The organism is Bacillus sp. AC266 (assembly GCF_979253805.1).
The window spans coordinates 404999-635684 of record NZ_CEEDEC010000002.1; the positions used below are offsets into that span (position 1 = coordinate 404999).

Genomic DNA, 230686 nt, shown 5'->3' on the forward strand with positions numbered 1-230686 from the left:
CCAAATATGATGCCGATAATGGATAACAACCAAATGCCAAATATGATGCCGATAATGGATAACAACCAAATGCCAAACATGATGCCGATAATGGATAACAATCAAATGCCAAACATGATGCCATATCAACAGCCAATGATGCCGCCATATCCGCCGTATCAGCAACAAAATCCATACAATCAAATGCCGTATCAACAAATGGCGCCGCAATATACTTCTATGCCAAATCCAAATATGATGCCAATGGATAATAATATGCCGCCACTCGTGCAAGGTGAAGAAGATTGTGGATGCGGAGGAGAAAGTAGGTTATATAGTCCACAACCGGGTGGACCACAATATGCTAATCCTTTATATTATCAACCAACTCAGCCAGCATATGCACCACAGCCAGGAACGATGTATTATCAGCCGGACCCACCAAACGTATTTGGAGAACCAGTTTCAGAAGAAGAGGACGAAGAGGAAGTTTAAAAAAAGGTGGGGTTATTCCCACCTTTTTTGTATTCGTGATAGTCAGGAATATGGTGAATTTACATTAAGTGCTAGAAAATTCCTAGTGAAATATTAACAGTGTAAAAACCCTCTCTGTTACTCATCATAAGGGGGAGCTTTTCGAAAGAGAAGTTCATTCTAACAGAGGGGGTTTTTGTATTGAATACGAAAGTAAAAGTTATTGCTGCTTCTTTGTTAGTTACCAGTGCATTAGCTGCATGTGGTACACCAAAAGATAATAATGCGATGGATGGACGTAACTATAATTACGAGCGTACATCTTATAATGATACACACCGATATAATGATAATGTAACGCGTAACGATCGTTATACAGATTATGTAACATATAGAAACGGTCGTAATGACGCAGGATCCAACTATTATCGTGATGTAAATTACAATGGGCAAATTGCTAATCCACACCCAACTCGTAATATTACAATGAACAATTCATACATTAACAATGATGGTAAAACTGCGGAGAAAATTACGAATCGTGTGAAACGTATGAATAACGTAGATCGAGTTTCTACAGTTGTATATGGAAACGATGTAGCGATTGCGGTAAAACCACGTAATACAGCGACGAATGAAACAGCGATGGCGAACGAAATTCGTCAAGCTGTTGTGAATGAAGTTGGAAATAGAAACGTATATGTTTCTGTAAGAAATGACATGTTTACTCGTGTCGATGCAATGAGTACGCGTTTACGTAACGGCACAGCTACAAACGATTTTAATCGTGACATAACAAATATGTTCCGAGACATTCGTTACGGCCTGACTGGTACTATGCGATAACAAATCAAAGAGGAAGGGATAGCCCTTCCTCTTTATTCATCTTCGTCTTGTAAACGACGTTTTTTTACAAAATAACTAACGGAGTAAGACGCTAAAAAGCATATGAAGAGAATACCACCTGTTAAAATAGCTTCAAATAGAGGTCTTTCTGGACTGAAAATGATATAAATAATAGCCATGATAATTCCTACAATAAGAGAGCGTAAAATAATTTTGTAATAAGGAGTTAACTTTATTTCCTTTTCGCTTTCTTCTACATCGATAGAAACGCTTAATTGTAAATAACTAAGTACAATACTTGTAAGAATAAATAATAACCACAATGGAGATTTCGTAATTTGATCAATTCCTTCTGTGAATCCGATATAGCCTAAAATTCCGATTATACCAATTGATTGAAAAAGAAAGGCAATACGTATGTTTTTTAACGTTTGAAGTATGAGGCGTTCATCTTTAATTTTTTTCAAGGCATTCATCCCCTGTTTATATTTATAGCATTAATTGTAATATATATATTACATTAATAAATTTATAATTTACATAAATTTCAATTGGTTGAAAGAGGAAGAAAAATATATTTAGAAATATATTGCGCTTCTACCTTGTTAATGTTATATTAGCAAAGCGATGAGCTAATTTACGTAAGTCGAGAGATATGCTTAAGTGCTAAACACGCGAATGTGGTCGCCTGGTCTTTCGCCGTAAACGCATCAGACGCCTGCTTTGCAGGCGTCTTTCATTTTATATAAAAGTAAATGATACATGCAGATGAGGATTAACCCTTATCTGCATTTTTTGTCCCGCTATTTGTGGGCAGTAAGACTCCCACCTCAAAATTCGGCGAATGCGAGGGAGTTAGGTGGGAGATCAACTGCCCGTAAAAGCCCGATTGGTTCAACTAATAACCAGTGGGGGGATGAACAAAACCCCCCACTGATTAAAGTTTCACTTTATTTTCCTTAGAAATTTAATGCTATTGTTTATATGGATAAAACCCCCATTTCCGGAAAAGCTACAAATGAAAGTATGATTTTGCCTAGAAGAGGTGAACGGAAATGAAATGGATGCTAATTGCAGTGCAAGCTTTCGTTGTGATGTTTTGCTTAGCTTATGGATCCGATGTGAGGGCAGAAGTAGTAGAAAAAGAACCTCAAGTTACAATTTTATTAGAGCGCATGTATGTTGATGGAGAAGTAAGTGAGGAAATACTGACAGAAAAAGTAGCGGATTTAGAAAAGTTTTTGCAGCAATATAAAGAATGGCAACTTGTTGATCGTGATGATGTGCAAATCGTATTACAAAGGAAAGTTGATGATATTTCTCCTTTACTGAAAACGAGCGGTTATTTTGGTGTTTCAGAGGAAGGGATATTGCAAATTTTTAAAGGGGTACCGAAAAGTGATAACGCGATCCATTCCTTCTTTCAAATTGATATGAAAAAGCTTGAGAGTTATGAGCGAGCAAAACTAAAGCGTGGTATTCGTATTAAGTCAAAAGAAGGATTCGTGAAGACAATCGAAAAAATGAAGCAATACGCAGTGCAAAATAATAAAAAAAGCAGCTCAGGGTGAGCTGCTTTTTTTATTTATTCTTAGCTAAAATCTCTTTTGCGATTTCATCAATTAGCATATCTTTTCCGATTGGATTGAATGCTTTCGTATTGAAGACTTCATTCGATACTTCATATACGTGATTGTTTTTTACTGCTTTATTATCTTTCCAAACCGCACTGTTTTTATAGTCTTCGTACACTTTATCAGCTTCTCCGCCGAAGTTTACAATAAACATTTGATCAGGCTGGAATGCAACAAGACCTTCTAGTGATACTTGTGCCATCGTTTGTTTTAAATCTGTACCTTTTGTTGCTGGAAGCTTTAAGTCGTTAAAGATGATGTCACCGTATCCGAAGCTACCGTATACACGGAAGTTTTGTGGTGTTACTGCAACGAACATAAAGTTCTCATCTTTTGTTTTTTCTTTAATTTTTTTAGATAAAGAGTCTGCTTTTTTATCGTAATCTGCAATCCATTTGTCGGCTTTCTTTTCTTCGCCAAATAGTTTACCTACTTCTTTAAACTTACCGCGCCAGTCTTCTAGATTTGTTTCTAGAACAACTGTCGGTGCCACTTTTTCTAGTTGATCATAAATTTTCAATTGACGATTGTTTAAAATAATTAAGTCTGGTTTTAAAGCGGTAACAGCCTCTAAATCAACTTTAGGTGCCCAGTACCAGCCGACTGCCTTTACCCCGTCTAGCTTGTCCGTTAAGTGATTTTGGATTTTATCTTTATATGTGTTTGCTGTGCCAACAGGTTTATGTCCAAGGATTAATAATTCCTCTGTTGATCCAGATAAATCAACAATTCTCTTTGGATTAGCTGGAATTGTTGCTTCTCCTTTAGCATGTTTTACAACTTTTGTTTTCGGTTGTTCTTTTGCTTTTGCTTCTTCTTTTTGAGAAGAACAGCCAACGATAGAAAGAACAACTAGCATAATAGTAAATAAAATAAATAGCTTTTGTTTCATCCTGATGTAACCCCTTTAATTAATATTGATAATCATTATCGACTTCTGTATATTAATGTTCTTTTTGTATTTATGTCAATAGAAAAAAACGGAAATTGTAAACGGGGAACATTTGTTGGGGCAGTCTCGCTTTTCTATTGTTAAATATGTTAAAATGGAATACATGATTTGAGAGGGAGAGATCGTATTTTGTTTGAATATGTTACAGGTTACGTGGAGTATGTAGGACCGGAATATGTCGTAATTGACCATAATGGAATTGGTTATCAAATTTTCACACCAAATCCGTATGTATTTCAAAGAAGTAAGCAAGAAATCCGTGTCTATACATATCATTATGTGAGAGAAGATATTATGGCACTTTACGGGTTTAAAACACGTGAAGAGCGTTTATTATTTACAAAATTGTTAGGTGTATCGGGGATTGGACCAAAAGGTGCTCTTGCAATTTTAGCTTCTGGTCAAACCGGACAGGTCGTTCAAGCGATTGAACATGAAGATGAGAAGTTCTTAGTGAAGTTCCCAGGCGTCGGAAAGAAAACAGCGCGCCAAATGATTTTAGATTTAAAAGGAAAACTAGCAGATGTTGTACCAGATGCGTTTGTTGATTTGTTCTCAGATACTGAAAGTTTTGATACGAAGAAAGGTTCATCAGTTGAACTTGATGAAGCACTGGAAGCACTGCGTGCACTTGGCTATGCAGAACGAGAAGTCTCTCGCGTTGTACCAGAGTTATTAAAAGAATCACTAACGACGGATCAATATATTAAAAAGGCACTTAGTCTTTTACTAAATGGTAAGAGGTGAGTATAATGGACGAACGTCTCCTTTCAGGGGAATCTGGATACGAAGATGCGGATTTAGAGTATTCATTACGGCCACAGACGCTCCGTCAGTATATTGGCCAAGATAAAGCGAAACATAATTTAGAAGTGTTTATTGAAGCGGCGAAAATGCGTGAAGAAACGTTAGATCACGTACTTTTATATGGCCCACCTGGACTTGGTAAAACGACGCTTGCGAATATTATTGCCAATGAAATGGGTGTTAACATTCGAACGACGTCAGGTCCCGCAATTGAAAGACCAGGAGATTTAGCAGCTGTATTAACAGCGCTTCAGCCAGGAGATGTATTATTTATTGATGAAATTCATCGTTTGCATAGATCTATTGAAGAAGTGTTATACCCAGCGATGGAAGACTTTTGCCTTGATATCGTTATTGGGAAAGGACCGTCAGCTCGCTCTGTACGTCTAGATTTACCTCCATTTACGCTAGTTGGGGCAACGACGCGTGCAGGTGCATTATCAGCACCACTTCGTGACCGTTTCGGTGTACTTTCACGATTAGAGTACTATACAGTAGATCAGCTTTCTGCGATTGTAGAACGTACAGCAGAAGTGTTTGAAGTTGAAATAGATTCGTTAGCTGCATTAGAAATTGCAAGACGTGCTCGTGGTACACCTCGTATTGCGAATCGTCTATTACGACGTGTACGTGACTTCGCACAAGTTCGCAGTGACGGAACGATTGCGATGGAAATTACACAAATGGCGTTAGAACTATTACAAGTAGATAAATTAGGACTTGATCATATCGACCATAAATTACTGCTTGGTATTATTGAAAAGTTCCGCGGTGGTCCAGTTGGATTAGAAACTGTTTCAGCAACGATTGGGGAAGAATCTCATACGATTGAAGATGTGTATGAGCCGTATTTATTACAAATTGGCTTTTTACAAAGAACGCCAAGAGGCCGGATCGTAACACCGCTCGCATATGAGCATTTCGGAATGGAGATGCCAAAAGTATGACGGAGATGCCAAAGCTGCTTATTACAGCTGGTATTTTGCTCATTGTTGTTGGATTAGCTTGGAAGTTCATAGGAAGGCTTCCAGGCGATATTTTTGTGAAAAAAGGTAACGTTACCTTTTATTTTCCTATCATTACATGTATTGTGTTAAGTATTGTATTATCTTTTATTATGTATATAATAAATCGATTTAAATAAGAAATAGGTGGATACAGTTATGGATATTAATCTGTTTGATTTTCATTTACCAGAAGAACTTATTGCACAAATCCCATTAGAAGATCGTGAAACATCAAGATTAATGGTGTTAGATCGTGAAACAGGCGATATTGAGCATAAACATTTTACAGACATTCTTTCTTACTTACATGAGGGGGATTGCTTAGTTTTAAATGAAACGAAAGTTATGCCTGCTCGTTTGCACGGTGTGAAAGAAGATACAGGCGCGCACATTGAAGTACTTCTTCTAAAACAAGAAGAAGGCGATAAGTGGGAAACGCTTATAAAGCCAGCGAAGCGTGTAAAAGAAGGAACTGTCATCTCTTTTGGTGAAGGAAAGTTAAAAGCAACTTGCATTGGAACAGCAGATCAAGGTGGGCGTCAACTTGAGTTTTCATATGACGGCATCTTTTATGAAATTTTAGACGAGCTTGGAGAAATGCCACTTCCTCCGTATATTAAAGAGACGCTAGAAGATCGCGATCGTTATCAAACGGTATATGCGAAGGAAATCGGTTCAGCAGCAGCACCGACGGCTGGCCTTCACTTTACAGAAGAGTTACTTGAGAAATTGAAGCAAAAAGGCGTCGGGTTAGCATTCATTACACTCCATGTAGGACTTGGAACTTTTAGACCAGTTTCTGCAGATACTATTGAAGAGCATCATATGCACGCAGAGTATTACCATATGTCTGAAGAGACTGCGGCGTTATTAAACCGCGTGAAAGAGAATGGCGGCCGTATTATTACTGTAGGTACGACATCAACTCGTACGTTAGAAACGATTGCGACAGATAATAGTGGTAAGCTTTGCGCAGCTTCTGGCTGGACAGATATTTTTATGTACCCAGGATATGAATTTAAAGCAATTGATGGTTTAATTACAAACTTCCATTTGCCGAAATCAACATTAATTATGCTTGTAAGTGCATTTTCAAATAGAGATAATGTACTTCATGCTTATAATGAAGCAGTAAAAGAAAAATATCGTTTCTTTAGTTTCGGTGATGCGATGTTCGTTGCATCTCACGCTAAAATGAGAAACAAATAAAAGGAGTAAATTATGACAGCAATTCGTTATGAATTTATTAAAACTTGTAAACAAACGGGTGCGCGTTTAGGTCGAGTGCACACGCCACACGGCTCATTTGATACACCGACATTTATGCCAGTTGGTACACTTGCAACAGTTAAAACAATGTCACCAGAAGAATTAAAAGCAATGGATTCTGGCATTATTTTAAGCAATACGTATCATTTATGGCTACGTCCAGGCCACGAAATTATTCGTGAAGCAGGTGGCTTGCATAAGTTTATGAACTGGGATCGTGCAATCTTAACGGATTCAGGTGGATTCCAAGTATTTAGCTTAAGTGATTTCCGACGTATTGAAGAGGAAGGCGTTCATTTCCGCAATCACTTAAATGGCGATAAATTATTCTTATCTCCAGAAAAAGCGATGGAAATCCAAAATGCATTAGGTTCAGATATCATGATGGCATTTGATGAGTGTCCACCGTTCCCAGCTACTTTTGAATACATGAAAAAGTCGGTAGAGCGTACAAGCCGCTGGGCAGAGCGTTGCCTAAAGGCGCATGAACGTCCACAAGATCAAGGTTTATTCGGTATTGTACAGGGCGGGGAGTTTGAAGAGCTTCGTCGTCAAAGTGCGAAAGATCTTGTTTCAATGGACTTCCCTGGCTATGCTATAGGCGGTCTATCTGTTGGTGAACCGAAGGATATTATGAATCGTGTTCTTGAGTTTACAACACCACTTCTTCCTGATGATAAACCACGTTACTTAATGGGTGTAGGTTCTCCTGACTCGTTAATTGATGGTGCGATTCGCGGTGTTGATATGTTTGACTGTGTACTTCCGACTCGTATCGCTCGAAATGGTACATGTATGACAAGTGAAGGCCGCTTAGTTGTGAAAAACGCGAAATTCGCTAGAGACTTCGGGCCGCTTGATCCGAACTGTGATTGCTACACATGTAAAAACTATTCTCGTGCGTACATTCGTCACTTAATGAAATGTGATGAAACGTTCGGAATTCGTTTAACGTCTTATCACAACCTTCATTTTCTGTTAAACTTAATGGAGCAGGTGAGACAAGCTATTCGTGAAGACCGTCTTGGCGATTTCCGCGAAGAGTTCTTTGAACAGTATGGCTTTAATAAACCGAATGCTAAAAACTTCTAATACATAATTTAAAAGGAGGAACACAAGATGAATGCAGGTATGATGAATATCGTTATGATTGTTGCGATGTTTGCGATTTTCTATTTCTTATTAATTCGCCCGCAACAAAAGCGTCAAAAAGCAGTTGCTCAAATGCAAAATGAAATCAAAAAAGGTGATGCTATCGTAACAATCGGTGGTTTACACGCTACAATCGAATCAGTGGATGAAACAAAAATTGTTGTTAAATCTGGTGGTTCACACTTAACTTTCGATCGCAATGCGATTCGTGAAGTTGTGAAAAACTAATGATGAAGGCCCTGCATGAAATGTGCAGGGCCTTTTTTAACTATTTTGTTTTGACATATTTACACCGAAAATACCTCCGAGTGTACTCGCACCCATTAATGCTAATTGGTAGAGTAACTGTGAGTTCGATAAAGTTTGAGAGAAGCCTAAATAGTTAACGAGAAAGACGAGAATAGCGAATGTAAGGCCTGTTGTGAAACCTACTAGCCATCCTTTTCCTTGTGCCTTTTTACCAGCAATAAATCCAGACATAAGCATAGATAGAAGGGCTATTATAAAAATAATAATTACTAATGTCCCTTCATTAATATTCGTAAATTTTAATAAAAGAGCCATGATCATACTTGTAATAGATGCGAGGATTAATAAGGTAATAATACCGAAGCCGATTGCGCTCGATAATTTTTTCGTTCCATCCATTATGCATTCCCCCTTTTTAATACAAGCATATTTTCATTTTGTTTAAGTTAGACTAGTTTCTTTTTTGTAGGGGAGCCTATAAGTAAAAAAAGGGGATGTAGAAATGGAATGGGTATCAATAATCGGACGAACAATGCTTTTGTATATAATCATTTTAATTATTTTTCGTCTTATGGGTAAACGTGAAATTGGAGAATTAAGTGTATTAGATTTAGTTGTATTCATTATGCTCGGTGAAATGGCTGTAGTGGCAATCGAAAATACAGATAAATCACTTTGGCATCAATTAGTTCCAATGACTTTTCTTATGTGTATACAAATCATTTTGTCGGTCATTTCTTTAAAGTTTCAGCGTTTTCGGCATTTAATAGAAGGGGAGCCTGCGATTCTTGTGAATGCAGGTAAAATTGATGAAAAAAAGATGCGGAAGCAGCGATATAACATAGATGATTTATTGATGCAGCTACGTGAGCAAGGAATCGGAGATGTGCGTGATGTAGAATACGCTATTTTAGAACCATCTGGAAAGTTATCTGTCTTTCAAAAACAAAAAAGTAAAAAGAGCAAAAATGATACACCAATTTTTACACTCCCACTAATTATTGATGGAGAAATTCAATACAATCATTTGCAAATGATCGAACATACAGATGGGTGGCTCGTTGAGAAACTGAATAACTTAGGTTATAAAGATGTGAAACGGATTTTATATTGTAGTTTTCAAAATGGACAGTTTTTCGTTGATTTGAAAGAAAATTAGAGGCTTACCATTTTGAATGGCAAGCCTGCTTACTTCAAAAATGAAAGTTTCCGAATGATAGGGAGACGACTTAATTCTTCTTTTCGAATGAGTTTGAAAACGAAGAGGAGAACGATATAAACGATTGTTGTTAAAGTGATTTCCCATAATGTTTGTATGCCAAGTGAATGAGAAAAAACGATATACTTATGAAGATAAAAACCGAAGGTACCAGCAATCCCGATAGCAATTCCGCCGAAAATATAGTCTTTTGCATAAATGGTAAATGCAATTTTCTTTAAAACAGTGGCGTAGTGAAGGAATGTTACGGTTACTATATTTGCTGCGATGGCGAGGGCAACCCCCATCATTTGGAACTCTGGGCGTGAAGCGAGTACAAAGATAACGATTAATTTTACGATAGCGCCAATGAATGTGTTCATCATAGCAGCGCGTGCTAAGTTTAAAGCTTGCAAGACAGACGTAAGGGGGCTTTGAAAATAATGAAATAAAAAGCAAGGTGCAAGAAGCTGGATGAATGCGGCCGCGTTGTCTGATCCGTACATGAGAGTTAAAACTGGAGAAGCAAATACATATAATATAACGACTGACCATCCGCCGGTTATTAAGGAAATTCGAAGTGCTTGTTGTAATCGGTGTTCCACTAATTTGTGTTGTCTCTTTGCCATTGCCTCGCTAATTGATGGGACGAGTGCTGTAGAAAGAGCGTATGTAATAAAGGCTGGCAGTGATAGAAGCGGGAACGCATATCCGTTTAATATACCGTATTGCTGAGTTGCGACAGAAGCAGCAACGCCGGCGATCGCTAAGCTTTGCATAACGACGATAGGTTCAAAGAAATAAGAAACGGAACCAATTAAACGGCTTCCTGTAGTTGGTAAAGCAATGTCCATAAGGGAATAAAACGTATTTTTGCTCTCCTTTACAGTAGTGAAAAATCCAGAGCGTATAGATAAATGTTTTTCGCGTTGGAATAAAGTAAGTAAAAATAATAAAGATGCAACTTCGCCAAGAACAGCTGATAGCATGGCACCGGCTGCAGCATATTCTACGCCGTAAGGTAAAAATAACCGAATGCATACAGCGATAATTGTAATGCGGACAACTTGTTCTATGACTTGAGCGTAAGCGCTCGGCTTCATGTTTTGTTTCCCTTGGAAATAACCACGTAAAACGGAAGAAACTGCAATAACGGGGACGACAGGTAAAATAGCCATTAATGGATAGTAAGTTCTTTCATCTGTTAATAATGTTTTTGCTAAAATAGGTGTGAGTAGCATAATCCCAATTGTTAAAATGATGCTAATAATGGATGTAACGGCTAGCGAGACAGTTAATATTTTTTTAACTCTTTGTTTATCGTTCACTGCTTCCGCTTCTGCTACAAATTTTGCGATTGCAACAGGAAGGCCAATTTGTGTTAGTGTAATTGCTAAAATGAAGGTGGGGACAGCCATCATATAAAGGCCAACGCCTTCTTCGCCTAAAATACGTGCCATTACAATGCGGTTAATAAATCCAAGGATTTTTGTAATAAAGCCAGCTATCATTAAAATAAATGCACCTTTTAAAAAGCTTTGTCTCGTCATACTCTTCTCCTACCTTCTCAAAATCAATGGAATGATTTACAATAATTTATATGCACGTATGAGACAAGAATGACAAGCATTTAAGAGAGTGAAGTATGAATGGTACTCTTGAAAGAAGTTATTACTGTCCATTAGAGCGGGATTAAAAGCGACTTTTTGTGCTGAAATAAGAAGGAGATGTTATATATGTTGGATAATGAGGCTTTGGTAGAATCATACCGCGGACAGTTACAAGTCGTTTTAGAAAGTAAAGTAGAAGAGTTTCACATGTTTGGCTATGACCGAGTGACAGATAATGATATTTGGAAGTTTCTCAAGGCGAAAAAGTGGAAAAAGATAGACAGTGATGTTAGGTTGTATGCATTAGTAAATGATGTATTAAGAGTAAGTACTAATGAATATATGAATTATTTAACTGTTGAAGCATATCAGGCGCCACTTTGGTCGTTTGATGAATATGAAAATAAATAACCGACTGTAATTGGTTTGTTCTTCCTTTTGCAGTATAATGATAGGTATTGATAAAGAGGAATTAATTATGTCTAAGATTATATATAAAGGAGGTAGTGAAGAGAAAAAATAAATAATGAAAGTGTAGGTATTGTGAAAAGCTTACCGACACAGCTAGTGATGAACTAGCGGAAATACATGTATTTTATAGAAAGTAAGTCTACTAACTAGGCGTATGCACACGTGCGAAAATGAATCGTAAGAGATTTATTGAAAGTGTTAGTAGCAGAAAGAGGGTACATATGGCAAAGCGTGGTACAAGAATTGCCGCCTTTTTCCTCATCGTTTTATTAATTGGTGGAGTAATTGGTGCGGCAGGAAAAGACATAGCAAAAGGAATTAGTCTAGGACTAGACCTTCGCGGTGGTTTTGAAATTCTGTATGAAGTAAAACCAGCCAAAAAAGGTGATAAAATCGATCGTGATGCACTTGTAAGTACAGTAGGTGCCCTTGAAAATCGTGTCAATGTTCTTGGTGTAAGTGAGCCGAACATTCAAATCGAAGGGGAAGATCGAATTCGTGTACAGCTTGCTGGTGTACAAGATCAGCAAAAAGCACGTGAAATGTTATCAACACAAGCGAAACTAACATTCCGTGATGTGGATGATAACCTGCTTATGGACGGAGCGGATTTAAAAGGCGGCGGAGCGAAGCAAACATTTGATGAGCAAGGCCGTGCGAGCGTAGGTCTTACACTAAAAAGCGCTGAAAAATTCCGTGAAGTAACTGAAAAGATTTCAAAAATGCCACCACCAACGAATTTAATGGTAATTTGGCTTGATTTTGAAGAAGGAAAAGATTCATATAAAGCAGAATCAGCAAAACCGAATCCGAAGTTTTTATCAGCAGCAACAGTAAGCCAAGTATTTAACCAAGCTGAAGTATCTATCGTAGGTGGAAACTTTACAGTTGAAAGTGCGAAAGAACTTTCATCTTTATTAAATGCAGGTGCACTTCCTGTTGATTTAAAAGAAATGTATTCAACATCTGTTGGAGCGAAATTTGGTCAACAAGCATTAGAGCAAACGATTTTCGCTAGTGCGATTGGTATTGCTATTATCTTCTTATTCATGCTTGTATTCTACCGTTTACCAGGACTTGTAGCGGTTATTATGTTAGGTTTATACATTTTCGTTACATTACTTGTCTTTAACTGGATGCATGCAGTTCTTACGTTACCGGGTATTGCGGCATTAGTGCTCGGGGTTGGTATCGCAGTTGATGCGAATATCATTACGTACGAGAGATTGAAGGAAGAGCTTAAAATTGGTAAGTCGATGATGTCAGCATTCCGTGCTGGTAACCATCGTTCATTATCGACAATTTTAGATGCGAACATTACAACAATTGCAGCAGCTGGTGTATTATTCGCTTACGGTAATAGCTCTGTAAAAGGATTCGCAACAAGTTTAATCGTAAGTATTTTAGTTGGTTTCATTACGAACGTATTCGGTACTCGTTTCTTACTAGGTTTACTTGTAAAGAGCCGTTACTTTGATAAGAAACTATCTTACTTTGGTGTTAAGGAAAAGGATATTATTCCATTAACAAAAGGTGCAGTACATCCACCGACGAGATTTGATCGTATTAATTTCGTAAATATCGGTCATAAATTTTTCTTATTCTCAATTGTAGTTGTAATTGCTGGGGCAATTATATTACCGATTTTCAAAATGAATCTTGGTATTGACTTTGCAAGTGGTACACGTATTGACTTGCAATCAAAACAAGCAACTACTGTTTCTAATATTCATAAAGATTTGAAAGAATTGAACATCGATGTGAAGGAAGAAGATATTGTACCGACCGGAGATGACAATAAAGGTTTCGCTGTTCGTACGTTAGGCGTTTTATCGAAAGATGAAATTGCGAAAACAAAAACATTCTTTAACGATAAATACGGTACAGAGCCAAACGTAAGTACAGTTTCGCCGACAATCGGTAAAGAGATTGCACGAAATGCATTCATCGCGGTTCTGATAGCTTCATTGGTTATCATCTTATACGTAAGTATTCGTTTCCGCTTCACATATGCATTATCTGCGGTAATCGCATTATTACATGATGCATTCGTTATGATTGTTATGTTTAGTCTTTTCCAGATAGAGGTAGACTTAACGTTTATCGCTGCGATATTAACGATTATTGGTTACTCTATCAATGACTCAATCGTTACGTTTGATAGAAACCGTGAGTTATACAAACAGAAAAAACGAGTTCGCGACATAAAAGACCTAGAAGAAATCGTAAACTCAAGTATTCGTCAAACAATTGGTCGTTCAATTAATACAGTGTTAACAGTGTTATTCCCAGTAATCACACTACTTATTTTCGGTAGTGAATCACTGCGTAACTTCTCACTTGCATTATTAATTGGATTAGTTGTAGGTACGTACTCTTCTATTTTCGTTGCTTCTCAAATTTGGTTAATGCTTGAAAACCGTCGTTTGAAAAAGGGAAAAAACAAGAAAAAGGTTGAGAAAGAAGAACCTGAACCGCAAGTATAAAAAAGATGATGTCTCATTATGAGGCATCTCTTTTTTCGTTTGTGGATACAATAAGATAGCAACTTTTGAAAGAATGAAATGGAATAAAGTGGTGATGTTATCGCTGATTTTGTTAAAATAAAGTGAAACTTTAATAAGTGGGGGTTTTGTTCATCCCCGCTTATTATTAGCCCTCACCAATCGGGCTTTTACGGGCAGTTGATCTCCCACCTAACTTCCTTGTATTTGCCGGATTTTGAGGTGGGGGGCTTACTGCCCGCAAATAGCGGGATAAAAAGATAGGTTAAGAAAAGAAGGGATTTCAATTATGGAAAAAGATGAACGTTTTAAACAGGCCGAGTTTGGTGCTATTGTCGGAATCGTTGGTAATATTATATTAGCGATTGTAAAAGCGGTAATTGGTTATATTGGAAACAGTAAGGCGCTTTTAGCGGATGCAGTGCATTCTGGATCAGATGTAATTGGCTCGTTAGCTGTACTTTTTGGATTACGAGCGGCAAAGCAACCGCCTGATGAAGATCATCCGTATGGTCATGGTAAAGCGGAATCGATTTCAGCGATTATTGTTGCGGTATTATTATTTATTGTTGGAATAGAGATAGCGATTTCGTCTATAAAAGCTTTTTCACAAGATTTAGAACCACCAAAAGGAATTACGATTTTTGCAGTTATTCTTTCGATTGTAGTGAAAGAAGGGATGTTTCAGTATAAATATCGATTAGGGAAGAGAATAAATAGTGCTGCAATTATTGCAAATGCATATGAGCACCGTTCGGATGTGTTTTCTTCAATTGCAGCTTTAATCGGCATTTGTGCAGCTATTATCGGTGGTAAGTTAGGTATAGATTGGCTTGTATATGCCGATCCAATTGCAGGATTATTTGTCTCAATTCTCGTTGCTAAGATGGCGTGGAGTATTGGAGCAGAAGCTATTCATGCAACGCTCGATCATGTTCTGCATGAAGAAGATGTTGTTCCACTTAGGGAGGCAGTTTTTCAAGTGGAAGGTGTGAAAAAAATAGGCTCTTTATATGCAAGAGAACATGGCCACTATGTTATTGTCGATATTAAAGTATCTGTAGATCCATATATCACTGTAGAAGAAGGTCACCGCATCGGAAAACATGTAAAAGAAAAACTTATGAAACAAGATAACGTACAAAACGTTTTTGTACATATTAATCCGTATTCTCCAAATTAAACATAACAGATATTTAATTATATAGATATCGAATCGTAGTTTGCATTATATTGTCACCCCTTAATCTGTCTTGTATAATGGATAGGTTAAGGGGTGATTTCGTGTTACAACCGAAGACGCGTTGGAAAGAAAAAGAATATAATGAGGAACTAGTGAGTGAATTAGCAAATAAATTGCAACTATCACCTCTTGTGACTTCATTATTTCTTGGCAGAGGCTTAAATACAGAAGATAAGATTGTAGACTTTTTAAATACAGCAGATCAAGAATTTCATGATCCATTTTTACTTGAAGGAATGGATCGGACTGTAGAACGTGTGAAAAAAGCTATTGAAAATGGAGAACAAATATTAATATTTGGCGATTACGATGCGGACGGAGTAAGTAGTACGACTGTGTTATATCTTGCTCTCAAAGAATTAGGTGCAGAAGTAGAATTTTATATTCCAAATCGTTTTACTGAAGGCTATGGGCCAAATGAAGAAGCGTTTCGTTGGGCGCACAGTGCAGGGTTCTCACTAATTATTACTGTCGATACTGGTATCGCAGCGGTACATGAAGCGAAGGTAGCGAAGGAACTTGGAATAGATCTTATTATTACAGATCATCATGAGCCACCACCAGAATTACCAGAGGCACTTGCGATTATTCACCCGAAATTAGAAGGCGGTGTTTATCCGTTTCATTATTTAGCGGGTGTTGGTGTTGCATTTAAAGTTGCACATGCACTTTTGGGTCGTGTGCCAGAGCATTTGTTGGAAATTGCAGTAATCGGTACGGTAGCCGATTTAGTATCGCTTCACGGTGAAAATAGATTATTAGTACAGCGTGGACTGAAGCATATGCGAATGACTCGAAATATCGGTTTAAAGGCGTTATTTAAAGTCGCTAACGTTTCGCAAAGCGAAATTACAGAAGAAAGCATCGGGTTCGCACTCGCACCTCGTATTAATGCAGTTGGTCGTTTGGAAGATGCAACACCTGCTGTACATCTTTTATTATCAGAAGATCCAGAGGAAGCGAAAGAGCTAGCTGAAGAAATTGATGAGCTGAACAAACTTCGAAAAGATATTGTAAAGCAAATTACTGAAGAAGCTATCGCTGAAGTCGAAAATAATTTCCCGCCAGAAGAAAATAAAGTGTTAGTCCTTGCAAAAGAAGGTTGGAATCCAGGGGTAATTGGAATTGTCGCTTCTAAGTTAGTTGAACGTTTTTATCGTCCGACGATTGTATTAAGCATTGATCCTCATAAAGAAACAGCAAAGGGGTCGGCTCGTAGTATTGCAGGATTTGATTTGTTTGCAAACCTTTCAGATTGCCGTGAATTGTTACCGCATTTCGGAGGTCATCCGATGGCAGCGGGAATGACGCTTAATATGAATGATGTGGATGAATTAAGACGCAGGTTAAATGAGCAAGCTGATGTGATTTTAACAGCAGAAGATTTTATTCCGATTACAGCAGTGGATGCATTTTGTAAAGTAGAGGATGTAACGCTTGCCGCGATTGAGGATATGCAAAAGTTAGCGCCATTTGGCGTAGGAAATCCGAAACCGCGTATTGCGGTGAAAGATGCCGACTTAGAAAGTATCCGTGCAATTGGATCTGATGGTTCGCATTTAAAAATGGCTCTTCGTGATGGACAAGCAACACTGGACACGATTGGATTTGGATTTGGTACTTATGCGAAAGAAATCTCTCCAGTTGCGAAGGTTTCTGTAGTAGGAGAAGTGTCCATTAATGAATGGAATAACTTTAAAAAGCCGCAATTAATGGTGCAAGATATTGCTGTAGAGGCATGGCAATTATTTGACTGGCGTAGTATGCGTAATGTAGAAGCAAATTTAGCAGAACTTCCGAAAGAAAAAATAACAATGGTGTATTTTTCTGAAGAGGTATTGAATAAATTTTCTTTAGAAGGCTATAAAGAGCATATCGTGCATGCATCAGAGGTAGCTCATTTTGATGATCAATACATTGTGCTACTTGATTTGCCGAAAGGAGCAGATGAATTAGGTGATGTATTTAAGGCTGGATTCCCAGCTCGAATTTACACGCTATTTTATCAAGAGAATAATCATTTATTTAGTACGGTCCCAACGAGGGAGCATTTTAAATGGTACTATTCTTTCTTAAGCCAAAAAACACCATTTTCTTTAAGGCAATATGGGGAACAACTGTGTCGTCATAAAGGTTGGTCAAAAGATACAGTAAATTTCATGACACAGGTGTTTTTTGAGTTAGAATTTGTTACAATAAAAGACGGTGTCATTTTTATGGCAGATAAAAAACAAAAGCGTGATTTAATTGAATCGAACACATATCGTGAGAAAATGAACCACTTACAATTAGAGAAAGAATTGGTTTATAGCACATATCAGCAACTATATACATGGTTTGAAACGATTCGTGATCATAAATAAGTAGAACAGTTAGGGTAAAGGATTTGTATTTACAAACCTTTTATATCTGAGGAGGATTCAGAAATATGGATTTCAAGCAACATATCGCAATTGTACCAGATTATCCGAAAGAAGGTATTGTGTTTAAAGACATTACACCTTTAATGAACGACGGAAAAGCATATAAAGCAGCAACAGATGCAATCGTTGAGTATGCAAATAAAAGAGACATTGATGTTGTAGTAGGACCAGAAGCGCGTGGTTTTATTATTGGTTGCCCAGTTTCTTATGCATTAGAAGTAGGTTTCGCACCAGTTCGTAAATTAGGAAAATTACCACGTGAAGTAATTACAGTTGACTACGGTAAAGAATATGGAACGGATGTTTTAACAATCCATAAAGATGCAATTAAGCCCGGCCAACGTGTATTAATTACAGATGACTTATTAGCTACAGGTGGAACAATTGAAGCGACAATTAAACTAGTTGAAGAACTTGGTGGAGTTGTAGCAGGAATTGCATTTTTAGTAGAGCTTACTTACTTAGATGGTCGTAAAATGTTAGATGGTTACGATGTATTAGTATTAGAAAAATACTAATCATTATATAGGTGAAACTACGGTGATAAAAAAGTACCCGTGAATCTCTTGGAGAGGAGCGGGTACTTTTGTATAATTGCACAAAAAAACATGGTGAAATGTCAGTAAAATCTTTTCCTTTTCACAATTCACAATCATTGGGTTATAATGATAGAATATAATTTATTCTATTCAATAAAGATAAAGTCAATTTTCAATAAAAGGTGATTCGATGGCAAATGAGCAAGTACTAACAGCTGAACAGGTACTCGAGAAAGCAAGTCAATATTTAGCGGATGGAGATATTGAGCTAGTGGCACGTGCCTATGAATATGCGCGTGATGCACATAGCGAACAATATAGAAAATCGGGTGAACCATATATTATTCACCCAATTCAAGTTGCAGGTATTTTAGTTGATTTACACATGGATCCGGCTACAGTATCGGCAGGTTTCTTACATGATGTAGTGGAAGATACAGAAATTACATTAGAAGACATTGAACGGGAATTTAATAAAGAAATCGCTATGCTTGTCGATGGTGTTACAAAGCTTGGAAAGATTAAATACAAATCCCATGAGCAGCAACAAGCAGAAAACCATCGCAAAATGTTTATTGCAATGGCTCAAGATATTCGAGTTATTTTAATTAAACTAGCTGATCGTCTTCATAACATGCGTACATTGAAACATTTGCCTCAAGAGAAGCAGCGTCGCATTGCAAATGAAACGTTAGAAATCTTTGCACCTTTAGCACATAGACTCGGAATTAGTACTATTAAATGGGAGTTAGAGGATACGTCACTTCGCTATTTAAACCCGCAGCAATATTATCGTATTGTGAATTTAATGAAGCGTAAACGTGCAGAGCGTGAAGAATATTTAGATGAAGTAATGACTGGCATTCGCGAGAAGTTAAAAGAGGTTTCAATTCAACCTGAGATTTCTGGAAGACCAAAACATATTTACAGTATTTATCGTAAAATGGCATTGCAAAATAAACAATTCAATGAAATTTACGATTTACTAGCTGTACGTGTCGTTGTGAATAGTATTAAAGATTGCTATGCGGTGCTTGGAATTATTCATACGTGCTGGAAACCAATGCCAGGTCGTTTTAAAGATTATATTGCAATGCCGAAAGCAAATTTATATCAATCTCTTCATACGACTGTAATTGGACCAAAAGGTGATCCGCTAGAAGTGCAAATTCGTACGAAAGAAATGCATGAGATTGCAGAATTCGGAATCGCGGCACATTGGGCGTATAAAGAAGGTAAAGCAGCAGAAACAACGGGTACATTAGAGAAGAAACTAACTTGGTTCCGTCAAATATTAGAATGGCAAAATGAAGCTTCTAATGCAGAAGAATTTATGGAGTCATTAAAAATTGATTTATTCTCTGACATGGTATTCGTCTTTACACCAAAAGGCGATGTAATGGAATTACCACTTGGCTCTGTTCCAATTGATTTTTCGTATCGTGTCCATTCGGAAATTGGAAACAAGACAATTGGTGCAAAAGTAAATGGGAAAATGGTGACGCTTGATTATAAGTTGAAAACTGGTGACATCATTGAAATTTTAACATCGAAACATTCGTATGGTCCAAGTCAAGATTGGGTAAAGCTTGCTCAAACATCTCATGCGAAAAATAAAATACGTCAATTCTTTAAGAAACAACGTAGAGATGAAAATATTGAAAAAGGCCGTGAACTTGTTGAAAAAGAAGTGCGTGGCTTAGAGTATGAGATGAAAGAAGTATTAGCGCTTGATAATTTAAAACGTGTCGCTGAGAAGTTTAACTTTGCAAATGAAGAAGATATGTTTGCAGCAGTTGGATATAACGGAATTACAGCAGCGCAAATTGTTACGCGACTAACGGACAAGTTCCGTAAACAACGTGAAGAAGAAGACATCGTTGAAGTTAAAGAAGTTCGTAAACCGATGAAAATTCGAAAATGGGATTCTGGTGTAAAGGTAAGTGGTGCAGATAATTTGTTAATTCGTTTATCAAAATGCTGTAACCCAGTTCCAGGCGATGATATCGTTGGGTATATTACGAAAGGTCGAGGCGTATCAATTCACCGTTGCGATTGCGTCAATGTGCATACAGAAGAAGCGGTGGAGCGTTTACTAGAAGTAGATTGGGAAGGTAGTCCTGAAAAAGAAATTGAGTACAATGTTGATATTGAAATTTCAGGCTATGATCGTCGTGGTCTATTGAATGAAGTATTACAAGCTGTTACAGAAACGAAGACGTATATCTCAGCTGTTTCTGGTAGAAGTGATCGTAATAAGATGGCAACGATTAACATGTCGATTTCAATTCGAAACTTACAACACTTGAAAAAAGTAGTAGAGCGCATTAAACGTGTTCCAGAAATTTATGCCGTACGACGCATGATGCATTAATAGGGAGTGTAGAAAAGATGAGAGTTGTTTTACAACGATCAAAGGAAGCGTCTGTCACAGTAGATGGCGAGATTGTAGGACAAATTCCATTCGGTTTAACATTACTAGTTGGCATTACGCATGAAGATACAGAAAAAGATGCAACTTATATCGCTGAAAAAATTGCAAACCTACGTATTTTTGAAGATGAGAGCGGAAAGATGAACCACTCTGTACTTGATATGAAGGGACAAGTTCTATCTATTTCGCAATTTACATTATATGGAGATTGCCGTAAAGGAAGACGTCCAAACTTTATGGATGCTGCGAAACCTGATTATGCAGAACATTTATATGATTTCTTTAATGAAGAAGTTCGTAAACAAGGACTGCATGTGGAGACAGGACAGTTCGGAGCAATGATGGACGTTTCTTTAATCAATGATGGTCCGGTGACCTTAATTGTAGAAAGTAAATAGTGTTGCCCAAGAAGAGAGGATTATAGGTCCTCTCTTTTTTCATACATTGTGGTATGTTTTGTTTAGTTACAATAGGATTTAATTTGAAGAGGAATAAAAGGAAAAGAAGGTGTAGCATGCTTCAAGAATTCAATATAGCTTTACGTTTTATGCTGGAGTTATGCATTCTTGGGATTGTTGGATACTGGGGGTTCCGAATAGGAGAAATACCTGTTGTAAAAATTACACTGGCTATTAGTCTTCCGATTGTTGTTGCTGTCATATGGGGGTTATTTGGAGCTCCATACGCAGAGTGGGAAGTGCGTGGTATATTGCATGTATTGTTAGAAATTATCGTGTTTGGAGTAGGTGTTGCAGCGTTGTATCATTTGAAGCACCCTTTACTTGCGAGTGGATTGGCTACCGTTATTATTGTTAATCGCATTCTTATGTTTATTTGGAATCAATAACTGTTTCGGCTATGTATAACTATCTCATCAATATGGAACAATAAAAAGTAAAACAACCATATTGAATGTGAGGGATATACGTATGCGTATGAATGAAAAAGGGCATTCTGTTACAAATGGTGCAAATCAACTGTTTAACGTAAATTTACATGATTTTATTTCAAAAGAACAAAACAATACTTCAATGGAGCTTGCTTCTGAGTTTGGAATTTCACTACAAGATGTAAAGCGCCTAAAGAAGCAAATTGAGCGCTCTTAGAGCACTTGACAATCCTACTCAACAAACGTATAGTAATTTTATATTTACATATGAATATAGCCGTTGATAGAGGAGAGTAAATGAGATACACATGGAAAGAGAAGAAATGTCCTAGGCTGAAAACATTTCTACATGATGACTGATTGAATGACACTCTGTAGGTTTCAACTTGAAAGGCTTATACGCTTAGTAGAGATGAACGCAAATTTAAGCGTTATTAAAAAAGTGGAAGCATACGTGCTTCAATTAGGGTGGCACCACGGGTATAATACTCTCGTCCCTACTGTTCAAACAGTAGAGGCGGGAGTTTTTTTATTTTTATTAAGATTAAAACAATTTGAGGAGGAACTGAATATGTCTATTCAAATCCCACGCGGAACGCAAGATATTCTTCCAGGTAGTGTTGAGTTATGGCAGTATATCGAAGGGCAAGCGCGCGACATTTGCCGTCGTTACAATTATAAAGAAATTCGTACACCAATTTTTGAGCACACAGAGCTATTTTTACGTGGTGTTGGTGATACGACAGATATCGTACAAAAAGAAATGTATTCATTCCAAGACCGTGGAGAGCGTAGTTTAACATTACGTCCAGAAGGTACTGCACCTGTTGTACGTTCTTACGTTGAAAACAAAATGTTCGGTGATGCAACACAACCAACAAAATTATACTATATCGGCCAAATGTTCCGTTATGAAAGACCACAAGCAGGTCGCTATCGTCAATTCGTACAATTCGGTATTGAAGCAATTGGTAGTAACGATCCAGCAATTGATGCAGAAGTAATTGCACTTGCTGTAGAGTTTTACCGCGGTATGGGCTTGAAAAATATTAAAGTTGTATTAAATAGCTTAGGTGATGCAGCGAGTCGTCAAGCACACCGTGATGCGTTAATTGCTCACTTTGAGCCGCGCATCGGAGAATTCTGTTCTGATTGCCAATCTCGCTTAGAAAAAAACCCTCTTCGTATTTTAGACTGTAAGAAGGACCGTAATCATGAATTAATGAGCACGGCACCATCTATTACAGAATACTTAAACGAAGATTCAGCAGTATACTACGACAAAGTACAAGAACTACTAACGATGATGGATGTTCCATTTGAGAAAGATCCGAATTTAGTACGTGGTTTAGACTACTACCAACACACTGTTTTTGAAATTATGAGTGAGGCAGAAGGTTTCGGTGCTATCACAACATTAAGTGGCGGTGGCCGTTATAACGGACTTGTACAAGAAATCGGTGGACCGGAAATGCCAGGTATCGGTTTTGCGATGAGTATTGAGCGTTTAATTATGGCGCTGAAGGCTGAAAATATTGAGTTACCAATTGAACATAGTATTGATTGTTACGTTGTAGCACTTGGTGAAAAAGCGAAAGACCGTGCTGCAAAAGTTGCGTTCGATCTTCGTAAAGCTGGATTATCAGTTGAAAAAGATTATTTAGATCGCAAAATGAAAGCACAATTTAAATCTGCAGATCGTTTAAATGCGAAATACGTAGCTGTATTAGGGGAAGATGAGCTAGATAAAGGCATCATTAACTTAAAAGATATGGCAACAGGCGGACAAGAAGAAGTAGCGTTAGATGTATTTGCTTCATATGTAGCAGAGAAATTAATATAGGGGGAACTTAAAGTGGCTGAAAGAACACATGCATGCGGGAAAGTAACAGTAGAAGCGGTTGGACAAACAGTTCAATTAAAAGGTTGGGTACAAAAACGCCGTGATTTAGGTGGATTAATCTTTATCGACTTACGTGACCGTACAGGTATCGTACAAGTTGTATTTAATCCAGAAACATCAAAAGAAGCGTTAGAAGTAGCAGAAACGATTCGTAGCGAATACGTATTGCACGTAGAAGGTACAGTTGTTGAACGTGGTGAAGGCGCAATTAATGATAATATGGCAACTGGTCGTATTGAAGTACAAGCATCGAAAGTAAATGTATTAAACGCAGCGAAAACAACGCCAATCATTATTGCTGATGATACAGATGCATCAGAAGATGTGCGTTTAAAATATCGTTACTTAGACTTACGTCGTCCTGCAATGTTCAACACATTCAAAATGCGTCATGACGTAACGAAAACAATTCGTAACTTCTTAGATACAGAAGAGTTCTTAGAAGTTGAAACACCAATTTTAACGAAGAGCACGCCAGAAGGAGCTCGCGACTATTTAGTACCAAGCCGTGTGCATGATGGTGAATTTTATGCATTACCTCAATCTCCGCAGCTATTTAAACAGCTTCTTATGGTCGGTGGATTTGAGCGTTACTATCAAGTAGCACGTTGTTTCCGTGACGAAGATTTACGTGCGGATCGTCAACCGGAATTCACGCAAATTGATATCGAGGCATCATTCTTAACACAAGATGAAATTTTAGAAATGATGGAGCGTATGATGACGAAAGTCATGAAGGATGCAAAAGGTGTAGAAGTTAGTGCACCATTCCCTCGTATGAAATATGCTGATGCAATGGCTCGCTTTGGTTCTGATAAGCCGGATACACGCTTTGAAATGGAACTAAAAGACCTATCTGAATTTGCAGTAGGTTGTGGATTTAAAGTATTTACAAGTGCTGTAGAAAACGGCGGACAAGTAAAAGCGATTAACGCAAAAGGTGCAGCGAGCAAATACTCTCGTAAAGACATCGATGCATTAACTGAATTCGCCAAAGTATACGGTGCAAAAGGTCTAGCTTGGCTTAAAGTTGAAGAAGACGGCTTAAAAGGACCGATTGCGAAATTCTTCGGTGAAGAAGAGGCAAACGTGTTAATGAGTACATTAGAAGCGGATGCTGGTGACTTATTACTATTCGTAGCAGATAAGAAAAGTGTTGTTGCAGATAGCTTAGGTGCACTTCGTTTACGTCTAGGTAAAGAACTTGAGTTAATTGACGAAAGTAAATTTAACTTCCTATGGGTAACTGATTGGCCACTTCTTGAGTACGATGAAGATGCAGATCGTTACTTCGCAGCTCACCACCCATTCACAATGCCATTCCGTGAAGACGTTGAGTTATTAGAAACAGCACCAGAAAAAGCACGTGCACAAGCATATGACCTTGTATTAAACGGTTATGAGCTTGGTGGTGGATCACTTCGTATCTACGAGCGTGACGTACAAGAAAAAATGTTCAAAGCACTTGGATTCTCACAAGAAGAAGCACAAGAACAATTCGGATTCTTATTAGAAGCATTCGAATACGGTACACCACCACACGGCGGAATCGCATTAGGTTTAGACCGTCTTGTTATGTTACTTGCAGGTCGTACGAACCTTCGTGATACAATTGCATTCCCGAAAACAGCAAGCGCAAGCTGCTTATTAACAGAAGCGCCAAGCCCAGTTGCAGAAGCTCAGCTTGAAGAGCTAAGCTTAAAATTGAGCTTGAAAGAAGAGAAGTAAGAATAGAGTCTAGATGGTTATACTATAGCCGTCTAGGCTTTTTTTGAGGGGAAGTTTAAAAAGTCCGGTTCAGATAACTGTCGCATCTCATCGTTACGTATGCTAGTCCGGTGCTCGAGTAGTACTCCTACACCGCGCTCCTCCTAGCATACGTGCCTCAATCTGCTAGGTTCTCTAAATCCTCCTTTTTAAACGTATACGTAAGAAAAAGTTCGGGTTTTACATTATGTTTTCCTTGTTTGAAATACGTATTTTTAGGAATTATATAACTTTTTCTATACAAATAGTCGGAAAAACGCTAGAATACATGGTAGACCATTTTTGTAATAGGAGTGTAGAGCTGAATGTTACATCAATTTTCACGTAATGAATTAGCCTTTGGAAAAGAAGGCCTTGAAATATTAAAAAATAGTACAGTCGGTATTTTAGGTATTGGTGGCGTAGGATCATTTTCGGCAGAAGCGTTAGCACGTTCTGGCGTAGGACGTCTCGTATTAGTTGACAAAGATGTTGTAGATATTACAAACGTAAACCGTCAAATTCACGCGTTAGTATCTACTGTAGGACGTTCAAAAGTAGAATTAATGAAAGAGCGTATTGCAGATATTAATCCAGAGTGTGAAGTAATTGGACTAGAGATGTTTTATACAGATGAAACATATGAAGAGTTCTTTAAACACGGTTTAGATTTCGTAGTAGATGCATCTGATACGATTACGTTCAAAATTCATTTAATTAAACAATGTTTACGTCGTAAAATCAAAATTATCTCATGTATGGGTGCGGCAAATAAAATGGACCCAACTCGTTTCCGTATTGCGGACATTTCTAAAACACATACAGATCCAATTGCGAAAGTAATTCGTACGAAGCTTCGTAAAGATGGTATTAAAAAAGGTGTAAAAGTTGTCTTCTCTGACGAAAACCCAATCGTAATTCGTGAAGAAGTACGTAAAGAAATCGTGCCAGACGAAAATGCAAAAATTCGTAAAGCGAAATTACCACCTTCTTCAAATGCGTTCGTACCATCTGTGGCTGGTTTAATTATGGCAAGTCACGTTGTACGTGAGCGTATTAAAAACGTAGAAGTCAAGCGTGTAGGGCAAGAATAAAAAGGAAGCATATATCGTTTAGGATATATGCTTTTTGTATGTTTTAAAGAAATATCGATGTCGAATCGTTAATATAATTACATTTACTGTGGTGCTTTTTCACTAAGGGAAAATAAACAGGGATGTCACTTAGTTGAAAAAGTGGCATCCCTGTTTTTAGTTTTCTGCAGAATATATAATATCTAAATTTCCATTTTGATCGGTTTTGAAAATCGGAGCAATTTGCTCTTCTTGTTCTTCGACCGAAACAAGTTTTCGAGCACGATCCATAATTCTAACAAGCATTGCATAATCTTCTTCGATTGCTTGTTGTTTTTTTGTGAGAACAGCTAATTTTGCTTCAAGTTCATTATTCATTTTTTGCAGGGAAGTGAGCTGATCTTGTAATACGTCATTTTCAGTTTGTAACTTTGCGAGTGAAGGGTTATTGTGCTCCAAGTTTTGCAAAAATGAGATGACATTTTGCATTGTAAGATCTTGTTTATTTGGGACAATATCTTCTGAAAACTCGGCATCGATTACGAGCTGCCGAGTTTGTGTGAACTGCTCTTTTTCTATTTTAGCTTCCGAACGCTTTAATTCTTTACGTTGTTTTTTTGCGATTTGCACCGCATCTTCATAATATGGTCTTACTTCAGCATTCCATCTAAAGCCACAAGCTGCTGAAGTTCGGTTTAATGTATCACCAACTTCATCGAATGCTTTTATTTGTGTACTTCCGCTGCGAATATGTCGTAAAACAGTTTCTGCTAAAAGGAGATCGTCTTCTTTTGTCCATGCATCTTGACGTGTTTTCATAAGCGAACCCTCCGTAATGGTGACGTTTTCGCTTATATTACCCTTTATTCTTCGTTTTATGCGAACTTTGTAATCTTTCATAAACAGTAGAAAGTGCTTGTTCAAATTTTCCTGTCGTTTTCGGTTTATAATATTGCTTGTTTTTAATTTTATCAGGTAAGTATTGTTGTTGTACCCAGCCATTTGGGTGATCGTGTGGATATAAGTATCCGATGCCTCTTCCTAACGATTCGGCTCCTTTATAATGACTATCTTTTAAATGACTTGGAATATCGCCTGTTTGGCCATTACGTAAATCGTGTAGTGCGGCATCGAGTGCTTTATAGGCCGAGTTTGATTTCGGTGATAGACAAAGTTCAATAACAGCATTTGCAAGTGGTATGCGTGCCTCTGGGAAGCCGACCCGTTCAGCTGATTCAATCGCTGCAAGTGTACGTTGTCCAGCTTGTGGGCTAGCAAGTCCGATATCTTCATATGCCATAATAAGCAGACGTCTACCGATGCTTTGTAAGTCACCAGCTTCAATAAGACGTGCTAAATAATGAAGTGCGGCGTTCACATCACTTCCGCGTACTGATTTTTGAAAAGCAGATAAAACGTCATAGTGAGCATCGCCACCTTTGTCGTGAACGAAACTCTTTTTCTGTAAGCATTCTTCTGCGATTTCAAGTGTAATTTCCGCGGCTTTGTCGTCAGTTGTAAAGCTAGATAAAACAGCTAGTTCAAGTGCATTATAAGCTGAGCGCATATCTCCGCCTGATGCATTTGCAAAGTGATGTAATGCTTCATCCGTAACAGTTACATCATATTCCCCAAGCCCTTTTTCTTTATCTTCAAGCGCTCGTTTTAAGCCAATTAAAATATCATCTTCTGTTAATGCGTGTAATTCGAAGATTTGACAACGACTTCGAATAGCAGAATTAATAGCATGGAACGGATTGCTTGTCGTTGCACCAATTAAAGTAAGAAGTCCGCTTTCTAAATGGGGTAATAGAAAGTCTTGCTTCGCTTTATCTAGCCTATGAACTTCATCCAAAATTAAAACGAGGTGCCGATGCATCTTCGCTTCTTGTACGACAACTTCCATATCTTTTTTATTATGAGTAACAGCGTTTAAGAGGCGAAACAGGGTTCCAGTACTTCCTGCAATTGCGCTGGCGATTGATGTTTTTCCTGTGCCTGGAGGACCGTATAAAATCATTGATTGAAAATGATTTGCTTGGACCATTCGCCATAAAATCTTGCCTTCACCAACTAAATGCTGTTGTCCGATAATTTCTTGAATATTTGTAGGGCGCATTCGATGTGCGAGTGGTTGTTTCATTTGACCCTCTCCCTTAATGTATAATCTCATTCTATCGTATCATTTTTTTTGATGAAATTTGAAATAGGATGCTGTTTTATGGGAAAAACGAAGGATAATATTTTCATTTTTCTTTCAATTGTAATAATTTCCGAGTTTTTCAATGTGATTTTATGTTATCATTTTGATACACAAGTTGAAATTTCTTATAATACTATATTATGCTATAATTTCATAGGATTTTAAATTGTGTTCTTTTATAAATAAGATATAACCAATAGAAGTGAAAATTTGAAATGAGGTGCAAATAGATGAAGATTTCAACGAAAGGCCGCTACGGCTTAACAATTATGATCGACCTTGCAAAAAAGTTTGGTGAAGGCCCAATTTCATTAAAATCAATTGCGCAGGCGCATGACCTATCTGAGCATTACTTAGAGCAATTAATTTCACCACTTCGTAACGCTCGTCTTGTAAAGAGTACGCGTGGTGCATATGGTGGATATGTATTATCTGATCAGCCAGTCAACATTACAGCTGGAGATGTAATCCGTGTACTAGAGGGTCCAATTAGTGTTGTAGAAATGATAGAAGAAGAAGAACCAGCACAACGTCAATTATGGATGCGTGTTCGTGATGCGGTGCAAGAAGTATTAGATAGTACAACTTTAGAAGATTTAGTACGTTATGAGGAAGAAAATCACGGGGGCTATATGTTTTACATTTAATTCCTTGTGAAACGATTTGGAAAGAAGGAGATTTAATGGAACGCATTTACTTAGATCATGCTGCGACATCTCCGACTCACCCAGAAGTGGTCGAAAAGATGATTCCATATATGACAGAAACATTTGGAAACCCGTCTAGTATTCACTTTTATGGGCGTCAAACGCGCCATGCGGTAGATGAGGCGAGACGTGTGTGTGCACGTAGCATTCACGCGAGTCCAAATGAAATTATATTCACGAGCGGTGGTACAGAAGCTGATAATTTAGCACTTATAGGTGTAGCGCGCGCGAATCGTCATAAAGGTAACCATATTATTACAACGCAAATTGAACATCATGCGATTTTGCATACGTGTGAATTGTTAGAGCGTGAAGGATTTGAAGTGACGTATTTACCTGTTGATGAAACAGGGCGTGTTCAAGTTTCTGACATACAAAAGGCACTAACGGAAGAGACGATTCTTGTATCTATTATGTTCGGGAATAATGAAGTAGGGACAATACAACCAATTGTGGAAATAGGTAAGTTGTTAAAAGAGCATCAAGCTTATTTCCACACAGATGCTGTACAAGCTTACGGTTTAATAGAAATAGATGTGAAAGAGTTTGGTATTGATTTATTATCGATTTCCGCTCACAAAATTAACGGCCCAAAAGGTGTAGGGTTCCTATATGCTGGTGCAAATGTGAAATTTGAACCGTTATTAATAGGCGGAGAGCAAGAAAGAAAACGTCGTGCTGGTACTGAAAATATACCTAGTATTGTTGGACTTCAACATGCAGTTTCGCTAGCTGAAAAAACTCGTGAGCAAAAAAATGCCCAATATGAAGAGTTTAAAGATATAATGGTATCTGTCTTCAAAAATGAGGACATTCATTTCGAGGTAAACGGAGACTTGGAATATCGCTTACCACATGTGTTTAATATAAGTTTTACAGGAATGAATATTGAACCGTTTCTTGTAAACCTAGACTTAGCTGGTATTGCAGTATCAAGTGGTTCTGCTTGTACAGCTGGTTCGATTGATCCATCACATGTATTAGTGGCGATGTTCGGAAAAGACTCCGATCAAATACGTTCATCCGTACGCTTTAGTTTCGGACTTGGAAATACGAAAGAGCAAATTGAAAAAGCGGCGTACGAAACAGTGAAAATCGTGAAGCGATTAACACAAAATTAGCATGGGAGGTGACATGATGAACAAACTACCTCAAGAAACACGCGTTGTCATCGGGATGTCCGGTGGCGTCGATTCATCTGTAGCAGCTCTTTTATTAAAAGAGCAGGGTTATGATGTAATCGGAATTTTTATGAAAAACTGGGATGATACAGATGCAAATGGTGTCTGCACAGCAACAGAAGATTACAATGATGTAATTGAAGTGTGTAACCAAATCGGCATTCCGTATTATGCAGTAAACTTTGAAAAACAATACTGGGATAAAGTATTTACGTACTTTTTAGATGAGTACCGAGCTGGTCGTACACCAAACCCAGATGTAATGTGTAACAAAGAAATTAAATTTAAAGCATTTTTAGAGCATGCAATTGCACTTGGTGCTGATTATGTAGCAACAGGTCATTATGCACGCGTTGCTTATATGGACGGCGAATATAAAATGCTTCGCGGCGTTGATGACAATAAAGATCAAACATATTTCTTAAATCAATTAAGCCAAGAGCAACTATCAAAAACAATGTTCCCATTAGGTGAATTAAAGAAACCACAAATTCGCGAAATGGCGACAGAAGCTGGTTTAGCGACAGCGGCGAAGAAAGATAGTACTGGTATTTGCTTCATCGGTGAGCGTAACTTTAAAGATTTCTTAAGTAACTATTTACCGGCGCAACCAGGTGTGATGCAAACATTATCTGGTGAAGTGAAAGGGAAACATGATGGTTTAATGTATTATACAATTGGACAACGTCATGGCCTTGGTATTGGTGGTAATGGTGATCCGTGGTTTGCTGTTGGAAAAAACTTGAAAGAAAACATTTTATATGTTGATCAAGGATTCCATAACGAACTTCTATATGGTGATGAAGTTATTGCTACGAATGTAGGCTGGGTAAGTAATAAAGCGAAGGAAAAAGAATTTACGTGTACAGCGAAATTCCGTTATCGTCAAGCAGACAATAAAGTAACGGTTCAAATCGTTGATGAAAATACAGTTCGTATTCTTTGTGATGAGCCAATTCGTGCGATTACGCCAGGCCAAGCAGTTGTTTTCTATGATGGAGATGAGTGCTTAGGCGGCGCTACAATTGATGAAGTATATCATAGTGGTAAGAAATTAGATTATTTAGGATAACACGAGAAGCCTCTGCCGATTAGCGGTTAGAGGTTTCTTTTACATAAAGCGAATTTTCGTTCGCTTGGAAAATACATTCTTTGTTATAATTTGTTGTAGAGGTGAAGGATATGTCAAACAAACTTGAAACAGGTATTAAATATATGCAAGAAGGAAACTGGGAAGAAGCAGCTAAAAATTTCACAGAAGCAATCGAAGAAAATCCGAAAGATGCGCTTGGATACATTAACTTTGCGAATTTATTAGATGTATTAGGTGATAGTGAGCGAGCAATTGTATTTTATAAACGTGCATTAGAATTAGATGGTAAATCTGCTGCTGCTTATTATGGCTTAGGAAATGTATATTACGGTCAAGAGCAATTTGCAGAGGCGAAGGCTGTATTTGAACAAGCGATGCAAGTGGGATTACAATCAGCTGACGTAACATTTATGTTAGGTATCACACATGTGCAACTTGGAAATGATCGTCTTGCACTTCCATTTTTACAAAGAGCGACGGAATTAGATGAAGGCGATGTAGAAGCTGTTTTCCAATGCGGACTTTGCTTTGCACGACTAGAACATATTCAAGAGGCAAAACCTTATTTTGAAAAGGTGTTAGAAATGGATGAAGAGCATGCAGATGCGTATTATAATTTAGGTGTTGCGTACGTATTCGAGGAGAATAACGAGAAAGCTCTTACTTTATTTAAGAAAGCGACTGAAATTCAAGCAGACCACTTTTTAGCTGGTAATGGTATTCGTTTATTAGAGCAAGAAGCTGAATAAAGTGAAATTATAGTTTAATGCGCAGTTACCCCTCATCTAAAGATTGTGAAAGAGGTGGGGGATGTACTGCTCATTAAAGTGAAAAGAACTCGGAAAGGAGAGGAAATATGGGAAATCAACATGCAATGGATTTGTTTGAGGAAGAAAAAAAATTTATAAAAGCGCAAGTTCTTCATACCATTTTCCACAACGAAGAAAACCTCTATTCCGTTGTCAGTATGAAAGTCATTGAAACGAATGAAACATACGACGAAAAAAAAGTAATGATAAACGGTCATTTTCCCCGTATGCATGAAGATGAAGTGTTTACATTAACAGGTCATTTTAAAGACCACCCAAAGTATGGAAAACAATATTTAGTTGAAACGTTTAAAAAAGAACTGCCACAAACAAAAGCAGGTATGGTGCAATATTTAGCGAGCGATTTATTTAAAGGGATTGGAAAGCGTACAGCCGAAAAAATCGTGGACCATCTTGGTGAGCATGCGATTTCTAAAATTATGGATGATCCGGATGCGTTAAGTGGTGTTGTAAACAAGCAAAAAGCGCAGGAAATATATGAGACGATTATTGAGCATCAAGGGCTCGAGAAAGTGATGAGTTTTTTAAATGGTTACGGTTTTGGAACAAAACTTTCTATTAAAATTTATCAGCAATATAAAGAGATGACATTAGAAGTGATTCGTAATAATCCGTATAAACTTATTGAAGAAGTGGACGGAATTGGATTTGGAAGAGCAGATGATATAGGGCGTGCAATCGGAATAACGGGCAATCACGACGACCGTGTACGTGCAGGGTGTTTTTATACGTTAGAGAATATTTCATTACAACTCGGTCACGTGTATATGGAAAAAGGTCAGCTTGTAAGAGAAACGATGTCACTTTTAAATAATCAAGAAGGTAGAGTGACTGAGGAAGATATTGTAGGCTGCGTTGAAATGATGCAAAGCGAAGGGAAAGTCATTATAGAAGAAGAGCGAGTGTATTTAGCTTCTTTATTCTATTCTGAGAAAGGCGTTGTAAAGTCAATTCGTCGTCTTATGAATCAAGAAGAAACCCCTGCATTCCCTGAAGCAGAAGTGTTAAAAACGTTAGGAGAAATTGAAGAACAGCTAAAGGTACAGTATGCGCCGCTTCAGCAAGAAGCAGTTCAAACTGCACTTCATAAGCCGATGATGTTATTAACAGGTGGACCAGGGACGGGGAAAACAACAGTTATTAAAGGAATTGTTGAAATGTATGCGTCACTTCACGGAGTATCATTAAATCCGAATGAATATAGTGATGATAATCCATTTCCAATATTATTAACGGCCCCAACTGGAAGAGCGGCGAAGCGCATGAGTGAATCGACAGGACTTCCAGCTTGCACAATTCATCGTCTGCTTGGATGGACGCCAGAAGGATCTTTTCAGCGCAATGAAACAGACCCTGTACAAGGGAAGCTCCTTATTATTGATGAGTTTTCGATGGTAGATATTTGGCTTGCAAATCAGCTATTCAAGTCACTTCCGACAAATATTCAAGTTATCGTTGTAGGTGATGAAGATCAGTTGCCATCTGTAGGACCTGGACAAGTGTTAAAAGATTTATTGAATGCAGGTGCGGTTCCAACGGTCAAGCTTACAGAAATTTATCGTCAAGCGGAAGGGTCATCTGTTATTCAACTTGCCCATGCGATAAAGGACGGAACACTTCCACCAGATTTAGCGCAAAATAAAAAAGATCGTTCATTTATCAGCTGTGCAGGTACTCAAATTGTTGAAGTTGTAAAAAAAGTATGTGAAAACGCGAAGACGAAAGGGTTTAGCGCAAGAGATGTACAAGTGTTGGCACCTATGTACCGCGGACCGGCAGGTATTAATGTGTTAAATGAAGCTCTTCAAGAAGTGTTCAATCCGAAAAAAGAAAAAAGTAAAGAAATTGCCTACGGTGACGTTGTATACCGCAGAGGTGATAAAGTACTTCAATTAGTCAATCAGCCGGAAAGCCAAGTATTTAATGGTGATATCGGAGAAATCGTTTCGGTGTTTTATGCGAAAGAAAACGTTGAGCAACAAGATATGATTATCGTTTCATTTGATGGGATTGAAGTAACGTATACAAAGCCAGATTTAAATCAAATTACACATGCATATTGCTGCTCGATTCATAAATCACAAGGTAGTGAATTTCCGATTGTTATTATGCCGATTGTAAAAAGCTATAACCGTATGTTACGTCGTAATTTAATTTACACGGGTATTACAAGGAGTAAGAAATTCCTTATTATTTGCGGGGAGGAAGCAGCGTTTCAATCCGGTGTAAATCGCCTTGATGATGCAATGCGTCAAACGACTTTAGCTGGCCGATTGCAAGAATCACAAGGAGAAGTGCAGATGGTGACGGTTAATGGTGAAGAAATGGACGTGGAAAACATTTCACCGTATGATTTCATGTAACAAGGTGAAATTATATAGTGAACCTTTCAAACGTATAACGTTGAAAGGTTCTAGCAATGTATAAATGAATGCAGTTTGGACATAATGGCGAATAGAATCTGGGAGACTGTAAGGAGATGAAAGCCATATGTTCAGTTGTCCAAATTGCAAAGGGAAAGACATCGGAAAAATAGGTGTCAACCAATTTTATTGCTGGAATTGTTATATCGAATTATCGGTTTCAAAGGGGAAAATCCATACACATCAAGTAGAGGAAGATGGTTCATTAAGCTCTCTTGATGATTTATTTGATGATAATGAAAGAACGATCGGATAACGAAAAGGGGGATTTACTTTGAATCTACGCAATTCATTAATCGCATTAGGTGTTGGAGCTGCAGCGTATCAATATGCTCGCAAACAAGATGTATTCTCAAAACGCAATGTGAAAAAAGCACGTAAGATGATTAAGTCTTATTTATAAGGCGTAAAAAACTCCCTTTATGATAAGGGAGTTTTTTTATGCGCTTGTATGCAAATATAAAAGTCCGATTTCAGAGAAGAGATAAGATAAACCGTAGCATCCAACGCCAAGCATTCCATAATGCCATAAGTGCTTAGCTCTTTCCTTTCGTGAGGAACGAATAAAGAAGCCTTTCCAAATACCAAACCCGATACAAATCCATTCAAGAAGCATAAAAAGTGCGGATAATGCAAGCATAAATAAGATCATTATGAGCCCTCCTGATTATATTTTGACATTCTGTATTTTCAGGGGTGGTTGTCCTTATTATGTTAAATATATGTACGTCTTTAAAAAACAGTATGGTCTGTATAAAAAGATTTTAAAACTTTTGCACATAACCTAACCTATTTATTTTCAAAATAAAGATGGAGGAGGTTTTTCGTGTGAAGAATCTTAAAATCATTTGGATATATCGTTTAGGATTATTGTTACTCGTTTTTCTTTGTTTGCTCGTCTTTTTAAAAATCAAGCCACTATGGGCACCGATTATTTTTGTATTTAAAGTGGCGATCACACCGTTCTTTATTGCTTGTTTTATTGCTTATTTATTACACCCTTTAATTGAAAAAATCCATAAGGAAGGAATGCCACGCACACTTGCTATTTTGCTCATTTATATTCTTTTCTTTGGCGGAATTGGCTATGGAATTTATAAAGGAACGCCAGTTGTTATTAAACAGTTACAAGAAATTAATGAACAATTTCCGCAGTTTACAAAAATGTACGATTCTTGGATGGATGGAGTTACAGAACAAACAGCGAATTTCCCATCATTTATTCATGAAAAGGTGAAACAAATTTTTGGTGGTGTAGAAACGAAGATTCAAGCGCTTTTAAATAAAGTCATGAGCACAGCTCGTGGTGTACTGGATTCGTTACTCATTATTTTCTTAATTCCGTTCATTGTATTTTACATATTAAAAGATTACGGTGAGTTTTATCATATATTTTGGAAATTAGTCCCGAGTAAGTGGCGTAGTACGGGGCAAATGCTTGCGAAAGAAATTGATAAATCACTCGGAAGTTATATTCGAGGGCAGTTATTTGTTTGCTTAGTATTAGGGGGAGTATCTGTTCTTTCTTTTTGGTTTATCGGTATGAAATATCCATTGCTGCTCGGCATTATTATTGGGGTAACGGATATAATCCCGTACTTTGGTCCTATTTTAGGGGCGATTCCCACGTTGATGATTGCGGCAACGGTATCAACAAGTTTACTCATTAAGGCGGGGATTACAATTGCTATTTTGCAATTTTTGGAAAGTAACATTTTATCGCCTTACATCGTTGGTAAGTCGCTTCGTATGCATCCTGTGATCATTATGTTTGCATTACTAGTAGGGGGAGAAGTTGCGGGGATTGTAGGATTACTAATATCGGTTCCTATTTTAGCGGTCATTCGGACAGTGGTCGTTCATGTGAGACCTCTTTGGAAAAAAGAAGATGTGTAATATGATAGCCCTCTACTTATAAAAGTAGAGGGCTATCATTATTTAGAGAGTTGCTCGTGTATTGGTTGAACGAGAGAGCTTACATCATTTGTTTGAATATGTTTTATTTTTTTCCATTCATTATCGTACATAAATATAATTTGATTGCTGAAAAGACGCTTTTGCTCTTGTAGATTAGAAATGTTTGCAAAAGAGTACTCTTCAAATATTGGGTTCTTACTTACATCTGGTCCATAAAAGAAGAGCCGTTTGTTCGTTAAAATTAACAGTCCTGGTCTTGCGACGGAACGATATATAAATATATTTAATGAGCATGCTGCATAAAAAAGGATTTTTTCATCAGTTGTTAACATTTCTTTAGCTTGATTCAATAAGGTTGTCATTGTAATCGCTCCTTTATTGTTAATAATTTAATTATAACAAATAATGTAATATTTAGAAATTTGCATAAAGTATTTTTTGAGAGAAGATTCCTATTTAGTAATAAATGCATAATATATTTAAAGGCTGTTAAGAATGAATAGTAGAATAACTATGATTAATAAGCAATTGATACAATATAAATGATTATCTACATTGACAAACTTAAGAGAATTCTATTATATTTAGTCATATAATACATTAAATCAATGACGGAACAAGTACGTTACAGTCCATTTGTAGAGAGAAGCTTCCACTGGCTGAAAGGAGCTTTAAATGAAGGGTAACAGAAAGCTAATCCTGAGAGCAGCTAATCACTGCCGTCTTGCCACGTTACGGCACCATGAGGTGATGAATTGATTGTTATAATAATCAATTCATAATTAGGGTGGTATCGCGAGTTAACTCTCGTCCCTTTTATTAGGGGCGGGAGTTTTTTATATTTAAGGAGGAAAATACAATGAAACAACTAACAGGCGCACAAATTCGTCAAATGTTTTTAGACTTTTTCCAAGAAAAAGGACATGCAGTAGAACCAAGTGCATCACTAGTTCCTCATGAAGATCCATCTCTGTTATGGATTAATAGTGGTGTAGCGACATTAAAGAAATATTTTGATGGTCGTGTAATCCCACAAAATCCACGTATTACAAATGCACAAAAATCAATTCGTACAAACGATATTGAAAACGTGGGGAAAACGGCTCGTCACCACACATTCTTTGAAATGTTAGGGAACTTCTCAATCGGTGATTACTTCAAAGAAGAAGCAATTACTTGGGCTTGGGAATTTCTAACGAGCGACAAATGGATCGGATTCGATAAAGAATTACTATCTGTTACAATTCATCCGGAAGATGAAGAAGCATTCACAATTTGGAATGAGAAAATGGGTGTTCCAAAAGAACGCATCATCCGTTTAGAAGAAAACTTCTGGGATATCGGTGAAGGGCCAAGTGGACCGAATACAGAAATTTTCTATGACCGCGGTGAATCTTACGGTAATGACTTTAGTGACCCAGAATTATATCCGGGCGGAGAAAACGAGCGTTACTTAGAAGTATGGAACCTTGTATTCTCTCAATTTAACCATAATCCAGACGGTTCATATACGCCACTTCCTAAGAAAAACATCGATACAGGAATGGGTCTAGAGCGTATGACATCTATCGTTCAAGATGTACCTACGAACTTTGATACAGACCTATTCATGCCGATGATTGGTGCAACAGAATCAATTTCTGGTGAGAAATATCGTAATGGCGATTTAGAAAAAGATATGGCGTTTAAAGTAATTGCTGACCATATCCGTACAGTAACATTCGCTGTTGGTGACGGTGCTCTTCCATCTAACGAAGGCCGTGGTTATGTATTACGTCGTTTATTACGCCGTGCTGTTCGTTATTCTAAGAAATTAAACATCAACCGTCCGTTCATGTTTGAATTAGTACCGGTTGTTGGAGAAGTAATGAAAGACTTCTATCCAGAAGTACTTGAAAAGAAAGATTTCATCGCAAAAGTTGTGAAGAATGAAGAAGAGCGTTTCCATGAAACACTTCATGATGGTGAATCAATTTTAGCTGAAGTAATTGCAAAAGCGAAAGAAGAAAAAACAACTGTTATTTCTGGCGTAGATGCGTTCCGCCTATACGACACGTACGGTTTCCCAATTGAATTAACAGAAGAATATGCAGAAGAAGCTGGTATGACAGTTGATCAAGCGGGCTTTGAAAATGAAATGGAGAAACAACGTGAGCGTGCACGTGCTGCTCGTCAAGACGTTGATTCTATGCAAGTTCAAGGCGGTGTACTTGGTGAAGTTAAAGTAGCGAGCGAATTCGTTGGCTACGGTACAGTTGCAACAGAAAGTAACGTTGTTGCACTTGTGAAAAATGGTGAGTATACAGATAGCTTACAAGCAGGTGAAGAAGGACAATTAATGCTTGATGTAACGCCATTCTACGCTGAGAGCGGTGGGCAAATTGCAGACCGTGGTTACCTTCTTGCTGACGGCGTGAAAGTTGTTGTAAAAGACGTACAAAAAGCACCAAATGGTCAAAACTTACACAAAGTAGTTGTGGAAGAAGGTACATTAACGAAAGATGCGGCTGTAAAAGCTGTTATTGATACAAAGAACCGTAGTAGCGTTGTGAAAAACCATACAGCAACTCACTTACTACACCAAGCATTAAAAGATATACTTGGAACGCATGTTAACCAAGCTGGTTCTCTTGTAACATCTGAACGTTTACGTTTTGACTTCTCTCACTTCGGTCAAGTACAAGCTGATGAATTAGAAAAAATTGAGCGTATCGTAAACGAAAAAATTTGGGAAAGTATTGATGTTGCGATTTCTCAAAAAGCAATCGAAGAAGCGAAAGAAATGGGCGCAATGGCATTATTCGGTGAAAAATACGGCGATGTTGTACGCGTTGTGCAAGTAGGCGATTACAGCTTAGAGCTTTGCGGTGGTTGTCACGTTGATAACACAGCTTCTATTGGTATTTTCAAAATTGTTGCTGAGTCTGGTATCGGTGCAGGAACTCGTCGTATTGAGGCGGTAACTGGTAAGTCTGCATACGAATTAATGAACGATCAAGTAGGTTTATTAAAAGAAGCAGCAGGAAAAATGAAAACAAATCCAAAAGATATTTTAACAAGAGTTGATGGTTTATTTACTGAAGTAAAACAACTTCAAAAAGAAAACGAATCTCTTGCTGCGAAATTAAGCAATATCGAAGCTGGAAACTTAACTGATTCAGTAATGACAGTTGATGGCGTGAACGTATTAGCGGCGAAAGTAAATGTTGCAGATATGAACAACTTACGTACAATGATGGATGACCTTAAAAATAAATTAGAGTCTGCAGTTGTTGTATTAGCGTCTGTAAATGACGATAAGGTAAACATTTTAGCTGGCGTAACGAAAGATTTAATTAGTCAAGGTTACCATGCGGGTAAACTTGTGAAAGAAGTAGCTTCTCGTTGTGGAGGCGGCGGTGGTGGCCGTCCTGATATGGCACAAGCAGGCGGTAAAAACCCAGCGCAAGTAGAGGAAGCTTTAGCGTTTGTACAAGAGTACGTTAAATCTGTTTCAAAATAAAGAGATAGTAGTGTACAATGGTAGGGAGAGGAGAAGTTCTTCTCCCTATACTTACTACTTACAAGTGAGGTGCTTGAAATGGACGGTTTTGATAAGACAATGAAGTTTAGCATTCAAGATGAAAAACAGAGTGTCCATGTAAATGATGTACTTTTAACTGTGTATGATGCACTTCAAGAAAAAGGTTATAATCCGATTAACCAAATCGTCGGTTATTTATTAAGTGGAGATCCAGCATACATACCTCGCCATAAAGATGCACGAAGCATCGTTCGCAAGCTTGAACGTGATGAGATAATTGAAGAGCTTGTGAAGTCTTACTTGAAACATCATCGTGAGGAGTAGTTTATGCGGATATTAGGTTTAGATGTTGGTACTAAAACAGTCGGTGTTGCAATGAGCGATGAAATGGGCTGGACAGCACAAGGGCTGGAAACAATCAGGATTAACGAAGAACGAGGCCACTTTGGTTTTGACCGTATTTCTGAGTTGGTAAAACAGTACAATGTGGACAAAATAGTAGTAGGTTTACCTAAAAATATGAATGGTACAATCGGCCCTCGTGGTGAAGCGTGCCAGCAATTTGCAGAAAACCTGCGAAATCTGTTACAATTAGAAGTTGTAATGTGGGACGAGCGTTTGTCGACGATGGCAGCGGAACGTCTGCTCATTTCAGCTGATGTGAGCCGTAAGAAGCGAAAACAGGTAATCGATAAGATGGCTGCAGTCGTGATCTTACAAGGATTTTTAGATAGTAAATAAGAGGTGACCAAAATGGAAGAAAATCAAATTACAATTGTAGACGAAAAAGGAAACGAACATTTATGTGAAATTATTTTCACTTTTGATGCTGAAAAATTCGGCAAAAAATCTTACGTAGTCTTCTCTCCAATCGGTGAAGTAGACGAAGATGGAGACCAAATCTTCGATGCAATGGCATATGAGCAAAGTGAAGAAGAGGGTGGAACATTACTTTCAATTGAATCTGAAGAAGAGTGGGAAATGGTACAAGAAATGTTTAACACTCTTGCTGATGAGCAAGAAGAAGAATAGTAATGGATAAAAAGGCGAACTGTGTACACAGTTCGCCTTTTTTGTATTCATATGCAACATGACAGATTTTTTGTCGAAACTACGTAATTGTTTATAGTATAATAAGACGGGTTGTATGAAAAAAGGCTTTAAATAAGTAGCTGTCACCGATTATTTAGAAATGATTGGTTTTGCTTTATGTTTGTAGGGCATTGTATAGAGGAAGTGTATACGGTCTACAATTGAATAAGGAGGAAGAATTTTGGTAGAGAATCAAGTGAAGAAGAAGCGTAGACGTATTTTTTTAATTTCGATTATCGCACTGCTTTTAGTTTGTGGATCAGTCTATGCGTATATTTCATCTGCATTAGGACCAGTTGATAGTGGAAATAAAAAAGAGATTGAGGTAGAGATTCCAAAGGGGTCATCTACAAGTAAAATCGGTGAGATTTTAGAAGAAAAAGGTGCTGTGAAAAGCAGTACAGTTTTTAGTTTTTATACGAAATTTAAGTCGAAAAGCTTACAAGCAGGTACATATTTATTAAATCCTTCGATGAGTGCTAACGATGTCATTGAACAAATGTCATCTGGCAACGTACATCGTCCGGCTCTTTATAAAGTGACGATTAAAGAAGGGGCGCAAGTAACTGAAATTGCTGAAGTGATTGCGGCAGAATTAAAGTGGAATAAAGATGATGTTGTGCGTCAATTAAACGATAAAGCATTTATTCAAAAAATGCAGCAAAAGTATCCGAAGCTATTAACAGATAAAATTTTTGATAGCAACATTAAATATCCACTAGAAGGATACTTATATCCAGCAACGTATTCTTTCTATAAAAAGGATACGAAATTAGAAGAAATTGTAATCCCGATGCTTGAGAAAACAAATGCAATTATTGTTCAAAATGAGGCGAAAATGAAAGCGAAGAACTGGGATGTTCATCAACTTCTCACGTTGTCTTCACTTATTGAAGAAGAGGCTACTGGCTTTACTGATCGCCAAAAAATCTCTAGTGTTTTCTATAATCGTCTAGCGAAAGGCATGCCGCTTCAAACGGATCCGACGGTATTATACGCGCTTGGAAAGCATAAACAACGTGTATTATACGAAGACTTGAAAGTAAACTCACCGTACAATACGTATGTTGTGAAAGGGTTGCCGGTTGGACCGATTGCAAACTCTGGTAAACATTCAGTGGAAGCAGCGTTAGATCCTGCGCAAACAGATTATTATTATTTCTTAGCTGCACCAAGTGGTGAAGTGTATTATGCGAAAACATTAGAAGAACATAATGCATTAAAGCAAAAATACATTACGAAAAAACAGTGAAATGGGGAGGGATAGCGAAAAGGGTCGCATATCCCTCTTTTTTGTGGTAAAATATATCGGGTTAAAAACTGGCAGAAGAATCGTTTTTAATATCAAAACGGGACGTACAAGCTAAGGGTGAAACTGGCTTGTATTTTTATTGCATTCTATGTGTGAAAAGACAAAGGTTGACGCGTCATAGAGGCACTTCTCCATGTAAATAAGGAGGACCAATTATGGAGGATGCAGTTAACGAGTACCTATTATCATTTATTGATCCAAAAGATAAATTAATTCTTGAAATGGAAGAGTATGCAACTGAAAACCATGTGCCGATTATGGATCGACTTGGAATGGAATTTATGCTGCAATTTTTACGTTTAATTGGACCGGAAAGTATTTTAGAACTTGGAACAGCAATCGGTTATTCTAGTATTCGTATGATGCAAGCTATTCCGAACTCTCGCATTGTGACAGTAGAGCGCAATCGTGAACGATATGAAAAGGCACTTGAATATATAGAATGTTCCTCGGTAACAGACCGTATTTCTGTTATTTACGGTGATGCTTTAGAAACGGGCGAACAAGTGAAAGAACATGGAACATTTGATGTTATTTTTATTGATGCAGCGAAAGGGCAGTATCGTCGCTTTTTTGACTTATACGAACCGTTATTAAATCCTGGTGGCGTTATTATTTCAGATAACGTTATGTACCATGGTCTTGTGACGACAAAAGAGAAAATTGAAAATAGACGTACCCGTGGTTTGATTCGTCGTATTAAGACGTACAATGAATGGCTTATGAATCATGAAGGATATGATACAACGATTTTCCCGATTGGCGATGGAGTGGCTGTAAGTAAAAAGAGAGGGTGACAAAAGTATGAAGAAACCTGAATTGTTAGTAACGCCTAGAGCGGTGGCGGATATTGAACCTCTTGCGAAAGCAGGGGCAGATGCAGTAATGGTTGGTGAACAAAAGTTTGGTTTACGTTTGGCAGGAGAGTTTTCACGTGAAGATGTGAAACAAGCTGTAAACATTGCGCATGAAAATGGTGTGAAAGTATACGTTGCAATGAATGCAATGTTCCACAATGATAAAGTAGAAGAATTAACGGACTATGTTGCCTTTTTAAATGAGGTAAATGTAGATGCGATTGTTTTCGGAGATCCAGCGGTATTAATGGCTGTTCGTGAAGTTGCACCAAATATGCAACTTCACTGGAATACAGAAACGACAGCAACAAACTGGTTTACTTGTAACTATTGGGGGCAAAGAGGAGCGAAACGCGCTGTATTAGCTCGTGAGCTTAGCTTAGATGAAATTGCTGAATTAAAAGAAAATGCTGAAGTGGAACTTGAGGTACAAATTCACGGTATGACTTGCATGTTCCAATCGAAGCGTTCACTAGTAGGAAACTACTTTGAGTATCAAGGGCGTAATCTCGACATCGAAAAGAAAAAGTATGAAGAGAATATGTTCTTATACGACCCGGAACGTAATAACAAATATCCAATTTATGAAGATGAAAATGGTACTCACATTATGAGTCCGAATGATATTTGTTTCATCGATGAGTTAGAGGAACTAATCGATGCTGAAGTCGATAGCTTAAAAATTGATGGTGTCCTAAAAAGTTCTGAGTACATTATTGAGGTAACGAAGAAATATCGTAAGGCGATTGATTTATGTGTAGAAGATCGTGATGCGTATTATGACGTGAAAGATGATTTATTTAAAGAGATAGAAGAAATACAACCGGTAAATCGTCCATTAGATACAGGATTCTTCTTTAAAGAAACGGTTTACTAAACGAGGAGGGTGTAGGAAATGGCTGTACAAGAAATTTCACGAGTGATCGATGGCAAACGCGTTATTGTGAAAAAACCTGAACTGTTAATCCCTGCGGGTAACTTAGAAAAATTAAAAGTAGCTATCCATTATGGGGCAGATGCTGTATATTTAGGTGGACAAGAATTTGGTCTTCGTTCTAATGCAGGTAACTTTACGCTGGAAGACATGGCAGAAGGCGTTGAATTTGCAAAGAAATATGGAGCAAAAATATACGTAACAACAAATATTTTTGCACATAATGAAAATATGGATGGGCTAGAGGAATATTTAAAAGGGATTGAAAAAGCTGGCGTAACGGGAATTATCGTTGCCGATCCGCTTATTATTGAGACATGTAAACGTGTGGCGCCTTCTGTTGAGGTGCATTTAAGTACACAACAATCACTATCCAACTGGAAAGCAGCACAGTATTGGAAAGAAGAAGGTTTACATCGTCTTGTATTAGCTCGTGAAGCAAGCTATGAAGAAATGAAAGAAATTAAAGAAAAAGTTGATGTTGAAATTGAAGCATTCGTCCATGGTGCAATGTGTATCGCGTATTCAGGGAGATGTACATTAAGTAACCATATGACAGCGCGTGACTCTAACCGTGGTGGTTGTTGTCAATCTTGCCGCTGGGATTATGATTTAGTTCAAACGGTATCACAACATAAAGATGCAAAAGAGCTTCCTCTATTCCAAGAAGAAGATGCTCACTTTGCGATGAGCCCAAAAGATTTAAATTTAATCTTATCAATTCCGAAAATGATTGAAATTGGAATTGATAGCTTAAAAGTTGAAGGACGTATGAAATCTATCCATTACGTAGCGACTGTAGCAACTGTATATCGTAAAGTAATTGATGCGTATTGTGCGGATCCGGATAACTTTGAGTTTAAACAAGAATGGTTAGATGAACTTGATAAATGTGCAAATCGTGATACAGCTCCTGCATTCTTTGAAGGGGTTCCAGGACATCAAGAGCAAATGTTTGGAAATCATAGTAAGAAAACAACGTATGATTTTGCTGGTTTAGTGTTAGATTATAATGAAGAAACGGGCATCGTAACGCTTGAGCAACGTAATCACTTCAAACCAGGACATGAAGTGGAGTTCTTTGGGCCAGAAATAGAAAACTTTACGCAGACGGTGGAGAAAATTTGGGATGAGGATGGAAACGAATTAGATGCAGCGAGACATCCGTTGCAAATCGTGAAATTCAAAGTGGATCAACCAGTGTATGTGAATAATATGATGCGCAAAAACATACTTCAATAAGAAAGAGTGGTAGTCGAATGGGGACGAATAAGCCTGTTGTAATTGGAATCGCTGGTGGTTCAGGATCAGGAAAAACAAGTGTAACGAAAGCGATTTTTGACCATTTTAAAGGTCATTCCATTTTAATCTTGGAGCAAGATTATTATTACAAAGATCAAAGCCATTTACCAATGGAAGAACGTTTAAAAACAAATTACGATCATCCGTTAGCGTTTGATAATGATTTGTTAATTGACCATTTGCAGCAGTTGCTTGCATATGAGCAAGTGGAAAAGCCTATATATGACTATACATTGCATACGCGTTCAGAAAAAATTATTCCAGTTGAGCCGAAAGATGTAATCATTTTAGAAGGAATTCTTATTTTAGAAGACCCACGTCTTTGTGAGTTAATGGATATTAAGGTGTTCGTTGATACAGATGCAGACCTTCGTATTTTACGCCGCATGCAGCGCGATATTGAAGAGCGCGGTCGTACAATGGATTCAGTTATCGACCAATACGTAAACGTTGTACGTCCAATGCATAATCAATTTATTGAGCCTTCTAAGAAATTCGCGGATATTATTATCCCTGAAGGTGGACAAAACCATGTTGCAATTGATATTATGGTTACAAAAATTGCAACAATTCTTGAACAAAAAGTAAATTTGTAATAGCATAGTAAAAGATATACGATAGGAAGGGATTTTTTCCCTTCTTATCGAATACAATGAAACATGAAACCTCACCTACCAATAGGTGAGGGCATATTTATATCAACTTTCCATACATACCTTCTTTATATAAGGAAGAATTGGAGAATAAGGGGTTGTATGTGACAACTCCACTAGTGCTACGTGTGCTAGAAACCTCCGCTATATAAGCGGAGGAGTTTTCATATGGAACTCCTCTTTTTTTCGGGGGATTGGTATATAAAAGGAGTGGAAAACATGGCAACAGAAAAAACATACCCTATGACGCAAGAGGGTAAGCAAAAACTAGAGAACGAAGTTGAACAATTAAAAACAGTAAGACGTAAAGAAGTTGTAGAGCGTATTAAGATCGCACGTAGCTTCGGAGATCTTTCAGAGAACTCTGAGTATGATGCAGCGAAAGATGAGCAAGCATTCGTAGAAGGACGTATTACACAACTTGAAAACATGATTCGTAATGCGGTTATCATTGAAGACAATGGTGAAGAGTCTACAGTTGTAACATTAGGTAAAACAGTAACATTTAAAGAGTTACCAGGTGGAGACGAAGAAGCATACATAATCGTAGGTAGCGCAGAAGCCGATCCATTTGAAGGAAGAATTTCTAACGATTCTCCAATCGCAAAAAGCTTATTAGGTAAGCAAATTGGTGAGAAGGTAGCAATCCAAACACCAGGTGGAGAAATGCAAGTAGAGATTATCTCTGTAAAATAACGTAAAAAATCACTCGTGTAAAAACGAGTGATTTTTTATTTGTATAAAAGGTGAAACACCTCGTCTAAACTACAATAGACGAGGTGTTTTTTATGAAAATGAAACGGAGAATTATAATTGTTTTAATTTGTTTTATGGGTGTGATTTTTTTATTACTTTGTCGTTTAATCCAAATACAGATTATAGATACGGAATCATTTACTGACCGAAATATCAATCTGATTGAAAAAAGTGTTACGCAACGAACACAATCACTTACAGTAGATAATGGAAGAGGGCATTTTACAGATCGAAATGGTAAGGAAATTGGTGAAGAGAAATATCCAGTCTTAATTGTTTTTCCATTTTTACAAATAAAAAATGACATGTTAGAGAAAATTGCGCATATCATTGGTGTGTCGAGACAAGAGATAAGACTGCAAATGAAAAATAAGAATCAAGCATTTATATTACGAAGGGAGAATACCCCATTTCAATTAACGCTCGAGCAGATGAAGAAGGTAAATCAATTAGATATTTTAGGTATTGTAGCAGCAGAAGTTCGACTGAAGCAAATGGGAGAGGCAGATCATTTAATTGGTGATGTGGGAGAGAATGAACAGGAATTTCAAAAGCGTTATGGAGAAATGAAAAAAACTTCGAAACAAACGCCAATTGGTATTTCTGGATTGCAACAATCATTTGATGAATTTTTACTGACTGATGGAGAAGCGAAAGTACTATATCAAGTGGATCGACAAGGAGAACCGATTTTTGGGAAGCAGGCGAAATACACTTCGCCAGGAAATCCATTTTATCCAGTTACTATTCAAACAACAATACATAAAACGTTGCAACGACGAGCAGAGAAGATTATAGATGAAAACGGAATAAAAAAAGGTGGGTTAGTATTACTAGACATAAAGAATAGTGAAGTTGTAGCAATGGTAAGTAGGCCTTCTTTACAGATGAATGATAGGAGGATATATAAAGCTACACTTGAAAATCAAATGTTAACTCCTCATTTTCCGGGGTCTGTTTTTAAAACAGTAGTTGCAGCAGCAGGAATTGATGAGAATTTGGTGCGGTTTAATCGTACATTTAACTGTAATACGGATTTATACGGTGAAAATCTTCCACAAGTTATGATGGGGTCATTAAACTTTAAGGAAAGCTTTGCTAGAAGCTGTAATCGAACGTTTGCCGTATTAGGTGGTGAACTAATACAAAAGGATAGGGAAGTATTAGAAACGTATTTAGAGGCCTTAGGAGCACGTGAGAAGGTAGGTTGGAAAGGTTCGGTATTTCATACACCAGAATTTGAGCAATTGCCAGAAGAAAAGAGTGCTATTATTTGGGAAAGCGAAGAAAATAAAGATAGTAGAAAAGCGGTTGCTCAAACGATGGTCGGACAAAAAGATGTACGTGTGTCACCTCTAGCTATAGCGAATATGATGGCGACAATTGCTAGAGGTGGAGAGAAGATGGAAGTGAAAGTCGTTAAAAAAATAGTGTATAAAAATGGAACCGCCTTTTTTACATTTGAAAATCATAAATTAAATGGGAAACAGCTTTCTTATGAAACGATGAAAAAATTACAACAGTTGTTAAGAGGCGTTGTAACGATGGAGAAAGGAACGGGAACCGCATTCCGTTCGTTGCCACTAACTGTCGCTGGAAAATCTGGGACGGCACAAACAGGAAAAGGAGAGAGGGTGAATCGCTGGTTTGCAGGTTATTTTCCATATGAAAATCCAAGATATGCTTTAGTTGTAGTTGATATAGAAACAGATAGTAATGAAAATGTAGTCACACCAGTTTTTGCAGAAATGGTAGAGGAAATTCATCAATTAGAAATTGAAAAGTAATCTTGCAATTATTTATGAAATGTTTTCATTTCGTGAAAATATTATTGTAAATGTTCAACCTTTCTAGATTTAATGTTACAATAGCAAGTATGAAAAACTGCATGGAGGTTTGAAGAATGGCAGGAGGATCTAGATTCCAACAGAAACAACAAAAACGTCGTCAAAACGGTGTTTTAAATATTGCAATCGCTATTGTATTAGTAGCAGTAGCTATTGTAGCATATCAATTGTTTGTTCCTGACACAAAAGAGCAAGCGTCTTCTAATGATAAAAAGGTAGCTCAGCAAACAACAAAAGAAAATAAAGCTGAGAAAGCAAAAGGTAAAGAAGAGACGAAGAAGAACGAGCAAGATAAGACAGAGGCTAAGAAGAAGGAAGAAGAAGAGAAGCAAAAGGCTGAGGAAGAAAAGAAAAAAGCTGAAGAAGAAGCGAAAGCTAACGAGAAAGCACCAGCTGAAAAAACACAGTCACAGGCAACAGATGCTTATACGAAATCTTCTTGGAAGCCAGTAGGTACAGAGCAAGGTGCAACACCTGCGATGACGTTTAAAAAAGGTACAGCAGATTGGAATGAGATGAATCAAGCGATTTCAGCTGCAATTGACGTTCCAGTAAATCAATTAGTTATCCATAGAATTGGAAATAACGGTAAGAATAAAGCTTACGGTAACGTACAAGATAAACAATCAGGTAAAAAATATTATGTAAATATTGATTGGGTAGACAATGAGGGCTGGAAACCAGTACTCGTTCAAACTCTAAACTAAAAAAAGAGAGGCTCTTAAGAGCCTCTCTTTTTTTAGTTAGCGTAATTTCTTTAATTTAAAATGAACAACCGCACTATAATAAGGTCTTTTGCTTTCAGGATCCATAATCATTTGGTGAGAAATATGATGAACTTCGAGCATAAGTGCTTTATTATTATCGATTTGTTCGTTAATTTTTTTTTCTAGAGAAACTAAGTTTGCAGCCTCGAAAAATTCTACTTTATCTTCTAACATTTCAAAGGTAAATGACACGAAGATGCCCCCTCTCCTATGATAATCACCTATAGTGTAACAAAGAAAAGAAGGAAATACTACGTACATTTCAATTGACATTTTTAGAAAGAGAGAATATCATACTGATAAAACCGATAAGAAAAAGGGGAATTTTTATGGGAACAGAATTTAATGGTTTATTTGATGAATGGGCTCATACGTACGACTCATTTGTACAAGGCGAAGATATACAATATAAAGAAGTTTTCGCCCATTATGAGGACATTTTAGAGGATGTAGTTAACAAGTCATTTGGCAACGTATTAGAATTCGGTGTTGGTACTGGCAATTTAACAAATAAATTATTACTTGCTGGTCGCACAGTTTACGGTATAGAACCGTCACGCGAAATGCGTACTATTGCAAAAGAGAAATTACCAAAAGAGTTTTCAATTACAGAGGGTGATTTTCTTTCATTTGAAGTCCCAAATTCAATCGATACTATTGTGAGCACTTACGCATTTCATCATTTAATAGATGAAGAAAAAGACGTAGCAATTGCGAAGTATAGTCAATTGCTAAACAAAGGTGGTAAAATAGTGTTTGCTGATACGATATTTGCAGATCAAGATGCATATGATAAAACTGTCGAAGTAGCAAAACAAAGAGGTTTTCATCAGTTAGCAAATGATTTGCAAACAGAATACTATACACGTATTCCGATCATGCAATCTATTTTTGAAAACAATGGCTTCCACGTAACGTTTACGAGATTAAATCATTTCGTTTGGGTAATGGAGGCAACTAAGCAATAGAAAGAGGGATTAGATTGAGAATTGCTGTAATTGGAGCAATGGAAGAAGAAGTACGTATTTTACGTGACAAACTAGAACAAGCAGAAACAGAAACTGTTGCAGGTTGTGAATTTACGAAAGGGCTATTGGCAGGACATGAAGTAATCTTGCTAAAGTCTGGTATTGGTAAAGTAAATGCAGCGATGTCAACGACAATTTTATTAGAAAAATATAAGCCTGAAAAAGTAATTAATACTGGTTCAGCTGGTGGATTCCATCACTCTCTAAATGTTGGTGATGTAGTTATTTCAACAGAAGTTCGTCACCATGACGTAGATGTAACAGCATTTAACTACGAATATGGTCAAGTGCCAGGAATGCCACCTGGATTTAAAGCTGATGAGGCATTAGTTGCATTAGCTGAGAAATGTATGCAGGCAGAAGAAAATATTCAAGTTGTAAAAGGTATGATTGCAACAGGTGATTCATTTATGAGTGATCCGAACCGCGTTGCAGCAATTCGTGATAAATTTGAAGATCTTTATGCAGTAGAAATGGAAGCAGCAGCTGTTGCGCAAGTATGCCACCAATATGAAGTTCCGTTTGTTATTATTCGTGCACTTTCTGATATTGCTGGTAAAGAATCAAATGTTTCATTTGATCAATTTTTAGATCAAGCAGCTCTTCATTCTACAAACTTTATCGTAAAAGTACTAGAAGAGTTAAAGTAATGTAACAAAAAGGCAACTGTCTCATATAAAGAAAATACATACAGTTGCCTTTTCTTTATTGGCAAATAAGGGGGAGAACACGATGAATGTATATCGTGGAGTTCATGAGTTGATTGGTCATACACCAATCGTGGAAATTACTCGTTTTTCACTTCCGAAAGGAGTCCGTTTATTTGCAAAGCTTGAATTTTACAACCCAGGCGGAAGCGTTAAGGATCGTTTAGGAAGAGAATTAATCGAAGATGCACTAGAAAAAGGGCTTGTTGCAGAGGGCGGAACAATTATTGAACCGACGGCTGGGAATACTGGCATTGGACTGGCACTTGCAGCGTTAGAACATGATTTACGCGTCATTGTTTGTGTACCAGAGAAATTTAGTATTGAAAAACAAGAATTAATGAAAGCGCTAGGTGCAACGGTCGTGCATACACCGACTGAGCAAGGAATGACCGGCGCAATTGCAAAGGCAAAAGAATTAGTAAAGGAAATACCAAATTCATACTCTCCAAGTCAGTTTGCTAATGAAGCAAACCCTCGTGCTTATTTCAAAACACTAGGTCCTGAACTTTGGGATGCGCTGAATGGAGAGATTAATATATTTGTTGCAGGGGCAGGAACTGGCGGTACGTTTATGGGAACTGCGTCTTATTTAAAAGAAAAAAATATTGATATTAAAACGGTTATTGTAGAACCAGAAGGATCTATTTTAAATGGCGGTAAAGCTGGTTCACATGAAACAGAAGGTATTGGTCTTGAATTCATTCCACCATTTTTAAAAACATCTTATTTTGATGAAATTCATACGATTTCTGATCGAAATGCATTTTTACGCGTAAAAGAATTGGCGCAAAAGGAAGGCCTTCTCGTTGGAAGCTCTTCAGGAGCGGCATTTCATGCAAGCTTACTTGAGGCAGAAAACGCAGCACCAGGTACAAATATTGTAACGATTTTTCCGGATAGCAGTGAGCGCTATTTAAGTAAAGACATATACAAAGGATGGGAATAAAAAATGAGAGCAAAGACAAAGTTAATTCATGGTATTCGCATAGGAGAACCTTCAACTGGATCTGTAAACGTGCCGATATATCAAACGAGTACGTACAAACAAGAAGCAGTTGGTAAGCATCAAGGATATGAATATTCACGAACAGGTAATCCAACTCGTTCAGCTTTAGAAGAAATGATTGCAGTGTTAGAAAATGGTCATGCTGGATTTGCATTTGGTTCAGGGATGGCAGCTATTACAGCAACTATTATGCTATTCTCAAAAGGAGATCACGTCATTTTAACAGATGATGTTTATGGCGGTACGTATCGCGTTATTACAAAAGTACTAAACCGTTTCGGCATTGAGCATACATTTGTAGATACAACAAACCTAGAGGAAGTTGTAGAAGCAATTCGCCCAAATACGAAAGCGATTTATGTGGAAACACCAACGAATCCATTACTGAAAATTACTGATATTAAGAAAATATCCGCTCTTGCTAAAGAGAACGATTTATTAACAATTATTGATAACACATTCATGACGCCATATTGGCAGTCGCCAATTTCTTTAGGAGCAGACATTGTACTTCATAGTGCAACGAAATATTTAGGTGGGCATAGTGATGTAGTTGCAGGCCTAGTAGCTGTAAATAGCCCGCAACTAGCAGAAGACCTTCATTTCGTACAAAACTCAACAGGAGGTATTCTTGGACCACAAGACAGCTTCTTACTACTTCGTGGTTTAAAAACATTAGGAATTCGTATGGAGGAGCATGAAATAAATTCACGCGCAATTGCTGAGTTTTTAAATAACCATCCGAAAGTAAATAAAGTATATTATCCAGGTCTTGAATCACATCAAAATCATGAATTAGCAAAAGAACAGGCGAACGGATTTGGTGCAATCATCTCATTCGATGTAGATAGTGAAGAAACATTAAATAGAGTACTTGAGAAGTTACAGTACTTTACACTTGCTGAAAGCTTAGGAGCAGTAGAAAGTTTAATTTCCATTCCATCACAAATGACACATGCATCAATCCCAGCAGATCGCCGTAAAGAATTAGGAATTACAGATACATTAATTCGAATCTCTGTTGGTATTGAAGATGGAGAAGATTTAATTGAAGATTTGGCACAAGCACTAGCATAGTAAAAATGCACTGCTAATATAGAGCAGTGCATTTTTATTATATTAATTTGTGAAATGTTTCACAAATTAGACATACACAAATGAAATGATTTCATGTATATTAAATTCATGAAATATTATTCACGAACAAACTTGTGAAATGTTTCACAAACAATGAGATTCATGTAGGAAGGTAACTCTATTTTTTTACGCTAATCGGGACTTTTTATGACCTATAGGGACTTATGAAGTCCAAGATAGCAGAATAGGAGGAAATTTACATGGTAGTCAAAGAGAAAGTTGTAAATGAAATGCAAGAGGTAAAAGAGATGATTGATACGTTAGTAGATAACGGTCAAAAAGCTTTACAAGCATTAGAAAGTTTTACACAAGAGCAAATTGACAACATTGTTCATGAAATGGCGCTTGCGGGTGTCGATCAACATATGCCGCTTGCGAAGTTGGCTGTTGAAGAAACGGGCCGTGGCGTATATGAAGATAAATGCATTAAAAATATTTTTGCCACTGAATATATTTGGCATAGTATAAAGAAAGATAAAACGGTAGGAATTATTCATGAAGATCCTCATGAAGAAATAATAGAAATCGCAGAACCTGTCGGTGTAGTAGCTGGGGTAACGCCAGTAACGAACCCAACATCGACAACAATGTTTAAAGCATTAATCGCGATAAAAACGAGAAATCCAATTATTTTCGCATTTCATCCTTCTGCACAAAACTGTTCCGTTGCAGCGGCAAAAACAGTATATGATGCAGCAGTGAAAGCTGGTGCACCAAAGCATTGTATTCAATGGATTGAAAGACCTTCTGTGGAAGCAACGAAACAATTAATGAACCATGATGGTGTCGCACTCGTTCTAGCAACTGGAGGGGCTGGTATGGTGAAATCGGCTTATTCTACTGGTAAACCCGCGCTAGGTGTAGGGCCAGGTAATGTACCATGTTATATAGAGAAATCGGCACATGTAAAACGTGCTGTTAATGATTTGATTTTATCGAAAACATTTGATAACGGTATGATTTGTGCGTCAGAACAAGCCATCATTGTAGATAAGGAAATCTATAATGATGTTAAAGCAGAAATGATTGCAAATAATTGTTATTTTGTAACAGAGGAAGAGAGAAAGAAATTAGAAAAGCTTGTTATTAATGAAAATACATGTGCAGTAAATAGTGATATTGTTGGGAAATCAGCACAGTATATTGCTGAATTAGTAGGAATTACTGTACCTGAACATACAAAAATGCTTGTAGCTGAAATTAAAGGCATCGGAGCAGCGTATCCACTATCTCGTGAGAAACTGAGCCCAGTGTTAGCTTGTGTAAAAGCAAATTCATTAGAAGAAGGATTTACATATTGCGAAGAAATGTTAGAGCTTGGTGGCCTAGGGCATTCAGCGGTTATCCATTCTACAAATAAAGAAGTACAAAAACAATTTGGGTTACGTATGAAAGCCTGCCGTCTCATTGTAAATGCACCTTCATCACAAGGTGGAATTGGTGATATATATAATGGATTTATTCCATCACTTACGCTTGGTTGTGGCTCCTACGGGAAAAACTCAGTTTCCCAAAACGTAACGGCGACTCATTTATTAAATATAAAAAGGTTGGCAAATAGAAAAAAGAATATGCAGTGGTTCAAATTACCACCCAAAATTTATTTTGAAAAACATGCGACAGCATATTTAGCAAACATGCCTAACATTTCCCGCGCATTTATTGTAACGGATCCAGGGATGGTTGAGCACGGTTATGTAGATACAGTTACGCACTATTTACGTAAGCATGCAAATGATGTGAAAGTTGAAGTTTTCTTTGAAGTTGAGCCAGATCCATCAGATGAAACTGTATTTAAAGGTGCGGACATGATGAAAAGCTTTAAACCAGATGTAATTATCGCGCTTGGTGGCGGTTCAGCTATGGATGCAGCAAAAGGGATGTGGTTATTCTATGAGCACCCAGAAACGACATTCTATGGAATAAAACAGAAGTTTTTGGATATAAGAAAACGTACATGTAAGTATCCGAACTTGGGAAATAAAGCACAATTTGTTGCCATTCCAACAACATCAGGGACGGGATCAGAAGTGACGCCATTTGCGGTTATTACAGATAAGAAAAATAATATTAAATACCCGCTTGCGGATTATGAATTAACACCAGATGTAGCGATTGTTGATCCGCAATTTGTAATGACAGTACCACCTCATGTGACGGCAGATACTGGTATGGACGTATTAACACATGCAATTGAAGCGTATGTGTCTGTTCTGGCAAATGACTATACTGATGGTTTAGCATTAAAAGCAATTGATCTCGTATTTAAATATTTACCGAGAGCATATAAAAATGGAAATGATGAAGAAGCACGAGAAAAAATGCATAATGCTTCCGCAATCGCAGGGATGGCATTTGCAAATGCTTTCCTAGGTATTAATCATAGTTTAGCGCATAAAATTGGACCGGAATTCCATATTCCGCATGGACGTGCGAATGCAATTCTTATGCCGCACGTAGTTCGCTACAATGCTATTAAGCCAAGAAAACACGCATTGTTCCCAAAATATGAGCACTTTGTGGCTGATGAACGCTATGCACATATTGCGAGAATGCTCGGGCTTCCAGCAAGCTCAACAGCGGAAGGTGTGGAATCACTCATCCAAGCAATTATTGAGCTTGGAAAAAGCTTAAATATAAATATGAGTATTGCAGGACAAGGAGTGGCCAAAGACCAATTTGAAGGGGTTGTTGGATTATTAGCAGAAAGAGCTTTTGAAGATCAATGTACAACAGCTAATCCAAAATTACCGCTCATTTCAGAGCTGAAAGAAATCTATATGGAAGCATATAAAGGCGTATAATAGATAAAAAAGAGCCGCGAGTAAGTGGCTCTTTTTTACTTTGGAAAACATCTCCCAGATTGGTTCTATTTACTTGTCTTTAAGCTTGATAGAATGTGATAAAGTGAGGATGGGAGTGATAAGCAGATGAAAGAATTACAAGAAAAAATAGCAGATTATACCCGGTTTGCACAAGTACTTTTAGCTATAAGTACATTTTTAATGATCGGTTTATTAATTCCAAGTGGAATAAAAAGTATGGTACAGTCTTTTGTTATGATGGGGAGTATTATTGTATTTTTAGTTCTTGCTTTTTTCTTCTTTAAGCGTGTTAGAACGATGCGTGATCAATTAGAGGAGAGCGAATATGAAGAAAATTGTTAAATAGGGCGCTACGAAAAGAAGAAATCTTTTTGTAGCGTTTTTTCATTTTTGTAGAAAATGTATGCGTTTTATATTGACAATGATAATCCTTATCAATTAAAGTGGAATAGTAGTTAATGATTATTATTATCAATTAGAGGTGAAAGAATGAACAAATCTATTACGCTGTTCACAGCGATCTTATCTATTTTTTTCTTATTAATAGGTTGCAGTGCAAAAGAAAACGAAAAAGCATCCGCAACAAAAACAGACAAAGGAACAGACAAAATCGAAATTACCGATCTCTCAGACAGAAAGATAACATTCAATAAAGTTCCTGAAAGTTTTGCTACGTTGAGTATGGGAGACATGGATATTATTCATGCTTTAGGTGGAAAAATAGTAGGTCGTCCTGATACAAAATTAACTCTCCCAGAGGAATTAAAGAAAGCACAAGTAATCGGGAATGCACATCAACCGAATTTTGAGCAAATTGCTAGTTTAAAACCGGATGTACTTGTTGCTAACAATGGATTCCAAAAGAACATTCCAACGGTCGAAGGACAAGGAACAAAAGTAATCATTTCTTCAGCCAACTCTGTAAAAGATATTCAAAAGGGTATTGAAATGTATGGAACAGTAATGAAGAAAGAAGATAAAGCAAAAGAGCTTAACCAAAAAATTAATGATCAAATGAAGAAATATGAGAAAAAGAGTGATGTTAAAGCGTTGCTAGTTTATGGAGCACCAGGCACTTATTTAGCAGCATTACCAACATCTCTATCAGGGGATATTTTAGAAAAAACAGGCGGGAAAAATATCGCAGCTAGTTTTCCAGAAATGAAAGAGTATCCGCAATATGCACAGCTAAGTGTAGAACGTATTATTGAAGCAAATCCAGATGTGATTTATTTAATTACACATGGAGATCCCAATAGTGTGAAAAAAGCATTTGAAGGCGAAATGATGAAAAATGAAGCATGGAAAAATTTAGATGCAGTAAAACAAAATCGTGTAGTTATTTTACCACCAGATTTATTTGGATCAAATCCTGGGACGAAAGTTACAGAAGCGATGGACTTTATGTATAAAAGTATACAAGATGTAAGGAAATGATAAGTATGGAGAGTAGTGAAATAGTAAGAGAAAAGGAACATCCTTTTGCGAGAAAAAGGTGGATAATAACAGTTACTTTAGTCGTATTAACTGTTCTAGGTCTTTTTTATGGCCTTTTTGCAGGGAGCTTATCTTTTTCTTTACGAGACATTATAGAAGGTATACAAGATGAAGGTTCGACAGTTCATCGAATTGTATGGGATCTTCGTATACCGAGAGTGCTCGTTGGTTTTATAGTAGGAACGTGTTTAGCTGCATCAGGAGCATTATTGCAAGGGGTTATGAGAAATCCTCTTGCAGATCCTGGAATTATCGGAGTTTCATCAGGAGCAGGTCTTGTAGCAATTATAATCATGATTTTATTTCCTCAACATATGGCATTCTTACCACTAGGAGCGTTTTTAGGAGCTTTTATTACAGCAATGGTCATTTACGCACTATCATGGCAAAAGGGGGCGCCACCTTCACGAATTGTATTAGTAGGTGTTTCAATAAACGCCTTAATTGGTGCAGCGACTTCAGCGCTAATGTTATTACATAGCGACAAAGTACAATCAGTTTTACCGTGGTTAGCTGGTGGTATTGGTGGTGTTAGTTGGGCACATTTAAATATGATTATTTACTATGCGATATTCGCTATTATATTAGCTTTCTTCGGTATTAAACATATTCGAGTATTAATGCTTGGGGATGAAATGGCAAAATTATTAGGATATAACGTGGAAAGAAGTCGGTTTTATTTAATAGTAGTAAGTACAATGTTAGCTGGAATAGCAGTTAGTGTTTCTGGTCTTATTGGATTTGTCGGTCTTGTTGTACCGCATATGTTACGTTTATTAGTTGGAAATGACTATAAATATTTACTGCCATTATCATGCCTTGGCGGTGGGATATTACTTGTTTTTGCGGATGCGATAGCTCGAAGTTGGTTCGATCCAATCGAATTGCCTGTTGGTATTTTATTGTCCTTCTTAGGTGGTCCGTTCTTCTTATATTTAATCCATAGAGGAGGAAAACAACGTGATTTCCGTTAACAAAGTGTTTTACGCACATTCTGAAAGATTTCAAATGCAAAATATGAATGTACATATTAAAGCTGGAGAAATCGTTAGTTTAATCGGTCCGAATGGATCGGGGAAATCTACTTTGCTTCGTTTAATAGCACGGCTACTTAAACAAAGCGAAGGAGACATCATTTTAGATGGGGAAAATATTTATACGATGAAGAGTGCAGATGTAGCGAAGCAATTAGCGATGTTACCACAAATGCACGATCATCAATTAGATTTAACAGTGAAAGAACTAATAGAGTTCGGAAGAGGTCCTCATAAATCATGGAGTAGTCGCTTAAATAAAGAAGATGAAGAAATTGTTGATTGGGCATTGTCTGTTACAAAGCTTGAAGGGTATGAATATCGTCTTTTACAATCCTTATCAGGAGGAGAAAGGCAACGTGCTTGGATTGCAATGACGCTTGCACAACGCACAAATGTCTTACTATTAGATGAACCAACAACCTTTTTAGATATCGTCCATCAGTTAGAAGTAATGGAACTTGTTAAACGATTAAACGAAGAGTTTGGTATGACGATTGTAATGGTTTTACATGATATTAATCAAGCGGCTCAATATAGCGATCGTTTACTCGTATTAAAACAAGGGAAGATTCAGTATGATGGCGTACCAGAAGAAGTACTATGTCATCAAATGTTTCAGCGTGTATTTGGAATTGAAGTTGATATATTCCAAGGGAGTGACAAGCCATTTTTTACACCGAAACGAATTTGTGAAAAGGGAGAAGAGAGATGCAAACAGACGAGCGTATTACCACTGAGTTAGTAAGGGAATTTGTTATGGCAGCTCACGGAGATCTAGAAAGAGTACAGGAGCTTTTGGCCGAATCACCGAGCTTACTTCATGCTTCTTATAATTGGGGTGGCTCAGATTGGGAAAGTGCCTTAGGAGCAGCGGCCCATGTAGGCCGTAAAGATATTGCTCTTTATTTACTGGAAAAGGGAGCTCGGATGGATATTTTTGCAGCAGCTATGCTGGGTGAACTTGAAGTCGTACAAGCCATTTTAGTAGCACAACCAGAAGCATTACGTGCATCTGGCCCACATGGCATCTCTCTTCTTCAACATGCACGAATGGGTGGAGAAAAAGCTCAGCGTGTATTTGAGTACTTAACAGTGCTTTCTTAATGACCGCAAAGTTCTTATGTGCGGTAAACTTTCCACTCAAAGGATTGGAAGGTTTACCGCCCGTTAGAACGGGATAAGTATCTAGTATATTTGAAAATCCTACACCCCCTCAATTGTAGTTTTCTTTATACTAGTTATGATATGGATGCAGTAGACACTCTTTTGTCTACTGCTTTTTTTTGATATAATACACTTTTATAAGATTGAATTTTCTTTCTTTTTGGTAACTTTCTTGATATGAATTATTCAACACTTACGTAGTTTGAAATATGTTGTTATGTAATGAGGTTCAAAATGATGGGAGTGAATAAAAGAGTGTTCCATACAGATCGCTTACAATTTCGCAAATATACAATGGATGATTTACCATTTTATGCTTCTTTATGGGGGGATGAGAAGGTAATGCGCTATATTGGAAATGGAACGTTAAAAACATTTATGCAATGTAAAAAAAGTTTGGAGGAGAGGGTACTTCCAAATTATAAAAATGGTCTCGGTTTATTTGTAATGATTGAAAAGGAAACAGGGATAAGAATTGGTCATGCAGGACTTGTCAAGCAGAAGGTAGATGGAAAAGAGGAAATTGAGATTGGCTATTGGCTACTTCCTAAGTATTGGGGGAAAGGGTATGCGAAAGAGGCTGCGGCGGCATTTCGAGACTATGGTTTTCAAGCATTACAAATGAATAAATTAATTTCACTTATTAATCCGAACCACCCAGCTTCAATATTTGTTGCTAGAAAAACAGGGCTTAGTTATGAGAAAACAATTTCATTTCATGAGATGGATGTTCTCGTTTATTCCATTAAGCGGGTTGGATGAAAAAAGGTGAATTGCATTTTTTGGAGAATGGTATATAAAAAATAAAGGGAGGGATTACATGTATATTTATCATAATGGACTAATTATTCGTGAAGGAACGAATGGAGTGCCAGCATATGCGATTAAGACATTATTTGAAGATGCTGGCTGGAGTAATGATAATATCCCTTCTTGGCAAATTGAAAAGTTTACGATTGCATTTGAAAATTCAACATGGGCTTTCACAATTTGGGATGAAGAAGAAATGGTCGCGATGGTTAGAGTTATTTCTGATCAAATCATGGTTGCTAACATAGTAAATTTAGTTGTGAAGTGTGAGTATAGGGGGAAAGGGTTAGGTAAGAAACTTGTAGCTCTTTGTTTACAAAAGCTTCCGCATGGCGATTGGTTTGCGCATACGTCCGCTAACAATTTTGATTTTTATAGAAGTTGTGATTTTGAAGTAAGAGAGTTATCAAGAAATGGAACATGTGCGTACTATGGGTATCAAGTGGCAAAAGAGGAAGGGCATCGATAACTTATAAGGTAATAAAGAAAAAGGATTGCTATTTTAATAATATAAACTGAACTGAGACTCATTTTGTGATAAAATAAAAGAAAATTCAGTTTATTAAACGGGGGATAAAAATGAATGTAAAAGTTGGGGATATATTTAAATACGAAAGAAGATTTACCGAGGAAGAAGTTTTTGAATTTGCAAATATTACAGGCGATAAAGGTAGACATCATATGGAATATGATGAGAATGGACGATTAATGGTCCATGGTTTATTGACTGCTAGCATTGGGACGAAAGTAGGCGAAGAGTTACATTACATAGCGAGGGAATTAGTAAGTGAGTTTATTAGACCAGTTTTTACAGGGGATACGGTTACTTGTGAATTAACTTTAACAAATATTGAGCAAATGGAAGGATATAAAAAAGTTTCAATTGAGTCAGTTTATCGCAATCAACATGAAAAGACCGTACTAGTTGGGACGAGTTATGGAATTATAAGGGAATAAAAAAGAAGCCTGTTACGAAACAGGCTTCTTTTTTATCGTTTAGTAAACACGTTTTCGATTTTCCGCATGACTAGAGATAAGTAATAATGCAGATTCTTCACCTATATTGCGAACAATATGAGGAACGCATGCATTCCAAGAGAAAGAATCACCTTCTTCTACAATCGCAATATCTTCTCCATGTTGAACTTCTAGTTTTCCGCGTAATACAAGATGACACTCTTCACCTTCATGAGCATTTGGTGAGTTTTCTTTCGGGAATCCGGCAGAAATTTCTACTAGAGATAGGCGGAGACCACCTTGCTCCGCAACATGCTCAATTCTTTGTTCATCTTTTCCATACACACTGTATTTACGCTCTTCTTTTTTTACAATTTTTAAACGATCTTTTTGTTCTAACAATAAATATGGAAGGGGAACATTTAAAAAATTAGCGATCATTTCTAAAGTTGAGATAGATGGTGATGTTTTATTGTTTTCAACCTGACTCATAAAGCCTTTAGAAAGACCTGTTCCTTCACAAATTTGGGCAATCGTAATTCCTCTACGTTGACGAATTTCACGAATCGCAGAACCGATATTCATAAAATCATGCTCCTTTTTGTAAACAACTATTTGTATCATAGCAAAAAAAAAATATTTTTTCTCATGAAAAATGAATTGACGAATAAAAATAATTAGTGTATGTTTTGTAATGTAAATAAAAGTTTTGTATAACAAAACTATAAAGGAGAGAAAGAAATGAATCAACATATTGGTAACTTAATTATTCGTATCGTGTTAGGGGTAACGTTCTTTATGCACGGTTTAACAAAATTCCAATCAGGAATTGACAATATTGCAGGGTGGTTTACAAGCATTGGTTTACCAGGAGGACTTGCATACGGTGTAGCAACAGTTGAATTAGTTGGAGGTCTATTGTTAATTCTAGGTTTAGGCGTAAGGTATATTGGCTTATTATTTGCACTTGTTATGGTTGGAGCGATTGTGAAAGTAAAATGGTCAGCTGGTTTGTTAGGAGACGGGAAGAATCCTGGATTTGAGTTAGAACTTGCATTATTAGCGATGGGTGCTTACTTATTTGTTGCGAAAGCTAATGGTTTTGTAGATAATTTCTTAAAAGAGAAAATGTTAAAGAAGAATTAATTAAAATGGGGGTATAACAAAATGGGCTTTCCACTTCATCCCGAAACAACACTTGGGGTTGTTCATTTATATGTATCAAATTTAAAGAAATCGCTAGAGTTTTATACAGAAGTATTGCGTATGAAGGTACTGGAAGAAAAAAGTACAATCGTTACGTTTGGTAATGAGGACAATGAGCCACTTCTCATAATAGAAGAAAAGGAAGACGCTCTTCCGAAGCAAAGAGGTCGAACTGGTTTATATCACTATGCAATTTTATTACCAAACAGACAAGACTTAGCAAATATTCTTCGTCATTTTGTTGAGAGAGTACACCCATTACATGGTGGGGCTGACCATTACTTTAGTGAAGCTCTTTATTTAGCTGATCCAGATGGAAACGGGATTGAAATTTATCATGATCGCCAAAAAGAAGTTTGGCATGATGAAAATGGAGAGCTACCATTTGTTAGTAACCCGTTAGACGGCGAAGGATTATTACAGCAAGGAAGTACATGGAATGGGTTCCCGGCTGGTACTGTGATGGGGCACATTCATTTACATGTAGCTGACTTAGAAGAAGCGAAACGTTTCTATGTTGATGGCCTTGGTTTTGATGTAACGATTCCAGCTCGTAATGGAGCGTTGTTCGTATCAGCAGGTGGTTATCATCACCATATCGGTTTAAATACATGGCAGGGTGAAGGTATACCACCACAAATGCCAAATTCCGTTGGTTTGAAATATTTCACAATTGTACTAGCAGATGAAAAACAAAAAGAGCAAGTGTGTGAAAGTTTAAAATATATTGGCGTAGTTGCTACGTATAAAGATGGAATATTACAGGCCAAGGATCCGTTTGGACATTGTATACATTTTAAAGTGAAAGGAGAAGCCTAAAAAGGCTTCTCTTTTTTCACTTTCTTATAATAGCTTTTTCATTTTGTAAAAATAGGTCATCAAATTGCTTTGCAAGGTCAAAATCTAGTTTCGTTAAACCTTTTGCATTCCATGATGACAAAGTAATAATGACTGCTTTATACTGGATAAGGATAAATGGGTGGTGATTATGTTCTTCTGATAGTTTGGCGGCTTCAGAGACAAATTCGACTCCTTTTAAGTAGTCGGAAAACATATATTTTCTTTCAATCCATTTTTCATCTTTCACTGTCCATTTATCCAGCTTTGTTAATTCCTCTTGTACTTCTTCATTAGTTAATCGTAGCATCATTTTTCACATCCTTTACCTGCAGTAACGCAAGACCATTGTTAATAAGACGTGTTACAGATTCTTCAGTTGTGAAAGTAGAAAGTTGTTGTAATAATGCTGCTGATGCTTCGTGACCTTTGTTATGTTCTAAAAGCAATTCTAAAATTTCAAGACGAAGCAACCATTCTTTCGGATAAAATTTATTTAATACTTCTTGAATAGCTATTAATTGATCAGTATGAGTATCGTGTAAAATACTATCGTTACGTATATCTCGAACTGTTTGATACATACGTTCAAGCTTATTCAGTACAAGTGGATCAGGCGTTTCTTGTACTTCTTCATTCATCGGGAAAAATGCAGCCGCATCTGCCGCTCCTGGGAATACAGAAGTGATTTGTGAGCCGACAGCCATATCAAATGCTCCCCATGAAGGATCAAATAATAAGCGATCTTTATGAGTAACTGCACAATTTATAAAGGAGATAAGAGCAATTTTTTTATCATTCTTTACAATGTCTGTTACTGTTCCTTTTACATGAATGCCACTTGCAAAAGTAAACTCTGCACTGCTTCCAATTGTAATGCCTAATGATTGTAATTGTTCTTCTGTACAATTTTCTAATGCAATATCTCCATCTAGTAATCCGATTGGTGTCCCGAATCCATCGCTGTGCACAGATGTAGAATGATTTGCTAGTTGTTTATTATGAATTGCTAATGCAGTTGGTGAGCTTGTTCGTGTGTAAATAACTTCACCAGTATCATTTTTAATTGTCTCTGTAAATGTACCCGTAATTTGTAATCCACTACTTAGCTCAGTTGTAGCATGATTTTCGGAGCGGATTGCTTTTTCTAATCCTTCTGTTCCACCTGTTTTAAATGCCATCGTTGTAGAGAACTGCTCAAGGGCCTCAGTCAATTCTTCAAATGATTCACAAACAAATAGCTGTGGTTGCATTTTTGTTACATCATAAGTTGTCCCGGTGCAAGCTTCAATTGAGAATGGGACTTTCTTTACAGCGTTTGTTAAGCACTGCTTACTTTCACCGACAGAGGAAAGGAGACCAGCACCGTAAATTTTCGGATCATTTATATTGCCGATTAAGCCGTATTCCACTGTCCACCAGAATAAACGTGAAATTTGTTCAGCTTCTGATAAACCAGAAACTAAGTTTTGTTTTTCGATTACAGCATTTTCAGCAACTGCAACTTCTTCAGGTGTAGAAGTAGGGCTTTCTTTTACGATCGTTAATGTACGAACGGCTTCAAAAGCATCATGTTCTTCTTTTGTGGAGAAAGCTTTCGCTCCAATTTGTCCAAAGCGTTTCACATATTTTGCATATGTAGAATCAAGCAAAATCGGTGCGTGGCCTGCAGCTTCATGAACGATATCAGGAGCGGGTGTATACTCGATATTTTCTACTTTACGAATATCTGTTGCGATTGGTAGTAATCCATGCCCCTGAAAATCGAAGAATGCGACGCCGGGAATAAGTCCGTCAATCGTTACGGCACCCCAGCCGCTTGGTGCTAAACAGTCATTCATTTCTTCTACTTTTGGAATTGCATCTATATTAATACCAGATGATTGTAGTCCGTTGACATAGGATGGATGAGCAACATCTTTTAAGAAGCTATGGTTTTGTCTCATAATGTAACGCCAAACAGCGTGATTCACCGGTGTGTATTGATCATAATGCTGTGTGGATACGAATGGTTTTAAATGTGATGGAATTTCTGTTTTCTTTGTCATTTAGACGTCCTCCTTTTTCTCTATAAAAATGAATACCAGTTTTGTATAGCTTGTACCACCTCCTTTCAGAATTGTAAGCGCTTATAAAATTTTATCATAACATTCGAAATTCTTTAACAACTGTTTGCGTGAGAAATAGAAAAATCCCCTATCGGAAAATCCGATAGGGGCGAAAAAATCGCGGTACCACCCTATTTGTAAGTGAAAATATACTTACATCTCAACTAATGATAACGGAAAAATTCCGTCTTTTCCTTCATGCATAAAAGCACTACGAAAAAGAAGCTCCAGAATTGTAATTCGTACTTATATATGTGCTAATTCCCACCGACCATTAGCTCTCTGAAACAGGGATACAAGATACTACTGCGATTCTTTCAACGCGTATATATGAAGTTATTTAAAAGGGAAGGACGCAAAAAAGCCCCTATCGGAAAATCCGATAGGGACGATAAAAATCGCGGTACCACCCTATTTGTAAACAATTAATTGTTTACCACTTACTTTAAGATAACGGAAAGATCCGTCTTTCTCTTCATGCATAAAAAGCATTACGGGAAAGAAGCTCCAGAATTGTAATTCACGCTTGTATATGTACTGATTCGCACCAACCATCAGTTCTCTGAGACAGGGATATAAGTCGCTACTAGTATTCCTTCAAAGCCGATATATAATTCGTTCAACTAAACTATGTTTTGTATTATAAAACTATATTTAAAAGCTTGTCAACAATAATTTTATTATTTCACTTCTAAATCGACGTTTAAATTAGATTTATTTCCAGCTGCATCGGTTGCTACAATATGAATTATATTTTTTCCTTGTTGTAATTGGTTACGATCGAAGTAAATGTCGTAACTTTTCTCCCAAGGGTTCAGGAACGCACTTTCCCACACGCCATTTCCGTTAATTTCATATTGTATTGTTACTGGATGTCCTGGAGCAACCCATCCAGATTCTGTCATCCAATCTAAAAGTATATCATCTACTTTCCCTCTAATTACGAGGTTTTCTTGATCTACTTCAGACGATAACTTCGGTGCAGTACGATCGACAAATACAGCTCCTGTTTGCTTTGTTTCTCCACCAGAGTTAGAAGCAACAGCTTCGATTTGGTATAAGCCATCAGGTAGAGGAGATCCGTCAGTTTTCGTACCATTCCATTTGAAAGATTTATAACCAGGTGTTTCATTTTTCCCTTGATGTATCATGCCTTGATATGCTACACGGTCTTTCGTAATTAAATTAGCGTGAAATGTTACATCCTCAACTGGTGTAACTAAATAGTAATTGATCAGGTTGTCATCTAGTATTTTGTCATTATTTGGACTGAAAGTAGAATTAACGATTTCAAGGCCATCAATACGCTTGTATTCTTTCGGATCGATGCTAAATGTAAATGGAATACGCATTTCTTCAGTCTTCCCTTGCTCTTTTACATATAGATTTCCTGTATATACACCTTGTGGTAAGGAGCTATCTACAGTAATAGTAAAAGGCTTTTCGATGTTACTATTAGGTTTCATACTAATAGAAGAAGAGAAAGAAGTCTGGACTTTTGTTTTTGTATCTAGTAATTCAATACGAGTTGAAAAGTTTTTCTTTTTGTTAGAAAGATTTTGTAACGTAACATTTTGTGTTAACTTCACTTTACCGCTATTAGGTTTAATAAGACCGAAACTTACATTGTTAGGTTTCACTAATGCATCTGTTTGAGCGGCTTTTGGAATGTTAATTAAACCAGAGCCTTGTGCCATAACAGGATATGTATTTTCATTGACATCCTTTAATGTTTTTGCAGTATTGGCAAGAGCTGCTTTCAATTGTTCTGTCGTCCAATCAGGGTGCATTTGACGGAGTAGGGCAACAGCTCCTGTTACTTGCGGCGCAGCCATACTTGTCCCGTTGTGAGATTCATAGCCACCTCCCGGCACTGTACTAGTAATTTTCACTCCAGGTGCAACAATATCAGGTTTTATAAGCCAACTACCTTGAGATGGTCCTCTTGAACTAAAGTTACCAATAAGTTCTGTTTGCTTTGGTTGTCCAATTTTTATATTTTTCTTTCGTTTTGTAATTAAAGTTTTTAACTCTTCGCCATTTGTATTTGATAGTTGCATAACTGGAAGAGCTACATCTTCACGTGCAAAATATTCGGGCATAAGATTAATTTCTTTTTCGTTAGAAATTAGTAGCACGCCGAGAGCGCCAGCTTGTTTCGCTTGTTCTGCTTTTACTAACGTGCTCGAAGTTCCTTGTAAAACAAGGGCGAACTTCCCTTTCACATCTTGTTTAGCGTAATCGCTTGGATTACCGTAGCCAACATATACAAGCTGAGCATCGTTCCCTACTTGGAAATCTGCTTTTGATAACGGTAATCCTTGGTAAGATTTATTGGAACCAGCTACTTGGAATGTTGGAAATGGAATAGAAACAGTAGATGCTCCAACAGAGATGACACTACTTGCGTTACCAGGAGCGTCAACAGACCAAGGTTTTGGTCCATCATTTCCATTTGAGACGACCGCAGTAACACCAAGTTTTGCTGCGCGTTCTAACGTCATTGTTACAGGTTGATCAGGTACATTCAAATCTTGACCAAGAGATAGATTTAAAACATCGGCACCATCTTGAATAGCGCGCTCAATACCTTGAATAATATCTTCGGTCGTACCAGTACCACCATCATTCATGACACGGTAAGCAAGTATAGAAGCATTCGGAGCAATCCCCTTTATTTTTCCGTTACCAGCAATAATTCCTGCAACATGGGTACCGTGAACGTTTCCATCCATCGGATCATTATCCTCATCGACTGTATCATAGCCACCGATATAATTTGCTTGTAAATCAGGATGGGTATAGTCGACACCTGAATCGATAATAGCGACTTTCATCCCTTTTCCATCAAGGGATTTGCCAGTCGGATCTTTTAAATTCCAAGCTTCAGGTGCACCAACTGTAGGGCCTCCAACGTTTGGTGTTTCTTGATCTGCTAGGCTTTTTGACGTTTCATGTAATTTATATGTTAAGTTCGGATAAATTGCTTTTACTTCAGGTGAAGAAGCTAGAGCGGCAATTTGATCCCCTGGGATAGAAATAGAAAATCCAGAAAATAACGTACTATACGTTTCTTTTATGGTTGCTTTCGGTGCTTTTTCTTTTATTTTCTTTGTTGTATCCTCTTGTGCTTTTTTTAGTTGTGCATGGTATGATTGCACATTGCTATTTTGTAGGTCCGGAGCATGTTGAATGTTACTTTGTGAAGCGAGTGGAGCATGTTGCAATTCTACAATAACTGAAATTTCTTTTGATGTTTTTGTTTCAACATTTTGCGCGATTTTGTTTTCTCCCCATTGTTCAATATTTGCTTTTAACTGTGGGCTAAATTGCTTCTCTTTTTGCAGTGATTCAGCATGGGCGCTTAATGCTCCAAAGCTCGAAAAGACGAGCGCCATACTTAATAGTGTTGATGTGGTTTTCTTCATTGAAACTCCCCCTAATAAAAAGTGCTAATTTTCCGAAAATAAATATTACATTTTTATCGTTAATTATAGGAACGGATGTTGGATAAACTATACATTCGACATAATTCATACCAAACCTCTTTGAATTGAAAATTTCTTGGGAAATTTTTTGGAATTATGTCGAATGGATAATATTTGCATATAGTAAGCGGAATATGAGGAATGCTAAAGGGGGAAATGGGGGTGCTATATGAAAAGGTTTATAGTAAGTGGAATCGTGATTTTGTTCCTTTTTTTCTGTTCAAGTTCTATTACTAGCGCAGAAAACAATGGAGTAAAAGTTGCCTTTATTCGTAATCATAATCTATGGATTAAAGTCGGTGAAAAAGAAAAACAAATTACAAAAGGAGAGTACATAACAGGGCCGAAATGGTCACACAATGGAGAATGGCTTGCATATGCAAAAGGAAAGAAGCGAAATCACTTTGAACTGTATCGGCTGAAAGATGGAAAGAAAGTTACACCATCTCAATCAGAAGCATCGAATTATCAATGGTCACCAACAGAGAATATAATTGCATTTGTATTTGCACGCACATTAAATACATTTGATGCTGAAAAAAAGAAAGCAGATTTTGAAAACGTAGCTAATGGTGTAGGTGACTATGCATGGTATCCTGATGGTAAGAAGTTTCTTGTATCATCAGAAGCGTACTTGCTTCCAACAGGATGGACAGGTGCTCAGTTATATGAAATACAAAAGGATGCAAATATGAATCCTCATAAGATGAAACATTTATATGCACTACCGAATGAGCATGATGATTTTTTAGCATTAGTTGGAAGTGGATTTAAGTGGTCGCCAGATCAAAAATGGATTTCGTTTTTGGCAGTACCAACAGCTTCTTTGTCAGCTGATAGTAATACCCTTTGCTTAATTCGATCAGACGGCAGTCGTTTTGAAACAGTAAATCAAATGTTATTAAACACACAATGGTTCAAATGGGCGCCATCAAAAAATATATTAGCCTATATTGAAGGAAGCGGGAGAGTTGCTTTAGAGAATAAGCATTTAAAAATAAAAGAATTGCCGGTTCTCCAGCAAAATACATTTACTCCAAAAGGCTATGTTGATTGGGACTTCACATGGAAGAACGAGAATGTAATTATCGTTTCAAGGGCAAAGGAAGCAGAGCTATCGGTCCCTCTAGAAAAAAGACCACTACCATCTTTATATGAAATAAATAGTACAACAGATGAACAACATCAAATTACAAAGCCATCCAATAGCAAAGGCGATTATAACCCTATTTTTAGTAAGAAAAGCAACCAATTAATGTGGCTCCGTTCAAATCGTAAGAAAGCTGATGTATGGCTTGCTCATAACGATGGAAAACATGAGAAGAAGTGGATTGAAAATATAGATGTACCAGAGTGGTATTATGAGAAATGGAATTGGGAAGATGTCGTTTCGGTTACAGACGAGTAAAAAAACCTGCCTGAAATATAATTTTCAGGCAGGTTTTTCAATGTTATTTATGTGTTTTATTTGGCTTTTTTTTTGCGGGGTTCCCGTTTCCTTGGCGCTTTCTATTTTGTTCATCTTTTGCTTGTTTTTCATGTAATGTATCTAAAAAATCATTTGAGTTACTCATTTTTATATCTCTCCTTTTTTCATTCTGTCCTAGTTACTATAACCATTTAGGAGGAAAATCATGAGATAAAAGTTAAGCGCTTAGTTTTCTTCGGTAGTATAAGTAAAATAGTCCGTACGTAATGAATAACATAAGTAAAACTTGTAACTCTACATTTTCTTTTAAAATAGTTGCGACAGAAGATGGTAAGTAAGGTGATGTATCGCTCGTTCCTAAACCTAACCATTTGTTTAAGAGGTTAATGATACAAAATATGAAAACACCAGACCAGCTTGCGATAATTGCTTTTTGTTTAATTTTTGTTTCACGCTCATCATCTGTAATCCAAGGATTAGCAGTTTTATCACTAGTAAAAAAGCCATTTATGTATCCCCATATGATCATTCCCATAAAGACGATAATCCATTTCATATTTGTAATCCTCCTCTTATTGTAAAAAGTATTTTACATATATAATTGTAATATTTTTCAAACATTGGTGTCAAACACTTTTTACATTCTGCTTTTTAAAATAGCAGGAGTAAAGAAAAAAATAGGGAAGAAATATGTGAGACTATTTCCTAGTGAGAGGAAGAGGAGAATGAAACTTATTTTTGTTCGGCATGGTGAAGGTGAACATACGAAAGATTTACCATTAAGTTTACAAGCAGTGAATCCGCCATTGACGGGCGTGGGAAAGAAGCAGGCTAAATTGCTTCAGTGCGATGTACCATTACAAGAAAAGGATATATTAATCGCTAGTCCTACACTTCGAACTTTACAAACTGCGACAATATGGAGTGCGGAAGTTGCTTGTCAAAAAATTGTTCACCCATATATATCCCCGCGTATTTTTCCTTATCGGGAATCCGCCAAAACATTACCGTGCGATCAATTGTTAGATCGAAAGATAATACAAAATTTATTTCCACATTTTTCATTAGAAGAAAGTAGAAATGAATTGTTATGGAATGAGGGAGTCAATATCATCTCGGAGATGGAATTTCAGCAAATAGTAGATGAATTTCTGCACTGGTGCTATCAGTTAAAAGCAGAAAAAATTTGTATCGTTGCACACGATGGAACAATTACAGCGTATAGGCAATATTTACATAAAGTCGCTTTAACTAGAGCTGATTTTTTGAAAGAAACGGGTATATATGAAATGGACTTATAGGAGAGGAAATTTGTAATAGAAGAGTTAGGAGAAGATGTGTACGACTTAAATGAGCCGAGAGTATACTTTAGCGTAGCGGAAATTAAGTAATATGCAAAATTGCATATTACACATATTGTAAATGGTTGGTATAAGTTTGGGGAGTTGAAACTAGTAGAATCCTTTTTACATAGTGGTGTAAAATCATATGTTGGATTGATAGATTATGTAGATGGAAATGTAGCACTTATGTTTACAATACGCCTATTTTACGGGTTTATTAACCATGACAAAACGTTAGAAGAAGTTGTTCGAGAAGCGAGATTAACCGATGAGGAGACATGTACATTTCGAGTATATAAACAATATGAAACGGATTTATTCTATATTCGAATGAATGCGTTTCACATTTAACTCACAGTTTTTTTACATTTTCTTCAATGAAAATGATTATCACCTGTGGTATGATATGTTCAAGTTTTTACAGGTAATAAAAGTTACTATATAAACGTTAGTATTTAATGTTTTTTATGTATGTCACAAATTATTCACGATTAATGTTTTAAAAGTAAGTAACTAATGTTATTATATTATCTGTAACTGACTTAATTACAACTTTAGGAGGAAGATATGATTATTCAATTTTTAAGAGAAAACAAAGCAGTCTCTTTTGTATTAGCGATAATTCGAGTGTATCTTGGTTACACATGGGTAATGGCTGGAATCGGTAAATTACAAGGGAAAGGCTTCGATGCAACTGGTTATTTACAAGGTGCAATTGAAAAATCTAAAGGAGCACAACCAGCTGTTCAATCTTGGTGGGCATCATTTTTACAAGATTTTGCAATTCCAAACGTTGATTTATTTAATACACTTGTGACGTGGGGAGAAATTTTAGTCGGAATTGGTTTAATTGTAGGCTGTTTAACAAAAACAGCGGTCTTTTTCGGTCTTGTAATGAACTTTTCCTATATGTTTAGTGGGTCAATTGGTGTAAACCCTGAAATGGTTATCTTATCCATGTTCGTTCTTGTTTCTGGTATAAATGCTGGAAAACTTGGAATTGATGGCTTAGTTATTCCAAAAGTACTAGGATCAAAAATTCAAAAACGCCAAAAGCAAGCTGCTTAATATATGAAACGGGTATCTCAAAATGAGATACCCGTTTATTTTTCAGCACTTATAGGATTTTTCTCGAAGAAATCTTTTACATACCCTACAAATTCTTGTGGCTCTTGACGAAATGGAGCATGATAACCTTTTTCAATAATATGGAAAGTGCTATTTTTTAAGAATTGATGATAAGTTTCTCCTTCTTTCCAAGAAACGCTACTATCATTTCTTCCCCATATAATTAAAGTTGGTTGCTTGATTTCAGTTGCATTGATTTGAAGACGCCTAGGCCATAATTTCATTTTATTATAATGCTCTTCATCATTACGCTTGAATTTAACTTTGCTCTCATCATAATCTGCAATAGAAGAAACGGCACTTAAATCAGTCGACAACTTTGGTTTTGGTGAACCTTGTTTATTAACGAACGTATGAGGGCCGCCTGTAGCATCAGTTAAAATAAGGTGGGTAACCGCTTCGGGGTATAAATATGTTAAATTAAGAGAAATTTCTCCGCCCATAGAATGTCCCAGTATTGCGAATGAGTCGTACCCTAATTTTTTCATTAACTTATAATACAAATTTGCATGAGTTGGGAAAGAATAATAAAAATCCATCGGTTTAGAGGAACGTCCGAATCCTAAAGCATCAACAGAAATAATCGTATGATCTTTTGCTAAATCTGAGTAAACCTTTTGAAAACCATCGGATGATCCTCCAAATCCATGGATCATAAGTAAAGGTGGTTTTTCATCACCAATCTTTTTAAAGTAAATCGTTTGACCATCTATCTCTACCATTTTTTCCTGGGTAGTTAGTTTCGCTGTAATTGTATTTTTAACTTGTTTTACTTGTTCTACTGGCTTTTCTGCTGCACTACATCCTACTAATAGTGTAAGAGTAAGACAACCTACCATAAAATAGCTAAATCGCTTCAATTAGGTGTCCCCTTTCTAACATAACGCTGCATCTATCATAGCAAATAGTATATTACGATTTCCAGGAAGTTGATTACCGTTCTTTATCATAAGAGGTGAAAGGAGCGTTTCCTGGAAATTTTCTGTTTGAAGAAATTGACGGAAAATGAATTGTGAGTGCGGAACATCAATGCGTATTGTCCCATTCCACGAGTTGCAAATTATTTCTAATAACTGAATAGCGTCTTTTTCTTTTTTTGAAATAAGCGGAGTGATACATAGTACATTTCCTTTTTGTATGCATAAAGCAAAAGCATCTATTTGATTATCCCGCTCTATTTTAAAGGAGTAAGTTGCTCTCGATAGTAGTGATAAATAAAGCTTAGAACGATCTGCACCAGTCGCAGTTTGATCAAGAAAAATGAGAGATTGAAGATCGGCTTGCTGAATTTGTTTTATGGGAAAAGAATTTGTACTTATATGAGCCGCTTGTTTTTCGAAACGATGAATTGTTGTTATTGATTGAAATCCATAAGATTCATATAAGGATTCACCAGCTTTTGTTGCAATGAGCGTAATAGGGAGCGATGGATAAGTTACTTTTAAGCTATTGTTTAACAAAATACGGCCAATTCCTTTTCTTTGAAAATCAGGATGCACGATTAACATACCGATAGAAGAAAATCCAGGGGCAAACGAAAAGACCCCGCCCGCTGCAATAAGTTTATTCTCATGTACATAGCCAAAAATTGTGCCAATGGAAAGGTACATATGGAATTGCTCTTTCATAAAACTCTCATGCTGTAACCACCCAACTGATTCGCAAAGAGAGAGTAAATCTGGAATGGAAGATGCGTCTAGTTTTACTGTTTTCATAAAGTTCACCATATTTCTATTTAAATTAGAAAAAATAAGAATAATATTAAGAAATGTAAAATAATAGGTTCGTATTAAAAGAAATCCAACATGTTTATATTTATCTTTGTAAAGGGGAGTATGCTTGATATGAAAAGACAAACTTATACAAATTATAACTTAAATTTACATAAGTTAACAAAAAATTTACATATAACTCATTTTCTCTTAACAGTCTTCTATTAAATTTGATAGTGGGAAATGAATAACCTAATTAGGGGGACAAGACAGTGAAAAAGTTTGTGAAAAAAGCATGGCCATTTGCAGTTGTGGCGTCGTTAGCAGTTACTTCGGTAGCAACATGGAATTTTACGCGTTCTAGTGAGGTTAATGCAGATGAGAACGGAAACAATGCAAAAATTAAAAATGTCATTGTATTAATTGGGGACGGTATGGGGCCTTCATATATGACAGCTCATCGTTATATGAAAGATAATCCAAAAACATTTGAGATGGAATCTACAGAATTTGATAAGCATCTTGTAGGAACACAAAAAACATATCCAGAAGATGAACATGAAAATATTACAGACTCTGCATCGGCAGCTACTGCGATGTCAGCAGGTATAAAAACATATAACGCAGCTATTGCAGTAGATAATGATAAAGCTGAAGTGAAAACAGTATTGGAGCAAGCGAAAGAAAAAGGGAAGTCAACGGGACTCGTTGCAACTTCTGAAATTACGCATGCAACACCAGCTGCATTCGGTGCACATGATATTAGTCGTAAAAATATGGACGCAATTGCAAATGATTACTTTGATGAGAAAATTAAAGGTAAGCATAAAATAGATGTTATGCTTGGCGGGGGCGTAAAGAACTTTGTTAGAAAAGACCGCAATCTTACAGAAGAATTTAAGAAGTCTGGTTATAGTTATGTAACAGATCGTAATCAATTATTAAATGATAAAAGCGATCAAGTTCTTGGCTTATTTGCACCAGGTGGTTTAGACAAAATGATTGACCGTACTGACAAAACACCTTCATTAGAAGAGATGACAAATGCAGCGATTGAGCGCTTGAACAAAAATAAAGACGGTTTCTTCTTAATGGTCGAAGGTAGTCAAATTGATTGGGCTGGACATGATAATGATATTGTCGGTGCAATGAGTGAAATGGAAGACTTCGAAAAAGCGTTTAAAGCAGCAATTGAGTTTGCGAAAAAAGATAAGAACACATTAGTTGTTGCAACTGCAGATCATTCTACTGGCGGATTATCTTTAGGTGCGAATGGTGAGTATAATTTTAAAGTAGATCCGATTAAAGCTGCGAAACGTACGCCAGACTTTATGGCAAGTGAGATTGTAAAAGGTGCAAATGTAGAAGAAACATTGAAAAAGTATATTGATCTACAATTAACACCAGAAGAAATTAAAGCTGTAAATGATATAGCTCCATCAAAAGATGTAACAAAGATTGATAATGCAATTGAAGATATCTTCAATAAGCGTTCGGTTACAGGTTGGACAACGGGTGGACATACAGGTGAAGATGTGAACGTATATGCATTCGGACCAGGTAAATACTTATTCTCTGGCGTTCAAGAGAATACAAATATAGCTAAACGTGTCTTTGACATCGTTGGCGGCGGCGATCCGAATAAAGGAAGACGCTAATTATAAATGAAAGTGAGGCGAAATGCCTCACTTTTCTTTTTAGGAGATGGAAAGATGAGCGTTTTTTTAGGGAAATTAAGATTCCTTGTAGTATTCGTATTATTGCTAGTTGGTTGTCAATCTCAAGAGAATAATATAGAACAAAAATCTGCTGGGAAAACTGAGGAAAAGGTACATATAACGAAAGAAGAAGAGAAATCCATTCAAGATGTTATTGAGGCATTTGTACGGACGACGAATGAAAAAAATCTTGCTGAGCATATGGAGTTATTTTCAAAGAAGATGCCTAGTGCTGAAGACTTAAAAACACAAAAGGAAGCGGCATTTCAAAAGGGAAATAAGAAAATAGAATTGGAACATATGAATATGAAAGCTCTTAAAGGTGGGCTTGTTATTGTTGAAACGGAGGAAAAAGAAGTAGATGGAGGGGTTACTCTCCAAAAGAAAATGCAGTATGCACTTGGAAAAGAAGACGAAGGGTGGAAGATTGAAGAGGTTCGTACGATAGAGAAGAAATAAAAAGGTTCTCATAGGAGAGAACCTTTTTATAGTGGTAATAAAATTTGATTTGAACATGCTTCAATGTCATCAATATCTTGACGGATTGTTGCCATCTTATTATCGAGGTCTTCAGCTTTCATAGCAGCGTCATGTAGTTCATCTTTCAAATAGTCAGGTATATTTCCTTCATATTTGTAGTAAAGTTTATGTTCTAAACTTGCCCAAAAGTCCATGGCAAGTGTACGTAATTGAATTTCTGCAAAGACATCTTTCGTACCAGAATTTAGTGACAATGGATATTTAATAATCATATGCAAACTTTTATAGCCATTTCCTTTTGGATTAGCAATATAATCTTTTACTTCTACAATTGCCATGTCTCCACGATTTTCAATAACTTCTTTTAAATGATAAATATCTTCTACAAAGCAACATGTAATACGGATGCCAATAATATCTTGTAATTGTGTTTGAGCATTTTCAACTGTTGGTGATAAGTTTTTACGCTCAAGCTTCCTAATGATACTTTCGGGTTGTTTAAGTCTTGTTTTTATATGTTCAAACGGGTTGTAGTCTTCTAAAAATTGAGCTTCCCGGTTCATAATTTCAAATTTAGTTTTTAACTCTTCTAAAGCGAATGTATAAGGTAATACAAAAGCTTTCCAGTAGTTAACTGTTGATTGGTTATATTCCATTTCTATACACACCTTTTCTTATTTACAAGTGAAGTTGTTATTATACTAAACACCAAATCATGTAGGCGCAAGCAGCAAATGATGAGATCATAAAGCGATATTTAGTTTTCATCTTTTCAACCCCTTTCAAATGAAATTATATATGAATAAACGTCATTGTTAGTAATTTCACTATGTACAATTCTTATAGTAATAGATTCATGTGAAATTCGTATGAACTAATTGTTTCAGTTTTTTGTCTTTTTGTTAATGACTTTTGGTTTTGTTTGTTATAATTACCTTAAATTGTAATAAAGGAGAGGGTATGATGAATCCAAAAGATAAAAAAAGAAAAGAGCAAGTGGCCCACATTATTGAAATTCCAGATGAATATAGGCTTGTTGTAGATGATCAAGAAGGAGTGGATGATCCGTATCATCTATTATGGTGGGGGCATAAAGAGGATGAGGAGAAAAAGATACAAATTACATTAAATAGGCATACTGGTAATTTATTCGAATTCAGGATAGATGATGAAAATTATTTTTCGAGTGATAAAGAAGTGATAGAGGAGAATAAGGCAAGAGAGATTGCAAATGTATTTATAAAAAAATATGTGGAAGAAGAATTAGAATTTTATACATATGTGTCAGTTAAGGATGACTGGCGTGGTTGGAAAGAAATAAATTATATGCAGGAAGTGAATGGATATCCATTGCCGAATACAAGATGTGTTGTGCGAATTCATCCTTCAGGTAATGTTGTGCATTTTCATTACAATGGACAAAAAGCTATAGGGAAAAAACCGTTATGGCCAATTGAAATTGTTGAGGAGAACGTCGTTTTAGAAACTTTGAGAGCTAGACAAGATATGAGACTTGTATTTGTGGATTTAACACATTCTTCATGTAAATATGAAAATGGTGAGGAAGTAAAAGGCTATCATCTTGTATATGAACCAGAACCTAGTCATGCGTTTATTGATGCAAGTACAGGTAAAGATTTATTTGACCCAGATCATTATAAATTGCCTCCAACTGTAGCTGTTGAAAAACCGAAAAAAGGTAGTCAACAAGATGATATATTCGATTTATTTGACTGGGATAAAGAAAGTTTTACAAAAGTGGCTGAGACAGAAAATGAAGATGGAATAAGGATGAAATTTGTTTCGAAAGAGGAATTACAAAAACAGAAAGAAGAAAAGAATCCATATTTAATGAATGAATTTTTAAAAAAGCATTTACCGATGTTAAAATATAATAATTTAGTTGGCATTACGATTGATAAATCAACCAAGGAATTAATTGGTTTTATAAAACTGGCAGACGATAAAGAAGTAAAACAAATACTGTCTAGAGAGGAATGTTTACAAAAAGCACTTCAATTTTTAGAACATGTTATTCCAGATGTTACACAATATCTTCGCCTTTGGGATGAACGTGACGAAGATGAAGGGATTGAAAGATTTGTCTTTTCAGTATATGTGAATGAAATTCCGGTAGAGTATAGGGAATTCATGGTCAACATTAATACAGAAAATGGTGCTGTGATGCATTACTCGGGAAAACCTAGCAATATAATAGAAGAGTTACTTGCACATGAAACAGCACCAAAAGTAACAAAAGAAAAAGCGTTAGAAATATATAAAGAGGTCATTCGAGTAAATTTAGAATGGTGTATAGATCATGATGCAGAGGAAATGAAATATAAACTGCTGTATAAACAAACGAGGAGTGAAAATCATAAAGAATCCGTCGATTGTAGTCGGAAAATTCGTTACATAGATGCGCATACTGGAGAGAAAATTTGGAGTGAATATTAGTAAAAGCCAATCGATACGTTTCGATTGGCTTTTACTATGTTTATAGAAAAATTTAATGATTAGCGTTGAGTGGTTTAAGAATGCCATTAAGTTAAGAGTTCCATATTTACATCGTACAGACACAAACAACCTCATGCCCACATACACATAGTAAAGACCACTATTTTGGCGGAGGTGAAAGGTTTGAGTCTATTCGCCGCAATTGGATATATGGTTCGAGAAGTGTTTGTATTTGTTTCTTATGTGAAGAACAATGCGTTCCCGCAGCCGTTATCATCAGATGATGAGAGAAAGTACTTAGAGTTAATGGAGCAAGGTGATGCTCAAGCGAGAAATCTTTTAATTGAACATAATTTACGGCTTGTAGCTCATATTGTTAAGAAATTCGAAAACACTGGTGAAGATGCAGAAGATTTAATTTCAATTGGTACCATTGGGCTTATTAAAGCGATTGAAAGCTATTCAGCAGGGAAAGGAACTAAGCTTGCAACATATGCAGCGCGCTGTATCGAAAATGAAATTTTGATGCATTTACGTGTGCTGAAGAAAACGAAAAAAGACGTTTCACTTCATGATCCGATTGGGCAAGATAAAGAGGGTAATGAAATATCGCTTATTGATATATTAAAATCAGAATCTGAAGATGTAATTGATATGATTCAGCTTAGTATGGAGTTAGAAAAAATTAAAGAGTATATCGATATTTTGGACGAACGAGAGAAAGAAGTAATTGTGAAGCGTTTTGGACTTGGGCTTGATAAAGAGAAAACACAGAGGGAGATTGCGAAGGCACTCGGTATTTCAAGAAGCTACGTATCGCGAATTGAAAAGCGTGCTTTAATGAAAATGTTCCATGAATTTGTGCGGGCTGAGAAAGAGAAAAAAGCAAAAGAATAATGTGTATTGTAAGCAGCTACACTTTAAAAGTGGCTGCTTTTCTTTCGGGAAAACGGAAAGAAAACGAGCTGTTCTAAGAAGAAATACATGTTCACTGTTGAAAATGGTGGGTTCTATCTGTAATATTAGAAGGTGCTAAACAATTTAAGAATAAAAATTATACTTAGTTTTTCTTCGTGTATAACGAGACGGCTCCATTCTATATGTGGGAATAAGAACCAATTTTACATATGATATAGAGAGAAAAGAAGGGGAAACTAAAGTTATAGGCTGATTAGGAGGTTTCGTAATTTGCGACGGACATTATATCGACTTATGATCGAACTTACAAATGGTCGTTTTACTTCTTATATATTACGTAAATTTGCACAATCTCGTTTGAGCTCTATCATTATTCCATCGTATGTGAAAGTTTTTCAAATTAATCAAGATGAGATGGAAAAGGGTTTGAAGGAATATGGAACATTGCATGATTTATTTACACGTAGGCTAAAAGAAGGAAAGCGTAGTATTGATACTGATGCGTCGAGTATCGTTAGTCCTGTTGATGGTGTTTTTGCTGATCAAGGTCCTATTGAGGATACAAAAACATTCGATATAAAAGGAAAGCGTTATTCAATTGTGGATATGCTAGGTAATGAAGAGCGTGCAAAGCGATATGCAGGCGGTACATATATGGTGATTTATTTGAGTCCAAGTCATTATCATCGTATTCATAGCCCGCTTTCTGGCTCTGTGACTGAAAGATTTGTACTTGGTAGAAAATCATATCCGGTAAATGCAGCGGGTATGGAGTATGGGAAAGAACCATTGTCAAAAAATTATCGCTCTGTTACAGAAGTAAATAGTGACGGCGAACATATGGCACTTGTAAAAGTAGGTGCTATGTTTGTTAATAGTATCGAGCTCCTTCATGAAAGAAGTACTGTTCAAAAAGGTGAAGAGATGGCATACTTTACATTTGGCTCAACAGTTGTTTTATTATTTGAAAAAGATATGATTAAAGCAGTGCAGGAATTGACAAGTGGGCAAGAGCTGCGTCTTGGTGAAAAAATTGCAACCCGAGTATCTCATAAGTAAAGAAAAGGTTTTATAATATACTTATGAAGCTCTAATTAAGAAATGTGGACAAAGATGATTAATGAAGAAATCCCCTAGATGGGAGTACTTGTTTATTCGAGAGCCATCGCAGGATGGCTCTTTTTACAGGTCAATCAGCAATCTATATGTACTCAAGAAGATTTGACGAGCTTGTCCTCTAACGAGCGTCTAATAATTTCTTGTTTTATAAGTAAAATGAAGTCGGGATTTAATTTTAGTTCTTTTGCTTTATAATAAGACTCAGTGAGTAAATCAGTAGATAACTGTTCCATGTGTTTTGTTTTCAAGGTGAGTCACCTCCTAATAATATAAGGATTGATTCGTTGTTGCATTTAATGTACCAAAAAAATATGACAGTCACAAACAAGAGGTTATCCACATAACTCAGTGGATAAAATGTGAATAGATTGTTAGTAAATTTCAAATTGACTGAAAAATTAACGTGGAAAGTGTGTACAAGTTTATCCACAGGTTATCTATCGAAAAATGTTGTCGAAAAATTTTATGGAAAATCCTCAAAGAGGTGAAAGAAATTGAAGTTATTTTTACCAAATGAATATGTGAAAAATATATATCACATTCAACCAGAAGATTTGAAAAAACGTGGAATTAAAGGAGTTATTACTGATTTAGATAACACTTTAATTGAATGGGATCGTCCAAACGCAACGCCACAGCTTGAAGAGTGGTTTTTGAAAATGAAAGAAAATGATATTCAAGTAACGGTCGTTTCAAATAACAACGAGCAACGCGTTAAAGACTTCGCTGACCCATTAGGTATTCCGTTTATTCATAGTGCGCGCAAACCGTTTGTTCGCGCATTTAAGCGTGCGATACATGAGATGCACCTGCAGCCAGATGAAGTTGTAGTAATTGGAGATCAGTTACTAACGGATGTGCTCGGCGGGAATCGTGTGGGACTTCATACAATTTTAGTTGTACCGGTAGCGCAAACGGACGGATTGGTGACACGATTTAATCGAAAAATTGAACGAAGAATTATGAGAAACATGAAGAAAAAAGGCTTAATTAACTGGGAGGAATAAAGTTTGACTGAAACAATTAAATGTATTGGTTGCGGTGTAGAAATTCAAACAGAAAATAAAAATGAAGTAGGATACGCTCCTGTATCATCTTTAGAAAAAGAACAAGTAATTTGCCAACGTTGTTTTCGTTTGAAACATTATAACGAAATTCAAGATGTATCTTTAACAGATGATGATTTCCTTCGTATTTTGAACGGAATTGGACAATCAGACGCACTAGTGGTTAAAATCGTAGATATTTTCGATTTCAATGGTAGCTGGTTACCGGGCTTACATCGTTTTGTAGGGAACAATAAAGTATTACTTGTAGGGAATAAGGCTGACTTAATTCCAAAGTCAGTTAAGCATGATAAAGTAAAACATTGGATGCGCTATAGTGCAAAGCAACTTGGTTTAAAACCAGAAGATGTCTTTTTAATTAGTGCAGCTAAAGGACAAGGAATCGCTGAACTTGCTGATGCAATTGAGCATTACCGCGAAGGTAAAGATGTTTATGTTGTTGGATGTACGAATGTTGGTAAATCAACATTTATTAATCGTATGATTAAAGAGTTTAGTGATGAGACTGAGAATGTAATTACAACATCACATTTCCCAGGAACAACGCTTGATTTAATTGATATCCCATTAGACGAAACGTCATCTTTATACGATACACCAGGTATTATTAATCATCATCAAATGGCGCATTATGTTGGGAAACAAAGCTTAAAGCTTATTACACCGACTACAGAAGTTAAGCCAATGGTATTCCAATTAAATGAAGAACAAACATTATTCTTTGGTGGATTAGCACGATTTGATTATGTAAGTGGGGGCCGTCGTGCATTCACTTGTCATTTCTCAAACCGTTTAACAATCCATCGTACAAAGCTTGAAAAGGCTGATGAATTGTACGAAAAACACGCTGGAGAATTATTGAATCCACCGACACCAGAAGAATTAGAAAATATGCCTAAGTTTGTGAAATATGAATTTAATATTCGTGAGCCGAAAACGGATGTTGTATTCTCTGGATTGGGCTGGGTTACTGTAAATGAATCAGGAGCGAAAATTGTTGCTCATGTACCAAAAGGAGTAAGTGTTTCATTACGTAAATCTTTAATTTAATATGGAGAGGGATTTATGAAACAATTATATGGTGTAATCGGAAATCCAATTGGACATTCATTATCACCCGTTATGCATAACGATGCATTTGAACACTTGAATATGGATGCCCATTATCATGCGTTTCTTGTAGAAGAAGAAGCGCTAGGGGAAGCAGTAAAAGGTTTGAAAGCATTAGGTATTTCAGGATTTAATGTAACGACTCCGCACAAAGTTGCAATTATGGAGTACTTGGATGAGATTGCCCCGTTAGCAAGGCAAATCGGTGCGGTAAATACAGTAGTTCATCGAGATGGAAAATTGATTGGGTATAATACAGATGGAATTGGTTTTGTTCGTGCCCTGCAGTCAATTAGTGAAGATCCACTTCAAGAGAAACGTATTTTATTAATCGGTGCAGGTGGTGCTAGCCGAGCTATTTACTTCTCGCTTGCCGATGTAGGTGTGAAAGAAATTGATATTGCTAATCGTACGAGAGATAAGGCGAAAAACCTTATCTCTGGGTGCATGGCAAATGTTAATTCGCATGCTCTATCGTTAGAATGTGCAGCAGAAAATCAAGGGGAATATGATATTATCATCCAAACAACAACGATAGGTATGCATCCACATGTTGAGTATACGCCGCTGGAAATTCGTTCATTGAAACAAGGAACGATTGTTTCTGATATTATTTATAATCCATTTGAGACGAAAATTTTAGGCGATGCGAAAGAACAAGGTGCAATAATTCAAAATGGAATCGATATGTTCGTTTATCAAGGTGCACTTGCGTTTGAAATGTGGACAGGGTGTGTGCCGAATATTGATAGAATGAAACAATTAGTAATGAGAGAGCTTGGAGGCTAATTATATGTTAACAGGAAAACAAAAAAGATTTTTACGTGCAAAGGCACATCATTTAACACCGATTTTTCAAGTTGGAAAAGGTGGCGTGAATGAAAATATGGTGAAACAAATTGGAGAAGCATTAGAAGTTCGTGAACTATTTAAAGTGAGCGTATTACAAAACTGTGAATTTGATCGTAGTGAAGTTGCAGAAGAGCTTGCACAAGGTGCACGAGCTGAAATCGTTCAAGTAATCGGAAGCACAATTGTTTTATACAAAGAATCAAGAGAAAATAAGCAGATTAAGCTTCCTCGATAAAAGATATACGTGAGTTATTTCGTAATGGACGCTTGATATGTAGAAAGCGAAACCAATTGAACTTTTATTAACAGTGGGCTCTCTTCGAATTTGTATGGGGAGAGTTGCTGTATGTAAAAGGAAGGAGCGTTTCTTTTGAGAAAAATTGGCATTATTGGTGGCACGTTTGATCCACCTCATAATGGGCATTTGTTAATTGCAAATGAAGTGTATCATGCTTTAGGGTTGGAAGAGGTATGGTTTTTGCCGAATCAAGTTCCACCGCACAAGCAAGGACGTAACATTACGAGTGTGAAAAGTCGATTAAACATGCTGCAAATAGCGATTGAGGAAGAAGCATACTTTTCAATTTGTTTAGAAGAGCTAGACAGAGAAGGCCCATCTTATACGTACGATACTATGGTACAATTAACGGAGAAGTATCCGGATGTGCAGTTTCACTTTATTATTGGCGGAGACATGGTTGAGTATTTGCCGAAGTGGTATAACATTGAAAAGTTACTTAAGCTTGTGACTTTCGTTGGAGTTGCAAGACCAGGTTATACATTACATACGCCTTATGATATCGTAAAAGTGGAAATTCCGGAGTTTGCAGTTTCTTCTTCTCTGTTACGTGAGAGATATATGACGAAGAAAACGTGCAAATATTTACTCCCCGAAAAAGTACAGGTATATATCGAGAGGAATGGGTTGTATGAATCGTGAGGAAGCACTTAGTATTGTCAAACAACAAATGCATGAAAAACGTTATATACACACGGTTGGTGTAATGGAAACAGCGATTGAACTTGCTAGGTTATATGGTGTAGATGAGAAAAAGGCAGAGACGGCTGCTATATTTCACGATTATGCAAAATGTAGAGCGATTCCAGAAATGGAAGAGATTATTAAGAGAGAAGCTTTGCCAAAGGATCTACTGCACTATAACAAAGAGTTATGGCATGCACCTGTTGGGGCATACTTAGTAGAAAAAGAAGTAGGCATTACTGATCCTGAAATTCTACAAGCTATTACATATCATACAAGTGGTCATGAAAAAATGACAATGTTAGATAAAGTTATTTATGTAGCAGATTACATTGAACCAGGACGTAAGTTTCCTGGTGTGGAAGAAGCGAGGAAACTCGCATATAAAGATATAAATCAAGCTTTACTGTTTGCTTTAAAGCGAACAATTCAATTTTTAATGGAAAAAGATCAAACGATTTATCCATTAACATTCCAAACATACAATGAAGTTATCAAGGAGGAAATTAATAAATGAAAGATAAAGAGTTATTAGTATTAGCGGCAAAAGCAGCTGATGATAAGAGAGCAGAAGATATGGTTGTACTAAATATGCAAGGTATTTCACCGATTGCAGACTATTTTATTATTTGTCACGGAAATTCAGACAAGCAAGTACAAGCAATTGCACGTGAAATTAAAGCGAAGGCACATGAGTTCGAAATTAACGTACAACGTATGGAAGGCTTTGATGAAGCACGTTGGGTTTTAGTAGACCTTGGTGATGTGGTTGCTCATGTATTCCATAAAGATGAGCGTAATCACTATAATTTAGAGCGTCTATGGGGCGATGTGCCGCGTGAAGATATTGCAGATGAGCTAGATCAATGAAATACGAACAATTTGCTTTGCTGTATGACGAACTGATGAATGATGTCCCTTATGATAAATGGGTGGAATTCACAGAGGAAAGTTTACAACAGGCATCTATGAAAGAGGCAAGAATCCTTGACGTAGCATGTGGAACTGGTAACGTAACACTTCCGCTTGTGCGAAAAGGTTATGACTTAATTGGTGTAGATCTTTCGGAAGAAATGTTAACTGTCGCGCAGCAAAAATTGGGGGGAGAAGGATATTTTATTCCTTTTTACCAACAAGACATGAGAGAGCTCGATGTTCCTGGTGAATTTGATTGTGTGACAATCTTTTGTGACTCATTAAATTACGTATTGCAAGAAGATGGAGTGCAAGAAACATTTAGAAGAGTTTTCCACCATTTACGTCAGGATGGCTTGTTTTTATTCGATGTACACTCTTTATATAAAATACATCACGTATTTCAAAATGAAACATATACAGTGAACGGCGAAGAAATATCACTTATTTGGAACTGCTTCCCTGGAGAAGAATCAGATAGTGTGGAACATGATTTGACATTCTTTGTACAAGATTCAGAAGAAGATGTGTATCATCGTTTTGACGAATGTCACGTGCAACGTGCGTATTCGGTTGAAGTGTTAACAAAATGGCTTGAAGAAGCTGGGTTTACAGTGCTTCGCGTCACAGGTGACTTTGAACGAATTGAAGTGACAGAACAAACAGAGCGCATCTTTTTTATGGCGAAGAAGAATGGATAAAAGAAAAGCAACCGATAAGGTTGCTTTTGTTTTATAGAAAAGATGTAGTTTTAGTTCTAGAAAAATAAAAAGATGATATGTGTAAAGTGTAAAAATGCTAGTTTTAGTGAAAATGTAGCATGAAAAAGATAAGTATTAATAAAAAGGGTTTGGGATTACGATGGCGTATTTATTATGTGTGTTTATTGAATTGCTGCTCAACGCATTTTAAATCTTCATCAAATTTCTCATGTGTCCGTTCGATTAATTTATGAAACATATCCCCAACGTGCTCTTCTAAAATACGAATACCTTCTCCTGTAACACCGCCTTTAACGCATACCTTTTCTTGTAAAGTAGGTAATGTGAAAATTTCTTTTTCGAGTAATTTCCCCATTCCAATGACCATTTCACTTACTAAAGTAGTGGCTTCTTCATGTGTAATATTTGTTTTATCTACAGCAGCGTTAATGAAACATTGTAATAAATAACTAAAAAAAGCAGGGCCGCAGCTTGCTATATCAGATGAAACGCGCGTTATATCTTCTTCTATAACAAGGGGAGTAGAAATGTTTTTGAATAGACGAAGTAGTTTTTGTTGCCATTCTAGAGAGCAGTTATTTCCAAATGTAAATAGTGATGCGCCGGATAAGGCGCGGTTTGTGATGCTTGGAATGATACGAGCGACGTGGCAAGGTATAAGTGTTTTTAATTGTGATGGAGATATGGGGCTTGTGATAGAAACTAAGCAATCTTCGTCTGAAAAATGGTCAGCGTATTTTTGTAGAATAGGGTATATGTCTATCGGTTTTACGCAAATGAAAATAAGCTGGGATTGTTCGATTACCTCTTGGATTGTTTTGGCTATATGAACAGAAGGGTATTTTTCTTTTATATGATATGCTTTGGCAGGCGTCCGATTAATAATAGTAAGGCACGAAGGTTTGACAGCACGGGTTTCTAAAAATGCATCGATTAGTATATTCCCCATGTTCCCTGTCCCTATAATTCCTATGTTCAATGTTTCATCCCTCCTTCGTAACAGCTTTCTCCTAAACAATATGAATGATGTTATAAATTTATGATTAGAGGTGTAAAATGATGTGGGATTTTCCGAAAAAATGGTTGGGATTAGTGGTTATTATTGGCACTTTGATTTTTCTTTTTTTCTGGAAAACGAATCAGCAAACAGAGCGATCGCTCATTACAACGGAAGTTCAAGTAAAAGATGTGGAGAAAAAAAGTAAACCGAAAGTATTGGATACAAAGGAGCAGAAAAAAATAATTATAATTGATGTGAAAGGGGCGGTTTTTAAAGAGGGTGTGTATGAAATGAAGGAAGGGGACCGGGTGAAGGAGGCGGTTGAAAAAGCTGGTGGTTTGTTGCCGGATGCAGATGTGAAGAAAGTGAATTTGGCGCAAATGGTCCAAGACCAAATGCTTCTGTATGTTCCTAACAAGAATGAGCCAGTGCAAGAAGGGACTACTTTTTCAAAAAGCGAGGGTAAAGTGCAAATAAATACAGCTTCTAAAGAGCAACTTGAAAAAATAACAGGCATTGGTTCTCGGAAAGCGGAAAGTATTTTGAAATACCGAGAAGAACATGGTCCGTTTCAGAAAATAGAAGATTTATTAGAAATTGATGGGATTGGTGCGAAGTCTTTAGAGAAAATAAAAGATCAAATTATTATTCCATAAAAGATTGACGAAGTTTTTCTTTTTTCGCTACACTACAAGTAGACAAAAAAGAAGGTGAAAAATATGGAACGAATTTCATGGGATCAATATTTTATGACACAAAGCCATCTACTATCTTTACGTAGTACATGTACAAGGCTTGCGGTAGGAGCGACAATCGTTCGTGATAAACGAATTATTGCTGGTGGATATAACGGTTCAATTAAAGGTGGTGTGCATTGTATAGACGATGGTTGCTATGTCATTGATAATCATTGCGTTCGTACAATTCATGCTGAAATGAATGCTTTATTGCAATGTGCGAAATTTGGTGCAAAAACAGAGGAAGCGGAAATTTATGTCACACATTTTCCTTGTTTGCAGTGCTGTAAGGCGATTATTCAAAGTGGTGTTACAGCGGTTTATTATGCACAGGACTATAAAAATCATCCGTATGCCGTAGAGTTATTTGAACAAGCGAGTGTAACAGTAAAGCACGTTCCGCTAGAATACGATATTACATCGCTAGAGGAACAAGAGCGTCATTTACAGCTAAAGGAATTATTCGCAGCTTTAGAAAAAGATAATTTATCAATGGAAGAATTACAGCGTGTATTCACTAAAGCGAAAATGATGCTATAAGGAGTGAGTATGAGTTGAATGGGCAATGGGGCTATGTTGCAATCTCGTTTATAATTGGGATTGCAATTACCTTTTCCGCATCGCATTTGTTGGCTGCTTGTTGTTTCGTTTGTTATGTTTTATTTTGTTTATATCGTACTTCGCGTAAAACCTTCATATTTTGTATAATAGCGTGTTTTAGTGGCGTTATGTACACCACGTATGTTCAGAGTCTAAATAAGCCGCTAGGGGAGTCCTATGAAGTTACACGAGGGGTCGTGCAAAATACACCTCTAATTAATGGGGATCGTCTCTCTTTTCAAATTGAAGATCAGAATAAAAACTTAGTGCAGTTAAATTATAAAATACAATCTGCTTCGGAAAAGAAGCAGTTGCAACAATTACATGCAGGTATATCGTGTACATTTAAAGGGGAGGTGAAAGAACCACAAACTTCCCGGAATTTTCATGTTTTTGATTATCGTAATTATTTATATCAGCAAAAAATACATTTTATATTTGATGTGACATACATTTCTGAATGTCAAAAAACATCGTTGTCACTCGTGCAATGGATTTTCCTTCTCAGGCAACAAACAATCTCGAAAGTTACAGAAATGTTCCCGGAACAATCAGGTGCATTTATGAACGCATTATTATTTGGAGATCGACAACAAATGACGTTTGAAGTAGAAGAGCAATATCAACAATTTGGTCTTATACATTTGTTAGCAATTTCAGGATCGCATATCGTATTATTAATGGTTATAATGTATTTTGTTTTTCTAAGAAGTGGTGTGACGAAAGAGATAGCAACAGTATGCCTTATAGTTTGCATTCCTCTGTATATGATCATAGCTGGGGCGTCGCCATCTGTTGTGAGGGCTTCTATAACAGGAGTTTTATTATTGGTAGCTTTCATATGCTCTGTTCGCTTATCTAGTCTAGACGCCTTAAGTATAACGGCTATATGTATGCTTATATACGATCCGTATCTTATTTTCAACATTGGATTTCAATTCTCATTTGTAGGTAGTTTTTCTTTACTACTATCTGCGCCGATATTATTAGGACGTAGTAATGGGATAGTTCGAAATTCTATTTACATTTCTATAATTTCACAGCTCGCTAGTACCCCCATCTTGTTATATCATTTTGGTTATTTTTCTCCTTATAGCATTTTCCTCAATCTTATATATGTTCCTTTTCTATCCATTATTGTATTGCCATGTAGCATCATTATTCTTATATGTATGCCGGTTATTCCATTTTTCGCAAAAGGAATTGCATATGTACTTTCACTATGTTTAACCATTTCTAATGATTTTCTAAGTTACTGTGAAAGTTTCCCTTTCATCCGACTTACTTTTGGTCAAACTCCTTTATTTCTTGTGGCTATATATTGTTTTAGTATCGTTAGTATATTTGTGATTTGGGAAAGGGTAATAACGAAAAAAATTTTGTGCATAGTTGTGGGTGTGTTTCTTTTTATTAGTACTTGTCATTATGTATATCCATATTTTCGCGAAAGTGGGAGTGTTACATTTCTTGATGTTGGACAGGGAGATGCGATATTAATTCGTCTTCCATACGATAAAGAGGTTTATCTTATTGATACAGGAGGAGCCCTTTCTGTCAAGAAGGAAGCGTGGCAACAGAAAAAGCATGAATTTTCTGTTGGGCATGATATTCTTGTTCCTTTTTTACAAAAAGAAGGTATAAAAACGATTGATAAATTAATTGTAACGCACGGAGATGCGGATCATATAGGTGCTGCGCTGGATTTGCTGTCATCTATTATTGTAAAAGAAGTTGTATTTGGGAGAAAGGAACAAGATGCTGTATTGGAAAAAGTGGTGAAGAAAAAGGCGTTAGAAAAGAGCGTGAAGATAAGTGTAGTAGGAGAAGGGGAAGGTTGGAGGGTAAATGAAGCGGAATTTTTCGTATTAGCTCCAAAGGGGAAAGAAAAGGGAGAAAATGACTCTTCGATTGTACTATGGGCCAGACTAGGGGGACTAACATGGCTATTTACGGGTGATCTAGAAGAAGAAGGAGAAAAGTTTATAGTATCAACATATCCTGATTTGCGGGCTAATATTTTAAAAGTTGCCCACCATGGGAGTAAAACATCGTCTACAGACCCATTTTTAAGCCTTGTACAGCCTGCTGTAGCGATTATTTCTGTGGGGGAGCGTAATAGGTATGGGCACCCGCATAAGGAAGTTATAGAGCGTTTTAAGAAGATGGGTATTGATATATGGCGTACGGATAAGCAAGGTGCTATTTCCTATGTTTTTAATGGAGAAAAAGGAACCTTTCAAAGTAAAATCACATATGATGAAACACATAGAAGATGAAAAAAAGAAGACTGCCGTTAAGCAGCAGCCTTTAAGAACCGATGAATTTAATAACAGTTGCAATAATGAAAAGTGTTGCGAAAAAACCAAATGAGACGATAAATCCTACCCCTGAATCAATAGCGTCATTGCGTTTACTTTGAACGTTTTGTTCAAAATCATTCATTTAGAATCCCTCCCCAACATTCCATTTTAGTATAAAATATTGTCAGAAAAAAATCTACAATTTCCATATGAAGTGAAATAGAGTATTTGTATACTTTTTCTAGTTAGTTAAGTAGCGTGAATTTTTCATTTCCAATCATGTTAACAGTTGGCACTTATACTAAGATTATTATTGTAAATAATAAAGGGAAGGTGATTACCGCACACCAATAAGAAATCCGGGGCTTATTGCGTGGCGTTTTATATAAATAAAGGGGCGGGTTATAAAGACCGTCCCTTTGTACTTGTAAAACAAAAGCTAGGGCATTAGTATAAATATATATTGCCAAGTTAGGGAGTAGGAAAAAATATGAGTGATATACATAAGAAGATTAAAAAGAAACAGTTCGCTCCGTTGTATGTACTGTATGGAACGGAAGCCTATTTTATAAATGAAACGATAAAGCTTATTACAACGTACGCGCTTGAAGAGGAAGATCGAGAGTTTAATGTTGTGACATACGATTTGGAAGAAGCGTATTTAGAAGATGTAGTTGAGGATGCGCATACGCTTCCTTTTTTTGGAGAGCGTAAAGTTATATTAATAAAATCACCACTATTTTTAACGGCACAAAAAGAAAAATTAGAACAAAATATAAAAATTTTAGAAGAATATATTGGGGAGCCCTCTCCTTTTTCTATTCTTGTTTTTGTTGCGCCTTATGAAAAATTAGACGAACGAAAAAAAATTACAAAACTATTAAAGAAAACAGCGGATGTAATAGAAGCAAATGCGATGCAAGTGCAGGATGTTCAGAAGTGGATTGTTTCTCGTGCGGATGAGGTGCATGTGCATATTGATAATGCAGCTGTTAGTTTATTGTTAGAGCTTGTGGGAAGTAATGTAACAATGTTGGCGAAGGAAATGGACAAGTTAACGTTATACGTCGGTATGGGCGGAGAAATTACGCCAAAACTTGTCACGGAACTTGTGCCGAAATCTGTTGAGCAAAACGTGTTTGCTTTAACAGAAAAAGTGGTGAAAAAAGATATCGCTGGTGCGATGCAAATTTTAGACGGATTATTTACACAGCAGGAAGAACCGATTAAACTGCTCGCTTTATTAGTAAGTCAGTTCCGCTTGCTACATCAAGTGAAAGAGTTGCAACAGCGTGGTTACGGACAAAATCAAATCGCGTCCCATATTGGTGTACATCCGTACCGGGTAAAGTTGGCGATGAATCAAACGAAGTTTTTCTCTTTTGAAGAATTAAAAAAAGTTATTATAGAATTGGCGGAAGCTGATTATAGTATGAAGACTGGAAAGATGGATAAGAAACTTGTGCTTGAGTTTTTCTTAATGCGGTTAAATCATATGTAGTGACACAAAAAAGTTCACGTACTTAGTACGTGAACTTTTTTGTGTATATAAAAAACGATCCGAATGGATCGTTTTTTAAACGCCTTACGCGTTTACTTGTTTCGCTAAGCGAGATTTTTGACGAGCTGCAGCGTTTTGGTGGATAAGACCTTTACGAGCTGCTTTGTCAAGTTTTTTAGAAGCAGTTTTGAAAGCTTCTTTAGCATTTTCAAGATCGTTATTAGTAACTAAAGTTTCTACAGTTTTAACAGCAGTACGCATGTCAGACTTGATAGAAGCGTTATGTGAACGACGCTCTTCGCTAAGTTTAGCGCGTTTGATAGCAGATTTGATGTTTGCCATACTTTTCACCTCCCTGGTGCAATCGAATGACTCGATTCTTACATAGAACAAGTGATATTTTATCAAACGGTGAAGAGAATTGCAATAGTATATCAATGAAATTTCACGTAAAGGAAAGAATGACCTAATATAACTTGGGGAAATCTAACGATATTTACTATGAATTACGGAGGAGATACGATGAAAGAACCATTAGATTTAAGTAAATATAGTGTTAGAACTGACCTTGCTGTAGAGGTGCACCAAATGCTACAAGAGCGCCAAGAAGAACAAAAAGGGATACAGGGAGTTATTGTAAAAGAGAGGGAAGAAGAGGGAGTTACAATTACAAAAGTAACTATTGATGAAATTGCATCTGAGTCGATGGGGAAAAAACCTGGAAGTTATTTAACTCTTGAGGTGCAAGGTATACGACAACAAGATACGGAACTTCAGCAAAAGGTAGAGCGTATTTTTGCAAAAGAATTTTCTTATTTCTTAGAAGAGGTTGGAGTTTCAAAAGAAGCGAGTTGTTTAATCGTAGGTCTTGGGAATTGGAATGTAACGCCGGATGCACTCGGACCGATAGTTGTAGAGAACGTATTGGTGACGAGACATTTGTTTAAATTGCAGCCTGAAAGTGTGGAAGAAGGGTTTAGACCTGTTAGTGCCATTCGTCCAGGGGTAATGGGAATTACAGGGATTGAAACGAGCGATGTCATTTACGGAATTATTGAGAAGACAAAACCAGACTTTGTCATCGCAATTGATGCATTAGCTGCGCGTTCTATTGAACGAGTAAATAGTACGATACAAATTTCTGATACAGGAATTCATCCAGGATCTGGTGTTGGGAATAAGCGTAAGGAACTAAGTAAAGAAACATTAGGTATTCCTGTTATCGCAATTGGTGTGCCAACTGTGGTAGATGCTGTTTCGATTACGAGTGATACAATTGATTTTATTTTGAAACATTTTGGCCGGGAACTGAAAGAAGGAAACAAACCGTCACGCTCTTTATTGCCAGCAGGTTTTACATTTGGAGAAAAGAAAAAATTAACAGAAGAAGATATGCCGGATGAAAAGAGTCGAAATATGTTTTTAGGAGCTATTGGTACGTTAGAAGAAGAAGAAAAGAGAAAGTTAATTTATGAAGTGTTATCTCCTCTTGGTCATAATTTAATGGTAACTCCAAAAGAAGTAGATGCGTTTATTGAGGATATGGCAAATGTAATAGCCAGCGGTTTAAATGCAGCGCTGCATCATCAGATTGATCAGGATAATACAGGGGCATATACACATTGATGGAAAGAGGCAGAAATAGCTTGAGTCAATTTACGCTGTTATGTATATGCGGTACAGTCTTATGTTTGCTTATGATGATAGCTGGAGTGGGACTCGCTAATCATGGTCTAAAAAGTATGAAGGGATATCGTCAGCTGTCATATGAACAAATTGCTCATATGACAGGAACAGAAGGCGCTGGGGCTGAATCGGAAATTTCGGGAGAGACGTTTTCGGCTATTGAAAAACAAAAACAGTTAGAAAGCTTAAGAAGTTTTAATGTTGTAGAAGGTATCGGTATGGCGATAGCAAGTGTTGCTCGTGATATGACAAAGTTTGGAACGGATATAGTTGTTGGGGCAATAAAAGGAATTTTTAGTTAAGGGTAGCGGGAAGGATGGTTGTCTTATGTTTGTAAGAGAGCTGTCTTTTAATTTGAAAAAGGTTTGTCTCTTATGGTTTGTTCGCATAAGATATAGATAGAGTGATTTGTATTGTAAGCAGCACGAGTTTTCATTGAATCTTTGCTGCTCTATTGATATAATCAGTGCTAGTGTATATTGGCGAGACTATTAGGAGTTGAGAACATAGATGAATAAAGAAGAAAGAGCAAAAAGACAGTCCAAAATTCGTAACTTCTCCATCATTGCTCACATTGACCACGGGAAATCAACGTTGGCAGACCGTATTTTGGAGAAAACAAACGCGTTGGCACAGCGCGAAATGAAGGCGCAATTGCTTGACTCTATGGAGTTGGAGCGTGAGCGTGGTATTACAATTAAATTAAATGCAGTACAACTAACGTATAAAGCGAAAGACGGTGAAGAGTATATTCTTCACTTAATCGATACTCCAGGACACGTCGATTTTACGTACGAAGTATCTCGTAGTTTAGCGGCTTGTGAAGGTGCAATTCTTGTAGTGGATGCAGCGCAAGGAATTGAGGCGCAAACATTAGCGAACGTATATTTAGCGCTTGATAATAATTTAGAAATCTTACCAGTTATTAATAAAATCGACTTACCAAGTGCAGACCCAGAACGCGTACGTCAAGAGGTAGAAGATGTAATTGGTTTAGATGCATCGGAAGCTGTACTTGCTTCAGCGAAAGCTGGCATTGGTATTGAAGATATTTTAGAACAAATCGTTGAAAAGGTACCAGCTCCAACAGGTGATTCAGAAGAGCCGTTACAATGTATGATTTTCGATTCTTTATATGATCCGTACCGTGGTGTAATTGCATATATCCGTGTTGTAAATGGAACGGTAAAAGTTGGCGATAAAGTACGTATGATGGCAACTGGAAAAGAATTTGAAGTAACAGAAGTAGGTGTGTTTACACCGAAAACGACGCAACGTGACGAGTTAACAGTAGGTGATGTAGGTTTCTTAGCGGCATCTATTAAAAACGTAGGTGATACACGCGTAGGTGATACGATCACACATGCGAAACGTCCGGCTGCAGAGCCGTTAAAAGGGTATCGAAAATTAAACCCAATGGTATTCTGTGGTTTATATCCAATCGATTCTGCACGTTATAACGACTTACGTGATGCGTTAGAAAAACTAGAATTGAATGATTCTGCTCTTGAATTTGAGCCTGAAACATCTCAAGCTTTAGGTTTTGGTTTCCGTTGTGGTTTCTTAGGGCTTCTTCACATGGAGATTATTCAAGAACGTATTGAACGTGAATTCAAGATTGACTTAATTACAACAGCGCCAAGTGTTATTTATAAAGTGTATTTAACAAACGGTGAAGATTTTATTGTTGATAATCCATCTAATATGCCAGATCCACAGACTATCGATCGTGTAGAAGAGCCGTTTGTGAAGGCTGCAATTATGGTTCCGAATGACTATGTTGGAGCTGTAATGGAAATTTGCCAAGGGAAACGTGGAACGTTTATTGATATGCAATATTTAGATGAAACACGTGTTACATTGACATATGAAATCCCGTTATCAGAAATCGTATATGATTTCTTCGATCAATTGAAATCAAATACGAAAGGATATGCATCATTTGACTACGAGTTAATTGGTTATAAACCATCTAAACTTGTGAAAATGGATATTCTTTTAAATAATGAACAAGTGGATGCTTTATCATTTATTGTACATCGTGATTCAGCGTATGACCGTGGTAAAGTAATTGTAGAGAAATTAAAGAAATTAATTCCAAGACAACAGTTTGAAGTGCCAATTCAGGCGACTATCGGAAATAAAGTTGTATCTCGTTCTACAATTAAGGCGATGCGTAAAAACGTACTTGCAAAATGTTACGGTGGTGACATTTCTCGTAAGCGTAAACTTCTTGATAAGCAAAAAGAAGGTAAAAAACGTATGAAGTCTGTTGGTTCTGTAGAAGTGCCGCAAGAAGCATTCATGGCTGTACTGAAAATGGATGATAACTAATGGAGTGAACTATAATTAGTGGAGATTTTTCTATTCTTCGCTAATTATTAGCCCGCACCAATCGTGATAAAAGTAGAAGCCGTTCGTTCGGCTTCTTTTTTATATGCTACTTTTTAGACATCTTATCATCTCTCATTTACAATAGTGAGAGAGCTTTTTAGTGATTGATATAGAGTTAGGAGACTATTAATGTCCGAAAATATTCGAAAAGATATTCGAGAGAAAATACAAAAAGGTAATTTTAATTGCGAAAAGGAACTGACGCTTTCTATAATTAGTGGGAAGTGGAAAGTTGTGATATTGTGGCACTTAGGTGTGGAAGGTCCGCATCGTTTTAGTGAATTGCAACGTCTGTTCCCGAGCATTTCTCATAAAGTTTTGTCAAATCAATTGAAAGAGTTAATGGAGGACGGGATTGTTGATCGAACGGTATACCCGGAAATTCCTCCGCGTGTTGAGTACTATATGACGGAATTAGGTATGTCGCTTTTACCGATCGTTGAAATGATGTATGATTGGGGAAAAATGCGAATGGAACAAATCCGTAATACAGTAGAGAAGTAAAGAATCCTCCGGAGTGCGGAGGTTTTCTTTTTAGAAAGGTAGGAGTTATATTTGGTACAAGCTGCATATATTCATATTCCATTTTGTCAGCATATTTGTCACTATTGTGATTTTAATAAAGTATTTATTGAACGCCAACCGGTTGATCAATACTTACAATATTTAGAGAAAGAAATAATAAATACGGTTCAAAAAGTACCGTTTGAAAGTATGAAAACGATTTTTGTTGGCGGAGGAACTCCGACAGCTTTAAATATGGAGCAAACAAAAAAACTACTCGACATCATTAACCGTCGTTTGCGTCCATTTGCGCCGAATTGTGAATTAACATTTGAAGCGAATCCAGGTGATTTACCGAAAGAGAAGTTGAACGTATTGCTAGAAGGTGGAGTAAACCGAATTAGTTTTGGTGTGCAAACGTTTCGTGATGAGCTACTTGAGAAGATTGGACGCAGACATACGAGAGAAGATGCATTCGTAGCGATTCGAGAAGCGCAGGAAGTCGGTTTTACAAATATTAATGTAGATTTAATTTATGCTCTGCCAGGACAGACGATAGAAGATGTAAAGGAAACATTAGACATTGCCTTTACGCTTGGTGTACAACATTTCTCGGCATATTCCTTAATTGTGGAACCGAAAACCGTGTTTTATAACTTAATGAATAAAGGGAAATTAAGACTTCCAGGTGAAGACCATGAAGCGAAAATGTACGAAATAGTAATGGATGAAATGGAGAAACATGGTTATAACCAGTATGAGATTAGTAACTTCTCAAAAGGTAATAATGAAAGTAGACATAATCTCACATACTGGAATAATGAAGAGTATTATGGATTTGGAGCTGGAGCGCATAGTTATGTGAACGGGGAACGAATTCAAAATGTAGGTCCGCTCAAGCAATATTTCACTAAAATTGATGAGACAGGATTTCCATATTTAGATGTTCACCCAGTGACAGAGAAAGAAAAAATGGAAGAAGAGTTGTTCTTAGGACTTCGAAAAACAAAAGGTGTTTCTAAGTTAGAATTCCAAAAGAAATTTAATGTGGAGATGGACCATGTTTTTGCAAAGCAGTTACAAAGTAATCAAGAGCAAGGATTACTTGAAAACAGAGATGGACATGTTTGTTTAACGAGGAAAGGGAAGCTATTAGGGAATGAAGTATTCCAGTCATTTTTGATTGATTAATTAAATGTGCCATAAGCGCGAAAATTTTTTGTTATTTCGTGACGTTTCCGTTGACAATTGAATGTCAATTTTGGTAAGTTATTAATAGATTTAGCACTCGAAGACAAAGAGTGCTAACAGAGGTGATGATGAGATGCTTACGGAACGTCAGCTCTTAATTTTACAAACAATTGTTGATGACTTTATTGGATCAGCGCAACCAGTTGGTTCGAGGACGTTGGCTAAGAAAGATGAAATTACGTTTAGTCCAGCTACTATTCGAAATGAAATGGCTGATTTAGAAGAATTAGGATTTATTGAAAAAACGCATAGTTCTTCTGGGCGTGTTCCTTCTGAAAAAGGATACCGATTTTATGTAGACCATCTTTTAGCGCCGCAAAACTTACCGACCGATGAAATTGTACAAATTAAAGATTTATTTGCTGAAAGAATTTTTGAAGCAGAAAAAATTGCACAACAATCAGCTCAAATTTTATCAGAGCTTACGAATTATACGGCCATTGTTCTTGGTCCCAAATTGAGCACAAATAAACTTAAAAATGTACAAATTGTACCGCTTGATCGTCAAACAGCAGTCGCTATTATTGTAACAGATACAGGGCATGTGCAAAGTAAAACGATTACCGTTCCGGAATCTGTTGATTTATCAGATTTAGAAAAAATGGTTAATATTTTAAATGAAAAGCTATCTGGTATACCTATGGCAGAACTTCATAATAAAATCTTTAAAGAGATTGTTACAGTCTTGCGTGGGTATGTTCATAATTACGATAGTGCAATAAAAATGTTAGATGGTACATTTCAAGTCCCTTTATCGGAAAAGATATACTTTGGAGGAAAAGCAAATATGCTTTCGCAACCAGAGTTCCATGACATTCACAAAGTAAGATCTTTGCTGACGATGATCGATAATGAGGCTGCGTTTTATGACATTTTGCGTCATAAACAAGTCGGAATTCAAGTGAAAATTGGTAGAGAAAATTCTTCTACGGCAATGGAGGATTGCAGTTTGATTTCTGCAACGTATTCGATTGGAGAAGAGCAACTTGGAACAATTGCAATTTTAGGTCCGACGAGAATGCAATACTCTCGTGTAATTAGTTTACTGCAGTTATTTACAAGACAATTTACAGACGGACTTAAAAAGTAAATGAAAGTAATACATTCGCTCAAGTGATGAAATTTTCATTGCTGTGTGTAATATATAATGCTTAGGTAATCATGCTAAGCATGATACCTAATACCTTTTAAGGAGGTGAAAATTGTGGAAGAGCGTAACGAACAAGTGGTAGAAGAAGAGAAAGAAGCGCAAGTTGAAGAAGCTGTCACGCCAGAAAACAGTGAAAAAACTGTAGAAGAAAAAAGTGAGGCTGCTCTTTTACAAGAAAAAGTAGATGAGTTACAAGCGAAACTAACGGAAACGGAAGGTCGCACATTACGTCTACAAGCTGATTTTGAAAATTATAAGCGCCGTGTCCAAATGGATAAACAGGCTGCTGATAAATATAGAGCACAAAGTCTAGTTTCAGATATTTTGCCAGCTCTTGATAATTTTGAAAGAGCGATGCAAGTGGAAGCGACTGACGAGCAAACGCAATCCTTGTTACAAGGTATGGAAATGGTGCATCGTCAATTGCTAGAAGCGTTGACTAAGGAAGGTGTTGAAGCGATTGAAGCTGTTGGTAAACAGTTTGATCCGAATGAACACCAAGCTATTATGCAAGTGGAAGATAGTGAATTTGAATCAAACGCGGTAGTTGAAGAATTCCAAAAAGGTTATAAACTAAAAGACCGTGTGATTCGCCCATCAATGGTAAAAGTAAATCAATAATTTACATAAAAGTAGGAGGATTCGCCATGAGTAAAATTATCGGTATTGACTTAGGTACAACAAACTCTTGTGTAGCTGTTATGGAAGGTGGAGAACCAAAGGTTATCCCAAATCCAGAAGGAAATCGTACAACACCTTCTGTTGTAGCTTTCAAAAATGAAGAGCGTCAAGTTGGGGAAGTTGCGAAGCGTCAAGCAATTACAAACCCAAATACAATTATGTCTGTTAAACGTCATATGGGTACAGACTACAAAGTAGAAGTTGAAGGTAAAGATTTTACACCTCAAGAAATTTCTGCAATCATTTTACAAAACTTAAAAGCTTCTGCTGAAGCATACTTAGGTGAAACAGTAACGAAAGCTGTTATTACAGTACCTGCATACTTCAACGATGCAGAGCGTCAAGCAACGAAAGATGCTGGTCGTATCGCTGGTTTAGAAGTTGAGCGTATCATTAACGAACCAACAGCCGCAGCACTTGCTTACGGTTTAGAAAAACAAGATGAAGAGCAAAAAATCTTAGTATATGACTTAGGTGGCGGTACATTTGATGTATCTATCCTTGAGTTAGCAGACGGCACATTCGAAGTTATTTCAACTGCTGGTGACAACCGTCTTGGTGGAGATGACTTTGACCAAGTTATCATCGATCATTTAGTAGCTGAATTCAAAAAAGAAAATAGCATTGATTTAAGCCAAGATAAAATGGCACTTCAACGTCTGAAAGATGCAGCTGAAAAAGCGAAGAAAGATCTTTCTGGTGTAACACAAACACAAATTTCATTACCATTCATTAGTGCTGGAGCTGCTGGCCCATTACACTTAGAATTAACGTTAACAAGAGCTAAATTCGAAGAAATTTCAGCTGGTCTTGTTGAAAGAACATTAGAGCCAACTCGTCGTGCATTAAAAGACGCTGGTTTTGCTCCAAGCGAATTAGATAAAGTTATCCTTGTTGGTGGATCTACTCGTATCCCAGCTGTACAAGAAGCAATTAAACGTGAAACTGGTAAAGAGCCATACAAAGGTGTAAACCCAGATGAAGTTGTAGCATTAGGTGCTGCAGTTCAAGGTGGCGTACTTACTGGTGATGTAGAGGGCGTTCTATTATTAGACGTAACTCCACTTTCTTTAGGTATCGAAACTATGGGCGGTGTGTTCACGAAACTAATCGAGCGTAACACTACAATTCCGACAAGTAAGTCACAAGTATTCTCAACAGCTGCTGATAACCAACCAGCGGTAGACATTCACGTACTACAAGGTGAGCGTCCAATGTCAGCTGACAACAAAACGTTAGGTCGTTTCCAATTAACAGACCTTCCGCCAGCACCACGTGGAATTCCACAAATCGAAGTAACATTCGATATTGATGCGAACGGTATCGTTAACGTACGTGCAAAAGACTTAGGTACAAGCAAAGAGCAAACTATTACAATCCAATCTTCTTCAGGTCTTTCTGATGAAGAAGTAGATCGTATGGTACAAGAAGCTGAATCAAATGCTGATGCTGACCAAAAACGTAAGGAAGAAGTTGAACTTCGTAACGAAGCTGACCAACTTGTATTCCAAACAGACAAAGTTGTAAAAGATTTAGAAGGTAAAGTAGATGCAGCTGAAGTAGCGAAAGCAACGGAAGCGAAAGAAGCATTACAAGCGGCAATCGAGAAAAACGAACTTGAAGAAATCCGTGTGAAAAAAGATGCTCTTCAAGAAATCGTACAACAATTAACTGTTAAATTATACGAGCAAGCTCAAGCGGCTGCAGGGCAAGCAGAAGGTGCACAAGGAGCACAAGACGCTGGCGCGAAAAAAGATAATGTAGTAGACGCTGAGTTTGAAGAAGTAAAAGAAGACAAGTAATACAGTGAAATAAAATAAGTAAGATGACAAAAAGTCAAAGTCAAGCGTGCCTTGGCTTTGGCTTTTTTCACGAATAAGAAGAAATGTGTGAGGATCTTAAGTTTTTTATTTTGCATACTGTAAGTGAGGAAACTTTGTTGCAAAGCACTTTCTTTCGGTGTTAAAATTACGTTTATGTGAAAGATTCGGGGGTTGTAAATTTATGAATAAACGAGACTATTATGAGGTCCTTGGACTTAGCCAGGGCGCTTCAAAAGATGAAATTAAAAAAGCGTATCGTCGTTTGGCTAAAAAGTACCATCCAGACGTAAGTAAAGAAGAAAATGCAATTGAAAAGTTTAAAGAAGTACAAGAAGCATACGAAGTATTAAGTGACGATCAAAAACGCGCGCAGTATGATCAATTTGGTCACGCGGGTCCGAATCAAGGTTTCGGTGGCGGAGGAGACTTCGGCGGTGGCTTCGGTTTCGAAGATATCTTTAGTTCATTCTTTGGCGGTGGCGGCGGAAGACGTCGTGATCCAAATGCTCCACGTCAAGGTGCTGATTTACAATATCAAGTTACTTTAGAGTTTGAAGAAGCTATTTTTGGTAAAGAATTAAACGTTGAGATTCCAGTAGAGGATCCATGTGATACTTGTAAGGGTAGTGGAGCAAAACCAGGGACTTCAAAAGAAACATGTAAACATTGTTCAGGATCAGGGCAAGTAAGTGTAGAACAAAATACACCATTTGGGCGTATTGTAAACCGTCAAGCTTGTGGACAATGTTCAGGAACAGGTCAAATGATTAAAGAGAAATGTACGACATGCCATGGTTCTGGTAAAGTTCGTAAACGTAAAAAAATCAATGTTAAAATTCCAGCGGGTATCGATAATGGTCAACAAATTCGTGTATCTGGAAAAGGTGAAGCAGGCGTAAATGGCGGACCGGCAGGTGACTTATATGTTGTTGTTCATGTGAGAAATCATGAATTCTTTGAACGCGAAGGGGATCACATTATTTGCGAAATGCCAATAACATTTGCGCAAATGGCACTTGGTGCGGAAGTAGAAGTTCCTACAGTTCATGGCAAAGTGAAGCTGAAAATTCCAGCAGGAACACAAACAGGAACAGAATTCCGCTTAAAAGGAAAAGGTGCTCCGAACGTACGTGGATATGGTCAAGGAGATCAATATGTAGTCGTTCGTGTTGTTGTGCCGACGAAATTAACTTCACATCAAAAAGATTTATTGCGTGAATTTGCAGGGCAAGAAGAGCAGGATGATAGCTTATTCAGAAAGCTTAAACGTGCTTTCAAAGGGGAATAATGGAAATAAAAAATGGAGTTGGTAAATTGTGAAATGGTCAGAAATTAGTATTCATACAACAGAAGAAGCAGTAGAAGCTGTCTCTCATATTTTGCATGAAGCAGGCGCTAGCGGGGTTGCGATTGAGGACCCAGCGGAGTTGACGAAAGAGCGCAAGCAACAATACGGTGAGATTTATGCACTTAACCCAGATGAATATCCAAGTGAGGGTGTTTTGGTAAAAGCATATTTCCCACAAACGGATTCTTTACACGAAACGGTTGCAGGTGTAAAATCATCTATTGATGCACTACCATCTTTCGACATCGAAATTGGTAAAGGAACTATTACAATTAATGAAGTCGATGAGGAAGATTGGGCTACTGCTTGGAAGAAGTATTATCATCCAGTTCAAATTTCTGATACATTCACAATTGTGCCGACGTGGGAAGAGTATACACCGTCTTCTCCAGATGAAAAAATTATTGAATTAGATCCAGGTATGGCGTTTGGTACAGGGACACATCCAACAACGACGATGTGTATTCGTGCGTTAGAAAAAACGGTTCAGCCAGGTGATACTGTGATTGATGTGGGGACAGGTTCGGGGGTACTTAGTATTGCTGCGGCAAAATTAGGTGCGGCTTCTGTTCAAGCGTATGATTTAGACCCAGTTGCAGTTGAAAGTGCAGAAATGAATGTGCGCTTAAATAAAACAGATGACATTGTCAATGTTGGACAGAATAGTCTATTAGAAGGTATTGAAGGTCCGGTTGATTTAATCGTAGCAAATTTACTAGCGGAAATTATTCTTCTATTCCCTGAAGATGCAGCGAGAGTTGTGAAGCCAGGTGGATTATTTATTACATCTGGTATTATTGGGGCGAAAGAAAAAGTAATTTCTGAAGCGTTAGAAACAGCTGGATTTTCAATTGAAGAAGTACTTCGAATGGAAGATTGGGTAGCAATTATTGCACGAAATGCGTAATATAGATTTTAGTCTATAAAGAACAGGGGAGTCTCTCACCGTATAAGGTGAGGGACTTGCCGTTTGTTATATGAAAATGATAACGTTTCGTTCTTTTCGTAAGTGTTGACTTACGAAAGGAACGAAACTCTACTAAGGTGATTATATGCAACGTTATTTTGTAGAAGAGAAATATGTAAATGAGACAAGTATTCGCATAATGGGTGATGATGTCCATCACATCGCAAGAGTGATGCGTATGTCAGCTGGTGACCACATTTATTGCTGTGTAAATGGTAAAACAGCAGAGTGTTCAATTGCTGAAATTACCAGTGAATTTGTGGATACCACTATTGTAGAATGGGTAGAGGCGTCAAGCGAACTTCCTGTGTTCGTGACGATTGCAAGTGGACTGCCGAAAGGAGACAAGCTAGAGTTAATTTTTCAAAAAGGAACTGAGCTTGGGGCAGCTGCATTTTTACCATTTCAAGCATCTCGATCTATTGTAAAGTGGGATGCGAAAAAAGCAGATAAAAAAGTTGAGCGTTTGAAAAAAATTGTAAAAGAAGCTGCGGAACAATCGCATAGAAGTGAAATTCCAGAAGTACACGTTCCCTCATCATTTAAACAACTGCTGTCGATGAGTAGCGAGTATGATGTTTGTCTTGTTGCGTATGAAGAAGAAGCGAAACAAGGTGAGAAATCTAATTTTGCGAAAGCTTTAGCGACGATTAAACCAGGCCAAAAGCTGCTGATTGTATTTGGACCAGAAGGCGGTTTAGCGGAGGAAGAGATAACCGCACTTCGTGAACATAAATTTGTACCATGTAGTTTAGGACCAAGAATTTTAAGAACAGAAACGGCTCCGCTTTATGCGTTAAGTGCCGCTTCTTATCATTTTGAATTGATGGGGTGATAATCAATGGCAACTGTTGCGTTCCACACGTTAGGTTGTAAAGTAAACCACTATGAAACAGAAGCGATTTGGCAATTGTTTAAACAAGGTGGTTATGAAAGAACTGAATATGAAAAAAAATCGGATGTATACGTTATTAACACATGTACAGTAACGAATACTGGAGATAAAAAAAGCCGTCAAGTAATTAGACGTGCTGTACGTCAAAATCCAGATGCGGTAATTTGTGTAACTGGATGTTATGCACAAACATCTCCAGCGGAAATTATGGCGATTCCAGGTGTAGATATTGTTGTTGGTACGCAAGATCGTGAGAAGATGTTAGGATACATCGAAGAATTCCGTAAAGAGCGTCAACCGATTAATGCTGTCCGCAATATTATGAAAACACGTGTATATGAAGAGCTCGATGTACCATATTTCACGGACCGTACACGTGCATCTTTAAAAATACAAGAAGGTTGTAATAACTTCTGTACATTTTGCATCATTCCTTGGGCGCGCGGTTTAATGCGTTCTCGTGATGGAAAAGAAGTTATTAAACAAGCGCAGCAATTAGTAGATGCGGGCTATAAAGAAATTGTATTAACAGGTATTCATACAGGTGGGTACGGTGAAGATATAAAAGAGTATAACTTAGCTGGATTACTGCGCGATATGGAAGCGGAAGTAGGCGGATTGAAACGCCTTCGTATTTCTTCTATTGAGGCGAGTCAAATTTCTGATGAAGTAATTGAAGTGTTAGATAAATCAGAAGTAGTTGTACGTCACTTGCATATTCCATTACAGTCAGGATCTAATACTGTATTGAAACGTATGCGCCGTAAGTATACGATGGAATTTTTCCAAGAGCGTTTAGATCGTTTGAAAGAAGCGTTACCAGGTCTTGCGATTACATCAGACGTAATTGTTGGATTCCCAGGCGAAACAGAAGAGGAATTCATGGAAACGTACAATTTCATTAAAGAGAATCGTTTCTCTGAATTACACGTTTTCCCTTATTCGAAACGTACAGGTACTCCAGCAGCACGTATGGAAGATCAAGTTCCTGAAGACGTGAAGAACGATCGTGTTCACCGTCTAATTGAGCTATCAAATCAATTAGCGAAAGAGTATGCTTCTAAATTTGAAGGTGAAGTACTTGAAATCATTCCGGAAGAGACATTTAAAGATGGTGACCGTGAAGGTTTATATGTAGGTTATACAGATAACTACTTAAAAATTGTGTTTGAAGGATCTGAAGAATTGATTGGTAAGCTAGTAAAAGTGAAAATTACAAAAGCTGGTTATCCATATAACGAAGCGCAGTTTGTTCGTGTTCTTGAAGATGATGTAAAAAAAGAATCAGCAAGCGCATAAAATGAAACTTTAATCAGTGGGGGGTGTTCATCCCCGCTGATTATCAGCCTGCCCCCCGCCTAAGTTCTTTGCTTTCGCTGAATTTTGAGGTGGGGGTCTTACTGTCCTGGCAAATAGCGGGATAAAAAAGCATGCAAACGGAAACGATTTGCATGCTTTCTTTTTTTTTTGTGGAGAAGTTAAGTACTAAAAAGGCAGGTACGTTGAATGAGTAGTTATTTAATGCTTTCTTGTATTAAAAAAGGTGTAATGATAAAAAATATAGTTGTCTTCAGGGGAAAAGGATAATAGCTATCTACATAGCTTTTGAACAGGTAAGGGCATCTATTCTTCTTTTATTCTGCCAAATAGTTGACCTGAAGTGATAAAATGTATTATAATCGTAAAAGACATGCTGAAGAAGGGTTTCTTTTTGCATGCTGAAATTAGTATGTAAGTGTGATGTTTCGGAGGGAGGGAAAGAGAATGTCAAAAACAGTCGTTCGTAAAAACGAGTCTTTGGAGGATGCACTTCGCCGTTTTAAAAGATCGGTTTCTAAAACTGGTACACTTGCTGAAGCAAGAAAGCGCGAGTTTTATGAAAAGCCAAGTGTAAAACGTAAGAAGAAATCTGAAGCGGCAAGAAAGCGTAAGTTCTAAGAGAGGGTGTAAGTTATGAGTCTTCTCGGTCGTTTAAACGATGATATGAAACAAGCGATGAAGAATAAACAAAAAGAAAAATTAACCGTTATTCGTATGGTTAAGGCTGCTTTACAAAATGAAGGTATTAAACTGCAACATACTCTTACTGAAGAAGAGGAATTAACAGTTTTAGCTCGTGAAGTAAAACAGTATAAGGACTCCCTCCTTGAATTTAAAAAAGCTGGTCGTGAAGACCTTGTTGATAAACTGCAAAGTGAAATTCAGATTTTAAGCGCATATTTGCCGGAGCAATTAACAGAAGAAGAACTAGCGGATATAATTAAGCAAGTTATTTCTGAAGTTGGTGCTACATCTAAAGCAGATATGGGTAAAGTGATGACTGCTGTTATGCCGAAAGTAAAAGGTAAAACAGACGGATCACTTGTGAATAAGCTGGTTATCCAGCTATTAGCATAAAAAAGCGTCTCATTTCGTATGAGACGTTTTTTTATGCTTTTTTCAGTTTGGACGTGATATTACAAGCTCTTTTTTCATACATATGGGATGAGAGGGGGTCTTTTGAGATGAAAAAAATAGAACAAATGAAGAATTGGTTAACGAAGCAAATAGACCTGCCAGTGGATGTGTTAATGGATCTACCTCGGATCACGCTTGTTGGGCAAGTACATATCTATATAGAAAATCATCGAGGATTATTAGTGTTTTCAGATAAAGAGGTAAGATTGCTATTGAAACATGGTCAATTATTAATTAAAGGTCAATCCTTTGTTATTAAAACAATCCTTCCAGAAGAACTGTTGCTTGAAGGGATTATTGAACAAGTGACGTTTTTAGAAAATGAAAAGAAAGAGGAGTGAGGAGAAACTTCCGTTTGTGAAGTTTTTCTTCGTTACCTTGTATTAACAGGCGGTAACGTTCTGGGCTCAATATTCGGTTCGTACAAAGAGGATAGGTGGGAATTGAGTTCCACGTAAAAAACTGGCTCGTGAAGGTTAATAATTAGTGAGGATCAAGGAATCTGCTAATTAAAATTTTAGTACGAGCTAGTTTGATAATCGAATTGAAAAGTAGTGTATCTACTTTTAGAAAGGTAGTGGAGATAGTCGATGAAAAATAAATGGTTCATAAAATGGCTTGGGTATGTAAAGGTGCGAATTGAAGGTAGAGGAGCGGAACGCTTTGTTAACGAGTGTGTGCGGAAGAAATTACTCGTTTGGGATGTAAAGAAGATAGCTGATGAAACGTTAGTTTTTTGTATGTTATTACGAGATGTGAAAAAGATAAAACCAATTTATAGAAAAAATGAATGTAAATTATATTTTATTGGACGTTACGGTTTTCCTTTTTGGAATAAGCGTGTAATTAAAAATAGTGGATTTTTAATTGGGTTTTTAATATTTTTTTTCGGAATGATCGCATTGTCAAATATGGTGTGGAAAATTGAAATTACAGGAGCAAAACCTGAAACAGAGTATATATTGATGAAAGAATTGGACAAAATGGGTATAAAAAAAGGTAAATTACAATTCCAAATGCCGAGTGTAGAAGATGTTCAACGTCATTTGACAGACAATATTAATGCGATTACTTGGGCGGGATTAGAAATAAGAGGGACAACATATCATTTTAAGATTGTTGAAAAAAATGAACCGAAAAAAGAAAGTGAACAACAGCCACAAAACTTAGTAGCCAAAAAAGAAGGGATTATTACAAAAACATTTGTGGAAGTTGGGAAGCCGGTTGTCATGAAAAATGACCATGTAGAAAAGGGGCAACTTCTCGTATCCGGGATGTATGGTAATGAGGAGAATCCGACAGTTGTTTCGGCTAAAGGGATTGTATATGGAGAAACGTGGTATAAATCTGAGGTGAATGTTCCGTTAAAGACACAATTTCAAGTGTATACTGGTAATTCATACAATGAATATTTCCTTAAATTTGGGAGTGCTAAAATAAAAATATGGGGATTTCTACAGGATAAGTATAAGCGCTCTCGTACTGAAAGTGTAAAACATGATGTGAAATTATTTGGATTTACATTACCAATTGCATACGAGAAAGATATTGTACGAGAAGAGGAAGAAGCGAACCGAGAATATACCGAAAAACAAGCAATGAAAGTAGCGAAAGAGATGGCAGAAAAAGAACTGAAGAAAAAATTGGATGAACATGCTATGATTGTAAGTGATAACATTTTGAGTAAAGAGGTTGAGGCGGATCACCTAAAGGTCACATTACATTATACAGTGATTGAAAATATTGCAGAGCCACAACCAATATCTGAATCCGATATTCAAGGAGACTGAGTAATGGCAGAACAATTAGTAGAAATGAACCAACAATTGGAAAATCCCAACGAAGCAATCGCTCTTTTTGGGGTAAATGATGCTCATTTAAAAGTAATTGAACGAGAACTTAGTGTATCGATTGTGACTAGAGGAGAATCTGTTCGTGTATCTGGGGCAGATGAAACTGTGATGCTCGTAGAAAAAATCTTACAACAGTTACTTGTTGTTATCCGTAAAGGTGTATCAATTTCGGAAAGAGATGTTGCGTATGCGATTCAGCTTGGGCAACAAGGGAAAATTGCTCAATTCGAAGAATTATATGAAGAGGAAATTTTTAAAACGGCAAAAGGTAAATCCATTCGTGTGAAAACGATGGGGCAAAGACGATATATTCATGCAATGAAAAAGAATGATATTGTATTTGGGATAGGACCTGCTGGGACAGGAAAAACATACTTAGCCGTAGTAATGGCTGTGAGAGCTTTAAAGCAAGGGTATGTAAAGAAAATTATTTTAACAAGACCTGCTGTAGAAGCTGGAGAGAGCTTAGGGTTTTTACCAGGTGATTTGAAAGAAAAAGTAGATCCGTATTTACGTCCACTATATGATGCGTTACATGATATTCTTGGACAAGAATATACACAACGTATGATGGAACGTGGTGTAATTGAAATTGCACCTCTTGCTTATATGAGAGGGCGTACTCTTGATGATTCATTTGTTATATTAGATGAGGCGCAAAATACAACTGGTGTTCAAATAAAAATGTTTTTAACACGATTAGGTTTTAGTTCTAAAATGGTTATTACGGGGGATCCTTCACAGGTAGACTTGCCGAAAGGGGTAAAGTCAGGTCTTTCTATTGCTGCTAATATTTTATCTGGTGTATCAGGTCTTTCGTTCATTACATTGGAACAAACGGACGTTGTGAGACACCCGTTAGTGCAACGTATTATTGAGGCATATGATAAAATGGAATGATCCTATTTGTCAGGATCATTTCTTTTTGTATGATAAGGTTGGCGAATGACATATTTTTTACTATCATTAAAGACGAGGGAAATAAACTATAGGTGATGGTTTATAAAAATATGGTCCTAAAAAGCATCGTTGGCTGGAAGAAATGAAAGCTATAAATAGTTTTACTTTATTTCTGGAGAGGAGAAGGTATTGAAATCATGTCAAGATCTCAAGAAATTTCTAAGTGGTTTCGTAATTTACAACATTCGAAAAAACTAAGTTGGATTTCTTACGTTTTATTAGGGGCAGTGCTGTTTTTTGCACTTATGAATAATGTAAAACCAGAGCAATTAGATGTTACAACATATTCTATTGCGAAAAAAACAATCCATTCTCCTATTAAAATTGAAGATAAAGTTACAACGGACAAAAAGAAAAAAGAAGCCGCTACAAAAGTTGAAGATCAATATACATATAAAAGTGAGTATAAACAAAATAAAGTGGATATTGTGAATGACGTCTTTGCTAAAGTAGATGAAGTGATACAAGAGATTAAAGCGGTTGGACCGGATGAGCAAAAAAAGATTACTGATGCTGAAAAAGTGGACAAGTTGAAAAAAAAATTGCCTACTGATTTAACGAAAGAATTATCTGATTCAAACTTACTAAACTTAATTAATGCAGATTCGAACCAATTAGTATTAGCGAAAGATGCAACAGTTACAGCTATTAATAGTATCATGACTGAGCATGTTAAAATGGATGAATTGAAGGATGCGAAGGAACGATATGTAAGTGAGATGAATAGTGTTAATGTTGATAATGGTTTAAAGGAATCTATTAAGGCGTTAGGGAAATATGCGATTTCTGCAAACTATTTTTATGATCCGACCTTAACAAAAGAGAAGAGAAAAGCGGAAGAAGATTTAGTTCCACCTGTTTATATTCTTCAAGGGCAAGTCCTTGTTAGAGAAGGTGAAACGATTTCAAGTGATATGTACAATCAGTTGAAATTAGTTGGCCTGTTAGAAAAAGGGAACAGTTTTCAACCCTATGTTGGGTTAGCGGTACTCATTGGTGTGCTATTGTACTTTATGCATAAGCAGTTTGAAGTGTTTTTACAGCGGAAAAGGGAAGATAGGCCGTATGTCCTAGCGTATATTACAATTTTGTCTATCACGATTGTTTTAATGAAAATCATTAGTTTGTTTCAAAAGCTTGAGTATGCAGGAATCGCGTATGTTGTTCCAGTTGCAATGGGAACAATACTTGTAAAATTAATGATTGGTGATCGATTTGTATTTTTAACGAGTATGATCTTTTCTGTATGCGGAAGTATTATGTTTAATGAAGGTGTAACGAGTACACTGAATTATAGTGTGGGGATTTATGTTTTATTAAGTTCATTATCAGTTAGTATTTTCTTGAGAGAAAAAAATCGTCGTACGATGATTTTACAAGCTGGTATACTCGTTTCTGTATTAAATGTAGTCGTATTAGCGGCTTTGCTATTATTACGTAACGGGAATTTTTCGCCTCTTGAAATTGGGGTGCAATTATTAATGGCTGCTGTTTCGGGTATTATCTCTTCTGTTCTAGCTATGGGGATTTTACCGTATTTAGAAAGTGGTCTTGGGATTGTATCGAGTATGAAATTGATGGAACTTTCAAGTCCGAATCACCCGCTTTTGCGTAAAATTTTATTAGAAGCACCAGGTACATATCACCATAGTGTAATGGTAGCTAATCTCTCAGAAGCTGCTTGTGAAGCAGTTGGAGCAAATGGAGTATTAGCGCGTGTAGGGGCGTATTATCATGATGTAGGGAAAACGGTACAACCACAGTTTTTTATTGAAAACCAAATGGGTATTGAAAACCCGCATGATAGATTAGACCCTGTAACGAGCAAAGATATTATAATTGCTCATGTAACCGATGGGGTGAGAATGTTAGAAGAACACCATATACCTCAAGAAATTATCGATATTGCTGGACAGCATCATGGTACAACGTTACTTAAATATTTTTATTATAATGCGATTAAAGAAGATAAAGAGAAATATACGGAGGAAATGTTCCGCTATCCAGGATCAAAAGCAACTTCTAAAGAGTCGGCGATCGTTGGTATTGCTGATAGTGTGGAAGCGGCGGTACGTTCGATGAACCATCCAACACCAGATCAGATTAATAATTTAGTGCAAAGTATTATTAAAGATCGCCTGCAAGATGGTCAATTTAGTGAATGTGATTTGACATTTAAGGAACTACAAATCGTTGGAAAAACGTTATGTGAAACGTTAAATGGTATTTTCCATTCCCGTATTACATATCCGGAACCGCCGGAAGAAAAGGAGAAAGAATGAGTTTATTAATTGATTTTATTGATGAAACAGAAGAAGTGAAAGACGAATATATAAGTTTGATTCGAGGTTTAGTAGAGAAAGCAGCCCAAATGGAGAACATAGAAGAAGGCGCAGAATTATCGGTTACATTTGTAGATAATGAACGTATTCGTGAAATAAACCGTGATTACCGAGATAAGGATCAGCCTACGGACGTTATTTCTTTTGCTATGGAAGAAATGGGAGAAGGCGAAATGGAAATTGTCGGTGCAGAGATGCCGCGTATGTTAGGAGATCTTATTATTTCTATTCCAAGAGCAAAAGAACAAGCTGAAGAATATGGACATTCTTTTGATCGAGAACTTGGGTTTTTAGCACTACATGGCTTTTTGCATTTGCTTGGTTATGATCATATGACAGAAGAAGATGAGAAAGAAATGTTTGGAAGACAAAAAGAAATTTTAGAGGCCTTTGGATTAGGACGATGAAAACAGGAAAACTTTTAGATAGTTTTGGATATGCTATAGCTGGTATATACTTTTGTCTTCGTCATGAACGAAATATGAAAATTCATTATTTAGCCGCAGTCATCGTTATATGCTGCGGCTTTTATTTCCATATTACAACAATGGAATGGATTGTCGTACTTATTGTGATAGGGATTGTAATGAGTTTAGAGATGGTGAATACGGCTATTGAAAAAACAGTAGACTTAGCAACCGTCGATATTCATCCGGTTGCAAAAATTGCAAAGGATGTTGCAGCAGGGGCAGTTTTATTATTTGCAATTATAGCTGCTGTAATTGGTGCTATTATCTTTTTACCGTATATGGTATAGTTGCATTCCGAAGCTTTTATTAAGCTTTGGGAGCGCCGTGAAGGCCTTTAATGAAAGAGTGTATCTATTCACATCTATGAACGGAAAGGATGCGGGAATATGAATAGCAAACAATTAATTCAAGAAGCAACCGAAGCGCGTAAACGAGCGTACGTACCATATTCTAAATTTCAAGTAGGTGCAGCTTTACTAACTCAGGATGGAAAAATATATCGTGGATGTAATGTTGAAAATGCATCATATGGTTTATGTAACTGTGCAGAACGAACAGCTTTATTTAAGGCAATTTCTGAAGGGGATAACGAGTTTGTAGCTATTGCAGTCGTAGCGGATACAAAGCGTCCAGTACCTCCTTGTGGAGCATGTCGACAAGTTATGATAGAATTATGTAAACAGGATACGAAAGTATACCTATCAAACTTACATGGTGATGTTCAAGAGACAACAGTCGGAGAATTGTTACCAGGAGCATTTTTAGCGGAGGATTTACATGAATAGAAAAGGTTATAAATCAGGTTTTGTCTCTATTATTGGCAGACCGAATGTTGGGAAATCTACATTTTTAAATCGTATTATTGGCCAAAAAATTGCCATTATGAGCGATAAGCCACAAACAACTCGTAATAAAATTCAAGGTGTATATACAGAAAATGATTCACAAGTAGTTTTCATTGATACACCAGGAATACATAAACCTAAACATAAACTAGGCGATTTCATGGTGAAGATGGCTCAAACGACATTAAAAGAAGTTGATATTGTTTTGTTTATGGTCAATGCAACTGAAGGATATGGTCGTGGTGAGGAATTTATTATTGAGAAATTACAAGAAACGAAACAACCGGTATTTTTGGTAATTAATAAAATTGACCAACTTCATCCAGAGCAATTGCTGGAGTTGATTGATCAATATCGTAAATTATATGAGTTCGCGGAGATTGTGCCAATTTCTGCATTGGACGGTAATAACGTTGAAGCGTTAATCGGAGCAATAAAAAAGTATTTACCAGAAGGACCGCAATATTACCCGGATAATCAAGTAACGGATCATCCAGAGCGATTTATTATTTCAGAGCTTATTCGTGAAAAAGTATTACATTTAACACGTGAAGAAGTACCGCATTCTGTAGCGGTTGTTATTGATGCAATTCAAAAGCGTGAGGGCGGAGCGGTTTATATAAACGCAACGATTGTTGTTGAACGTGCATCACAAAAAGGAATTATTATAGGTAAGCAAGGGAAGATGTTAAAAGAAGTCGGTAAGAGAGCTCGTTTTGACATTGAAGCACTTCTTGGTTCTAAAGTATTTTTAGAAGTATGGGTGAAAGTGCAAAAAGATTGGCGTAATAAGATGTCACAGCTTCGTGACCTTGGTTTCCGTGAAGACGAGTATTAATATGAAGTAAAGTTGTGATCAGTGGATGTTTTGTTCATCCGCTGATTATTGGTTTTTATGAACCTTGATAAATTAGGAAAAATTTTTCTCACATGAAAATGAACAAAATGGGTCAACTTAATAACAACAAAAGAAATTGGTTTATAGGCTACGCTTATTGAGAAAGGTGGATTCTTATGCTAGATTTTACCTGGAAGTTTTTCTCCAAAACAGGAAGCATTGAAACGTATTTGCTTTTGAAAGAAATGGAAAAAGACGTAAACGATGAGATGGATCAACATGAAGAGGAGTTAGCGCATCTAGACTCTCCAATTTCTTGACCCGTTTTGTTCAAACCTTGGATGGTGACGAACATGTTTCAAAAAGTTGAGGGCATTGTTATCCGTACGACAGATTACGGAGAAACAAATAAGATTGTTACAATATACTCACGGGAATTTGGTAAGGTAAGTGCAATGGCAAGAGGGGCGAAAAAGCCGAAGAGTCGGTTAGCAGCTATTTCGCAACTTATGACACATGGTCATTTTCTTATTCAAATGGGATCTGGACTTGGAACTTTGCAACAAGGCGAGATTATTTCATCTATGAAAGAAATTCGCGAGGATATATTTTTAACTGCTTATGCATCATTTATTATTGAATTAACCGATAAAGCAACAGAAGATAAGAAGCATAATCCGTATTTATTTGAAATGTTATATCAAACGTTGCATTATATGTGTGAGGGTGTTGATCCAGAAGTATTATCATTAATTTATCAAACGAAAATGCTTCCGGTATTAGGGATGCGCCCGTACTTTGATACATGTGCTATTTGTCATCAAGAAACAGATTTTGTCGCCTTCTCTGTCCGGGAAGGCGGTTTTCTGTGCTCGCGTCATGCGGAGCAAGATCCGTATCGTATTCCGGTGGGAGAGGCTGTTCATAAATTATTACGTCTCTTTTTTCACTTTGATTTACACCGGCTCGGTAATGTATCGGTGAAGGATAGTACAAAAAAACAAATGCGCACAGTATTGAATACATATTATGACGAATATTGTGGGATTTATTTGAAAACAAGGCGTTTCTTGGAACAACTTGATAAGTTTCAAATATAAAAAGGGCCGTATACGGTCCTTTTTACATACTTTCTTTTTCGAATAGCATATTTAGTATATAATATTTAAGAGATAGTATAACTTTTTTCGTTGTGCATTAAAGGTGGTGATTATCATAGAGCTGAATAAACGGCAAGAGCATATCATTCAGATTGTAAAAGATCACGGTCCTATTACAGGGGAGTCAATTGCTGGGCAATTGGGTTTAACACGTGCAACGCTAAGACCAGACTTAGCAATTTTAACGATGGCTGGTTATTTAGAAGCGCGTCCACGTGTAGGTTATTTTTATACGGGTAAAACCGGGGGACAGCTATTATCTGAAGCTGTTAAGAAAATTAAAGTGCAAGATTATCAATCTAGACCGGCTGTAATTGATAAAAATGTATCAGTATACGATGCAATCTGTACTATGTTTCTAGAGGACGTTGGTACATTATTTGTTGTAGATCAAGCTACTTTATTAGTTGGCGTTGTATCTCGTAAAGATTTATTACGAGCTAGCTTAGGAAAGCAGGATTTAACCTCTCTTCCGGTTAATATTATCATGACAAGGATGCCAAACATTGCGATGTGTCGCAGGGAGGATTCTTTATATGATATTGCGATGGAATTAATAGAAAGACAGATTGATGCGATGCCGGTTGTGAAGGATACGAAACAAGGTTTAGAAGTGATTGGACGAATTACAAAAACAAATATTACACGTGCGTTTGTAAATTTAGTAAATAACGAATAAGTGTAATTTGTTTAAAGTGAGGTAATGTAATGGATAATAAAATCGTATATGTCGTATCTGACTCTGTAGGAGAAACGGCTGATTTGGTTGTTAGAGCGGCAATGGGACAGTTCCCATTCGCTCCTGATATTAGGCGTGTACCGTATGTAGAAGATACAGGGACATTAAAAGAAGTAATCTCGATTGCCAAGAGCAATCAAGCGCTTATTTGTTTTACGTTAGTAAAGCCTGATATGCGTCAATATTTATTGACAGAAGCGGCAAAAGAAGGAGTAGAGGCATACGATATTATCGGACCTCTTATCGATCAAATTGAAGGAATTACAGGGCAAGTACCAAGGTATGAGCCAGGTGTCGTTCGAAGATTAGATGAAGAGTACTTTAAAAAAATAGAAGCGATTGAATTTGCAGTTAAGTATGATGATGGTAGAGATGCACGTGGTATTTTAAAAGCTGATATCGTGTTGATTGGAATTTCACGTACATCAAAAACACCACTTTCACAATATTTAGCGCATAACAAACGTTTGAAAGTTGCTAATGTACCACTTGTACCGGAAGTGGATCCGCCTGAGGAATTATATCAAGTGGCAAAAGAGAAATGTTTCGGTTTGAAAATTATACCAGATAAGTTAAATCATATTCGAAAAGAACGATTGAAATCACTTGGATTAAGTGATGGAGCAACATATGCAAATATTAATCGTATTCAAGAAGAAATTGATCATTTTGAGGAAGTAATTAGTAAAATAAATTGTCAAGTGATTGATGTATCAAATAAGGCAATTGAAGAAACAGCAAATATTATTGTGAATGCAGTGCAAAACCAAAAAATGTTTTAGCACATTTACCAAAGGTGAATGTGCTTTTTTCGCTCGTGAGAAGGCGTTAGAGGAAGATGCGAAGTAGAGCATGAACTTTCGGCTTAGTAATAGAATATAGCGGAATGGTTATACTTATATTCTTCTGTTTTTTTAATTATGCTAAAGGAACGATTTCGTTATCTTTAAGTGTAAGATGAAAATTAAAGGGATATGTAGCGTAGTTGAAGAAAATATATTATAATAAAAAATTGTGATAAAAACCTATATTTTACGTTTAGACTTTAATTTTTCAGAATAAACTAGGGATAGGATTTTCGAAAAAGACATGTATTTACGTTAAATCGACAAAATCTAGACAAGAAAACGCACATTATGGAAGGATTCACAGAAGGGATGTAGAATACAGAAATATGCAAAACATCAGATAAGATATTATTTGATGCAGATGCGTATCCCGTGAAGAATGCAATTGTGCAAGTTGGAACAAAATTTTATGTCGAAATTTTGTTTGTCGTACCCTATGCTCATCGTTCAAGAAAACAGCAAGGTAATTGGGTCTATGTAGATTCTGAGCAAGATGAAGTTGATTGTTATATTTATTAACATGCAAAAGCTACAGATCACATGATCATACAGGCTATAGTGCTTCTTGCTAGTCTTCTTGTGAAAAAGGAGTATATGTATTGTCTCCAGGAGATACATTTGTAACAGATGAGCAAATGTATACAATTTTATATAGTAGTATGTATCTGCGAATTTACGCAGACTGGGGACTTATACGAAAGGTCCAAAATCGTTTACACAATGTGATCGACAGTACTTTCTAACAAATTTAGAAAAATATTGTCGAATTATAAAGGAATCTTTTAATTTATATCGAATACAAAATACGACACGGAGATGGAGTTATGGGGAACAGAATTCCTGAAGAAGTTGTTGAACAGATTCGGACATCATCCGATATTGTAGAAGTGATTGGTGAGTATGTTCAACTTAGAAAGCAGGGGCGTAACTATTTCGGCCTTTGTCCATTTCATGGTGAGAATTCTCCTTCATTCTCTGTTTCATCTGATAAGCAAATTTTTCATTGTTTCGGATGTGGAGAAGGTGGAAATGTATTTTCTTTTCTTATGAAAATGGAAGGACTTGCTTTCACAGAGGCTGTTCAAAAGCTTGGCGAAAGAAATGGAATTGCAGTTGCAGAATATACATCAGGGCAAGGACAACAACAACAAGAAGACATATCTGATGACACTGTCATCATGCAACAGGCTCATGAACTTTTGAAAAAGTATTATCATCATTTATTAGTAAATACAGAAGAAGGAAATGAAGCACTTTCATATTTATTAAAACGTGGTATTACAAAAGAGATGATTGAGAAATTTGAAATTGGTTATGCATCACAAGCTTGGGATGCAGCAACGAAAATTTTACAAAAAAGAGGTTTGTCGCTATCTAGTATGGAACAGGCTGGCCTTCTTGTAAGAAGTGAGAAGGATGGCAGTCATTATGACCGCTTCCGCGGAAGAGTTATGTTTCCGATTTATACTTTACAAGGTAAGGTGATAGCGTTTAGTGGAAGGGCATTAGGAGATGACACTCCGAAATATTTGAATAGTCCTGAAACACCGATTTTTTACAAAAGTAAGCTGTTGTATAATTTCCACCAAGCAAGGCCGTTTATTAGAAAACGTGGGCAGGTTGTCCTTTTTGAAGGTTATGCCGATGTACTAGCCGCGGTGAAAAGTGGTGTGGAAGAAGCTGTTGCGACAATGGGAACAGCTTTAACTGAAGAACAAGCGAAACTTCTGCGACGTAACGTTGAAACTGTTGTTCTTTGCTATGATGGTGATAAAGCAGGGCGAGAAGCGACGATGAAAGCAGGGCAATTACTATTGCAAGTTGGTTGCCAAGTGAAAGTTACATCCTTGCCAGATAAGCTTGACCCTGATGAATATGTGCAACAATATGGGACAACCGCTTTTGAAAATCTTGTGAAATCAAGTATAAGTTTTGTTGGTTTCAAAATAAATTATTTGCGTTTAGGGAAAAATTTGCAAGATGAGTCTGGCAAAGAAGAATATGTAAAAAGTGTTTTAAAAGAGTTATCATTACTACAGGATGCGATGCAGGCGGAATCATATTTAAAATCATTATCGCAAGAATTTTCGTATTCAATGGAAACACTTTTGAATCAATTGCACCAATATCGCAAAGAACAAAAGGTACAGCAAAAACAAATAAAGCAGGTTTCTAAGCCATCTCAAATTGTTCAAACGAAACCGAAATTAACAGGTTTTGAAAGGGCAGAAAGAGAAATTATTTACCATATGTTGCAAAGTGCAGAAATGACAGTGCGTATGGAACCTCATATAGAAGATTTTTATACAGAAGAACATAAAGGGATTTTATATGAACTATACGCATATTATGAAAAGGGAAATGAACCTTCAGTCGGAACATTTTTAAGTTGGCTCTCTGATGAAAAGTTGAAAAATATTATTACTGATATTTCGACGGATGAATTTATTAATCCAGAGTACACAGAAGAAGCGTTACAAGGTCATTTGGAGGCGCTAAGACGCCATAAAGAAAAACTTGAAAAGATGGAAATTATCTTTAAAGTAAAACAAATGGAAAAAACAGATCCTGTAGAGGCTGCTAAATATTATGTGGCATATTTACAAAGTCAAAAAGCAAGAAAATAGCTTTTTCGATAAAGTTTTAGTATAATGAATGTTTGTATCTCGCGTAAGGAGGGGAACAGATGGCTGATAAACCAGCTCGTTCTAAACAAATTGAAACTGAAATGACCCTTGAGCAAGTGAAAGAACAACTCACTGAGCTCGGAAAAAAACGTGGCGTTCTTACATATGAAGAGATTGCAGAACGCATGAATGGATTTGAAATTGAATCCGATCAAATGGATGAATACTATGAATATTTAGGTGAACAAGGGATTGACTTAGTTGGTGACAATGACAACGACGAAGGTCCTAATAATCGTCAAATTACAAAAACGGAAGAAGAATTTGACCTTAATGATTTAAGTGTGCCGCCAGGTGTGAAAATCAATGACCCTGTTCGTATGTACTTAAAAGAAATTGGTCGTGTAGACTTACTATCTGCTGAAGAAGAAATTCGACTTGCGACACGTATTGAAGAAGGCGATGAAGAAGCAAAACGCCGTCTTGCAGAAGCAAACTTACGTCTTGTAGTAAGTATTGCAAAGCGCTACGTGGGCCGTGGTATGCTTTTCTTAGACTTAATCCAAGAAGGAAATATGGGTCTAATTAAGGCAGTTGAAAAGTTCGACTACCGTAAAGGTTTTAAATTTAGTACGTATGCAACTTGGTGGATTCGCCAAGCTATTACACGTGCGATTGCAGACCAAGCGCGAACAATTCGTATTCCAGTTCATATGGTTGAAACAATTAATAAGTTAATCCGTGTACAACGTCAATTATTACAAGATTTAGGACGCGAACCATCTCCTGAAGAGATTGGTGAAGAAATGGATCTTGCTCCAGAAAAAGTACGCGAAATCTTAAAGATTGCACAGGAGCCAGTTTCTCTTGAAACACCAATTGGTGAAGAAGACGACTCCCATTTAGGTGACTTTATCGAAGACCAAGAAGCAACATCGCCTGCGGACCATGCAGCGTATGAATTGCTAAAAGAACAATTAGAAGATGTGTTAGATACACTAACAGATCGTGAAGAAAATGTTCTGCGTCTTCGTTTTGGTTTAGATGATGGACGAACTCGTACGCTTGAAGAAGTTGGGAAAGTATTCGGCGTAACGAGAGAACGTATTCGTCAAATTGAAGCGAAAGCACTTCGCAAATTAAGACATCCAAGCCGTAGTAAGCGTCTTAAGGATTTCTTAGAATAGGCTACCTTTAAGTTTACTTCACTTTTGTGAAGTAAACTTTTTTGTTTTGTTAATTTTTGTTAAAATTTATCTATCGGCAACGATTACAATTTCTTGTAATTTATTTTACAGAATTGTCTTTTGATTTGCAAATGCTCATTTTTCGATTTTTCGATTTATTTTGTTTATTATATACAAAATAATATGTAGAAAAGTAAAAAATATGATGAGAAACGTTAGTAATTATCGAAATAATATGCGATATAATAGTGAAAATCAATAAAATGAATTTACGGAATATTTTTAACAAGTAGTAGTTTGCTCTTTTCTGATAGGGCGTTTTCAAGTACAATATAAATGACTGAATCATCTAACTATTTAGCGGTATAGAGGGGGGAGAAGAGATATGAAACGTAATCCGTTGATTCCGTTCGCTCTTATTGCAGCATTAGGTATTATCGTTATGTTTGTATTTTCATTTCAGGGGCTAAATAAATCTAAAGAGTTAGCTGATGCAAAAAATGGTGGGAAACCAGCACAAACAGCATCAAAGCCAGAGGATATTGTAAAGCAAAGCTGTACGAGCTGTCATGGTGATCAGTTACAAGGAGCGGTAGGCCCTAATCTACAAAAAATTGGTGGGAAACTTTCAAAAGATGAAATTAAAGAAGTTCTGTCAAAAGGAAAAGGAAATATGCCAGCTAATTTAATTCCAGCTGATCAAGCAACGAAAGTAGCTGATTGGTTATCGAAGAAAAAATAAAGTATAGAAAAACAAGCCTTTTGCTTTTTGCAAAAGGCTTGTTTTTCTATACTTTCTAAAATACGATTAGTAATAGAGAATTGAAGTATTGTTATGGACTTGCAACAACTACTATAAATTCATTATCATGGAGACAGACTGAGAAGAGAAGGAGTAATGGAAATACATGAATGAAGTAAAGCTTTCGAAACGATTAGAAGAAGTTGTGAGGGAGATTCCGGTAGGCTCTACAGTAGCTGATATTGGATCGGATCATGCGTATTTACCGTGTTATACAATTATAAATAATATTGCTACAAAAGCAGTTGCAGGAGAGGTTGTAGATGGACCGTTTCGCTCTGCACAAGCAACTGTAGCTGAAAGTGGCTTACAAGATAAAGTAGACGTTCGTAAAGGGAATGGATTAGCTGTTATAGTGCCAGGAGAAGTAGATGTTATTACGATTGCTGGTATGGGTGGAGCGTTAATTCGTGACATTTTAGAAAGTGGTAAAGAAAAATTAGAAGGTGTAACACGTTTAATCTTACAGCCGAATATTGCAGCACACCATATCCGTGAATGGTTTATTGAAAATGGATGGGAGCTTATCCGTGAGAAAATTGTAATAGAAGACGGAAAGATTTACGAGATTTTAGTCGGAGAGCGAGGAGATACAGCAGTACCTTACTCTGGAAATAAACAAGCTGAATTGTTTATGGGTCCATTTTTAATAAAAGAAAAAAGTGAAGCTTTTATTGAAAAGTGGGAAGGGGAATTGAAAAACTTCCAAAATATTTTAAAACAGTTAGAACGTGCAGCAGAGTCTGAAGAGACAAAAGCGAAGCGTGCAGAAGTAGAAGCGAAAATGAAAATGATAGGAGAGGTTTTATCATGAGTAAAATTCCGAATGGTCATGAAATTATTTCTTTGTTTGAAGGTATGTATCCGAAGCATTTAGCGATGGAAGGGGATAAGATTGGCTTACAGATTGGAGCGCTTAATAAACCTGTCCAGCACGTATTAATCGCGTTAGATGTAACTGAGGAAGTTGTGGACGAGGCGATCCAATTAGGAGCGAATATCATTATAGCGCACCATCCTTTAATCTTTAATCCATTAAAAGCGATTCATACAGATAAGGCGTACGGAAGAATTATTGAAACGTGTATTAAAAATGATATTGCAATTTATGCCGCACATACAAATGTAGATATTGCTAAGGGTGGGGTAAATGATTTACTTGCTGATGCGTTAGGGTTACAAAATACAGAAGTATTAGCTCCTACATATGCAGAAGAAATGAAAAAAATTGTTGTATTTGTTCCAGTAACCCATGCAGAAGAAGTGCGCAAAGCTCTTGGAGATGCGGATGCAGGTCATATCGGTAATTATAGCCACTGTACGTTCGGTAGCGAAGGGGTAGGTACGTTTATCCCTCAAGAAGGTACAAATCCTTATATCGGAGAAACTGGGCAGTTAGAACGTGTGGAAGAGATACGTGTCGAAACGATTGTTCCAGCTTCATTACAAAGAAAAGTTATTAAAGCGATGTTGGCAGCCCATCCATATGAAGAAGTGGCATATGATGTATATCCGCTTGATAATAAAGGTGAAACATTAGGTCTTGGTAAAATAGGGTATTTACAAGAAGAAATGACGCTTGAGCAGTTTGCTTTACATGTGAAACAATCATTACATGTAAAGGGTGCAAGAGTTGTTGGAAAGTTAGATGATAAGGTGCGTAAAGTAGCTGTACTTGGTGGTGACGGTAATAAATATATAAACCAAGCGAAATTTAAGGGAGCAGATGTATATGTAACAGGTGATATGTATTATCATGTTGCTCACGATGCGATGATGATTGGTTTAAATATAGTTGATCCAGGACATAACGTTGAAAAAGTAATGAAGCAAGGTGTACAAAAACAATTGCAAGAAAAAGTAGATGTGAAGAAATTCAATGTACACATTCACGCTTCGCAGTTACATACAGATCCATTCACATTTGTATAAGAAAAATAAAAACCGTTGCTCATGTAGGCAACGGTTTTTATTATTGTTCTTTTTTCACTTTTACACGAGGTAGTATCTTTTGAAGTGGTACTTTTCGAATTCTGTCCCATGTAGCTGGATTCATTGGGTCATATTGATCTAAGAAAGCAATAACTTCTTTTGTAATTGGCGTTGGAGTAGAAGCACCTGCTGTAACAGCTACGTTTTCTACACCTTGTAGCCATTCTAATTGGATTTCACTTACGTCTGCAACGCGGTATGCTGTCGTACCAGCTATTTCTTGTGATACTTGTGCTAAACGGTTTGAGTTGTTACTTTTCGGATCACCGACAACAATTGTTAAATCTGCAACATCAGCTTGTTTAGCGACAGCTTCTTGGCGAACTTGAGTTGCTAAACAAATTTCCTTGTGGAATTCTGCTGTTGGGAATTTTTTCTGAATGTCCTCCATTAAATGTTGAACATCCCATTGACTCATTGTTGTTTGATTCGTAACTAAAATTTTATCCGTTGGAATTTCTAGTGTTTTTAAATCATCAGCTTTTTCGATAAGATGAACGATATCAGGTGCGATACCAACTGCGCCTTCTGGTTCTGGATGATTTTTTTTGCCGATATAAATGACATGGTATCCTTCAGCTTTCTTTGCTTCGATAAGGTCATGTGTTTTTGTAACATCTGGACAAGTTGCATCAATTGTCGTTAAACCTTTTTCTTTTGCACGTTGTTTAACTTCTGGAGAAACACCGTGTGCAGTGAAAATAACAGTACCAGAATCGATTTTATCTAAAATTTCTAATCGACTTGGACCGTCTAATGTAATGATGCCATCCTCTTCGAAAGCATCTGTGACATGCTTATTGTGAACAATCATACCTAAAATATAAATGGGTCTCGGTAATGATTTATCTAATGCGGCGTTACGTGCAATAACCATTGCGTCAACAACACCGTAGCAATAACCACGAGGGGAAATTTTAACAATCTTCATGTGAGTAATCCTCTCCTTCTAAACAAGGGATACTTTTGTGCATAGTCCATTACATTATAAAGGAGGAGTGGATAGAAAACAAAGGATTGTTACACATATAGTTTTGGTTTTGTTGCTGATTGTTGAACGGGTTCTTTCGGAACCTCTTTTTCTATTACCGGTTCAAGCACTATTTTTTTTCGTTTCCTTTTTGGAGGTGGAGGAGGTGGAGTTGCTACCTCAACCTGTTCTGTTGCATCTTCAGTTTGATTTTCTTCCGTACTTTTTCCAGAGGTGAGGATTTTAACAATGCTTGGTAGACTACGCATAATGGGACCGTACTGTTCGACAACAGGACCGACAGATTGCACGACTTGAGATACTTTTTCGATATTATTTATCATATTAGTTGGGTTCGAAATTAAATTTGAAAAAAAACTACCGATGCCGCTGCTAGATGCCGCTGCAGTTGTAGCTGACGCAGCACCACGTGTATCATTTGATTCATACATTTGAGGTGGTATCATCTGCTCTGGATATTGCTGCATGTATGGCTGATATTGTTGTGTATATTGTTGTTGTTGATATTGGGGCGGCGGTTGTTGGTGCATCATCGGTGGCCCTTCCATTTGTCGATAAGGAGGGACCATTTGCATGAAAGGTTCGGTTGGATCGTGTTTTTTAAAGAGTTTAGCAAGGAAACCTTTCTTTTTTTGAGCCATCGGTGGTAGTTGTGGAATCGGATATGGTGTGTAAGATTGTTGTCCTCGATTCGGATACATTTGTCTTATAGGGGATTTCGGAAACATGTGGGAAATCCTCCTTTCTTCAGTTAGGTATATACACATACAATATGCAATGGAAGGAAAGAAGGTTAGTTTTTGAGATAAAAACCTAAACTAAAGATGGATTTTACTTGTAGATTTCGATATAATGTAGACTTGACTGATTTGTGCGCAGTAGAAATTTTAGAAAGAAGGTGTAACTTATGACACTACAAACTTTTACACAGTATGATTTTAAACCATTTTTAATAGATGCAGTTCGTGAACTACGCTTTACAGAGCCAACAGGAATTCAAAAGAAAATTTTCCCGGTCGTGAAAAAAGGTGTGAGTATAATTGGACAATCCCAAACTGGTTCTGGGAAAACACATGCATACTTACTTCCTACATTAAACAGAATTGATGCAAGTCGTGAAGAGGTACAACTTGTTATTACAGCGCCTACTCGTGAGTTAGCACAACAAATTTACGAAGAAATTGTGAAACTAACAAAGTTCTGTGCAGAAGATCAAATGATTACAGCACGCTGTTTAATTGGTGGAACTGATAAACAACGATCAATTGAAAAGTTGAGAAAACAACCTCATATTGTAGTTGGAACGCCAGGACGTATTAAAGATTTAGTAGAAGAAAAGGCGCTATTTGTTTATAAAGCGGATACTATTATTGTCGATGAAGCGGACTTAATGCTTGATATGGGATTCATTCAAGATGTAGATAAAATTGCGGCACGTATGCCTAAAAATCTGCAAATGTTAGTTTTCTCTGCAACAATTCCTCAAAAATTAAAACCATTTTTGAAGAAATATATGGAGAATCCAGAACATATTCATATTAATCCGAAGCAAGTTGCAGCAGGAAATATTGATCATTACCTTGTGCCTTCAAGACACCGTAATAAAACTGAATTAGTGAAAAATATGCTACTTCAATTTAAACCATATTTAGCAATTGTCTTTACAAACACAAAGAAGAAGGCTGACGAAGTAGCCGATGGATTAGCAGAACGTGGATTAAAAGTAGGGCGTATACACGGTGATTTATCACCACGTGATCGTAGAAAAATGATGAAACAAGTTCGTGATTTAGAGTTCCAATACATTGTCGCAACAGATTTGGCGGCACGCGGTATTGATATTGAAGGAATTAGCCATGTTATTAACTATGAACTTCCACCAGATTTAGATTTCTTCGTTCACCGTGTTGGAAGAACTGCACGTGCGGGTCATTCAGGTATTGCAGTGACGATTTATGATCCAGCAAATGAAGAAGCGTTAGATAGTTTGGAAAAACAACGTCATATCGAGTTTAAACATGTAGATTTACGCGGAGATGAATGGGCGGATTTAGGTGACCGTCGTCGTCGTAAGAGCCGTAAAAAACCAAGTGATGGACTAGATGTTATGGCAACAAAAGTTGTTAAAAAGCCGAAAAAAGTAAAACCAAACTATAAACGAAAACTTGCAACAGAACGTGACAAAGTGAAGAAAAAATATAGCAATAAAAAAAGATAAGGGATTTCCCTTATTTTTTTTTTTTTTTTTATCTCACTGCTTGAGAAAAAGTCGATTAATGTAGACTAATAATTAGTGCGGGGTAGAAAAAACGTTGACTAAAGTTTCGCTTTATTGGGTTAATTTAAGTATAGAGTTCAGATTGTTTGAATAGTCTGTTTTATTTATGTAGTGCCTTTTGTGTGAACAAACAATTCGCTACATATTTCTACAAATTATGCTATCATTATATCTATTGTATATTGAAGAGGTGATTGTATGTTAAAGATTGGATCTCATGTTTCTATGAGTGGTAAGAAAATGTTATTAGCAGCAAGTGAAGAGGCTGTTTCATACGGTGCAACGACGTTTATGATTTATACAGGTGCACCGCAAAATACACGAAGAAAACCAATTGAAGAATTGAACATAGAAGCAGGAAGAAAACATATGGAACTAAACGGTATTGAAGAAATTATCGTACATGCGCCATACATTATTAATCTTGGGAATACGACGAAGCCAGAAACATTCCAATTAGGTGTAGACTTCCTTCGCATGGAAATTGAAAGAACATCGGCATTAGGTGTAGCGAAACAAATCGTTCTTCACCCAGGTGCGCACGTTGGTGCAGGAGCGGATGCTGGTATTCAACAAATTATTAAAGGGCTTAATGAAGTATTAACGCCAGAGCAGACGGTTAACATTGCGTTAGAAACGATGGCAGGAAAGGGAACGGAATGCGGTCGTAGCTTTGAAGAAATTGCGAAAATTATTGATGGTGTGAAATATAATGAAAAACTATCTGTATGTTTTGATACGTGTCATACGCATGATGCAGGTTATGACCTTGTAAATGATTTTGACGGTGTGTTAAACGAATTTGATAAAATTGTTGGGATAAATCGTTTACAAGTACTTCATATTAACGATAGCAAAAATGTACGCGGAGCTGGAAAAGACCGTCATGAAAATATTGGTTTTGGTCATATTGGCTATAAGGCATTGCATCACATTGTGCATCACCCACAACTTACGCACGTACCAAAAATTCTTGAAACGCCGTATGTAGGTGAAGATAAAAAAGATAAGAAGCCACCATATAAATTAGAAATCGAAATGCTGAAAAATGGTACTTTTGATGAAGGGATTCTTGAAAAAATTAAAGCGCAATAAGGAGGGGATTTTCCCCTCCTTATTTTAATAGCTGCTGAAATAAAATATTTACTTGTTGGGCAGTGGCAGGAGTAGTTACTTTAGCGATTTGTTTTAACAAATCTAGTCGCTCGGTATTATCGTAAATGTTAATGTTTTTCCCTTTCATAAGTAAAACGATTTTATCAGCTTGTGCAGTTGTGATTGGAACTTCGTATTCTTTACTATATTTCAATAGTTCTTTTGTAGAAATATGATTTAATTTTTTGTTCACAATTTGTTTAATGAGGTTCATCGTGTTGTCCTCCTTCACACGTTCTTCTATCGAAATATATGTACGCATAGCTTGTACATATTCGTATCGAGGTGCATTTTTTCAATGGGGAAAAGAAGCTTATGTTATAATATAAGAACAAAACTATAGATAAAGAGTATAAGGAGGACTTATGGAAAAAAAGCAACATCGAAAAGAAAGTGTTATTCATCTTGTATATCGTTTAGTTATGATTGTCTTTGGGGCAGCGTGTGCGGCGGTAGCGATTGAACTGTTTTTAATGCCAAATAAAATTATTGATGGTGGAATTATTGGTATTTCTCTTATATTAGATTATCTTACTCCTAATATTTGGTGGTTAAGCTTTTCTACTTTAGTTGTTATCCTCAACATTCCTTTTATGTACTCCGGGTATAAGCAAATTGGAAAAACATTCATGTTATCTTCAGCATTTGGAATTGTAGCTTTAGCATTTATTGAATCAACGTTGCATGCTATTCCGCCATTTACAACAGAGCCGATTTTAGCAACAGTTTTCGGCGGTCTTATTTTAGGAATTGGTGTAGGACTTGTTATTCGTCATGGTGGATCGTTAGACGGGACCGAGATTATGGGGATTCTATTAACGAAGAAATTACCGTTTTCTGTTGGTGAATTCGTAATGTTTGTGAACTTATTCATTTTTGCATGGGCAGCATTTGTTTTTGGTGTTGAACAAGCGATGTATTCTGTTATGACGTACTATATCGCATTCAAAACAATTGATACGGTAATTCAAGGATTAGACGAAACGAAAGCAGTTTTAATAGTATCGGATCAATATGAGGAAGTATCAAATGCGATTTTACACCGCCTTGGTCGTGGAACAACAAAACTTGTTGCTAAAGGTGGCTATACAGATAAAGAAAAAGAAGTTATTTATGCAGTTGTAACACGTCTGGAAGTGACGAAGTTAAAATCAATTGTGCATGAAATTGATGAAAACGCATTTGTTACGATTATGAATACACAAGAGACAAATGGTGGTAAGTTTAAATCAGCAATTCACTAAAAAGTTAATTGTAATATCTTTTGAAAGCAGAGAATTCTTCTCTGCTTTTTGTTATAATAATAAGGTTTCTTGAAATAAAGAATATATTTTAGGCAGATTGGTTTACAACTATAATAAGCTGTACTATAATTCAAATAGAGATAAATCGGAATCATTCTGAATTAAAATAGGTGAGATGCTATGAATAATATATTGGAAATAGAAGGATTAACGTTTCGGTATGAAGATCGCAACGTGTTAGAAGATATTAATTTGCAAGTTCCGAAGGGAGCTTTTTTAGGTTTAGTTGGACCGAATGGTTCAGGGAAATCGACTTTACTTAAATGCTTATTGGGTGTTTTAAAACCAAAGCAAGGAAGTATTAGATTGTTTGGCATTGATAGTAAGAAATTTAAAGAGTGGAATAAAGTTGGTTATGTATCCCAAAAGGCAAGTAGCTTTAACTCAGGTTTCCCGGCAACTGTTTTCGAGGTTGTTTCAATGGGGCTCGTTTCGAAAAAAGGGCTTTTTCGCTTTTTTACGAAAGACGATAATGCGAAAGTAGAAAAAGCGATTGCTGATGTAGGTATGAGCGAGTTTCGAGGTCGCAACATTGGAGAACTTTCTGGTGGACAACAACAGCGTGTATTTATTGCTCGTGCACTTGTAAGTGATCCGGAATTGCTTATTTTGGACGAGCCTACTGTTGGGATTGATGTGAAAAATGTGGCAAGTTTTTATGAGATACTAGAGGATTTAAACAAAAGATTGGGAATTACGTTAATTCTTGTTACGCACGATATGGGTGCTGTAACAGAGAAGGTGACGCATGTTGCATGTTTGAATCAGCATTTACATTTCCATGGGAATGTAGAGAAATTCCGAGAGTTAGAAGATGCAGAAATGTCGATTTTATATGGACATCATGTTCATCGCTTAGAACATGAACATGGGCATCACGGGAGGATATAATGATACAGGATTTTTTACAATATGATTTTTTACGTAATTCCTTATACGCTGGTATTTTAATAGGGCTTGTCGCACCACTTATCGGCGTGTTCGTTGTAATTCGCCGCATGTCGCTTATTGCGGATGCATTAAGTCATGTGACGTTATCAGGAATTGCAGCAAGTTTATTACTTGAAAAGACAATCTTTACCGGTGGGTTTTTAAACCCTTTATATATGGGGATGTTTTTTTCAATCGGTGGAGCATTGCTAATTGAAAAATTACGTACTGTATATAAACATTATCAAGAGTTAGCAATCCCGATTATACTTTCAGCAGGGATGGGGATTGGAGTTATCTTCATCTCACTTGCTAATGGATTCAATACGGATTTATTTAGTTATTTATTTGGTAGTGTAAGTGCTGTAACAAGTGCGGATTTAATTATTATTGGTATAGTAGCAATTGTTGTTATTGCGACGATTGTTTTATTATACAAAGAGTTGTTTTTACTATCATTTGATGAGGAATACGCTGTATCAACCGGTTTAAGTGCAAAGTGGATTCACTTTATCTTCATTATATTAGTTGCTCTTGTAATTGCGGTATCAATGCGTGTTGTAGGTGTTCTTCTCGTATCATCTTTAATGACGTTACCAGTTGCAGCAAGTATTCGTACTGCAAAAGGATTTAAACAAACAATTTTCTTTTCCATTTTATTTGGTGAAATTGCAGTAATTGGTGGAATGTTTGCTTCGTATCAACTTGATTTAGCTCCAGGTGGTACAATTGTTATGATAGCGGTTCTTATTTTAATTGGTGCAATTTTATGGAAAAAGAAAAAAACTGCATAAAGTAGGGATAGGTATGAATCTAACAGAAGCTTTACGCCTAATGAAGGAAAAGGGATACAAACATACAGGGAAAAGGGAAGAGATGCTGAGATTATTCGCAGCTCATAATCGTTATTTAACTGCGAAAGATGTTTTAGAGCATATGAAGGGTGATTATCCAGGACTTAGTTTTGATACGATTTATCGTAACTTAACGGTTTTTGCTGAAGTCGGTGTTTTAGAGCAAACGGAATTAAATGGTGAAAAGCATTTCCGTTTTACATGCTCCATTATGGAACATCATCATCATTTCATTTGTTTAGATTGTGGTGGTACGAAAGAGATTAATTCCTGCCCGATGGATTTTATGAATAAAGATTTTAAAGGTTATGAGGTAACGGGGCATAAGTTTGAAATATATGGTCGTTGCCCAAAATGTGCAAAATGAGAGGGCTCGTCAGTTATATAACTGACGAGTTTTTAATTTGAATGTAAAAAAAGGTTGCTCACAAAAATTGTGGCAACCTTCTTTTTATTGTTCTTGTTTTTCTTTTTCTTTTTCTCGTTCAGCAGCCATTTCAGCAGCGATTACATCAATTTCTTTTTTCAGTTCTTCTACCATTGTTTCTTCTGGTACTTTACGAACGACTTGCCCTTTACGGAATAATAAACCTTCTCCGCGTGCACCGGCAATACCGATGTCAGCTTCACGAGCTTCACCAGGACCGTTTACGGCACAGCCGAGTACTGCAACCTTAATTGGAACTTTAAGTGTGGAGATGTATTCTTCGACTTCATTAGCAATGCTAATTAGGTCGATTTCAATACGACCACAAGTTGGACAAGAAATAAGTGTTGCGGCATTAGATGCAAGACCGAATGATTTTAATAGTTCACGTGCAACTTTTACTTCTTCAACTGGATCAGCGCTTAAAGAGATACGAAGTGTATTTCCGATGCCTTTACTTAAAATTGCTCCAAGACCGGCGGCGCTTTTTACAGTCCCAGCAAACAATGTTCCTGATTCTGTAATACCTAAATGTAATGGATAATCAAAAGCGCGAGCAGCTTTTTCGTATGCTTCAATTGCTAAGTTAACATCAGAGGCTTTCATTGATACGATAATATCGTGGAAATCTAAGTCCTCTAAAATTTTAATATGGTGCAGTGCGCTCTCGACCATACCATCAGCAGTTGGATATCCATACTTTTCTAAAATATGACGTTCTAATGAGCCGGCATTTACACCGATACGGATTGGAATGCCACGCTCTTTCGCTGCATTTACAACAGCTTCTACTTTATGGCGACGTCCAATGTTACCTGGATTGATACGTACTTTATCAATGCCGCCTTCGATTGCTTTTAAAGCAAGGCGGTAATCAAAATGAATATCAGCAACAAGTGGAATGTTGATTTGTTTTTTAATATCAGCAATAGCATTTGCTGCGCGTTCGTCTGGAACAGCAACACGAACAACTTGACAGCCAGCTTCTTCTAAACGTTTAATTTCAGCAACTGTAGCCTCAACATCATGCGTTTTTGTTGTCGTCATACTTTGTATAATTAATTCATTGTTACCGCCAATTGTTAAATTACCGACTTTAACTGGACGTGTTTTTGTGCGTTGAGTCATTTCATTCACGAATTGATCGCTCTCCTTATAAAAGAAGTTTCTTATTTTAGTCCCTTACATCAATGATAGTATGTGTGAGAAAGGGCTATAGAAACCAAAGTACTCGGTTTCACTTTTACTATTGTATCAGCGCCTTTATGTAATTGACAAGGATTAAGTGATTGCTTATTGATATAAGGGGAATTTATAAGACTTTCCAACTTGGATTTTTGTAGCAGATGTATTTTTATTTAATTGCTTAAAATCATCAATTACTTTTTCAATAGAAGGAATTTTTTTCTTATTAATCGCTTCTGTAATAGAAAGAACGGTATCGCCAGTTTTTACTTCGATTGCTTTATAAGCTGTATCCGTTTCTTTTTCTTTTTCTGTTTCTTTCTCTTTATTTTGTTTTGTATCTGTATTTTCTTTTTTTATCGTTTGGGCAGCAGATGTTTTTTTGTATGAACTTAACATCGGTAAAGTACCGATTTTTATGTCGTAATAAAATATATAACCGAGGACAAGCACGAATAAGAGTACACCTAATCTCTTCATATCCTTCACTCCTTTGCTAGGAATATATGCTTGTCCAAAAAAAAAATGCCTATTTAGGCATTTTTTTATAGTTCTTGTTTTTCTTTCGGCTTTGGAACTTCTTTAATTGTTAAGTATAGAACGATTAAAACAACTGCAATGTAAATGAATGTTGCGCCAGGTACGTTTATTTTGAATAAATCCATAATCATAAAGAAGATTGTTGGAATTGTGTAGCTGTAAGCAGTTAATGTCCAAACTTGTTTATAAGATAATTTGCGTTGACCGCTCATCGCAGAACCGATGAAGGCAAGCAATGTAACTCCTACAAAGGTAATAAATAATTGGAACAAGTACAGTAAGAACCCAATAACGAATAATAAGATTGGATAAATACTGTCAAATAACGAAATGAAATCTTGTAAATCTTTTTTCTCAAGAGATGCGCCTAATAAGTCATTATAGGAGTATGTTTGTGTTTGACCATTCCCCATGGAGACTACTTTATCTTTTAAAACAAATAAACCTGTTTTATTTTGATATTTTTCTAAGTCTGTTGAATTTGGATCAAATACGAAAAGGGCATTTCCATCTTCTTTTTCGATAGGTTGATCAATATCAGCTGTTAGCTCGCCATTTTCAATTTTAAAATCAGGTAAATCTTTTTCGATTACTTTATTTACCATGTTAACACCATCTTGAATAACGCTACCGTACAAGAAAGTTCTTGGAATAGTAGTGATTAGGCAAAGAAGCATAATATACAAAATGGTTTTACCGATTTTTTGAAAACGGAAAAGCGCCATATCTTTAGGCGAATATACGCTTTTTGCTAGCTGTGTAAAAATGGACATAGATTCACTTCCTTTATGTATGTATAAAATCATTGTAACGTACGAATCTAGAGAAGCTCAAGATATATTATATTTACATATAGTAGAGAAGACTAAATTCCTTCTTATTAATTTACTTCTTTTAGTAGAGAAAAATACAATTGACACTTTTCTTTCGTATATGGTAAATTTATCTTACATTTTTCAAACGATATATCCGATTGGAATTTAGTTGTTTTTAATGGTACATACATAATCGTGGACCCTTAGCTCAGTTGGTTAGAGCAGACGGCTCATAACCGTCCGGTCGTAGGTTCGAGTCCTACAGGGTCCATATCCATTTCATATGTTTATTATGTCAGCAGGAAGCTTCCTTGTAGAAGGAAGCTTTTTTTCGGAATATATGAGCATTTTAATTGAAAAGAAGTGGGAATTTTGCTACTTTAATGATAGCAAGACAAAGCGATTTATTTGTTTGCACCCTATGGCAATTAGGGTAGAATGAAGTTGTAGGTCACATATGTAGTGACAATACATAAACCGGGAGGAATATAACAATGGCAAAACACGAATTACCAAATTTACCTTATGCGTATGATGCTTTAGAACCTCACTTTGATAAAGAAACAATGAATATCCATCATACAAAACATCACAACACGTATATTACAAACTTAAACGCTGCTTTAGAAGGTCATGCAGAATTAGCTGACAAAAGCGTTGAAGAATTAGTTGCAAACTTAAACGAAGTACCTGAAGCAATCCGTACAGCAGTACGTAACAATGGTGGCGGACATGCTAACCATACATTCTTCTGGACAATCCTATCTCCAAACGGCGGGGGACAACCAGTAGGCGAACTTGCAACTGCGATTGAAGCGAAATTCGGTAGCTTCGATGCATTCAAAGCAGAATTCGCAAAAGCTGGCGCAACTCGCTTCGGTTCTGGTTGGGCTTGGTTAGTAGTAAATAATGGTGAGTTAGAAGTAACAAGCACTCCAAACCAAGATTCTCCTCTAACTGAAGGTAAGACTCCAGTTATCGGTTTAGATGTTTGGGAACATGCTTACTACTTAAATTACCAAAACCGTCGTCCTGACTACATCGGTGCATTCTGGAACGTTGTAGATTGGAACGTTGCTGAAAAACTTTACCAAGAAGCAAAATAATTAAAGCTAATACAGCTAGAAAAAAGCTAGGGGGTTTTCTCCTAGCTTTTTTCTATGTTCTCCTTTTACATAATTGAGCTTGTCTTTGGAAGACTAGAACATGAAGTAAAGGAGAGTTGTGTATGAAGTGGAAACATGTAATCGGTGATGTTGAAGTGAATCGGGATTTAGTATTATTGCTCGTTATAGGAGGTTTATACACGCTCGCAATTTCTTTATCGAATACGTTTGTAAACATTTATTTATGGAAGCAAACACAAAATTATGTGAATCTGGGCTTGTATAATTTGGCCAGCGTTGTATTGCAGCCTCTAACATTTCTTGTGGGCGGGAAATTAGCGAAACGTATTGATCGCTCGATTTTATTGAGAATCGGTGTAGGCACGTTAGCTGTTTTTTTTATCGTCGTTTTAGTAGCGGGAAAAAGTGCATCTCACTATATTTTGTTAATGGGAGCCCTTTTAGGAGTTGGTTATGGTTTTTATTGGCTCGCTTTTAACTTGTTGACATTTGAGATTACAGAACCAGAAACAAGAGATTTTTTTAACGGTTTTCTAGGACTTCTTACATCGTTCTCTGGAATGATTGGACCGATAGCAGCAGGATATACAATTTCACGTATGGAAAAATGGAGTGGTTATACTGTCGTTTTCTTCCTCTCGTTAATGCTATTTGCGGTTGCAGTTGTTCTAAGCTTTTTTTTATCGAAGAGGGAATGTGAAGGAAGCTATGAAATTGTGCAAGTATTGAAAGAGCGGCAAGTTGATGAAAACTGGGGAAGAATTACGCGCGCTCATTTCTTCCAAGGTTTGAGAGAGGGAACGTTTATTTTCGTTATTTCGGTATATGTCTATTTAGCATCTGGTAGCGAGTTAGCACTAGGGAAATATAGTTTAGTGAATTCTGCAGTATCATTTGTATGCTATTATTTAGTTGCTCGTATGTTAAAGAAAGAATGGCGAAAAAAAGCAATTTTACTTGGTGGCATTATTTTATATGCGGTCGTATTTTTAGTTATTTTTAATGTTACATATACGAAATTACTTATTTATGCAGCATGTATTGCAGTTGCATATCCGATTTTACTCGTTCCGTACGGCTCAATGACATACGATGTAATTGGTAGAGCAAAACAGGCGAGAGAATGGCGTGTAGAATATATAGTGGTCAGGGAATTATGGTTAAATGCCGGAAGAATCTGTTCCATTTTAAGTTTTTTATGTGCTGTCATATTTTTTCCGCCTGAAAAAAGTTTACCTTTCTTACTATGTATTTTAGGAGCTGGACATTTCCTTATTTATTTTGCAGTTAAAAATGTCAAATATGATGAGGGGAATGTGAACAAAACCAGTGTTGTAGCGCAAGGAAGCACGCAGAATCAAACTGAACCAGAAGGTTAACTTATCGCGTGTTTTATGCTAGAATAGAAAAAGATGTAAGACAGCAGTGAGGGCACCTGTATGAAGGTGTCCCTTTCACATTACATAGCTGTTGGTAGAGGGGGTTTGTATGAGCAAGAAGCAGAAACAACAAAAGAAAAAGACCCACGTTCCTTTTCGGTTAAACGTGTTGTTTTTTTGCGTGTTTTTAATGTTCTCCGCGGTTATTGTAAGGCTTGGATACGTACAAATTGTTCGTGGTGAGGAATATAAAAATGAAGTTGAGAAAAAAGAAAACTCAACGATAAGTAATCCTGTACCACGCGGGAAAATATTTGATCGTAATGGAGAAGCGGTCGTAGATAATGAGCCTATTCGTACAATTACATTTACAAAAATGAAGGGATCAACTGCAGCAGACCGCTTAGAGACGGCGAAAAAGTTAGCAGATTTAATTGAAGTCCCAACAGATAAGTTAACAGATCGCGATAAGAAAGATTATTGGCTTGCTTTACATAAAGAAGAAGCAGAAGCAAAAATCACAAAAAAAGATCGTGAAGAGTTTAAAGCGAATAAAATTGACGATAAAGAACTAGATGAACGTCAACGAAATCGTGTAACAGAAGAAGAGATTAATCAACTGTCAGCAAAAGATTTAGAAATATTGGCGATCAAAAGTAAGATGGAAAGCGGATATGCAATGACGCCGCAAATCGTTAAAAAAAATGCAACACCGGAAGAATACGCGATTATTAGTGAAAATTTAGCGAAATTACCAGGTGTAGATACAAATGTTGACTGGGAGCGAAAATATAAGTATGACGATATGTTCCGAAGTGTACTTGGTGGTGTAACTTCTTCTGATGAAGGGTTACCGAGAGAAAGATTAGATCACTATCTTGTTCGTGATTATAATCGTAACGATCGCGTAGGAAAAAGTTACCTTGAGCAACAGTACGAAGATAGTTTACACGGCACAAAAGCTGAAGTTAGAAATGTTACAGATAAAGAGGGTAATATTTTAGAAACTATTAATGTGTCACAAGGACAACGAGGTAACGATCTAAATTTAACGATCGATATGAAATTACAAAAGCGCGTAGAAGAAATTCTTACAAAAAACTTAATGAGATTTAAAGGGAGCGAACCTCTTTTAGACCGTGCATTCGTTGTAATGATGAACCCGAAAAATGGTGAAGTTTTATCTATGGCGGGGAAACAATTAGTGAATAAAGACGGGGAAACGAAAGTAGATGATTTTGCATTAGGAACGATGACAAGTTCTTATCCGATGGGTTCAACTGTAAAAGGTGCGACAGTACTTACGGGATATCAAACTGGTGCGATTCAACCTGGAGCTGTACAGTATGATGAACCGATTAAATTAAAAGGGACACCTACGAAGTCATCTTGGAAAACGATGGGGTATATTAATGACCTGACAGCGTTAAAAATGTCTTCTAACGTTTATATGTTTAAAACAGCGATGAATATCGCTGGGGTTCCATATGTACGAGGCGGTACGTTAGATATTCCGAAAAGTGCGTTCGATACTATGCGTTACTATTTTGGTCAGTTTGGACTTGGTGTGAAAACAGGAATTGATTTGCCAAATGAAACTGCTGGTCAAATAGGTAAAGGAAATCAACCAGGTTTCTTATTAGATTTATCAATCGGGCAGTATGATACGTATACACCGCTTCAATTAGCGCAATATATTTCGACGATTGCAAATGGTGGATATCGTATGCAACCCCAAGTTGTAAAGGAAATTCGTCAGCCATCGGCGAAGCCAGAGGAAGTTGGAAAAGTTGTTCAATCCATGGAACCGAAAGTATTAAATCGTGTTGATATGCCTGAATCACAAATTAAACGTGTTCAAGAAGGATTTAGACAAGTGTTTAACGATACAGGTGGTACAGCTACAAAATACTTTGCAGGTGCACCGTATAAAGCCGCTGGGAAAACAGGTACAGCTCAAACTGTATATGGCGGAGATAAAGAGATTGGTAGAAATGCAAAAGGTGAGCGTGTTGAAACATATAACTTAACATTAGTAGGTTATGCCCCGCTTGAAGATCCAGAAGTAGCATTTTCTGTTGTTGTGCCATGGGTACACGATGATAAAACAGGGATTAATGGATATATCAGTCGTGAAATAATGGACGCTTACTTTGAGTTGAAAAAACAAGCATTAACTGGTGAAGCTCCGCAAGATGAAAAAGCGAAAAAAAATAAAAATCAAGATGATGAATAAAAAAGTTGTAAAAAAAGCACACTATCTGAAAAGATAGTGTGCTTTTTTTTATGCCTTACGCATATGGTTTAGTAAATGTGGACAAGCATAAAATATTGAAAAAACATGTAGTTTCAAAAACGATGAACACAACAAGATTAGTGCATACGCTCTAAGTTTGTTGTGTGTGATAGGCGATAGCAGTTTTATCCCGCGTTTGAGGGCGGTAAAATTCCCACCTCAAAATTCAGCTGGAGCAAAGAAGTTAGGTGGGAGCCCTGCTGCCCGTAAACGCCCGATTGGTGAGGGCTAATAATCAGTGGGGGAATGAACAAAACCCCCACTGATTAAAGTTTCGCTTTATGGATGATTAGAAAATTTCCTGCATCTAAAGTACAAAAGTGAAAATAAAGTTTGTGTATACAGTTGTTTTTGTGGGACTTTACAAAACTTTTACAAATAATTAAAACCGAATTAATAGTTTAGCAGTATTCTTATATCTGTAATCCTGTTATTTCCGGTTACTTCTAGGAGGAAGAACACGTGAAATGGATGAGCGCATCGATTAAAGTTTTGACATTATCGACATGTTTCCTTTGTTTTAATATGTCTACTGCATTCGCTACAAATGAAATGGGAGAAGTGAGAGTTGATGGATCCTCAACGGTTTTCCCTATTATAGAGGCAGTAGCAGAGGAATATACAAAGGCCCATCCAAACGTGAAAATTTCTATTAGTATTTCTGGGACAGGGGGAGGATTTAATCGTTTCAGTAAAGGAGAAGTAGATATAAACAATGCTTCGAGATTGATGAAACCGGTAGAAGAAAATGCAATGCAGAAAAAATCCATTCAATTTACACCATTTGAGGTTGCTTATGACGGTCTAACGATTGTTGTGAATCGTCAAAATACGTGGGTAAACAATATGACGATAGACGAGTTACGTCTATTATGGAGTGAAAATGGAAGATTGAAACGATGGTCACAAATTCATTCATCATGGCCTCGTGAACAAGTTAAATTTTATGCGCCAGGCGTAGACTCTGGTACTTATGATTATTTCCAAAATGTTGTCTTACAAAATAATCGCCTTGTAAAAACGGTTTCTTTGTCTGAAGACGATCAAGTTATTATGCAAGGGGTAATGAATGATAAAAATGCCATTGCTTTTGTAGGATATGCTTATTATATGGCCAATCGAGATAAGGTAAAAGCAATACAGGTGGATGGTGTATTTCCAACGAAAGAGACCATTCAGTCGGGTACGTATAAGCCATTATCTAGGCCGCTATTTACGTATGTGAATCATGCATCTATCAGAAATAAAATTAATGTAGCAAATTATGTTGAGTTTATGATTAAGCATGTTGGAAGCCTTGCTGAAGAGGTCGGATATGTAAAATTACCAAAAGAAAAATATAATGAACAGCTGCGAATGTTAACAGAAATAAAAAGGTAATGTCAGGGTGGAAAGGGGTTTTCATCTTTGGCTCATAATGACAAAAGTCAAATTACATTTTCTGTACAACATTTGATTGAGAGAAATACAAATAGAAGAAAAAAAACGCAGCGAATCAATCGAATTGTTCCGTTAATACTAAAAGCCATTGCTAGCGTGTCCATTGTAACGACACTTGGAATTATTATTACGTTGGCAAATGAAACAATCATGTTTTTTCAAAAGATATCATTGTATTCTTTTTTGACAGAGAAGGAATGGTTACCTTTTTTTGAAGATCCCAAATTCGGTATATTACCACTTATATGTGGAACAATCCTTGTAACAGCAATTGCCATGTTCGTAGCAATTCCTATTGGTTTAGGTTGTGCCGTGTTTTTAAGCGAATACGCTTCGAATGGCGCTCGGAAAATATTAAAACCGTTGTTAGAGCTACTAGCAGGCATCCCGACAATTGTATATGGTTTTTTCGCGTTAACAGTTGTCACACCACTTTTACAACGGGTTATACCAGATTTGCAGTTTTTTAATGCTATTAGTCCAGGTATTGTTATAGGGTTTATGATGATCCCGACGATTGCGTCTCTCTCTGAAGATGCGATGAGAGCTGTAGCGAAAGGAATTAAAGAAGCCTCATTAGCGCTAGGAGCAACTCGTTTTGAGATGGTAAAACAAGTGGTGTTTCCATCGGCTTTTACGGGCATAATGGCAGCGATTATATTAGCAGCTTCCAGGGCAATTGGTGAAACGATGATTGTTGTTATTGCAGCTGGATCAACACCTAATGTATCGATAGATCCGACTCATTCTATTCAAACATTAACAGCCTATATTGTACAAGTGAGTTTAGGTGATGCTCCGCACGGAACGATTACTTATTACAGCATGTATGCTGTAGGTGCAACGTTATTTATGTTTACTTTTATTATGAATATCATTTCGCAATATATTATGCGCCGTTTTAGGAGGTTGACATAATATGCGAATGTTAAACCATAAGAACATACAAGAAAATATGGCATCGCGTTTTTTAAAGGATCGGATTTACAAGTGTTTGTTTTATATAGCAATTTTGTTTTCAGTAGTAATACTTTTTATATTGCTTTTTCAAATTTTTGAAAAAGGTATAAGTTATCTTTCAATAGATTTCTTTACAAACTTCGCCTCACGTAATCCGAGAGAAGCTGGGATTGTCGCTGCTTTGTCAGGAACAATACTATTTATGAGCATTGTTATACCAGTCTCTTTTATATTCGGAGTCGGAACAGCTCTTTATTTAGAGCATTATGCGAAGGAGTCCGTTTTTAAAAAGTTAATTGAATTAAATAATCAAACATTAGCAGGGGTACCTTCCGTTGTGTTTGGTTTACTCGGGTTAACTATTTTCGTATACGCTCTCCATTTGGGAGAGAGCATAATGGCAGCGGCACTGACGATGAGTTTACTCGTCTTACCAACTGTTGTTGTAGCTAGTCAAGAAGCGATTAGAACTGTGCCGAGCTCATTACTAGAGGCTTCTTACGGATTAGGTGCTACGAAATGGCAAACGATGTATCAAATTGTATTGCCAGTCGCTTTGCCAGGGATTGTAACGGGATGTACGTTAGCGGTATCGAGAGCAATTGGTGAGGCAGCACCATTATTAGTTATTGGGGCCCTTGCCTTTGCAAATTATGTTCCGTTCAGTATGTTTGATAGATTTACGGTTTTACCAATTCAAATTTTTAATTGGATGAGTAGACCACAAGAAGAATTTCAGTATGTAGCAGCAGCTGGGATGATTGTTTTGCTAGGATTGTTGCTCTTTATAAATATATTTGTCTTATGGTTACGAAATCGAAAATAAGTTGGAAGTGGATGAAAGGGGAATTCAAATGGTAGCAACAGTAGTAAATGTACAGGTGAAAAATGAAAAAAAGATTGAGACAGCACCAAAAAAAATAGTATTTGATACGAAAAATTTAAATTTATGGTACGGAGAAGACCATGCTTTAAAAGATATCAACTTAAGTATTCATGAGAATGAAGTAACAGCGATTATCGGTCCAAGTGGTTGTGGGAAATCAACATACTTAAAAACGCTAAATCGTATGGTAGAGTTAGTGCCTATCGTTCGAACTACGGGCGTTATCGAATATAGAGAACGAAACATATTTGATAAATCATATCCAGTTGAAGAATTACGTACGCATGTGGGTATGGTGTTCCAAAAGCCAAATCCATTCCCAAAATCTATTTATGAAAATGTAGCATATGGTCCGAAAATCCATGGTGTTCGTGACAAAAAAACACTTGATGAAATTGTTGAAAATAGCTTGCGCGGCGCAGCTATTTGGGATGAGTTAAAAGATCGTTTGCATGATAATGCATACGGTTTATCTGGTGGTCAGCAACAACGTCTATGCATTGCACGCTGCTTAGCGATTGAGCCAGACGTAATTTTAATGGATGAGCCAACATCGGCGCTAGATCCAATTTCAACATCAAAAGTAGAAGAATTAATTCAGGAGTTAAAGAAAGATTTTAGTATTGTTATCGTAACGCACAACATGCAACAAGCAGCACGAATTTCAGATAAAACTGCTTTCTTCTTAAGTGGAGAAGTTGTGGAATATACAGATACGAACAAATTATTTACAACACCTGCAGATAAGCGTACAGAAGACTACATTACAGGACGATTTGGTTGATATCGCTAGCAAGGCTAAGAGTAAATGCCCTCTTAACAGAGGGCATTTCTCATTTTTACCTCATTTTAAATAGGGGAGTAATATTTCTCTTTTCTCAAGGCTTAATAAACATACAAGAGGCTGGGTAGGGGATTTATATAAAATGGCACATAATATTGAGGGGGAAGAAATGATGGTAAGAGAACAGTTTCAATGTGATTTAAAAACGTTACAGCAAAAGGTGATCGAGCTTGGTGAGTTAGCAAGTGGAGCTTTATTGATTGCTATGGAAGGTCTTCACAACAGGGATGTAGAGAAAGCGTTAGAAGTCATTGATGGGGATTATCGCATGGATAATTTAGAAGAGGAAATAAATGACCTTGCGCTTATGCTTATTACAAAGCAGCAGCCTGTAGCGAGTGATTTAAGAAGAATTTTCATTTCAATTAAAACAGCGACAGATTTAGAACGTATTGCAGACCATGCTGTTAATATTGCGAAATCAACAATTCGTCTTGGTGAAAAAGAAGTGGTTGTTAGTTTACATAATATTGAGGAAATGTTTGAGATTGCTCATAAGATGTTAAATTTAGCATTAGAAGCATATGAGCAAGAAAATTTAACTTTTGCTAAACAAATTGCTGAAATGGATGATTCAGTTGATGAAATTTATGGGAAGGCGATTCGTGAATTTATTTCATCTATCCCTGGACAACCAGAAGCGATTACACAAATTACACAACTATCCTTTGTTGCAAGATATATTGAGCGTGTAGCAGACCATGTTACAAATATTGCCGAGAATGTATTTTATGTAGTAAAAGGAAAGCATTATTTATTGAATGAGTAGGGGGAAAAGTAGGTGATGAGAAATCACCTGCTTTTTTTAGTCAAAACATGACAAAAAAAGCTCATTGTTTCCTTTAGTCTATGATGATAAGATGTATCATAATTAATGGAAAAATAAGTACATATATGTTAGTTACGTCTTATTAATTATTTTACCAAGTTAATGGTAAGCGCTTTCTTTTTTGGTGGGAGTTAAAAGGTACATTTATTTATAAAGTGAGGCTTTAATTAGTGGGGCTGTCTCTCGCTGATTGTTAGATCGTACCAAACCGGACTTTTACTGCAGTTAATGTGGGGTAAATGATATACGGAGTTCTTGAACATTATATAAGTGGAGGCTGAAGTATATGAAGGGGGTTATTTTAGCTGGAGGAAAAGGGAGACGCCTTAGACCATTAACATGTAATACTCCAAAACCGATGTTACCATTGTTAGAAAAACCAGTTCTTGAATATAATATTGAATTATTACGTCAGCATGGTATTCGTGAAATTGCAATTACAGTTCAATATATGAGTACCGCTATTAAGCAATACTTTGGTGATGGTAGTAAGTGGGGAGTTAACTTGTATTATTTTGAAGATTCTCCTCCGCTTGGAACAGCAGGGAGTATTAAGCAAGCCGAAAGTTTTTTAGATGAAACATTTGTTGTTATTAGTGGGGATGCACTAACTGACTTTCAATTATCAGAAGGAATTGCATTTCATGAACAGGAGAAGAGAATGGTAACGATGTTTGTGAAAGAAGTAGAAAACCCACTCTCATTTGGCTTAGTTGTAATGAATAAAGAACAAGAAATTATACGATATATAGAAAAGCCGAGCTGGAATGAGGTAGTTTCTAATATTGTGAATACAGGTATTTATATAATGGAGCCAGAAATCTTTTCTTACATACCATCCATGGAATTTTCGGATTTCAGTCATGATGTGTTTCCTTTATTGGCAAATAAAAATGCTTTATTTGCATATTTATCAGAAGACTATTGGCTAGATATTGGTACATTTGATCAATATCGGCAAGCTCAATTCGATTTGTTGACGAAAAAATTGAAGGTGCCTATTCCATATACAGAAGTATTACCGATGGTGTGGATGGGAGAAGGTGTAACGATAGGAAAAGGGACGAAAATTCATGGCCCTTCTTTTATTGGAGAAGGAGCAATGATTGGTGCAGGGGCTGTAATTGAACCATACTCTATTATCGGGAAAAATAGTATCGTTTCAAGTTATTCTCATCTTCAAAAAAGCATCATTTTTGCAAACTCTCATATAGGAAAAAATTGTGAGTTGTTAGAAACAACAATAGGAGATCATACAATGGTCGAAGATGATGTTACACTTTTTCAAAAAAGTATTGTAGCGGATCATTGTCATATAGGGAAAAGTACAGTAATTAAGCAAAAAGGAAAAATATGGCCATATAAGGAGATAGATAGTCATTCGATAGTAGGTTCTGCCGGTGTTAAAGAGAGTGAAAAGAGTGCAGGATGGTTACAAAAAAGCCGAATTGTAGGAAGGGGTAATGTTGAAATTACTCCTCAATTTATTGTGAAAGTTGCAATGGCTTATGGATCTCTTTTTGCCAAAGGGGAGAGTATATTGATTGGAAGTCAGGAAAATATAGAAACAACTTCCTTTAAAAATTTATTCCTCCATGCCATTCATGGCAGCGGGATTCATACGATGGAATGTAAAGAAATGAATGAGTCGCTTTTTCAGTATGCCATTCATAATTTGCAATGTGCAGGTGGAGTTTTCGTTCAAGTGGAAAGCGAAAGAGGGATTGTTATACAACTGTATGGCAAGGAGGGCTCGTTTTTAACGTATAAGCAGCAAAAAGAGATAGAACAAGTATATATGTCTGAGTCGTTTTATTACGCTTCTGAGAAAGAACTGGGGCGAAATAAGCTAGTTCACGTTTCTGCAAATAATTATGTAGAAGCTGTGTTAGAGCGTATTGATATTGAAACGATACAAAAACAGAAGTTTCATCTTCTTATTAATAAGAGAAATGATATGTTACAACATTTACTTATGATTTTTTTGCAAAGGCTCGGAAGCACAGTTACATGGATTTATGCGGGCGAACAAAAGCATCATGTGAAAGCCTTGATGAAATCAAGTAAAGCAAATATGGCACTTATGTTTTCAGAGCAAGGAAATTATTTCGAGTTATATGATAATTATAGTAATATTTACCAGGGAACAGATTTTGAAGAGGTAGATATTCCAGATTTATTACTTGAATCGGCAGGAAATATTTACCCGATGTCTTTGAAATTAGGAGAATGTTACCTTCTATTTTATACGCAGGATGAAAAAAAGTCGTTTCAAGCGAGATGGAAGCGAGATATTTTATATCGAATTGGAAAATTATTCGAGCTAATAGCATTGCAGGGAAAAACATTTCTCAGCATAGTAGAGCAATCACCTCCGCTCTATCTACTTTGTGATGAAGTTGTATGTTCATGGAATGAAAAAGGGAAAGTAATGAGGAAATTATTGGCTGATATGGAAAGAAAGGAAGAAGGTATATTTGAAGGAGTACAGTTCAAATATACCGAAAAAGAGTGGTCTTATATCGTTTCTGACACAAAACAACCGAAATTTTTAGTGTATTCGCATGCTAGAAACCCAGTAATAGCAAGGGAAAACATGAAAAATCTTATAGAAAAAATTAGACAATATCAAAAGGTGTAGAATTTTTATTTTAAAAGTGGTATTATAGTATAGTCTGATTTAAGTTATTAGTACTGGAGGGAAATAAGAATGCGTGTGAATATTACTCTAGCATGTACAGAATGCGGAGATCGTAACTATATCTCAAAGAAAAACAAACGTAACAACGCTGAGCGTATCGAGCTTAAAAAGTATTGCAAGCGTGACAAGAAGTCTACGTTACACCGTGAAACAAAGTAAGCAGTAGGAATATTTTCCTACTGTTTCTTTTTTTATTCGGTTCCTCTGTTAAAAGTGATACACTATCATCGTAGAGCAAAGTGTCACTGTGAGGGGGAAAATGTGTGAGAGAAGAGAAACTACGTTTACGTAAACAAATAATAGAACACATGAATTCTTTATCAGAAGAACGGTATACAACTTTATCAGAGCAAATTGCAGCTTCGTTGTATGCGCAAAAAGAGTGGGTTGAAGCTAAAACAGTTGGAATCACCCTCTCAATGGAAAATGAAGTGAATACATATCCTATTATCGAAAAAGCTTGGGAAGAAGGAAAGAAAGTTGTTGTTCCGAAGTGTAATAAAGGAACACGAACGATGTCTTTCCGGAAAATTAGTAATTTTGATCAATTAGAAACAGTGTATATGAATTTACGTGAACCAATTCCAGCGCTTACGGAAGAAGTGAATGCAGATGAAATTGATCTTCAAATCGTGCCAGGCGTAGCTTATACAGAGCGAGGAGAACGGATTGGATATGGCGGTGGCTATTATGATCGTTATCTCGTGCATTATAAAGGGAAAGCGCTATCATTAGCTTATAGTTTTCAAATGGTAGAACATATTCCAGTAGAGCCATTTGATAAAAATGTAGAAAAAATTATTACAGAAAAAGGAACAATGGTTAAAAATGGGCTTGTATAGACAAATAAAAATTGACGAGACTTTTTCTTCGTGATTATAATAAAATATGTGAACGTTTTCTTATTATAATTTTTTATAGTAAGTGAGCATAGAGGGTGATGAAATGGTATCTATTTATGATATTCAGCAATTGCTAAAGAAATTTGGTACGATTATTTATACGGGTGATCGAATTGCAGATTTACAATTAATGCAAGATGAATTGCGTGAATTAAATCAATCACAGCTAATCGACCCACAAGACTATCAAACAGCTTTATTTTTATTGAAGCAAGAAATTCAAAAAGAGCTAAATAAGAATTAGATAAAGGTAGGTAAGTAACATGGAAGAGAAATGGTTAGTTGGTGTTGACCTTGGTGGTACAACGATTAAATTAGCATTTATTAATGTGTACGGTGAAATTTTACATAAGTGGGAAATCCCTACGAATACAAATGAACAAGGAAAACATATTACACTTGATGTAGCGAAAGCTATTGATAAAAAGTTAGAAGAATTAGGTGAATTAAAAAGTAAGCTAATTGGTATTGGTATGGGAGCTCCTGGTCCTGTACATGTGGCATCTGGAATGATTTATGAAGCGGTTAATTTAGGATGGAAAAACTATCCGTTAAAAGATTTACTAGAAGTAGAAACGGGATTACCTGTTGTTATTGATAATGATGCAAACTTAGCGGCGCTTGGTGAAATGTGGAAAGGTGCTGGTGAAGGAGCAAAAGATTTAATTTGTATGACACTTGGCACTGGTGTTGGTGGTGGTGTTATCGCCAATGGTGAGATTGTACATGGTATAAGCGGTGCTGCTGGTGAGATTGGACATATTACAGTTGTTACAGAGAACGCTTTTCCATGTAATTGCGGGAAGTCGGGTTGTTTAGAAACGGTAGCCTCTGCAACAGGTATTGTACGTGTTGCTATGCAACAAATACAAGAGACAGATAAAGAAAGTATTTTACGTTCTATGTTAGCAGAAGAAGGGCTTATTACATCAAAAGATGTATTTGAAGCACTTGGACAAGGTGACGAACTAGCAGGTGAAGTAGTGGAAAAAGTAGCTTCTTATTTAGGATTAGCTGTAGCGAACCTTGCTAGTACGTTGAACCCAGAGAAAATCGTAATTGGTGGTGGCGTATCTAAAGCTGGAGACGCACTATTAGAGCCAATTCAACGTTATTTCGAGCAATATGCTTTCTCTCGTGCTGTAAAGAGCACAAAGTTAGCAATTGCAATACTTGGTAATGATGCAGGTGTAATTGGAGGAGCGTGGCTTGTAAAAAAGCACAAATACGAGGCGAAGATGATATAAGTTGTGAATAATGAAAAGAGGAAGGGGCCCCCTTCCTCTTTTTATGCAAGATCTTGTTGGAGAATAAAAATGTAAATGTATTAAGCTGGTGGGTACCCATTATATAGAACAGTCATGATTGTAAACCATCCGAAAACAAGTACGGTTGCAATAGCGAAGCCGCCCGCGAATAAGTTTTTTTCGCGAAGTGTTCTAAGCGTAGCAAATACAGCTAACAGAGTGACTAGCGTAAAAATAATAACAAGGCCCATACAATATCCTCCTCTGTCTACTCATTCCTTAGAATGAGTTTTTAGAATATTTACTCTTTTATATTGTACATGTTTTAAAAATGATTGTCGAGATAACACGCCTTCTTTTCCTAAGAGAAAGAAATGTTGTATCATTAAAAGTAAATTAAATAACTGGAGGAGATTTTCATATGAAATGGATACAAATGCCTTTAGGCCCATTACAAACAAATGCTTATATTTTAACGAATGATCAAAATGAGTGTATTATTTTTGATCCTGGTCATGAAGGAGAGAAACTTGTTACATATTTACAGGAAGCACAGTTAAAGCCACTTGCGGTTTTATTAACACATGCTCATTTCGATCATATTGGTGCTGTTGATGCCGTGAGAGACGCTTTTCATATTCCGGTATACGTACATAAAGAAGAAGCGAATTGGTTAGGCGATGCAACTGTGAATGGCTCGCAAATTTTTATGATGAACCGCAGTATTACAGCAAAACCAGCAGATCATATTATTGACGAAGAGGGTACATTAACAATCAGTTCTTTTAGTTTTGAAATTTTTGAGACACCAGGACATTCTCCAGGAAGTATCTCTTATTATAGTAAAGAAGCGAATGCTGTATTTTCTGGAGATGTATTGTTCCAAATGAGTATTGGAAGAACGGATTTACCTGGTGGAAGTTTTGCTGAATTAATTGGAAGTATTGAAGAGAAATTATTTGTATTACCAGATGAAACAGCAGTGCTATGTGGACACGGTCCAGAAACAAGTATTGGATTTGAAAAAGAAAATAATCCATTTTTACAATAAGGAGTCATTATGGGGATGGAGCTCAATTTAAGAGAATGGATGGGAAAAGAAAAGGATCATTCGATTTCATATAGTACGTATATGAACCTCGTATTATATGCAGAGGAACATGGGTATTATATGAGAGAACGTGAAAAAATTGGAAGACAGGGAGATTTTTTTACGAGTAGCAATGTATCTTCTGTATTTGCGAAGACTTTTGCTAAGTTTTTTATTCGGCTTGTTGAAAAGGGAGAAGTTTTTCCAAATATTTGTGAGATTGGTGGGGGAACAGGAAAGTTTGCCTATGATGTTTTACAAGAATGGAAACAATTATCTCCGGAAACCTTTATCAATTTAAACTATTCAATTATTGAAGTGAGCCCTTTTCATAGAAGGCTACAACAGGAGAGGCTTTGCTTATTTGATAATGTGTCGTATTATACATCTTATATTGAAATGGGAGAGTCTTTCGAAGGAATTATTTTTTCGAATGAATTATTTGATGCGTTTCCTGTTGAGATAGTTGAGAAAAGAAATGGAATTTTGTATGAAGTACGTATCACGTATACAGATGAGGGAAACCTTACAGAAGTATTTAGACCGATAGAGAAAAGAGTCGGTCGTTACTTATTGAAATATAACATTCATATTGCTGAGGGACAGCGCTTTGAAGTGCCTATTGCAATGGAAGAGTATATAGAAGAGATTGCGAAATGGTTTCAGAAAGGTATATGTATTACAGTTGATTATGGATATACAAAAGAAGAATGGATGCATCCTGCACATCGTGAAGGAAGTTTAAGAGGATATTATAAGCACAAGCTAATTCGTAATCCTCTTGCATATCCAGGAGAAATGGACCTTACTACACATGTTCATTGGGATGAGTTGAAGATGAATTTTGAGCTGCAAGGAATTAATACGATATGGCATAGGAAGCAATCAGAGTTTTTGTTAGCAGCAGGAATATTAGATCAGCTTGCTAGCCATCAAGATACCAACCCTTTTTCTGAAACTCAAAAACTAAATAGAGCTATTCGCTCTATGATTTTGAACGGAGGATTAGGTAATGCTTTCGATGTTGTTATACACACAAAAGATATGAAGAATTTACTTTTGAATCAATATTTAACGATATGAAAAAAACAAGACACAGTATTTTCTGTGTCTTGTTTTTTAATACGACTTTTAATTATGTAGCATTATATATTTTCTCTCATGATATATATTTATATTAAAGATATGAGATGAAAAATATAGAATACACTCTTTTTCTCTGTCTATAGGTCCCTAACCTAATAATACGCGAACGAGTTGAATAATTGTTTCGTTTTCTACTTTGTAGTAAATTTCCAATCCTTTTCTTTCACTAGAAACGATTTTAGCACTTTTTAACTTTGCTAAATGCTGTGAAATTGTAGATTGTGGCATGTTTAAGCCTGTGTACATTGTAGAAACGTTGCTTGGGCCACGTTCAATTAATCCCTTTACAATACATAAGCGAACAGGATGAGCAAGCACTTTCAATAATTCTGCATTGCTTTCATATAGTTCTATTTCTTTTTGAAAGGTTTCTAACATGTTCTTTTCCACCTCCGTGTGAGCTGTTATACCATACTATACATACCAAAAAATCAAAGAAAAGAAAACAGTTGTTGCAGAAAAAAAGTCCTAAAGTAAAGAAATTGTAAGAAAAGAGACCCTGATGTAAATAAAATAGATAAATTTGCACAGTTTTGTAAAATGACATTTTTGAGTGGAAATTTTGATGCGTTTCAAAAATTGAAAGATATAGATATATTCGTAACACAATTTTATCATGATTTTCTTATTCTTTCAAATGAATATACAAAATTTTTAAAATAATATGACAAAGGAATTATAATGTTATATATAGAATATATAACAGGTTAAAAGAAAAGAAGCTGATTATGATCAGCTTCATTATGATGATAATGAAATGTTTGGATGTAACTGATACATCTTAGAATAATCAAGTCATCAGTCATTTATTCTAGAGTTCATCTTTTTAAACAACTATTTTATTTCTTGAAGAGTTTTATTATTCGTACACAGCTTCGTTTCTTCCCTTTATGCATTTACAGGTTCTTCTACATAAGAAAGGGCATTTTCAAAATCGGATATTAAATCGTCAACATTTTCAAGGCCAACGGATAACCGAAGTAATGAATTAGAAATACCTCTTTCATCACGAGCTTCTTGCGACAATGCTGCATGTGACATTTTAGCTGGGTAGGAAAGAATCGATTCGACAGCACCTAAACTAACTGCGAAGACAGGTAATTTTACTTTTGATAAAAATTGGCGGAGTGCGTCTTCTGATTGTAAAGTGAAAGATAGGACAGCTCCGGCTGATGTAGCTTGAGATTGTTGAATGTCAAATCCAAGATGTGTTTGTAAGCCAGGATAATAGACATTTTGAACTTTAGTGTGCTCTTGTAAAAAATTTGCGATTTTGTTGGCACCTGCAGCTGAATGTTCGAGACGTACATGCAATGTTTTAATGCCGCGAAGCACGAGAGAACAATCTTGCGGTCCTAAAATAGCACCAAAAGCGTTTTGTAGAAAGCCGAGCTTTTGAGCGAGTTCTTCATCTTTTACGACAGCTAATCCGGCGGTGACATCGCTATGACCAGCAATAAACTTTGTAGCGCTATGAAGAACGACATCAGCGCCAAGATCAAGCGGTTTTTGAAATAGTGGTGTCAAAAATGTATTATCAACAAAAGTAAGAGCACCAATAGATTTTGCAAGATTAGAAACAGCACGAATATCTGTCACTTTTAAAAGTGGGTTAGAAGGTGTTTCTACATAAAAGAGCTTCGTATTTGGTTTAATGTTTTCTTTTACTTCTTCCACATTGGTCATATCAACAAATGTATGTGAAACACCATAACGGGAGAGAACTTCAGTAACAATTCGATAAGTACCTCCATATACATCTTCTGAAATAAGAACATGGTCACCTTGTGAAAGAAGGAGAAATGCAGTAGAAATGGCTGCAATGCCTGATGCAAAGGCAAATCCTTTTGTCCCGCCTTCTAATAAAGCAATGATATCTTCAAGAGCTTCACGTGTTGGATTTCCAGATCTACTATAGTCATACTTTCCGAAAGCATCTACATCAAACTGATGGAATGTTGATGTGTTATAGATGGGAACGTTAACAGCTCCTGTGTGTGAGTCATGCTTGTATTGATTATGCAGTAAAAGCGTATCTATGGAATAACTCATATTCTTACACCTTCTTTTACAAGTTTAATTGCTTGCTTTAAGTCTCGAATTAAGTCGTTGCTATTTTCGATGCCGACTGAAAAACGGAGAAGGCGATTACACACACCACGTGCTGTTCGAACATCTTCTGGAATATCGGCATGAGTTTGCGTTGCTGGATAAGTCATTAAACTTTCGACACCGCCAAGACTTTCAGCAAATGTAATTAAGGATAAAGATTGTAAGAAAGGATTAATCCAAGTTTCATCTTGAAGGCGAAATGAAATCATACCACCTCTTCCTGGATAAAATACATCTGTCACACCATCTTCATCATTTAAATAAGCAACAATTGCATGAGCGTTTTCTTCATGCTGTTTCATGCGAAGTGCTAAAGTCTTCATGCCTCGAATTAATAGCCATGAATCAAACGGGCTTAAGACAGCACCAGAGGCATTATGATAATGAGCAAGCTCCTCGCAAAGAGATTTCCCTTTCGCAACGACAAGTCCGCTTAGTACATCGTTATGACCGCCTAAATATTTAGTTGCGCTATGAAGGACGATGTTTGCACCTTCTGTTAATGGTTGCTGTATATAAGGCGTATAGAACGTGTTATCTACAATAAGAAGTAGTCCGTGCCTTTTCGCTACACTTGCTACACTTACGATATCAGTTACTTGCATTAATGGATTAGTCGGTGTTTCTATGAAAATAGCCTTCGTTTGAGATGTGATTGCTTGCTCAATTTGTTTAATAGATTGTGTATCTACGTATCTACATCGAATATTCCACTTGTCTTCATGTTCGGAAAATAGACGATATGTTCCCCCGTATAAGTCTTCAGATACGATAAGCTCATCTCCGGAACGGAATAGTGAAAGGACAAGGAGAACAGCCGCCATTCCTGAACTACAGGCATACCCTTGCTCACCGCTTTCTAAGTCTGCAATTGCCTGTTCTAAAAGGCCGCGAGTTGGATTTCCAGTTCTTGAATAGTCAAATCCAGTAGATTTACCAATTCCTTCGTGACGATAAGCAGTTGAGAAATAAACAGGTGGATTAACCGTTCCTGTTGTAGCTTCGCTACGGTTCCCGATTTGTGCTAGTTTTGTTTCGATTGTTGACATGTGAAAATTCCCCCTTTTTAAAGTGAACGACTAAGTGAAAATAAAAAAAGCCTTCTAAGAAGAAGGCTTTCGGATTGAATAGAGTCTTCTTCTCATCTGTCAAATCTTTCACAATTTGCTGGAATTAGCACCTTATTAACGAATGAATGTTAATGGTTGCTGAGGCGTCAAAGGGCCAGTCCCTCTACCTCTCTAGATAAGAATGTTCGTATGAAATTTTATTATGGTTTTAACTTTACAACAAAAGATAATTGAATTGCAACTTTATTTTAAATAATTTTTATTTTTCCGCAAGTGTCATTGACTTTTATTTTAGTGCGTGCTAAATTTATAAAAAATTAACAAACATTGTTAAAATGGGAACGTATTTCCTTTTAGCTACATAAATAAAATAATAAAGACAAACTCTTATTGAGAGCGGTGGAGGGAAAGGCCCTGTGAAACCCGGCAACCTTCAAACTAAATGTTTGAAACGGTGCTAAAACCTGCAAAACGTGTGTTTTGCATAATAAGAGGAGGAACAATTATGTCCCCCTCTTCAAAGTGAAGAGGGGGTTTTTATATTGATAGAAATGAGGGAGATTCGTGAAATTACTAGATTTATTATCAAAAGGAATTGTAATAGGTGATGGTGCGGTTGGAACGTTATTACATTCGCATGGTTTACAAAGTAGTTTTGAAGAATTGAATTTGTCTGACCCGGACTTAATTATATCGATCCATAAACAATATGTAGCTGCTGGAGCGGATGTTATTCAAACGAATACGTATGGTGCGAATGAAGCGAAACTCCGCATGTATGGTCTAGAAAATCAAGTTGTCCAAATTAATAAAGCGGCAGTGAATATTGCGAAAGCATCAGTAACAGATCGGAATGCAATTTTAGGGACAATTGGAGGTATGAAACATATTGGTGCTGTTACAACGACTGATATAGAGCGAGAATTTATGTTACTTGAGCAGGCAGGTGCTTTACTAGAAGAACAGGTTGATGGATTACTATTAGAAACTTTTTATGATGAATTTGAATTATTGCATGCGGTTAAAGTATTGCGTAAACAAACGAATATTCCGATTGTTGCTCAGTTAGCGTTACATGAGGCAGGTACGACTCAAAATGGGAATGATGTCAATGAAATATTAAAACAGCTTTTAGATTACGGTGCCAATGTTGTTGGATTGAACTGTCAACTAGGCCCGCTTCACATGACGGAAGCTTTCAAAATGATATCGATTCCTCAAAATGGCTATTTATCAGCATATCCGAATGCAGGTCTCCCGAATTATGTGGAAGGGCGTTACGTATATGAGGGAAGTCCAGCGTATTTTGAAGAAATGACACCGAAATTTATTGAACAAGGTATTCGTTTATTAGGTGGTTGTTGTGGTACTACCCCGGAACATATTGAAGGAATGAAACGTGCTATTGCAAATGTTGCACCTGTAATAGCAAAGGAGACGATTCAAAGGCCTAAAGTGGTCCATACACATGAGAAGCGTTCGAGAGCTCATGTTACTCTAGCAGAAAAGGCAAAGAAACAAACGACAGTTGTAGTGGAATTAGATCCACCGAAAACGTTAGACACGCAGCGTTTTTTTGAAGGGGCAAGAGCACTGAAAAGGGCTGGAGCGGATGCTATTACTCTAGCAGATAATTCATTAGCATCTCCTCGTGTTTCGAATATGGCTATGGGTGCATTATTAACGAAGCATGATATTCCAGTATTGACGCATTTAACGTGTAGAGACCATAACGTCATTGGACTACAGTCTCACTTACTTGGATTATCAGCATTAGGTATGGAGGAAGTGCTAGCTTTAACTGGTGATCCAGCGCGCGTTGGTGATTTCCCAGGTGCAACTTCTGTATATGATTTGTCATCGATAGAGCTCATTAAAATGATTAAAGAGATGAACGACGGACGCTCTATTTTAGGGAAATCAATTGGTCCGGCAACAAGATTTTCTGTTGGAGGTGCATTCAATCCTCATGTAAGGCATTTAAAAGCAGCGGTCAAGCGAATGGAACGAAAAATTGATGCTGGTGCTGAATATTTCTTAACGCAGCCGATATATGATGTTGCCTTAATAGAAGAAGTATATGAAGCGACAAAGCATTTGGAACAACCTATCTTTATTGGAATTATGCCGTTAGTAAGTAAGCGGAACGCAGATTTTCTTCATTTTGAAGTGCCGGGTATTACTCTCCCTGAAGAGATAAGACAAAGAATGGATGGACATGAAACGAAAGATGCAGCCATAGAGGAAGGGATTCGTATTTCACAAGAGTTGATCGATGCGGCGATGAAATACTTTAACGGTATTTATCTTATTACACCGTTTTTAAAATATGAAATTACAGAACATCTCGTGAAATATGTGAGAGAAAAGCAAGAAGTGAAAGAAGGTATTAATTGATGAAACGAATAGAAAAGAGATTACAACATGAAATTTTAATATTAGATGGTGCAATGGGAACGATGATCCAGCAAGAAGACTTAACAGCGGAAGATTTTGGAGGAGAAGAATACGAAGGTTGTAATGAATATTTAGTAAAAACAAGACCGGATGTTATTTTAAATATTCATAAAGTCTACATTGAAGCTGGAGCAGATATTATTGAAACGAATACGTTTGGTGCAACAAATATTGTATTAAGTGATTATGCATTGTCTCATTTAGATGAAGAGTTAAACGAAAGGGCAGCGCTTTTGGCGAAGCAAGCGGTTAAAGAAAGTGGGAAAGAAGTGTATGTTGCGGGAGCGATGGGACCAACGACGAAAGCGATTAGTGTTACAGGTGGTGTGACTTTTGAAGAGTTAATTGAAGCCTATACAAGGCAAGCGCGAGGACTATTAAGAGGAGAAGTTGATGTATTACTCGTTGAAACGAGTCAAGATATGCGTAATGTGAAAGCTGCGTACATTGGAATTCAATCGGCGTTTGAAGAACTAAACAAAATAGTACCTATTATGATTTCTGGAACAATTGAACCGATGGGAACGACTTTAGCGGGTCAAACGATCGAAGCCTTTTATTTATCGGTAGAGCATATGAAGCCATTATCGGTTGGATTAAACTGTGCTACTGGTCCAGAATTTATGAGGGAACATATACGTTCCCTATCTGATTTATCGGAGTGTTATATTTCGTGTTATCCAAACGCTGGTCTTCCTGATGAAGATGGGCATTATCACGAATCTCCAGCGTCACTTGCTGAAAAAGTAAAACGTTTTGCTGAAGAAGGATGGATTAATATTATTGGTGGTTGTTGTGGCACAACACCAGAACATATACGTGTAATGAAATCGGCGCTTGCCTCGATTAATCCTCGTGAGCATCATGAAAGGGTTGGACATGGAATTAGTGGACTAGAAGCGTTGCAATATGATGATTCTATGAGGCCTTTATTTGTTGGAGAAAGGACGAATGTAATTGGATCGCGTAAGTTTAAAAGATTAGTAGCAGAAGGGAAATTTGAAGAGGCTGCTGAAGTGGCAAGAGCGCAAGTGAAGAAAAATGCTCATATTATTGATATTTGTATGGCAGACCCTGATCGTGATGAAATAGAAGATATGGAAAGATTCTTGGCAGAAGTTACGAAAGTGTTAAAAGTACCGATTATGATTGATTCAACAGATGAAAATGTTATGGCGAAAGCTCTTACTTATATTCAAGGAAAAGGTGTTATCAATTCTATTAATTTAGAGGATGGAGAAGAACGTTTTGAAAAAGTGACACCCCTTCTTCGGAAATACGGTGCTGCGATAGTTGTAGGGACAATTGATGAAGATGGTATGGCAGTTAGTGCAGAAAGAAAGATAGAGATTGCTAAAAGAAGCTATGAATTACTAACGAAAAAGTATGGTATACGCCCATCTGATATTATTTTTGATGCGCTTGTGTTTCCTGTAGGAACAGGTGATGAAGAATATATAGGTTCAGCGGCAGCGACTATAGAAGGAATTCGTCTTATTAAAGAAGCGTTACCAGAATGTTTAACGATTCTAGGTGTGAGTAATATATCTTTTGGTTTACCACCAGCTGGACGTGAAGTATTAAACTCTGTCTTTCTATATCATGCAACGAAAGCAGGATTAGATTATGCGATTGTTAATACGGAAAAATTAGAACGCTATGCGTTAATTCCAGAGGAAGAAAAACGTCTTGCGGATGCATTATTATTTGAAACGACGAAAGAGACGTTAGAAAAATTTACAAACTTTTATCGTGTTGCCAAAAAGAAAGATGTCGTTATACAAGAAACGCTAACACTTGATGAACGACTGGCAAATTATATTGTAGAAGGTACGAAGCAAGGACTACAAGAAGATCTAAGTCTCGCGCTTACAGAAGGACGAAAACCTCTGGATATTATTAACGGGCCGCTTATGACAGGAATGGATGAGGTGGGGCGATTATTTAATGGTAATGAGCTTATCGTTGCTGAAGTATTGCAAAGTGCTGAAAGTATGAAAGCTGCCGTAAGTTACTTAGAGCCACATATGGAATCTAGTGAGAGTGCAAAAAAAGGGAAAGTATTATTAGCGACTGTTAAAGGAGACGTACATGATATTGGGAAAAACCTTGTTGAAATTATTTTATCAAATAACGGATATGAAATTATTAATTTAGGAATTAATGTTCGTTCGGATCGAATTGTTCAAGAAGTACAAGAAAAGAAACCTGATATTATTGGCCTTTCTGGTTTGTTAGTAAAATCAGCGCAACAAATGGTAACGACTGCTGAAGATTTAAAAGCAGCGAATATTGATATTCCAATTGTTGTAGGTGGTGCAGCACTAACGAGGAAATTTACAGATAATCGTATTTCTCCATCTTATAAAGGGCTCGTATGTTATGCAAGTGATGCAATGACAGGTCTTGATATTATTAACAAATTACAAAAAGAAGAAGAACGTGAAAAGATGAAGCGAGATAAAAAGGAACGCCATCTTCATATTGTGAAACAAGAGGAGAAAAAAATAGAAATTCCCGCAGTTATTGAGCCGTTGCCAAAAGCAACTGTTATAGTGCCAGATTCGACGAAACGAGTTGTATTACGGGATATTCCTGCCCTTCATCTTGCACCGTTTTTAAATAGACAAATGTTAATTGGACACCATCTTGGGTTAAAAGGAAACGTAAAAAAACTCTTGCAAGAAGGGGATAAAAGAGCACATGAGCTAAATGATTTAATTGATGAATTATTACAAGAAGGACAATCTTGGTTACGCCCAAAAGCGGTGTATCAATTTTTCCCGGCGCAAAGTGATGGACAAAATATAATTATATACGATCCGGAAGATCACACACGTATTATAGAGCGATTTGAATTTCCGAGACAAGGGAAAGCACCATACCGTACTTTAGGAGATTATATACGCCCGATTGGAGATGAGATGGATTATGTCGCTTTCTTATCTGTTACCGTTGGAGAAGGGGTTCGAGATATTGCAGAGGAGTGGAAGGCGAAGGGAGATTATTTACGCAGTCATGCGATTCAGTCGTTAGCACTTGAATTAGCAGAAGGACTTGCTGAAAAAACACATATGCTCATTCGTGATCGTTGGGGAATTCCAGATTCACCTGAACTGACGATGGAAGAGAGATTCCGTACAAAATATAGAGGAATACGCGTATCATTTGGTTATCCAGCATGCCCAGAACTTGCTGATCAAGAAAAATTATTTCGCTTAATTCATCCAGAAGAAATAGGTATTTCATTAACAGAAGGATTTATGATGGAGCCAGAAGCGTCTGTAACGGCTATGGTATTTTCTCACCCTGAGGCAAGGTATTTTAGTGTACTATAGTGTAGAAGGGGGAGACGTATGAAAAAAATAGTCTTTACAGGTGGCGGTTCGGCCGGGCATGTAACACCTAATTTAGCAATTATTCCACATTTACAAAAGCAGAACTGGGATATCTCTTATATTGGTTCTCATCAAGGGATTGAGAAAACGATTATAGAAAAAGAAGGAATCCCATACCATAGTATTGCAAGCGGGAAGCTACGTCGTTATTTTGATTTGAAAAATATAAAAGATCCTTTTCTCGTGATGAAGGGTGTTATGGATGCGTACGTAACAATTCGTAAACTAAAACCGGATGTTATTTTTTCAAAAGGTGGTTTCGTATCCGTACCAGTCGTAATAGGAGGGTGGCTAAATAGAGTGCCAGTTTTATTACATGAATCTGATATGACACCTGGACTAGCAAATAAAATTGCGCTCCGTTTTGCCTCGAAAATATTTGTTACATTTGAAGAAGCAGCGAAACATTTACCGAAAGAAAAAGTAATATATACAGGATCGCCTGTACGTGAAGACGTACTAAGAGGAAATCTTGAAAAAGGTTTAAAGTTTCTAGGGTTTTCCCGGAAGAAATCAGTTATTACTGTTATGGGAGGAAGTTTAGGCGCAAAGAAAATTAATGAAACGGTTCGATCGGCACTTCCAGATCTTCTGAAAAATTATCAAATTGTGCATCTTTGCGGAAAAGGAAATCTTGATGAATCCTTACAAAATAAAGAAGGATATAGACAATTTGAATATGTACATGAAGAGTTGCCGGATATATTAGCAGCAACAGATTTTGTTATTTCACGTGCGGGATCCAACGCGATTTTTGAATTTTTAACAATGCAAAAGCCGATGGTTTTAATTCCGTTATCGAAATTTGCAAGCCGTGGAGATCAAATTTTAAATGCTGAATCCTTTAAAAGACAAGGGTATGCATCGGTATTATATGAAGAGGATGTAACGGTGAACTCACTTATAAAGCATATAGAAGAGCTATCTCATAATAATGAGACGTATAAAACAGCATTAAAAAAATATAATGGAAAAGAAGCGATTAAAACTATCATTCAACATATTTCAGAGGCATGATTAAACAATCATGTCTTTTTTAGTAGGATGAAAGATTCCAAGAATTGATATTTTTATGTTACAATAAAGTGAAACTTTAATCAGTGGGGGGTTCATCCCCACTGATTATTAGTTGAACCAATCGGGCTTTTACGGGCAGTTAATCCCACACCTAACTTCTTTGTTTTCGCTGAATTTTGAGGTGGGGGTCTTACTGTCCGTTAATGCGGGGTAACAAATGGTTAATAGGGAAATTCCAATTGATTAAGCGTGAAAATACGAATGGATTAGGAGTGACTGTGTTGGAGCTAAGTCTCTATGAAAATACTGCACTTATTATATGCTTTGTGTTGTACGTTGGTAGTGTTATTGTTTATATTTCACGGAAATTTTCACAAGAACGAGAGCTTGAAAAATCAGAAATAACAGCTGAACTAGAAATGTTAGCTGATGAAAGTTATAAAAAACAAAAAATAAAAGAAGATCATGAGGCACCCCATCATTGAAACGCAAATAAGTTCTAAGGATGGGGATTTTTTTTGAAAAAATCCCATTAACGCTAAAAAAGGAGTTTCCCCATACATATTTAAGGAGTGAATATAAATGAAATTTTATATTGCTTCAGGATTTCAAAATAAACATCTTGTTCGTTTCGTATCAAGCCAGTTGAAAGAAGTGGGATGGCAGCATACATATGATTGGACGAAAAATGAAAGAGCAACCAATAGAGAACAATTGCAAAAGATTGGTGAAGAAGAACAAGAAGCGATACGAGAAGCTGATGTTTTCTTACTCATACTAGAGGGTGGGAATGGAAGTCATACAGAATTAGGGATGGCAATTGCTTTAGAAAAGAAAATTTATATATATCACAAGGGCAATGAGTTGCAAACGACATTCTACCATTTACGAGAAGTTGATATTTTCGAAGGAGAAATTGAGGGGCTTGTCTCATATATATTGAATAAAGTGGAATGTTAGACGTGGGAATGCAGCGAGAAATATTTCTTGCAAAAAAAGAGTGAAGGTTACCATTAGGCTATTTTGGGCACAGTTATTATAAGTAAAGCATATAAAGGAGTTATAAATATGAAATTAGAAAATGGATGGGAAACAAGTTTTTTAGAGGTTGTACAAAACAGTGAATTTAAGAAAGATGCAATTCTTAGTCAATTGCTTTTTGCGGATAGTGAAGAAGTAGAAGAGCTTGTTGATGATTACGGTTATGAAGAGATTATTGAACGCGAACATGATGATGAGTTAGCAGGAATTTTAGGAGAAGAACTTTTCAGTGAGCTGGAGCGAAACGTATTCTTATCTCCACAGCCAGAAGAAAAACTTATTTCATTCGTAAATGGATTAGGTTTTCATGTGTTAGATTGGATTGTGCTTCTTGAAACAGAATTTGGCATTGATAGCGCAAACTTCACATCGGATGCAGTGAAAATGTTAGAAAAGCGCTTTAGACAGTTTCCCTATATAGAAGAGAAGACAATTTTTGATATGACGTTTGAAGAAGCGATGGATGTATTAGAATCTGTTACAGGATTACAGCTGAAGGGGAAAATGAACGTATAATGAAAAAGAACGTGATAGCTTCACGTTCTTTTTTTTTACATAATAATAATTTTATCATCTAGCTTTGTTTGTCCAGTAAGAAGTGCATTTAAATACTCTACTTTTCGTATGCAAGCTTGTATATGTCTTTCAACCTCTTGTAACTCTGCTTGGTGATGCGTTTCAATTGGATGAATTTGTACGTTAAATTTTTCGAATTGACTACTATATGTTATTTCTGCATAGCCGCTCATAATATCGGTTTCGTTATGAAATAAAAATTGCTTCGTTTCTTCACAGAATGATACATCCTGAAAGCCATATACTTTTAATGCTTCAATTACTTTGTTAATCATGTTTATATTCATTTTTTAACCCTCTTTACGAAGTTCTACTTTTATATTATAACATAAAAAATTACGTAGAAAGCGCTTCCAAGTGTATTTTATTATAAACTTTACGTTTCAATCATAAAAATGAAACAAAGAAAAAATAATTGTAAAGAAGGAAGGACTCTTTTATTGTTTCGTCATATATATAGAGAAATAGTGCAATGAAAGGAAATTTTCCGAGGTGGAGATTGTATTTCCAATTTGAGCGCAGTAAAAGAGGTGAGAATCTTGAACTTTGATATTGTAGGACAAAAAGCATATATAAAAAATGGGCCGCATCGGAACCGAATTGGAACTGTAAAGAAAAATGAAAAACAATTAGAATCCCATTTTGCTATTGTAATTGGAGAACAAAGTATTGATGTAGAGCTAAAGGATATCGTGTTAGTTGGAGTAGATGTAGGACAATTTCATACATGGTGCGAGCAAAATGGTTATTTGTGAAAGGGACGGGCTGTGAGATAATGAAATATATTTGAGAAAAGAGAATATGTTATTGTATTCTCTTTTTCTATGTTTAAGGAGGCGGAAATGAAATATAAAGCACAGGAGCTTACATTGGAGTTGAAAGAGAAGATTCAATGTATGGAGAATGGAATAGAGCGAATATCACTTGGATTTTTTAAAGCGTATTCGCATTTATACATAGGGGAAAATATGAAATTAGATATGGGATTTGAATGAGAAAAAGAGAATCCCTTTGAAATAGGATATTATTCATCAGTTTCTATAGCGGTATTAGATGAAGAAGGAGAGATGATTGAATTTTACATTATTCCAATTTGGAGATGCGAAAATACTTTTTTAGGGATGCCAACTCAGTCGAGAGTTTGGGGGAGTAAGAAAGTAGGGGAACTTGTTGATGAATCTTGTTATGAGATTGAGGAAGAGTTAAAAGAGCAACTAGAAGAATACTTGGAGTGATAACTTTCAAGAGAAGATGTATAGAGATGGAACATAATAAAAAAGACGCTAACAGTATAAATTGTTAGCGTCCTTTTTTATTATGAAGCAATCTCACCAGTTTTTACATCATCTTGATTGTACGTATCCTGATCTAATTCACCAAGCCATTTACTAGAAATAAGACCAGCTGTCATAGAACCACTTACGTTAAGAGCTGTACGACCCATATCGATTAATGGTTCAACTGAGATAACAAGAGCGACAATGCCGATTGGTAAGTTCATTGTAGATAGTACGATTAACGCTGCGAATGTTGCACCGCCACCAACACCGGCAACACCGAATGAGCTAATAGCAACGACAGCGATTAAAGTTAAAATGAATTGTGGTTGTAATGGATCAATTCCTACAGTTGGAGCGACCATCATAGTAAGCATTGCTGGATAAATACCTGCGCAACCGTTTTGACCGATAGATACCCCAAAGGATGCAGCGAAGTTAGCGATTCCTTCAGAAATACCAAGCTTTTCTTTTTGAGCTTCAATATTTAATGGCATTGCACCAGCACTAGAGCGAGATGTGAATGCAAATGTTAATACAGGGAACACTTTTTTCAAATATTGAATTGGATTTAAACCAGATAATGCGATTAATAATAAGTGAATGATAAACATTACGATAAGAGCTACGTAAGATGCTAACACGAAGTTACCAAGTTTTAAAATAGCGTTAATATCGCTACCAGCAACTGTCTTTGCCATAAGAGCTAATACGCCGTATGGAGTAAGACGTAAAATTAATGTTACCATACGCATTACGATTGCATATACAGCATCAAGCATTTTCTTAAATAGCTCTGCTTGTTCTGGATATTTTCGTTTTACACCTATAAAGGCAATCCCGATAAAGGCTGCAAATATTACAACAGAAATTGTTGATGTTGGACGAGCACCTGTTAAATCAAGAAAAGGATTCGTAGGCAACAGTTCTAACAATTTGTCTGGAATTGTTGTCTTTTCAATAGAAGTAAATCTTTCTTCTACTAATTTCAGACGAGCAGATTCTGCATCACCTTGTTGTAAACCTGTTGCTGATACATCAAATCCTGCGCTTGCAGCTATACCGACAGCTGCGGCAATTCCTGTAGTAAGAATTAAAATTCCGATAATAAGACCACTGATTTTACCAAGGTTTTTCGTTAATTGTAATTTTGTAAATGCTGAAATAATAGATACTAAAATAAGTGGCATAACGATCATTTGAAGTAATTTCACATAACCGTTACCAATTAAACTAAACCAGGTATTTGATTCGATAATTACTTTAGAAGTAGGTTCATAAATAAATTGTAATATAAGACCAAAGATAATTCCGACTCCTAAAGCAGTAAATACACGTTTATTAAAAGATACATGCTTACGTTGCATATAATACAATACGCCAACTAAAATGAGCATGACTGTGATGTTAATCCCGACAAGCAGTGTATTCATGTTGATTCCCCCTAATTCCAATGTGTTATATAGAATATAAGGTAATAAAACCTATAAGTCAACTAGGGAATTGCGGAATTAAAAAAAAGATGGCAATTTGCCATCTCTTAATGCCCAGCTCCAGGGACAAGTAAAAATGTTGTGTACCATGTAAATCCGATGAAGAAAACGGTTAAATATGCCCCGAATACGTATATATACATACGCTCTGTTAATTTTAAATAACTTAAAAGTACGAAGAATCCTGTTTGTCCTAAAAATAGTAGTGCGGTCGAATGCATATCCCCTACGTAAAACATAACCGAGAAAATTCCAGTCCAAAAGCCGAGAACGCGAAACATGCGCTCCATGCCATCTCCCTCCTTTTCTAAAAAAAGTAAAACCTCTTTTCATTATAGTTTATTTTTCTAACTATTGTAAATATTCATTTATATAAAAAAGAAGCCAATTATAATATTGACTTCTTCTTAGTTGAAAAACTAAATTTGAACTTTATCCCGCTATTTGTGGGCAGTAAAACTCCCACCTCAAAATTCGGCTTGAGCAAAGAAGTTAGGTGGGAGATCAACTGCCCGTAAACCCCCACTGATTAAAGTTTCACTTTATAGTTACAAGATTTGCATCCATCTAGTAGACTATCGTTTCGTGTTAATTCCACGTTCGGGAATAGGATTTCAAAAATCCCCTTCATCATATCTCCGTGCATATTACAAATTTCAGTCGGATGATGCGCAGCAACTTCTTTAAATGGGCAATTGTGTACATCATAGAAAATTTTTGTGCCATCTGTACTTAATTCAAAAGCAGGGGATAAGCCAGCTGTTGAGAATGCTTCTTTTGCGATTAGCATTTTTTGTTCTATCGTCAATGCTTCTGCACTTACATTTAAGCGATGCATATGTTGTTGCATTAATTCTTTGCCGAATTGTTTTCCTGTTTCATATAGCGCTTTTTCACCGGCGCTACCTAAGCTTAGTAGTGAATTAAATGCTATCTGTGCTAATAATTGATAATCGCGAAATGGGAATTGTAACTGGATGACATCTTGAGACAAGACGTATAGTCTGCTTGGTCTGCCGCCTTTCCCAGTTTTTTTTGTTTCTGATTTGAGCATATTAACATCTTCTAATTTTGATAAATGTAAACGCGCCACGTTTGGATGAATGTTAAACTCATCTGCAATTTCTTGTACAGTTACGTAATTATGTTTTTGCGAAATATATTTATAAATGTAATAACGAGTAGGGTCAGATAACACACCTGTAATTTTTAAAGCTTGTTCCATGAGGATCTCCACCTTTATCACTTTATCCAAGATATTAACATTATAATACAGATAAACTTCTATATAGGTAATTTCAGACAATAGTTCAGAAATTGTTCATAATTTCACAAACATATTTTTCCTTTTTCTCTTAGTGAAAATACAAAATCTCTAATTTTTCTTGTGCATTTTTTTATGATATATACATAGTGAGGAGGGAAACTTGATGAATAGTGTCGAGCTTTTTGCAAATATGATTATGAAAGAAGCTTGTAGGGTGCAAGCATCGGACTTACATATTGTGCCCAGGCAGAAGGATGTGGCGATTCAATTACGTATTGGAAAAGATTTAATTACGAAACGGTGTATTGAGAAAGAATTTGGAGAAAAGCTTGTTTCACACTTTAAATTTTTAGCATCAATGGATATAGGAGAGAGGAGAAAACCTCAAAATGGTTCGTTGTACTTACAAATTGATGGACAAGAAGTGTATTTACGCCTTTCAACACTTCCAACAGTATATCAAGAAAGTCTCGTTATTCGCCTCCATTTACAAGCATCTGTACAGCCACTGTCTCATCTTTCGTTATTTCCAAGTTCAGCGGAAAAATTACTCTCTTTTTTAAAGCATTCTCATGGGTTACTCGTATTTACTGGGCCAACTGGTTCTGGAAAAACAACAACAATGTATGCGTTATTAGAAGTAGCTAGAAAATGGCAAACACGTCGCATCATTACACTGGAAGATCCAGTTGAGCAAAGAAAAGACGGTTTATTACAAATTCAAATAAATGAAAAAGCTGGTATCACATATAAAACGGGATTAAAGGCTATTTTGCGTCATGATCCAGATATTATTTTAGTTGGCGAAATTCGTGATGAAGAAACAGCAAAAGTAGCTGTAAGGGCCAGTTTGACGGGACATTTAGTAATGACAACCTTGCATACAAATGATGCGAAAGGAGCGATACTACGATTTATGGATTATGGTATTACAAGGCAAGAAATTGAACAATCATTATTAGCAGTAGCTGCTCAGCGGCTCGTCGAATTAAAATGTCCATTTTGCAGAGGGAAGTGTGCAACTTTATGTAAATCAATGAGGAAAGTGAGACAGGCAAGCATTTATGAACTGTTATATGGATATGAATTAAAACAAGCGATTAAAGAAGCAAGTGGAGAACATGTTACGTATCACTATAAAACGTTGGAATCGTCGGTTCGAAAAGGGTATGCTTTAGGCTTTTTAGAAGAAGATGTATATGTTTAAGAGAAAATGGAGTTTAAGTGATCAAGCATTATTATGTAAAAGATTAAGTGATTTATTAGAGAAAGGTTACTCACTTTTGCAGGCGTTAGAATTTTTGCAGTTGCAACTACCATTAGGAAAGAAATTACAGTTACAGCGTATGATCGAGGGATTGAAAAATGGACAAAGTTTGCACGCTTCTTTTCACCAATTAATGTTTCACTCTGAGATGTTAAGTTATTTGTTTTATGCAGAGCGACATGGTGACATTTCTTTTGCTTTGCAACAAGGAAGCGTACTTCTTTACAAGAAAGATAAATATAGGAAAGATATGATGAAAGTAATGCGATATCCTATGTTTTTATCATTTTTTTTAATGATTATGCTTTCTGTTTTTAACCTCATTTTATTGCCTCAGTTTGAAATGATGTATAGTTCTTTACGTTCTACAGCACCACCACTTACGGAGCAAATTTTAGTTGCAATTAAATTATTACCCTACTTCATTTATATGATTGTTCTTATCGTTATAAAGGGATTTAGTATATATATATTTTATTTCCGAAAACTTCCGCCTACTCAAAAGGTAAAGATTATGATCCGTATTCCCCTTATGAAAACATTTCTTATTTTAAATCATTCGCATTATTTTTCCACTCAATTAAGTGGTTTATTACACGGTGGATTGTCCGTACACGAAGCATTAACAATAATGATGAAGCAAAAGTATCATCCGTTCTTTCAGTATGAAGCAGACCGAATTGAGCGGCAATTAATTGCAGGAGAACCGTTACAATCTATTATTGATAAAAGCGGTTATTACGAGAAAGAACTTTCTTATATCATTACGCATGGACAAGCAAACGGTAATTTAGCAAATGAGCTTGGTGATTACAGTGAGCTCATTATTGAAAAGGTAGAACAAAAAATTAAACGTATGTTATTTGTGATTCAACCCATTTTATTTACATGTCTTGGGGTTATAGTCATTTTGATGTACTTAGCGATGATTATGCCGATGTTTCAAATGATGAATTCTATATAGGGGGCATTTACATGCAGAATGAGGAGGGTTTTACTCTTTTAGAAATGTTATTAGTTATGGTTGTCATAACTGTATTATTACTATTAATTATTCCAAATGTAGTTACACAGCGCTCATCCGTCCAAGGAAAAGGATGTGCAGCCTATGTGAAATCTATAGAAGCACAAATACAAGCATATCACTTGCAACATAATAAGATTCCATCAATAGAGGAACTTGAAACAGGAAAGTATATTACTTCAAAAACTTGCCCGAAAGGTGAACCAATCCATATTTCCGATGATGGTACGGTATCAGCTGGGAAATCGTGAAGCAAAAAGGTTTTACTCTTTTAGAAATGCTACTTGTCTTATTTGCTATTTCTGTACTGAGTGTTGTTACGCATTTTAACGTTACTTCATTACATGAAAAACAAAAAGTTGAGCAGTTTTTGAAACAGTTTTCAAATGATATTTTGTATATGCAGCAGTTAGCGATTAAGCGTCAAAAACATTATACGTTACGCTGGTTTAAAGAGAAACATATGTATTATATTTCGGAATCGGAGACAGACCTTTTAATTGTTAAGAGAGAATATGATAAAGATGTCCAAATGGATTTGCATACCTTTCCAAATCCAATGACATATAATCCGAGCGGGAATATTAATAGGGGTGGTACGATTTTACTTTCCTATCGAGGGTATAAATATGAGATTGTATTTCAGCTTGGAAGAGGGAGATTTACGTATCGTGAAGTGTCAAAAAGGGTCAGTAATGGTTGAAATGGTTGTAGCGTTAAGTTTAATAATGATGGCGGTATCGTTATTGCTCCCGCAAACATTATTAATTATGCAAGAAAGAAAAAATATAAAAATGAGCTATAAAGCATTAATATTATTAAAAAAAGAAGCGGCCTTATTTAAGTATGAGAATGAGGAAAAGCGAGTAAAAGAGCAAGTCATAAAAGGAATTGTATATTACACATATTGGAGAGGAGATGAAGTTTGTACGATGTGGAAAGATAGGAGAGGAAAAGCGATGGAGCAATGCCTTTATGCAAAGGAAAAATAAAAAAGAAGCGGGATTTACATTAATAGAAATGATTGCATGTTTGTTGCTTTTATCAATGTTCTTTTTACTTTTACCGCGTCTTCATATTATGGGGATAGAAAATACACATTCAAAAGGATTAAATGACTGGGAGTGGGATGTGTTTTTAGGACAAATGCAATTAGAGTTTCGTGAAGTATCAAGTGGGAGGAAGATAGAGCTAGAAAACGGTGGGAATATTTTACGCTTCCAACTTCGTAATGGTGATCAGGTGACGTATGAAAAGTTGAATAGTAATTTAATAAGAAAAGTAAATATGCGCGGAAGGGAATTTATATTACAAAGGATTGAAGCGATTTCGTATAAATTAACACCTCATTTGTTATATATATATGTGAAAGATATAAGTGGTGAAATATATGAAGGCGTGGCTGTGCGCTATAGTGAAATTGAGATAGAAACATGAGAAAACAAGATGGATTTGTAATGCCAGGAACAATTATTTTTCTTATTTTATTCATTTCATTTTTGATGTACGAAACGAATATGTTACTTTCGGATAAAAAATTTTATTCTGAAATAGAACAAAGTTTTTTCATGGAGGAACTTGTTGATCGAGCTATTTCAGATATAAAAAGAGGCTTACATCAAAAAGAAAAAGAGGATGTTTTTTTATTTCAGTATGAAAGAGGAGAAGTGAGTGGAAAGTACGTCTTTGAAAATGATGTTATTATCATTTCGTTGCAATGTGTTACAAAACAGAGAGTTTTCTATACAGTGAGCTTTCGGTATAGGGAAAAGGATAATAAAATATTTGATTGGGTAGAAGGATAATATGTAAAAGAACCATGAGTTTCTATTGTGGAGGGAGTCAATTTCTTTGAGGAAAGGGATAAGAATGATGGTCAAAAGTTTAAATTTTCTCAAAAAAGAGAAAGGTAGAAAGAATATGATATATTCATGCTATCCAATCATTTTTTTCTAGGGAGATAAGGAAATGACAAACAACAATCAAATAGGTGAAAATAAGGAACAAACTATTTTTGATCATAAAGGAAATACGATTATGACAGAGGATAGGGAAATACAAATTATTTCAAAATTCGAAGAACCTCTTATTGTCGTATTAGCAAATGTATTAAGTGATGAAGAGTGCGCTGAATTAATTGAATTGTCTAAAAGTAATATGAAACGTTCTAAAGTTGGTTCATCACGTGATGTAAATGATATTCGAACGAGTAGTGGTGCATTTTTGGAAGAGAATGAACTTACTTCGAAGATTGAAAAACGAATTTCATCTATCACGAATGTTCCTGTAGCGCATGGAGAAGGATTGCACATTTTAAATTATGAAGTGGATCAAGAATATAAAGCGCACCATGATTATTTTGCAGAACATAGCAGGTCAGCTGCTAATAATCGTATAAGTACTCTTGTGATGTACTTAAATGATGTAGAAGAAGGCGGGGAAACATTCTTTCCGAAATTAAATCTTTCTGTACACCCTAGAAAGGGAATGGCAGTATACTTTGAGTATTTTTATCAAGATCAATTACTAAATGAGCTTACGTTACATGGAGGAGCACCTGTAACGAAAGGTGAGAAATGGATTGCAACGCAGTGGGTGAGAAGAGGTACTTATAAGTAAAAGTGAGCCAGCTTGTTTGATTACGAGAAAATAGTGAGTATGTTACGTTTTGTTCTTCATAGCATAAGAAGAACAAAACGTTTTTTTATTAAATAAAGTAACATCTTTCGTTATAATAACAAATAATAACGGATGATTGAGAGGAACGAAAATGAAATCTATATACATAACTGGCTATATGGGAGCCGGGAAAACAACAATTGGAAAAGTGTTAAGTAAAGAACTTCATATGGATGTTGTAGATACAGACCAAAAAATTGAAGAGAAGCAAGAGAAGGCAATTCGTGATATTTTTGCCGAAGAAGGCGAAATGGCTTTTCGGGAATATGAAAGTGAAATGTTACGTTCACTACCGGTTCAGAATGTAATTATTACAACGGGTGGAGGGATTATTGAACGAGCGGAAAATCGAAAGTGGATGAAGGAAAATGGAACTGTTGTGTATTTATATTGCGATCCACATGTAATTGCAGAAAGGCTTCGTGAAGATACGACACGTCCACTATTTCAGAAGAAAGATATAGATGCATTTATAACGAAATTTGAATCGCGCCGAGCTTATTATGAAGAGGCTGATATTCATATCGATACGACAAATAAGTCGGTAAAGCAAATTATGAATGAATTAAAGCAAAAGATTAATGAATAAAAAAGTGGACATACTAATCAAGTAGAGGTGATGATAATATGTCTACTAATGATTATGTACGCTTTGTGACACAGCAATTTGTGTCATATATGGATGCTCCAAAAGAGGATCGAAAACAACAGAAACAACAACGTCGTGCGGAGAAAGAGCCATTCTTAAATAAATGGTTTGGTGTTATGCCACTGAGCGCTGCTTTGTTTTATCGAAATGTAAAAAATAAAAGAAAAAAATCAAGCTAACTTTTTCGTAATATGTCTGGCAAAATAAAGATCCCCTAGTGCAACAAGCTGCTAGGGGATCTTTATTTATTGTTGCACAGATTCTTTTTCTTCAGTAACCGCATGTATCTTATTATTTACCCATACAAATCCTATTCCGATGCAAATAGAAATACCCCAGCCAACAGCGGTCATAATAGCTCTCATTTCACCATATCCATCTACACCGAAAACAGAGATGAAATAGATTTTCAAGAAGCTTTTTAATATAAATTGAAGGCCGAAAAATAGTGTTAAATATTGCAGTGCTGGATATATACGACTATCACGATAAAGCTCACGACTTTTATCACGATCATGACCTTGCAGTGCTGAAATATCCGCTGCGAAATATAACATAAGTGGTTTTTTTATAAAGATTGTACATATAACGATGCAGCCAAGTACGATATGATAATATGCATCATTCCATAGCATTCGTTCCGCTGATCCAGATATTAAGTCTACCGTTGTATTAGAAATGAGTGTAATTAAAATAAAGAACCCTGTAACGTTAAACTGTTTTTCTTTTTTAAAGGTATACAGTGTATAAATAATCCCCGGAACAGAGGAAATTAACATTGCGTAATAAGGATCGATATAAGGTTTTGCAAATTTCCAAATGAGGAATGGGAATACGAGATAAAAGACAAGATCTAATATAGCTTTTTTATTTTGATTCATACAAATCCTCCTTAAGTCATACATATATTTTATAATATAATTTCTGAAAATTGTATAAGGTTTAATAAAAAAAAGAAAAGTAGATGATTAGTAGATTAAAAAAATTGTCCCTAGCGTAGTAAGTTTTTTTAGTATATAATAAAGGAAACGCTTTCATTTTTTGATTTGTTCACAAAATGGATGGAAAATCACATATTTACTATTGATATGTTACTTTATAATGAAACTAATTAAATATACATGCATACAATATTGTGAAATAAATAACATAAATAATCTATATAAATGTAAACGTTATCAAAAGAGAGGTGGAGACAATGAGTAAATTTTTCTTCAATCATAATCCAGCAACATTAGAGGATGGAAGACTGGTTAAGTATGCTGAAATTATTTATGGAGAAGGTGGCCGTTCTGTATTAGAAAATTTAATGGTGAAGGCATCTATCAGATTACGTGATCGTTATCCGAATAAATCTGACGAACAGATCTCGAACCTCGTAAATCAAGGCATCCATGATATGTTTCAAAAATACGTGAATGAGTAAGAGCAGCTACTGGCTGCTCTTATTTTTTTGTATAAGGATTGTGCCTCTAGCTGAAAATAAAGATGCATTTTGAAACATGCAAAAAGGAGGCGAAAAAGATGAGTAATGGAATTGGTCGTTCAAAAGAGAATCTTCCAACTGATGCAAACCATGTAAGTGCAAAAGATCGTGCATATCAGAAACGTATGACAGAGAAAAAACAGCAAGAGCGTAATGAAGATAGAGAATAGGCTGGGAACATATCTTAAAAGAAGCTCCTTCAATCTGAAGGAGCTTTCTTTAAGATAGAAAATGATTTGCGGTAACATAAAAGAGACCACCGTTTATAATTTGTATTGTAATGCGTGGTTCGTATTGTTCTTGTAATGCTTGCTTTTCAATTTCATAGCTTTCTGGAAGTTCATCGCTATCTTCGTAAAATCGATTTAAAAGGTCTAAATCGTGATTCCAACGCACTCTCGCTTCTTTTGCCCACGTATGGTCATCTTCTGCGATTATATTTTTTAAAGCATCCTCTATACGTTGTAAGCCACTTTGTGGCTTAATGATAGGTGAGAGGGTAAAACAAAAGTCAGGTATTTTCGGTGTGAGTTTGATCTCTGCTAAAGTGTCATGAAAGTTTGCAATCATTGTCCCGGAAATAAGATGAATACCGATGGAATGAAGTATGTCTTTTTTTCGGTCGCATTGATAAGATACTTTTATATTTACACCAAGCCAAGGATGAAGGGGGGTATGAGTTGCACCGCTATGTTTCACTTCCTCATATAAACGTATGTATGAACCTAGTTCTTTTGTTGTTTCAAATATTTGATGCAAACGGGGTGAACCGTAATGAATAAGTTCACCGTCGTTTTCTTCGTTTTCTGGATTTGTAATAAGAGTAAGGCGCATCGGGTTCGGAACGCCTCCTGTTTTTTCAAGATAGTGCCAATAGAAAGGGCGGTTCATTAATAATTTATCCATTTCAATTGTTAACTGCACGTCTAATAGGTGAGGGGAACGTTCTAAAATTTCGCAGTTATTCGCCTCAAAAAAATTATATAAGTAATTATGAATTTCATTTTGCTGCATAGTCCTGCACCTCTGCTTCATTGCGCTTCGCAAAATCGATAATAGATGTTAAATTTTCCATCTTGATTCGAATTTCACCTTCGCTTTTTGACTGCGCGAAAATTTCTTGAATATGCGCATCAATATTTTTCATGTTGATTCTCGTTAAAATTTCATCGAGTTCACCGATTACACGTTCAAATAAATTAATTTTTTCATATAGTAGTTTTAAAATGTGCTCTTCAACAGTGTGCTTTGTTGCTAAGTTATAAATGTGAACATCATTTTTTTGTCCAAGACGGTGAATACGTCCAATCCTTTGCTCGAGTCGCATTGGATTCCACGGTAAGTCGTAATTAATCATATGGCTACAAAATTGTAAGTTAATTCCTTCACCACCAGCTTCGGTCGCAATTAATACTTGGGCATGATTTTGGAAAAGCTCCTTCATCCAATCTTTCTTCCCGCGCTTAAATCCACCGCGAAATGGAACAGAGGAAATGCCATGTTGTTGTAAGAACCATTGTAAATACATTTGTGAAGCTCTATATTCAGTGAAGATAATGACTTTATCGTCAACTTCTTTTATAAGCTCTAGTGCTTTATTTGCTTTGGAGTTGAACGGAATATGATTAATTTTGTCCATCAGCACATCAATATGTGGGTCCTTTATGTAGTGCTCATTTTCTTTCTGTCTTTTTTCTACATGTTTTTTTAATGAATAGTAAACAGCTTCACGACTACTACATGCTTCCCGTTTTAAAGTTAAGGATGAGAAAGCAGATGTGACGGCATCTTGTCCACGCCAATTTTCAATTTCATTATACAAAGCTTGTTCTTCTTCATTGAATTCAACGAAGATTGTTCGTACATGCCTCTTCGGCCAATCAATGCCAGTGTTATTGCGTCTATTTCGAACCATTACTTTATTGATAAGAGCTTTTAAATCTTCATCGGATTCAGTGGAACGATTTTTGGAAGCGTAATATTCTTCAAAATTAGATTGATTGCCTAAATGACCTGGTTTTAATAAAGAAACGAGGTTGAAGATTTCATCGATTTTATTTTGAACAGGAGTTGCAGTTAGTAATAAACAAAACTTCTTTTTTAATCGCTGTGCAAATTCATAGTTTTTTGTTTTATTATTTTTTAGTTTATGTGCTTCATCGATAATAATAAGGTCATACTCTAGGTTTAAAACGATATCGCGATGCGGTGAACGTTTCGCAGTATCGATTGATGAAACGATGACATCAGCTTGTTCCCAAGAATAACTTTTCTTTTGAGCGACCGCAGGAATAAAAAATTTTGTGTTTAGTTCATACGCCCACTGAGATACGAGAGAAGCTGGAACGAGAATGAGTACCTTTTTTACAAGTCCTCGAACCATATATTCTTTTAAAATAAGTCCAGCTTCAATCGTTTTTCCAAGTCCGACTTCGTCTGCTAGAATCGCTTTACCATTCATTTTTTCAATGACATTTTGAGCGACCTCTAATTGATGTGGAAGCGGCGTGAAATGTGATAAATGTTTCGGTGCTTGCAATCCATCAAAAGTAGGGACGAGTAACGATTTCTCTGTTTTATAAGCTAAATGATATAAATCCCAATTTGTCCAAGGACCATCTTCATCAATTCTTTTTAAAAAATTGTTTTGCCACGTTCGATCTACGGAAATATCGACATTCATTAAGACTCTCCCACCTTTTATAAACTAAAGTGATTATTTAAAAAATCTTTATTATAAGCCTCGTAATAAGGCGCTATCACAATTACTAAAAGTTAAAGAATAGGCAATGATAAAGGGCTAAATTTCAAAATTTGTATTTAATAAGATTAAGAATGAAAAATTCTAAATTATTTTTTATGCTAGAATATTGATGAAATATAGCGAATAATGTTAGGATAATGGTGTGAAATGTGTGGAATCTTTCGTATTTTATCCAAGAAAGTAACTTTTTATTTACGCTTTCATAAAAAAATATACTGAGATTCCGTATAACCTTATCTTTTCAGAATGAAAATGTTTAGATATGGGAAGCAACTTTTATTGATTTGTCAGAGCATAAGGGGGAAAGAGCATGATTACATTACAACGTACACCGTTATTTGATGTATACGCGAAGTATGGTGGGAAAACAGTCGACTTCGGTGGTTGGGAATTACCAGTTCAATTTTCAAGCATTAAAGAGGAACATGAAGCTGTACGTACAGGAGCAGGTTTGTTCGATGTATCTCATATGGGAGAAGTAGAGGTAAAAGGTGTAGATAGTTTAGCATTTTTACAACGTGTTGTTACAAATGACGTATCTACCTTAAAGGTAGGGGGCGCACAATATACAGCTATGTGCTATGAAAATGGTGGCACAGTAGATGATTTATTAATCTACAAACGTGGTGAAGAAGACTATTTATTAGTAATCAATGCATCAAATATCGAGAAAGATTACGAATGGTTAGCTAGCCATGTAATTGGCGATGCGAAAGTAGTCAATGTTTCTAGTGAAGTTGCGCAGCTTGCAATTCAAGGACCAAAAGCAGAAGGCATTTTACAAAAAGTTGTGTCAGAAGATTTAAAAGAAATTAAGTTCTTTAAATTTAAAAATAATATTCTTGTAGATGGAATTCCTGCACTTGTATCTCGTACAGGTTACACAGGTGAAGATGGATTCGAAATTTACTGTAAGAGTGAAGATGCAGCAAAACTTTGGGAGAAACTTCTTGAAGTGGGAGCAGAAGAGGGCTTAAAACCATGTGGCTTAGGTGCTCGTGATACACTTCGCTTCGAAGCAACACTTCCGTTATACGGACAAGAGTTATCAAAAGATATTACACCGATTGAAGCGGGAATTGGCTTTGCGGTAAAACCAAATAAAGAAGCAGATTTCTTTGGAAAAGAAACGTTAAAAGAGCAAAAAGAAAACGGTGCATCTCGTAAATTAGTCGGCATCGAAGTAATCGAACGCGGTATTCCTCGTACGCATTACCCTGTATTTATAGGAGAAGAAAAAATCGGGGAAGTAACGAGTGGTACACAATCTCCAACGTTAAAGAAAAGCATTGGTTTAGCACTAATTGATGTAAAATACGCAGCAGTTGATACAGAAGTAGAAATTGAAATTCGTAATAAACGCGTCAAAGCAGTAGTTGTTCCAACACCATTTTATAAACGTTCAAAGTAACGGGGAGAGGGGTAGATTTCATGTTGCATCGTTATCTTCCAATGACAGAAGAAGACAAAAAAGAAATGTTACAAACAATCGGCGTTCAAACGATTGATGAGTTATTCTCTGATATTCCAGAGAGTGTTCGTTTTAAAGGGGATTTAAAAATTAAAGAAGCAAAATCAGAGCCAGAGCTTTTAAAAGAGCTATCTCAAATGGCTAGCAAAAATGCGAACTTAAAAGAATATGCTTCTTTCTTAGGAGCAGGTGTATACGATCATTACGCTCCAGTAATTGTTGATCATGTTATTTCTCGTTCAGAGTTTTATACAGCTTACACACCATACCAACCAGAAATTTCACAAGGGGAATTACAAGCAATTTTTGAATTCCAAACAATGATTTGTGAATTAACAGGAATGGATGTAGCAAACTCTTCTATGTATGACGGAGGTACAGCTTTAGCTGAAGCGGCAATGCTAGCAGCTGGTCATACTCGTAAAAAGAAAATTCTTGTATCTAAGGCAGTTCATCCAGAATCAAGAGCAGTACTTGAAACATATGCAAAAGGTCAAAATCTTGAAGTTGTTGAAATTGATCATAAAAACGGTGTAACAGATTTAGAAGTATTACAAAGTGAAGTAGATGATACAGTTGCTTGTGTAATCGTTCAATATCCAAACTTCTTCGGACAAGTGGAAAAGTTAGCTGATATCGAAAAAATCGTTCATCAACAAAAATCATTATTTATCGTTTCTTCAAATCCATTATCATTAGGCGCATTAACACCGCCAGGAAAATTCGGTGCTGATGTTGTAATCGGTGATGCACAACCATTCGGTATCCCAACGCAGTTTGGTGGACCGCACTGTGGTTACTTTGCAACAACGAAAGCATTTATGCGTAAAATTCCAGGACGTCTTGTCGGACAAACTGTAGATTCAGATGGTAAACGTGGATTTGTATTAACGTTACAAGCACGTGAACAGCATATTCGTCGTGATAAAGCGACGTCTAACATTTGTTCAAACCAAGCGTTAAATGCATTAGCAGCTTCTGTTGCAATGACGGCACTTGGCAAACAAGGTGTAAAAGAAATGGCACGTCAAAACATTTCTAAAGCACAATATGCGAAACGTCAATTTGAAGCGAAAGGTTTCACAGTAACGTTCGCTGGACCATTCTTTAATGAATTTGTTGTAGATTGTAAACGTCCAGTTAAAGAAATAAATGATGTATTAATACAAAAGAATATTATCGGTGGTTACGACCTAGGCCGTGATTATAAAGAGCATGAAGACCATATGCTTGTAGCGGTAACAGAGCTTCGTACAAAAGAGGAAATTGACACACTTGTAAACGAAATGGGGGCTATCCAATGAAGAACCAAGACCAAGCACTTATTTTTGAAGTGACTAAAGAAGGACGCGTAGGATATAGCTTACCCAAATTAGATGTAGAAGAAGTAAAATTAGAAGATGTGTTTGAGAGTGATTATATTCGAGTAGAAGATGCAGAGCTTCCAGAAGTATCTGAACTTGATATTATGCGCCATTACACAGCGCTTTCAAACCGTAACCACGGTGTGGATTCTGGATTCTATCCACTTGGGTCTTGTACGATGAAATATAATCCGAAAATTAATGAAAACGTAGCTCGTTTCGCAGGCTTTGCAAATATTCATCCACTTCAAGATGAAAAAACAGTGCAAGGTGCAATGGAATTAATGTATGACTTACAAGAACATTTAATTGAAATTACAGGTATGGATACTGTTACGTTACAACCAGCAGCTGGTGCACACGGAGAATGGACAGGATTAATGTTGATTCGTGCATATCATGAAGCGAACGGTGACTTTAACCGTACGAAAGTAATTGTTCCTGACTCTGCTCACGGAACAAACCCGGCGTCTGCAACAGTAGCTGGTTTTGAAACAATTACGGTGAAATCAAATGAACATGGTCTTGTTGACTTAGATGATTTAAAACGTGTTGTAAACGAAGAAACAGCAGCACTTATGTTAACAAATCCAAATACATTAGGCCTATTCGAAGAAAATATTTTAGAAATGGCAGAAATCGTCCATAACGCAGGCGGTAAATTATACTATGATGGTGCAAACTTAAATGCGGTATTAAGCCAAGCACGCCCAGGAGATATGGGATTTGACGTTGTGCATTTAAACCTTCATAAAACATTTACAGGTCCGCATGGCGGCGGTGGTCCAGGTTCTGGTCCAGTAGGTGTGAAAGCTGATTTAATTCCGTACTTACCAAAGCCGATTTTAGAGAAAACGGAAAATGGCTATCACTTTAACTATGATCGTCCAGAAGCAATTGGGCGTGTGAAACCATTCTATGGTAACTTCGGAATTAACGTTCGTGCATACACATATATTCGTTCTATGGGCCCAGATGGCTTGCGTGCAGTAACTGAGTATGCTGTATTAAATGCGAACTATATGATGAGAAGATTAGCACCATTCTATGATCTTCCGTTCGATAGACATTGCAAGCATGAATTCGTATTGTCAGGTCGTCGTCAAAAGAAACTTGGTGTACGTACATTAGATATTGCAAAACGTCTGCTTGATTTCGGTTACCATCCACCAACAATTTACTTCCCATTAAATGTGGAAGAATGTATTATGATTGAGCCAACAGAAACAGAATCAAAAGAAACATTAGATGGTTTCATTGATAAGATGATTCAAATTGCTAAAGAGGTAGAAGAAAATCCAGAAGTTGTACAAGAAGCACCACATACAACAGTAATAAAACGTTTAGATGAAACATTGGCTGCTCGTAAACCAGTTTTACGTTATGAAAAGCTAGCACCTGTACAAGTGTGATTGGAAAAAAAAGAACTCGCTACATGCGGGTTCTTTTTTTTGCAAAATTGGTGTGGCTAGAATGAAAAAAATGTTAAAAATTTATATTTTTTGTTTCATATTGCTGTAAAGATGCGGTTTTATAGGTGATTTTGTTGAAAAAGTCGGTTTGATAAAAGTATTTATTTTTGTTAGAATTTTATTGAAATTAAGAAGATGTGATGAGGTAGAAATTACTCATTTTTATGTATATGTGAAAAAACGAGCAAGACGGGGGTGGAAGCGTGGGATATCGATGTTATAGAATGGTATACCATTTAGAAAATGGAGAAACAATTAAAGATGTAAAAGAATTTTGTTACCGAGACCAAGGGAAAGTGTTAGAAAGAGTAGCGCACCGTGTAATGGATAATAGAGAAGTGACAGCGATTGATAAACAAGGAACAATCATTTCAATAGCGTGTGAGGACATTGTAAAGGTAGAACTTGATTACATAACAGAAAGTTAACCTTGAGTCATATCGAATTATTCGATACAATATACTGTTGAATGGTGAAGAGAGAAGAGAGGAGTTTATCATGGGTAATACACGACACTTTTATATGTTTATTTTAGCGTTTGTTCTTGTTGTGGCGTTAACGATTTATTTAATTGTTGATAGCAGCTGGTACAATACAGTTCATCCAGCATTCCTTCTTTTTATGTATGTAGGAATTGCGGTTGTTAGTTTCGGAATGAGAGACGAAATGTTAGATCGCTTTGAAAAGTGATACATATACGAAAGACCAACAGGAAAATGTTGGTCTTTTTTTCTTGCCAAAAATAGGATGTTGTGTATATACTGTGTATATAAGGTATATACAGTATATACACACTGGAGGAAAACATGAATATTATTATTTCGAATTCTTCCCAAGACCCTATTTATGTGCAAATAAGAAAACAATTAAGCCAGCTTATTTTAAATGGTGGTTTAAAGGGTGGAGACCAATTACCGTCTATTCGTAGCTTAGCGAAGGAATTACAAATTAGTGTAATTACAACGAAGCGTGCGTACGAGGAGCTTGAAAAAGAAGGATATATAGAAACTGTTGCTGGGAAAGGGACTTATGTTTCACGTAAAAATAATGAACTACTAAAAGAACAAAGGCTTCGTTTATTGGAAAGTAAAGTGGAAGAGGTTGTAAATGAAAGTAAAGCGTTGCAGCTTTCACTTGAAGATTTACAGCAGATGATTGCGTGTTTATATGAGGGGGAATAAGGGATGTTAGAGCTAAAAAACGTTTGTAAAAGTTATCAAGATTTCTCAGTGAAAAATGTAAGTTTTACATTACCACGAGGATATATTATGGGATTTGTTGGACCGAATGGAGCTGGGAAAAGTACGACGATCAAAATGATTATGAATTTAATTAGAAAAGATAGCGGCGATATAAAAGTTTTTGGCAAGGACAATAAGAAAGCCGAAAAGGAAATAAAACAAAATATCGGTTTTGTATATGATGAAAATCATTATTACGAAGATTTAACGTGTGAACAAATGAAGCGTATTATTGCACCATTATATAAAAAGTGGGACGAAGAGCAATACAAATCGTATATGCACAGATTACAAGTTCCGAAGTATAAAAAAATTAAAGAACTCTCAAAAGGGATGAAAATGAAATTTGCGATTGCCATTGCACTTTCACATCACGCGGAGTTTATCATTATGGATGAACCGACAGCAGGATTAGATCCAGTTGTTCGAAGTGAATTACTTGATATTTTGCAAGAAATTGTAATGGAAGATGAAGTATCCGTATTATTCTCAACGCACATTACAACAGACTTAGAGCGCATCGCAGATTATATTACGTTCATTAACGATGGAGAAATTATATTTACTGGTGAGAAAGATGAATTAATGGAGAATTACGTAATCGTAAAGGGGAGCAATGATTTATTGGATCGAGAAGGAAAAGAGTTATTCGTTGGCTTACGCAAAAATAAATTCGGATTTGAAGGACTCGCAAAGGAAAAACAAGCAATTATAGATTGGTTTGGAAATGAGGTTGTACTAGAAAAACCTACATTAGATGATATCATCGTTTACACTGCGAAAGGGAGAGGTGCCTATGCGTCAGCTCATATATAAAGATTTGTTCTTTTTTAGGGTAACGTGGTTAGTGAATCTAATTGTGCCTCTTGTATTATTTATGTTAGATCCAAGTGGTGAATTGTTATTTTCGATGAGTTGTCTATTTATAACTCTTTCTTCCGTTATGACGTTAACTTTTATGGATGAAAGGAATAACAGTGACATTATTATAAATAGTTTACCGGTAAGCCGAAAGGATATCATAATTGCTAGATATGTTTCCAGTGCAATATTTATTGTTGGTGGCATACTCTCTACGATGTTAGTTGTTTTTCTTGTAAGAGGCATTGTGGTCATTGGTGATATCGGTACCTATCATCCGAATCTATACATTGAAATTCCATGGTATGAAGTAATAAATGGAGCTGTTTACGCCGTATTTTTTGTTGTAACATTCTTTCCTAGTTATTATGTTACAAGGTCAAAGATAGCACGAAGTATAGTGTCAGGAGCATCAATGGTAGTTGGTGGAATTGCTTGGATATTCATAGGAGATGGATTGGATGAAACAACACCTTCATTCATTGAGTGGATTATGAATCCAGTGCATATTGGTGTATTTATAGTTGGAGGAATTATATTAGCTAGTGTCTATATCGCTTCTATGTTTCTTACAATTAAAATTTATGAAACGCGTGATTTATAGAGAGGGGAATTCATATGCAACAGTTGATTTTGAAGGAGTTTTTCTTACAGAAGAAGATGTTTCCTTTCTATTTTTTAATACCTATTTTATCTGTTTTTAGAAATTCCGTAGAACCGATGGGGATTGCAATAGGATTATTTATAACATGTAGTACGATTATATATATTTCTTTTTATTATGACGAGAAAAGTAAAATAGAAAAAGTATTAGTGAGTTTGCCGATAATGAGAAAAGAGATAGTTATAGCTAAATATATTTCAAGCACATTATTTATTATAGTCGGTTTGAGCATAACTTCTATAGTCGTAATATTAGGAAATATTTTGTTGAACAGAGATATAGTTATTCCTGGATATGCAATATTTTCAGCAATAGTAGCAACTTTGATTTATTGTGTAGTAACGATACCTACTAATTACATTGGAGGATATAAAGCTATTACTGTCTTGAATGTGATTATGATTTTTCCTTTAATGGGTATGATTGGCCTTATGTGCAATATTTTTGGTGATGAAATAATTATGTTAAAAGTACTCCACTCTCAAGAGGCTACACTAGCAATGAGTGTTCTTGGTATCGGAGTGTTAGTAAGTATAGTCATATCAATGTTTCTCTCAATGAAAATGTTTCAGGAGGCAGAGTTATAGAAGAGGCTCTTTTCATACTAGGAGGTGTAAAACATGATCAAGCAATTAATTTTAAAAGATTTCATCATTCAATGGAAATTTTTAATTTGGTACATATTGTATCCTGTTTTCTTTTATATGGCTTTAACAGATACGGAAAATCTGTTCATAATTATGTCAGTAATTATTACAATTGGGGCAACAGTAAAAACATTTGAAGCAGATAGTAAAAATGAGAGTGAAGTTATAGTGAGTAGTTTGCCAATATTCAGAAAACAAATTGTGTATGCGAAATATATAGTAGCAATTATTATTCTCTTTATAAGCGTAACGGTCGGTTGTTTCACGATGGGAATGAAGAATGGGGTTAACCTATTTGAATTTATTGAAACGACAATGGTTGCTAGTATTAGCTTTATTTTAGTGTATTTAAGCTTTGTTTTACCGATATCGTTTTGGCTAGGGTATAAAAAAACTATTTTTATTACGATAGTAATAGTCATGGCGCCGATTGTTATTTTAGAAACTTTGTTTCAAATCAACCTGGAACAAATTCAACTATACAACAGCGTGTTATTCGTTAGTTCAATTTGCATGTTCATAGTATCTATCTTCGTTTCAGTGAAATTGTATGAGAAGAGAGAATTTTAAAAGGTGCCTCGTAAAAGGCACCTTCTTCAATAACGGCAATACGAGAGCAAAAGTTTATAAACAGAAAGGCTATTAGGCACATCTTTCGGAGTATGTAATATAAAGCTGAAAACGATAACGAAAATGAGAAAGAGGAAAAATAAAAATAGGATCTGCTTATGTATAGAATTTTGCATATAACCCACTCCTTTTTTAGGTAGTATGTCCAAAAGAAAGAAGGATATGAAAAATTTTAGGAGGGAGAATGATGAACAAAAGAAAGTGGTTATATAGAATTGGGGTATTTTTATTTTCAATTGGTCTCATAATAGCAAATTTTTACTCGGATATACCACCGCCATTTCCTAATTTGCATAAAGGGATTGGTATAAGTATTGTCATAGCTGGTCTGCTTTGTCTGATCGCATCAAATTTCTATAGAAAATCAGAATGAATATAAAGTGAAACTTTAATCAGTGGGGGTCTTACTGCCCGTTAATGCGGGATAAAAAAGGACAGTTACTTCTTTTCAGAAGAACTGTCCTTTTTAAATAACTTGTTCCATAGCTTGGCGATACTCCATATAATCACGATTGTAATGGAGGCAATAATTGACCAAGCGATAGATGCAATTTCAAGTGCCATGTTAGGAAGGAATGTAAGAATGGATAATACTTTATGAAACAGCCATTCTATTATATGAAAACTTATTTGTAATAGAATGACGATCCCGAGTGTAATCCATGCTAACATTTGTTTTCCTTTTTCTTTCCACATGACATTCACCTCACGTTAGCCTAATAATTTTAAGCCAACAGCGCCGCACAGAATGCAGCTTAAGAAGGCAAGGCGACGCCAATCCGCTGACTCGCGGAAAATAAGAATACCGAGAAGTGCACTTCCGGCAGTTCCGATTCCAGTCCAAATTGCGTAAGCAGTTCCCATCGGTAATGTATTCATTGCAAGAGATAAGAAGAAGAAACTTACGCCAAAGTTAGCGATTAAAATAACTTTTGGTGCCCAGCCTTTCTTTTCAGTGGCTACTTTCATAAAGAGTACACCAACAATTTCACAAATACCAGCTAGAATTAAAAATACCCAAGCCATTTTATGCGGCCTCCTTCGCTTCTTTTTCTTCTGTTACTCGTTTTAAACCGATTACTCCGAAGAAGATTAAACCGATTAATAATACTTTTACGATAGAGAAAGGTTCTCCGAAGATGAAAATCTCTGTAAGAACGATTCCACCAGCTCCAATTCCTGTAAAGACTGCGTATACAGTGCCGACAGGTAAATCTTTATATGCTCTAAATAATAAGACGAAACTAATTGTAATTAATAGAGCAACACCAGCCCATTCAAGTGGTGCCTCCGCTTTTTTAAGTCCAATAACCCAAAAGATTTCAATAATACCAGCTATGATTACATAAATCCATGCCATATGTCATTTCTCCTTCCTACCAGTCGTTAGGTAAAGGGCTTAAAAACGACGCATTGCAAAGGAGCAATCCGTCAGTTTGAAAGTCCGCGCCAAAATACTTTCCAAGAAGCTTCTAAACGTGTCTCAAAACGATTTAAACCTGCGTATAGTAGTTCAACCATAAGGCCGTCAAGTAAGCATAAAAAAGCCTCCAAAGCATCTTTTACTTCAATGTTATGCAGTTCATCTTGTTCGCTTGCTCTTTTAAACACAGGGAATAAAAGTTTTCCGACATTTTCAATGTGTACATTCGCTTTATCAATAATTTGTTCGCGAAATGCATCCGGCGGAAAATAAGAAGTTCGTAACCAAAACATTGATTCTTCACTTTCACCAAATCGTTTTGCATAACCTTTTAACAGATTTACTAGCAATTCTTCAGTAGACGATTTTGAAAAATTTTCGATATCGTCAGTGAAGCTTTGTAAATCTTTTTGAAGAGCGGATTCTAAGCATGTAAAATATAGCTCTTCTTTTCCTTTAAAGTGTGCGTAAATCGATGGTTTTTTAATCCCAACTTCTTGAGCAATATTTGCTAATGAAGTTCCTTCGTAGCCGTAGCGCGCGAAATGAGAAAGTGCTACAGCTTTAATGCGGTTTGCTGTCATTTTCATCCCCTACCTACCGTTCGTTAGGTTCATTATATGAGATAAAAAATATAAAGTCAATAGGTGAAGAACTGAAAAAAGAGTGCTATGGTTGGCACTCTTTTCTAGACTGTTTTTCGCTCAATTAAATGGAATGAAAGTTCTTCTGAGTTTCCAATAATGTGTTCGTTTTGTATCTGTTTATGAAATAAAGAAAAAGCACGTGATCCCATTGTGAGCCCGGGATGCTCAATAGTTGTAATTTCTAATGCTTTTGAAATTTCATGGTTATCAAATCCCAGGATAGCGAGGTCTTCAGGTATGCGAATGCCATGTTTTTTTGCCTCTGTTAATAAACCAGCAGCTACTTGATCGTTCGCTGTGAAAATAGCGGTTGGACGATTTTTCATGTTTAAAATACGATGAAGTATTTTTGCCCCGTCCTGCATCGTATAACATTGATGGAAAATCCAATCAGGGTGTACTGTTTTTCCTTCGTGACGGAGAGTGTCGGCGAAAGCTTTTTCACGCTCGATTGAATTAACACTTGTTTTTCTTGCTAAACAAATGCCGATTTTTTCATGACCTTTACTGAGTAAATAGGAAGTACCAAGGCGGAATCCTTCGTAATGATCTACATAGACAGATGAAATGAGGGGATGGTTCATTTTTTCACATGAAATAATAGGGGCAAATTTTGCGAACGGTTCAATTTGTTCCCATGAACTCGTGCGAGAGCAAATAATCATCCCGTCAAATTGTTTCATTTTCATCATTTCAAGAACGCGAATTTCTTCAATACTATCGTAATTCGTTTGGCATAAATTAATATGATATCCAGCTGCTAACGCTTCGTTTCCGATTCCTTCAATGATCGTGCTAAAGTACGGAAGATTAATAAAAGGTAGCATAACGCCAATTGTATATGTTTTACCCTTTATTAAATGGATAGCATTTATATTTTTTGCATAGTTCAATTCTTCAACTGCATCTAAAACACGCTTACGTTTTTCCTCTTTTACGTAAGGATGATTATTAAGGACACGAGAAACAGTTGATATAGATACACCAGCAGTTTTTGCAATTTGTTTTATATTGGCCATATGTATCACCTCTTTCCTTAATTATAAGGGGAAAATAATAAGAATGAAAAAAATCTTGACCTGAAAAGCTTTTCACAATCTATGTTATAAGCATGACTTCTGTTGTTCGCGTAACCTTTTTATTTGGGCGTAAGAATAGTGGGGTCTTTTTTGTATGTCTGCAAATAATTTTTGTCAGAATGTGTGAGAATAACGTGGAAAGTTTTCGGAGGAGGCGTTTGATAACGAAGCGAATAGTAGAGAGTATAAACGCTTCACTCGTTAAGAGAGCGGTATGAAAGGGCGGAAACAAATTGAAAAAAGGAATCATTTGTTTCGTGTTTTCTAGTGTAATACTTAGCTCATGTTCATTTCAGCAAACGATGCAAGAAGAAAAAACATTTGTAGGAACAACAGGAGGGGCTAAGGACCGTGTTACTGATCCGATTCCGCTAAAGGAACTTCCAAAATATTTTCCGGCAAAGTTTAAAGTTCCAACGTTTTTACCTTATGACATTACGAGTGATGTGCAGGGAGAGGTAAGAACGATGGGAAAGAAGAATGCTGTCTTAACGATTAAATATAAGCAACAAGAGAAAGGAAGGCACGATTATATAGAATTAACAGTGGCCAACTTTTCTTACAGTTTTCCATACCTCGTAGAAGAGAATCGATTTCAAGAACAAATGAAATTGAATAATGGAGCACCTGCTTATTTTAAAAATAAGGATGATTACGAGCGAGGGGACGAATTTGCTACGCTTATATGGAAAGAGAAGGGGATTGAATATCAGCTATTATATCGTAATGTAGATGAGAAAGATGAAGATGTGATTAAACAAAATCTACTGTACATTGCGAACAATATGGAATAAAAAACTAGCTGTATCGTGCAGCTAGTTTTTGTATGTTATTTCTTTTTAATTTTGCCTGACCAAGATTTAAATCCACCTTTTAATTGGTAGAAATCTGTGTAGCCTTGTTTTTTTAAGTATTGAGCTGCACGACCTGTACGGAATCCGCTTTGGCAATATAAATAAACCGGTTGATCTTGGCGAAGTTCTTTGTGGCGAAGGCGAATTTGTGATAATGGAATGTTACGCGCACCTAAAATATGTCCCGCGTTAAATTCATCTGCTTCGCGAATATCGATAAGCTGTGCTTTACGGTAGCCAGCGCGAAATTCTTCTTCTGAAAGTGTTTTAATTAATTTTTTCTGATAGAAATACATCCATACAGTGTAGCCGATGAATGCTGCAATTGCGGCTAGTATAATAATCAAGTTTGTTGACACGATTCTATCGCTCCTTTTTTCTTATCCTACTTTCAATATTATAATGCCCGTATGTATTTATGCAACAGATTCATTTGTATATAAGAAGAAATTTCGTATTCTTTCACAAATTTTGTCGAATTTGGTAGACTAGAGAATGTGAAAAATAATTGGTTATATGAGGTGCAGGATGGGAAAAGAAAAATGGTGTTATATTAACTCTGGTCAATGTTCACCAGCATTTAATATGGCGTTAGATGAATGTTTATTAAATTGGCAAAGTGAAAAGAAAATGCCACCAACAATTCGTTTTTATGAATGGGAAGTACCAACATTAACAGTCGGGTATTTCCAGCGTGTTGAAAAAGATATAAATATGGATGTAGTTAACGAAAAAAAATATGGATTCGTTCGTCGTCAAACAGGCGGCAGGGGTGTACTACATGACAAAGAATTAACGTACAGTGTTATTGTGTCTGAAGATCATCCGAATATGCCAAAAACAGTTACAGAAGCATACCGAATTATTTCGCAAGGCTTATTGGACGGTTTTAAGGCATTAGGATTAGAAGCGTATTATGCAGTTCCGAAAACAGAAGCGGATCGTGAGAATTTAAAAAATCCGCGTTCAGGAGTATGTTTTGATGCGCCATCTTGGTATGAGATTGTAGTTGAAGGAAGAAAAATCGCGGGTAGTGCCCAAACACGTCAAAAAGGTGTTATCTTACAACACGGTTCTATTCCGTTAGAAATAGATTTAGATGAGTTATACGACCTATTTTTATTCCCAAATGAGCGAGTAAAAGAGCGTATGAAAAACATGTTTTCTTCTAAAGCGGTAGCGATTAATGAATTAACAGACCGCACATTTACGATTGAGCAGTTAATTAAAGCGTTTGAAACTGGATTTGAAAAAGGTTTAGATATAGAGCTTGTGCCGTATGAACTAACAGAAGAACAGCTTCATGAAGTTCAAACTTTAGCAAAAGAGAAGTATGAAAGTAATGAATGGAATTATAAAAAATAAGGAGATGGCGACCGCCATCTCCTTATTTTTATAGTAAATTAAGTACTTTTTCTACTTTGATTCCTTTATCTTGTAAAGAACGAAGGCGATTTACAACGTCCATAATTTCTTTGTCGAATGTAACGCTAATACCTTGGCTTTGTAGCTCTTTTTTTAATCCTTCAATAGAATCATCTATGTCGATGCCAAGCTCGTAATCTTGACAAACTTCAATTGTCTTTTTCACAAGTTTAACATAATTTTCTTGTAGTTTTGTATTTGTTTCAGTCAAAGCAGGTTGCTTCGGTTTTATAGGAGTAACCGGTGCTGTCTCTTGCTTTGTAACTGGAGTAGGTACTGCTTTTTTCACAGGTGCTGGAGTAGATAGTTCTATAGCTGCTTCAACACTTACTGACTTCGGTGTTGGTACCGGAGTAGGTTTAGATGCAGCAGGTGTTTCTACTCGCGTAATAGGCTTTGGAGCAGGTGTAACTGCTTTTGGAGCTTCTACAACTACTTCTTTTTTCGGAGTAGCTTCTACAACTGTTTCTTCTTGCTCAGCAGCTTCTTTATTTTCTTTGCTCCACATAACGCGTTCAACTTCTAGAGAAACATTATTTTTGTTCATCGCTGTTAATGTAACTTTACCAACCTCAGCGTTCCCAGTGAAATCAACAATTTTATAAATAACACTCTTGTTCCAATCCACGTTTCCGCTCAAAAATAATTCTTCGTTACATTTCGGCGTTAAGCCCTCGATTTTAATTTCTGCGTTTACACCGTTTTCACTATATACCATAATTAGCGAAGCATTTACATCTTCGTCTGCTAACATTAGTTCACGTACCATTTTGCCGGTGCGTACTTGCGTTTTCTTCTTAACTGACATCAAATTTCTCCTCTCAAAAATTCAGTAATAATAAAAAAATCGTATAACGAAAAATAATTGCTCACGAAGATTTATGATACCGATAATAAAAGCATCACGTCAACAATTAACTTTAATTATTTTGCATTTTTCTTATTTTCTTTATGAAATTTTTCAATTTGTAAAATTATACAGAAGAAAAACAGCCGTTTGAAGGGCTGTTAAAAATTTGATTTTTTGTATAGTAATTTATATAAAATATAAAATAGAATAGCGATTAAAGTGTTTTGCCAAAAGGTTAGATGATAAATGAGATAAGGTTGTTTTTTAAAATAGACATTTAAAAATACAGCTGAACAAAATGGAGTAGCAAATGCAAATCCAAATAGAATCCTTCTTTTCCAATTCATCTTTTGATCAAAGGAATAGCGCTTTAATAAATATAAAATGAAAAGTATGCCTAGTATAATAAGTGAAACGAACAAAGTGGTTCCAGGGATGCTAAAAGCTGGGCTTAATTGTTCGATATTCTTCCCGAAGATTAAAATGAAAGTCGAAACAAGTGCATCTATTCCAAACTGTATAGCAAGAAGTAAGCTAATAACAAAACCGATTAAAGAAGTTTGTTCTAGCTTTGTTTGAGTTGGTAAAGCTGATATAAGTTCATCGCAGTAAGATCGTAAATCATTTCCGAAAATATCATAAGCATTTTTATTTTCTGCTTGTGCTTCGATGAGATGATCTAATATTTCTAATAAAAGTTCTTCTAATTTTTGTTCGGGTACGTTAGATAATCGGAGATATACTAGCATATCACCGTAAGCAGCTTCGTTTTCAGGTGTTAGAAGTTCGCGTTTTTTATTGTTCAATTCAACCATGTCTTTCGCCTTCATCCCTATCACTCCCCTTGTAATAAGTTGTTTACCGTCGTTGAAACCATTCCCCAACTTTTTTTAAATTCTTCAAGTTGTTCTAATCCCTTATCAGTTACGTGATAATATTTTCGCTTCGGTCCCAGAGAGGAAGCCTTTAATGTACCTTCAATAAGTTTCTCTTTTTGCATGCGTAACAATAAAGGATAGATGCTTCCTTCACTTACGAATGTAAAGCCGTGTTTATTTAATTTTGTACTTAGTTCATATCCGTACACTTCTTCTTGTGAAATGATATATAGAATGCAACCTTCTAGTACACCTTTTAACATTTGGCTGTGCATGATTTCACCACCTTTTATCCAGGTAACTTGCCTTGCAAGGTAGCTGTTATCCAAATTATAACAGTCAGTAACTTGCAACGCAAGTTACTGAAGTGGAAAACTTTAATCTGTGTTAATTTTCATGTGCTTCCCATACTAATGAGAGGAGGGAAGTACATGAAACCATTTATGCCAAAACTCGTTTACTTTGAACCGAGGGCACTCGAATATCCGCTTGGAAAAGAGCTTTATGAGAAGTTTACGAAGATGGGATTAGAAATCCGTGAAACGACATCACACAATCAAATTAGAAATTTTCCAGGGGAAAATGAATTGCAAAAGTATCGTAATGCAAAAGCAACACTTGTCGTTGGGGTGAGGAAGACGTTAAAGTTCGATACATCAAAACCTTCAGCTGAATATGCAATTCCGCTTGCAACAGGGTGTATGGGACATTGTCATTATTGTTATTTGCAAACGACACTTGGGAGTAAACCTTACGTAAGGGTGTATGTGAATCTAGATGAAATCTTTGAGAAGGCAAAGCAATATATGGATGAAAGGGCCCCTGAAATAACAAGATTTGAAGCGGCGTGTACATCAGACATCGTTGGAATTGATCATTTGACACATGCATTAAAACGGGCGATAGAGTTTATCGGAGAAAGTGAACATGGACGTTTGCGTTTCGTTACGAAATATTCGCATGTTGATCATTTATTAGATGCAAAGCATAATGGGAAAACGCGTTTTCGATTTAGTATTAATTCACGTTATGTTATTAAAAATTTTGAACCAGGGACATCGCCATTTGAAGAGCGAATTGAGGCTGCTCGTAAAGTAGCGGGGGCTAATTATCCTCTTGGCTTTATTGTTGCGCCAATTTATATGCATGAAGGGTGGGAAGAAGGGTACCGTGAATTGTTTGAACGATTGTACAATGCGTTAAAAGACATGACGATACCAAATTTAACGTTCGAATTAATTCAACATCGTTTTACGAAACCAGCCAAAAAAGTCATTCAAGAACGTTATCCGAATACGAAACTTGAAATGGATGAAGAGAAGCGGAAATATAAATGGGGACGATACGGTATTGGGAAATATGTATATCAAAAGGATGATGTGGAAGTATTAGAAGAAACAATACGAGGTTATATATATGAGTATTTTCCCGATGCAGAAATTCAATATTTTACATAAGGGGAATCTGGATTCTTTTTTTGTTTTATATATTTAGGCTCGTTTCCACCTTGTCACGTTATTCTTTCTGGTGTATCATTTTATTGATTGCTTCGTACGGAATAAGCAAAATGAAATTGGATGGAGGAAACCGATGCCTACCCCTAGTATGGAAGATTATATTGAACAAATTTATTTGTTGATTGATGAAAAGGGTTATGCCCGTGTATCTGATATTGCTGAAGCGCTTAGTGTACATCCATCCTCTGTAACAAAAATGGTACAAAAATTAGACAAAGACGAATATCTAATTTATGAAAAATATAGAGGGCTTGTATTAACATCAAAAGGTAAAAAAATCGGAGAACGTCTCGTATATCGTCATGAATTGTTAGAACAGTTTATGCGCATTATCGGTGTGGATGAAAGCAAAATTTATAATGATGTAGAAGGAATTGAACATCATTTAAGTTGGGAATCAATTGACCGTATCGGTGATTTAGTACAATACTTTGAACAAGATGAAGTTCGAGTAAAAACACTTCGTGGTGTTCAAAAAGCAAATGAAGAGAAAAGTAATTAAGGGGAACGTGTGGCGTTTCCTTTTTTATTTCAATCGAAAAGGACGGGAGAATAATGAAAGCAATTATTTTTGATTTTGATGGATTAATTGTGGACACAGAAACAATATGGTTTCACTCTTTCAGAGATGCTGTTCGTGAATACGGCGGTGAGTTACCTTTAGAGGAATTTGCAAAATGTATTGGAACGACAGATGAAGTGCTTTATGCATATTTAAAAGAGCAATTAAAAGAAAAATTTAACGAGCATGCATTAAAGGGAAAAGTAACAACTTTACATAAAGAGAAAATGAAAATACCAAAAGCGCGTGACGGGGTAAAAGAATATTTAGAAGAAGCGAAAGAACTTGGATTGAAAATCGCATTAGCCTCTAGTTCATCTAGGGAGTGGGTCGTTCGTTTTTTAGAAGAGCTACAAATTAGAGATTATTTTGAAGTGATTAAAACCCGAGAAGATGTAGAGAAGGTAAAACCAGATCCAGCTCTTTATAAAGTTACGATAGAAGAATTAGAAATTGAACCATCAGAAGCTGTTGTATTTGAAGATTCATTGAATGGATTGAAAGCAGCGGTGGCAGCAGGATTAAAGTGTGTCGTCGTACCTAATGATGTGACAAGAAATTTGCAATTTGAAAACCATCACCTTCGTATCGAAAGTATGAAAGAGAAAAGTTTGAAAGAAGTGCTTCAACATATAAAGTGAAACTTTAATCAGTAGGGTTTTTCGCATCTTCCACTGATTATTAGCCCCGCACCAACCGGGATAAAAAAAGACCGTATTTCCTAAAAGGAAGCACGGTCTTTCTTTTTGTTTTTTTTACCTTCAATGACAGTTAAATGAGATTGTTTTCTTTTTCTTTTCAACGATGGAGAATTACCCTTTTTCCCCTTGTCATCAGAAGCATTTCGTTTCAAGAAAGAATTGCTTAGGGGTGCTACATTTTGTTTCCCGTGTTTGCGGTTCGATTGTTTCGCTGCACGCTTATATGAGCTTTGCGAATTTGCAGAACCACTAGAGTTTGTAAACATTTTGTAGAGTAAGTAAAAGATACCGACGACAGCTAACATGATACCAATGTTTTTCAATACTTCCATTGGATTTGTAATAACAGATGAAACAAGGCCGAATATTGCCAATCCGATAATAAGCACAAATATAGCGAATGTAAACGAACGACCGTTCATAAGGGACACCTCCTAAAAACATATATTAAAATTAGTATATTAACGATGAGGAAAGGAGTTGAACACCATTTTTAAATAATTATTGTTTGTTTTCTAAACGTAATAATTCTTCAAACGATGCGATTGCAACTTCCGCTTGATCATCTGTTGGTTCTTTCGTTGTTAATAGTTGCAGCCATAATCCTGGATATCCAAGTACTCGTAAAACAGGGACATCTCGTAATCGATTGGTAAATTGTAATACTTCAAAAGAAATACCGAGAACAACTGGAATTAATAAAATTCGGTTTACTACCCTTGCCCAAAGCGGATCTGTAGGGACGAGGAAATAGACAAACATTCCAATAATGACTGTAAATATAATAAAGCTACTCCCACAGCGATAATGGAGGCGAGTTTGCTTTTGAACATTTTCTACAGTCAGTGGAAGATTATTCTCATAAGCATTGATTACTTTATGTTCCGCACCGTGGTACTGAAATACCCGCTTAATAAGTGGGGTTAAAGAAATGAAGTATATATAGCTCAATAATAGCATGAGCTTAATGACACTTTCGACAATGATTTGCCCTGTATGAGATGGGAAAATCGGTCTCGTTAATTCAGCTAAAAGTGCAGGAACTGCTGTGAAAATTACTTTACCAAATATGAACGATAAAACGCCAACTGCTGCAACTCCTAATACCATCGTTAATTTTGATTGTTCTTCTTTTTTATTTGCAAGTTGTTCATCTTCTTCTGGGTGGACATCAAATCGTTCTGAAGCAAAGTTTAAATGTTTCGCTCCATTCGCACTTGCATCCACAATAGCGGCAATACCTCGTAAAAATGGAATTTTCTTTAGTAGAGATAATGCTTTATTACGAACGCGTGGTAAACGATAAAATTCAATCGATTTATCTTTACGACGAACCGCTGTAACAGTATATTCTCTACCGCCAAACATAACTCCTTCTATGACTGCCTGCCCGCCATATATTTGTTTTGACTCTTCTGCCATGTTAACACCAACCTGTATTTGTTTCTCTCTTATGTAGAAAAAGAGGCAATTGTCATACTTGGTTTTGTCATCTTGAAATAAGACAATCACCGAGTTTCCTTTATTTTATCGACAAATACAGGCAGATGACAAGGGAAAATGTTACGAGAGTCGGACATTTCTTATTCTTTTTATAGACAAATTTTGCAGGATTTAAACATGCCTCAAAATAGTTTCGGGCATACTAGTGAGCGGAGGTGTCAATGTGAATCAAGAACAATCAACAATAAGAAACTTTGTACAAATTGGTTTATTTGGTGGCTTATTTTGGGGAGGTATATGGTATTTCCTTCATATATTCTCATTTACAGAAGCTGGACCTAACTATTTACTTTTACCGTTTGCATTTGGAGATTGGAAAGAAGGGGTTTGGGGAAATGTACTAGGTATCGTTTGTATGGGACTTCTTTCAATTTTAGTGGCATTTCTCTATAAAGCCCTTTTTAAAAAGTTTGAAGGAGTATTCCCTGGCGTACTATACGGTTTGTTTTGGTGGGCATTATTATTTTTGGGGATGGGGCTAATGGCACCTGTTATTAAAAGTGCACTCCATTTACCGAAAGAAACAATTGTAACGACAATATGTATCTTTATATTATATGGTGTTTTTATTTCGTATTCTGTAGCATTCGAATCGAATAATACAAATAGAGGAGAAGGGGTCGAGAAGACAAACTATTCAAATAAGTGATTCCTATGTTAAAATGTCGTATAGACATTTTTTAATATTAAGGAGTTTTAAGAAAATGAAAAAGTTACTCCTCGTAAATGGTCCTAACCTAAATCGCCTTGGCGTTAGGGAAGTAAATGTATACGGAAAAGGAACGTTAGCGACGCTTGAAACAGATATGAAACACGAAGCAGAGAAAATGGGAGTGGAGTTAGAATGTTTCCAATCGAATCATGAAGGTGCTATTATCGATCGTCTTCATGAGGCTGAAGATATATATGAAGGGATCATTTTAAATCCTGGAGCATTTACGCATTATAGCTATGCGATTCGAGATGCAATTGCGAGCATTTCGATTCCTGTTATTGAAGTACATATTTCTAACATTCACCAGCGTGAATCGTTCCGTCACGAATCTGTGACGGCGGCTGTTTGTGCGGGACAAATTGTTGGATTTGGTTTTTATGGCTATAAGTTAGCGTTATTTGCATTAATGGAGAAATTGAGGGAGGCATAAAGTAATGGAAAAGATCGAGAGATTAAGAAGTGCGTTTGATGAGGCTGGTATTGACGGTATCGTATTAACGAATGAACATAGCCGTAGATATATGGCGAATTTCACAGGAACAGCTGGTGTTGTACTAATCTCAAAAGAGCGTGCTCTATTTATTACAGATTTCCGTTATGTAGAGCAAGCTAGTAAGCAAGCGGTTGGATACGAAATAGTGCAGCATCCAGGATTAATTCTTGATGAAGTTGCGAAACAAGTTAAAGAACTTGGAATTCAAAAGCTAGGATTTGAGCAAGATACTCTTACATATAGCTCTTACGTAACGCATAATGAAGCGATCGAAGCTGAATTCATCCCAACTTCTGGGCTTGTAGAAAAGTTACGCTTGATAAAGACTGATTCAGAGATTAAGATATTAAAGGAAGCTGCACAGATTGCAGATGCTGCCTTTGAGCATATTCTATCATTCATTCGCCCGGGAGTATCTGAAATTGAAGTGTCAAATGAACTTGAATTTTTCATGAGAAAACAAGGAGCAACATCTTCTTCGTTTGATATTATCGTTGCTTCAGGTCTTCGGTCGGCATTACCGCACGGCGTGGCATCTGAAAAAGTGATAGAAAAAGGAGATTTCGTTACATTAGACTTCGGCGCTTATTACAAAGGATATTGCTCTGATATTACTCGTACGATTGCAGTCGGTGAACCATCTGATAAATTAAAAGAAATTTATAATATCGTTTTAGAAGCACAACTACGTGGTGTGAACGGTATTAAAGCTGGTTTAACGGGTCGTGAGGCTGATGCATTAACGCGTGATTACATAACGGAAAAAGGATATGGTGAATACTTCGGACACTCTACTGGTCATGGAATCGGTCTTGAAATCCATGAAGCACCAGGTTTAGCGTTCCGTTCTGATACAGTACTTGAACCAGGTATGGCTGTAACAGTAGAACCAGGTATTTATATTCCAGGTGTTGGCGGGGTACGTATTGAAGATGATATCATTGTAACAAGTGAAGGCAATGAAGTAATAACGAAATCACCAAAAGAACTTATTATTTTGTAATACACAGGAGGATTTTTTTACATGATTTCAGTAAACGATTTTCGTACAGGTTTAACAATTTCAGTGGACAATGCCCTTTGGCAAGTAATGGATTTCCAACACGTAAAGCCAGGTAAAGGTGCTGCATTCGTTCGCTCTAAACTACGTAACCTTCGCACAGGATCTGTTCAAGAGAAAACATTCCGTGCAGGTGAAAAAGTAGAAAAAGCACACATCGAAAACCGTCGTATGCAATACTTATACGCGAGCGGTGAGTCTCACGTATTTATGGATAACGAAACTTATGAGCAAATCGAACTTGGCGAAAACCAAATCGAGCGCGAATTAAAATTCTTAAAAGAAAACATGGGAGTATCTATTATGACATACCAAGATGAAGTACTTGGTGTTGAGCTTCCGAACACAGTTGAATTAACAGTGTCAGAAACAGAACCTGGTATTAAAGGTGACACAGCTTCTAACGTAACAAAACCAGCTAAATTAGAAACTGGTCTTGTTGTACAAGTACCAATCTTCATTAACGAAGGCGAAATGCTTATCATCAACACTGGTGAAGGTAAATACGTTTCTCGTGCATAGTAGAAAAGCACTCGTGATTATCACGAGTGCTTTTTTTATAGGAAATAGGGCAGATAGTAAATTGCAGTTATAACAAAACTAACTGTGACGAGTGAAAGGGTACCCATAATATATGGAGTCAAAACAATTTGAAACGGGCGTATTTCACCAGTTTCAATACCGGTAAAAGTTTTATTCGTTACATGATCCATATTGTTATTTCTAAAGTTACTCATAATAATTAACCACGTAATTGCAAATATTGCTAGACTGCCAAGGAAAAAGCTCTCCAAAAATGACCAGCCGACCATTTTTGAAAAAAGATAAATAATAGCTAATTCTACTACAATTGTTAAACTAATTTTTAATGCTTTCATATTTTCCCCCCTCATTTTGTACGTCCAGCCAATTTGAAAAATTCTTGCGTGATACGACATGTAGTGAGCAAGGTGACTTTACTTCTTTCTCAAGTGCAGCATGTTCGCCTGGAAACTTGTTTTCCACATGCAATGAAATATAAGGTAGTTTCTCTTGCGCCTTTAAAGAGCGAATGTTAGTCGTTTTGGCACCAGCGAATACGTATGTGAGTTGTAAGTCTAAGAAAGCAACTTTAAAGATTTCTTTTTTAGCGGCCTCGTTATATCCTTTTCCCCAGTATGGATAGCCGATCCAACTGCCAATGTGAGATTGCTTTTTCTCATAATTAATATGTTTAAGTGTGGTGAGGCCAATTATTTCATTTTCTTCATTTACAATCACTCTTGATAAGGAGTGCTTTTTTCGTTCCTCTTCAATTGCAAAAAGAATGAATGTTTTTGTATCTTCCACTGATTCTACTTTTAGCCCTAATACATTTTTTACATGTGGATTGCTTGATAGCTCAAAAATCACATTTGCATATCGTAAATCGAGCGGTAATAAAGTAACTTGCTTCATCATCTATGCTCCTTTTCTATTAAATATACCATAAATTAATTAGAATATTCAGTTTTAGGTTAAGTCGATAGAGAAAAATTATGTTTTTACTTCTGAAATAGACAACCTCTGCATATGGTTGTACAAATATATTCTTTTTCAGAATAAGGAAGTAGTAACTGTTATGGGAGAAGGTGGGAGAATGAAACAGTGGCTAGCGGCAATGGAAACATCCGTGCTTGTTATGGGATTACTTCGGTTGTTTTCAGGAAGCGCGGAAATATTCGCCGCTCTGCTTATGCTTTACGTGAATGATGCGAAGAAAGCATTGTTTATAAATGGTATGTTGGCGTTTGTTGGACCGACCGTATTAATTTTAACAATGACAATTGGCATAGCGAGTGTAGCAAGTGAGATTTCTTTCTTGAAACTCTTTTTTCTAGCGCTTGGAATTGGCTGCATTTTTATCGCGTTGTTGAAATAGTAAGTCGAGTATAGTGGGGAGAAGCTTATGAAAGAAGTATTAGAAGTTTTACCGAAAGCGATGAGACAGTTAGTTGAAGGCTGTAAACAATACGATACTCTAGAGGAAATTCGCGTTCGAATTGGAAGGCCACTAGAGTGTATTGCACATGGAGAAGTGTTTTTCTATGACTATATCGCTACAGCGGAAGATGCAATCCATTTATTGAATAAATTAAGTCAATTCTCAATTTATACGATGGAAGAGGAATTGAAACGTGGATATGTGACACTACGAGGAGGACATAGAATTGGCCTAGCTGGAAAAGTCATTACAGAAAAAAGCGCAGTGAAAATGATTCGAGATGTCTCTTCTTTTAATATTCGTATTGCCCGTCAAAAAATAGGGATTGCTGAGCCGCTTCTGCCATATCTTTATGAATCGCGATGGTTAAACACGATGGTAATTGGCCCACCGCAAACGGGGAAAACAACACTTTTAAGAGATGTAGCACGCTGTATGAGTCAAGGTGTAAGTGCTTCGAAAATTCCTTCATGTAAAGTGGGGATTGTTGATGAACGATCAGAAATTGCGGGCTGTGTGAAAGGAATCCCGCAATATGACTTTGGCGTGCGAGTAGATGTATTAGACGCTTGTCCAAAAGCTGAAGGAATGATGATGATGATTCGTTCTATGAGCCCAGACATATTAATCGTAGATGAAATTGGACGTAAAGAAGATAGTGAAGCGATTATGGAGGCGGTACATGCAGGTGTTCAGCTTTTTATAAGTGCACATGGATTTTCTTATGATGATGTTGTGAAACGTCCATCGTTACAGGCGGTGCTGGAACTTGGTGTATTTGATAGGTTTGTGGAATTATCAAAAGCGAGAGGGCCAGGAACAGTTATGCAAGTGAAAGATAGAGATGGAAAACCAGTATTATCCCATAGAAAGGTTCAAGGCGTATGGTGAAAATATTTGGTGCGGTATTAATAGTTGCTGTTAGCACTTTTTTCGGATTTTCATACGCTAAAAGGTACAGTGAGAGACCGCGGCAACTTAGGTTATTGAAGGCAGCATTGCAATCATTAGAAGCTGAAATTATGTATGGACACACGCCTTTATCTGAGGCTGCAGAGCGTTTAGTCAAACAAATGCCGAAGCCGTTAAATTGGATATTTCAAAGCTTTTCGAAACGGCTAGAGGACGGGGAGCAAACAGTTAGAGAAGCTTGGATTGATAGTTTGAAGGAGAACTGGACGTTAACGGCGTTTAAACAAACCGAGTATGAAATCTTACAACAATTTGGTGAAACACTTGGACAACATGATCGTGAATCACAGCAAAAACATATTCGCTTATGTATTACACATTTGGAGAGAGAAGAAGGAGAAGCGAAAGCATTACAACTACAATATGAAAAAATGATAAAGAGTTTAGGGGTACTAGCAGGGCTACTTATCGTAATTTTACTGCTATAGGGGGGAGAAAGGCGATGTCCATTGATGTTGGATTAATATTTCAAATCGCCGGAATCGGCATTGTTTTAGCTTTCATTCATACTGTACTAAAAGAATTAAAGCGAGAGGATATTGCAAATTGGGTTATCCTTGTCGGTTTTGTCGTTATTTTGTTTCATGTTGCATTTTTAATTAATACTCTATTCGACAAGATTAAAAGTGTCTTTCTCTTCCAGTAAAGGAGGCGGTTCGAATCGAAATTATACAAATTGTCGGATTAGGCCTCGTTGCTACATTTTTAGCTGCTGTTTTAAATCAGCATAAGTCTAGTATTACATCGTTATTTATTGTGTTCATTGGTAGCATGATGTTTCTTCTCTTAATCGATCAAATTCATTCTATTTTACAAATGATTGAGAGAGTGGCGAGTGAAGCGAAGGTTAGCAACGTATATGTAGAAACGTTATTGAAAATTATAGGGATTGCTTATATCGCTGAGTTTGGTGCGCAAATTACAAAGGATGCTGGTCAAGGTGCAATCGCTTCGAAAATTGAATTAGCTGGGAAAATCTTAATTCTCGTCATGGCAATTCCTATTTTGACGGTTGTAATTGAAACAATTCTCGGTTTTTTACCTACGGGATAAGGGGGAGTGAATGTTGAGGAAGTTTGGAGCTAAGCTATTATTTGCTTGCTTCCTTTTCTTTTCTTTACCGATTGTTGTACAAGCTTCTCCTATAGAAACAAACGTCGTTGATCAACAATTGGATAAGCTCGGAATTGAAGATGTGAAGCAATTTTGGGACGGGCTTGTTACAAAGTATGGAGGCTATTTACCAGAGAGTCAAAAAGGAAGCTTTATGGAGTTTGTAAAGGGAGAAAAAGAGTTCTCCATAAAAGAGTGGATGATAGGTCTACTAAAATATTTATTTCATGAGCTTGTTGCAAATGGAAAGTTACTCGGAACGCTCATTATGCTCACGATTTTCAGTGCATTGTTGCAATCGTTGCAATCTGCTTTTTCAAAGAGTAGCGTGAGTAAAATCGCTGATGCAGTCGTATACATGGTACTTATTATTTTCGCTTTAAATAGTTTTTATGTCGTTATGACATATGCAAGAGAGACGATACAAACAATGGTAGATTTTATACTAGCGTTATTACCAATTTTACTTGCACTCGTAGCAACAGGCGGCGGTGTTGTTTCTGTATCATTTTTTCATCCAATCATCATTTTCTTAATGAATACGAGTGGGCTTCTTATGAACTATATCGTTCTACCACTTTTATTACTTGCAACTATATTAAGTATTGTAAGCACGATGAGTGATCAATATAAAGTTACGAAATTGTCCAAGCTTTTGCAAAACGTTAGTGTTGGGATTATTGGTATCTTTTTGACGGTTTTTTTAGGCGTATTATCTGTACAGGGAACAGCGTCAGCCGTTGCTGATGGTATAGCTGTGAAAACGGCTAAATTTGTAACAGGAAATTTCATTCCTGTAGTAGGAAGGATGTTTACTGAGGCGGCGGATACTGTTATTAGTGCATCTGGATTATTAAAAAACACAGTCGGAATTATCGGGCTCGTTATTTTATGCTTAATTGTCGCTTTCCCAGCGATTCAAATTTTTTGTATCGCGTTTATTTATAAATTCGCAGCAGCAGTATTGCAACCAGTAGGCGGAGGAGCAATTATTCAATGTTTAGATATCATTGGACGAAGTATCATTTACGTATTTGCTTGCTTAGCTATCGTATCATTTATGTTCTTTTTAAGTATCACAATTATTATTGCTGCCGGGAACATTACTCTCATGATGCGGTAGGAGGTGAAGAGTATGCAATTTGTTACAGAGTGGATTAGAAATATTATCGTTTTTTTACTCTTAGCGACAATGCTTCATCTTATTCTTCCAAATTCAAATTTGCAAAAGTACGTTAAATTCGTTGTAAGTCTATTGTTAGTCGTATTAATTTTAACGCCTCTATTTAAGTTGTTACAAACAGATGTAAATGAAGTTATCGCAAATTTCAATGAGGAAAAGTACGTAGCAGATGGATCTGTAAAAAATTCGATAGATTCGAAGAAAAAAGAAATACAAGCTCTAACACGTGCATATAGTTTAGAAGAGATGGCTACCAAAATGAAAAAAGACGTAGGAAAAGAGTTTGAGAAAAAGTATGGTATGACAGTCTCTGAAATACAAATAGTAGCAGTGGAACATGCAGAAGAAGTAAAGTCAGCGAAAGATATTCAATCTGTTGTTGTGACGTTGAAAGAAAAAGAACGTAGTAAAAATGATGCAATCGAAACAGTAAAGCCAATTGAAATTAATATGAAAGAACCTCCAAAAAAAATAGAAGAAACGAATGTAGAAATGAAAGATTTCTTTTCAAGCAGGTGGCAACTAGAGGATAAACAAATCCAAGTTCAGATGGAAGGGAGGACAGGTAGCGTAAATGGACAATAAAGATAAAAATTCGAGGTTCTCATTTTTTCGAAACCTATTAAATGGGGATGGAAAAGAAAGTAATGAGAAGGGGAAAAAGGTAACACCTAAGTTTTTGCTTGTCCTACTCATACTTGGGATTGCGCTTATGTTTTCTAGTAATTTCTTATCACCTAAAAAAGAAGAAGTGCCTGTGTTTAAAGAAAAGACAAGTCAAAGCCAAGATAAAGATGTACCAACTTTCGGTCAAAAAAACAATGATAATATGTCAAATGTAGAAAAATACGAAAAAGCGTATGAACAAGAATTGAAAGCTTCTTTAGAAGAGATAGCCGGAGTAAAAGATGTAACTATTAAAGTGAACTTAGATTCATCTGAAGAAAAAATACTCGAGAAAAATACAGTAAAACGTTCACAAACGACAGGTGAAACTGATAAAGCAGGCGGGAAAAGGGAAGTAGAAGACGAGTCTCTTGATGAAAAGACAGTCATTATACGTGAAGGTGATAAAGAAACTCCAATTGTTTTGCGAACAGAGAAACCGAAAGTACGAGGTGTTCTGGTCGTAGCAAAGGGAGTGGATAATATACAAATAAAAGCAATGGTAAAAGAAGCTGTGACGCGATTATTAGATGTACCAGCTCATCGCGTTTCAGTATCACCGAAAAATTGATAGGGAGGAAATAAAGTGTTAAAAAAACAAACGGTTTGGCTATTAACGATGTTAAGTTTAGTGGTTGTACTATCTGTTTATTACGTAACAACTCCTGATAAAATGAATACAGCAGCACCGGCAACGGGTGAAAAGATGGGACAAGAAAAGCAAGGTGTTGATAAAGCAGTTACAAAAGAAACAACGAAAGAAACTACAAATAAAGAGACAACAAAAGAAAATACAAGCAAGGAAACTACAAATAAAGAAACAGACAAGAAAGAGAATGACAAAAAAGAAACAAGTAAAAAAGAGGCTAGCGTAACAGTTCAATCAAGCGATGAGAATTTTACAGCGCTACGTATGCAAATGGAAGATCAGCGTAGTGTAGAGAAAGAAAAGTTACAAAATGTAATGAAGTCATCAAAATCTTCAGCAGAAGAAAAGAGTAAAGCGAAAGATAATCTTGATGCAATCACTACGATGGAAACGAAGCAACAATTACTTGAGACAGTGATTAAATCTCAAGGCGGATATAAGGATGCTCTTGTAAGAGCTGATGGAACAGACATTAAAGTAACAGTTAAATCGGCAAAGCATTCACAAAAAGAAGCGAATAAAATTATTCAGCTCGTAAGAAGTGAAGGTGGTTCAAAAGATGTAGGTGTGAAATTTGATCCATCAGTAAAATAAATTGAAATTATAATAGGTGTTGCTGCTTCAAATTAGATAAAAGAATAATAGAAAAAAGCTATCGTTTTCGATAGCTTTTTTCTATTTCATCTTTGCAGTTGTATTTAGTATTTTCAATTGGAAACGGGGAAATACGCTGTGAGTAAAAGATTAATGGTTCGTGATGATGGTGATTAGTTTTTCCAGATTTGACGTGAATGAAGAGGACCAATGTCCAAATCACTACGGCAGGCAAGAACAGGATGAGCCATATCATATGTCCGCACCTCACTACAATAAATTTGCTACACTTTGAACATACTATTCTTTTATGAAGGAAGAATGAACGGCGCGTAAACAAAAAAATAATATTTGGTAAAAATATGTTTTTTTACCGTGGATAAAATGAAGAATGCTGAGGGAATTACGTTTTTACACTTTGCAGTTTTGAAAAAGTAAAGAATGTTTTTTAGGAAGTGGTCTTGCCAATTTTGTGTGAAACTTGGTATTATTACTAGGTAATAATTTTTTGGTGGAATAATATTTTTACAGGAGTTTCGATTTATAATAAAGAAATATAAATTGGAATGTTTAAAAAATTTAGCGTAAGATGGGAATAGTAAATATTTCTATTAGTAAATGTCATAGGAATAAATTTTCTAATAGAATACATCGTATTTTTACAGTAAATCAGTTTGATGCCAATCTGTAAAAACGGGACAAACAAGAGTATGGGAGTGGATTTTACATGTTTAAAATTCAAGAAGTTCGTGAATTAATTAAATTAATTGATAGCTCTAATATTGATGAATTTGAATACAAAAAAGACGGTACAACAATCAAAATGAAAAAACGTGGTAATGAAGTAGTTACTGTGCAAGCACCGGTAACGAAACAGGTAGTACAGCCAGCAGCATCTGTCGAAGTAGAAACAGCAGTAGCGGCAGCGCAAGTAGAAGCGCCAAAACAAGAAGAGAAGAAAGTTGTTCAAGATGAAAACCTACATAAAATCACATCACCGATGGTAGGGACATTTTATTCCTCTTCTTCGCCTGATACACCTCAATATGTAAGTGTTGGGGACAGAGTATCGAAAGATTCTATCGTATGTATTGTTGAAGCTATGAAATTATTTAACGAAATTGACGCAGATGTAGAGGGCGAAATTGTTGAGATTCTTGTTAATAACGGACAGCTTGTTGAGTATGGACAACCGCTATTTCTTGTAAAAGCGTAATAAGGGAGTCTTTGTGATGATAAAAAAAGTATTAATAGCCAATCGTGGGGAAATTGCTGTACGAATTATTCGTGCTTGTAAAGAAATGGATATTGAAACAGTTGCAATTTATTCAGAAGCAGACAAAGAGTCACTTCATGTGCAAATTGCAGATGAAGCGTATTGTGTTGGACCAACGATTTCAAAAGAAAGCTATTTAAATTTGACGAACATTATTAGTGTTGCGAAATTAACAGGTTGTGATGCAATTCATCCGGGATATGGATTTTTAGCAGAGAATGCAGATTTTGCAGAATTATGCCGTGAGTGTAACTTGATTTTTATCGGTCCAAGCCCAGAAGCCATTTCAAAGATGGGCACAAAAGACGTTGCACGTGATACAATGAAAGAAGCAGGGGTTCCGATTGTACCAGGTTCACAAGGGATTATTAAAAATACCGAAGAAGCGATCGAGCTTGCTAATCAACTTGGATATCCAGTTATCATTAAAGCGACTGCAGGTGGCGGCGGAAAAGGTATTCGTGTTGCGCGCCATGAAGAAGAGCTTGTAAAAGGAATTCAAATTACACAGCAAGAAGCCAGTACCGCTTTTGGGAACCCTGGTGTATACTTGGAGAAGTACGTTGAAGATTTCCGCCATGTTGAGATTCAAATAATGGCAGATACACATGGAAATGCCATTCATTTAGGAGAGCGTGATTGTACAATTCAGCGCCGTCTGCAAAAATTATTAGAAGAAAGTCCATCACCTGCACTTGATGAGAATATTCGCAAGCAAATGGGTGAGGCAGCAGTTAAAGCGGCGGTAGCGGTTGATTATACAGGTGCTGGTACGGTTGAGTTTATTTATGAATATAAAACGAAAAGCTTTTATTTCATGGAGATGAATACGAGAATCCAAGTTGAACATCCAGTTACTGAAATGGTAACAGGGATGGATTTAATTAAAGAACAAATTCTTGTTGCTTCTGGAGAAAAGTTATCGTTACAGCAAGAAGAAGTACAATTTAATGGTTGGGCAATGGAATGTCGAATTAATGCGGAAAACCCTGCCAAAAAATTTATGCCATCTCCAGGTAAAGTAGAAATGTACTTACCACCAGGCGGATTTGGTATTCGCGTCGATTCAGCTGTATATCCGGGATATTCAATACCACCTTTCTATGATTCGATGGTTGCTAAATTAATTGTTCACGGAAAAACACGTGAAGAGGCAATTGCAAAAATGAAGCGAGCGCTCAGTGAGTTTGTCATTGAAGGCGTACATACAACAATCCCGTTCCATTTGCAATTGCTAGAGCATCCTGATTTTGTAAAAGGTGAGTTTAACACGAAATTTTTGGAAGAGCATGAACTTGTGACGCAGTGATACATTAAAGGAGGTTTTTTTCATGGCTGAACATATGTTAGATATGGGTCAAGATACAACTCTTGGAAAAGTAGAAATTGCACCAGAAGTAATCGAAGTAATTGCAGGTATTGCAGCTGCTGAAGTAGAAGGTGTAGCGGCAATGCGTGGTAATTTTGCTACAGATGTTGTTGAGAAGTTAGGTAAGAAAAATCATGGTAAAGGTGTAAAGGTTGAATTAGCAAACGAAGATATTATTGTTGACCTTTATGTTGTGATGTATTTTGGTGTAGCGATTCCGGTTGTTGCACAAAAAATTCAAGACAATATTCGCCAAGCACTCTTTACAATGACAGGACTTGAGCCAAAAGAAGTGAACGTTCACATCGTTGGCGTAACATTCGAAACACAAAAAACAGAAATCGAACCAGTGTAAGAGTGGAAAAAGGTGCCTAGTAAAATAGGCATCTTTTTTATCGTTTCATTTCTTCACAAATTAAAACCCTCTAATTATTATACTATTTCAAAAAAAAAGAAAAATAAAACGGTATGTTTCATTTTTCCAAAAAACGTACATTGTGATAAGATATGGAACTTGAAGTTAATCTTTTTATTATTTTTCAGCCTTGTACCCCGTGTGTGAAACGATAAATTGTGTTATTATCATTGTATTATAAGGTTGGAAAATCAATGAAAACTGCAAGAGTAAGTGAATTGACGGCTTATAAATTATAATAATATAACAAAACATAAGGAAAGACTTGAAGTATAAAGGAGAGTTACAATGAAACGTAGGACGGCTAGAGAAAGAGCAATGCAAGCATTATACCAAATGGATATTACAGGTGAATTAGAACCGAAAGTAGCGGTGGAAAATACGCTAGATGAAGGCGAAGAAACAAATGAGTTTCTAGAATCACTTGTTGTAGGATTTGTAGACAACAAAGAAGAGATTGACGCAGCAATTCGTCAAAATTTAAAAAAGTGGAAGCTTGAGCGTATTAGTATTGTTGATCGCAGTATTTTACGTGTAGCTGTGTGTGAGATGAAATACATGGAAGAAATTCCGCACAATGTAACAATTAACGAAGCAATTGAAATCGCAAAAACATTTGGGGATGAGGAATCTCGTCGTTTTATTAACGGCGTTTTATCTAATATAAAAGATACACTGTAATTTCTTTAAGGGGGAAACTTAAAATGGTAGCAGTAATCATCAAAGGAAATGAAGTTGCGGAGAAAAAACGAGCACAATTAAAAGAAAAAGTTGTGAAGTTAAAAGAGCAAGGGATTGTACCAGGATTAGCAGTTATTTTAGTTGGAGAAGATCCAGCATCTCGTTCTTATGTAAAAGGAAAAGAAAAAGGCTGTGAGCAAGTAGGAATCTATTCAGAGCTAATTGAACTTCCTGAAACGATTACTGAGGAGCGTTTGCTTGTTGAAATCGATCGCTTAAATGGAGACGACCGCATTAATGGCATATTGGTACAATTACCTTTACCAAAACATATTGAAGAAAAAGCTATCATTGAAAGAATTTCACCGGAAAAGGATGTAGATGGATTTCACCCAATCAGCGTAGGACGTATGATGACGGGACAAGACACATTCCTTCCATGTACACCGCATGGCATTTTAGAATTAGTAAAAGAAACGAATCTTGATATTTCTGGAAAGCATGTTGTTGTAATTGGAAGAAGTAATATTGTTGGTAAACCAGTGGGGCAACTGTTTTTAAATGAAAATGCAACTGTCACATATTGTCATTCTAAGACGCAAAATATAAAAGAATTATCGAAGTTAGCTGATATTTTAATCGTAGCCGTTGGACGACCGAAAATGGTAACAGCTGACTATATTAAAGAGGGTGCGGTTGTAATTGATGTTGGTGTTAACCGTTTAGAAACAGGCAAACTTTGTGGTGATGTTGATTTTGACAATGTATTAGACGTTGCAGGTTACATTACGCCTGTGCCAAAAGGAGTAGGCCCAATGACTATTACAATGCTTCTTCACAACACTGTGGAGTCTGCAAAGCGTGCAGGTGTTGTTTGTCAATAATTTGAATCGGCTATGAGGAGAGAGAAATGGAGAAACAATATTTAACCGTTACAGCATTAACACGCTATATTAAAACAAAAATAGAGTATGATCCGCATTTACAGTCTGTTTGGTTAAAAGGAGAAATTTCCAACTTTAAATATCATAGTCGTGGTCATATGTATTTTACATTGAAAGATGAAAATGCAAGAATTGCAGCGGTTATGTTTGCGGGTCATAATCGTAACATTAAATTCAGACCGGAAAATGGAATGAAAGTACTTGTAAAAGGAAAGATTTCTGTTTATGAGGCGAGTGGTTCTTATCAAATTTATATTCAAGACATGCAGCCTGACGGAATTGGAAACTTGCATTTAGCTTATGAGCAATTAAAAGTTCGTTTAGAGGAAGAGGGCTTGTTTTCTCAAGTTTATAAAAAAATAATTCCTCCGTATGCTAAAACAATAGGTGTAATCACGTCGCCAACAGGAGCAGCAATTCGCGATATTATAACAACAATTAAACGTCGTTATCCAATTGGAAATGTTATTGTGTTTCCTGTACTTGTACAAGGGGAGTCAGCAGCTCCCTCGATTGTACAAGCAATTCGTACAGCGAATGAAATGGGAGATATTGATGTTTTAATTGTTGGACGTGGTGGAGGCTCTATTGAAGAATTATGGGCCTTTAATGAGGAAGTAGTTGCAAGAGAAATTTTCACAAGTGAGATTCCGATTATTTCGGCTGTAGGCCATGAAACAGATTTTACAATCGCAGATTTTGTCGCGGATTTACGTGCACCAACACCGACTGCAGCAGCTGAGCTGGCGGTACCTAATACTATAGAGTTACAAGAAAAGGTATTACAAAGAACTCTGAGATTGCAAAGAGCAATGAGAGAGAGAGTACATAAAAAAGAAGAAAAACTGCAAGTGTTACAAAAATCTTATGCGTTCCGTTATCCAAGGCAAGTGTACGAGCAAAAAGAAGAGCAGTTAGACAGGGCTCTTGAACAACTTGTTTTAGCGAAAGAGCGTTATATAGATAAAAAAGTAAATCAATTAAAGCAACTTTCATTTTATTTAGAAAAGCACCACCCATCTCAAAAAATTATACAAACGAAAACGGCAATTGAAACGTTGCAAAAGCAGTTGCAACGTGAAATGCAAACATTACTTCAAACGAAGGAGTTCGTATTTGTGAGAGCGGCTCAAAAGCTTGAGGTATTAAGCCCGCTTAAAGTAATGATGAGAGGGTATGGGCTTGTATACGATGAAGAGAAACAAGTATTAAAAAGCGTGAAAGATGTTAGCCTTGGAGATGCTGTTTCGGTTCAATTACAAGATGGAATACTAGATTGTAGCGTATCAAGCATAGAGGAGCGTGAATTGAATAATGGAAAATAAGTTAAGCTTTGAAGAAGCAATTTCGCAGCTTGAGCATCTCGTTTCTAAGCTTGAACAAGGTGATGTACCTTTAGAGGAAGCAATTTCTTATTTTAAGGAAGGCATGGAATTATCTAAGCTTTGTGATGAGAAATTGAAAGATGTACAAGAACAAATGGCAGTTATCCTTGGGGAAGATGGAGAGCTTAAACCGTTTACTGCTTTAGGAGATGAAGCATAGTGACACATATAGCTTTTGATGCTTTTTTGAAAGAGAGTAAAACTTTCGTAGAAGAAAAGCTTGTAAGCTATGCAAATGAATTACAATGTCCAAATGTGCTTCGTGAAGCGATGGCATATTCTTTGGAAGCGGGTGGGAAACGTCTCCGCCCGTTACTTTTATTTGCAACGTTACAAGCGTTTGGGAAAGAAAGAAATCTTGGAGTGGGTGCAGCTTGTGCCCTTGAAATGATTCATACATATTCGTTAATTCATGATGATTTACCTTGTATGGATGATGATGATCTAAGACGAGGAAAGCCTACAAATCATAAAGTATTTGGTGAAGCAATGGCAGTTTTAGCGGGAGATGGTTTGTTGACATATGCTTTTCAAGTTATTATGGCATATGAGCAAAAAGAAATCTCTGCTGAAAAAAAAGTAAGACTTGTACTTGAGCTTGCGAAAGCAGCAGGACCTGAAGGAATGGTTGCTGGACAAGTGGCAGATATGGAAGCTGAAGGAAAACGACTTACAATTAATGAATTAGAGTACATTCATAATCATAAGACAGGTAAACTGCTTGAGTTTGCTGTACTTGCAGGCGCGATACTTTCTGATGCTACAGAAGAGCAAGAAGAGAAGTTACTTGCATTTGCGAAATATATCGGTCTAGCTTTCCAAATTAGAGATGATATTTTGGATGTAGAAGGAACAGAAGAAGAGATTGGAAAACCGATTGGTAGTGATGCTTCCAACGAGAAGAGCACATATACGACGTTATTTACTGTAGATAGAGCAAAATCTATTTTAGAGGAGAAAATTGCAAAAGCAAAAGATTCTATTAGCTCCTTACAATTACAAGATGAGTATTTACTATCTATTTGTGATTTAATCGCAAAACGTAATAACTAATATAACAGCGTTTCCATTTGTTGAGTCATTCATCATTTTATGATATAAATGTAGGAAAGGTTTTTCTTTTCTTGTTATTGGCAAAAATATATGTAGATTACATTGCCGTTATCACTTCGTGTTAGCGGCTATTTTTTTCATCACGTAAAGAAATATGATGTATAATATGATAAGTGAAAAAATGGAAGTGTTTTCTGAAAGCAGGACAAGATAAAAAGAATAGAAAAGATAATTTCTTGTGTTGTGTAAATGTTTCTTATAATATTTGACATGTTGACAGATTATGAAATGAAAGTGAGTGATCCATGTGGATCTAACGCAAATTCAAAACCCTAGTTTTTTGAAAGATATGTCTATCAGTGAACTAGAGGGGTTGAGTGAGGATATTCGTAAGTTTTTAATTGAAGAGCTCTCTCAAACAGGTGGACATATTGCACCTAATTTAGGTGTAGTAGAACTCACAATTGCTCTGCATAAATTATTTGATAGTCCGAAAGATAAGTTTTTATGGGACGTAGGACATCAATCCTATGTACATAAAATTTTAACAGGGCGTGCGAAAGAATTCGGCACATTAAGGCAATACCAAGGTCTATGTGGTTTTCCAAAACGCTGCGAGAGTGAGCATGATGTTTGGGAAACTGGTCATAGTTCGACATCGTTATCTGCTGCAATGGGAATGGCTCTAGCACGTGATTTAAAGAAAACGGAAGAATACGTTATACCAATCATTGGCGATGGTGCATTAACAGGCGGAATGGCTTTAGAGGCATTGAACCACATTGGGCATGAAAAAACGGACATGATTGTTATTTTGAATGACAATGAAATGTCAATTGCACCAAACGTCGGTGCACTTCATAATGTACTTGGTCGTTTACGTACCGCAGGGAAGTACCATTGGGTAAAAGATGAACTAGAGTATATATTGAAGAAAATCCCAGCAGTCGGCGGGAAAGTTGCTGCGACAGCAGAGAAAATAAAAGATAGTCTAAAATATTTACTAGTATCAGGCGTCTTTTTTGAAGAATTAGGCTTTACATATTTAGGTCCGGTCGATGGGCATGATTATGAAAAGTTATTCGAAACGTTGCAATATGCAAAGAAAACAAAAGGCCCAGTACTTGTTCATGTTATTACGAAAAAAGGAAAAGGTTATAAACCAGCTGAAAGTGACGTTATTGGAACTTGGCATGGAACAGGATCGTATAAAATTGAGTCAGGTGACTTCGTTAAACCGAAAGAAGTTGCACCAGCATGGAGTGCTGTTGTTAGTGAAACAGTGCTTAAGCTAGCGAGAACGGATGAACGTATCGTTGCAATTACGCCTGCAATGCCTGTTGGATCGAAACTTGAGAAATTCCAAAAAGAATTTCCGGATCGCATGATTGATGTAGGTATTGCAGAGCAGCATGCTACAACAATGGCAGCTGGTATGGCAACACAAGGGATGAAGCCGTTCTTAGCAATTTATTCAACATTTTTACAAAGAGCATACGACCAAGTTGTTCATGATATTTGTCGCCAAAATTTAAATGTTTTCATTGGAATAGATCGCTCTGGATTAGTAGGAGCAGACGGTGAAACGCATCAAGGTGTATTTGACATCGCGTTTTTACGTCACTTGCCGAATATGGTGCTTATGATGCCGAAAGATGAAAATGAAGGTCAACATTTAGTATATACAGCGATGCAATACGAAGATGGACCGATTGCTTTACGTTATGCACGCGGAAATGGACTTGGCGTTCAAATGGATGAAGAATTAAAGGCGATTCCAATCGGTACATGGGAAACGTTAAAAGAAGGCACACAAGCAGCAATTTTAACGTTTGGTACGACAATCCCGATGGCAATGGAAGCAGCTGAGCGTCTTGAACAAGCTGGAGTATCAGTGAAAGTAGTGAATGCTCGCTTTATTAAGCCGATGGACGAAGCATATTTACATGATCTTTTAGGGAAAAATATACCGATTTTAACGATTGAAGAGGCTTGTTTAATCGGTGGCTTTGGAACGGGAGTAGTTGAATTTGCTTCTGAGAACGGATACCATAGTGCTTTAATTGAACGAATGGGTATTCCTGATCGCTTCATAGAGCATGGTAGTGTAACAAAACTGTTAGAAGAAATTGGTTTAACAACAGATGCTGTTGTAGACCGTATTCATACAATGATTCCATCAAAACAAAAAAGGGCGTAACAAATGAGCGTAAAAAAAGAAAGAGTAGATGTACTATTAGTAGAGCGAGGACTTATAGAAACGCGTGAGAAGGCTAAACGTGCTGTTATGGCAGGTCTTGTATATGCGAATGAAATGAGACTCGATAAGCCAGGGGAGAAAATCTCACAAGATACGGAGATTACGGTGAAAGGGCAAGTCATGCCGTATGTAAGCCGTGGTGGTTATAAGCTTGAAAAGGCATTAGAAACATTTCAACTTGATTTACAAGATAAGGTTATGATAGATATTGGTTCATCAACTGGTGGTTTTACAGACTGTGCGCTTCAAAATGGGGCGAAGTTATCCTACGCATTAGATGTAGGATATAATCAACTTGCGTGGAAATTGCGTCAAGATGAGCGTGTTGTTGTGATGGAACGAACGAACTTCCGTTACGTGACACCGGCAGATTTAGAGCGTGGTTTACCGCAGTTTGCAAGTATTGATGTTTCATTTATATCATTAAGGCTTATATTGCCGGTTTTAAAAACAATGCTTATGCCAAATGGTGATGTAGCTGCATTGATTAAACCTCAGTTTGAAGCTGGACGAGAACAAGTCGGGAAAAAAGGCATTGTTCGTGATAGAAAAGTACATGAAGCTGTCGTGGAAATGATTGTCGATTTTGCTCTTAAGGAAGGCTATAATATCGAAGGTTTAACATTCTCACCAATTACAGGCGGGGATGGAAATATTGAATTTTTAATTCATCTAAAGTGGCACGGTGAGCGTGAGAATGGCGAAAATCATTCTCCGGTTTCTATTGAGCAAGTTGTTACAGAAGCACATGATGTTTTAAAACAAAAAGGGAAAGGGGAATAACATATGTTGTTCCTCTTTTTGTTGTAATCGTATAATGATTGTAAAAACAATTGTGTACAAGTAATGGATTATACGGTAACATAAATAAATGAAGTATACCAATGTTTAAACTATGGTAAGAGATAGTGTGAGGTGCAAATGTATGAATAAAGGTCAGCGCCATATTAAAATCAGGGAAATTATTGCTAACAAAGAAATTGAAACACAAGATGAACTAGTTGATATTTTACGTAATGTGGGGTTTAATGTAACGCAAGCAACAGTATCGCGCGATATTAAAGAACTGCACTTAGTGAAGGTGCCATTACATGATGGCCGCTATAAATATAGCTTGCCAGCAGATCAACGATTTAATCCGTTGCAAAAATTAAAACGAAATCTAGTGGATTCATTTGTAAAATTAGACACGGCAGGACATATGCTTGTGCTAAAAACATTGCCTGGTAACGCTCATTCACTTGGGGCACTCATTGATCATTTAGAGTGGGATGAGATCGTCGGAACCATTTGTGGTGATGATACTTGCTTAATTATTTGCCGTACACCTGAAGATACAGGTGTTGTCTCTGATCGTTTCTTAAATATGCTTTAACAGAAAAATCTTGTTTACTTTCCTCTGTAAAGTGGAAAGTAAACAAGATATTTTTATTGGCGAAAAATACGGATTTTCAAATACAATACATTATTTTTTTTGAATGAAGTTAGAAAATAGGTGGATTGACCCGTAAAACGAATGTTTGGTACAATGGAGCGGGTTAGAAGAGTAATTTATACATACAAACATATAGTATAACTATTTGAATGAAGAATACTGAGAAAAGCCCTTAATAGGGGATTAGTTTATAACGAGGTGAATGGGGCATTGTTATCGGAATTATCGATCAGAAACTTTGCTATTATTGAGGCATTAAATATTTCTTTTCAAAAAGGTTTAACCGTTTTAAGTGGTGAAACAGGAGCTGGAAAATCCATTATTATTGATGCAATTAGTTTGCTTGTTGGTGGCCGTGGTTCAGCAGAATTTGTTCGATATGGAACAGAAAAGGCTGAGATAGAAGGCTTATTCTATGTAGAAGATGACAAGCATCCATGTATCGCAAAGGCAGAAGAGTTAGATATAGAAATAGAAGATGGCATGATTATTTTGAAGCGTGACATCGCTGCGAACGGAAAAAGTGTCTGTCGTGTAAATGGGAAACTTGTTACACTCAGCATATTAAAAGAGATTGGAAAAACGCTAGTTGATATTCATGGACAGCATGAAACACAAGATTTAATGAATGAAGAGCGTCATATGTTTATGCTTGATCATTTTGATGGAAATCGCATTGTTAAACAATTGGGCATATATCAAAATGTATATACAGACTATGAGAAGTTAAAAAAACAGCTGAAATCTTTAAGTGAAAATGAACAACAAATGGCCCATCGTCTAGATTTAATTCAATTCCAACATGAAGAAATTCGTAAGGCGGATTTAAAAATGGATGAAGAATATGAATTGACTGAGGAACGATTAAAAATCTCCAATTTTGAAAAGATTTATAAAGCATTAGGAGATGCGTATCGTTCGTTAAGTGGAGACGGACAGGGATTGGATCACGTAAGAAATGCAATGGGACAAATGGAGAGTATTACGCACTTAGATGAAGCGTATCAAGAAAATCATGATTCTATTGCGAATAGTTATTACTTATTAGAAGAAGTTGCATACCAGCTTAGAGAAAAATTAGATATGATGGAATATGATCCGAAACGTCTAGATGAAATTGAAACACGTTTGAATGAAATCCGTATGTTAAAGAGAAAGTATGGAAATACTGTAGAAGAGATTTTAGCGTATGCTGATAAAATTGAACAAGAAATTTTTACGATTGAAAATAAAGACGTACATATTGAAACGACGAGAAAGCAGTTAACGAAATTAGAAGGTGTTATTGTAAAAGAAGCAACGTTGTTAAGTACTATGCGTCATGAGCTTGCAGATCATCTTACAAGCGCTATTCATCAAGAATTAAAAGAACTATATATGGAAAAAACGAAATTTGAAGTGAGAATTATGAAGAGGGTAGGAAATGTAGAAGAACCTCTCGTGGAAGGAACACCGGTAAAACTTACGGCGGATGGCTACGATCATGTGGAATTTTATATTTCAACGAATCCGGGTGAACCGTTAAAGCCACTTTCAAAGGTCGCTTCTGGCGGAGAGTTATCTCGTATTATTTTAGCTTTAAAAAGCATTTTTTCTAAGCATCAAGGTGTTGCATCTGTTATTTTTGATGAAGTGGATACGGGTGTGAGTGGTCGGGTTGCACAGGCTATTGCGGAAAAAATTTATCGTGTATCAGTAAACTCGCAAGTACTTTGTATTACGCACTTACCTCAAGTAGCTTCAATGGCGGACTCTCATTTATTTATTAGAAAACAAGTGGCGAATGATCGTACGATTACATCGGTTACTGTGTTAAGTACGGATGAAAAAGTAACAGAAATTGCTCGAATGATTTCTGGTGTTGAAATTACAGATTTAACGACAGAGCATGCGAAAGAGTTACTTACGCAAGCGCATCATTTCAAACAGACAGCAGAGGCTATCCAGTAATGGATAGCTTTTTTTTCTCAAATGACGATTTCTTAATTCTTCCGGTTATAAATAAAGCGCTGCAAGGAGAGATTAAAAAGTGAAGCCAAGAGGCTGAATGTGGGGTAGGAGCGAGGAGAGTGAACAAATTGAAATTAGAAAGATTTCGAAAAATAATAGGTCTTTGTCTCCTTGTTTCTCTAGTTTTTATTGGATGTTTTAAACCGCTTCGAACGTTTATTTCATCTCCGAAGCAACTTGTTGTTTTTGAAGGACAACAATCAGAAATAGCATCATTACCAGTTTTTAAGGCTGCATCTACAAATCGTAATGTGTTTACTGTAAGTTCAAATGAACAAGAACTTATGGTAAATTCTCACCAAAATGGTGAAGCTGATATGGTGTTTCAACTTGCTGGATTTCCAGTGAAAAAAGTAAATGTGAAAGTATTAAAAGATTTTAAAGTTATTCCAGGTGGACAATCGATTGGTGTAAAATTGAACACAAAAGGTGTACTTGTTGTAGGCCATCATTTAATTCAAACTGAAAAGGGTAAAGTATCTCCTGGTGAAACAGCTGGTGTACAGATTGGAGATATGATTACTGAAATCAATGGTAAAACAATTGAAAGAATGAGTGATGTAGCACCATTTATTCATAATAGTGGAGAAACAGGTGAACCGCTTAATCTTGTTTTATTAAGAGATGGAAAATATATTCGTGCTAAGCTAACACCACAAAAAGACAATGGTGAATCCTCTTACCGAATTGGACTGTATATTCGTGATTCAGCAGCTGGTATCGGAACGATGACATTTGTACATCCAGATTCTATGAAATATGGAGCGCTTGGTCATGTAATTTCCGATAATGATACAAAAAAGCCAATTCAAGTAGAAGATGGACAAATTATGCGTTCGACAGTAACGTCTATTGAAAGAGGAAGTCACGGGAACCCGGGAGAAAAATTAGCAAGATTTTCACCGGATCGTGAAGTGATTGGTAATATTACAATAAATAGCCCGTATGGTATTTTTGGGAAATTAAACACAGATATGACAAACGGCATAATGGATAAAGCAATGCCTATCGCATTATCCCATCAAGTAAAAGAAGGGCCAGCGAAAATATTAACAGTTATTGATCAAGATAAGGTGGAAGCGTTTGATATTGAAGTTGTTAGTACGGTACCACAAAAGTTCCCGGCTACAAAAGGTATGGTTATAAAAGTGACAGATAAACGTTTACTAGCAAAAACGGGTGGTATTGTACAAGGAATGAGTGGAAGTCCGATTGTACAAAATGGGAAAGTAATTGGTGCGGTTACACATGTATTTGTAAATGATCCAACGTCAGGATACGGTGTTCATATTGAATGGATGTTACATGAGGCTGGAATTAATATTTATGATCAAGAGAAAAAAGCGAGCTAATACATATTAGCTCGCTTTTCTTTTGAAAAATTCGTTGAAATTTTGTAAAAGCTCCGCAAGAGCTGTTTTTTGTTGTAAGATATAAGCAAAGGGTTGAACGTTTCGCTGTAATTCTATGATGGAATGTGTTGCGAAAGTAAAAAAATGAACGATAAACATATTTTTTTGTGATTTTATCGGAAAGTAAGAAACTTTAAAGGGAATTTTCACACAATTGTCGAACAATTCATGTAGCCTAGAAGCTTACACATGTCGGAAGAATCGATTCGGTAAGGGAGGAAAAACTGTGGAGAAAATTAAAGTATGTCTTGTGGATGATAATAAAGAATTGGTATCGATGCTAGAGAGTTATGTTGCTGCCCAAGATGATATGGAAGTTATCGGAATTGCTTACAATGGTCAAGAATGTTTAAACTTATTGAAAGAAAAGCAGCCTGATATACTCGTTTTAGACATTATTATGCCACATTTAGATGGTCTAGCTGTGCTAGAGAAAATGCGACATATTGAAAGGTTAAGACAACCTAGCGTTATTATGTTGACAGCATTCGGACAAGAAGATGTGACGAAAAAAGCGGTTGATTTAGGGGCATCATATTTCATATTAAAACCATTTGATATGGAGAATTTAACAAGTCATATTCGTCAAGTTAGTGGTAAGGAAAGTGCTACTATTAAACGTCCATTACCATCTTTCCGATCAGCAACAACGATAGATGGAAAACCGAAAAACTTAGATGCGAGTATTACAAGTATCATTCATGAAATTGGTGTACCCGCTCATATTAAAGGGTACATGTACTTACGAGAAGCAATCTCTATGGTGTACAATGATATCGAATTACTAGGATCTATTACGAAAGTATTATATCCAGATATTGCAAAGAAATATAATACAACAGCAAGCCGTGTCGAGCGCGCAATCCGTCACGCAATTGAAGTAGCTTGGAGCCGTGGGAATATTGATTCTATTTCGTCCTTATTTGGTTATACTGTATCCATGTCAAAAGCAAAACCTACGAATTCCGAGTTTATCGCAATGGTTGCGGATAAGCTAAGACTTGAACATAAGGCTAGCTGATTCAATAGCGACAAGGGTTTGAATGCTCATCTTGTAATTGGTAAAAGCCAATAAACATGATTTCAATCCAATAAATATTTTGATACATACCCAATGAATGATTTTTATTCATTGGGTATTTTTGTGTTTTTAAAAAGGAGTGATTTCATGAAACTATCGGAAATGGAATGGTATTTAAATGACTTTTTAATTTATTGCCAAAGCAAAAATTTATCACCGAAAACAATTTCATCTTACGAACAAACATTAAAACTGTTCCTATTATGGTTAAAAAATGAACAAGACCTTGAAGAAGTCAATCATGTAAAAGCGGGACATATACGACAATACATTGCTTATGTTCAAGAGCGTGGCAAATATACGGTGGTAAGTCGTGAAGATTCAATTTATAGCAATCACCCACAGAAAAGAATGGACTACAAAAAAAGCGTGAGTAACGTAACCATTAACAATTACATTCGAAATATTAAAGTGTTTTTCAATTGGTTACATGAAGAAGGTGAGATACGGAAAAATCCTGTAGATGGTATATCGACAATTAAAACAGAGCGCAAACAAAAAAGGGCGATAACAAAACAAGAGTTTCAAAAGCTATTAGATGTGTTTGACTATACTAAATTTCATGGCTATAGAAACAAAGTTATTGTTTTGCTATTACAAGACACAGGATGCCGAATAGGAGAAACTTTAGCAATTAAAGTCGACGACATAGATTTTAAACATCGAATGATTTTATTGAAACACACGAAAGCACGACAAGAGCGATATGTATATTTTTCACAGACGCTAGCACGTGAATTGAAACATTATTTGCAATTTAAAGATAGATACACAGAAACCGACTTATTGTTCCCCACAAAGAAAGGAACTGAATTGACAATACATTCATTTGAGAAGCAATTAAAACAAGCCAGCGACAAAGCTGAGGTGTCTGTACACGCACATCAATTAAGAAATAACTTCGCAAGGGAGTATTTGATGAATGGCGGTGACATTTACACGCTATCACGAATTTTAGGTCATTCATCCGTACAAGTTACGGAACAGGCATATATGGATTTAACAAGAGAAGAAATTGCGAAGAAATATCATGAACATTCGCCATTGGCGAAATGGAAAGTTAGATAACAAAATAAAAAACGAGTGGATTATAGGACGGCCATCCTACCACTCGTTCTCACATAACAAATCCCAAAGGACTCGTCATGTTTATTTTAGCATGATTGTTTCCTTGAATCAAAAGGAGAATGAACCATGTTATTAAATGGTAAGCCAGAAGAATTAACACGTTATTCGAAATTAAATTATGATGCAAAATTATTTATTCAGAAAGCGCATGAATTGTGGGAATACAGTGATTTACAGATTAGGTGTGTATATTTAATATCCGACTTAGCGAAAAAAGGACAAGGGGTATTCAGTGTAGCTTACAGCACATTTCAAAAGATGTTCGAACAGCGTTTTAAAATGAAAATATCTCTATCGACTGTTAGACGATTTTTCGCATTGATGGAGAAAGTCGGTTTGTTATCAATCAATGAAGCAAAACGTAAAAACGAACAGCAATCCGCTAACGTTTATATCGTCGAACAGCAATGTGATGAGCTAAATAATGAACAGGCACATGAACATCCTTGTGAACACCAAAATATTATTTCTTTGCAAGAAATAAAAAACGATGAACAAAAAACTTTAAATAATACAATTGTTAACAAAGAAAATATCATACATGAATTATATGTAAAATTTATGAAAAAAGGATTAAACAAGCGTATCATCATGAAAGTGATGAATGAAATCAAAAACAAAAGTGGCATTTCTGATTTGAAAGCTTATATTGATACCGCATTAAATAATGTATTACATCGTGTTCAATTGAAAAACGGTACAAAGGTATTTGCTAGTGAGCGTATGCAAATGTTTTATAATTTCATGGATGGCGACCTTCAAGAACCATGTTCAATACAGCAAAAAAGCGGTGGAACAGCTTTGTATGATTGGATTAATGATTAATAATTTCTCATAAAAAAGATGAAAAAATTATTAATTTGCTCCTTACTTTGTGCTTGGTAGCGTATATATACTTAGAAGATGTATTTCATTTAAAGTTGAATATATAAATAAGGAGATTTATAGAATGGTTATTAAAAAACAAGTCAAATCAATGTCTTTGTCGATAGATACTATAGCGAAATTGAACGAAGAAAAAAATGGTTCAGCTTTAATTCAAAATTTATTGGACAAGCATTTTGAAGAACAAAACAAATCGTATGAACAAAAAATGCTTGAATTACAAGTTATTGGATTGGATACAGCAATCAAAAGCATTTTCGAAAAGTATGTACATGCGTTAGATATTAACGAACACGGCGAATTTACGGAATCCGAACGTTCACTGTCATACATGGAGCGATTGAAACACATGAAATCCGTGTTTTTTATTGCATATGATGATTTAACGCTCAATTATTTACGTGATGAAGCATTAAAAAGCTTTATAGCGAATAACCGTATTGGATTTTCAGCAAGTGATTTTCCTTTTGAGCGTATTCATGGGGAACATCATGCAAACGATTGGGAAGTATTAAAATACATTCATTGTTTGCATAAATATTTTAGCAAAATGCGCTATTTTGTATGTTCTCAAGATGAGGAAGCTAAGCAATTTGTTATTATTTTTGCAAATGCCGACTTACATGTAAATATATTAGCAATTGAAAATGATAGCATTGACTATGTTCGAGCGTATAAACGATACTACGAATACGTTCATTTTTCGGAATAGTTAAAATATGACGCATGACACCTATTATATGGTGTCTTTTTTTATGGAGGAATCACAATGAAATTTACACCGACACCAGCGGATTTTAAAAAACGAAAGCAAATCGAAGAATGGTACGCATCACAGCCACTACCAAAAGGCGATTGGTATTACATTCATGATAATGATGAAGATGGAAAAATGTGTGCGTTCGTATTAGAAATTGCGGCTGCTTATTTAGGTCGTAAATGTATTCATGCTGGATATGTAAAAAGAAGTTCTAAATTCGGTGAAAAAGTAAACGTGCGTCCAGAGTACAAAGACAAGATTAACTTTGTACTTGATATACCAGCTGGAACAGGTTTTGAATTGGCGGATAATGCAATTGTATTTGACCAGCATTTCATTGCCGATAAATCATTGGCACACAAGAACAGGATTGATATAAACGCATTGGGTGATGTAACGGATATTATGAGCGATGATGTATGTAACATACCATGTGTAGCCATACTGATTAGTTATTTGAAGTATGAAGGTATTGACGTATTAGATTTAATTGTTAATGAAATGAAAGCTGACAAAGAACTGATACGTGCATTAGCCTGTGGTGATAGCATGAAGTATGTAGTATTAAACAAATGGCGTGATATTAGAGTACATTGGCAAATACTATTGGGCAATACATTATTGGTACAGGCCATGCGTGATATGTTCGCTGATGAATCATTGATACCGATTGATGATACATACGATAAAGTACAGTGGAACAAATATTATAAGCTGTACATTACCACGCCATATTATGACACGGTGTATCATACATCACGAATACAAAAGAGAGATACATTGAAACCAATATGTCATTTGCAAGTACATCCAAAAGACAGAAGGTATCCAAATACAGCTGAAATAAAGAACACATACAATTTATTACAATAATACAAGATGGAAAACGTAAAGTGCGGAAAATATATGTTTGATACAAGCCCCCCTATGAAAAAGAAAAAAGGTTTAGGGAACAAAAGGACAGAGGGCTGTCAAATTTCCACCGCACATCCGTTTATCCGTCTTTTTTATTTTGGAGGAATCACATATGCCAATCATGAAAACTTGCCCAAAATGTCGTAAGAAATACGAATATGGCAAGAGATGTCCATGTGTAAGCAAACACAAGAAAAAAGCTCTTGTCATCAAAGGAAAAGATGATGATTTTTATACTAAACCACGATGGAGAAAGCTACGAGACCAAATCATGGAACGTGACGGAAATCACTGTCAGCGATGTTTGCACAAGTACGGAATTATCAATAGCGAAAATCCTGAAGTCCATCATATCAAAGCACGTAGCCAATATCCTAAATTGCAATATGAACCAAGCAATCTTGTAACAGTATGTAAAACATGCAATTTGCAATTGGGGACAAACGGTGTCGATTGGGACCGTAGTAATGAAATTAAAATAGACATCGAACCATGTTTGTAAAAATAGGAGGAAACGAAATGGGTAGAAAAGCAAAACCTGCTAGTCAATTGACTGGCAATCATTTAAGTAAAACAGAAAAAAACCGTTTAGAAAAATTGGAAAGGCAATTTGCTGGTGATTCAGACCGATTAGCACAAGGGCTAAGAGGTTTGTATGAAATTGAATACAATCAATTGCGAGATGAAATTGCTAAAGAAAGCTATCATATTTTGGCGTTAGAAGCTCACAAATCTTCTGCTCTTGGCAATATTCACATTTCCACATTAATTGAACTGGCGAATGAAACTTCTTTGCTAAGAGGATATGAAAGTGCCATCAATGATGAATTTTTAATTTATGTGGGAGAAAAGCCTGTAGCAAACCCAATTATCAAAATGAGACAGGAATCTTTAAAAACTATAAATTTGATGAAATCACAATTGGGACTTGGAGCAATTGATATTGTTACATTGGCTCGTCAAAAAGCGGAAATGAATGAATCCGATAGCTTAACAAATTTATTTACCAATAAAACAAATAATCCTTGGGAGGAACAATAATATGAAATATAAAGTGAATGAAAAAACATTTGAAGGAATTACATTTCCTTCGGAAACTGAGCGAACAGCTTTTCAAACTAAATACAAGGAATTAACAAATGGAATCGGTCATGTAATGGATAAACACATGGCTGATTTTTTATTTACATCGTATGTTTATATGTTAAAGGCAATGAATAACGGTGATAATCGCATTGCTACACGTTCAGAATACGACCAAATCACACGTTTTTGTCGTGACTATACAGATAAATATAGCTTAAAGGATAACATGTTATACGACATGGCTTTCGGTTTAAATATGTATCATAAAGAACCATGGGATGGTTACGCTTCTTTTGGTCGTATGAAACATATTGTTAAAACTGAACGCACGTTAAAACCACGAGTAACGTCGAGCATTGATTACAATGATTTATTGAATAGCACGCCTGTTAAATTCGCATATGACATGGTAGCTGACAAGAGCCAATGTTATTGGATTAGACTACAGGCGAAACAATTTATTGAGGACTTCACGGTGAATCAATTTAAGGATGATTTTCCGTATTATTTCAATGCTGATGTATTACGTGTAATTGAAGTATTTTTACGACAAATCAATTTAGCGACAGCTAAAGATGTGAAATTGATTGGTGATTCAATTGCAAATCATGTAGCACCGTTTCAATATTTCATGTTAGCGAATGTATTTGCATGGCGTAAAAAAGAAGATTTCGCACAAAACCGCTTTGAAAAATTCGTCCTGTTTATTCCACGTAAAAATGCTAAATCATGGCTTGTAGCTGTCGTGAAAATGTTAGGACTTATCTTATTACCAAATAACAGTGAATTGTATTCAGCATCTAATACAAGGGAACAAGCGATGAATATTCGTAAGGAATTTGAAAACATCGTCAATGCTTCACCGACTATCAAACGCTATTTTAAAATCAATCGTGATTTAATTATGGGATTACATTCAAACAGTACGTTTAAAGTTCTTGCTGGTAAACCGAAAGATGGTTCTTTACCGTCGATAGCTGCTATTGATGAAAACGGTGATGCTGAACCAGATAACCAAATTGCAAGTTCTTTAGAAAAAGGTATGTCAGGTTCATTTCAGTTAACGTTCTATGTTTCTACTGCATATGCAAAATATCCAAGTGGTATGAGCATTGAAGTAGAAACGGCTAAAAGTTCACTTGACCCAAATAGCAAATACAATGACGAACGATTATTTGCAATGTTATATACTGCTCAAGAACCAAATATCCTGTGGACAAGCCACGAGGCATTAAAGGCGACGAATCCATTGATGTGGGAAATTAACCGTGAAACATTGGTCAGCGAGCAAAAAAAAGCTATGGAACGGGAAGAAAAACAAAATGAGTTTAAAACGAAACGTTTAAACATTTTCTTGGCGACCAATGCTGGAACATCAATCGCCCCAATCGAAAATTTAAACGCATGTTATGATTCCGAAAACGATTTAGATTGGACAGGTCGTGATTGCGTATTGTCATTTGACTTGTCGAAATCCGATGACAATACATGTGCCAGCTTAATTACAAATCACGAAGGCGATTATTATGTAAAACAGTGGGTATTCTTACCGAGCGGGCGCTTGAAGGAAAAAAGCGACAAGGAAAAAATTGATTACAAAATGTGGATGAATCGTGGACAAGCGATAGCTACGGAAGACCAAAATTTTAATAGCCAAATTATCAATTACAAAACGATTGAGAACTTCATTGTCAGCATTCCGAAGCATTTGGACGTAAACATCACACATGTGTCATACGACCCATACAATGCAAATAACTTAGTACAGAATCTGCAAGAATATGAAGAATTTTATACTGCTCAATTTGAACCAATCACACAATCACATACAGGTCGTCATACTGGTGTGAAATTATTGCGTGAAATCGTATTACAAAAGCGATTGAAATACAATAACACTATGATTCAATATGAGTGGGGAGCTGTACAAATGCGTGAAACGGATAATCTGTATATTGCTGAAAAAGTGAAAGGTGCCTTGCATAAAACAGATATGGTATTCTCATTGATTACGGGCTTAGTAACATGTAGCGAATTGTATGAAGTTAATAAACGTGGAACATTTCTGCCATTCTTTGTTATTGACAGCGATAATTAAATGGGTATATCTCTTGATTTTTAATAATGATGAGTGGGAAGTTCCAGAGATAGATGGAGATTACAAGGATTATATTTTGTAATATAACAAAGTAATCATATATGAAAAGTGAAATTGAATATTAATATTCAAAAATCTCTTATTCTATATTTTTTTCACTAGAAAATGTTTTTAATTCCCTTTATGTGGAAATGCTATATTTGAACCACATTTAGAAGGAGTGATTTTGATGGTGGATTTATTAAAAGAAGCAATAAGAATATTAGATGCTGATGAAAGGATTGAATTATACGGTTTCCTCCGAAAAAATTTGAAAGATGATGGAACTGTGCAGACATATAATATGATTGGGGAATTTGGCGAACGTGCGGTGCTCAACTTTTATAATAATTCCCCATCATTACCAAATTTACGAGCTGTAAAAATAGGAACGAGGATTATTGACGCTGTAAATGATGAAAATGGCGAACGTTACAGTATTAAAGCGACGACCAGTAGTAATAGTAATACAGGTGTATTCAATGGACTGAATGACATTGGTTCGGATTTACCAGAGGAGCAATTGTTCGAATACGCTGTCATTGTGATATTTGATGAAGACATGTCTCCCAAAACAATATATGAACTCGATTGGGATAATTTTTTATCGCTCAAGAAATGGAATAAGGATAAACGTACTTGGTATTTACCGATTACCAAAGAGCTCAGACGAAAAGCAAAAGTATATAAATAAAAAACAGCCACGAACCAAATTAATGATACGTGACTGTTTAAAGAATTTTCAATATCATAAAACAGGAATTTTACTGGAATGTTATTTTGCGAGTGCTAATATTGTCACTTTGTTTATTGAATGTTTTCGAAGAGTTATCTAC

At 36.4% G+C, this 230686-nt stretch carries 252 protein-coding genes, 1 tRNA gene, 4 pseudogenes, 2 riboswitches and 4 other annotated features; of the genes and pseudogenes, 203 read left to right on the forward strand and 54 right to left on the reverse strand.

The window, feature by feature from the left end; all coding sequences use genetic code 11:
* Positions 1-474, forward strand: a pseudogene (locus tag AC0IXC_RS09580) (spore coat protein); the annotation flags it as partial.
* Between the two features lie 180 nt (positions 475-654).
* The gene (locus AC0IXC_RS09585; RefSeq protein ID WP_016100589.1) at positions 655-1299 is read left to right on the forward strand and encodes a YhcN/YlaJ family sporulation lipoprotein; all 645 of its coding nucleotides are present in this window, start codon (positions 655-657) and stop codon (positions 1297-1299) included.
* A 32-nt stretch (positions 1300-1331) separates the two neighbouring features.
* Here the strand turns inward: AC0IXC_RS09585 and AC0IXC_RS09590 are convergent, their stop codons facing one another.
* Positions 1332-1766 (reverse strand): branched-chain amino acid ABC transporter substrate-binding protein, encoded by a 435-nt coding sequence (locus AC0IXC_RS09590; protein ID WP_215590211.1) that lies wholly within the window; start codon positions 1764-1766, stop codon positions 1332-1334.
* A 588-nt stretch (positions 1767-2354) separates the two neighbouring features.
* Between AC0IXC_RS09590 and AC0IXC_RS09595 the strand changes: the two genes are divergently transcribed.
* Positions 2355-2870: a BofC C-terminal domain-containing protein gene (locus tag AC0IXC_RS09595; protein WP_215590210.1), complete on the forward strand. Its 516-nt coding sequence runs from the start codon at positions 2355-2357 to the stop codon at positions 2868-2870.
* 10 nt (positions 2871-2880) lie between these two features.
* On the opposite strand, the gene AC0IXC_RS09600 is transcribed toward AC0IXC_RS09595, so the two are convergent.
* Positions 2881-3825 (reverse strand): iron-hydroxamate ABC transporter substrate-binding protein, encoded by a 945-nt coding sequence (locus AC0IXC_RS09600; RefSeq protein WP_002088787.1) that lies wholly within the window; start codon positions 3823-3825, stop codon positions 2881-2883.
* A 189-nt stretch (positions 3826-4014) separates the two neighbouring features.
* On the opposite strand from AC0IXC_RS09600, the gene ruvA reads away from it, so the two are divergent.
* From ruvA to yajC, 6 genes are read left to right on the forward strand one after another with little or no spacing between them, the layout of a single operon-like run.
* Entirely contained in the window at positions 4015-4632 is a 618-nt protein-coding gene (ruvA, locus tag AC0IXC_RS09605) for a Holliday junction DNA helicase RuvA (RefSeq protein ID WP_002088786.1), read from the forward strand.
* Between the two features lie 5 nt (positions 4633-4637).
* Positions 4638-5639, forward strand: a complete 1002-nt coding sequence (ruvB, locus tag AC0IXC_RS09610; protein WP_000344470.1) for a Holliday junction branch migration DNA helicase RuvB — start codon at positions 4638-4640, stop codon at positions 5637-5639.
* Complete coding sequence (locus tag AC0IXC_RS09615; RefSeq protein ID WP_000138162.1) at positions 5636-5836, forward strand: DUF2905 domain-containing protein; 201 nt, start codon at positions 5636-5638, stop codon at positions 5834-5836. The genes ruvB and AC0IXC_RS09615 overlap by 4 nt, the downstream gene beginning before the upstream one ends.
* Positions 5837-5855: 19 nt before the next feature.
* Positions 5856-6908, forward strand: a complete 1053-nt coding sequence (gene queA, locus AC0IXC_RS09620; RefSeq protein ID WP_002143232.1) for a tRNA preQ1(34) S-adenosylmethionine ribosyltransferase-isomerase QueA — start codon at positions 5856-5858, stop codon at positions 6906-6908.
* Between the two features lie 12 nt (positions 6909-6920).
* Positions 6921-8060, forward strand: coding sequence for a tRNA guanosine(34) transglycosylase Tgt (gene tgt, locus AC0IXC_RS09625; RefSeq protein ID WP_002015319.1), 1140 nt, complete (start codon positions 6921-6923; stop codon positions 8058-8060).
* Between the two features lie 27 nt (positions 8061-8087).
* On the forward strand, positions 8088-8348 hold the full coding sequence (gene yajC, locus AC0IXC_RS09630; RefSeq protein WP_002034132.1) for a preprotein translocase subunit YajC: 261 nt from the start codon (positions 8088-8090) through the stop codon (positions 8346-8348).
* A 36-nt stretch (positions 8349-8384) separates the two neighbouring features.
* Here yajC and AC0IXC_RS09635 read toward each other — a convergent pair whose 3' ends face one another.
* On the reverse strand, positions 8385-8768 hold the full coding sequence (locus tag AC0IXC_RS09635; RefSeq protein WP_002015315.1) for a TIGR04086 family membrane protein: 384 nt from the start codon (positions 8766-8768) through the stop codon (positions 8385-8387).
* A gap of 103 nt (positions 8769-8871) precedes the next feature.
* Here AC0IXC_RS09635 and AC0IXC_RS09640 point away from each other — a divergent pair, with 103 nt between their 5' ends.
* Entirely contained in the window at positions 8872-9528 is a 657-nt protein-coding gene (locus AC0IXC_RS09640) for a DUF421 domain-containing protein (RefSeq protein ID WP_002143230.1), read from the forward strand.
* 29 nt (positions 9529-9557) lie between these two features.
* Here AC0IXC_RS09640 and spoVB read toward each other — a convergent pair whose 3' ends face one another.
* Positions 9558-11117, reverse strand: coding sequence for a stage V sporulation protein B (gene spoVB, locus AC0IXC_RS09645; RefSeq protein WP_002015313.1), 1560 nt, complete (start codon positions 11115-11117; stop codon positions 9558-9560).
* A 186-nt stretch (positions 11118-11303) separates the two neighbouring features.
* Here spoVB and AC0IXC_RS09650 point away from each other — a divergent pair, with 186 nt between their 5' ends.
* The 12 genes from AC0IXC_RS09650 to AC0IXC_RS09705 all read left to right on the forward strand — a co-directional run bounded on the left by AC0IXC_RS09650 (position 11304) and on the right by AC0IXC_RS09705 (position 26423).
* Positions 11304-11588 carry a post-transcriptional regulator gene (locus tag AC0IXC_RS09650; protein WP_078175458.1) on the forward strand — a complete coding sequence of 95 codons (285 nt, stop codon included), beginning with the start codon at positions 11304-11306 and terminating at the stop codon, positions 11586-11588.
* Positions 11589-11869: 281 nt separating this feature from the next.
* On the forward strand, positions 11870-14134 hold the full coding sequence (gene secDF / locus AC0IXC_RS09655) for a protein translocase subunit SecDF (protein ID WP_137076172.1): 2265 nt from the start codon (positions 11870-11872) through the stop codon (positions 14132-14134).
* A gap of 307 nt (positions 14135-14441) precedes the next feature.
* Entirely contained in the window at positions 14442-15335 is an 894-nt protein-coding gene (locus AC0IXC_RS09660; RefSeq protein ID WP_002034095.1) for a cation diffusion facilitator family transporter, read from the forward strand.
* 101 nt (positions 15336-15436) lie between these two features.
* On the forward strand, positions 15437-17758 hold the full coding sequence (recJ, locus tag AC0IXC_RS09665; protein ID WP_002129228.1) for a single-stranded-DNA-specific exonuclease RecJ: 2322 nt from the start codon (positions 15437-15439) through the stop codon (positions 17756-17758).
* A 65-nt stretch (positions 17759-17823) separates the two neighbouring features.
* Positions 17824-18336 (forward strand): adenine phosphoribosyltransferase, encoded by a 513-nt coding sequence (locus AC0IXC_RS09670; protein ID WP_002015305.1) that lies wholly within the window; start codon positions 17824-17826, stop codon positions 18334-18336.
* Positions 18337-18547: 211 nt separating this feature from the next.
* Complete coding sequence (gene relA / locus AC0IXC_RS09675; protein WP_002015304.1) at positions 18548-20731, forward strand: GTP diphosphokinase; 2184 nt, start codon at positions 18548-18550, stop codon at positions 20729-20731.
* A gap of 17 nt (positions 20732-20748) precedes the next feature.
* Positions 20749-21189 carry a D-tyrosyl-tRNA(Tyr) deacylase gene (locus AC0IXC_RS09680; RefSeq protein ID WP_002015302.1) on the forward strand — a complete coding sequence of 147 codons (441 nt, stop codon included), beginning with the start codon at positions 20749-20751 and terminating at the stop codon, positions 21187-21189.
* A 116-nt stretch (positions 21190-21305) separates the two neighbouring features.
* The gene (locus AC0IXC_RS09685; protein WP_002015301.1) at positions 21306-21638 is read left to right on the forward strand and encodes a YrdB family protein; all 333 of its coding nucleotides are present in this window, start codon (positions 21306-21308) and stop codon (positions 21636-21638) included.
* An 82-nt stretch (positions 21639-21720) separates the two neighbouring features.
* Positions 21721-21897 carry a hypothetical protein gene (locus AC0IXC_RS09690; protein WP_002015300.1) on the forward strand — a complete coding sequence of 59 codons (177 nt, stop codon included), beginning with the start codon at positions 21721-21723 and terminating at the stop codon, positions 21895-21897.
* 54 nt (positions 21898-21951) lie between these two features.
* Positions 21952-22182: a binding site (T-box leader), on the forward strand.
* A 69-nt stretch (positions 22183-22251) separates the two neighbouring features.
* Positions 22252-23523, forward strand: coding sequence for a histidine--tRNA ligase (gene hisS / locus AC0IXC_RS09695; RefSeq protein ID WP_012261743.1), 1272 nt, complete (start codon positions 22252-22254; stop codon positions 23521-23523).
* Between the two features lie 12 nt (positions 23524-23535).
* Positions 23536-25311: an aspartate--tRNA ligase gene (gene aspS, locus AC0IXC_RS09700; RefSeq protein ID WP_002015297.1), complete on the forward strand. Its 1776-nt coding sequence runs from the start codon at positions 23536-23538 to the stop codon at positions 25309-25311.
* 344 nt (positions 25312-25655) lie between these two features.
* Positions 25656-26423: a tRNA threonylcarbamoyladenosine dehydratase gene (locus tag AC0IXC_RS09705; protein WP_000903181.1), complete on the forward strand. Its 768-nt coding sequence runs from the start codon at positions 25656-25658 to the stop codon at positions 26421-26423.
* A gap of 156 nt (positions 26424-26579) precedes the next feature.
* On the opposite strand, the gene AC0IXC_RS09710 is transcribed toward AC0IXC_RS09705, so the two are convergent.
* Positions 26580-27221 (reverse strand): RsfA family transcriptional regulator, encoded by a 642-nt coding sequence (locus AC0IXC_RS09710; protein ID WP_002034101.1) that lies wholly within the window; start codon positions 27219-27221, stop codon positions 26580-26582.
* 37 nt (positions 27222-27258) lie between these two features.
* Positions 27259-28545 carry a replication-associated recombination protein A gene (locus tag AC0IXC_RS09715; protein WP_002067244.1) on the reverse strand — a complete coding sequence of 429 codons (1287 nt, stop codon included), beginning with the start codon at positions 28543-28545 and terminating at the stop codon, positions 27259-27261.
* A gap of 290 nt (positions 28546-28835) precedes the next feature.
* Between AC0IXC_RS09715 and cymR the strand changes: the two genes are divergently transcribed.
* The 7 genes from cymR (at position 28836) to AC0IXC_RS09750 (ending at position 35242) form a co-directional block, all read left to right on the forward strand.
* Entirely contained in the window at positions 28836-29252 is a 417-nt protein-coding gene (gene cymR / locus AC0IXC_RS09720; RefSeq protein ID WP_000704117.1) for a cysteine metabolism transcriptional regulator CymR, read from the forward strand.
* Between the two features lie 35 nt (positions 29253-29287).
* Positions 29288-30433 (forward strand): cysteine desulfurase family protein, encoded by a 1146-nt coding sequence (locus AC0IXC_RS09725; RefSeq protein ID WP_002143221.1) that lies wholly within the window; start codon positions 29288-29290, stop codon positions 30431-30433.
* Positions 30434-30449: 16 nt separating this feature from the next.
* Complete coding sequence (mnmA, locus tag AC0IXC_RS09730) at positions 30450-31565, forward strand: tRNA 2-thiouridine(34) synthase MnmA (protein WP_002088752.1); 1116 nt, start codon at positions 30450-30452, stop codon at positions 31563-31565.
* Positions 31566-31675: 110 nt separating this feature from the next.
* Positions 31676-32335, forward strand: coding sequence for a tetratricopeptide repeat protein (locus AC0IXC_RS09735; RefSeq protein ID WP_002143220.1), 660 nt, complete (start codon positions 31676-31678; stop codon positions 32333-32335).
* Positions 32336-32442: 107 nt separating this feature from the next.
* Positions 32443-34779, forward strand: coding sequence for an SF1B family DNA helicase RecD2 (gene recD2, locus AC0IXC_RS09740; RefSeq protein WP_471652852.1), 2337 nt, complete (start codon positions 32443-32445; stop codon positions 34777-34779).
* Positions 34780-34906: 127 nt separating this feature from the next.
* Positions 34907-35095 (forward strand): hypothetical protein, encoded by a 189-nt coding sequence (locus AC0IXC_RS09745; protein ID WP_002015288.1) that lies wholly within the window; start codon positions 34907-34909, stop codon positions 35093-35095.
* Positions 35096-35113: 18 nt separating this feature from the next.
* Positions 35114-35242, forward strand: a complete 129-nt coding sequence (locus AC0IXC_RS09750; RefSeq protein WP_002015286.1) for a YrzQ family protein — start codon at positions 35114-35116, stop codon at positions 35240-35242.
* 36 nt (positions 35243-35278) lie between these two features.
* On the opposite strand, the gene AC0IXC_RS09755 is transcribed toward AC0IXC_RS09750, so the two are convergent.
* Positions 35279-35491, reverse strand: a complete 213-nt coding sequence (locus AC0IXC_RS09755) for a hypothetical protein (RefSeq protein WP_002015285.1) — start codon at positions 35489-35491, stop codon at positions 35279-35281.
* Between the two features lie 176 nt (positions 35492-35667).
* On the opposite strand from AC0IXC_RS09755, the gene AC0IXC_RS09760 reads away from it, so the two are divergent.
* Positions 35668-36735: an AI-2E family transporter gene (locus AC0IXC_RS09760; RefSeq protein ID WP_002129216.1), complete on the forward strand. Its 1068-nt coding sequence runs from the start codon at positions 35668-35670 to the stop codon at positions 36733-36735.
* A gap of 38 nt (positions 36736-36773) precedes the next feature.
* On the opposite strand, the gene AC0IXC_RS09765 is transcribed toward AC0IXC_RS09760, so the two are convergent.
* The gene (locus AC0IXC_RS09765) at positions 36774-37118 is read right to left on the reverse strand and encodes a PH domain-containing protein (RefSeq protein WP_471652853.1); all 345 of its coding nucleotides are present in this window, start codon (positions 37116-37118) and stop codon (positions 36774-36776) included.
* A 237-nt stretch (positions 37119-37355) separates the two neighbouring features.
* Positions 37356-37574, forward strand: a binding site (T-box leader).
* A 41-nt stretch (positions 37575-37615) separates the two neighbouring features.
* Here AC0IXC_RS09765 and alaS point away from each other — a divergent pair.
* The 12 genes from alaS to AC0IXC_RS09825 all read left to right on the forward strand — a co-directional run bounded on the left by alaS (position 37616) and on the right by AC0IXC_RS09825 (position 49739).
* Positions 37616-40258 carry an alanine--tRNA ligase gene (alaS, locus tag AC0IXC_RS09770; RefSeq protein WP_002034110.1) on the forward strand — a complete coding sequence of 881 codons (2643 nt, stop codon included), beginning with the start codon at positions 37616-37618 and terminating at the stop codon, positions 40256-40258.
* Positions 40259-40336: 78 nt separating this feature from the next.
* Positions 40337-40603, forward strand: coding sequence for an IreB family regulatory phosphoprotein (locus tag AC0IXC_RS09775; RefSeq protein WP_000348591.1), 267 nt, complete (start codon positions 40337-40339; stop codon positions 40601-40603).
* A gap of 3 nt (positions 40604-40606) precedes the next feature.
* Complete coding sequence (gene ruvX / locus AC0IXC_RS09780) at positions 40607-41020, forward strand: Holliday junction resolvase RuvX (protein ID WP_001221204.1); 414 nt, start codon at positions 40607-40609, stop codon at positions 41018-41020.
* Between the two features lie 12 nt (positions 41021-41032).
* Positions 41033-41311, forward strand: coding sequence for a DUF1292 domain-containing protein (locus AC0IXC_RS09785; protein WP_002034112.1), 279 nt, complete (start codon positions 41033-41035; stop codon positions 41309-41311).
* 241 nt (positions 41312-41552) lie between these two features.
* A complete protein-coding gene (gene mltG / locus AC0IXC_RS09790; RefSeq protein WP_002015278.1) occupies positions 41553-42623 on the forward strand; it encodes an endolytic transglycosylase MltG in 1071 nt (356 codons plus the stop codon).
* Positions 42624-42838: 215 nt separating this feature from the next.
* A complete protein-coding gene (locus AC0IXC_RS09795; RefSeq protein WP_002034114.1) occupies positions 42839-43480 on the forward strand; it encodes an O-methyltransferase in 642 nt (213 codons plus the stop codon).
* 7 nt (positions 43481-43487) lie between these two features.
* Positions 43488-44417, forward strand: coding sequence for a peptidase U32 family protein (locus tag AC0IXC_RS09800; RefSeq protein WP_002015276.1), 930 nt, complete (start codon positions 43488-43490; stop codon positions 44415-44417).
* Between the two features lie 18 nt (positions 44418-44435).
* On the forward strand, positions 44436-45716 hold the full coding sequence (locus tag AC0IXC_RS09805) for a peptidase U32 family protein (protein WP_002143215.1): 1281 nt from the start codon (positions 44436-44438) through the stop codon (positions 45714-45716).
* Between the two features lie 17 nt (positions 45717-45733).
* A complete protein-coding gene (gene udk, locus AC0IXC_RS09810; protein ID WP_002015274.1) occupies positions 45734-46372 on the forward strand; it encodes a uridine kinase in 639 nt (212 codons plus the stop codon).
* A gap of 276 nt (positions 46373-46648) precedes the next feature.
* The gene (gene greA, locus AC0IXC_RS09815; RefSeq protein WP_105584419.1) at positions 46649-47125 is read left to right on the forward strand and encodes a transcription elongation factor GreA; all 477 of its coding nucleotides are present in this window, start codon (positions 46649-46651) and stop codon (positions 47123-47125) included.
* A 92-nt stretch (positions 47126-47217) separates the two neighbouring features.
* A complete protein-coding gene (locus AC0IXC_RS09820) occupies positions 47218-48972 on the forward strand; it encodes a peptidoglycan D,D-transpeptidase FtsI family protein (RefSeq protein WP_215590203.1) in 1755 nt (584 codons plus the stop codon).
* A gap of 116 nt (positions 48973-49088) precedes the next feature.
* Complete coding sequence (locus AC0IXC_RS09825; RefSeq protein WP_002034119.1) at positions 49089-49739, forward strand: YrrS family protein; 651 nt, start codon at positions 49089-49091, stop codon at positions 49737-49739.
* Positions 49740-49775: 36 nt separating this feature from the next.
* Here the strand turns inward: AC0IXC_RS09825 and AC0IXC_RS09830 are convergent, their stop codons facing one another.
* Complete coding sequence (locus AC0IXC_RS09830) at positions 49776-49991, reverse strand: YrzA family protein (protein WP_002015268.1); 216 nt, start codon at positions 49989-49991, stop codon at positions 49776-49778.
* 137 nt (positions 49992-50128) lie between these two features.
* Between AC0IXC_RS09830 and AC0IXC_RS09835 the strand changes: the two genes are divergently transcribed.
* The 13 genes from AC0IXC_RS09835 (at position 50129) to AC0IXC_RS09895 (ending at position 61970) form a co-directional block, all read left to right on the forward strand.
* The gene (locus AC0IXC_RS09835) at positions 50129-50767 is read left to right on the forward strand and encodes a class I SAM-dependent DNA methyltransferase (protein WP_002015267.1); all 639 of its coding nucleotides are present in this window, start codon (positions 50129-50131) and stop codon (positions 50765-50767) included.
* Positions 50768-50781: 14 nt separating this feature from the next.
* Entirely contained in the window at positions 50782-51477 is a 696-nt protein-coding gene (mtnN, locus tag AC0IXC_RS09840; protein ID WP_002015266.1) for a 5'-methylthioadenosine/S-adenosylhomocysteine nucleosidase, read from the forward strand.
* 82 nt (positions 51478-51559) lie between these two features.
* Positions 51560-52483, forward strand: coding sequence for an O-acetylserine dependent cystathionine beta-synthase (locus AC0IXC_RS09845; RefSeq protein WP_002034120.1), 924 nt, complete (start codon positions 51560-51562; stop codon positions 52481-52483).
* A gap of 3 nt (positions 52484-52486) precedes the next feature.
* Positions 52487-53620: a bifunctional cystathionine gamma-lyase/homocysteine desulfhydrase gene (locus tag AC0IXC_RS09850; protein WP_002034121.1), complete on the forward strand. Its 1134-nt coding sequence runs from the start codon at positions 52487-52489 to the stop codon at positions 53618-53620.
* 260 nt (positions 53621-53880) lie between these two features.
* Positions 53881-56484, forward strand: coding sequence for a bifunctional acetaldehyde-CoA/alcohol dehydrogenase (gene adhE / locus AC0IXC_RS09855; protein ID WP_326996624.1), 2604 nt, complete (start codon positions 53881-53883; stop codon positions 56482-56484).
* Between the two features lie 126 nt (positions 56485-56610).
* Positions 56611-56847: a YrhC family protein gene (locus AC0IXC_RS09860; RefSeq protein ID WP_002034123.1), complete on the forward strand. Its 237-nt coding sequence runs from the start codon at positions 56611-56613 to the stop codon at positions 56845-56847.
* Between the two features lie 147 nt (positions 56848-56994).
* Positions 56995-57942: an ABC transporter substrate-binding protein gene (locus tag AC0IXC_RS09865; protein WP_002015260.1), complete on the forward strand. Its 948-nt coding sequence runs from the start codon at positions 56995-56997 to the stop codon at positions 57940-57942.
* A gap of 5 nt (positions 57943-57947) precedes the next feature.
* Positions 57948-58976 (forward strand): FecCD family ABC transporter permease, encoded by a 1029-nt coding sequence (locus AC0IXC_RS09870; protein WP_002015259.1) that lies wholly within the window; start codon positions 57948-57950, stop codon positions 58974-58976.
* Positions 58963-59781 carry an ABC transporter ATP-binding protein gene (locus AC0IXC_RS09875; RefSeq protein ID WP_002129193.1) on the forward strand — a complete coding sequence of 273 codons (819 nt, stop codon included), beginning with the start codon at positions 58963-58965 and terminating at the stop codon, positions 59779-59781. Before AC0IXC_RS09870 ends, AC0IXC_RS09875 begins: the two co-directional genes overlap by 14 nt.
* Entirely contained in the window at positions 59748-60143 is a 396-nt protein-coding gene (locus AC0IXC_RS09880; RefSeq protein ID WP_002129192.1) for an ankyrin repeat domain-containing protein, read from the forward strand. The genes AC0IXC_RS09875 and AC0IXC_RS09880 overlap by 34 nt, the downstream gene beginning before the upstream one ends.
* A gap of 294 nt (positions 60144-60437) precedes the next feature.
* Complete coding sequence (locus AC0IXC_RS09885) at positions 60438-60965, forward strand: GNAT family N-acetyltransferase (protein WP_002145659.1); 528 nt, start codon at positions 60438-60440, stop codon at positions 60963-60965.
* A 58-nt stretch (positions 60966-61023) separates the two neighbouring features.
* Entirely contained in the window at positions 61024-61482 is a 459-nt protein-coding gene (locus AC0IXC_RS09890) for a GNAT family N-acetyltransferase (RefSeq protein ID WP_002129190.1), read from the forward strand.
* Positions 61483-61592: 110 nt separating this feature from the next.
* Entirely contained in the window at positions 61593-61970 is a 378-nt protein-coding gene (locus AC0IXC_RS09895; protein ID WP_002015250.1) for a hotdog family protein, read from the forward strand.
* Positions 61971-62009: 39 nt separating this feature from the next.
* Here the strand turns inward: AC0IXC_RS09895 and AC0IXC_RS09900 are convergent, their stop codons facing one another.
* Positions 62010-62555 (reverse strand): helix-turn-helix domain-containing protein, encoded by a 546-nt coding sequence (locus AC0IXC_RS09900; protein WP_002015249.1) that lies wholly within the window; start codon positions 62553-62555, stop codon positions 62010-62012.
* A 156-nt stretch (positions 62556-62711) separates the two neighbouring features.
* On the opposite strand from AC0IXC_RS09900, the gene AC0IXC_RS09905 reads away from it, so the two are divergent.
* On the forward strand, positions 62712-63116 hold the full coding sequence (locus AC0IXC_RS09905) for a DoxX family protein (protein ID WP_002015248.1): 405 nt from the start codon (positions 62712-62714) through the stop codon (positions 63114-63116).
* 21 nt (positions 63117-63137) lie between these two features.
* On the forward strand, positions 63138-63995 hold the full coding sequence (locus tag AC0IXC_RS09910) for a VOC family protein (RefSeq protein ID WP_002015247.1): 858 nt from the start codon (positions 63138-63140) through the stop codon (positions 63993-63995).
* 16 nt (positions 63996-64011) lie between these two features.
* On the opposite strand, the gene AC0IXC_RS09915 is transcribed toward AC0IXC_RS09910, so the two are convergent.
* The 3 genes from AC0IXC_RS09915 to AC0IXC_RS09925 form a co-directional block, all read right to left on the reverse strand.
* On the reverse strand, positions 64012-64326 hold the full coding sequence (locus AC0IXC_RS09915; protein ID WP_002143198.1) for a 4a-hydroxytetrahydrobiopterin dehydratase: 315 nt from the start codon (positions 64324-64326) through the stop codon (positions 64012-64014).
* A complete protein-coding gene (locus AC0IXC_RS09920) occupies positions 64307-66061 on the reverse strand; it encodes an aromatic amino acid hydroxylase (protein ID WP_131246316.1) in 1755 nt (584 codons plus the stop codon). The genes AC0IXC_RS09915 and AC0IXC_RS09920 overlap by 20 nt, the downstream gene beginning before the upstream one ends.
* A gap of 162 nt (positions 66062-66223) precedes the next feature.
* Positions 66224-66451, reverse strand: a binding site (T-box leader).
* Positions 66452-66502: 51 nt separating this feature from the next.
* Positions 66503-66731 (reverse strand) — a binding site (T-box leader).
* Positions 66732-66801: 70 nt separating this feature from the next.
* Positions 66802-69549 carry a S8 family serine peptidase gene (locus AC0IXC_RS09925; protein WP_471652854.1) on the reverse strand — a complete coding sequence of 916 codons (2748 nt, stop codon included), beginning with the start codon at positions 69547-69549 and terminating at the stop codon, positions 66802-66804.
* 229 nt (positions 69550-69778) lie between these two features.
* Here AC0IXC_RS09925 and AC0IXC_RS09930 point away from each other — a divergent pair, with 229 nt between their 5' ends.
* Positions 69779-71017: a TolB family protein gene (locus tag AC0IXC_RS09930; RefSeq protein ID WP_215590197.1), complete on the forward strand. Its 1239-nt coding sequence runs from the start codon at positions 69779-69781 to the stop codon at positions 71015-71017.
* 43 nt (positions 71018-71060) lie between these two features.
* On the opposite strand, the gene AC0IXC_RS09935 is transcribed toward AC0IXC_RS09930, so the two are convergent.
* Together AC0IXC_RS09935 and AC0IXC_RS09940 are read right to left on the reverse strand one after the other, a co-directional pair.
* Positions 71061-71183, reverse strand: a complete 123-nt coding sequence (locus AC0IXC_RS09935; RefSeq protein WP_000071861.1) for a DUF4023 domain-containing protein — start codon at positions 71181-71183, stop codon at positions 71061-71063.
* A gap of 72 nt (positions 71184-71255) precedes the next feature.
* Positions 71256-71594, reverse strand: coding sequence for a hypothetical protein (locus AC0IXC_RS09940; RefSeq protein WP_002015241.1), 339 nt, complete (start codon positions 71592-71594; stop codon positions 71256-71258).
* A gap of 169 nt (positions 71595-71763) precedes the next feature.
* Here AC0IXC_RS09940 and AC0IXC_RS09945 point away from each other — a divergent pair, with 169 nt between their 5' ends.
* The 3 genes and pseudogenes from AC0IXC_RS09945 (at position 71764) to AC0IXC_RS09955 (ending at position 73449) form a co-directional block, all read left to right on the forward strand.
* Positions 71764-72339, forward strand: coding sequence for a histidine phosphatase family protein (locus tag AC0IXC_RS09945; protein ID WP_137076033.1), 576 nt, complete (start codon positions 71764-71766; stop codon positions 72337-72339).
* Positions 72340-72732: pseudogene (locus tag AC0IXC_RS09950) on the forward strand (hypothetical protein); the annotation flags it as partial.
* A 216-nt stretch (positions 72733-72948) separates the two neighbouring features.
* Complete coding sequence (locus AC0IXC_RS09955) at positions 72949-73449, forward strand: DoxX family protein (RefSeq protein ID WP_044442499.1); 501 nt, start codon at positions 72949-72951, stop codon at positions 73447-73449.
* 35 nt (positions 73450-73484) lie between these two features.
* On the opposite strand, the gene AC0IXC_RS09960 is transcribed toward AC0IXC_RS09955, so the two are convergent.
* Positions 73485-74369, reverse strand: a complete 885-nt coding sequence (locus AC0IXC_RS09960; RefSeq protein WP_471652855.1) for an alpha/beta fold hydrolase — start codon at positions 74367-74369, stop codon at positions 73485-73487.
* A 15-nt stretch (positions 74370-74384) separates the two neighbouring features.
* On the reverse strand, positions 74385-75224 hold the full coding sequence (locus AC0IXC_RS09965; RefSeq protein WP_471652856.1) for a GNAT family N-acetyltransferase: 840 nt from the start codon (positions 75222-75224) through the stop codon (positions 74385-74387).
* 269 nt (positions 75225-75493) lie between these two features.
* On the opposite strand from AC0IXC_RS09965, the gene AC0IXC_RS09970 reads away from it, so the two are divergent.
* Both AC0IXC_RS09970 and AC0IXC_RS09975 read left to right on the forward strand, forming a co-directional pair.
* Positions 75494-76879, forward strand: a complete 1386-nt coding sequence (locus tag AC0IXC_RS09970; RefSeq protein WP_002190719.1) for an alkaline phosphatase — start codon at positions 75494-75496, stop codon at positions 76877-76879.
* Positions 76880-76933: 54 nt separating this feature from the next.
* The gene (locus AC0IXC_RS09975) at positions 76934-77398 is read left to right on the forward strand and encodes a hypothetical protein (protein ID WP_471652857.1); all 465 of its coding nucleotides are present in this window, start codon (positions 76934-76936) and stop codon (positions 77396-77398) included.
* Positions 77399-77424: 26 nt separating this feature from the next.
* On the opposite strand, the gene AC0IXC_RS09980 is transcribed toward AC0IXC_RS09975, so the two are convergent.
* Complete coding sequence (locus tag AC0IXC_RS09980; RefSeq protein WP_471652858.1) at positions 77425-78075, reverse strand: GTP pyrophosphokinase; 651 nt, start codon at positions 78073-78075, stop codon at positions 77425-77427.
* A 304-nt stretch (positions 78076-78379) separates the two neighbouring features.
* Here AC0IXC_RS09980 and AC0IXC_RS09985 point away from each other — a divergent pair, with 304 nt between their 5' ends.
* The 3 genes from AC0IXC_RS09985 (at position 78380) to AC0IXC_RS09995 (ending at position 81853) form a co-directional block, all read left to right on the forward strand.
* Complete coding sequence (locus tag AC0IXC_RS09985; RefSeq protein WP_471652859.1) at positions 78380-79876, forward strand: YcdB/YcdC domain-containing protein; 1497 nt, start codon at positions 78380-78382, stop codon at positions 79874-79876.
* A 183-nt stretch (positions 79877-80059) separates the two neighbouring features.
* Positions 80060-80773 carry an RNA polymerase sporulation sigma factor SigK gene (sigK, locus tag AC0IXC_RS09990; RefSeq protein ID WP_000051382.1) on the forward strand — a complete coding sequence of 238 codons (714 nt, stop codon included), beginning with the start codon at positions 80060-80062 and terminating at the stop codon, positions 80771-80773.
* A 291-nt stretch (positions 80774-81064) separates the two neighbouring features.
* Complete coding sequence (locus tag AC0IXC_RS09995; RefSeq protein ID WP_002129166.1) at positions 81065-81853, forward strand: phosphatidylserine decarboxylase; 789 nt, start codon at positions 81065-81067, stop codon at positions 81851-81853.
* 152 nt (positions 81854-82005) lie between these two features.
* Here the strand turns inward: AC0IXC_RS09995 and sda are convergent, their stop codons facing one another.
* The gene (sda, locus tag AC0IXC_RS10000) at positions 82006-82161 is read right to left on the reverse strand and encodes a sporulation histidine kinase inhibitor Sda (RefSeq protein WP_002015226.1); all 156 of its coding nucleotides are present in this window, start codon (positions 82159-82161) and stop codon (positions 82006-82008) included.
* 246 nt (positions 82162-82407) lie between these two features.
* On the opposite strand from sda, the gene AC0IXC_RS10005 reads away from it, so the two are divergent.
* From AC0IXC_RS10005 to AC0IXC_RS10040, 8 genes are all read left to right on the forward strand, one after another.
* On the forward strand, positions 82408-82920 hold the full coding sequence (locus tag AC0IXC_RS10005; protein ID WP_002015225.1) for a YqeG family HAD IIIA-type phosphatase: 513 nt from the start codon (positions 82408-82410) through the stop codon (positions 82918-82920).
* A 3-nt stretch (positions 82921-82923) separates the two neighbouring features.
* Entirely contained in the window at positions 82924-84030 is a 1107-nt protein-coding gene (yqeH, locus tag AC0IXC_RS10010) for a ribosome biogenesis GTPase YqeH (protein WP_002015224.1), read from the forward strand.
* Between the two features lie 15 nt (positions 84031-84045).
* Positions 84046-84879 carry a shikimate dehydrogenase gene (aroE, locus tag AC0IXC_RS10015; protein ID WP_002015222.1) on the forward strand — a complete coding sequence of 278 codons (834 nt, stop codon included), beginning with the start codon at positions 84046-84048 and terminating at the stop codon, positions 84877-84879.
* Positions 84880-84883: 4 nt separating this feature from the next.
* Positions 84884-85177, forward strand: a complete 294-nt coding sequence (yhbY, locus tag AC0IXC_RS10020) for a ribosome assembly RNA-binding protein YhbY (RefSeq protein ID WP_002015220.1) — start codon at positions 84884-84886, stop codon at positions 85175-85177.
* A 135-nt stretch (positions 85178-85312) separates the two neighbouring features.
* Positions 85313-85882, forward strand: coding sequence for a nicotinate-nucleotide adenylyltransferase (locus AC0IXC_RS10025; protein WP_002015218.1), 570 nt, complete (start codon positions 85313-85315; stop codon positions 85880-85882).
* Positions 85872-86441 carry a bis(5'-nucleosyl)-tetraphosphatase (symmetrical) YqeK gene (yqeK, locus tag AC0IXC_RS10030; RefSeq protein ID WP_002143180.1) on the forward strand — a complete coding sequence of 190 codons (570 nt, stop codon included), beginning with the start codon at positions 85872-85874 and terminating at the stop codon, positions 86439-86441. Before AC0IXC_RS10025 ends, yqeK begins: the two co-directional genes overlap by 11 nt.
* The gene (gene rsfS / locus AC0IXC_RS10035) at positions 86438-86794 is read left to right on the forward strand and encodes a ribosome silencing factor (protein ID WP_000653209.1); all 357 of its coding nucleotides are present in this window, start codon (positions 86438-86440) and stop codon (positions 86792-86794) included. Before yqeK ends, rsfS begins: the two co-directional genes overlap by 4 nt.
* Positions 86791-87540, forward strand: a complete 750-nt coding sequence (locus tag AC0IXC_RS10040) for a class I SAM-dependent DNA methyltransferase (RefSeq protein WP_002088700.1) — start codon at positions 86791-86793, stop codon at positions 87538-87540. The genes rsfS and AC0IXC_RS10040 overlap by 4 nt, the downstream gene beginning before the upstream one ends.
* A 172-nt stretch (positions 87541-87712) precedes the next feature.
* Here the strand turns inward: AC0IXC_RS10040 and comER are convergent, their stop codons facing one another.
* Positions 87713-88540, reverse strand: a complete 828-nt coding sequence (gene comER, locus AC0IXC_RS10045) for a late competence protein ComER (protein WP_471652860.1) — start codon at positions 88538-88540, stop codon at positions 87713-87715.
* A 77-nt stretch (positions 88541-88617) separates the two neighbouring features.
* On the opposite strand from comER, the gene AC0IXC_RS10050 reads away from it, so the two are divergent.
* From AC0IXC_RS10050 to AC0IXC_RS10060, 3 genes are all read left to right on the forward strand, one after another.
* Positions 88618-89217 carry a helix-hairpin-helix domain-containing protein gene (locus tag AC0IXC_RS10050; RefSeq protein ID WP_063218883.1) on the forward strand — a complete coding sequence of 200 codons (600 nt, stop codon included), beginning with the start codon at positions 88618-88620 and terminating at the stop codon, positions 89215-89217.
* Between the two features lie 63 nt (positions 89218-89280).
* On the forward strand, positions 89281-89838 hold the full coding sequence (locus AC0IXC_RS10055) for a ComE operon protein 2 (RefSeq protein WP_002088698.1): 558 nt from the start codon (positions 89281-89283) through the stop codon (positions 89836-89838).
* A 14-nt stretch (positions 89839-89852) separates the two neighbouring features.
* Positions 89853-92174, forward strand: a complete 2322-nt coding sequence (locus tag AC0IXC_RS10060) for a DNA internalization-related competence protein ComEC/Rec2 (RefSeq protein WP_471652861.1) — start codon at positions 89853-89855, stop codon at positions 92172-92174.
* Positions 92175-92205: 31 nt separating this feature from the next.
* Here AC0IXC_RS10060 and AC0IXC_RS10065 read toward each other — a convergent pair whose 3' ends face one another.
* Positions 92206-92340, reverse strand: coding sequence for a YqzM family protein (locus tag AC0IXC_RS10065; protein WP_000997609.1), 135 nt, complete (start codon positions 92338-92340; stop codon positions 92206-92208).
* 348 nt (positions 92341-92688) lie between these two features.
* On the opposite strand from AC0IXC_RS10065, the gene holA reads away from it, so the two are divergent.
* Positions 92689-93699 (forward strand): DNA polymerase III subunit delta, encoded by a 1011-nt coding sequence (gene holA / locus AC0IXC_RS10070; RefSeq protein ID WP_002067332.1) that lies wholly within the window; start codon positions 92689-92691, stop codon positions 93697-93699.
* A gap of 84 nt (positions 93700-93783) precedes the next feature.
* Here holA and rpsT read toward each other — a convergent pair whose 3' ends face one another.
* Complete coding sequence (rpsT, locus tag AC0IXC_RS10075; RefSeq protein WP_002088694.1) at positions 93784-94041, reverse strand: 30S ribosomal protein S20; 258 nt, start codon at positions 94039-94041, stop codon at positions 93784-93786.
* Positions 94042-94221: 180 nt separating this feature from the next.
* On the opposite strand from rpsT, the gene gpr reads away from it, so the two are divergent.
* The 32 genes from gpr (at position 94222) to AC0IXC_RS10235 (ending at position 125458) form a co-directional block, all read left to right on the forward strand.
* A complete protein-coding gene (gene gpr / locus AC0IXC_RS10080) occupies positions 94222-95325 on the forward strand; it encodes a GPR endopeptidase (protein ID WP_471652862.1) in 1104 nt (367 codons plus the stop codon).
* A complete protein-coding gene (locus AC0IXC_RS10085; protein WP_063607626.1) occupies positions 95325-95687 on the forward strand; it encodes a DUF3679 domain-containing protein in 363 nt (120 codons plus the stop codon). Before gpr ends, AC0IXC_RS10085 begins: the two co-directional genes overlap by 1 nt.
* Positions 95688-95895: 208 nt before the next feature.
* Positions 95896-97719 carry an elongation factor 4 gene (gene lepA, locus AC0IXC_RS10090; RefSeq protein ID WP_002034072.1) on the forward strand — a complete coding sequence of 608 codons (1824 nt, stop codon included), beginning with the start codon at positions 95896-95898 and terminating at the stop codon, positions 97717-97719.
* A gap of 189 nt (positions 97720-97908) precedes the next feature.
* Positions 97909-98283, forward strand: a complete 375-nt coding sequence (locus AC0IXC_RS10095; protein WP_002015203.1) for a winged helix-turn-helix transcriptional regulator — start codon at positions 97909-97911, stop codon at positions 98281-98283.
* Positions 98284-98334: 51 nt separating this feature from the next.
* A complete protein-coding gene (gene hemW, locus AC0IXC_RS10100) occupies positions 98335-99474 on the forward strand; it encodes a radical SAM family heme chaperone HemW (RefSeq protein WP_137076040.1) in 1140 nt (379 codons plus the stop codon).
* Positions 99475-99607: 133 nt separating this feature from the next.
* Positions 99608-100624 (forward strand): heat-inducible transcriptional repressor HrcA, encoded by a 1017-nt coding sequence (gene hrcA, locus AC0IXC_RS10105; RefSeq protein ID WP_002034070.1) that lies wholly within the window; start codon positions 99608-99610, stop codon positions 100622-100624.
* Positions 100625-100738: 114 nt separating this feature from the next.
* Positions 100739-101305: a nucleotide exchange factor GrpE gene (grpE, locus tag AC0IXC_RS10110; RefSeq protein ID WP_471652863.1), complete on the forward strand. Its 567-nt coding sequence runs from the start codon at positions 100739-100741 to the stop codon at positions 101303-101305.
* A 26-nt stretch (positions 101306-101331) separates the two neighbouring features.
* On the forward strand, positions 101332-103167 hold the full coding sequence (gene dnaK, locus AC0IXC_RS10115) for a chaperone protein DnaK (protein ID WP_002015198.1): 1836 nt from the start codon (positions 101332-101334) through the stop codon (positions 103165-103167).
* A gap of 202 nt (positions 103168-103369) precedes the next feature.
* Positions 103370-104476 carry a chaperone protein DnaJ gene (gene dnaJ, locus AC0IXC_RS10120; protein WP_471652864.1) on the forward strand — a complete coding sequence of 369 codons (1107 nt, stop codon included), beginning with the start codon at positions 103370-103372 and terminating at the stop codon, positions 104474-104476.
* Between the two features lie 28 nt (positions 104477-104504).
* Positions 104505-105443 carry a 50S ribosomal protein L11 methyltransferase gene (prmA, locus tag AC0IXC_RS10125; RefSeq protein WP_002067162.1) on the forward strand — a complete coding sequence of 313 codons (939 nt, stop codon included), beginning with the start codon at positions 104505-104507 and terminating at the stop codon, positions 105441-105443.
* 145 nt (positions 105444-105588) lie between these two features.
* A complete protein-coding gene (locus AC0IXC_RS10130) occupies positions 105589-106338 on the forward strand; it encodes a 16S rRNA (uracil(1498)-N(3))-methyltransferase (RefSeq protein WP_002015195.1) in 750 nt (249 codons plus the stop codon).
* 6 nt (positions 106339-106344) lie between these two features.
* On the forward strand, positions 106345-107697 hold the full coding sequence (mtaB, locus tag AC0IXC_RS10135) for a tRNA (N(6)-L-threonylcarbamoyladenosine(37)-C(2))-methylthiotransferase MtaB (RefSeq protein ID WP_002067163.1): 1353 nt from the start codon (positions 106345-106347) through the stop codon (positions 107695-107697).
* A gap of 465 nt (positions 107698-108162) precedes the next feature.
* Entirely contained in the window at positions 108163-108336 is a 174-nt protein-coding gene (gene rpsU / locus AC0IXC_RS10140) for a 30S ribosomal protein S21 (RefSeq protein ID WP_000048061.1), read from the forward strand.
* A 15-nt stretch (positions 108337-108351) separates the two neighbouring features.
* Positions 108352-108795: a GatB/YqeY domain-containing protein gene (locus AC0IXC_RS10145; protein WP_000054578.1), complete on the forward strand. Its 444-nt coding sequence runs from the start codon at positions 108352-108354 to the stop codon at positions 108793-108795.
* Between the two features lie 107 nt (positions 108796-108902).
* Positions 108903-109196: a sporulation protein YqfC gene (gene yqfC / locus AC0IXC_RS10150; protein ID WP_002067170.1), complete on the forward strand. Its 294-nt coding sequence runs from the start codon at positions 108903-108905 to the stop codon at positions 109194-109196.
* A gap of 249 nt (positions 109197-109445) precedes the next feature.
* Positions 109446-110645 carry a sporulation protein YqfD gene (gene yqfD / locus AC0IXC_RS10155; RefSeq protein WP_215590189.1) on the forward strand — a complete coding sequence of 400 codons (1200 nt, stop codon included), beginning with the start codon at positions 109446-109448 and terminating at the stop codon, positions 110643-110645.
* Positions 110646-110648: 3 nt separating this feature from the next.
* The gene (locus AC0IXC_RS10160) at positions 110649-111608 is read left to right on the forward strand and encodes a PhoH family protein (protein WP_215590188.1); all 960 of its coding nucleotides are present in this window, start codon (positions 110649-110651) and stop codon (positions 111606-111608) included.
* A 197-nt stretch (positions 111609-111805) separates the two neighbouring features.
* Positions 111806-113950, forward strand: coding sequence for an HD family phosphohydrolase (locus AC0IXC_RS10165; RefSeq protein WP_002015188.1), 2145 nt, complete (start codon positions 111806-111808; stop codon positions 113948-113950).
* The gene (gene ybeY / locus AC0IXC_RS10170; protein WP_002088675.1) at positions 113947-114417 is read left to right on the forward strand and encodes an rRNA maturation RNase YbeY; all 471 of its coding nucleotides are present in this window, start codon (positions 113947-113949) and stop codon (positions 114415-114417) included. The genes AC0IXC_RS10165 and ybeY overlap by 4 nt, the downstream gene beginning before the upstream one ends.
* Positions 114414-114767 (forward strand): diacylglycerol kinase family protein, encoded by a 354-nt coding sequence (locus AC0IXC_RS10175; protein ID WP_002143170.1) that lies wholly within the window; start codon positions 114414-114416, stop codon positions 114765-114767. The genes ybeY and AC0IXC_RS10175 overlap by 4 nt, the downstream gene beginning before the upstream one ends.
* A gap of 99 nt (positions 114768-114866) precedes the next feature.
* On the forward strand, positions 114867-115265 hold the full coding sequence (locus tag AC0IXC_RS10180) for a cytidine deaminase (protein WP_002015184.1): 399 nt from the start codon (positions 114867-114869) through the stop codon (positions 115263-115265).
* Positions 115258-116163, forward strand: coding sequence for a GTPase Era (gene era / locus AC0IXC_RS10185; RefSeq protein ID WP_002088672.1), 906 nt, complete (start codon positions 115258-115260; stop codon positions 116161-116163). The genes AC0IXC_RS10180 and era overlap by 8 nt, the downstream gene beginning before the upstream one ends.
* A 176-nt stretch (positions 116164-116339) precedes the next feature.
* Positions 116340-116483, forward strand: coding sequence for a YqzL family protein (locus AC0IXC_RS10190; RefSeq protein ID WP_000883924.1), 144 nt, complete (start codon positions 116340-116342; stop codon positions 116481-116483).
* 33 nt (positions 116484-116516) lie between these two features.
* Positions 116517-117263: a DNA repair protein RecO gene (recO, locus tag AC0IXC_RS10195; RefSeq protein ID WP_002129136.1), complete on the forward strand. Its 747-nt coding sequence runs from the start codon at positions 116517-116519 to the stop codon at positions 117261-117263.
* 106 nt (positions 117264-117369) lie between these two features.
* Positions 117370-118002: a helix-turn-helix transcriptional regulator gene (locus AC0IXC_RS10200; protein WP_002015181.1), complete on the forward strand. Its 633-nt coding sequence runs from the start codon at positions 117370-117372 to the stop codon at positions 118000-118002.
* Positions 118003-118031: 29 nt separating this feature from the next.
* Positions 118032-118844, forward strand: a complete 813-nt coding sequence (locus AC0IXC_RS10205; RefSeq protein ID WP_070144890.1) for a pyruvate, water dikinase regulatory protein — start codon at positions 118032-118034, stop codon at positions 118842-118844.
* Positions 118845-119509: 665 nt separating this feature from the next.
* Positions 119510-119653, forward strand: coding sequence for a hypothetical protein (locus AC0IXC_RS10210; protein ID WP_162836445.1), 144 nt, complete (start codon positions 119510-119512; stop codon positions 119651-119653).
* A gap of 81 nt (positions 119654-119734) precedes the next feature.
* A complete protein-coding gene (dnaG, locus tag AC0IXC_RS10215; protein WP_471652865.1) occupies positions 119735-121537 on the forward strand; it encodes a DNA primase in 1803 nt (600 codons plus the stop codon).
* Between the two features lie 59 nt (positions 121538-121596).
* The gene (rpoD, locus tag AC0IXC_RS10220; RefSeq protein WP_000764062.1) at positions 121597-122724 is read left to right on the forward strand and encodes an RNA polymerase sigma factor RpoD; all 1128 of its coding nucleotides are present in this window, start codon (positions 121597-121599) and stop codon (positions 122722-122724) included.
* 385 nt (positions 122725-123109) lie between these two features.
* The gene (gene cccA, locus AC0IXC_RS10225; RefSeq protein ID WP_002015178.1) at positions 123110-123466 is read left to right on the forward strand and encodes a cytochrome c550; all 357 of its coding nucleotides are present in this window, start codon (positions 123110-123112) and stop codon (positions 123464-123466) included.
* Positions 123467-123632: 166 nt separating this feature from the next.
* A complete protein-coding gene (locus AC0IXC_RS10230) occupies positions 123633-124340 on the forward strand; it encodes a tRNA (adenine(22)-N(1))-methyltransferase (RefSeq protein WP_002034049.1) in 708 nt (235 codons plus the stop codon).
* Positions 124337-125458 carry a Nif3-like dinuclear metal center hexameric protein gene (locus AC0IXC_RS10235; protein ID WP_033709430.1) on the forward strand — a complete coding sequence of 374 codons (1122 nt, stop codon included), beginning with the start codon at positions 124337-124339 and terminating at the stop codon, positions 125456-125458. Before AC0IXC_RS10230 ends, AC0IXC_RS10235 begins: the two co-directional genes overlap by 4 nt.
* 40 nt (positions 125459-125498) lie before the next feature.
* Here AC0IXC_RS10235 and AC0IXC_RS10240 read toward each other — a convergent pair whose 3' ends face one another.
* Positions 125499-126449 (reverse strand): 4-hydroxy-3-methylbut-2-enyl diphosphate reductase, encoded by a 951-nt coding sequence (locus AC0IXC_RS10240; RefSeq protein WP_002015175.1) that lies wholly within the window; start codon positions 126447-126449, stop codon positions 125499-125501.
* 89 nt (positions 126450-126538) lie between these two features.
* Positions 126539-127237 (reverse strand): VrrA/YqfQ family protein, encoded by a 699-nt coding sequence (vrrA, locus tag AC0IXC_RS10245; RefSeq protein WP_471652866.1) that lies wholly within the window; start codon positions 127235-127237, stop codon positions 126539-126541.
* A 179-nt stretch (positions 127238-127416) separates the two neighbouring features.
* Between vrrA and AC0IXC_RS10250 the strand changes: the two genes are divergently transcribed.
* On the forward strand, positions 127417-128727 hold the full coding sequence (locus tag AC0IXC_RS10250) for a DEAD/DEAH box helicase (RefSeq protein ID WP_471652867.1): 1311 nt from the start codon (positions 127417-127419) through the stop codon (positions 128725-128727).
* 258 nt (positions 128728-128985) lie between these two features.
* Positions 128986-129882, forward strand: a complete 897-nt coding sequence (locus tag AC0IXC_RS10255) for a deoxyribonuclease IV (protein ID WP_002088660.1) — start codon at positions 128986-128988, stop codon at positions 129880-129882.
* Positions 129883-129901: 19 nt separating this feature from the next.
* Here the strand turns inward: AC0IXC_RS10255 and AC0IXC_RS10260 are convergent, their stop codons facing one another.
* Positions 129902-130156, reverse strand: a complete 255-nt coding sequence (locus AC0IXC_RS10260; RefSeq protein ID WP_002088657.1) for a DUF2624 domain-containing protein — start codon at positions 130154-130156, stop codon at positions 129902-129904.
* A 151-nt stretch (positions 130157-130307) separates the two neighbouring features.
* On the opposite strand from AC0IXC_RS10260, the gene AC0IXC_RS10265 reads away from it, so the two are divergent.
* The 4 genes from AC0IXC_RS10265 (at position 130308) to AC0IXC_RS10280 (ending at position 133397) form a co-directional block, all read left to right on the forward strand.
* Positions 130308-131186, forward strand: a complete 879-nt coding sequence (locus AC0IXC_RS10265; protein ID WP_002015168.1) for a YitT family protein — start codon at positions 130308-130310, stop codon at positions 131184-131186.
* 180 nt (positions 131187-131366) lie between these two features.
* Positions 131367-132137: a metal ABC transporter ATP-binding protein gene (locus AC0IXC_RS10270; RefSeq protein ID WP_002015167.1), complete on the forward strand. Its 771-nt coding sequence runs from the start codon at positions 131367-131369 to the stop codon at positions 132135-132137.
* Positions 132137-132970 carry a metal ABC transporter permease gene (locus AC0IXC_RS10275; RefSeq protein WP_471652868.1) on the forward strand — a complete coding sequence of 278 codons (834 nt, stop codon included), beginning with the start codon at positions 132137-132139 and terminating at the stop codon, positions 132968-132970. Before AC0IXC_RS10270 ends, AC0IXC_RS10275 begins: the two co-directional genes overlap by 1 nt.
* 13 nt (positions 132971-132983) lie before the next feature.
* Positions 132984-133397 (forward strand): Fur family transcriptional regulator, encoded by a 414-nt coding sequence (locus AC0IXC_RS10280; protein ID WP_002015164.1) that lies wholly within the window; start codon positions 132984-132986, stop codon positions 133395-133397.
* Between the two features lie 84 nt (positions 133398-133481).
* Here the strand turns inward: AC0IXC_RS10280 and ispG are convergent, their stop codons facing one another.
* The 3 genes from ispG to yqgB all read right to left on the reverse strand — a co-directional run bounded on the left by ispG (position 133482) and on the right by yqgB (position 135955).
* On the reverse strand, positions 133482-134585 hold the full coding sequence (gene ispG / locus AC0IXC_RS10285) for a flavodoxin-dependent (E)-4-hydroxy-3-methylbut-2-enyl-diphosphate synthase (RefSeq protein ID WP_161793976.1): 1104 nt from the start codon (positions 134583-134585) through the stop codon (positions 133482-133484).
* A 165-nt stretch (positions 134586-134750) separates the two neighbouring features.
* A complete protein-coding gene (locus AC0IXC_RS10290; RefSeq protein WP_002088653.1) occupies positions 134751-135122 on the reverse strand; it encodes a hypothetical protein in 372 nt (123 codons plus the stop codon).
* A 65-nt stretch (positions 135123-135187) separates the two neighbouring features.
* Positions 135188-135955 (reverse strand): protein YqgB, encoded by a 768-nt coding sequence (gene yqgB, locus AC0IXC_RS10295; RefSeq protein ID WP_002034056.1) that lies wholly within the window; start codon positions 135953-135955, stop codon positions 135188-135190.
* A gap of 239 nt (positions 135956-136194) precedes the next feature.
* On the opposite strand from yqgB, the gene AC0IXC_RS10300 reads away from it, so the two are divergent.
* From AC0IXC_RS10300 to glcK, 14 genes are all read left to right on the forward strand, one after another.
* Positions 136195-136268: transfer RNA gene (locus tag AC0IXC_RS10300), tRNA-Ile, on the forward strand.
* A 223-nt stretch (positions 136269-136491) separates the two neighbouring features.
* The gene (gene sodA / locus AC0IXC_RS10305) at positions 136492-137103 is read left to right on the forward strand and encodes a superoxide dismutase [Mn] (protein ID WP_001052029.1); all 612 of its coding nucleotides are present in this window, start codon (positions 136492-136494) and stop codon (positions 137101-137103) included.
* A gap of 122 nt (positions 137104-137225) precedes the next feature.
* The gene (locus tag AC0IXC_RS10310) at positions 137226-138503 is read left to right on the forward strand and encodes an MFS transporter (protein WP_215590187.1); all 1278 of its coding nucleotides are present in this window, start codon (positions 137226-137228) and stop codon (positions 138501-138503) included.
* Positions 138504-138612: 109 nt separating this feature from the next.
* Entirely contained in the window at positions 138613-140739 is a 2127-nt protein-coding gene (locus AC0IXC_RS10315) for a peptidoglycan D,D-transpeptidase FtsI family protein (RefSeq protein ID WP_215590186.1), read from the forward strand.
* 522 nt (positions 140740-141261) lie between these two features.
* Positions 141262-142179, forward strand: coding sequence for a PstS family phosphate ABC transporter substrate-binding protein (locus tag AC0IXC_RS10320; RefSeq protein ID WP_002138359.1), 918 nt, complete (start codon positions 141262-141264; stop codon positions 142177-142179).
* 27 nt (positions 142180-142206) lie between these two features.
* Positions 142207-143157, forward strand: coding sequence for a phosphate ABC transporter permease subunit PstC (pstC, locus tag AC0IXC_RS10325; RefSeq protein ID WP_002088646.1), 951 nt, complete (start codon positions 142207-142209; stop codon positions 143155-143157).
* Position 143158: 1 nt separating this feature from the next.
* Positions 143159-144025 (forward strand): phosphate ABC transporter permease PstA, encoded by an 867-nt coding sequence (gene pstA, locus AC0IXC_RS10330; RefSeq protein ID WP_002088645.1) that lies wholly within the window; start codon positions 143159-143161, stop codon positions 144023-144025.
* A gap of 28 nt (positions 144026-144053) precedes the next feature.
* Positions 144054-144869, forward strand: coding sequence for a phosphate ABC transporter ATP-binding protein (gene pstB, locus AC0IXC_RS10335; RefSeq protein WP_002088644.1), 816 nt, complete (start codon positions 144054-144056; stop codon positions 144867-144869).
* Positions 144870-145041: 172 nt separating this feature from the next.
* A complete protein-coding gene (gene phoU / locus AC0IXC_RS10340) occupies positions 145042-145698 on the forward strand; it encodes a phosphate signaling complex protein PhoU (RefSeq protein ID WP_033728155.1) in 657 nt (218 codons plus the stop codon).
* A 346-nt stretch (positions 145699-146044) separates the two neighbouring features.
* A complete protein-coding gene (locus tag AC0IXC_RS10345; protein ID WP_471652869.1) occupies positions 146045-148399 on the forward strand; it encodes a sugar phosphate nucleotidyltransferase in 2355 nt (784 codons plus the stop codon).
* Positions 148400-148468: 69 nt separating this feature from the next.
* On the forward strand, positions 148469-148618 hold the full coding sequence (gene rpmG, locus AC0IXC_RS10350) for a 50S ribosomal protein L33 (RefSeq protein WP_001265616.1): 150 nt from the start codon (positions 148469-148471) through the stop codon (positions 148616-148618).
* 104 nt (positions 148619-148722) lie between these two features.
* Positions 148723-149301, forward strand: a complete 579-nt coding sequence (locus tag AC0IXC_RS10355) for a 5-formyltetrahydrofolate cyclo-ligase (RefSeq protein WP_471652870.1) — start codon at positions 148723-148725, stop codon at positions 149299-149301.
* 103 nt (positions 149302-149404) lie between these two features.
* A complete protein-coding gene (locus tag AC0IXC_RS10360) occupies positions 149405-149605 on the forward strand; it encodes a YqgQ family protein (RefSeq protein WP_000253699.1) in 201 nt (66 codons plus the stop codon).
* A gap of 19 nt (positions 149606-149624) precedes the next feature.
* On the forward strand, positions 149625-150608 hold the full coding sequence (gene glcK / locus AC0IXC_RS10365) for a glucokinase (protein ID WP_471652871.1): 984 nt from the start codon (positions 149625-149627) through the stop codon (positions 150606-150608).
* A gap of 80 nt (positions 150609-150688) precedes the next feature.
* Here glcK and AC0IXC_RS10370 read toward each other — a convergent pair whose 3' ends face one another.
* On the reverse strand, positions 150689-150859 hold the full coding sequence (locus tag AC0IXC_RS10370) for a DUF2759 domain-containing protein (protein ID WP_002034036.1): 171 nt from the start codon (positions 150857-150859) through the stop codon (positions 150689-150691).
* A 170-nt stretch (positions 150860-151029) separates the two neighbouring features.
* Here AC0IXC_RS10370 and AC0IXC_RS10375 point away from each other — a divergent pair, with 170 nt between their 5' ends.
* Together AC0IXC_RS10375 and AC0IXC_RS10380 are read left to right on the forward strand one after the other, a co-directional pair.
* Positions 151030-151659, forward strand: a complete 630-nt coding sequence (locus tag AC0IXC_RS10375; RefSeq protein ID WP_002034035.1) for an MBL fold metallo-hydrolase — start codon at positions 151030-151032, stop codon at positions 151657-151659.
* A gap of 9 nt (positions 151660-151668) precedes the next feature.
* Entirely contained in the window at positions 151669-152781 is a 1113-nt protein-coding gene (locus tag AC0IXC_RS10380) for a class I SAM-dependent methyltransferase (RefSeq protein WP_012261713.1), read from the forward strand.
* 150 nt (positions 152782-152931) lie between these two features.
* On the opposite strand, the gene AC0IXC_RS10385 is transcribed toward AC0IXC_RS10380, so the two are convergent.
* The 3 genes from AC0IXC_RS10385 to AC0IXC_RS10395 form a co-directional block, all read right to left on the reverse strand.
* Positions 152932-153222: an ArsR/SmtB family transcription factor gene (locus AC0IXC_RS10385; protein ID WP_000894375.1), complete on the reverse strand. Its 291-nt coding sequence runs from the start codon at positions 153220-153222 to the stop codon at positions 152932-152934.
* A 510-nt stretch (positions 153223-153732) separates the two neighbouring features.
* Positions 153733-154896: a cystathionine beta-lyase gene (gene metC, locus AC0IXC_RS10390; RefSeq protein WP_016100610.1), complete on the reverse strand. Its 1164-nt coding sequence runs from the start codon at positions 154894-154896 to the stop codon at positions 153733-153735.
* Positions 154893-156005 (reverse strand): methionine biosynthesis PLP-dependent protein, encoded by a 1113-nt coding sequence (locus AC0IXC_RS10395; protein WP_002015129.1) that lies wholly within the window; start codon positions 156003-156005, stop codon positions 154893-154895. Before AC0IXC_RS10395 ends, metC begins: the two co-directional genes overlap by 4 nt.
* A gap of 89 nt (positions 156006-156094) precedes the next feature.
* Positions 156095-156208: riboswitch (SAM riboswitch) on the reverse strand.
* A 202-nt stretch (positions 156209-156410) separates the two neighbouring features.
* Positions 156411-156520: riboswitch (SAM riboswitch) on the forward strand.
* Between the two features lie 70 nt (positions 156521-156590).
* On the opposite strand from AC0IXC_RS10395, the gene AC0IXC_RS10400 reads away from it, so the two are divergent.
* From AC0IXC_RS10400 to AC0IXC_RS10425, 6 genes are all read left to right on the forward strand, one after another.
* Positions 156591-158423 (forward strand): bifunctional homocysteine S-methyltransferase/methylenetetrahydrofolate reductase, encoded by a 1833-nt coding sequence (locus AC0IXC_RS10400; protein WP_002034032.1) that lies wholly within the window; start codon positions 156591-156593, stop codon positions 158421-158423.
* Positions 158423-161821, forward strand: coding sequence for a methionine synthase (gene metH / locus AC0IXC_RS10405; protein WP_471652872.1), 3399 nt, complete (start codon positions 158423-158425; stop codon positions 161819-161821). Before AC0IXC_RS10400 ends, metH begins: the two co-directional genes overlap by 1 nt.
* An 18-nt stretch (positions 161822-161839) precedes the next feature.
* On the forward strand, positions 161840-162898 hold the full coding sequence (locus AC0IXC_RS10410) for an undecaprenyldiphospho-muramoylpentapeptide beta-N-acetylglucosaminyltransferase (RefSeq protein ID WP_002067149.1): 1059 nt from the start codon (positions 161840-161842) through the stop codon (positions 162896-162898).
* A 242-nt stretch (positions 162899-163140) separates the two neighbouring features.
* On the forward strand, positions 163141-163383 hold the full coding sequence (locus AC0IXC_RS10415; RefSeq protein WP_085960924.1) for a DUF3966 domain-containing protein: 243 nt from the start codon (positions 163141-163143) through the stop codon (positions 163381-163383).
* Between the two features lie 97 nt (positions 163384-163480).
* On the forward strand, positions 163481-163858 hold the full coding sequence (locus AC0IXC_RS10420) for a nucleoside 2-deoxyribosyltransferase (RefSeq protein WP_002034029.1): 378 nt from the start codon (positions 163481-163483) through the stop codon (positions 163856-163858).
* 108 nt (positions 163859-163966) lie between these two features.
* Positions 163967-164455, forward strand: coding sequence for a hypothetical protein (locus AC0IXC_RS10425; protein ID WP_002015119.1), 489 nt, complete (start codon positions 163967-163969; stop codon positions 164453-164455).
* A gap of 35 nt (positions 164456-164490) precedes the next feature.
* Here AC0IXC_RS10425 and AC0IXC_RS10430 read toward each other — a convergent pair whose 3' ends face one another.
* Positions 164491-164802 carry a hypothetical protein gene (locus tag AC0IXC_RS10430; RefSeq protein ID WP_002165070.1) on the reverse strand — a complete coding sequence of 104 codons (312 nt, stop codon included), beginning with the start codon at positions 164800-164802 and terminating at the stop codon, positions 164491-164493.
* Positions 164803-165054: 252 nt separating this feature from the next.
* Between AC0IXC_RS10430 and AC0IXC_RS10435 the strand changes: the two genes are divergently transcribed.
* Complete coding sequence (locus AC0IXC_RS10435; RefSeq protein WP_002034026.1) at positions 165055-165270, forward strand: DUF3912 family protein; 216 nt, start codon at positions 165055-165057, stop codon at positions 165268-165270.
* An 87-nt stretch (positions 165271-165357) separates the two neighbouring features.
* Positions 165358-165750, forward strand: a pseudogene (locus tag AC0IXC_RS10440) (hypothetical protein).
* Between the two features lie 80 nt (positions 165751-165830).
* Here AC0IXC_RS10440 and AC0IXC_RS10445 read toward each other — a convergent pair.
* The 3 genes from AC0IXC_RS10445 to AC0IXC_RS10455 all read right to left on the reverse strand — a co-directional run bounded on the left by AC0IXC_RS10445 (position 165831) and on the right by AC0IXC_RS10455 (position 168510).
* A complete protein-coding gene (locus AC0IXC_RS10445; protein WP_471652873.1) occupies positions 165831-167225 on the reverse strand; it encodes an L-cystine transporter in 1395 nt (464 codons plus the stop codon).
* 107 nt (positions 167226-167332) lie between these two features.
* A complete protein-coding gene (locus AC0IXC_RS10450) occupies positions 167333-167575 on the reverse strand; it encodes a DUF2626 domain-containing protein (protein WP_002015110.1) in 243 nt (80 codons plus the stop codon).
* 239 nt (positions 167576-167814) lie between these two features.
* Positions 167815-168510 carry a helix-turn-helix transcriptional regulator gene (locus AC0IXC_RS10455; protein ID WP_002014995.1) on the reverse strand — a complete coding sequence of 232 codons (696 nt, stop codon included), beginning with the start codon at positions 168508-168510 and terminating at the stop codon, positions 167815-167817.
* A 205-nt stretch (positions 168511-168715) separates the two neighbouring features.
* On the opposite strand from AC0IXC_RS10455, the gene comGA reads away from it, so the two are divergent.
* From comGA to AC0IXC_RS10505, 10 genes are all read left to right on the forward strand, one after another.
* Positions 168716-169759, forward strand: a complete 1044-nt coding sequence (gene comGA / locus AC0IXC_RS10460) for a competence type IV pilus ATPase ComGA (protein WP_002014996.1) — start codon at positions 168716-168718, stop codon at positions 169757-169759.
* Positions 169746-170783, forward strand: a complete 1038-nt coding sequence (gene comGB, locus AC0IXC_RS10465) for a competence type IV pilus assembly protein ComGB (RefSeq protein ID WP_275900885.1) — start codon at positions 169746-169748, stop codon at positions 170781-170783. Before comGA ends, comGB begins: the two co-directional genes overlap by 14 nt.
* A gap of 11 nt (positions 170784-170794) precedes the next feature.
* Positions 170795-171094, forward strand: coding sequence for a competence type IV pilus major pilin ComGC (gene comGC / locus AC0IXC_RS10470; RefSeq protein ID WP_002088623.1), 300 nt, complete (start codon positions 170795-170797; stop codon positions 171092-171094).
* On the forward strand, positions 171091-171546 hold the full coding sequence (gene comGD / locus AC0IXC_RS10475; protein ID WP_471652874.1) for a competence type IV pilus minor pilin ComGD: 456 nt from the start codon (positions 171091-171093) through the stop codon (positions 171544-171546). Before comGC ends, comGD begins: the two co-directional genes overlap by 4 nt.
* Positions 171539-171835: a hypothetical protein gene (locus tag AC0IXC_RS10480; protein WP_002190667.1), complete on the forward strand. Its 297-nt coding sequence runs from the start codon at positions 171539-171541 to the stop codon at positions 171833-171835. The genes comGD and AC0IXC_RS10480 overlap by 8 nt, the downstream gene beginning before the upstream one ends.
* A complete protein-coding gene (gene comGF / locus AC0IXC_RS10485) occupies positions 171819-172280 on the forward strand; it encodes a competence type IV pilus minor pilin ComGF (protein ID WP_002165076.1) in 462 nt (153 codons plus the stop codon). Before AC0IXC_RS10480 ends, comGF begins: the two co-directional genes overlap by 17 nt.
* Positions 172277-172648: a competence type IV pilus minor pilin ComGG gene (comGG, locus tag AC0IXC_RS10490; protein ID WP_471652875.1), complete on the forward strand. Its 372-nt coding sequence runs from the start codon at positions 172277-172279 to the stop codon at positions 172646-172648. The genes comGF and comGG overlap by 4 nt, the downstream gene beginning before the upstream one ends.
* A 163-nt stretch (positions 172649-172811) precedes the next feature.
* The gene (locus AC0IXC_RS10495) at positions 172812-173462 is read left to right on the forward strand and encodes a 2OG-Fe(II) oxygenase (RefSeq protein WP_471652876.1); all 651 of its coding nucleotides are present in this window, start codon (positions 172812-172814) and stop codon (positions 173460-173462) included.
* A 151-nt stretch (positions 173463-173613) separates the two neighbouring features.
* Positions 173614-174111 carry a shikimate kinase gene (locus AC0IXC_RS10500; protein ID WP_002129082.1) on the forward strand — a complete coding sequence of 166 codons (498 nt, stop codon included), beginning with the start codon at positions 173614-173616 and terminating at the stop codon, positions 174109-174111.
* Between the two features lie 38 nt (positions 174112-174149).
* Positions 174150-174350, forward strand: a complete 201-nt coding sequence (locus AC0IXC_RS10505; RefSeq protein WP_002015009.1) for a YqzE family protein — start codon at positions 174150-174152, stop codon at positions 174348-174350.
* Between the two features lie 66 nt (positions 174351-174416).
* Here AC0IXC_RS10505 and AC0IXC_RS10510 read toward each other — a convergent pair whose 3' ends face one another.
* Positions 174417-175052 (reverse strand): VC0807 family protein, encoded by a 636-nt coding sequence (locus tag AC0IXC_RS10510; RefSeq protein WP_002015010.1) that lies wholly within the window; start codon positions 175050-175052, stop codon positions 174417-174419.
* Positions 175053-175180: 128 nt separating this feature from the next.
* Positions 175181-175298 (reverse strand): annotated as a pseudogene (locus tag AC0IXC_RS10515) (GTP pyrophosphokinase).
* A gap of 71 nt (positions 175299-175369) precedes the next feature.
* On the opposite strand from AC0IXC_RS10515, the gene AC0IXC_RS10520 reads away from it, so the two are divergent.
* Positions 175370-175597, forward strand: a complete 228-nt coding sequence (locus tag AC0IXC_RS10520; RefSeq protein ID WP_000032698.1) for a hypothetical protein — start codon at positions 175370-175372, stop codon at positions 175595-175597.
* Positions 175598-175695: 98 nt separating this feature from the next.
* Complete coding sequence (locus tag AC0IXC_RS10525; RefSeq protein ID WP_002088613.1) at positions 175696-175827, forward strand: hypothetical protein; 132 nt, start codon at positions 175696-175698, stop codon at positions 175825-175827.
* Between the two features lie 49 nt (positions 175828-175876).
* On the opposite strand, the gene AC0IXC_RS10530 is transcribed toward AC0IXC_RS10525, so the two are convergent.
* Complete coding sequence (locus AC0IXC_RS10530) at positions 175877-176671, reverse strand: YqhG family protein (RefSeq protein WP_002138323.1); 795 nt, start codon at positions 176669-176671, stop codon at positions 175877-175879.
* On the reverse strand, positions 176658-178340 hold the full coding sequence (locus tag AC0IXC_RS10535; RefSeq protein ID WP_471652877.1) for a DEAD/DEAH box helicase: 1683 nt from the start codon (positions 178338-178340) through the stop codon (positions 176658-176660). The genes AC0IXC_RS10530 and AC0IXC_RS10535 overlap by 14 nt, the downstream gene beginning before the upstream one ends.
* A 391-nt stretch (positions 178341-178731) precedes the next feature.
* On the opposite strand from AC0IXC_RS10535, the gene gcvT reads away from it, so the two are divergent.
* From gcvT to AC0IXC_RS10590, 11 genes are all read left to right on the forward strand, one after another.
* Positions 178732-179832, forward strand: coding sequence for a glycine cleavage system aminomethyltransferase GcvT (gene gcvT / locus AC0IXC_RS10540; RefSeq protein WP_002034013.1), 1101 nt, complete (start codon positions 178732-178734; stop codon positions 179830-179832).
* A 20-nt stretch (positions 179833-179852) separates the two neighbouring features.
* On the forward strand, positions 179853-181196 hold the full coding sequence (gcvPA, locus tag AC0IXC_RS10545) for an aminomethyl-transferring glycine dehydrogenase subunit 1 (protein ID WP_002034012.1): 1344 nt from the start codon (positions 179853-179855) through the stop codon (positions 181194-181196).
* Entirely contained in the window at positions 181193-182668 is a 1476-nt protein-coding gene (gcvPB, locus tag AC0IXC_RS10550; RefSeq protein WP_002122485.1) for an aminomethyl-transferring glycine dehydrogenase subunit 2, read from the forward strand. The genes gcvPA and gcvPB overlap by 4 nt, the downstream gene beginning before the upstream one ends.
* 284 nt (positions 182669-182952) lie before the next feature.
* Positions 182953-183156 carry a DUF3929 family protein gene (locus AC0IXC_RS10555; RefSeq protein WP_000262495.1) on the forward strand — a complete coding sequence of 68 codons (204 nt, stop codon included), beginning with the start codon at positions 182953-182955 and terminating at the stop codon, positions 183154-183156.
* Between the two features lie 70 nt (positions 183157-183226).
* Positions 183227-183418: a hypothetical protein gene (locus tag AC0IXC_RS10560; protein ID WP_002088608.1), complete on the forward strand. Its 192-nt coding sequence runs from the start codon at positions 183227-183229 to the stop codon at positions 183416-183418.
* Positions 183419-183534: 116 nt separating this feature from the next.
* A complete protein-coding gene (locus tag AC0IXC_RS10565; RefSeq protein ID WP_002015024.1) occupies positions 183535-183909 on the forward strand; it encodes a GntR family transcriptional regulator in 375 nt (124 codons plus the stop codon).
* A gap of 3 nt (positions 183910-183912) precedes the next feature.
* A complete protein-coding gene (locus AC0IXC_RS10570; protein WP_215590178.1) occupies positions 183913-184785 on the forward strand; it encodes an ABC transporter ATP-binding protein in 873 nt (290 codons plus the stop codon).
* Entirely contained in the window at positions 184766-185434 is a 669-nt protein-coding gene (locus tag AC0IXC_RS10575; protein WP_002143120.1) for an ABC-2 transporter permease, read from the forward strand. The genes AC0IXC_RS10570 and AC0IXC_RS10575 overlap by 20 nt, the downstream gene beginning before the upstream one ends.
* Before the next feature lie 14 nt (positions 185435-185448).
* A complete protein-coding gene (locus tag AC0IXC_RS10580; protein WP_002034007.1) occupies positions 185449-186081 on the forward strand; it encodes an ABC-2 transporter permease in 633 nt (210 codons plus the stop codon).
* 33 nt (positions 186082-186114) lie between these two features.
* Positions 186115-186711, forward strand: a complete 597-nt coding sequence (locus AC0IXC_RS10585; RefSeq protein ID WP_002034005.1) for an ABC-2 transporter permease — start codon at positions 186115-186117, stop codon at positions 186709-186711.
* Between the two features lie 247 nt (positions 186712-186958).
* On the forward strand, positions 186959-187144 hold the full coding sequence (locus AC0IXC_RS10590) for a hypothetical protein (protein ID WP_033709420.1): 186 nt from the start codon (positions 186959-186961) through the stop codon (positions 187142-187144).
* Positions 187145-187209: 65 nt separating this feature from the next.
* Here the strand turns inward: AC0IXC_RS10590 and AC0IXC_RS10595 are convergent, their stop codons facing one another.
* The 5 genes from AC0IXC_RS10595 to AC0IXC_RS10615 all read right to left on the reverse strand — a co-directional run bounded on the left by AC0IXC_RS10595 (position 187210) and on the right by AC0IXC_RS10615 (position 189860).
* Positions 187210-187467 carry a DUF3975 family protein gene (locus AC0IXC_RS10595; RefSeq protein ID WP_002034004.1) on the reverse strand — a complete coding sequence of 86 codons (258 nt, stop codon included), beginning with the start codon at positions 187465-187467 and terminating at the stop codon, positions 187210-187212.
* 15 nt (positions 187468-187482) lie between these two features.
* On the reverse strand, positions 187483-187797 hold the full coding sequence (locus AC0IXC_RS10600; protein ID WP_002015033.1) for a DMT family transporter: 315 nt from the start codon (positions 187795-187797) through the stop codon (positions 187483-187485).
* A gap of 1 nt (position 187798) precedes the next feature.
* Positions 187799-188131 (reverse strand): DMT family transporter, encoded by a 333-nt coding sequence (locus AC0IXC_RS10605; RefSeq protein ID WP_000312339.1) that lies wholly within the window; start codon positions 188129-188131, stop codon positions 187799-187801.
* A 71-nt stretch (positions 188132-188202) separates the two neighbouring features.
* A complete protein-coding gene (locus AC0IXC_RS10610; protein WP_002034003.1) occupies positions 188203-188784 on the reverse strand; it encodes a TetR/AcrR family transcriptional regulator in 582 nt (193 codons plus the stop codon).
* 98 nt (positions 188785-188882) lie between these two features.
* The gene (locus AC0IXC_RS10615) at positions 188883-189860 is read right to left on the reverse strand and encodes a LacI family DNA-binding transcriptional regulator (protein WP_002034002.1); all 978 of its coding nucleotides are present in this window, start codon (positions 189858-189860) and stop codon (positions 188883-188885) included.
* 317 nt (positions 189861-190177) lie between these two features.
* Here AC0IXC_RS10615 and AC0IXC_RS10620 point away from each other — a divergent pair, with 317 nt between their 5' ends.
* Entirely contained in the window at positions 190178-190714 is a 537-nt protein-coding gene (locus AC0IXC_RS10620; RefSeq protein WP_016100627.1) for a hypothetical protein, read from the forward strand.
* 35 nt (positions 190715-190749) lie between these two features.
* On the opposite strand, the gene AC0IXC_RS10625 is transcribed toward AC0IXC_RS10620, so the two are convergent.
* The gene (locus AC0IXC_RS10625; protein ID WP_002034000.1) at positions 190750-191133 is read right to left on the reverse strand and encodes a rhodanese-like domain-containing protein; all 384 of its coding nucleotides are present in this window, start codon (positions 191131-191133) and stop codon (positions 190750-190752) included.
* Between the two features lie 169 nt (positions 191134-191302).
* Between AC0IXC_RS10625 and AC0IXC_RS10630 the strand changes: the two genes are divergently transcribed.
* Positions 191303-192139 (forward strand): lipoate--protein ligase family protein, encoded by an 837-nt coding sequence (locus AC0IXC_RS10630; RefSeq protein ID WP_002033999.1) that lies wholly within the window; start codon positions 191303-191305, stop codon positions 192137-192139.
* A 28-nt stretch (positions 192140-192167) separates the two neighbouring features.
* Here the strand turns inward: AC0IXC_RS10630 and AC0IXC_RS10635 are convergent, their stop codons facing one another.
* From AC0IXC_RS10635 to AC0IXC_RS10645, 3 genes are all read right to left on the reverse strand, one after another.
* Positions 192168-193007, reverse strand: a complete 840-nt coding sequence (locus tag AC0IXC_RS10635; RefSeq protein ID WP_061689629.1) for a hypothetical protein — start codon at positions 193005-193007, stop codon at positions 192168-192170.
* A 200-nt stretch (positions 193008-193207) separates the two neighbouring features.
* Positions 193208-193879, reverse strand: coding sequence for a DUF1129 family protein (locus AC0IXC_RS10640; RefSeq protein ID WP_471652878.1), 672 nt, complete (start codon positions 193877-193879; stop codon positions 193208-193210).
* A 5-nt stretch (positions 193880-193884) separates the two neighbouring features.
* On the reverse strand, positions 193885-194202 hold the full coding sequence (locus AC0IXC_RS10645; RefSeq protein ID WP_000556081.1) for a PadR family transcriptional regulator: 318 nt from the start codon (positions 194200-194202) through the stop codon (positions 193885-193887).
* Between the two features lie 156 nt (positions 194203-194358).
* Here AC0IXC_RS10645 and splB point away from each other — a divergent pair, with 156 nt between their 5' ends.
* The 3 genes from splB to AC0IXC_RS10660 all read left to right on the forward strand — a co-directional run bounded on the left by splB (position 194359) and on the right by AC0IXC_RS10660 (position 196647).
* Complete coding sequence (gene splB / locus AC0IXC_RS10650; RefSeq protein WP_002015042.1) at positions 194359-195384, forward strand: spore photoproduct lyase; 1026 nt, start codon at positions 194359-194361, stop codon at positions 195382-195384.
* A gap of 133 nt (positions 195385-195517) precedes the next feature.
* Complete coding sequence (gene mntR / locus AC0IXC_RS10655; RefSeq protein WP_002143106.1) at positions 195518-195946, forward strand: transcriptional regulator MntR; 429 nt, start codon at positions 195518-195520, stop codon at positions 195944-195946.
* A gap of 53 nt (positions 195947-195999) precedes the next feature.
* Positions 196000-196647: an HAD family hydrolase gene (locus tag AC0IXC_RS10660; protein WP_061674774.1), complete on the forward strand. Its 648-nt coding sequence runs from the start codon at positions 196000-196002 to the stop codon at positions 196645-196647.
* 80 nt (positions 196648-196727) lie between these two features.
* On the opposite strand, the gene AC0IXC_RS10665 is transcribed toward AC0IXC_RS10660, so the two are convergent.
* Positions 196728-197129, reverse strand: a complete 402-nt coding sequence (locus AC0IXC_RS10665) for an SA1362 family protein (RefSeq protein WP_002015046.1) — start codon at positions 197127-197129, stop codon at positions 196728-196730.
* 79 nt (positions 197130-197208) lie between these two features.
* Positions 197209-198129, reverse strand: coding sequence for a DUF1385 domain-containing protein (locus AC0IXC_RS10670; protein ID WP_002015047.1), 921 nt, complete (start codon positions 198127-198129; stop codon positions 197209-197211).
* 244 nt (positions 198130-198373) lie between these two features.
* On the opposite strand from AC0IXC_RS10670, the gene AC0IXC_RS10675 reads away from it, so the two are divergent.
* The 4 genes from AC0IXC_RS10675 to efp are packed head-to-tail and all read left to right on the forward strand — an operon-like array spanning position 198374 to position 201000.
* A complete protein-coding gene (locus AC0IXC_RS10675; RefSeq protein ID WP_002015048.1) occupies positions 198374-198859 on the forward strand; it encodes a YqhR family membrane protein in 486 nt (161 codons plus the stop codon).
* Between the two features lie 55 nt (positions 198860-198914).
* Positions 198915-199355 (forward strand): type II 3-dehydroquinate dehydratase, encoded by a 441-nt coding sequence (gene aroQ / locus AC0IXC_RS10680; protein WP_002015049.1) that lies wholly within the window; start codon positions 198915-198917, stop codon positions 199353-199355.
* A gap of 4 nt (positions 199356-199359) precedes the next feature.
* On the forward strand, positions 199360-200421 hold the full coding sequence (gene pepQ / locus AC0IXC_RS10685; protein ID WP_002033991.1) for a Xaa-Pro dipeptidase: 1062 nt from the start codon (positions 199360-199362) through the stop codon (positions 200419-200421).
* A gap of 21 nt (positions 200422-200442) precedes the next feature.
* Positions 200443-201000 carry an elongation factor P gene (efp, locus tag AC0IXC_RS10690; protein WP_002033989.1) on the forward strand — a complete coding sequence of 186 codons (558 nt, stop codon included), beginning with the start codon at positions 200443-200445 and terminating at the stop codon, positions 200998-201000.
* Between the two features lie 35 nt (positions 201001-201035).
* Here efp and AC0IXC_RS10695 read toward each other — a convergent pair whose 3' ends face one another.
* Positions 201036-201356 carry a hypothetical protein gene (locus AC0IXC_RS10695; protein WP_016100630.1) on the reverse strand — a complete coding sequence of 107 codons (321 nt, stop codon included), beginning with the start codon at positions 201354-201356 and terminating at the stop codon, positions 201036-201038.
* Positions 201337-201915, reverse strand: coding sequence for a GNAT family N-acetyltransferase (locus tag AC0IXC_RS10700; protein WP_471652879.1), 579 nt, complete (start codon positions 201913-201915; stop codon positions 201337-201339). The genes AC0IXC_RS10695 and AC0IXC_RS10700 overlap by 20 nt, the downstream gene beginning before the upstream one ends.
* 181 nt (positions 201916-202096) lie before the next feature.
* On the opposite strand from AC0IXC_RS10700, the gene AC0IXC_RS10705 reads away from it, so the two are divergent.
* The 9 genes from AC0IXC_RS10705 to AC0IXC_RS10745 are packed head-to-tail and all read left to right on the forward strand — an operon-like array spanning position 202097 to position 207618.
* Positions 202097-202378 (forward strand): YqhV family protein, encoded by a 282-nt coding sequence (locus tag AC0IXC_RS10705; protein WP_000816054.1) that lies wholly within the window; start codon positions 202097-202099, stop codon positions 202376-202378.
* Between the two features lie 27 nt (positions 202379-202405).
* Positions 202406-203332, forward strand: a complete 927-nt coding sequence (gene spoIIIAA / locus AC0IXC_RS10710) for a stage III sporulation protein AA (protein WP_002143102.1) — start codon at positions 202406-202408, stop codon at positions 203330-203332.
* Positions 203326-203841 (forward strand): stage III sporulation protein SpoIIIAB, encoded by a 516-nt coding sequence (spoIIIAB, locus tag AC0IXC_RS10715; protein WP_002088574.1) that lies wholly within the window; start codon positions 203326-203328, stop codon positions 203839-203841. The genes spoIIIAA and spoIIIAB overlap by 7 nt, the downstream gene beginning before the upstream one ends.
* Before the next feature lie 14 nt (positions 203842-203855).
* Positions 203856-204059 carry a stage III sporulation protein AC gene (spoIIIAC, locus tag AC0IXC_RS10720; protein ID WP_000020914.1) on the forward strand — a complete coding sequence of 68 codons (204 nt, stop codon included), beginning with the start codon at positions 203856-203858 and terminating at the stop codon, positions 204057-204059.
* Between the two features lie 23 nt (positions 204060-204082).
* Complete coding sequence (spoIIIAD, locus tag AC0IXC_RS10725) at positions 204083-204466, forward strand: stage III sporulation protein AD (RefSeq protein WP_078172833.1); 384 nt, start codon at positions 204083-204085, stop codon at positions 204464-204466.
* A 10-nt stretch (positions 204467-204476) separates the two neighbouring features.
* The gene (gene spoIIIAE / locus AC0IXC_RS10730) at positions 204477-205649 is read left to right on the forward strand and encodes a stage III sporulation protein AE (RefSeq protein ID WP_002067101.1); all 1173 of its coding nucleotides are present in this window, start codon (positions 204477-204479) and stop codon (positions 205647-205649) included.
* A gap of 12 nt (positions 205650-205661) precedes the next feature.
* Positions 205662-206294: a stage III sporulation protein AF gene (gene spoIIIAF / locus AC0IXC_RS10735; protein WP_002015059.1), complete on the forward strand. Its 633-nt coding sequence runs from the start codon at positions 205662-205664 to the stop codon at positions 206292-206294.
* Complete coding sequence (gene spoIIIAG, locus AC0IXC_RS10740; RefSeq protein WP_002088572.1) at positions 206284-206946, forward strand: stage III sporulation protein AG; 663 nt, start codon at positions 206284-206286, stop codon at positions 206944-206946. The genes spoIIIAF and spoIIIAG overlap by 11 nt, the downstream gene beginning before the upstream one ends.
* A gap of 15 nt (positions 206947-206961) precedes the next feature.
* Entirely contained in the window at positions 206962-207618 is a 657-nt protein-coding gene (locus AC0IXC_RS10745) for a SpoIIIAH-like family protein (RefSeq protein WP_002015062.1), read from the forward strand.
* A gap of 58 nt (positions 207619-207676) precedes the next feature.
* Here AC0IXC_RS10745 and AC0IXC_RS10750 read toward each other — a convergent pair whose 3' ends face one another.
* Positions 207677-207874 (reverse strand): hypothetical protein, encoded by a 198-nt coding sequence (locus AC0IXC_RS10750; protein ID WP_012261697.1) that lies wholly within the window; start codon positions 207872-207874, stop codon positions 207677-207679.
* A gap of 471 nt (positions 207875-208345) precedes the next feature.
* Here AC0IXC_RS10750 and accB point away from each other — a divergent pair, with 471 nt between their 5' ends.
* From accB to AC0IXC_RS10860, 22 genes are all read left to right on the forward strand, one after another.
* Positions 208346-208834, forward strand: a complete 489-nt coding sequence (gene accB / locus AC0IXC_RS10755) for an acetyl-CoA carboxylase biotin carboxyl carrier protein (RefSeq protein ID WP_002033941.1) — start codon at positions 208346-208348, stop codon at positions 208832-208834.
* Positions 208835-208850: 16 nt separating this feature from the next.
* A complete protein-coding gene (gene accC / locus AC0IXC_RS10760; protein ID WP_002015065.1) occupies positions 208851-210203 on the forward strand; it encodes an acetyl-CoA carboxylase biotin carboxylase subunit in 1353 nt (450 codons plus the stop codon).
* A gap of 22 nt (positions 210204-210225) precedes the next feature.
* The gene (locus tag AC0IXC_RS10765; protein WP_000807630.1) at positions 210226-210618 is read left to right on the forward strand and encodes an Asp23/Gls24 family envelope stress response protein; all 393 of its coding nucleotides are present in this window, start codon (positions 210226-210228) and stop codon (positions 210616-210618) included.
* A 348-nt stretch (positions 210619-210966) separates the two neighbouring features.
* Positions 210967-211359, forward strand: coding sequence for a N utilization substance protein NusB (gene nusB, locus AC0IXC_RS10770; protein ID WP_002067080.1), 393 nt, complete (start codon positions 210967-210969; stop codon positions 211357-211359).
* A gap of 23 nt (positions 211360-211382) precedes the next feature.
* The gene (folD, locus tag AC0IXC_RS10775) at positions 211383-212243 is read left to right on the forward strand and encodes a bifunctional methylenetetrahydrofolate dehydrogenase/methenyltetrahydrofolate cyclohydrolase FolD (RefSeq protein WP_002033943.1); all 861 of its coding nucleotides are present in this window, start codon (positions 211383-211385) and stop codon (positions 212241-212243) included.
* 26 nt (positions 212244-212269) lie between these two features.
* Positions 212270-213628, forward strand: a complete 1359-nt coding sequence (xseA, locus tag AC0IXC_RS10780; protein ID WP_002015068.1) for an exodeoxyribonuclease VII large subunit — start codon at positions 212270-212272, stop codon at positions 213626-213628.
* Complete coding sequence (gene xseB, locus AC0IXC_RS10785; protein WP_000428422.1) at positions 213618-213848, forward strand: exodeoxyribonuclease VII small subunit; 231 nt, start codon at positions 213618-213620, stop codon at positions 213846-213848. Before xseA ends, xseB begins: the two co-directional genes overlap by 11 nt.
* The gene (gene ispA / locus AC0IXC_RS10790; protein ID WP_002015072.1) at positions 213848-214741 is read left to right on the forward strand and encodes a (2E,6E)-farnesyl diphosphate synthase; all 894 of its coding nucleotides are present in this window, start codon (positions 213848-213850) and stop codon (positions 214739-214741) included. The genes xseB and ispA overlap by 1 nt, the downstream gene beginning before the upstream one ends.
* Positions 214742-215048: 307 nt before the next feature.
* Positions 215049-216941, forward strand: a complete 1893-nt coding sequence (dxs, locus tag AC0IXC_RS10795; protein WP_002143098.1) for a 1-deoxy-D-xylulose-5-phosphate synthase — start codon at positions 215049-215051, stop codon at positions 216939-216941.
* 3 nt (positions 216942-216944) lie between these two features.
* Positions 216945-217784, forward strand: a complete 840-nt coding sequence (locus AC0IXC_RS10800; RefSeq protein ID WP_002015074.1) for a TlyA family RNA methyltransferase — start codon at positions 216945-216947, stop codon at positions 217782-217784.
* A gap of 142 nt (positions 217785-217926) precedes the next feature.
* Positions 217927-218376, forward strand: a complete 450-nt coding sequence (gene argR, locus AC0IXC_RS10805) for an arginine repressor ArgR (protein ID WP_002015076.1) — start codon at positions 217927-217929, stop codon at positions 218374-218376.
* Positions 218377-218646: 270 nt separating this feature from the next.
* A complete protein-coding gene (recN, locus tag AC0IXC_RS10810; protein WP_002088564.1) occupies positions 218647-220386 on the forward strand; it encodes a DNA repair protein RecN in 1740 nt (579 codons plus the stop codon).
* Between the two features lie 119 nt (positions 220387-220505).
* On the forward strand, positions 220506-221798 hold the full coding sequence (gene spoIVB / locus AC0IXC_RS10815; protein ID WP_002015079.1) for a SpoIVB peptidase: 1293 nt from the start codon (positions 220506-220508) through the stop codon (positions 221796-221798).
* 286 nt (positions 221799-222084) lie between these two features.
* On the forward strand, positions 222085-222879 hold the full coding sequence (spo0A, locus tag AC0IXC_RS10820) for a sporulation transcription factor Spo0A (RefSeq protein WP_002015081.1): 795 nt from the start codon (positions 222085-222087) through the stop codon (positions 222877-222879).
* Between the two features lie 147 nt (positions 222880-223026).
* On the forward strand, positions 223027-224007 hold the full coding sequence (locus AC0IXC_RS10825; protein ID WP_471652880.1) for a tyrosine-type recombinase/integrase: 981 nt from the start codon (positions 223027-223029) through the stop codon (positions 224005-224007).
* A gap of 126 nt (positions 224008-224133) precedes the next feature.
* Positions 224134-224892 (forward strand): hypothetical protein, encoded by a 759-nt coding sequence (locus AC0IXC_RS10830; RefSeq protein ID WP_471652881.1) that lies wholly within the window; start codon positions 224134-224136, stop codon positions 224890-224892.
* Positions 224893-225016: 124 nt separating this feature from the next.
* Entirely contained in the window at positions 225017-225664 is a 648-nt protein-coding gene (locus tag AC0IXC_RS10835; protein ID WP_471652882.1) for a hypothetical protein, read from the forward strand.
* A gap of 57 nt (positions 225665-225721) precedes the next feature.
* Positions 225722-226585 (forward strand): hypothetical protein, encoded by an 864-nt coding sequence (locus AC0IXC_RS10840; RefSeq protein WP_471652883.1) that lies wholly within the window; start codon positions 225722-225724, stop codon positions 226583-226585.
* 154 nt (positions 226586-226739) lie between these two features.
* A complete protein-coding gene (locus tag AC0IXC_RS10845) occupies positions 226740-227129 on the forward strand; it encodes an HNH endonuclease (RefSeq protein ID WP_471652884.1) in 390 nt (129 codons plus the stop codon).
* A gap of 17 nt (positions 227130-227146) precedes the next feature.
* A complete protein-coding gene (locus tag AC0IXC_RS10850) occupies positions 227147-227668 on the forward strand; it encodes a hypothetical protein (RefSeq protein ID WP_471652885.1) in 522 nt (173 codons plus the stop codon).
* A 1-nt stretch (position 227669) separates the two neighbouring features.
* Positions 227670-229811, forward strand: coding sequence for a terminase TerL endonuclease subunit (locus tag AC0IXC_RS10855; RefSeq protein WP_471652886.1), 2142 nt, complete (start codon positions 227670-227672; stop codon positions 229809-229811).
* Between the two features lie 229 nt (positions 229812-230040).
* The gene (locus AC0IXC_RS10860; protein ID WP_471652887.1) at positions 230041-230544 is read left to right on the forward strand and encodes a hypothetical protein; all 504 of its coding nucleotides are present in this window, start codon (positions 230041-230043) and stop codon (positions 230542-230544) included.
* Positions 230545-230686: the final 142 nt, after the last annotated feature.

What these genes read in the sequence shown, in the direction of transcription:
- AC0IXC_RS10555 (WP_000262495.1), top strand. Translation starts at nt 182,953, where the DNA reads ATGGTATACCATTTAGAAAATGGAGAAACAATTAAAGATGTAAAAGAA.
- dnaK (WP_002015198.1), top strand. Translation starts at nt 101,332, where the DNA reads ATGAGTAAAATTATCGGTATTGACTTAGGTACAACAAACTCTTGTGTA.
- AC0IXC_RS10700 (WP_471652879.1), bottom strand. Translation starts at nt 201,915, where the DNA reads ATGAAGCAAGTTACTTTATTACCGCTCGATTTACGATATGCAAATGTG.
- AC0IXC_RS10850 (WP_471652885.1), top strand. Translation starts at nt 227,147, where the DNA reads ATGGGTAGAAAAGCAAAACCTGCTAGTCAATTGACTGGCAATCATTTA.
- accB (WP_002033941.1), top strand. Translation starts at nt 208,346, where the DNA reads ATGTTTAAAATTCAAGAAGTTCGTGAATTAATTAAATTAATTGATAGC.
- yqfD (WP_215590189.1), top strand. Translation starts at nt 109,446, where the DNA reads ATGAAAAATAAATGGTTCATAAAATGGCTTGGGTATGTAAAGGTGCGA.
- AC0IXC_RS10480 (WP_002190667.1), top strand. Translation starts at nt 171,539, where the DNA reads ATGGTTGAAATGGTTGTAGCGTTAAGTTTAATAATGATGGCGGTATCG.
- AC0IXC_RS10190 (WP_000883924.1), top strand. Translation starts at nt 116,340, where the DNA reads ATGCTAGATTTTACCTGGAAGTTTTTCTCCAAAACAGGAAGCATTGAA.
- AC0IXC_RS09835 (WP_002015267.1), top strand. Translation starts at nt 50,129, where the DNA reads ATGGGAACAGAATTTAATGGTTTATTTGATGAATGGGCTCATACGTAC.
- cymR (WP_000704117.1), top strand. Translation starts at nt 28,836, where the DNA reads ATGAAGATTTCAACGAAAGGCCGCTACGGCTTAACAATTATGATCGAC.
- AC0IXC_RS09755 (WP_002015285.1), bottom strand. Translation starts at nt 35,491, where the DNA reads ATGATCTTATTTATGCTTGCATTATCCGCACTTTTTATGCTTCTTGAA.
- tgt (WP_002015319.1), top strand. Translation starts at nt 6,921, where the DNA reads ATGACAGCAATTCGTTATGAATTTATTAAAACTTGTAAACAAACGGGT.
- AC0IXC_RS09600 (WP_002088787.1), bottom strand. Translation starts at nt 3,825, where the DNA reads ATGAAACAAAAGCTATTTATTTTATTTACTATTATGCTAGTTGTTCTT.
- comGC (WP_002088623.1), top strand. Translation starts at nt 170,795, where the DNA reads ATGCAGAATGAGGAGGGTTTTACTCTTTTAGAAATGTTATTAGTTATG.
- AC0IXC_RS09595 (WP_215590210.1), top strand. Translation starts at nt 2,355, where the DNA reads ATGAAATGGATGCTAATTGCAGTGCAAGCTTTCGTTGTGATGTTTTGC.
- AC0IXC_RS10560 (WP_002088608.1), top strand. Translation starts at nt 183,227, where the DNA reads ATGGGTAATACACGACACTTTTATATGTTTATTTTAGCGTTTGTTCTT.
- AC0IXC_RS10425 (WP_002015119.1), top strand. Translation starts at nt 163,967, where the DNA reads ATGAAATTAGAAAATGGATGGGAAACAAGTTTTTTAGAGGTTGTACAA.
- secDF (WP_137076172.1), top strand. Translation starts at nt 11,870, where the DNA reads ATGGCAAAGCGTGGTACAAGAATTGCCGCCTTTTTCCTCATCGTTTTA.
- AC0IXC_RS10800 (WP_002015074.1), top strand. Translation starts at nt 216,945, where the DNA reads ATGAGCGTAAAAAAAGAAAGAGTAGATGTACTATTAGTAGAGCGAGGA.
- AC0IXC_RS10385 (WP_000894375.1), bottom strand. Translation starts at nt 153,222, where the DNA reads ATGTTAGAAACCTTTCAAAAAGAAATAGAACTATATGAAAGCAATGCA.
- recO (WP_002129136.1), top strand. Translation starts at nt 116,517, where the DNA reads ATGTTTCAAAAAGTTGAGGGCATTGTTATCCGTACGACAGATTACGGA.
- AC0IXC_RS10255 (WP_002088660.1), top strand. Translation starts at nt 128,986, where the DNA reads ATGTTAAAGATTGGATCTCATGTTTCTATGAGTGGTAAGAAAATGTTA.
- AC0IXC_RS09795 (WP_002034114.1), top strand. Translation starts at nt 42,839, where the DNA reads ATGGAGGATGCAGTTAACGAGTACCTATTATCATTTATTGATCCAAAA.
- udk (WP_002015274.1), top strand. Translation starts at nt 45,734, where the DNA reads ATGGGGACGAATAAGCCTGTTGTAATTGGAATCGCTGGTGGTTCAGGA.
- AC0IXC_RS10855 (WP_471652886.1), top strand. Translation starts at nt 227,670, where the DNA reads ATGAAATATAAAGTGAATGAAAAAACATTTGAAGGAATTACATTTCCT.
- AC0IXC_RS09925 (WP_471652854.1), bottom strand. Translation starts at nt 69,549, where the DNA reads ATGAAGAAAACCACATCAACACTATTAAGTATGGCGCTCGTCTTTTCG.
- AC0IXC_RS09905 (WP_002015248.1), top strand. Translation starts at nt 62,712, where the DNA reads ATGAATCAACATATTGGTAACTTAATTATTCGTATCGTGTTAGGGGTA.
- gcvT (WP_002034013.1), top strand. Translation starts at nt 178,732, where the DNA reads ATGATTACATTACAACGTACACCGTTATTTGATGTATACGCGAAGTAT.
- AC0IXC_RS10840 (WP_471652883.1), top strand. Translation starts at nt 225,722, where the DNA reads ATGAAATTTACACCGACACCAGCGGATTTTAAAAAACGAAAGCAAATC.
- nusB (WP_002067080.1), top strand. Translation starts at nt 210,967, where the DNA reads ATGAAACGTAGGACGGCTAGAGAAAGAGCAATGCAAGCATTATACCAA.
- AC0IXC_RS09945 (WP_137076033.1), top strand. Translation starts at nt 71,764, where the DNA reads ATGAAACTTATTTTTGTTCGGCATGGTGAAGGTGAACATACGAAAGAT.
- AC0IXC_RS09745 (WP_002015288.1), top strand. Translation starts at nt 34,907, where the DNA reads ATGTTCAGTTGTCCAAATTGCAAAGGGAAAGACATCGGAAAAATAGGT.
- xseB (WP_000428422.1), top strand. Translation starts at nt 213,618, where the DNA reads ATGGAAAATAAGTTAAGCTTTGAAGAAGCAATTTCGCAGCTTGAGCAT.
- AC0IXC_RS10765 (WP_000807630.1), top strand. Translation starts at nt 210,226, where the DNA reads ATGGCTGAACATATGTTAGATATGGGTCAAGATACAACTCTTGGAAAA.
- metH (WP_471652872.1), top strand. Translation starts at nt 158,423, where the DNA reads ATGAAACGAATAGAAAAGAGATTACAACATGAAATTTTAATATTAGAT.
- dnaG (WP_471652865.1), top strand. Translation starts at nt 119,735, where the DNA reads ATGGGGAACAGAATTCCTGAAGAAGTTGTTGAACAGATTCGGACATCA.
- AC0IXC_RS09890 (WP_002129190.1), top strand. Translation starts at nt 61,024, where the DNA reads ATGTATATTTATCATAATGGACTAATTATTCGTGAAGGAACGAATGGA.
- phoU (WP_033728155.1), top strand. Translation starts at nt 145,042, where the DNA reads ATGGTAAGAGAACAGTTTCAATGTGATTTAAAAACGTTACAGCAAAAG.
- spoIIIAG (WP_002088572.1), top strand. Translation starts at nt 206,284, where the DNA reads ATGGACAATAAAGATAAAAATTCGAGGTTCTCATTTTTTCGAAACCTA.
- AC0IXC_RS09825 (WP_002034119.1), top strand. Translation starts at nt 49,089, where the DNA reads ATGGCAGGAGGATCTAGATTCCAACAGAAACAACAAAAACGTCGTCAA.
- recD2 (WP_471652852.1), top strand. Translation starts at nt 32,443, where the DNA reads ATGGGAAATCAACATGCAATGGATTTGTTTGAGGAAGAAAAAAAATTT.
- rsfS (WP_000653209.1), top strand. Translation starts at nt 86,438, where the DNA reads ATGAAAGATAAAGAGTTATTAGTATTAGCGGCAAAAGCAGCTGATGAT.
- metC (WP_016100610.1), bottom strand. Translation starts at nt 154,896, where the DNA reads ATGAGTTATTCCATAGATACGCTTTTACTGCATAATCAATACAAGCAT.
- AC0IXC_RS09985 (WP_471652859.1), top strand. Translation starts at nt 78,380, where the DNA reads ATGATGAATCCAAAAGATAAAAAAAGAAAAGAGCAAGTGGCCCACATT.
- spoIIIAB (WP_002088574.1), top strand. Translation starts at nt 203,326, where the DNA reads ATGGTGAAAATATTTGGTGCGGTATTAATAGTTGCTGTTAGCACTTTT.
- comGF (WP_002165076.1), top strand. Translation starts at nt 171,819, where the DNA reads ATGCAAAGGAAAAATAAAAAAGAAGCGGGATTTACATTAATAGAAATG.
- AC0IXC_RS10535 (WP_471652877.1), bottom strand. Translation starts at nt 178,340, where the DNA reads ATGAATGTCGATATTTCCGTAGATCGAACGTGGCAAAACAATTTTTTA.
- AC0IXC_RS09680 (WP_002015302.1), top strand. Translation starts at nt 20,749, where the DNA reads ATGAGAGTTGTTTTACAACGATCAAAGGAAGCGTCTGTCACAGTAGAT.
- yqeK (WP_002143180.1), top strand. Translation starts at nt 85,872, where the DNA reads ATGAATCGTGAGGAAGCACTTAGTATTGTCAAACAACAAATGCATGAA.
- spoVB (WP_002015313.1), bottom strand. Translation starts at nt 11,117, where the DNA reads ATGACGAGACAAAGCTTTTTAAAAGGTGCATTTATTTTAATGATAGCT.
- glcK (WP_471652871.1), top strand. Translation starts at nt 149,625, where the DNA reads ATGGAAGAGAAATGGTTAGTTGGTGTTGACCTTGGTGGTACAACGATT.
- queA (WP_002143232.1), top strand. Translation starts at nt 5,856, where the DNA reads ATGGATATTAATCTGTTTGATTTTCATTTACCAGAAGAACTTATTGCA.
- AC0IXC_RS10130 (WP_002015195.1), top strand. Translation starts at nt 105,589, where the DNA reads ATGCAACGTTATTTTGTAGAAGAGAAATATGTAAATGAGACAAGTATT.
- aroE (WP_002015222.1), top strand. Translation starts at nt 84,046, where the DNA reads ATGAAACAATTATATGGTGTAATCGGAAATCCAATTGGACATTCATTA.
- AC0IXC_RS10410 (WP_002067149.1), top strand. Translation starts at nt 161,840, where the DNA reads ATGAAAAAAATAGTCTTTACAGGTGGCGGTTCGGCCGGGCATGTAACA.
- AC0IXC_RS10375 (WP_002034035.1), top strand. Translation starts at nt 151,030, where the DNA reads ATGAAATGGATACAAATGCCTTTAGGCCCATTACAAACAAATGCTTAT.
- AC0IXC_RS10595 (WP_002034004.1), bottom strand. Translation starts at nt 187,467, where the DNA reads ATGTGGAAAGAAAAAGGAAAACAAATGTTAGCATGGATTACACTCGGG.
- AC0IXC_RS10065 (WP_000997609.1), bottom strand. Translation starts at nt 92,340, where the DNA reads ATGAATGATTTTGAACAAAACGTTCAAAGTAAACGCAATGACGCTATT.
- AC0IXC_RS10510 (WP_002015010.1), bottom strand. Translation starts at nt 175,052, where the DNA reads ATGAATCAAAATAAAAAAGCTATATTAGATCTTGTCTTTTATCTCGTA.
- AC0IXC_RS10600 (WP_002015033.1), bottom strand. Translation starts at nt 187,797, where the DNA reads ATGGCTTGGGTATTTTTAATTCTAGCTGGTATTTGTGAAATTGTTGGT.
- AC0IXC_RS09705 (WP_000903181.1), top strand. Translation starts at nt 25,656, where the DNA reads ATGTTACATCAATTTTCACGTAATGAATTAGCCTTTGGAAAAGAAGGC.
- adhE (WP_326996624.1), top strand. Translation starts at nt 53,881, where the DNA reads ATGGTAGTCAAAGAGAAAGTTGTAAATGAAATGCAAGAGGTAAAAGAG.
- AC0IXC_RS10825 (WP_471652880.1), top strand. Translation starts at nt 223,027, where the DNA reads ATGAAACTATCGGAAATGGAATGGTATTTAAATGACTTTTTAATTTAT.
- AC0IXC_RS10270 (WP_002015167.1), top strand. Translation starts at nt 131,367, where the DNA reads ATGAATAATATATTGGAAATAGAAGGATTAACGTTTCGGTATGAAGAT.
- AC0IXC_RS10505 (WP_002015009.1), top strand. Translation starts at nt 174,150, where the DNA reads ATGTCTACTAATGATTATGTACGCTTTGTGACACAGCAATTTGTGTCA.
- hisS (WP_012261743.1), top strand. Translation starts at nt 22,252, where the DNA reads ATGTCTATTCAAATCCCACGCGGAACGCAAGATATTCTTCCAGGTAGT.
- AC0IXC_RS10750 (WP_012261697.1), bottom strand. Translation starts at nt 207,874, where the DNA reads ATGATATGGCTCATCCTGTTCTTGCCTGCCGTAGTGATTTGGACATTG.
- AC0IXC_RS09710 (WP_002034101.1), bottom strand. Translation starts at nt 27,221, where the DNA reads ATGAAAACACGTCAAGATGCATGGACAAAAGAAGACGATCTCCTTTTA.
- yqfC (WP_002067170.1), top strand. Translation starts at nt 108,903, where the DNA reads ATGAAAAAAATAGAACAAATGAAGAATTGGTTAACGAAGCAAATAGAC.
- AC0IXC_RS09805 (WP_002143215.1), top strand. Translation starts at nt 44,436, where the DNA reads ATGGCTGTACAAGAAATTTCACGAGTGATCGATGGCAAACGCGTTATT.
- AC0IXC_RS10640 (WP_471652878.1), bottom strand. Translation starts at nt 193,879, where the DNA reads ATGAAGGCGAAAGACATGGTTGAATTGAACAATAAAAAACGCGAACTT.
- mtaB (WP_002067163.1), top strand. Translation starts at nt 106,345, where the DNA reads ATGGCAACTGTTGCGTTCCACACGTTAGGTTGTAAAGTAAACCACTAT.
- AC0IXC_RS09615 (WP_000138162.1), top strand. Translation starts at nt 5,636, where the DNA reads ATGACGGAGATGCCAAAGCTGCTTATTACAGCTGGTATTTTGCTCATT.
- AC0IXC_RS10160 (WP_215590188.1), top strand. Translation starts at nt 110,649, where the DNA reads ATGGCAGAACAATTAGTAGAAATGAACCAACAATTGGAAAATCCCAAC.
- AC0IXC_RS10670 (WP_002015047.1), bottom strand. Translation starts at nt 198,129, where the DNA reads ATGGCAGAAGAGTCAAAACAAATATATGGCGGGCAGGCAGTCATAGAA.
- AC0IXC_RS10240 (WP_002015175.1), bottom strand. Translation starts at nt 126,449, where the DNA reads ATGAAGATTGTTAAAATTTCCCCTCGTGGTTATTGCTACGGTGTTGTT.
- AC0IXC_RS09935 (WP_000071861.1), bottom strand. Translation starts at nt 71,183, where the DNA reads ATGAGTAACTCAAATGATTTTTTAGATACATTACATGAAAAACAAGCA.
- AC0IXC_RS10845 (WP_471652884.1), top strand. Translation starts at nt 226,740, where the DNA reads ATGCCAATCATGAAAACTTGCCCAAAATGTCGTAAGAAATACGAATAT.
- AC0IXC_RS10290 (WP_002088653.1), bottom strand. Translation starts at nt 135,122, where the DNA reads ATGAAGAGATTAGGTGTACTCTTATTCGTGCTTGTCCTCGGTTATATA.
- AC0IXC_RS09685 (WP_002015301.1), top strand. Translation starts at nt 21,306, where the DNA reads ATGCTTCAAGAATTCAATATAGCTTTACGTTTTATGCTGGAGTTATGC.
- AC0IXC_RS10370 (WP_002034036.1), bottom strand. Translation starts at nt 150,859, where the DNA reads ATGGGCCTTGTTATTATTTTTACGCTAGTCACTCTGTTAGCTGTATTT.
- AC0IXC_RS10250 (WP_471652867.1), top strand. Translation starts at nt 127,417, where the DNA reads ATGACACTACAAACTTTTACACAGTATGATTTTAAACCATTTTTAATA.
- AC0IXC_RS10175 (WP_002143170.1), top strand. Translation starts at nt 114,414, where the DNA reads ATGAAAACAGGAAAACTTTTAGATAGTTTTGGATATGCTATAGCTGGT.
- rpmG (WP_001265616.1), top strand. Translation starts at nt 148,469, where the DNA reads ATGCGTGTGAATATTACTCTAGCATGTACAGAATGCGGAGATCGTAAC.
- AC0IXC_RS10360 (WP_000253699.1), top strand. Translation starts at nt 149,405, where the DNA reads ATGGTATCTATTTATGATATTCAGCAATTGCTAAAGAAATTTGGTACG.
- mnmA (WP_002088752.1), top strand. Translation starts at nt 30,450, where the DNA reads ATGAACAAACTACCTCAAGAAACACGCGTTGTCATCGGGATGTCCGGT.
- AC0IXC_RS09860 (WP_002034123.1), top strand. Translation starts at nt 56,611, where the DNA reads ATGAAAGAATTACAAGAAAAAATAGCAGATTATACCCGGTTTGCACAA.
- AC0IXC_RS10315 (WP_215590186.1), top strand. Translation starts at nt 138,613, where the DNA reads ATGAGCAAGAAGCAGAAACAACAAAAGAAAAAGACCCACGTTCCTTTT.
- AC0IXC_RS10830 (WP_471652881.1), top strand. Translation starts at nt 224,134, where the DNA reads ATGTTATTAAATGGTAAGCCAGAAGAATTAACACGTTATTCGAAATTA.
- AC0IXC_RS10205 (WP_070144890.1), top strand. Translation starts at nt 118,032, where the DNA reads ATGGATAATAAAATCGTATATGTCGTATCTGACTCTGTAGGAGAAACG.
- AC0IXC_RS09895 (WP_002015250.1), top strand. Translation starts at nt 61,593, where the DNA reads ATGAATGTAAAAGTTGGGGATATATTTAAATACGAAAGAAGATTTACC.
- AC0IXC_RS09880 (WP_002129192.1), top strand. Translation starts at nt 59,748, where the DNA reads ATGCAAACAGACGAGCGTATTACCACTGAGTTAGTAAGGGAATTTGTT.
- mntR (WP_002143106.1), top strand. Translation starts at nt 195,518, where the DNA reads ATGCCTACCCCTAGTATGGAAGATTATATTGAACAAATTTATTTGTTG.
- splB (WP_002015042.1), top strand. Translation starts at nt 194,359, where the DNA reads ATGAAACCATTTATGCCAAAACTCGTTTACTTTGAACCGAGGGCACTC.
- AC0IXC_RS10430 (WP_002165070.1), bottom strand. Translation starts at nt 164,802, where the DNA reads ATGAATATAAACATGATTAACAAAGTAATTGAAGCATTAAAAGTATAT.
- AC0IXC_RS10645 (WP_000556081.1), bottom strand. Translation starts at nt 194,202, where the DNA reads ATGCACAGCCAAATGTTAAAAGGTGTACTAGAAGGTTGCATTCTATAT.
- AC0IXC_RS10835 (WP_471652882.1), top strand. Translation starts at nt 225,017, where the DNA reads ATGGTTATTAAAAAACAAGTCAAATCAATGTCTTTGTCGATAGATACT.
- vrrA (WP_471652866.1), bottom strand. Translation starts at nt 127,237, where the DNA reads ATGTTTCCGAAATCCCCTATAAGACAAATGTATCCGAATCGAGGACAA.
- AC0IXC_RS09940 (WP_002015241.1), bottom strand. Translation starts at nt 71,594, where the DNA reads ATGAAATGGATTATCGTCTTTATGGGAATGATCATATGGGGATACATA.
- spoIIIAE (WP_002067101.1), top strand. Translation starts at nt 204,477, where the DNA reads ATGTTGAGGAAGTTTGGAGCTAAGCTATTATTTGCTTGCTTCCTTTTC.
- AC0IXC_RS10495 (WP_471652876.1), top strand. Translation starts at nt 172,812, where the DNA reads ATGACAAACAACAATCAAATAGGTGAAAATAAGGAACAAACTATTTTT.
- AC0IXC_RS10525 (WP_002088613.1), top strand. Translation starts at nt 175,696, where the DNA reads ATGAGTAATGGAATTGGTCGTTCAAAAGAGAATCTTCCAACTGATGCA.
- AC0IXC_RS09980 (WP_471652858.1), bottom strand. Translation starts at nt 78,075, where the DNA reads ATGGAATATAACCAATCAACAGTTAACTACTGGAAAGCTTTTGTATTA.
- xseA (WP_002015068.1), top strand. Translation starts at nt 212,270, where the DNA reads ATGGAGAAACAATATTTAACCGTTACAGCATTAACACGCTATATTAAA.
- greA (WP_105584419.1), top strand. Translation starts at nt 46,649, where the DNA reads ATGGCAACAGAAAAAACATACCCTATGACGCAAGAGGGTAAGCAAAAA.
- rpsU (WP_000048061.1), top strand. Translation starts at nt 108,163, where the DNA reads ATGTCAAAAACAGTCGTTCGTAAAAACGAGTCTTTGGAGGATGCACTT.
- AC0IXC_RS10420 (WP_002034029.1), top strand. Translation starts at nt 163,481, where the DNA reads ATGAAATTTTATATTGCTTCAGGATTTCAAAATAAACATCTTGTTCGT.
- comGA (WP_002014996.1), top strand. Translation starts at nt 168,716, where the DNA reads ATGAATAGTGTCGAGCTTTTTGCAAATATGATTATGAAAGAAGCTTGT.
- holA (WP_002067332.1), top strand. Translation starts at nt 92,689, where the DNA reads ATGAGTGATATACATAAGAAGATTAAAAAGAAACAGTTCGCTCCGTTG.
- era (WP_002088672.1), top strand. Translation starts at nt 115,258, where the DNA reads ATGAATAGAAAAGGTTATAAATCAGGTTTTGTCTCTATTATTGGCAGA.
- AC0IXC_RS09930 (WP_215590197.1), top strand. Translation starts at nt 69,779, where the DNA reads ATGAAAAGGTTTATAGTAAGTGGAATCGTGATTTTGTTCCTTTTTTTC.
- rpsT (WP_002088694.1), bottom strand. Translation starts at nt 94,041, where the DNA reads ATGGCAAACATCAAATCTGCTATCAAACGCGCTAAACTTAGCGAAGAG.
- AC0IXC_RS09650 (WP_078175458.1), top strand. Translation starts at nt 11,304, where the DNA reads ATGTTGGATAATGAGGCTTTGGTAGAATCATACCGCGGACAGTTACAA.
- accC (WP_002015065.1), top strand. Translation starts at nt 208,851, where the DNA reads ATGATAAAAAAAGTATTAATAGCCAATCGTGGGGAAATTGCTGTACGA.
- AC0IXC_RS09920 (WP_131246316.1), bottom strand. Translation starts at nt 66,061, where the DNA reads ATGACAAAGAAAACAGAAATTCCATCACATTTAAAACCATTCGTATCC.
- AC0IXC_RS10095 (WP_002015203.1), top strand. Translation starts at nt 97,909, where the DNA reads ATGTCCGAAAATATTCGAAAAGATATTCGAGAGAAAATACAAAAAGGT.
- AC0IXC_RS09975 (WP_471652857.1), top strand. Translation starts at nt 76,934, where the DNA reads ATGAGCGTTTTTTTAGGGAAATTAAGATTCCTTGTAGTATTCGTATTA.
- AC0IXC_RS10530 (WP_002138323.1), bottom strand. Translation starts at nt 176,671, where the DNA reads ATGCAGCAAAATGAAATTCATAATTACTTATATAATTTTTTTGAGGCG.
- AC0IXC_RS09850 (WP_002034121.1), top strand. Translation starts at nt 52,487, where the DNA reads ATGAGAGCAAAGACAAAGTTAATTCATGGTATTCGCATAGGAGAACCT.
- AC0IXC_RS09865 (WP_002015260.1), top strand. Translation starts at nt 56,995, where the DNA reads ATGAACAAATCTATTACGCTGTTCACAGCGATCTTATCTATTTTTTTC.
- cccA (WP_002015178.1), top strand. Translation starts at nt 123,110, where the DNA reads ATGAAACGTAATCCGTTGATTCCGTTCGCTCTTATTGCAGCATTAGGT.
- AC0IXC_RS10590 (WP_033709420.1), top strand. Translation starts at nt 186,959, where the DNA reads ATGAACAAAAGAAAGTGGTTATATAGAATTGGGGTATTTTTATTTTCA.
- AC0IXC_RS10630 (WP_002033999.1), top strand. Translation starts at nt 191,303, where the DNA reads ATGGGAAAAGAAAAATGGTGTTATATTAACTCTGGTCAATGTTCACCA.
- yajC (WP_002034132.1), top strand. Translation starts at nt 8,088, where the DNA reads ATGAATGCAGGTATGATGAATATCGTTATGATTGTTGCGATGTTTGCG.
- pstB (WP_002088644.1), top strand. Translation starts at nt 144,054, where the DNA reads ATGGTAGCAACAGTAGTAAATGTACAGGTGAAAAATGAAAAAAAGATT.
- AC0IXC_RS09735 (WP_002143220.1), top strand. Translation starts at nt 31,676, where the DNA reads ATGTCAAACAAACTTGAAACAGGTATTAAATATATGCAAGAAGGAAAC.
- AC0IXC_RS09765 (WP_471652853.1), bottom strand. Translation starts at nt 37,118, where the DNA reads ATGACAACCTTATTGAATCAAGCTAAAGAAATGTTAACAACTGATGAA.
- AC0IXC_RS10395 (WP_002015129.1), bottom strand. Translation starts at nt 156,005, where the DNA reads ATGTCAACAATCGAAACAAAACTAGCACAAATCGGGAACCGTAGCGAA.
- AC0IXC_RS10310 (WP_215590187.1), top strand. Translation starts at nt 137,226, where the DNA reads ATGAAGTGGAAACATGTAATCGGTGATGTTGAAGTGAATCGGGATTTA.
- yhbY (WP_002015220.1), top strand. Translation starts at nt 84,884, where the DNA reads ATGTTAACAGGAAAACAAAAAAGATTTTTACGTGCAAAGGCACATCAT.
- AC0IXC_RS10615 (WP_002034002.1), bottom strand. Translation starts at nt 189,860, where the DNA reads ATGGCCAATATAAAACAAATTGCAAAAACTGCTGGTGTATCTATATCA.
- AC0IXC_RS09885 (WP_002145659.1), top strand. Translation starts at nt 60,438, where the DNA reads ATGATGGGAGTGAATAAAAGAGTGTTCCATACAGATCGCTTACAATTT.
- AC0IXC_RS10275 (WP_471652868.1), top strand. Translation starts at nt 132,137, where the DNA reads ATGATACAGGATTTTTTACAATATGATTTTTTACGTAATTCCTTATAC.
- AC0IXC_RS10660 (WP_061674774.1), top strand. Translation starts at nt 196,000, where the DNA reads ATGAAAGCAATTATTTTTGATTTTGATGGATTAATTGTGGACACAGAA.
- AC0IXC_RS10040 (WP_002088700.1), top strand. Translation starts at nt 86,791, where the DNA reads ATGAAATACGAACAATTTGCTTTGCTGTATGACGAACTGATGAATGAT.
- relA (WP_002015304.1), top strand. Translation starts at nt 18,548, where the DNA reads ATGGCAAATGAGCAAGTACTAACAGCTGAACAGGTACTCGAGAAAGCA.
- pstA (WP_002088645.1), top strand. Translation starts at nt 143,159, where the DNA reads ATGCGAATGTTAAACCATAAGAACATACAAGAAAATATGGCATCGCGT.
- AC0IXC_RS09845 (WP_002034120.1), top strand. Translation starts at nt 51,560, where the DNA reads ATGAATGTATATCGTGGAGTTCATGAGTTGATTGGTCATACACCAATC.
- AC0IXC_RS10705 (WP_000816054.1), top strand. Translation starts at nt 202,097, where the DNA reads ATGAAACAGTGGCTAGCGGCAATGGAAACATCCGTGCTTGTTATGGGA.
- AC0IXC_RS09965 (WP_471652856.1), bottom strand. Translation starts at nt 75,224, where the DNA reads ATGAAAACAGTAAAACTAGACGCATCTTCCATTCCAGATTTACTCTCT.
- sodA (WP_001052029.1), top strand. Translation starts at nt 136,492, where the DNA reads ATGGCAAAACACGAATTACCAAATTTACCTTATGCGTATGATGCTTTA.
- pepQ (WP_002033991.1), top strand. Translation starts at nt 199,360, where the DNA reads ATGGAAAAGATCGAGAGATTAAGAAGTGCGTTTGATGAGGCTGGTATT.
- AC0IXC_RS10610 (WP_002034003.1), bottom strand. Translation starts at nt 188,784, where the DNA reads ATGAAAATGACAGCAAACCGCATTAAAGCTGTAGCACTTTCTCATTTC.
- argR (WP_002015076.1), top strand. Translation starts at nt 217,927, where the DNA reads ATGAATAAAGGTCAGCGCCATATTAAAATCAGGGAAATTATTGCTAAC.
- AC0IXC_RS09910 (WP_002015247.1), top strand. Translation starts at nt 63,138, where the DNA reads ATGGGCTTTCCACTTCATCCCGAAACAACACTTGGGGTTGTTCATTTA.
- AC0IXC_RS09670 (WP_002015305.1), top strand. Translation starts at nt 17,824, where the DNA reads ATGGATTTCAAGCAACATATCGCAATTGTACCAGATTATCCGAAAGAA.
- ruvB (WP_000344470.1), top strand. Translation starts at nt 4,638, where the DNA reads ATGGACGAACGTCTCCTTTCAGGGGAATCTGGATACGAAGATGCGGAT.
- AC0IXC_RS09820 (WP_215590203.1), top strand. Translation starts at nt 47,218, where the DNA reads ATGAAAATGAAACGGAGAATTATAATTGTTTTAATTTGTTTTATGGGT.
- AC0IXC_RS10280 (WP_002015164.1), top strand. Translation starts at nt 132,984, where the DNA reads ATGAATCTAACAGAAGCTTTACGCCTAATGAAGGAAAAGGGATACAAA.
- AC0IXC_RS10580 (WP_002034007.1), top strand. Translation starts at nt 185,449, where the DNA reads ATGCAACAGTTGATTTTGAAGGAGTTTTTCTTACAGAAGAAGATGTTT.
- AC0IXC_RS10450 (WP_002015110.1), bottom strand. Translation starts at nt 167,575, where the DNA reads ATGGAGCGCATGTTTCGCGTTCTCGGCTTTTGGACTGGAATTTTCTCG.
- AC0IXC_RS10565 (WP_002015024.1), top strand. Translation starts at nt 183,535, where the DNA reads ATGAATATTATTATTTCGAATTCTTCCCAAGACCCTATTTATGTGCAA.
- ybeY (WP_002088675.1), top strand. Translation starts at nt 113,947, where the DNA reads ATGAGTTTATTAATTGATTTTATTGATGAAACAGAAGAAGTGAAAGAC.
- AC0IXC_RS09870 (WP_002015259.1), top strand. Translation starts at nt 57,948, where the DNA reads ATGGAGAGTAGTGAAATAGTAAGAGAAAAGGAACATCCTTTTGCGAGA.
- AC0IXC_RS09800 (WP_002015276.1), top strand. Translation starts at nt 43,488, where the DNA reads ATGAAGAAACCTGAATTGTTAGTAACGCCTAGAGCGGTGGCGGATATT.
- comGB (WP_275900885.1), top strand. Translation starts at nt 169,746, where the DNA reads ATGTATATGTTTAAGAGAAAATGGAGTTTAAGTGATCAAGCATTATTA.
- AC0IXC_RS09715 (WP_002067244.1), bottom strand. Translation starts at nt 28,545, where the DNA reads ATGAAACAACCACTCGCACATCGAATGCGCCCTACAAATATTCAAGAA.
- AC0IXC_RS10145 (WP_000054578.1), top strand. Translation starts at nt 108,352, where the DNA reads ATGAGTCTTCTCGGTCGTTTAAACGATGATATGAAACAAGCGATGAAG.
- AC0IXC_RS09900 (WP_002015249.1), bottom strand. Translation starts at nt 62,555, where the DNA reads ATGAATATCGGTTCTGCGATTCGTGAAATTCGTCAACGTAGAGGAATT.
- AC0IXC_RS10265 (WP_002015168.1), top strand. Translation starts at nt 130,308, where the DNA reads ATGGAAAAAAAGCAACATCGAAAAGAAAGTGTTATTCATCTTGTATAT.
- AC0IXC_RS10455 (WP_002014995.1), bottom strand. Translation starts at nt 168,510, where the DNA reads ATGGAACAAGCTTTAAAAATTACAGGTGTGTTATCTGACCCTACTCGT.
- spoIIIAF (WP_002015059.1), top strand. Translation starts at nt 205,662, where the DNA reads ATGCAATTTGTTACAGAGTGGATTAGAAATATTATCGTTTTTTTACTC.
- gpr (WP_471652862.1), top strand. Translation starts at nt 94,222, where the DNA reads ATGAAAGAACCATTAGATTTAAGTAAATATAGTGTTAGAACTGACCTT.
- AC0IXC_RS10345 (WP_471652869.1), top strand. Translation starts at nt 146,045, where the DNA reads ATGAAGGGGGTTATTTTAGCTGGAGGAAAAGGGAGACGCCTTAGACCA.
- AC0IXC_RS10050 (WP_063218883.1), top strand. Translation starts at nt 88,618, where the DNA reads ATGATGTGGGATTTTCCGAAAAAATGGTTGGGATTAGTGGTTATTATT.
- AC0IXC_RS10665 (WP_002015046.1), bottom strand. Translation starts at nt 197,129, where the DNA reads ATGAACGGTCGTTCGTTTACATTCGCTATATTTGTGCTTATTATCGGA.
- AC0IXC_RS10180 (WP_002015184.1), top strand. Translation starts at nt 114,867, where the DNA reads ATGAATAGCAAACAATTAATTCAAGAAGCAACCGAAGCGCGTAAACGA.
- spoIIIAA (WP_002143102.1), top strand. Translation starts at nt 202,406, where the DNA reads ATGAAAGAAGTATTAGAAGTTTTACCGAAAGCGATGAGACAGTTAGTT.
- dnaJ (WP_471652864.1), top strand. Translation starts at nt 103,370, where the DNA reads ATGAATAAACGAGACTATTATGAGGTCCTTGGACTTAGCCAGGGCGCT.
- spoIIIAC (WP_000020914.1), top strand. Translation starts at nt 203,856, where the DNA reads ATGTCCATTGATGTTGGATTAATATTTCAAATCGCCGGAATCGGCATT.
- AC0IXC_RS10055 (WP_002088698.1), top strand. Translation starts at nt 89,281, where the DNA reads ATGGAACGAATTTCATGGGATCAATATTTTATGACACAAAGCCATCTA.
- AC0IXC_RS10520 (WP_000032698.1), top strand. Translation starts at nt 175,370, where the DNA reads ATGAGTAAATTTTTCTTCAATCATAATCCAGCAACATTAGAGGATGGA.
- aroQ (WP_002015049.1), top strand. Translation starts at nt 198,915, where the DNA reads ATGAAAAAGTTACTCCTCGTAAATGGTCCTAACCTAAATCGCCTTGGC.
- gcvPB (WP_002122485.1), top strand. Translation starts at nt 181,193, where the DNA reads ATGAAGAACCAAGACCAAGCACTTATTTTTGAAGTGACTAAAGAAGGA.
- AC0IXC_RS10605 (WP_000312339.1), bottom strand. Translation starts at nt 188,131, where the DNA reads ATGGCATGGATTTATGTAATCATAGCTGGTATTATTGAAATCTTTTGG.
- AC0IXC_RS09635 (WP_002015315.1), bottom strand. Translation starts at nt 8,768, where the DNA reads ATGGATGGAACGAAAAAATTATCGAGCGCAATCGGCTTCGGTATTATT.
- AC0IXC_RS09775 (WP_000348591.1), top strand. Translation starts at nt 40,337, where the DNA reads ATGGACGGTTTTGATAAGACAATGAAGTTTAGCATTCAAGATGAAAAA.
- gcvPA (WP_002034012.1), top strand. Translation starts at nt 179,853, where the DNA reads ATGTTGCATCGTTATCTTCCAATGACAGAAGAAGACAAAAAAGAAATG.
- rpoD (WP_000764062.1), top strand. Translation starts at nt 121,597, where the DNA reads ATGGCTGATAAACCAGCTCGTTCTAAACAAATTGAAACTGAAATGACC.
- AC0IXC_RS10165 (WP_002015188.1), top strand. Translation starts at nt 111,806, where the DNA reads ATGTCAAGATCTCAAGAAATTTCTAAGTGGTTTCGTAATTTACAACAT.
- AC0IXC_RS09725 (WP_002143221.1), top strand. Translation starts at nt 29,288, where the DNA reads ATGGAACGCATTTACTTAGATCATGCTGCGACATCTCCGACTCACCCA.
- AC0IXC_RS10230 (WP_002034049.1), top strand. Translation starts at nt 123,633, where the DNA reads ATGAATGAAGTAAAGCTTTCGAAACGATTAGAAGAAGTTGTGAGGGAG.
- comGG (WP_471652875.1), top strand. Translation starts at nt 172,277, where the DNA reads ATGAGAAAACAAGATGGATTTGTAATGCCAGGAACAATTATTTTTCTT.
- AC0IXC_RS10860 (WP_471652887.1), top strand. Translation starts at nt 230,041, where the DNA reads ATGGTGGATTTATTAAAAGAAGCAATAAGAATATTAGATGCTGATGAA.
- AC0IXC_RS10500 (WP_002129082.1), top strand. Translation starts at nt 173,614, where the DNA reads ATGAAATCTATATACATAACTGGCTATATGGGAGCCGGGAAAACAACA.
- lepA (WP_002034072.1), top strand. Translation starts at nt 95,896, where the DNA reads ATGAATAAAGAAGAAAGAGCAAAAAGACAGTCCAAAATTCGTAACTTC.
- ruvX (WP_001221204.1), top strand. Translation starts at nt 40,607, where the DNA reads ATGCGGATATTAGGTTTAGATGTTGGTACTAAAACAGTCGGTGTTGCA.
- AC0IXC_RS10260 (WP_002088657.1), bottom strand. Translation starts at nt 130,156, where the DNA reads ATGAACCTCATTAAACAAATTGTGAACAAAAAATTAAATCATATTTCT.
- AC0IXC_RS09660 (WP_002034095.1), top strand. Translation starts at nt 14,442, where the DNA reads ATGGAAAAAGATGAACGTTTTAAACAGGCCGAGTTTGGTGCTATTGTC.
- ispG (WP_161793976.1), bottom strand. Translation starts at nt 134,585, where the DNA reads ATGACTCAACGCACAAAAACACGTCCAGTTAAAGTCGGTAATTTAACA.
- AC0IXC_RS09690 (WP_002015300.1), top strand. Translation starts at nt 21,721, where the DNA reads ATGCGTATGAATGAAAAAGGGCATTCTGTTACAAATGGTGCAAATCAA.
- AC0IXC_RS09785 (WP_002034112.1), top strand. Translation starts at nt 41,033, where the DNA reads ATGGAAGAAAATCAAATTACAATTGTAGACGAAAAAGGAAACGAACAT.
- AC0IXC_RS10380 (WP_012261713.1), top strand. Translation starts at nt 151,669, where the DNA reads ATGGGGATGGAGCTCAATTTAAGAGAATGGATGGGAAAAGAAAAGGAT.
- efp (WP_002033989.1), top strand. Translation starts at nt 200,443, where the DNA reads ATGATTTCAGTAAACGATTTTCGTACAGGTTTAACAATTTCAGTGGAC.
- AC0IXC_RS10445 (WP_471652873.1), bottom strand. Translation starts at nt 167,225, where the DNA reads ATGAATACACTGCTTGTCGGGATTAACATCACAGTCATGCTCATTTTA.
- yqgB (WP_002034056.1), bottom strand. Translation starts at nt 135,955, where the DNA reads ATGTCCATTTTTACACAGCTAGCAAAAAGCGTATATTCGCCTAAAGAT.
- AC0IXC_RS09955 (WP_044442499.1), top strand. Translation starts at nt 72,949, where the DNA reads ATGATTATTCAATTTTTAAGAGAAAACAAAGCAGTCTCTTTTGTATTA.
- AC0IXC_RS10635 (WP_061689629.1), bottom strand. Translation starts at nt 193,007, where the DNA reads ATGTCAGTTAAGAAGAAAACGCAAGTACGCACCGGCAAAATGGTACGT.
- hrcA (WP_002034070.1), top strand. Translation starts at nt 99,608, where the DNA reads ATGCTTACGGAACGTCAGCTCTTAATTTTACAAACAATTGTTGATGAC.
- AC0IXC_RS09640 (WP_002143230.1), top strand. Translation starts at nt 8,872, where the DNA reads ATGGAATGGGTATCAATAATCGGACGAACAATGCTTTTGTATATAATC.
- alaS (WP_002034110.1), top strand. Translation starts at nt 37,616, where the DNA reads ATGAAACAACTAACAGGCGCACAAATTCGTCAAATGTTTTTAGACTTT.
- AC0IXC_RS10575 (WP_002143120.1), top strand. Translation starts at nt 184,766, where the DNA reads ATGCGTCAGCTCATATATAAAGATTTGTTCTTTTTTAGGGTAACGTGG.
- AC0IXC_RS10570 (WP_215590178.1), top strand. Translation starts at nt 183,913, where the DNA reads ATGTTAGAGCTAAAAAACGTTTGTAAAAGTTATCAAGATTTCTCAGTG.
- AC0IXC_RS10695 (WP_016100630.1), bottom strand. Translation starts at nt 201,356, where the DNA reads ATGAAAGCATTAAAAATTAGTTTAACAATTGTAGTAGAATTAGCTATT.
- AC0IXC_RS10235 (WP_033709430.1), top strand. Translation starts at nt 124,337, where the DNA reads ATGAGTAAAATTCCGAATGGTCATGAAATTATTTCTTTGTTTGAAGGT.
- AC0IXC_RS09915 (WP_002143198.1), bottom strand. Translation starts at nt 64,326, where the DNA reads ATGATGCTACGATTAACTAATGAAGAAGTACAAGAGGAATTAACAAAG.
- AC0IXC_RS10585 (WP_002034005.1), top strand. Translation starts at nt 186,115, where the DNA reads ATGATCAAGCAATTAATTTTAAAAGATTTCATCATTCAATGGAAATTT.
- AC0IXC_RS10085 (WP_063607626.1), top strand. Translation starts at nt 95,325, where the DNA reads ATGGAAAGAGGCAGAAATAGCTTGAGTCAATTTACGCTGTTATGTATA.
- folD (WP_002033943.1), top strand. Translation starts at nt 211,383, where the DNA reads ATGGTAGCAGTAATCATCAAAGGAAATGAAGTTGCGGAGAAAAAACGA.